The following is a 193,594-nucleotide window of genomic DNA, read 5'->3' as shown; positions in this document are numbered from 1 at the left end:
ATTATTTATTTGAGTGATTGGTATTTAATCTAAAAAATGCATAAATAACTGATATTTATAATAAATATATTTTTAATTATTTTATAATACTACTTTCTACGTCTAAGTACGCCAAGATCATTAAGGTTAATTCTTTCTTAAGTTGCTGTTCTGTAATAAGAAAGTTGTTATTACTCACATATCTCATGATTGTAAATAGCGTACTATTAATAATCACAAAGGATTTATTTTTTAAAATTTCGAAATTCCAATGTGAATAGTATCGATTAAACAAGTACATCCCTACTTCAAAGAAATGCTTTTCCAGCACAGCAGAAGCATCCGATTGACTATAGTGATGCCACTGCTTTAACACTTCGATGAAGAAACCTTGGTCGGCTTTTAAGGTATCGAAACCAAATTGAATACAAATCGGAATAATTTCATAAATGCTGTCGGCCTCTGTTTGAACCACCAGTTGTTTAAAAGCCAATCCTAACTGTTCGGACTTTTGTAAAAGTAACGCTTCGACAATCTGTTCTTTATTTTCAAAATATTGGTAGATTGATCCAACTGCAACGCCTGAGCGCTCTGCGATTTTTGGTGTTGTTAGCTGTAATAGTCCATGCACAGCAATACACTGCTGTGTAGCAAGTAAAATATGTTCTACGATTATTTTCGCACGTTGTTGTTTTGGTTTTTTTCTCATTATTCTGCCCGCTATATTTAGATTTAAAATGCGAATTGAATGCGAATAAATATTCATATTAGTGTTTGATTAAACAACAACACAGGTCTATAGACAATGACCGCTTTATCCCCGACACGTCTGCATTCTTTCCAGCGTATGCAACAAAGTACGCTATTCAGCATGTTGCTCAGCCATTTTTCAGTTAAACCGCTAGCTCCCTCCTATACCGAATACCTTCAACTCAATAAAGCATTAGTTTCTGGTGACACACACATGGATGCAGTGGTGAGCTGGGTCATGCAAAACCCGAAACAAAATCGCAAGCTGTTTGAGCAAGCTCTATATCAGGGATTAGGATCGCTTAGTCCTTCTGTCGCCGAACTTACCCGCTTTTTTCAGTACATCGAAATCCCACCCTCTTGGGTTAATCAAAAGCGTTTAGACAGTGCTGTAGAGTTTACACATCGCTTGGGGATCAATAACGGCTTTGTATTACGTGATTTATCTCTAATGGCTGGATATCTATATCCAGGATTTAACCAGCCTTTAATGATGACAGGCGCTTTAAATAAGCAAGCAGGCACACGCTTGGCCGAAACCACAAAATGGTGGATGGATATTACCGAGCCAAACGCTTTAACGCGTTTTCATGCAGGCTTCACGTCTACACTGTATGTGCGCTTTATTCATAGTTTAGTGCGTTATCACTTAAAGCATAAGCAAGAGTGGGATAGCGAAACTTGGGGCTCCCCATTAATCAATTTGATTTAGCCATGACCAATCTGGCTTTTAGCAGTGTGGTGTTAATTGGTATTCGCGCACTGGGGATTTTCCCAAGTCAACAAGAAACTGAAGATTTTCTGCATTTTTGGCGTTATATCGGCTGGCTGATGGGCATTGATGAACCATGGCTGGTAGAAACAGAATCTGAAGGTTGGCGTTTTTTATATTGGATGCAGTTTGCACACCCAGAATCAGATCAAAGTAGCCATGCACTCGGAACCAGTCTTTCCAATGAGCCCTTTGAACGTCAGTATCCTTATTTACGGCCTCTCCAGCAAAAGTTAGCCTATAAACAACACCTTGAAGTCACTCAATTTTTTATTGGCAAAAAGCGTATGCAACGCTTAGGCCTGAAACCACAATCCGCATCATGGTTTGCCTATTATTTAATTGCACGGAATCTAACACTCTACAATGGTGCGCGTTACATACCCGCTTTAAATCACTTTTTACAGCGCAAAGGACGAAAAACACAAAAGTTAGGCTTAGCTTTATATCAAAGTAAAGCCAAGCATTTGGCGAGTATGCATCGTTAAATTTCAATTTTAGTGTGAGGCATATCGCCTCACACTTACTCCAAACGATTTTTATGAATTGTCATCACCACATCGCTAAACTCACCTAAAATATAGTGAATCCATAACTTGCTATACCAATTAAATTCTGTCGATACACGGTAATCAATGGTTAAAACCAATTTTGTAGTTTGCGCATCTATTTTAGCTAACTGATAGTCTGTTTTGAGTAAATCAAAATATTGACCTCCCACTTCCACATGGTCATCTAAAGAGCCTTTAGGAAATGAATTTGGATTAAATTGATAATCCCAGCTCAGCAGATACGGGGGATGTATTGCCTTTACGCGTTCCTCAAACTGAACACCACGTTCCCACTGGATAGTTCTAACCAAACCTTCAGCACGTTGCTCTGTCATGCCAAAAATTGGTTTTGGAAAACCCATCTTGAAAATAAAATTGTTGGGAACTTCATCAGCATGAATTGGGCCAATCTGATTAATGGCTTTAAATACTTGCTCTGGAGAGGCATGAATGATCATTTCACGCTGGGTTTGCCCATACTCATGCTTAGAGAAATCTGGTAAAACCAAATACAGTAGCAATGGCAAAATAGACAAAGAATAAATTTTATTAGACGGTTTCCAGAAATAGGCGCAAATCAACTGCATTACACCGCAACCTGCAAAAAGTGCAGCAAAGGCCAATGGGCCCAGCATAACTAAGCAAATGACGCCTTCACGTAATACAAAGATACTCACCACAAGAATAAGTAAAGTGCCGACCACAGCACCGAGACTCGCCCTCCAAAAAGATAGATTCGGCTCATTCAGTGAAGCGAGATACTCCAAGAGCATACCAATAAAAAATGGTATCAAAATGATGACCGAGGCATTCATTAAGCTACGAATTGCACCACGCTCAGGTAGGCTGGAAAAACCGTACTGCATAAGGATGACTGTAAGTAACAGGATGAGCATAGCGCATGCAAATGGCAGAAATTTACCAATAAAATTCTGATTCTCACTATAAATACGGAATCTTTTCTCAGGAATTTCAGCCTCTTGAAAGGCAATAAAATAGCGCGTTTTATTACGTCGATGACGGTAAAAATCAAAGAGATAAATTCCTTCCGACTTCAACCATGCTCTGACTTCAGCTTTAAATGTTGCTGTCAGCTCTTTAGTTTCAAATACGCTATATTTCTGTGTATTTAAATCTTCGAGCACTTTTTGTTTAAATTCTTCAGTCAGCATGCCTTAATTCACTTACATAGATGATTTATAAATAATTATTTTTAAGCTTTAAAAGCTTAACATATAGCATATATGCCAACGCAATAAAAAAGCCATCGTTCATGAACAATGGCTTCTTTAACAAACTTAGCAATTACACTTTTAGAACTTCATACTGATCCGTGCCCAGTAATTACGCCCTGTATTGTTAAATTGCTCTTCTTCAGCAAAGCCAAAGCCTGCACTACCCGACTTATTTAAATGTTCTTTATAGGTTTTGTCCAAAACGTTATCGACACCAACTGACAGATCAATACCATCCTTAACATGGTATGTCCCATTTAAGGCCAATGTGCCAAAACCTGCACTTTGTTGCATATCGTAGCCCACAATGTTGCCCTGATCTTGACTAATGCGGTTTTGACCATTCACTACACGCCACAATGCACCAAGGGTATATTTTTCCTGTACATAGCGTAAATTCACACGAGCTTCCAAAGGCGCAATCTGTGGTAGTGGTTTTCCATCTGTGGTGTTTTTACCCCATGCATACATAGCACTTACATCCGCCTGAATTGCATCGGTAAATTGATAACCCACACCCGCTTCTGCACCAGCAATGGTTGCATCCACATTTTTTGCACCGGCTGTTTTACTGGACATGCCATGATTCATACCCGGCATTGAAGATGAATGATCATGATAGCTCATTAAAATATAATCATTAATGAGGCCTGCATAAGCCGAAACCCATGAGCTAAATGCACCATGTGCATGCTGATAACCTGCATCTAACTGCAATGTCTTTTCGGTATTTAGCCCATTAAAAGTATTTGCTGTACCTGCATTACCGTGTTTCGGGCTAAATAGCTCCCAATAATCAGGCATACGCTCAACATAACCTAAACCAATATAGGTTTTACCATCGTCATGATCTGGGTGTTTGTTTTCAAAACGGATAAAGCCACTCGGCAAGGTCTTAGTGAGTTCAGTATTTAAACCCGCTGTAGCAGAAGCAACGCGTTCATCTGTGACTTTGACCTGATCTAAGCGCACACCAGACACCAGCTGATTATTTTCACTCAGTGGATAACTCAGTTCAGCAAATCCACCATAAGACTGGAACTTCATATCTTTTTCACGTGTTTTATCCTGATACGGCGACATCAGGCTACCACTACGTTTAGAGTGCTCATTATTCTGTGTATCAACACCTGCAATCAGTTGAAGCTGATCCCATTGATGTGTAACAGCCATTCGCGCATTCAAAGTACGACGTGCAACATTCGAGGCCATCGGCATGGACATACCATCAGCAGGATTAAACTCACGTAAGCTGTAGTTATCCATCACATGATCGTTAAAGCTGTAGTTCACTTGCGCTTCAATTTTACGGATCACATCGGTGATATTTTTCTTTTCAAAGCGTAGTCCCAGACTTTCACGCGCGAACATCGAACCATCCATTGAACGGCCTGCATAGACGGCTTCACCATCTGCTTTACCACCCGTCAGCTCTAACCAAGTATTTTCATCTGGCGTCCAACCCAAGGCTAAATCTGCATTCCAGCGCTCCCAATCTGAAGGGACTTTCACGCCATTGCCATCCTTATAACTATCTGACATTGAACGATTGGCATTTAAACGGACATACTTTTTGCTATCTCCTACTGCCACTTCAGCATTGTGGTCCAAACGTCCATAAGAACCCATTAACACACTGGCTTGACCACGGTAATTTTTTCCGTCTTCGAAGGTTTCAGGCGTCCGTTCGAAAATCACCGTCGCAGCTGAACCTGTATTAGCAAACTGTACGGTTTGTGGGCCTTTAATCACCGAAATGCGGTCATAGCTTTCTGGCGAAATATAAGAAGTTGGCGAATCCATACGATTTGGACACGCACCTAAGTTTTCTGTGCCATCGGTCAAAATTTTAATGCGTGAACCAAACATGCCACGGAAAGTCACATCACTATTGGTCCCGCCATTTTTAACCGCACTAAATCCAACAATACTCTGTAAATAATCTGCACCATCTGATGCGGGAATCGGTTGAATTGGCTGTTTTGGATCTGCACGCACAATTAAGCCATTGGCATCATTACCACCTGCTGCCGTTACTACAATCGGCGCCAAGCTTTGTACGGGCGTTAATGGAGTCATTGCATCGTCAGCAACATTTGCCCACGTGGCAGTTGAACATACAATAGCGATTGCAGCAGCTAAAGGCTGTAAATAAAATTGAGGCTGAGCCATTTTAGAATCTCACTTAAAACATAAATACAACGGGTCTGGAGCCAGTCAAGACCCTTAAATTTCAAAACGTTGATTTATGCAAAAAGTGGTGGGGCTCGCCCCTGAGGAAGTAAAAATAGACGCTGTAGCGCAAACCAAACATGAATAAAGCTACGTACAAAAGCAATCAAGCGAACCTGAATACGATCAAGTACTTCTTGAATATCCAACGTCGGTGGAAGCACTAAATTGCCATATACAGTACAGTACTGACACTGATGACCAGCATCATGATCGTGTGAATGAGTTGCTACCGTTTCATTTTGTTGTAGCGAATGCTCATGCATTACATGGTGTGTGCCATGTGTATTGGATTGCGAAGGTACAGAATGGGATAAAAGTGCACGCGTAATGGTTTCACAGACCGGCGCAATTTGATATTGCTGCGGAAGCAAAGGCTGTAAAAATACAGCGATCTGTAAAAAAACGGCTACAAAGGAAAGTAGCAACCCACTACGCAAAAACAATGGCAAACCCTAAAATTTGTCGATTCTAAGTATAACAAAACCCAATCGAAATTGGGTTTTGTTTATCACTCTTTAACCATCAAAGCTAATTAACGCTTCACAGGCTGTTTTTCACGATTGCGCTGACGCATCAGTTTTTCCACTTTTTCACGTGCGCGTTGGCGCTTTAATGGCGATAAATGATCGACAAAGAGCTTGCCATTTAAGTGATCCATTTCATGCTGAATACAAACAGCGAGAAGTCCATCAGCTTCTATTTCAAATGCTTGACCTTCAAGGTTAATTGCATCAATTTTTACGCGTGACGGACGCTCAACTTTATCGTATATTTGAGGCACTGACAGACAGCCTTCTTCATAAGGCTGCGTTTCTTCAGTTAATGGTGTGATTTTGGGGTTAATGAACACCATGGGTTGATCTTTATCTTCAGATAGATCCATTACGATCAACTGAATATGCTGATCGACTTGTGTCGCAGCTAAACCGATGCCAGGCGCTTCATACATGGTTTCAAACATATCTGCAGCGAGCTGACGAATCGTATCAGTCACCTCTTCTACAGGTTTTGCAATGGTACGAAGACGGGGGTCCGGGAAACTTAAAATAGGTAATAAGGCCATACTGCGTCCTCAATTATGCCACTGATCAAAAAACCAAATGAAGGAATGCTTCATCAAAAAAATGTGTGTAAGATCGTTATTATAACGCAACTACATACATAATTTTAGGAATTATGATAATGAAAAAGGTTTTGAAAGGCATGCCACTTTTTAGTGCCTTGGGGTTTAAAAAACAGATGCTGACTCTCGCAATCTGTGCGAGTGTAGGTTTGGGCGTAATCAGTACTGCCGAAGCAGCGCCTGCTCGAAATATTAATCCACCCTCTTTAAAAGCTAGCGCCCCACATGTGTATGTGGTGAAAAAAGGCGATACGCTTTGGGATATCTCAAAAAAATTCTTAAAAAATCCAGTACGTTGGCCTGAAATTTGGGCAAGTAACAAGCATGTTAAAAACCCACACTGGATTTTCCCAGGCGACCGCTTACTGATGTGTACCTATAATGGCAAGCCAATTATTGGTAAAGATGAAGGTGATGGTTGTGAAGGCATTATCCGCCGTTATACAGGTGGTACAAAGCTACAACCTCAGGTTCGTGTTGAATCTTTAAGTAATGCTATTCCTGTCATTCCATTAGAATATATTAAACAATGGTTAGAGCGTAGTAGTATCATTAATCCTGAATCACTCGAACAGACACCTTATATCGTAGGTGCAGCAGATCATCGCGTACTTGCTGCCGCTGGCCAAACGGTTTATGCACGCGGTCAGGGTTTAGAAGTAGGTCAACGCTATGCGGTATATCGTGAAGGTCAACCATACGTTCTAACAGATGACCAAGGTAAAAAATATACAGCTGGCCTAGAAATCAATCAAGTTGCTTCAGGCATTGCTGTTCGCGGTGAAAATGATATCACTACGCTAGAACTAACAGATACTTTTACTGGAGAAGTTCGTCGTGGTGACCGTGTACTACCTGAATATGATCCAATGTTGCCTACTGTGTTCTATCCTACACATGCAAATAATGTGACTTCAGGTGGTTCAGTAGTCCGTGTACTCGGTTCCATTGGCACTGCGGCGATTCATAGCGTGGTAACCATTGATCGTGGTTCTTCCCAAGGCGTACAACCAGGTTATGTCTTTAGTGTAGACGACAAAGGTGACATCGTAAACGACCCTAAAACACGTGAACGTATTCAACTACCAGATCAACGCGTTGGACAAATCATGGTATTCAAAACATTTGATAACTTAAGTTATGCCTACGTATTAGAAAGCGAACTGCCAATTAAAGTTGGCGCAAGCATCCAACCGCCTTTGATGGATGATTAATCCACACTAGGACACACTATGCTGAATCCGCTATCACAAGCGCAAATTGATATAATTACATTGTGGTATTTGGTTCAGCATTCATTGTCCAGTTTCTATAAAATTCATGAGAACTATCCTACACTCAGTCATGCTTTCCAAGCGTCAGAAGTGCCAACATGGCAACGCTTAGGCTTACATAAAAATCATATTCAACGGCTCAAAGAATTTTATCAAACAGAAGGCCAGCAAAAATTTCAGCATTGCCTCACCCAGATTCAACAGCATAGCGATTTTGTAATTTGCATAGATGATCTACATTATCCACAGCAACTTTTACCTTATAACGATAAACCACCTATTCTTTTTGGGCAGGGGAATCCGCAAGCGCTATTACAGCCCCAAGTGGCCATCGTCGGTAGTCGCAAACCCAGTCCACACGGCCGACAAGTTGCCTATGATTTTGCATTTTTTTTAAGTGAACAAGGTTTCTTTATTAATAGTGGTTTAGCACAAGGTATTGATGAGGCCGCGCACCGAGGTGGATTACAACATCAACGTACCATTGCCGTTATGGGCACAGGTCTGGATCAAACCTATCCAACTTCACACCAAAGCTTAAAGCAAGACATTATTCAACACGGTGGTGCGGTGATTACAGAGTTTTTACCGCAAACACCACCACTACAGCATCATTTCCCACGGCGAAACCGTATTGTCAGTGCACTCAGTTTAGGCGTGATTGTGGCAGAAGCGGCTCAGCAAAGTGGATCTTTAATTACTGCAAAACTGGCAGCTGAACAAGGTAAGCTGGTGTTTGCTATTCCTGGTCATATTTATAGTGAATTCCATCAAGGTTGCCACCAATTGATTCGAGAAGGCGCTATTTTAGTGGACCATCCGCAACAAGTGATTGAGGACCTCGCCCTGCCTACGCAATGGCAACATCATCAATTGGTCGCACAACAACATACTCAGCCCCCTTGTATTCCTGAACATTTGCTCCCTATTTACAATCAACTCGATTGGGTGGGTCAAGACCTTGACCAATTGGCAATCATACTCAAACAAGATACCGCTACGCTCACAGCACAACTGATGGAGCTCGAACTGCAAGGCTTTGCTTTACAGCAAGCTGGGCGCTATCTACGTTGTCGTTCTGGCAAATAAGGTTCACAATAGTCTTTTGCATGTTAAAAAGGTGTTTATCAAATGATTACTACCTCTGTTGCCGAAGCAGCGTCATGTCTTAAACAAGGACTCGTTCTGGCATATCCCACAGAGGCTGTTTGGGGTCTAGGTTGCGACCCTTTTAATGAAGCAGCATTTCATGAAATTTTACGCTTAAAACAACGCCCAATTGAAAAAGGTGTCATTTTACTGGCATCTAGTGTCAATCAAATCGCGCATTTATTAGAAACTCTCTCTCCTGAAATGCGCGCACAAGTGATTGATTCGTGGAGTAATCGTGCACCTACTGAGCGTGCCACCACGTGGCTACTCCCTGCAGGTGAACATATTCCACAATGGATTAAAGGCGACCATCCCAAAGTTGCAGTCCGTGTAACAACTCACCCTCTATGCGTTGCGCTATGCAATGCATTTAATGGCTTTATTGTTTCAACAAGTGCCAATCCCGCGGGTTTAAGCCCTGCTCGCTCATTGCAAGAAGCAACTGCTTATTTCCAGCAATCACCGAATTATTTGAATGGTGATTTAGGCTTAAGTCGTGAGCCGAGTAAAATTATTGATGCGGAAACTGGTGAAATCATCCGCGCATAATATTCAATGCTACTGCAGAAATGCAGTAAATTTGAGACAAAAAAAAGCTCAGTCATATAGGGATGACTGAGCATAAAAAAGGATGTGTAAACCACATCCAGAGGGTTCAAAAATCTTTGGGAAATTCATCAATTCAATGTTTGATGTCTTTCTATGGATGCATTATGTCGCAATCACCACACACAAACAAATAGGTTTTTTCTATTAATTAAAACATTTTTAGTATGATTAGTTAATAAAAAACATAGTATTAGTAAAACTATCTTACTATTTTTGATTATGTTTTAATTAAAATATTCACCAATTTAATCACATTTTGCACTTAATTTTACATATATAAGCGCATTATCCAATCAAAGAAAATAGTTTATTTGATTATTTTTTAATCATAACAATATTATTGGCTTTAGAAAAAACTAAGCTTCTTTTTGCCAAAAGCGGTTATTTTGTGCTAACAACACCCCAAAAATGGTCAACACTGTACCCACTGTATGGTATATGCCCCATTGTTCTGCCAACCAAAAATAGGCGATCACGGCTGTAAAGATCGGCATGAAGTTCATAAAGATACTGGTACTATTTGGCCCTAAGCGTTGCACCGCCATCATCCAAAACAACGTAGCAAAAATGGAAGGGAAAATACCCGCATATAATACTGAACCTATATTGTCTGCATTTAGCGCGTCTAAGCCTTGCCAATATACAAAAGGCAGGTGATAAAACAACGCAAAAAGGATTTGAATGTATAAACTCACCATCACAGGAAGTGAAATTTGCCATTTTTTGAGGAATACCCCATAAAAAGCATATAGAAATACAGCCAATACCATTAACAAATCACCAGAATACTGACCAAAATCAATTAAGCGGGCAAATTGTCCCTGAGTAATGACCAACACTAAACCAGCAAATGAAATACCACAGCCCATTATAGTTAATGGGCTAGGAAATTCTTTTAAAATAAAGATAGCAATGACAATGGTAAATACAGGCGTAAATGCATTGATCAGCCCCATATTGGTGGCCGTTGTATAATGTGCTGCGGTGTATGCTAAGCCTTGATACAGCACCATGCCAAAGGCCGATAGCAATGCCAACTTTGGCCAAAGTTGCAAAAGCTGAGTTCGATGGCGCCAAACCGGCACAACCATAAAAGGCGTTAACACAATAAATGCCAACAACCATCGATAAAAACTAATGCTTAAGGGAGAAATAAAATCAACCACATAGCGGGTAACGACAATGTTGAGCGACCAGATCAACACCGCAATCACAGGCAAAATAAACGCAAACCGTGTGCTACCCATTTGCATGATGCTATCTCTAGTTAAATAAAGTCTATATTCTGTACATTGTCTGTTTTAATTTAAATATCTTATTTCAGACATTCATATTGGACTCCCGACATGGTTTGAAGACTGACATGCCAAATTTAGTAGAACCATCCCAATGCATTGAACAAGCCATTGAAATCTTTACGGCTTGCTACAGCCCAAGTGATCAGGTCTATTCACATAGTTGTTTATGGGGGGATTTTAACTTTTGCTTAAATGGACTATTTGAATATGAAGTGGAAGGACAATTACATCTTGCACCCCCAAGCTATGGCTTGTGGATTCCACCATTTACAGAACACAACTCACATGCAATAGATGACCAACCTATTCATTATGTTGCCATTCGATTGGCCCCTGCTCTTAGCAAGCAGATGCCTAGTCAAACTGAAATACTTCATGTGAGTCCTTTTTTTAGAGCATTAGTCGAAGAAACCTTAGCTACAAAAGACCATGCTAACTTAGCCACATATCGCCATTTGCTTTGGGTGATCTATGATCAGCTCCAATCCGCCCCCAAACATCAGCACTATTTACCACAGAGCCATCACCCTATTTTGCAACCGCTGTTACAACAGCTACGCGCCCCTGAATATTTTCAATTGAGCCTGCAACAATGTTTAGTCTCCACACATTTAAGCGAACGACACATACTGCGCCTAAGCCAAAGTGAATTACACATGGGACTGAGTGAATGGCGAAATCGCGCCAAAATTTTATATGCTATTCAACAGCTCAAACAGGGCATCTCGATTAAAGCATTAAGCTTTGCGCTGGGTTATCAGCATAGTTCCAGTTTTATTGAATTTTTTAAACGCTATACAGGAAAAACACCCACACAGTTACGAGATTAAAAAAGTAGTCTTAGCGTCCAACATGTGGCCAGCCAAATAAAAATGTTAAATTGATCTTTAACATTTTTTCTAAAATATACATTGATGAAATCATTTTTCGTCGATGCTGATCTTTTGAATTACTTATGCTGAATTTATACAAAGAAAACCACAAATAAGTAGTAAAGCCAGCGCGACAACTCTTGCCCCATAGCCGTTTTACCGCTAAAACATTGAGGATACATTTATAAGTAGATAGGAAATTTACATGGCTTCTGTATATGATATTTCAGTCAAGCGTATTGATGGACAAGAAACTACATTAAATCAATATGCTGGCAAAGTTTTACTGTTGGTTAATGTGGCTTCAAAATGTGGTTTAACACCGCAATATGAAGGCTTAGAAAAACTTTATGCTGCAAAAAAAGCTGAAGGTTTAGAAATTTTAGGCTTCCCAGCAAATAATTTTTTAGAACAAGAACCAGGCACAGATGATGAAATTCAGCAGTTCTGCTCATTGAATTATCAAGTAGATTTCCCATTATTCTCTAAAATTTCGGTGGCTGGTGCAGATAAACACCCACTGTACCAAACTCTGACCCAAGCTGTTCCAACCCGTATTGGTGAAGGTCCATGGTGGAAAGATTTAGTCGATTATGGCCTGACACCAAATGAGCCACCTGAGGTTCTTTGGAACTTTGAAAAATTCCTAGTGAATAAACAAGGCGAAGTTGTAGCTCGTTTTGCACCAGATATTACTGCAGATGACCCACGTATTGTGGATGCAATTAATGCTGAATTAGCAAAATAAATACACATCTAGTCAACAAAAAATGCCTTATTAAAGTTATCACCTTAGGACTTTAATAAGGTTTAATTTCAAAAAAATCCAAAATTTAATATTTATTTTTATCAAAATAAGAGAATATCCACAATTTATTCTTAATTTTAATAATTTTTCAACAATACATTCAATTTTTATCTGTGAATCAATTATATGCTGAACTTATTCAAAACAGATGTAGCAAATAACAGGTGAACTTATGAATACATTAATGAAAGCAATTGTTCTGTCAATTTCAACAGCTTTAGTTGCTGCACCTGCAATGGCTGCACCTCAAGATAATCAAAATCATCAACCGCAGGCGACACACAATCAAAAAGCCCCTGCACAGCACCAAGTGCAAAAAGATAAAACCCCAGCTAAGCCTCAAGCGCAGCAACATAAAAAATCAGTAAAACCTGCTCATGACTGGCGCGCAGGACAAAAAGTACCGAGCCAATACCGTGGCAACAGCTACAAAGTTGATCACAGCAAATACAAAAAATTAAGCAAACCAGCTAAAAACCAGCAATGGATTAAAGTGAATGGCGATTATGTATTAACTAACATCACCAACCATAGCATTATTAAAATCATTGCTGGCTAATCACTAGCCCATCAGACTAGAGCGCTTCGGCGCTCTTTTCATTTATTCATAATCATCACTTTTTTGTTATGACTTTGTGTCTCTCTATTTTGTTTACACATTTTGCCTGCATATTAGAAATTATATAAATAGATAGATTTAGCTGTAATGAAAAAGTTTCTTCAGGGTGCTGTTCTGCCTTTCACTATTTTTGCTACTGGTTTGATTTTATTAGGCTGTGATCAAGCAGGTCGAGATCAACCGACAAGTGAAGCAACCACTGACAGCGTAAATACTGCAGATGAAATACAGCCCATGTCTGAGCAGCAAGATGCAACGCCCTCAGATCTGAAACAGGGGAATTTATTTTATATTGTTCGTGATGTCACTGATTTACAACTCAGCACCAATGACTACACTCAACAGTTAAAACAAACTCAAAGCGACTTACAAAAAGCGGTGGATCTACAAGATCATGCTCAATTACAACAGGCAGCCACACAGCTTCAACAGCAATTACAAGCCTTTGATTCGGCATTAAATAAAGTTCAACTTAAATCCCAAGAAATTTCAGATATCCGCCAAAATATTTTGAACGCCAATCAACAAGTGCTGAATTCACCTTTTCTGAATGGCCAAGTCGATTTAAGCCAAGTTGACTTTAAAAAGATTGAGCAACAAATGGGTAATATCCAAGGCGAAATGCTGAAATTAGCGGCTATGCTCATTCAACAACCAAAAGATCAAAATCCAAATTCAGACAGTACTTCTTAATCTGGCTGAAATGACCTGAATTTATACAGTTCCACTACAGATTTGCGCTACATTCACTCTTAAATTAAAGCAATAGCCAAAAATAAAAGAGAGAAAATAGCCATGTCTGACGCGGTCATTTATGCCCTTACTCCCATTACTTTTCGCCTCGATTTAAAAGATCCGTTTCTGTTTACTGCACATCATATTGATCACTTTCCCAAAGCCAATGCCAACTTAGGTCCAGCCACACCTGCGCAACATCAAGAATTTAATATGTATTATGGTGAGACTGTGCCGGGGTTCCCTGAGCATCCCCATACAGGCTTTGAAACTATTACCTTGGTCGAACAAGGGATTGTGGATCATTTTGATTCGCTGGGGAATGGCGGTCGATATGGTGCTGGCGATGTGCAATGGCTGAGTACCGGCAATGGCGTTGAGCATTGCGAGATGTTTCCGCTACTCAATGAAGATCGTGAAAATCCCTTTGAATTATTTCAAATTTGGTTTAATTCATCCCCTGAACAAAAGCAACAACCTGCGGACTATAAAATGTTTTGGCGTGAGCATATCCCGCATGTAAATGTAAAAGATGCTCAAGGTCATGAAGCTGATATTCGTGTGATTTCAGGGCAATATCAAGGCACTCAAGCCATTGCACGACCACCACATTCATGGGCAGCTACACCAGAAAACAAAGTCAATATTTATCTCATCACTCTAGCTCCCCATGCCACACTCAGCATTCCAGCCACAACGGCGACAGCAACGCGATTTGCCTATTTTTATCAAGGTGACACACTCGAGTTAGCAGAAACCAACATTCAGCATAAGCATTTGGCTGAGCTGAGACCCGATGTGGATATTCAACTCCAAGCAGGTGAGACAGAAGCGCGAATTTTATGGCTTGAAGGTGAACCTATTGGTGCGCCCGTCGCAATGCGTGGCCCCTTTGTATTAAATACCAATCAAGAGTTAGACGATGCATTTCGCCGTTACCGTGCAACTCATTTTGGTGAATGGCCTTGGCCAAGCCCAGCGCCAGTGTTCGCACGTGAGCAAGTCAGATTTGCCAGTTATGAGGGTGGGCAACGTCAGGAGTTTCCAGAACAACCAAGTTCTTAACTTTCAATGGGAATGACCACCCCCAAATTACAGGCTGAATCTTGACCTAAAGCCCGTAATACATCCTGCTTAAAACGCTGTTTGGCAAACTTATATTGTTTGGGCAAAAATAGACTGATACGGGTTTTATTTTGCCCTAAGCCTTCAACCAAGGTTTTTTGTAGAAACTCACCATGCTCTGTTTTGGCAAATAGTGTTCCTAATTCAATCTCTTGCTCTAAGCGATTATCTGTAAATACTAAAGTTTGGTCTGTGCTAAATGCCACGCAACGTTGGTAGGCTTGCTTTAAGTTAAAGTAAGCTTGCAAATAAGGCAAATCTAACTCTGCACTCAGCCCATTTTCATAGGCGTTGGCCACCAAAGATGCTTCAGTTGGATAATTTGGTTTTGTTACATACTGCGCAGTTTGACAAGCACTCAATAAAGCACAAATCACCAAGCTAATTAAAAATTTACAAGTAGATATTTTCATATTGTTATTCTATTTTATTTAAATCATTAACATGCGATCAGTAGGTAAAATGACCTAGATGACAAAATCATCAAGGTCATATCACAAGCAAAGATCTTATATAATTAAACCAAATAGACCCAATAGTTTTGGCTCTTATTTTATGATTCATCTCTGATTTTAAGTTCAAACTGAATACTGTCACCAGCATTTAAACTTTGGGTTGCGGATGCAATCTGACCACATTCAACACAGACAAAATCACGCCATGCCTCATCTGCCACATCGGCCATACGTTTTGCTTTATCAACCCAAGGATTCCAAATGACTGCGCTTTTTGCAGAACTTGCAATGCAAATAGATTGTTCATTGCCTTGTTGTAATACAAACTGCCCTGCCGTATGCGAATAAATTCGATCTAATTCTGCATCAAATGTAATTTCAGCTTCTGCCTGTTGCTTAATTTTATTTTGATCCAACTGATCAATATAATCGAGTCCATTCAGGCCTATAATTCTTGCCTGCATCGTATGTGCTGGGAAATAACTATGCCATGCAAAACCAAACTCAAAACTTTTTTCATCTGTATTTTGCAATTTAAATATTAACTCTAAATTCTTTCCACAGTGAATCTTCATTTGTAAGTTAAATGCATAATTCCAATATTTTCTTGTCTTTTCACTGTCAGTTAAGCTCAAATGAATATAATGACCTGTCTCATCTTGCTTAATTTGGTCACAGTGCCAAATCAAATTTCGCGCAAAACCATGTGCAGGTAAATCCGCTTGTGAAGCATGTGCACCAAACCAAGGAAAGCACAGTGGAATACCGCCTCGAATCGCTTTTTCTGCTTGATAGCCATTTAAGTCCGACAACCAAAGTAATGGACGCTGCGCCACTTTGGAATAAAATTCGAGAATCTGCCCGCCCTGTAAGGCAATTTTGGCATCGCAATATTGATTAGAAATAGACAGATATTCCAATTCACTGTTTGGAAATTTTTTTAGCGATACACCTTGGATCTGCTGCATGGTTTTATTCTTCGTTATAAAGTGGTCAATGACGCAAATTGTAGCTGATTCCTACATTAATTAAGCAACATATCACTGGGTTATTTGGAAAATTGCTGAATACATGGCGACATGCTTTAATGATGTTTCAAACCCATGATAAGTATAAATTTACATGCAACTGATTATTTTTTCTGGCGTTCAGGCTTCAGGCAAATCGACGTTCTATAAACAGTATTTTTATACCACTCATTTGCGCCTAAATTTGGATATGTTAAAAACACGTCATCGTGAAAATATATTATTTGAAGCTGCTTTGGCCTCAAAAACTAAACTAGTGATCGACAATACCAACCCCGACCGTGAATCTCGGGCACGCTATATTCAACGTGCAATTGATGCAGGGTTTGAAGTGATTGCTTATTATTTTGAAACGGATTTGGATAGTACTTTAGCGCGTAACCGTCTGCGCCAAGGTAAAGCCAATATTCCTGAAGCTGGCGTCCGAGCAACCTATAAAAAAATTCAAGTTCCACAGTGCAATGAAGGCTTTACGGAAATTTTTAAAGTCAAAATTATCGCTCAAGGTGAGTTTTCTATTTTACCGATATTAGATTAATCTACTTTTTGGCTGTCCTGCCAAGTTTTATATGCGCTTTGCATGGCATGGCGCTCATACGGTTTCGCTAAACGGCTTTCCATATTGCTGAAATCGCCTTTGTAGGCTTGCTCAATCATTAGCTTTGCTAATTCCTGAATACTCGCACGACCACGATGTTCATACGCTTGTACTTCATCTTGGTTTAGAACTAAATCCCAGCAGGACACCACGGAGCTCATATCCACCGCAATACTGAGATAATAATGAGTGTCGTCGCGATAAAGTTCCCAAAAATGTGGTTCATAGGCAATGAGGTGCATAGAATTGAAACCAGCAAATAATATTGTGATAGATTAAGAAAAATTATGGATAAAATACATACAACTTTAGATAGCACATCCTTAATTTAAATTAATAAAAATAAGGTATTTTCATTACTCCTCAATTTTAAATACTTAAAGTATTTTTTTGGGTTTTCTTTTATGTGTCGTTTCTCGTACTATGGGTATAGGGTGTCTTGGAGATCGTTTTAATCTAATACCCTTTACTACTTTTTTGAGACACCATCCTCCAATTTATAATATACAAAAAGTTGATGAATCAAATTTTCTAAAACCTTCAAATGGAGAATTAGATCTTTTCTCGACTTACTGTCAGCTCGATGTGCTGCATCATTACCTAAATAACGTATATCATCAAGTAACCCTCTTTGCTTAGTTGAGATAAACCCATCTTGTTCAAACTGATTTAAAATAACCCCCAAATCATCAGAGTTTCCAAAATACTTAATTATTTGTTCCAAAAGTGTTCTTAAACCTAATGCTGTTAATAAAGGCATCTTATTATTTAAAGCAATAATTACTTCTTCATACGTCAAATAAATTTCTTTAGGCAAAATTTTTTCAAACTCTTTTGAAAAAGCTGTTTCTTCATCTCGTATTGGATATAATTGAATTTGTGCATTATCTTCATAAATAGGAGTGCCGTCATACTCCTCACCTATTTGAAAAACCTCTTCTGAATTAACAACTTCGTTTTTATAAGTAATTGAATCACAATTAATACACTTTAAAATTTTATAATTCTTGTAAAGTTGAAAATCTCCATAGTTTTCACTATTTGCAATATTAACAATAACATTCTGTTTGATTTCAATTTTACATTTTATACAAAGGCATTGATCAAATATTTCTGTCTCATTTACTACTACATTACTATTTTTATCTACATAAACTCTCATATTCCCTCCTTTTTCTTAAATTTTATATAAAAAAACCACCCTTTCGGGTGGTTTTTCAATCTCAAACCGTCTCTTATTGAGCGCGGTTTTTGATTTTGCGGATGGTTTCCAACTGAGCAGCAGTTTCTGCAAGAGCAGCCAAAGCAGCAGCAGCGTCCAAATCGCTCTTTTGATTTGCTAACAATTGTTCAGCATTTTTACGTGCTTCAATAATTGCAGCTTCATCTAAGTTTTCGGCACGGACTGCAGTATCTGCAAGAACCGTAACGACATGCGGTTGAACCTCAAGTACACCACCTGATACATAGATTAATTCTTCTGTACCATTTTCAAGCAGAACGCGGATCGCGCCCGGCTTAAGCAAAGTTACTAGTGGCGCGTGGCCAGGCATAATACCCAACTCACCACCAGCACCTTTAGCAATTAGCATAGTTACAGTGCCAGAGTATAAAGACTCTTTTACACTTACAACGTCACATTGCATAGTTGACATGAGAATCTCCTAAATTAGGTAACTAATTAAAGTTTCTCAGCTTTAGCAATAACTTCGTCAATACCACCAACCATGTAGAACGCTTGTTCTGGGATGTGATCGTATTCACCAGCTAGAAGACCTTTAAAGCCACGAATTGTTTCTTTAAGCGGTACAAGTTTACCAGGAGCACCAGTAAACACTTCAGCTACGTGGAACGGTTGAGAGAAGAAACGTTGGATCTTACGTGCACGGTATACAGTAAGTTTGTCTTCTTCAGCCAATTCGTCCATACCAAGAATTGCGATAATGTCTTTCAATTCTTTATAACGTTGAAGAACGTTTTGAACTGAACGAGCGATTTCGTAATGCTCAGCACCTACTACAAGTGGATCTAACTGACGTGAAGTTGAGTCAAGTGGATCGATCGCTGGGTAAATACCAGAAGATGCGATGTCACGGCTCAATACAACAGTTGCGTCCAAGTGAGCGAACGTAGTTGCAGGCGATGGATCTGTTAAGTCATCGGCAGGTACGTATACCGCTTGGATTGACGTAATAGAACCAGACTTAGTCGATGTAATACGTTCTTGAAGAACACCCATCTCTTCTGCAAGAGTCGGTTGGTAACCTACTGCAGATGGCATACGACCTAGAAGTGCTGATACTTCAGTACCCGCTAGTGTATAACGGTAGATGTTGTCTACGAACAATAGTACGTCACGGCCTTTACCGTTTTCGTCTTTCTCGTCACGGAAGTACTCAGCCATAGTCAAACCAGTCAACGCTACGCGTAAACGGTTACCTGGTGGCTCGTTCATCTGACCGTAGACCATTGCTACTTTGTCTAGAACGTTTGAGTCTTTCATTTCGTGATAGAAGTCGTTACCTTCACGAGTACGTTCACCAACACCAGCAAACACAGATAAACCTGAGTGAGCTTTAGCGATGTTGTTGATCAACTCCATCATGTTTACAGTTTTACCAACACCGGCACCACCGAACAGACCAACTTTACCACCTTTAGCGAACGGGCAAAGTAAGTCAATGACTTTAATACCAGTTTCTAAAAGGTCAGTAGAAGCAGCTTGTTCTGCATAAGAAGGCGCTTGACGGTGAATTGGCAAACGAGCTTCAGTACCAACAGGACCAGCTTCGTCGATAGGGCGACCAAGAACGTCCATGATACGGCCTAAACATGCAGTACCTACAGGTACAGAGATAGGCGCGCCAGTATTAGTTACGTTCAAACCACGCTTAAGGCCTTCAGTAGAACCCATTGCAATAGTACGAACTACGCCATCACCAAGTTGTTGCTGAACTTCTAAAGTAGTTTCAGTTCCATCAACGTGAAGAGCGTCATAGATCTTAGGAACGCTGTTGCGTTCAAACTCGACGTCGATAACCGCGCCGATGATCTGAATGATACGACCGCTACTCATTGCTGTCTCCTCAATTCAAAATAATGTTAAACGGCAGCGGCACCACCAACGATCTCAGAAATTTCCTGAGTAATCGCGGCTTGACGCAGCTTGTTATAAATAAGTTGCAGGCTCTTAATGAGGTCACCCGCGTTATCAGTTGCAGCTTTCATTGCAACCATACGCGCAGACTGCTCACACGCGATGTTTTCAATCACGCCTTGATAAACCATAGACTCAATATAGCGAACCAATAAACCATTGAGCAGTTCTTCTGCTTCTGGTTCATATAAGTAGTCCCAACCGTATTGACGGTTTAGACCTTCGCTTTCCTCAGCAGCTGCTAAAGGAACAAGCTGTTCGATTTTTTGATTTTGAGTCATGGCATTGACAAAGCCGTTTGACACTAGATAAATACGATCTAACTCGCCTTTATCAAAAGCATCCAACATCACTTGTACAGAACCAGTTAACTGTTCAAGCGCTGGCGCGTCACCTACGTTTGTAGTTGCACCCAGCACTTTACCGCCGTAGTTTTTAAAAAACGAAACCGCTTTTTGACCAATCAAAGCAAATTGAACTTCAATTGACTGCTCTTGTTGCTGTTGAACGTGTTTTACCACTTTCTTGAACAAGTTAATGTTCAAACCACCAGCAAGGCCACGATCTGAAGACACGATAATATAGCCAACGCGCTTAACAGGGCGTTCAACCATATAACGGTGTTTGTATTCAGGATTCGCTTGAACCAAATGAGCAATTACACGGTGCATATTTTCGGCATACGGACGGCCTTGAGCCATGCGCTCTTGCGCACGACGCATCTTAGAAGCTGCTACCATCTGCATCGCGCGAGTAATTTTCTGCGTGCTTTTGATACTAGCTACTTTGGCGCGAATTTCTTTTAAATTTGCCATACGCTTAACCTAGTATTCGAAAGCCCTTTCGAGCTTCCGAAGGTTGATCCGTGAACCAAACCAACACTAAATTCAACACAGTTGAACTTAGTAAGTTTGAGTCGCTTTGAAGCTTTCAACACCAGCTTTGATTGCCGCTTCGATTTCTTTATCGAATGCGCCAGTCTCGTCAATTTTTTGCATCAAAGCAGCATTTTCTGAACGGAAGTAAGAAATAAGCGCAGCATCAAATGCAACGATTTTCTTCACTTCTACGTCAGCCATGTAGCCTTCGTTAGATGCATAAATTGAAACAGCTTGGTCAGCGATTGAATATGGAGCATATTGTTTTTGCTTCATTAATTCAGTTACGCGTTGACCGTGTTCTAATTGCTTACGAGTTGCTTCATCAAGGTCAGAAGCAAACTGAGCAAACGCTGCTAATTCACGATATTGAGCCAAAGCGGTACGGATACCACCAGACAATTTTTTGATGATCTTAGTTTGCGCAGAACCACCAACACGAGATACAGAGATACCCGCGTTCACAGCAGGACGAATACCTGCGTTGAATAATGATGTTTCAAGGAAGATCTGACCATCAGTAATCGAAATTACGTTCGTTGGTACGAATGCAGATACGTCACCCGCTTGAGTTTCAATGATTGGCAATGCAGTCAAAGAACCAGTTTGGCCTTTAACTTCACCATTCGTGAATTTCTCAACGTAGTCAGCAGAAACGCGCGAAGCACGTTCAAGAAGACGAGAGTGAAGATAGAATACGTCACCTGGGTAAGCTTCACGACCTGGTGGACGACGTAATAACAATGAAATTTGACGGTAAGCAACAGCTTGCTTAGACAAATCATCGTAAATAATCAAAGCGTCTTCACCGCGATCACGGAAGTATTCGCCCATTGTACAGCCTGAGTACGGAGCAAGGAAAAGCATTGCTGCTGGATCCGCTGCCGCTGCTGCTACAACAGTTGTATACGCCATAGCGCCAGTTTCTTCTAGCTTGCGTACAACGTTAGCGATAGTTGATTGTTTTTGACCAACTGCTACGTATACACATTTAATGCCAGAGTTTTTCTGAGCGATAATCGCATCGATCGCCATCGCTGTTTTACCAGTTTGACGGTCACCAATGATCAACTCACGTTGACCACGGCCTACTGGAATCATTGTATCTACTGATTTATAACCAGTTTGTACAGGTTCATCCACTGATTGACGCCAAATTACGCCTGGTGCTACTTTTTCAACAGCATCAGTTAATTTAGCATCGATAGGGCCTTTACCGTCAATTGGGTTACCCAAAGCATCTACTACACGGCCTAAAAGTTCTGGACCAACCGGAACTTCTAATACACGACCTGTGCAACGAGCTTTTTGACCTTCTTGAAGGCTTAAGTAGTTACCTAAAACAACGACGCCCACTGAATCCTGTTCTAGGTTCAGTGCCATACCGTAAAGGCCGCCGTCGAATTCGATCATTTCACCGTACATTGCATCAGCAAGACCGTGAATGCGCACAATACCGTCAGATACCATAACAATGGTACCTTCGTTTTTAGCGGTTGCGCTGGTGTCCAGATCGCCGATACGCTGTTTAATGAGCGCACTGATCTCGGATGGATTCAGTTGTTGCATTGCGCTATACCTCAATCTTTATGTAAGTTCAGTCTTCTTACGCAGTAATTTTTAAAATAATTACGCTAGAAGACGAGTCCGCATTTTTTCAAGCTTATTAAGCGCAGAATCATCTATCACTTGGTCGCCTGCACGAATAACTACACCAGCAATTAACTCTGGTTTTACTTCAACAGTTACATTTACTGCAGCTTCGAATTTCTTCTCTAATGCATGTGTAAGTAATTGTTCCTGTACAGAAGTCAATGGGAATGCTGATTCAATCACAACATCCACAGTATTGTTATTCTGTGATTTGAGCTGTTCAAATTCCGCAGCAATCTCAGGAAGAAGTACCAAACGGTTGTTTTCAGCAAGCAATGTCAAAAAGTTTGACACTGCTGCAGTTTGGTCTTCACCTAAAACTTTTGCCAAAACAGACACCTGCTCTGCAGGAGTAAGCTCAGGACGATTTAAGTAAGCTGAAAATGCTTCGTCTTGTACTGTAGCACTGAGCAATTCAAGCGCAGTTGACCATGAGTCAGCTGCATTTTGCTCAGATGCGTAAGCAAATGCTGCTTTTGCATATGGGCGTGCCAACGTCAAGAGTTCAGCCATAATCTGCCTCTCTTAAAGTTTAGCAGCCAGCTGAGTCAGCATGGCATTGTGAGCTTCTGCATCAACTTGTTGGTTCAGAATTTTCTCTGCACCAGAAACTGCAAGAGCAGCAACATGTTGACGTAATTCTTCGCGTGCAGCATTGATATCTGTATCAACAGCTTCTTTAGCTTGTTGACGAATACGTTCACCTTCAGCAGATGCTTGAGTGCGAGCTTCTTCTACCAATTGCGCAGCGCGACGGTTCGCTTGTTCGATCAATTGAGCCGCTTGTGCTTTAGCCGCGTCTAATTCAGCTTTTACTTGAGCTTGCGCATCCGCAAGATCAGCTTTCGCTTTTTCAGCAGCATTTAAGCCATCAGCGATTTTACGCTGACGCTCACTAATCGCATTGATTAGTGGTGGCCATACAAACTTCATGCAGAATGCGACAAAAATCGCAAATGCAATCGCTTGGCCAATCAATGTGAGGTTGATATTCATTGCTATTCCTCAATAGTTTAATTTAGGAATTAAGCTGATTAACCTACAAATGGATTAGCGAAGATGAAGAACAAGCCAATACCAACACCGATCATAGGCACAGCATCAAGAAGACCCGCGATTAAGAACATACGAGTTTGAAGTTGTGGAGCCAATTCTGGTTGACGAGCAACAGCTTCTAAGAAACGGCCGCCTAGAAGACCAAAACCAATCGCAGTACCTAAAGCACCAAAAGCGATCAAGATAGCAGATGCAATTGCAACTAGACCTAAAGTGAGTTCCATGATAATTCCTCAGAGGTTAGGTTTATACCAAATTAAAATAAAAAATTGTGCGCCTAACTATCTTCGATAGTCAGGCAATACCATTAATGCTTTTCGCTAGCCATACTCATATATACGATAGTCAACATCATGAAAATGAATGCTTGTAACGTAATAACGAGAATATGGAAGATCGCCCAAGGCACAGACAACGCCCACTGGATCCAGAACGGTAGTAATGCGATTAAGATGAAGATTAACTCACCTGCATACATGTTACCGAACAGTCGAAGAGCCAATGAGATTGGACGTGCAATAAAAGTTACTAATTCAAGTAAAATGTTTACTGGAATCAGGATAGCTTTTAAAACTGGGTTACTTGGGTTAAATGGGTTAAGCGCAAATTCTGCACCAAATCCGACTAGACCTTTTTCACGGATACTATAGAAAATAGTTAACGCAAATACTGATAATGCCATACCAAGGGTAATGTTAGGATCAGTAGATGGAACGATTTTGAAGTAAACGTGGTGAGGGTCCATACCAAACACATTCGCGCCGATCAGTTGAGCTGTATAAGGAATCCAGTCAACAGGGATCAAGTCCATCAAGTTCATGAGGAAAATCCACACGAAGATGGTCAAAGCTAAAGGCGCAATCAAACGTGATTTGCCATGGAATGTGTCGCGGACACTTGAGTCAACAAACTCGATAATCATTTCGATTGCAGACTGGAACTTGGTTGGAACACCAGCGTTTGCAGCTTTCGCTACAACCCAGAACAACAAACAGAAAATAATACCAAGGCCGATTGACCAACCCATTGAATCCAAGTGAATAGCAGTGAACCCCATCTGTTGAGCTTCAGCGCCAGACTCAGCCAACTTCCATGTACCGTCTGGCATTTTGCCATAGGTCATATTGGTCAAGTGGTGCTTGATATACTCGGTCGAAGTAAGGGCATGTTCTTCAGCAGCCATAAATCACACCTGGTCAATGTCAAAAAACTAATGGAAGTAACGAATATCGCGTGCTGCCTGATATCTCGTTAATTCCTGAAAAAACTTTTCAATTTCTACTGCGCTTAAACTCGTTTCTGTAGACGTGACGCCCAAAAAGGCGCAACCCACGACATGGCTTGAACGAGGATAAAACCACAAAACAACGCAGCCGGTGACAGTGGCTTTACATTGCTCAAAATCAAAATGAATCCAACAATCACTATTGCAAACTTGCCCATCATGCCACGATACATGTTGGACAGCACCTGCTTGGTTGCGCGGGCGCCGGCGGCTCTAAAGGACTGCCACGTAAAGTAGCAACTTGCCAGCCAGCAGACCAGTGCACCCAAGGCTGCACTCAATGCCGCAGTAGAGTCTTTGAGGACCCACCCAATCAAGGCTGAAACAGGAATCATTACTGCTTGCAAGATGACTAAAGCTTTCGCTAATCGTCGATCAATCAAGCGACTAGTTCGGCTCATTTTTGTACACTCACAGCAATTATGCTTGACAAGTTTAGCTGATGATTATTTTTAATCGCAGGCATTATAGAGTTACACCCTTGAACATGCAATCTTTTCCCGACCTAAGTCTGGTTTTTTTCAATCAATAAACCGCTTTTAATCTAATCAATAACTGATTATTTTTTGCATCATTTTCGCGCATTTAACACACAATTTTGAGTTTGTTCTGCCAATTGTTTCCATGCAACCAAGAAATCATCTTGACCCGCCATGCTTTCGTCCACAGCCTCAAACACAGTCGCACCCAGCTTTTGGTATTGATTTTTACTGGCGTGCGCTTCCGCCAACAGGCACATTTTGCTTTGTGGTCGGCTGTCATTCAAAAACTTGATTTGTGCAAGCGTTGGTGCGATATGCGGATCATCCGTCATCGCACCAGAAAATTTTAAATTAAGTGAGCGTTCAAGGTATTGATAGGCATCATGATAGGCCCAATAAGGCTGTGCCTTAGAACTTTTGTTTAATCGTTGCGCATTTAAAAGCATTTCGTGGGCAAAATTTCGAGCATTGGCCCAATATTTTTCGCGATTGGCAGGCTTCTGCTGTGAACGTAGTGCTGCAATAAAAAAGCCTATACGTACAGCGTTATTTGGCTCTAACCAAACATGCGTATCAATAGTATTGGCTAAGGCCTGCCCTCTTGGGTTTCGTAGCGGAAAAGTAGTCACAATTCCTGAATCGAGTATTGCAATACTTTTTTCATTATTAGAGAGCAATTTCTCTAATGGGGCTTCGTGCGCTTTGCCCAGCCAAATTACCAATTCTGCATCTTGCACAATTTTACGGTGTGCTGGCGTTAAGCTTACATCATGACCTGTTTGATTTTCTAAGAGTAAAGTTGGCTCCTCTATGCCTTGTGTGACTTCCTTTGCAATCAAATAGATTGGATGTGTTGAGACCACTAGGCCTTGAGCCCAGCTCATCGAACTAAAGAGTGCAACTGCACAAAATGCAAGGAAACGGGACATGAGGGAGACCAGACAAAATCAGAAGTGTTATAATATAACAGAATTGCAAAAATACCTATGCCTGATCGTAAGTTGATGCGCTTCATGTTAAGATTTAATGTCTTTTTAAATTTTCAGTTTTGCACTTGAGGGTAGCTATGAGCACTTGTTCACACGAACATCACAATGCACTACATGGCGTTCATGACCACCATAACGTTGCACAACGTCTGGCTGAAGCTGAACAATTATGTGCGTCTACTGGTGCACGCCTCACCCCTTTGCGTAAGGAAGTGTTGGAACTGATTTTAAATGCGACTGCACCAATGGGCGCTTATGATTTATTGGCCAAAATTAAAAGTGAATCAGATCGACCAGCAGCCCCACCAACGGTTTATCGCACCTTAGATTTTTTATTAGAAAAAGGCTTAATTCATCGTCTTACGTCGATTAATGCCTATATTCCCTGCTGTCACCCACGTGAAGGCCATCAAGCTGCTTTTTTAATTTGTACCCAATGTAAGGTGGTGAAAGAAGCATCTGCACAAGGGTTACTTCACCAATTAGAGCAACTGTCAGCATCGGACGAATTTACTGCTCATCACAGCATTATTGAAATTTCAGGACTTTGTCAGCAGTGTCGTCTACAACATTAAACCCAGCTATTCTGGCAGAGCTCAATCAAGTTTCTGTTCGCATTGATGAACGCGATATTTTAAAACATGTCGATTTCACCTTACATCAAGGTGAAATTGTGACCTTAATTGGTCCCAATGGCGCAGGAAAATCGACCTTAATTAAAGTACTTTTAGGTATTACCAAACCAAACTCAGGCAAAATTATTACGCAGCCGAAGTTAAAGTTTTCCTACGTACCCCAAAAGTTTAATCCCTCACATAGCCTCCCCTTACGTGTTTGCGATCTACTTTCTTTAGAAAAATGCGATAGCGCAACTAAGCAAGAGATTATTCGAGACACGGGCATTGCCAAGTTACAGCAGTCCAAAGTGCAACAGCTGTCGGGTGGAGAACGTCAACGCGTATTACTCGCACGCGCACTATTACGTCGCCCTGATGTGTTGGTTTTAGATGAACCTATGCAAGGCTTAGACATTCAATCTGAGGCAGAGCTGTATGATTATGTGCGCAGTTTACCTGCAAAATATGGCTGTGCAGTGTTGATGGTCTCACATGATTTGCAATGGGTGATGCAAGGTACACATCGCGTTGTCTGTTTAAACAAGCATATTTGCTGTAGTGGTCTGCCTGAAAATGTGCAGCAACATCCTGAGTATCAAGCGATCTTTGGCAATAACCGCGTGTTCTATCAACACCACCATGATCATTGCGCACATGGTGATGCGGCAACGCCATGTCAGCACGACGCCCGTCCGCATATTCATCCAGAACCAGAGGCTTAACCCATGATGGAATGGCTACAACTGCTTTTACCCGCATGGATTATGGGCACACTCTTGGTATTTTTAACTGCCCCTTTAGGCTGTTTAATGCTGTGGCGTCGCATGTCGTTTTTTGCAGACACGATGGCACATGGTACTTTACTCGGTGTTGCAATTGCAGGCGCACTAAGCTTACCTCTCTGGGTCGGTGTAGCGTTATTGGCCATTATGTTAGTGGGGATTTTGTGGGTGTTACATGATCCGCGTTTACCCAATGATGCTCTACTGGCGCTATGCTCTGCGACATTGCTCTGTTCAGGCTTGATGCTGATTCAGCACTTACCAAGTTTAAGACCTGAATTACTCAGCTACTTATTTGGTGATCTGCTCACCATTGGTTGGTCAGACCTGCCTATGTTTGCGGTCGTCATTTCGCTGGCACTCGCTGTGCTGTATCGTCACTGGCAAGCGCAAATTCAAATTGCGATTGACCCAGACATGGCTGTGAGTGAAGGTGTGAATGCCAAATGGCAACGTTTAATTTTTATGATGTTACTGGCTTTATTTACCGTATTGGCACTACGCGCTGTAGGTTCTTTATTGATGGGCGCACTTCTAGTGATTCCAGCCCTTACAGCACGCTTACTTGCAAACTCACCTAAGCAAATGGTGATTTGGGCATTTTTGATTGCACAAGTTGGGGTCACGGTTGGACTGTGGTCAAGTGCTGGTTTAAATACCTCTACAGGCCTCAGTATTGTCCTGACCATGTCGATATTGTTTGCACTGATTTTTACCCTACAAAAAATTAAAAAAATGGCCTAACTCTCAATTATAAAAAAACTGCCTTCTGGCAGTTTTTTTATAGCTATATAAAGGTTATAACTCTATGTATTCAAAATAAGAAATTTAGCTAAATAATGGACATTGCCAATTTTCAGTTATTCGCTCGTTATAATACTTGGGCCACAAAGCGCTTAACCGAATGCTTAGATCAAATTTCAGATGAAGATTTTCATAAAGATAATGGTCTATTTTTTAAAAGTATTTTTGGTACTCTCAATCATCTATTACTGGGTGAACATATCTTATGGTTTTCGCGCTTTAGTCTAGGCTATTCACCCAAAATTGCATTAGATAGCATTATTGAAAAGGATCGCTATGTGCTGACCCAAACATTAGTGCAAAAGTCTTTTCATTGGCAGGCGTATCTTCAGCACTTAGACCCAGTTTTGCTTGGTCAAGCCTTTCATTATCAAAGCTCTACGGGTCAACAGATTTCGGTGCCTTTTGGTGCTACATTGTTACATGTCTTCAATCATGCGACACATCACCGCGGGCAAATTACCGCAGCTTTAACCAGCATGGGATATGACTGCCCTGAATTAGATATGATTTATATGCTCTTAGAACAAACCAAATATGATCTAGCAGAATAACTTCAGTATTTTAAAAGTTATTTTTTAATCTATAAAAGCGAAACTCTGGATTAAATAGTCCAATTAAAAATAAGATTGAAAAGCCAATCCAAAAGAACCATGCCATCATAATCACTTGATCTTTGCTCCACTCTTCAGATTGAGAGGAGCCAAAGAAAAACCATGTTTTCCAGCCCTGAATATATCTTGCTCCGCCCCATGAGATAATCCACTTCGTTACAACACAATGTAAGATGTAAATCAAAACCCATAAAGTTGTAGACATTTTCGTACTCTTTTTTAATTATTCAGTCGATTGATTTAGCCCACAAAATAGGTGTCGAGCGTAACGTATCTCATTGTAATATCACTGATGTACCAAACTCAATAAGCTGGCTGCGCAGGCAAATAACACTGCAAAAGTGCGATTCATATACTTTTGCTGTTTCGATGATTTTAGTAATCTGAGTACTTTAGCTGCTAAACCTGTATAACCCGCCATCACGATCAAATCGATGCTAATCATAGTCAGCGCCATAATCACATATTGTGGCCACTGTGGTTGGCTTAAGTCTAAAAACTGCGGTAAGACAGCCAATAAAAAAACAATCGCTTTGGGATTACTCATGTTAACCAAAAAGCCATACATAACTAACTTAGCGCGAGATTTATTGGGTAAATTATTTTGAATATCAATCGACTGTGCAGGTGCTGTCCACTGTAAATAAGCCAAATAGAGCAAATACAAAACACCAAACCATTTCACAATAAGAAATGCCCAAGGCGTCGTCGCAAACAGTACCCCTGCCCCAGCAGCCACAATGCAAATTTGCAATAATAGAGCCAACTGTAAGCCTAGTGCATTCCAATAGCCATGTTTAAAGCCGTAATTCAGACCGCTCGACATCGAGGCGATTGCACCTGCACCCGGAGAAATACTAATGACCCAACATGCCAGCATAAAGGCCAGCCAAATTTGGAAGGACATGGTTTGATATACTATTTTGAAAAGTGAAACAATTATATGACATTTACAGTTTTCAAGGGTTTCTTCTTGAGCAATAAAAATACGCTTTTAAGCTACCCTCTCCACGGTTGATAAGGCACAATAGAATCAGCTACGCAAAAATTCAAAATTTTAGGAGCCATGCATGACCGCTCAATCTGTTATTTTACCGCTACCATCAGATCATGCGCGTTTTATTGTTCTTCGTTTAAATGATTTAAGCATTGAAGAATTAAAAGAAAAACTCAACGATTTATTTGCTACTCGTGACCGACTTATCACTCAGCATCCTCAGTCAGAGATTAAAACAGCTGTCGCTTTTGGCCCTGAACTTTGGGCACAGCTTTATACGCAAACACCTGTTGGGTTTACACAGCTCGATCCTATCGCGGGTTCGTTTAATATGCCAAGCTCACCTGCAGATGTGTTTATTCATATTGCAGCACAGCGCACAGATATTTGCTTTGCACTCAGCCAAGCATTCTTTGATGGTATTCAAGATAAAGTTGAAGTACTAGATGAGCGGGTATGCTTCCGTAATTTTGATGGCCGTGATTTAACGGGCTTTATTGATGGAACTGAAAACCCTCAATTTCCAGATGATCGTGCTGAAACAGCATTACTGAGTGAAGATAAAGGTATCTTTGCAGATGGTTCTTTTATCTTTGCACAACGTTATGCACATAATTTAGAGAAATGGAAAAAACTGAAAGTTGATGCGCAAGAGCATGTGATTGGCCGTACTAAACTCGAGTCTATTGAGTTAGATGAAAATGAACAGCCTGAAAATTCACATGTATCTCGCACAGTGGTGGAAGATGGCGAGGGGGAAGAGCTGGCTATTCTGCGTCACTCTTTACCTTACGGAGATGGTCGTGGCGATCAAGGTCTATTCTTTGTGGCATATACCAATGATTTAAGCATCATCGATAGTATGTTAGTCCGTATGTTTGGTACGAGTGGCGACGGCATTCATGACCGCTTATTGCACTTTGTCACACCAATGGATGGCGCATATTACTTTGCGCCGAGTGAAGAGTTGCTTGAACAAGTATTGGAAGGTTAAATAAATAAAGCCGACGAAAGTCGGCTTTATTTATTTAAAAATGTTTAAGCACAACCTTCCATTAAAGTTAGGTTAGTATCACCTACTTTTATACCTATAATTTTTTTGCTTTCGATATCATACCGTGTACCCTTTGTTTTATCATGATTCCAAATAATAATTGAATAATCATTTTGAGATTCACCATATGGATTTATTTTTTTATCAATCACTGAATTCTTATATTTTTCATAAATTTTACTTTCTTCATCCCCTACTTTAATTCCTAGATTCGTAGAAACTCCGAGTTGATTTGAAGAAATTACTGAAATTTTATTATTAAGAACTTGAAAATCTACATCAGATTTTATTTTTCTATTTTTAGCAAAAAAACAATTATCTACTCTACTATTTTCAATTTCAATAAATTCATCGTTAATTCTTTGATTTACTTCCACTCCACCAAAACCATTTTCAGTAAATATAGAATTTACATTATCATTTCGTATAACTTCAACTTCACTCTTTGATTTTTCTGTGCATGCTATTAATAAAAAGTATATTAAAAAACTTGTAGTAAAAAATGATTTTTTTTTCATTATAAATCTTCCACTTTTGGAGAAAAGTCATGTAGGTGAATATGATGATTATGATCCTTCCATGACTGCGAATGAGGCAATAATGCATTTTTTTTAATTTTCACTGGATGTGAGCCAAACAATTTATAGCCAAATTTAAATAACTCTTCAACAAAAGCGACATTTTTATTCCAATCAAAATGATCATGAGAAGTATATGTTACTTCTGTCATATGTCTATTATTAATAGCTATATATCTAAAATCACCATTTATACCATTCAAATGACTTACACTTTCACCTGGGGAACCATCCCTACAACTAAATCCAGATCCGATATATTCGGCATAACCCAAATTACACATAGCACCAAGAACTGCAGACATTGATAATCCTGATAAATAATACCGACCATCACCACTAATAATATTCCACTTATAACCTAAAGATCCACTTTTGTAATATTTATGTTTACGTTGATCAATCAAATATGTATTACCACCTGCCTTAACACCTTTTGATTGCCATTTATCAGCCACTACAAATTGAGACTTACCTAAATTATAAAATCTTCCCGCTGGATCATAGTAAATAAATTCTGCATAACCAGTAGCAGCCTTATTTTCACGCTTAATCTTACCATCATAGTAAATATGATAACGTGTCGTATCACTTGTAGGTGGAGACTGATTGCTAGCAGTTGTAAGTGGCTTACCACCATTTTCGGTGTATGTATTATCTTGAATAGGCTGATTTTTTCCTGCTTCTAATTTTGCTTTTTCAGCCTGTTCTTTTGCCTTTTTTTCCTGAGCATCTTGTTGTTGCTTTTGGTCAGATTTTTTCTTAAGTTCATCTGCTTCCTTACGCTTTTGATCGGCAATTTCATAAAGCTTTGAAGCTTTTACAAATCCTTCATTAACTTTAAAATGCCTAATTGGTATTCCTTTCAAAACACGAAGCTTTTCCAACTCTTTATTTTTTATACCAAAGCCAAAAACAAAACCCAAAAGCATTTTGACACTAACATCTCCATTACTATCTGTTCTTTTCGAAATTTGCTTATTTCTATAGAAAATACTCACTAGTGTATTTGTTACATTTTTATTATTTTCTTTAACATTGATTTTAAAAGAACATACAGGTAATTTAATTTTAATAGTTTGATTAGATAAAGACTGTTCAACTTTTAAATGATGTATTTTTTGTGTTTGACCAGCTCCAGATACTGTAACCTCAATATCTTCACCTACTTCAGCTACTATCCCTTTTTTAGTCCCTGACGAATCAGCCGTATGCTTTTTTATATTCCCTTTATAAATTAAGTAAAAACCCATATTAGAAATAGCTTTCCTTGTATCCTCTTCTACAATTTGAATATTAAAACTCACATCTTTTATATTTCCAGTAACTACCTCTTTTTTTTCTTCAGATGAATTCTGTTCTTTTCTTACTTCTTGAGGTGTTTTTGTAGACTGAGGCTTTGATTGTGGCGTATTATTTTCTTCTAAACTCGCTTGAAACATTGAAACATCAAAATCTTTTAAGGTTGCAATTTGTTTTTGATCAGCTTTTTGAATAATAGGATTAGATTCTTTACCATCAGCTACAATTTTAATCTCAGTTGATGGATGCCTAACAATTACAGGGAGACTACCCTTTTCGTCACTTTTAACTCGAACCTTCGTCTCAGCAGAGAAAGATTTTCCTGAATATATTGATACAACTGTAACTTCTTTATTTATTAATGCATTTTCATTTTTGTCTTTCAAATTTATATATATTTTTCGATTGCAACACTGCTCTAGGTCAAATCCACCAAAGTCTTGAATATATTTTTTAATATGTGTTCCATTGCCATCTGTTTGTTTATGACCAGAAAATTTTGAAACACCTAAAAAAGCCCCTAAACCTCCAATACCAACCAAATGCATTCCGGCAATAACTCCAGACTCATTGACCTCTACACCTTGAACTGTCCTACCAAAATGCTCATTTAAATTATTATTTCGAATCTGTTTACATAAATAATTAATCCATTCTTTTATGACTCCATACTGAATTTCAGGGTTATTCAAAAACTCAACTTTTGAATTTATATTTTTTTTACCTGACCACTTACCTGACCAATTATTAGAGTCAAATTGCCCCTTCCAATTTTCATGTAAAGTAGATCCTCTCTTTACATTTTTAATATCTTCATAAGAAATTCCTTTATCCCCCAAATAATATCCTAACTCATAGAGTGCAGACTCTCCCCATTGAAATAAACCTAAATACCCAGCATCATTAATCTTTTTTGCACACTTAATATTTACTGGATGATTTAATGACAACGATAAATCTGATGAGCATTCTTTAAAGCTAACAGCTTCAATAAAACCTGATAAATTAGTTTCAAAATTCCTAGAAGTCCCATCCTTAAAAGTGATTGTTTTTTTCATTATTATTACTCTTTGTACCAATCATTAGCTTTATATTTTTCCATACTGACTGATGTATTATTTTTTAAATAGCTATTAAGTATAAATTTTAATTCTTTATTTTGACCAACCTCATTACAACTTAAAACCACTGATTGATCTTTAATATTTATTTTTCTAAAATATGCAAAAGCATTTTTTTCATCATATATTAACCAAATATTGTGCCCATATTCTTTGTACTCTGTATTGTAAATATTATATATTTTTTTATCATATGATATTTTTTGACACTGGCCCGTTGATAACCATTGTGAATTTTTAGTTTTTAGATTCAAGTTATTAACTACTTGCAAACGATTTAAACTGCTTTTATCTTTACCAAAATTCCAAATATCTTCACATTCAACTTCTTCAAGTACCTCTATCTTTTTAATTGGCAGATTCCAATAACTCATACATTCTTTCGAACTTTCTGCATATAATGCAGAACTATTTAAAAACATAATAATAGCCAAAATTTTTATTATTTTTCTCATAACCTTACCTTTAAATTCCAAAACTTTTAAAATCAGCTTCTAAGCTATTATCATCAATTTCTTCAGCATCATGCTTATGCTCATCATCATGACCACCACAACATGCTTCATTTAAATGATCTAACTTATCCTGAGAAATATTTTCCTCAATAAGAACTAATTTATCCGAATCAATCTCAGATTTTCCTAATAATCTTATTTCTATATTGTCAGGATTATCACTAAAGATTCTTTGAGTACGTGCATCTTTGTCAAGCATCCCTATAAATTCCGTATTTTTATCTTTATTTATAACTTTATATTTAAACCCATTTTCTAATAACTCTTGAGAAATTAGATCTTTAAAGTCAAATCTCCGACTAAAAATCCCATTCTTTGCTAATTTAGGTAACTGTGCATTTATAGTTTCTCCCCCCACAAAACTATGTTGCCCAGCCTTACTTTCAAACTTGCCACCTGTTGTCGTAAATATTCCACTGCCATTAATTTTCAGTTGTGAGCCACCAGCCGTCAGCACTATTTCCTTCGGACTGGTTATTTCAATCTTATCTTCAGTAGAAATCAGTTTAATCACTTTACGTGCAATGGCTTCAAGCGCATCATCCTGTGCTTGTAACTCTAATTTTCCTTTGGCTGCATAAGCACTCAATCCCCTCTGAGCTGCAAATAAACTAATTTTGTCTTGTGCATGACTCACTATATTTTTCTGCGCACTAATATTCACAGAACCTTGCGCGCTCAAGGCAATATCCTGTGAAGCCTGCAATACAATATCTTCAGGTGTTGTCATTGCAATGCCATTAGGTGAAGCCAATAACATCAAAGCTTGCCTAAATAATTTACCCTGTTCCTGCTGTTCTGGATCTGATGAGCTTTCTATGTTCTGGCTATAACTTTCCATGAACCCTTTAACATGTTCTAAAGCTTGAGTTGGCATAAAAATTTCGGGTTTTCCAAATCCACCCCCTATGATCATTTCATCAGGATTAATTTTTATATCCTCAACAATTTTTCCCACTTCTTTAAGTACCTTGAGTGGATCATTTTTTAGCTGGCTTCTTAAATTTTTTACCCGATCCTGTAGCTGATCTGTTCCATGATCTTCAAGGTTTTGAATCACCTCTTTCAAATTATCAAAAGCGTCTTCAGCATCATCAAAATATGCTTTGAATTGCTTAACAGTGCCTTGCACATCTTTGGTAATCGCACCAATATCCTGAATAAAACCTTTGCAATTTTTTAAAGCGCTGAGTGGATCTTGCACCAAGTTATCTTTAAACAAACTTAGCGTGGTGATTACTGCATCTGAAGTACTTTTAATTTCTAGCGACTGAATCAGTTTAGGTAATCGCCCAATGACATTCAGTGCATCAGTTTGCTGTTTCACGGCAATACTGCTGAGCATTTTCATACTCTCCTGACCTTGGCTCAGCAAGGCCTGAGCTTTGGTTGCCTCTAAATGATCCGCTATTGCATTTTCTTGCGCATAGGTACTAATCAGCATGCCACGACCTGCTCGAACAGCACCAAAAGCATCCGTGCGTAATTCGAAACCCTCACCGCGACCATAGCTTTGTTCTTTATCTTTAGGATGGCTCAAATTACCTAAATTTAACTGCGTTGCTGCATGGCTACTTTGTAGCTGTGTACTAATTTGCCCAGTCGTGTCATCAAAACGCAGTTGGTTAAAACCACTTCCCCCAACTTCTTGCGAACGAATACCACTGAGCTTTTTGGTATCTGGTAGCTGACCTTTGACATCAAACATAGTCTGGTGGCGTTCTGCCTCATGAATACGCCCCACTACAAAGGGCCGATCGACATCCCCTTCAAAAAAGTCAATTACCACGATTTCCCCAATCCGTGGATGAAAGCGTGCGCCATAGCCTTCACCCGCCCATGGGGTGAGCACATCTACCCAAGCAGAGTCCGTATCATTGTCGTTACTGCCCGCACCTCCGTCATGGCTGTGGTCATCCGTTCGTGTAAAGTTAAACCGAACTTTAATTCGCCCCCATGCATCTACATGAATACTTTCTCCTTCTGGACCAACCACTTTGGCACGTTGCGGATAAGCCATCGGGCGATGCTGTAATGGATCATACTCAGGCACGACCGCGATCGTACGGCGCACGACATAAAGTTCATTGGCTTGGCGTTCTTCAATCAATGCTTGCCAACGACTGCGGATTAATAGGCTTTCCAACTGGATCTCAATATCTTTAGGCAAGTTATTTTGGTTATAAAATTTTTTGCCTAAAATTAAGAACTCACAATCTGAGCCTTCATGCTGATTAATTTCTGGATGATCTGTTAAACGAAACCAATATCCCACCTGTGCATCACGTACACTACTATGAGCAATAAAATATTTGGCCGTTAATGCTTGATATTGGTTGAGTTGTAAATTGGCTTGTTCCAATTGTGCTGGGCCTGATTGCGTGGCCTGGTCTTCACCATTGAGATCGCTGGTCCATGCCGAACTCAGCGTCCATACTTGTTCTAGACTCAGCATTTCGTTGTCATGTTGTTCACTATAAGCATGTGTACTTAACAGCGGATTACTTTGATCTTGTGCCAAAGACTGCGCTTGCCAACGCTGTGTTTGTACCGCTGTAGATTGTAAAAACCGCTGTGCAACAAAACTGGTAATGGTGTCCATTCGCTCGGTCGCATGACTGCGATGAAAGCGTATTGACTGGCGTGCTAAAACTTCAAACACCTGATTATGATCAATTAAACGTAAGACCTGCGCTTGTATTGGACTTACTGAAACAGGCACAGTCAGCTCTTTTTCATCAATAAGCCAATTCATGCCCTCGCTACGCCATAGCCGTGTGAGAAATTCATAATCGCTCTCGTTGGCTTGCATACTAAAGGGGCGCACGGCGTATTCACGACTGAGACCCTCTAAATTTAAACTTAGGCTGGATGCAAATAAGGCACTTTTTTGTTGCCATTCACTAAACAGAATTTCCGTAATGTCACGTACACTTTTGTTCATAAAGACACGACTATTACGGCGCTTGTGCCATAAAGCCGTCGCATCTTCTAAGGTCAATTGATAAACCGTGAGTGCTCCATCACTTTGCCCTTGGCTGGCCGCAGTAATAATGCCCGTAGTACGGTAGAGTTGTCCGAAGTCCGTTACTTGGTCTATCGCAACACGACTGCCAATAAACTGCTTTAATGGAATGTGAGCGTTGGTTGATAGACACAGTAAATTTGCACTGAGGCCTTGGTTAATACGGTGTTCACCATCGATACGTTGAATAAAGACTTGGGGATTGAGTACTTCATTGGAAAAGTAAATATGGAGCGCACGCTTTTGTACACTGAGACCAAAATTCTCAATGATTGAATATATTGTTTTGAGCATTTTTAATTTTTGATTATTTTATTTATGCGCGCATTCTATGAAATGCTGTTTTTTTAGTCTAGTTATTTTTTGCTAATTTGAATTTTTAGCGCTCATCTGGCCATATTTTACTGCATAAGATTATCTTTAATTCCGCTTTTAGCCATGGGTGTACACTGCTAAACTGGCTTATCTTATTATTTATCAATGTCATCGGCATGATCCAGATTGAATCCAAGCTTCCTGCACAAGGCGTGACTATTTTTAGCGTGATGAGTGCAATGGCACAGCGCTTAAATGCACTCAATTTATCGCAAGGCTTTCCAGACTTTCCAGCCCCGCCTGCGCTTTTAGAGGCTTTAAGTCAGGCCACGCAAGATGGATTTAATCAATATGCGCCTAGCGATGGTCTTGTTGCTCTGCGTGAACAGTTGCTTAAAATATTTCAACAGCGCGATCAATTGAGTCTAGATCCTATCACCGAAATGACCATTACACCGGGTGCAACGATTGGCATATTCAGTGCCATTCAAGCCATTGTACATGCTGGTGATGAAGTGATTATTTTTGACCCCAGCTATGACAGCTATGCTCCAAGCGTAAAATTAGCTGGTGGTGTTCCGATTCATCTCAACCTAAAAACCCCAACCTTTGAAGTCGATTGGTCTGCTGTGCAGCAAGCCATTGGCCCAAAAACCCGTATGATTATTGTGAATACACCGCATAATCCTACAGGTGCAGTTTGGGCAAAGTCAGATTGGCTCGCCTTAATTGATTTGATTAAAGATACACAGATTATTGTGCTATCAGATGAGGTCTATGAACATTTAATTTATGATGGCCAGCACCATTATTCGGCACTGTCATTTCCAGAACTTCGTGAGCGCAGTTTTGTGGTCGGCTCTTTTGGTAAAACCTTCCATGTCACAGGTTGGAAAACAGGTTACTGTATTGCCTCTAAAGCTCTCATGGCATTATTTCGACAGGTTTATCAATTTACCAATTTCTGCGGTGTGACTCCGATACAAATGGCCTTAGCCAACTTTATGCAAAAGCATCCTGAGCATATTGCAGAACTTGCGAGCTTTTACCAAGCCAAACGCGATTTATTTAATGCGGGTCTGCAAAACTCACGTTTTCAATGGCGTCCTTCTACAGGCACTTATTTTCAAAACCTCGATTACAGTGCAATTCGACCCGACCTCAATGACAGCGAAATGTGCCAATATTTGGCTGAACAGCATAAAATTGTGGCTATTCCTGTATCAGCATTCTATCAAAAGCCCCCTGAAGGCTTACGTTTGATACGTTTTTGCTTTGCTAAAAAGGATCAAACACTCCGCCAAGCAGGCGAGATTCTGAGTCAAGTATAAGCTTGGCTCCAATACGGCTGGTTGCAAAACAACAAATGAAATTACTTGATCAATAAGCCTTTTTTAATCCAGACCTGTTAAGGTTAGATCCGTAGTTTAAAAAAAATACAGCACAGGATTGCACATGTCCCAACATCGGCCCATCGACAGCCAACAGACCTTATGGAAATCTTTTTTATTTTTCCTCATCCCGCTGATTGCCACCAATATTTTGCAAAATCTGTCGGGCACAGTGAATACGGTCTTTGTTGGGCAAATGCTAGGTGTGCATGCCATTGCAGCCGTGTCAGTATTTTTCCCGATTTTGTTTTGTTTGATGGCTTTTGTGATTGGTCTCTCTTCTGGTGCGACAGTATTAGTCGGTCAGGCATGGGGAGCAAATAATCTAGAGAAAGTCCAACGTGTTGTAGGCACCACGCTCTTTATGACCCTGATTGGCGGTACGCTGATTGCTATATTCGGGGTGGTCTGTGCTAAATATATTTTACTGGCACTCGGTACGGATCCCGATGTTTTACATCTATCTATTCCCTATGTGCAATGGATGCTTGCAGGGAGTCCATTGCTGTTTATTTATATTATTTATACTTCAATTTTACGTGGTGTAGGTGACAGCACAACGCCACTGATTGCTTCAGGAATGACCATCGGAACAGGATTAATCATTACCCCTATTTTGATTACAGGTAAATTTGGATTTCCACAGCTGGGGATTATTGCGCCCGCAATTGCAACGTCTACTGGTTTCTTAATTGCCTTGGTTTTTCTGTATATTTACTTAAATAAAAAGAAACATCCGTTACGTTTAGATGCATCGTTATTAAGTCAGATCCGCTACCAACCCGAACTCAGCAAAATCATTTTACGCTTAGGCATTCCTACAGGGATTCAAATGGTCACAACATCAGTTGCTGGTCTGGTGATTGTAGGTTTGGTTAACCGTTACGGCGCAGATGCCACCGCAGCCTATGGTACGGTCAATCAGGTGCTCAATTATATTCAGTTCCCTGCACTGTCGATTTCAATTGCAGCCTCTATATTTGCGGCTCAAGCCATTGGCGCAGGCCACGCCAATCTGCTCAATAAAGTCAAACGTACCGCCCTATGGATGAATCTGTTCTTTACAGGCACGCTGGTAATTTTGGCCTATTTATTCTCTAAATATCTGATGGCGCTGTTTATTACAGATCCGAAGGTGGTCGTACTCGGTCAAGAGCTTTTATTTATTGTGCTTTGGTCCATTATTTTCTTTGGTGCTAGTGCTATTTTTGCTTCCATTATGCGTGCCAGCGGTACGGTGACCATTCCAATGGTGATTAATATTGTGGCCATTGTTGCGGTTGAAGTGCCCTGTGCTTACTTATTTAGCGAATGGTGGGGCTTAAAAGGTATTTGGTATGCTTATGCGCTGGCCTTTGTGAGCCTGTGTATTATGCAAGGCCTGTATTATCAGTTGGTTTGGAAAAAGAAAGCTGTCCAGAAGCTGGTCTAATATCTCTGCGAAGCATGAATTTATTCTGACTAAAAAACTCGTAAATCCAATGTTCAGCGCTTCATGCGTATTCCTGATAAGAATTCAATTTTATTGTATTTATCATGGTTTTGATTCCTTGTTATAACCGCTTTATCCAACATAGATAGCAATAACAAGGCTAATTCATGACACAACGAAAAATTAAATTGGGCGCTTTTATTCCAACAACATCACAACATGCTGCTGGCTGGCGCCATCCAGAATCACGCCCACAAGATCATCTAAATCTCGACTATGCGATTGAACTGGCAAAAACAGCAGAACAAGGCTTATTTGATGCCTACTTTCTAGCAGATGGTCTCTCTGTAAATTGGAGTCATGGTTCCTCACAACATAAAAATAGTATTGGTTATACCGACAAAGTCGTCGGTTTTGAACCTGTGACCTTATTTGCTGCATTGTCAGCGGTCACTCAACATATCGGCTTTATTGCTACAGCCTCAACCACCTATGAAGAACCGTATTTACTGGCACGAAAATTCTCCTCTTTAGACCATATTAGTCGAGGTCGTGCCGCATGGAATGTTGTCACCACCATCTCTCCCGACACGGCACGTAACTTTGGTGCAAATGCCCATCCAGATGCAACTATACGCTATGAACGTGCTGATGAATTTATCGAAGTTACGCAAAAATTATGGGATTCATGGGAAGATGATGCTTTTCTCTATAACAAGCACAGTGGGCAATTTTTTGATGCCGAAAAATTGCATGAACCTTTACATCATGGCAAATACTTTAAGATACAGGGTGCACTCAATGTGCCTCGCCCACCACAGGGTTATCCTGTCATTGTACAAGCAGGTCAATCTGAAAATGGTCGTGAACTGGCAGCCAAATACGCCGAAGTAATTTTTACGGCACAACAAGACTTAAAAGATGCCCAAGCTTTCTATCGAGATGTTAAATCCCGTTTAGCAAAATATGGTCGCCATGCCGATGATCTCAAAATCATGCCTGGAGTTTCTGTGTTTGTCGCGAAAACCGAACAAGAAGCGCAGGAAAAATATCAGCTTTTGAACAGTTTAATTCACCCTGATGTGGGCTTAGGTCTTTTATCTGGTTTGGCTGGGCATATCGATTTATCGCAATTTGATTTAGATGCTCCTTTTCCCAAACTGGACCAAAGCCAAATCAACTTTACTAGCCGTCAGCAGATGATGATTGAGATTGCACAAAAGCATCAGTTTAGCATTCGCCAACTATATGAATATATCGCCTCTGCACGTGGCCATTGGACCTTAATTGGCACGCCCGAACAAGTGGTCGATCAGCTACAGGAATGGTTTGAAAATGAAGCTGCTGACGGCTTTAATGTGCTTCCCCCTTCCACACCAGCTGGCTTAGTGGATTTTGTAGAACTGATTGTGCCAGAACTACAACGTCGTGGCTTATTCCGTACTGAATATGAAGGCACCACTTTACGCGAAAACTTAGGTTTGAAGCGTCCTGAAAATCAGCACGTATTACAACGCCAGCAGGCTCAAGCCTCCTAAGCAAATCAAAACATCAATCCAGTGAAACTGAGCCATCAAAAAAACCCGCACAATACGGGCTTTTTTGATGGTCAATCTAATTTTGACATGACTGTTACCATGCCAGTTTAAACTGCTCTAGCTCATGGGGTAGACTGTCTTCCACATCTTGGAAGTCGCGCAGAATATCATTTTTAATGGCCGCTAATCGGAAGTCTTCGCGCTTACGTGGACGTTCTAAATCAACAGAAACAATACGTTTAATTCGCCCCGGATGTGGCTCCATCACCACCACACGATCTCCCAGCAAAACAGCTTCTTCTACATCATGCGTGACTAGGATACTGGTGATTTTTTCGGTCTGCCAAATCCGTTGTAGCTCTTGCTGTAGATTTGCGCGTGTTAATGCATCTAATGCCCCAAAAGGCTCATCGAGCAGTAAAATTTGCGGTCGGTTCACTAAACTTCGCGCTATCGCAACCCGTTGACTCATACCACCAGAAAGCTGACTCGGATAAGCCTTTTTAAAGGCACTGAGTTGTACCAACTCCAAATGGTAATCAATTAATTCTTGTTTTTCTGCCTTAGAAAGCGGGCTTTTTTCTAGAGCCAACGCCACATTCTGTTCGACGTTCAACCATGGAAATAAGCGGTGATCTTGAAAGACAATCCCACGTTCCAAGCTGGTGCCCTTCACAGGCTCCCCATCAATTAGAATCGTACCCTGAAATTCGGCATCTAAGCCAACCAATAAGCGCAATAGGGTCGATTTACCGCAACCACTACTGCCCACAATACTAATAAACTCACCCGACTGAATGTTTAAATTAATATGCTCTAATACCTGTAGTTGCTCACCGTCTTTTGGGAAAAACTTATTGAGTTGTTGGATCTGTACCTGACCTTTGACTGGGCTGGAAAAATTGACTACTTGATTCATGTCTATATCCTCATGTTTTTATTTATGTGTGCCCTGACGCCAGCGCAGATTGTAATTTTCAAAATATTGTGCAGCTTTAGAAAACAGCAGACCCACCACACCAATGATCAACATACCGTAGAGCACAACTTCCATTTGGAAAAGATTTTGCCCATCTAAAATAGGGTTAACGACACCTGGCGCGGCAATAAAAAAGTATTCTGCTCCAACCGTAGCCACCCAAGAAAATACCAAGGCAATATTTAAACCTGCAAAAATGCTGGGCGCTGCGGCAGGTAAAATCACTTTTAAAAAGCGTTGTGCTGGACTCAGTTTAAAAATCAGCGCCACTTCTTTTACTTTGCTCGGCACATTTTTCACGCCATCATAGGTATTAAAAAACACTGGATAAAACACCACTAACGCAATAAAAATGACTTTTGATTTTTCGGCATTGCCAAACCACATAATCATTAAAGGAATCCATGCAAAAATCGCCACATGTTTAATTGCATTTAAGGTGGGTGAAAAGATACGGTCTAACCAGACATTCAGCCCTAAGAACAAGCCTAATGTAGCTCCTAACACACCTCCAATCACAAACCCAGCCGTATTGCGTAATAAACTCGATACGACATTTTCATATAGCTCACCAGATTGTACAGCCTCTATTAACACCGCCAGTACCACTTTGGGCGCAGGCAATAAGGCTGCATCTACCCAAGCAAATGTAGAGGTCACTTGCCAAATCAGTAACAAAGCCAATGGAATGACTGCACCACGATAATCAAATTTTTTCATGTGTCCTACTCCATTTAATTGTGCTGATTCCACGCACTGAACTGACGTTGTAATAAACGAATGACGGCATCAAATACAAAACCCACCAGACCAATCACAATAACTGTAGCCAGAACCACATCTAACTGAAAAATTTGCCGTCCATACACCATTAAGTAGCCAATGCCTTCACTGGAAGCCAGTAACTCAACGGCCACCAAGGTTCCCCAAGCACTGGCCAAAGATAAACGTAAGCCACCAATAAAACTGAGAAAGGCACCAGGTAAAACGAGGTTTTTAAATTTAGACCACGGACTTAGCTGGTACACCGCCGCAACTTCGCTCAGCTGTACTGGAATATTACGTACCCCTTTAAATACATTAATGGTCATGGGTACCAGCGTTGCTTTGGCAATCAAAATAATTTTTAAGGCTTCATCAATACCCACCAATAAAATGAGTAGAGGAATCCAGCCCACCACAGGAACTAAGTTAATGATTTTAAATGTCGGCCAAATATAAGCCTCAGCTCGTCGTGAGAGGCCCATGGTCAAACCCAAGGCCAAAGCCACAATAATTCCCGCACTAAAACCATACGCAATTCGACTGAGGCTCATTTTTAAATTGGTCCACAGTTCGCCACTGCTGTATAAATCTTTTAGCGCAGTCCACACCAAATCAGGTGCAGGCAATAGCAAAGGGTTGACCCAGTTTTTTTCCACGGAAATTTGCCATAAAAAAACTAGCAACACTGGAAATACCAAACCAATCACCCAGCGCAGTGCACTACTGTTTTTCACAAAACTGTACAGATTTTTAAATGCAGGTGATGCCACCTGCTCAAGTCCAGTCTTGGATGCATCCAGTTCAATGTCCTTGAGCATCATTTTTCTCCTTCACCCGCGGGGTGATTATTTACCCCATACGTTTTGCAGATTTAGGCTTTTGATTGCGTTGTTGACATACTTAGGTTCTACCCATGTATCCACATCAAAATTGCCTCGAATCAGTTTTAAATCCTGACCCGCTTTGAGTTTTTGTTTCAGTAAGGCAATACTTGATGCATCAATGACAGGGTCACTATGTTTTTTTAAGTCGACTCCCTCATTGGCACGTACAAAGGTGTTATAAGACAACCCAGATTTAGACCAAAGCTTAAATAGCGCCTCACGGTTTTTCTGCTCAGACTCCCACGCCGCCTGCTTCACGAGCACATTAACAATGCGCTGTACCGTTTCTGGGTATTTCTGTTCAAACTTAGAACTCACCAAAATATAGCCAGAACTTTGTAAATTGGTTGGCTCTTTTTTAGAGCTATAGATAATTTTGGCAATACCACGGTCAACCACTGGAAATAGCGACTGATTACTAAAAATTGCGTCTAAATCTCCACTGGCCAATGCGGCATAGCCAACTGCACCATCGACGTTCACAAAGCGGAAGTCTTTTTCAGTGAAGCCATATTTTTTAATGATTTGATACAGCGCTAAATGCACACTGGTACCGCGATAAAAACCAATCCGTTTACCTTTTAAATCTGCCCATGTTTTGGCTTGAGAACTCGGAGGCACCGCCAAGTAGGTGTTGTCATGCGTTCCACCAATGGCAATCAATTTGGTATCTAAGCGGCTGGCTTTACCAATCAAGGCTGGTAAGTCACCTAACCATGTAATATCGACTAAACCATTGGCATAAGATTCATTAATGGCAGGACCTGCTCCCTTAAAGTTGTTCCATTGGATTTTTGTGCCATCTTTTTGAAATTCTTTTTCAATTAGGCCCAGTGTTTGTGTAGTTGCATAGTAGCTCCCATAGCCTACTGGTCGGTTTCCTGTACCCACCAATGGAGAAGCAAAACGGATCACTGCTGGTTTGGCTTCGGCTGCAAAAACGTGTACAGCAGGCACCAGCGTCGATACGGCAATCACACCACTGAATAAAATTTTAGACCACTTTTTCATGGAAGATATTCCTCATTATTTTTAAATTTAGAAACCGTATTGCAACTGTGCGACCAGCTCGTTATAGGTTTTATTCGTAATTTCGTTATTCACGTGATTCAAATTGATTTGAAATTTAGTGGTTTCAGCAAAAAATGCGTTTAACCCTAAGCTATGAATATCAATGCTTTGATTGGCTACATTTTTATCTCGGTCAATACTGTCGAAGCGATAAAATCCTTGATAAGACTTCGGCCACCAGTCGTCATAACGACCTTGGTTGCGAAAACCTTTGACAAACTGTTCACCAAAGTTCCAAAACAATGTGCCAGTATGCGATTCACTTTCTCGCTTATATACAGTTGCCGACTGCGGATTGAAGGTTTGATCTTCACCCTGCACATATTCATAGGTCACCCCAAAAGGATGATGGTTGTAATAGATGTCAAAGCCTTTACGCAGTACATCGCCTTTGCCTGCAAAGGCCGCTGAAGCACCTGTGGTATCAAATAAATTGCTCTTACCCTGATACCACGACACCCCAAAGCTCAACTCACGTAACCATGAGTTGTACTCAGCAGGCAAGGTATAGCGCAGACGTCCAATAAAGTTTTTATCGTCATTATCATCTGATTTATTGGCACCATTACCATTCACCAAACCAAAGGCATAACTCAGCATTGGTGAACGGTAGTTATAGCCATAGTCCACGGTTGGGAATGCATCGCCACGGACAATTAGCCCAACTTCACGCAGTGCCAAACCATAGCCATAACCCGGTAAACTAAATAGCGCATTATTAATAGTGGGTTTTAAATCTTCGGTGGCTTGTACTTCCTGACCAAAGGGCAACAGTTGCTGCCCCAAGGTCACACTCAAACGACCTGTATCCGCACTTAAAGTCGGAAGCACGTTATAAATTAACTGTGCATCGAGCAGATTCAGATAACTGTTGTTGGTGCCCGTTTGCGGAGAAGTACCAAAGCGCAAGTTAAAGTCGAGGTTTTTCCCTTGCTCATAGTCTTTAAACAGATTACCTGCAAAGCCAATTTGAACCGCACCTAAGTCAAATGAAGAACGACGATTATTGACCGCAGCACCCGTATTTTGCCCTTGTGGTTGTACCAATTGCGCTTCATCGCTATAAGACGCTTTGGCTTGTACAACGCCATTGATTAACAATTGGCGTGTAGAAAGCGCAGTTTTGGTATCTCGGTCACGCTGTACTTGATATTTAAAGTTTTCAATATCACTTTGCAGACCTTGAAGCTCTGCTTGAGTCACAAAATTTTGTCCAGCCGCATCCTCTTCTGCACTCGTATCATCTGTTGCACTGAGTTCATCTGTGCCATCCGATGAAACCGCTTTAGACGCAGTGGCAGTTCCCCCTTGTATACGACCCAACTCTGATTTTAATTGTTTTAAAGATTGCTCTAGTTGGGCAACCTATTGTTGTAATTGACCAATATCAGTTTCGGCATGGCTGATGCCAATGCTTGCACTTAAAAGTGTTAAAGCAACTGTACCTAAACGTATCGGCTGAATAATGAACTGGCTCATAAACAATGTTCACCTACAGTTTCGCAAGTGACACATCGGTCGATTTAATCAGCACAATCACTTGGCTGCCAACTTGAAGATCTAATTCGTCTACAGAACGCGTGGTAATCACCGAAGTAAAAATACCCGATGCGGTAATCACATCAACTTCAGATACCACATCACCTTTGACAATTTCTTGAATGGTGCCTTTAATTTGGTTACGCACATTAATGGATTGAATAGTCATATTAATTTCCTGTTGTTTTATTTAAAAACAAATATGACTGATTTATTAAATAATAAAAAATAATTAAAATTGATTTTTATATCTTATTTTTTACAATATAAACTAAATCCAATTTACTTGTGACTTTAAATATCCATCATCCTTAACAATAATATTTTCATACTGCCAATAAATCACCCCAAGCGCAGAAAGTTGTTTAATTTCTTTATTAATGGTTTGACGTGAAGAAGACAATAAATCTGCTAAATCATGCTGTGATATTTTCAGTTGAATTTCGGTGCCTAAGTGATGCGTCGTACCGTATTGTTGTGACAAATCTATGATGATCTTACATACTTTTTGATGTAAAGTAGCCACTTGCAAAAATTTCATTTGCTCTAAAAGCTGTTGCATACGCACGCTAATAATGCTCAGGGCATCGTGCATTAAGTTATTGTTATTTTTGATTTCTTGTTCAAAAAACACCATGGGGATCTGTAAAACGCGGACCTGATTAAACGCATAAAAGTTATAATCAATCGCTTGTTGATTAATGCAAACTGCCAGATTCATTGGGCTTTTTTCTGAAAAATAATTAAAGGCGTGAAAACGCCCCAATGGGCTTAAATATCCAATTTGGATAATCCCATCAAGTAAAATAAAAATAGAATCTTTACAGTTTTCTTTATTTAAAATTAAATCGCCTTTTTGATATTTCTTAATCACAGAATGACGATTTATTTCCTCAATTTTACACTCAGATAACGTTTTAAAATTACGTTTTAAAACATTATTTTTAATATTTTTATTTAACTCTGAATTAAGCATAAGATTATCCATCCAATATAGTTTTATTCTATATTAGATGGATTATTTAGGCTTAGCGAATCACTAATTCTGTATTGTTTTGCATATTAAATGCAAAGTTTTACATGCCAACAGCTTTGTTTATGACGCTTTTTCATAAATACCGTTTTCACTGCTATAGCGTAGATTTGAAATGTCTTCTTTTACCTCTTTACGAAGTACTTTACTTGGCTGGCCATCCACACCCACTGGAATATCACCTTCCAAAGTGACACGACGGACTACACGATGCTGATCGCCATAATCATTGATTGCACGGTGCTGTGTTGCACGGTTATCCCAAATAGCAATATCACCTGCATCCCAACGCCAGCTCACAATATTTTCTAGTTTTTCGACATAAGCTTGGAACAAATCATATAAACGACGTGATTCAGACGAGCTATAGCCAACAAAGTTTTTAAAGAAGCTCCCTAATAATAGGTTTTTTTCACCCGTTTCAGGGTGTACACGAACCAAAGGATGCTCTGTTTCATATTCAGTTGAATTGAAATAGTTTTTGTAACGCGCCAAAACTTCTGGTGGTACGCTGGCTTTGGCAGCGTAGTCATAGCTGTTGCTATGTACAGTGCGTAAGCTATCTGCCAGTACTTTTAGCTCTGCAGGCAAGTCATCATACGCAGTTGCTGTATTGGCCCAAACTGTATTGCCACCTACTTCAGGAGCAACCACACTACGTAAAATTGATGCTTTTGGATAAGCTTCAATAAAACTAATATCGGTATGCCATGCATCAGCACGTGCACCACGCGAATCGATTTCTAAAATATGCGCCGAACCATCTTTGACAGGTACAGTCGGATGGTTAAGTGGTGTACCTAAACGTGCAGCAAAGGCTTCTTGTGAGGCATCATCTAGATGTTGTTGTCCCTTAAAGAAAATCGCTTTATGCTGAAGCAATGCCTGATTAATTTCGTGTACGGTAGCATCATCTAGTTCTGCACTGAGTTTAACCCCTTCAATAACCGCACCAATACGCCCATTAATCGGTTTAACTTGAATATGTTGAAATTGGTAGCCCATGATCAGTTCCTCATTTATTAAAATTGTTTAGACTGCTTGTCTATGAACTCATCATGAACATTTTGCTTATTCCAATCTGTCAAGTTTTTGACATTCTTATACTCGATTTCAGATAACTAAATTCCTGCACAACGAATGCGCTCGAGCTGTGTGAATATCAAAAAGAAAAAAGCCCTGCGATTGCAGGGCTTTTAATACGAGCATAGCTTACACGGTTGGCTTATTTACCTTTACCCATTTTGGTCGCCAGAGCTGTAATTTTTTGATAGCCCGTTGGTAAAATACGTTGAATTAAATCTAAAGTTTTTGCATCGTTACCAATCAATAAGCGACGTTTATCTTTTTGTACCGCTTCTAAAATTTGACGTGCAGCTTCTTCTGGTGGGCAACGAAGCAATTTGTTAAAAGTTTTTGCTGATTTTTCAGGGTTCATACCAAGCGATTTCAAGCTGTCATTCATTTTGGCAGCATTGGCAATATTGGTACGAATACCGCCTGGGTGTACGCACAGCGCGCTCACGCCACTATTTTCCATATCTAGCTCTTGGCGTAGCGACTCGGTAAAACCACGTACCGCAAATTTAGTTGCGTTATATGCAGACTGTGTTGGCTGTGCCGTTAAACCAAATAAGCTCGAAATATTAATAATATGGCCTTCACCACTCTTTTTAATGAGAGGCAAAAATTCTTTAGTGCCATAAACCACACCCCAAAAGTTAATATCTACAATCCACTCCAGTTCTTCATAGCTTGCACCTTCCACCGTCGAGCCTAAAGCCACGCCTGCATTGTTAAAAATCATGTTCACTGAACCATGATTTTGCACGGTATCTTGTGCCCAAGCACGCACTTCTTCGAGCTTAGCCACATTCACTTTTTTGGTGGTTACACGCACATTACTGGCTTTAAGTAGCTCAAGTGTCGCAACCAAGCCTTGCTCATTCACATCACTTAATGAAAGATGACAGCCCTGCTGTGCCAATAAAACTGCCAGTTGCTGTCCAATACCTGAACCTGCGCCTGTAATTGCTGCCACTTTGTTTTTAAAATTTTTCATGTGTTGTCCTTTTTTTCGTGCATGCGCATACGAATAACATAATGGGCCTGATGGCCTGATCTGTACCAATTTAAATCCAATATAGTTTTGACAATTTCTATTGTCAATATCATATTGGGACTGTACAGACATTCAGATTGTAAACACCTGACCATAGGTCAAATGCCAATTTGTTGTTAAGATAGCAACAGAATAGATTGAAAACGGGCGCATGTGGCCGATGACTGAAACAGAAAAGCAGGTAGCAACACCAACGGTAAATAAGGCCAAAGAACGCCAATTTAAAGGCCTTTCGCTATCTGAGCGTAAGCAACAGCGTCGTGAAAAACTCATAGAAGCTGGACTTGAAGCCTACGGCACACACGGCTTTTTTTCAGTCACCGTAAAAGATATTTGTAATGAAGCTAAGCTGACAGAGCGCTATTTTTACGAATCATTTAAAAAAAGTGAAAATCTATTTCAAACCATTTTTTTACAATTAATTGATCAGTTACAACAAAACGTTATGCAAGCGATTGTTCAGGCCTCTGCTGACCCCAAAAAGATGATTGAAGCTGGACTGACCGCACTGTTAACCACACTGAAAAATAACCCCCGTATGGCACGTATTATTTATATTGATGCCATGTTAGTCCAAGAGCTTCATAACCAAGCCACTATTCATGAAACCATGTCGCGCTTTGACCGCATGATTCAAGCTTTTGTCATGGCAAGCATGCCCCATATTAAAATATCAGAGGATGAAATTTCCTTAGTGGCTTCTGGTTTAAATGGTTATGTCACACAAATTGCTATTCGTTGGGTGATGAGTGGCTTTAAACAATCTATGGAAGAAGTTTTATCATCTTGCAGCATTGTATTTTTATCTTTGCTTAATACTTTTTCGGTTGAAATTCAGGAGAATTCTACTGAATCCATTGATATTTAAAATATTCATAGCGTATTTGTAATCTACTGACCATCCAAGCAGACTGCCCTGACATCGAATGAAATCTGGCAAAATTGTACAGAAAATTGTCACAATTTTTTGCAAAACCCAGCATTTTAGGCTTTTCTGCAATGATACTGTCATAATTAATCTTTGTAATAAGCCTGTCATAAATATAAGACGGTCAGCCGTTAACACACATGAAATAGGGTATTGCGCTGTGAAAGATGACTACATTTTAATTGTTGATGATGAACTCCCAATTCGGGAAATGATCCATACCTCTTTGGATATGGCAGGTTTTCAATGTCAACAAGCTGAAGATGCCCGTCAAGCGCATCAGATGATTGTTGACCAACGTCCTGCACTCATTCTTTTAGACTGGATGATGCCTGGCGGTGTCAGCGGTGTTGACTTATGTCGACGTTTAAAAAGAGATGAAAACCTCTCTGAAATTCCTGTCATTATGCTGACTGCACGTAGCGAAGAAGACCATAAGGTCCAAGGTCTCGATGCAGGTGCAGATGACTATATGACCAAACCGTTTTCAACACGTGAATTGGTCTCGCGCATTAAAGCCGTACTGCGTCGCTCGAATGCCTTAGGGGGCGAAAAAACCATTGATGCCAATGGATTAATCTTAGACCCAATGAGTCAGCGTGTAAGTTTTGGCAATAATATTTTAGAAATGGGTCCAACTGAATACCGTTTATTGGCATTCTTCATGACTCATCCAGAACGTGCCTATACACGTGCCCAACTTTTAGACCAAGTTTGGGGCGGAAATGTGTATATTGAAGACCGCACCATTGATGTTCATATTCGCCGTTTACGTAAAGTACTTGAACCGTACAATGCAGATCGTTTTGTACAAACTGTCCGTGGCACGGGCTATCGTTTTTCTACGCGTGCGGATGCTGTTTTAGGTTAATTTAAATATATGTACGAACCCTACCCGGTCCCAGAGCTGGCTCAAGAACACAAAAAGTTTCGCTACAGTAGCCTCTGGACATTTGCCAAGCAAGACATGCGCTTGCTGGCATTTTTTCTGCTGATTGCAGCCTTAATTGGCTTTGGCATCGGATATTTTTGGATTTGTATTTCACTGGCATTTGCACTGTTTTTTGCGCAACAAATGCGGTCTTTATATTTAGTCAATGACTGGATTTCAAACCGCCCATACGATGTGCCACCCAACTTGCACGGAATTTGGGGTGCATTGCTATTTAATGTCTATCGCGCACAGCGCCAAGAACGCATTGTACAAGCCGAAATGGTCGGGTTAATTGATCGTGCGCAATCATCTTTAGTCGCCTTGGCAGAAGCCGTGGTCTTAATTGATGAAATGCACCAAATTGAATGGTGGAATCCAGCGGCCGAAAAGCTGTTAGGCATTCAAGGGCTTGACCGCGGTCGCAACATTTTGACGATTTTACGCCAGCCAAGCTTTATTGAATATTTTAATCATCTAGACTTAGCACCCGATGGTTTAAAAATGAAATCTTCTGTGCTGGAAGATCATTATGTACAAGTCAAACTCACCCGTTTTGGTGGAGAAAGTCGTTTACTGGTGGCCTATGACGTGACCCGTATGCACAATCTTGAACAGATGCGTAAAGACTTTGTCGACAATATTTCTCATGAACTACGCACACCACTCACTGTGCTTAGTGGCTATATAGAAACCTTTAATGACCAAGAAGATTTAAACCCGCGTTGGAAACGGGCTTTAGATTTAATGCAGGCACAAACACGCCGTATGAATGCTCTGGTCAACGATTTATTGCTATTATCTCGCTTAGAAAACGAAAAGAAAATTGCTAAAAATCAGATTATCGAAATGCCAAGTTTAATGAGCCAACTTTATGACGATGCACATGCGTATAACGTCGATTATGGCCATACCCTTAATTTAGATATTGATAGCCACTGCGATTTGATTGGTTCTGACAGTGAGCTGGCCAGTGCCTTTAGCAATCTCGTCACCAATGCCATTAAATACACCCCTAAAGGCGGTACGGTCACTATGGGCTGGCATGATGATGGCGAACATGGCTATTTTACGGTGGAAGACACGGGAATTGGGATTGACCCTAAACATTTACCTCGTTTGACAGAGCGTTTTTATCGGGTAGATAGCGCACGTAGCCGTCAAACTGGAGGCACTGGATTAGGTTTAGCCATTGTAAAACACGTTCTGATGCAACATCAGGCTTATCTCGAAATTGAGTCCAAAGAAAACCAAGGTTCAATCTTTAAAGTCGTGTTTCCGAAAGAACGTCTTTATCACGTGACTTAATCTTTCGGCATTGGCCTAAGGCCGTAATACATCAACAGCAAAAACGGGCAGATCGCCCGTTTTTTTATTTATAAACCTGTATATTTAAAGCTTGCCTGATTGCTCTAAAGCGCGTTCTTTTTGCAGTGCACGCTGATAAGCAGGGCGCTGTTTTAAACGTTCAACATAGGCTTGAATCTTTGGATAGCTCCGCCCTGTACGCTCTTGTAAAGCAATCAATGGAAAGCTCATTTGAATATCAGCAAAACTAAAGTCATGCGCAAAATAATCATGTTGTGCTAAGTGTTGTTCAATAAACTCAATATGTGCGGGTAGACGTGCGCCCACAAAACCTGTTTTAACCCCTTCCCCAATTTTTTTGGCAATCGGTCGAATCGGCCAAGGCACATGCGTTGGCATTTTTTCCATCACCAAAGTCATCACCAGCAAAGGCATGAGTGAACCTTCTGCATAGTGCATCCAATAGCGATACTGTTGTTTGGCACTGAGTTCGGTCGGTTTAAAATTTGAGGCTGTGTCAAAATGCTCTTGCAAATGCTCTAAAATCACAGCAGATTCTGCGATCACCACTCCATCTTGCTCAAGCACGGGCGCTTTTCCCAAAGGATGTATTTTTTTTAATTCAGGAGAACCTGAATAGTCGGCCTGCCTTGGGTAATATTTTAATTGATAGTCTAGATTCAACTCTTCCAAAGCCCACAAAATCCGAAATGAACGCGATTTCTCTAAATGATGTAAGGTCAACATGTCACTCACTCCGACTTAATTTTTTATTGTTATAAGCACAGTAAAAATTGGCACTTCGCTCTCATTGAGCTCAACATACCAATTTTTGCTGTCTGCATAATATGATTAATGCAATACCGTATTAATCTCGACACTACGCAATAAAGTTTTGGTTACAGGGGTTTTGCTACAGATTGCCAAAACTTTTTGCTGTAGTTCTTCACTCAATGGCGTTTGAAAATGCAATTTACGTTCAATCCATTCCTTGCCCTCTTTATTGGCATGAAATTCAGCTTCAACCGTAAATTCTCCCAGCTCAAGTCCCTTATGCTGTGCGTACATGCGTAAGGTAATCATCGTGCATGAAACAAGGCCACTACAAATAAAATCATACGGCGCCAAGCCGGTATCGCCACCACCAAAAGACAATGGCTTATCTGTGAGTAAAGTGTGTTTAGAACTTGTGATTTGACCTGCCCATGGTGCAGTCAGAGTCTGTACTGTTGCACTTGCAACTAATCCCATCGTTATTCTCCAGTTGTTTTATTTGTATAAAGCAAAAGGTTTAACCCTTCAGCTAAACCTCTATGCAGTTAATTATTTTGATGCACGCATTTTATCTGGGAAGACAGGTGCTTCTAAGCGTGGGCCTTCATAGTCAGGAATTGTGCCAAAACGCGTATCGGCATTTACCCATTGTTCACGTGCAATGCTGAGCTCTTCTTGAGTACGGCCTACAAAGTTCCACCACAATAAAATTGGCGATTCAAATGGCTCGCCACCCAATAACAACACACGGCTGTTGGCATGAATTTCAATATCAACGTGTTCTAAACCTGGCTCAAGCACCACCATGTTGTCTGCTGTTAATTCATGACCATTAATATGTGCTGTGCCTTCCAATGCCATAAAGCCATATTCAAATTTTGGATTTAAAGGCAAACGCGTACGGGTGTTATCTCTGGCTTCTAAGTCGACACCCAATAGCTCCGTATGTACAACGACAGGTGACTTAGTCTTTAAATACTCACCCACCAATACTGTAATGGCAACACCATCTTGATGTACAACAGGTAGTTCCGGATAGTGGTCAAATTGTGGTGCCATATTGATTTTTTCATCAGGCAAAGCAATCCACAACTGCGCCGCATGCATGTGTGTTTCCGTATCAGGAGCGACTTCTGTATGTGAAATACCATAGCCTGCTGTCATCAAATTTACCTGACGCGGACGAATCAGTTGCTTCGTTCCTAGGCTATCAGTATGCATCATGGTGCCTTCAATCATCCACGTGAAGGTCTGCAAACCAATGTGCGGATGTGGGCCAACATCTAAGCCATCACCTTGTGGAAATACCACTGGGCCAGCATGATCTAAGAAACACCACGCTCCAATCATACGTTTATGGCGACTTGGCAATGCACGCTTAATGATGGTGCCTTGTCCAATTTCAGCACTACGTAGTTCGAAATTTTGAATGAATTGATTTACATATTTTTCACAATCATCGGAGTGTGAAATTTCATCATAGTTGCTATTGCTCATAGTTCTATCCTAAAACTTACCCATTCAGGTTCAAGCGATGGTTGATGTATCCTATATTAATGACTTCTGAATCTATCAGCTACAGTTCCATTAATATGCTGAATTTTATAAATAGGACAATCCTATTTTTGTGAAGAAGCGATAGCGCCCTTAAATACCATCATTTCAACACAGTTCACTTAGCCTCTGCACATGGCCATAAAGCATGCTTGAATGCGTCCTTACTTCAGACTAACGGTCATATTCAATACTGATTTTTTTAGTTTTTTAGCTTAATATTTATCCATAACTTGTTATAAATAACACATAAATTCCCTATTTCTAGGGATACCTTTTAGCCAGTATTTTTAGTAATAATAAATTGATCTTGCCCCACGCAGGAATAATTATATGGTGGCAAAAGCCAGGCCCGTGCGAAATGAGGTTTCTCAGCCTTATCCAGCAACATTACATTTACTCAAACCAGAGGAACGTAATGCTGAACACCGCAATGTCATTGAGATGGCGTTGAGGGATAAACACGCGCCTATTCCAGACTGCTTTCGCCGTGCATATTTAGATTATCAATATTACCAACAACGCCATTTCCTGATTCAAGCCAATTACATTGCCCAGCTGGTATTCTTACTGTATTACTTTGCAGATATGCTGGTTATTGCGGATATGCAATTCTATTCCGCGGGTTTTCGATTAGGACTGACTTTCTTTGTCATGAGTGCATGCTTTTACTTAATCCGTGTACGTAAAAATATTCAAATTGCAGATATGGTACTTCCCATTGGCACTGTCATTAGTACTGCACTGTGGGTCTATATGTTGCTTCAATCGAATAGTCCGTGGAGCGACAATTATTTATATACCTCGGTTATTTTTGTACTGATTGCCAATATATGTATTCAAGTCAGTTTTAAGCCCGCTATTTATTGTTCTATTTTCATTTGCGTGATTGCAGGCTTTGGTGCACTCATGTTGATGTCTGCACCACAGGCTATTATTTTTGCACTCACCCTAGGCCCTATTTTCCTCTTTAGTCTTTATATTAGCTGGAACAATACACTCAATGGTCGCCGTACTTTTTTAAGAACCTTATTAGACGAATGGTATCTGAATAATTTAAACGATCTTGCACACACGGATGAACTGACCCAACTGTATAATCGTCGCCAATTTGTTTATGCCGCAGAGCATAAAATTCATGAGTGGCCAACGCCAGCAGGTACGTGCCTACTTATGTTTGATGTCGATCATTTTAAAAAAATCAATGATCAGCATGGCCATGATATTGGTGACCAAGTACTACAAATTATTGCTAATACGGCGCGTAAAGAAATGCGCCATCATGATATTTTAGCGCGTTTTGGTGGTGAGGAATTTATTGCATTGATTCCCGAAACCCAAATTGACGACTGTTTAATGATTGCAGAGCGAATTCGGCTCAGCATCTCTCAAGCACAGTTATATTTAAAACCCGATGTAAAACTTAAATTTACGGTTTCTGTTGGCGTTGCTGAACTGAGCTCACCTGAGCAAAACCTAGATGAACTGGTTAAGCAAGCTGATATTGCGCTGTATCAAGCCAAAGCGAGTGGTCGAAATTGTATTGTTCGTTATGATGTTTCTATGTCAGAAAAACCGGATCAAACCAGTAGCTTTCCTAACCCTGAAGCGATACAGCGAATTAAGGCCTTAAAAAACCATAAGTCTGGACTGTCTTTGCTTTAAAAAGCATTAATATCATCTTATATATTCTAACCTTATCAGTGTCTTAAATTTCAAATCTAATGAAAATCCATCACCACTTTGATATTTTATACTTACACACTGTCCTGCTCAGATAACAGGTTATATCTACAAGTGATCAACTAAGTTAGATGCCTAAAATTGAAAGCATGGCTGAGCAAATTGTGACTTGATAACAGGAATAAAAGATGCAAATGGATGAGCTACTAGAGTTTCAACCTTACCATCAAGCTCTGCAAACGGTAGCGAGTTTATCCAGACTCTTCTCTGATAATGACACTCCTTTTTTACATTATCGGGTCGCAGAAAATTTATTTTGTGATTTTTTTCAGGCTCAAAATTTGGCAAGAGATGATTCCGCTTATGATGCCTTATGGACAAATAATGCAGGGCAAAAAATTGCTATTGGAATTAAGACATTCATCTGCGATAGACAAAATAAAACAGAGAAAATTGCTGAATTTAATAAAGATGCATCCTTACTCAATGGTTTGTCACCTGTTGAGTTAGCACATGAATTAGCACGCTTACGTAATTTAAGAATTGAACAGGCCAATGACCTTTATGGTACCAACGAAGCCATTTATCATTTGGTTGTGCGTACTCAAAATTGTTTACGCTTAGTACATACCGACTATACGGCCATAGATATTGCTCATATTAAAAACGTGTGCTCAACCAAAGGTGGTATAAGCTTTCACGATGGACAACATCAATATAGTTTCAATCGCTCTAAAAGTACCCTGTTTCGAAGTTTTGATATTCCAACAAATGCAATCAGCCTGCCTATTAAGATTCTAGAAAATCCTTTAAGTGATTTACTTAAACTTGAAAATATTTCAATTACACTGCCAAGCCCAACTACGACCCTAAACTTAAGCGACGAGTTTTTCTTAGCAGATAACGAAATCATTGTGCCACTGTACTCTACGCGAAATGCAGATCGTGAAGTAGCGGTACAAAGTGGAATTAATGCGTGGAATGCTGGTGGTCGACAACGCTCTTTAGGGGAAGTTTATATTCCAATTCCCTCATGGATTCATGCCCAGCTTCCTGACTTCTTTCCTGCTCAAGGCATTCATTTTGAGCTGATCACTCCTGATGACAATTCATTTTCGGCAAGCGCGTGTCAACAAAACCGTAAGGCATTGCAAACCAAGGATAATGACGCTTTGGCCAAATGGTTACTTCGTGATTTATTACAACTACCTGAAGGTCATGTTGCAACGCGTGAGGATTTAATTCGTGCAGATTGTGATGCGGTACGTATTACTAAATGCAGCAATAGCCAATATAAAATCAATAAAGCACCTTATGGTGCCTTTGAAGATTTTCTAAATGCAAAAAAGGACGCCTAACTTCACTATTTAATTCAAAGATCACTTTAAATAGTTTATAAAATAAACAATTATTAAAAGATTTATAGTTTTTAGGGGAAGCTTAATGAAAATACAAAAAATTTCAGAAATTAAAAATTTTTCCATTTTTAAAGATTTCAAATGGGACGACAATTTAAGTCTTGGAAACAATCAAACTTATGACTTTAAAGATATCAATATTTTTTATGGACGAAATTATTCAGGTAAGACAAGCCTATCTAAAATAATTAGAAGCCTTGAAACAAAAAAAATTCCTGATAAGTATGATAGTCCTGATTTCAAAATTAAGCTTGCTGATAATCGTGAAATAACCCACATTAGCCTTCAAAATTTTAATCATCCAATCCATGTTTATAACTCTGACTTCGTCAAAGAAAACCTAAAATTCATTCATAATGAAGATGATGATATCGAATCTTTTTTAGTTACTTTAGGTGGTGAAAATCAACAAATTTTAGATCGTATTCGGGTGTTAGAAGCTGAATTAGGATCAAATGAAGCAAGCAGTAAATCTGGTATCTACCTTTTCATCCAAAATAAAGATAAGGATGTAAATGATGCATGTGAGAATCATGATTCTAAGAAACGTAATTTAGATAAATTACTTTCAGATAAAGCAACTCGTAGCTCTGATTCAATAAAAAATCAGCATGAAAATTTTGGTAATATTCGCTACGATAAGCGAAATTTAGAAGCAGATATTTCTGAAGTCCAAAAATCTAATTATCAAGTTTTAACTGACCATCAAAAAGAAGAAAAACGAGCATTAGTAAAACAAACTGAATTACCCTCGCCACCTAACATCCCCAAATACACCTTAAACTTCTCTTCACTTGTTCAGGCAACAAATGAAACTTTAAAAACCGTTGTTAATCTTAGTGGAAAAATTGAAGAATTAACAAATAACCCTACACTAAACTCATGGGTACAAACGGGACATCAGCTCCACCATGATCGGGATACTTGTGCATTTTGTAGTAACAAAATTTCAGATGAAAGAGCAGAAAATCTTAAACAACATTTCAATCAAGAATTTCAATTGCTTCAAAGTAGAATATCAAAAGGCATTCAACTTTTAGATAATGATTTAGAGAATGAAATATTCAAATTCACTTTAGATATTACCCCCTATTATCCACATTATCACTCTAAGCTCTCAGCATTAAAATCCAATCTAGACTCTGTATTTAGTCAGCAAAAAGCATCACTTAAACAATTAAAAGTAATACTCGAGCAGAAAAAGAAGAACCCTTTCATAGAATTAGAGTCTATAAACCCACAAGATTATTCTCTAGAAATTACAACTATTCTTGAGCAAGTTTCTGATATTAGAAGTGAGTGTATTCAATTCAATAGTGATTTAAAGGCTGAACAAATCCAAGCAAAAAATGCATTACGCTTGGATCACGTTTATGACTTCTTACAATCTATTAACCACTATCAATTAACCTCAGATATCGAACAAGCTTTTCAAACGATTGAGCCATTAAAAAATGAACTTAAAAATCTTACAGATCGAAAAGATATAATCTTGTCAGAAATTAAGACTGAAGAAGCTAAATTAAAATCCGAGGGTGAGGCTTGCAAGCGAATCAATGAAATCTTACAGCATGATTTCGGTCATCAGTATTTAAGTCTTGAGCCAATTGAAACTGCGAATATAAATGGTCAATCCATAAAATTTGAAATCCAGCGACTTAGAAATGGAAATAAAACCAAAGCTCACAATTTAAGTGAGGGTGAATGCAGTCTCATTTCATTCTGCTATTTTTTAGCAAAAATCCAAGATGATTTAGATCAAGATAAAAAACCAATCATTTGGATAGATGATCCTATTTGTAGTTTAGATAGTAATCATATTTTCTTTATTTACAGCTTAATCAATGAAAAAATTTGTGGTTTAAAGAAATTTTCACAATTATTCATTTCCACACATAATTTAGATTTCTTAAAATATTTAAAGAGATTAAATAATAGCTTCAATAATAATGGTGTAACACCTAATTTAAAGATAGCCAAATTTTTAATTCAAAGATTTGAAAATCACTCAATGATTTCTAAAATGCCTAATTACCTTAGCGAATATGCCACTGAATTTAACTATCTTTTTAACCAAATTCATACGTGCGCAAGTACAAATCTACTAAGTGACCACAACCACTCTTTCTTCTACAATTTTAGTAATAATGCACGAAAATTTATTGAAATTTATTCTTTTTATAAATTTCCAACCTATTTTAGGGAAGATGATGAGAGACTAAAAAACTTTTGGAATGATGAAATTTATAGATTATTCATTGGTCGAGTAAATAACGAATACTCACATTGTGCAGGAGTTCTAGAAAGAGGAATGTCACTAATGGATGTGCCTGAAATGCATCGAGTCGCTAAAGCAATTATTCAAAAGGTAAAGGAAGATACACAACAATATACGGCTTTATTAGAGAGCATTAATATAGATATAGCTAATGATCCATTGAACTCTCCTCAAATAGCAGTCGCATAAAAAAGGACGCCTAAGCGTCCTTTTCTAAATAATTTTCTTTAGAAAATTATTCCCACTCGATAGTCGCAGGTGGCTTAGACGATACGTCATAAACAACACGAGAAACTTCAGCAATTTCGTTCATGATACGAGTAGAAATTTTATCTACTAGGTCGTATGGAAGGTGCGCGAAACGGGCTGTCATAAAGTCAACAGTTTCAACTGCGCGAAGTGCAATTACCCATGCATAACGACGGCCATCACCCACTACACCAACAGATTTAACAGGTTGGAATACAGCGAATGCTTGTGCAGTTTTATCATACCAGCCACTTGCACGAAGTTCTTGCATGAAAATGTCATCTGCTAAACGAAGGATGTCAGCATATTCTTTTTTCACTTCACCCAAAATACGAACACCTAAACCTGGACCTGGGAATGGGTGACGATAAAGCATTTCGTAAGGAAGACCTAAAGTTGTACCTAAACGGCGAACTTCGTCTTTAAACAAATCACGGATTGGCTCAACCAATTCAAATGCTAAATCTTCTGGTAAACCACCCACGTTGTGGTGCGATTTAATTACGTGCGCTTTACCATTTTTAGTGGCAGCAGATTCAATTACGTCAGGGTAAATCGTACCTTGCGCAAGGAAGTTTACGCCGTCCAGCTTACGTGCTTCTTCAGCAAATACTTCAATAAATTCACGGCCAATAATTTTACGTTTTTTCTCAGGATCAACTTCACCTGCAAGCGCAGATAAGAAACGATCTTCAGCATCGGCACGAATCACACGGATACCCATGTTTTTCGCAAACATGTCCATCACTTGCTCGCCTTCGTTCAAACGAAGTAAACCGTTATCTACAAATACGCAAGTCAATTGATCGCCAATTGCTTTATGAAGTAACGCAGCTACAACAGATGAATCCACGCCACCTGAAAGACCTAATAATACTTTTTGATCACCAATTTGCGCGCGAAGTTGTTCAACACGTAAATCAATAATGTTTTCTGAGTTCCACAAGTTACGGCAACCACAAATACCGTGAACAAAGTTCGATAGTAATTCAGCACCTTTAGCAGTGTGTGTTACTTCTGGGTGGAATTGAATACCGTAGAAACGACGTGCTTCGTCAGACACCATGGCAAATGGGCAACTTGGTGTGCTTGCAGTGACTTTGAAGCCTTCAGGAATGGCAGTCACTTTATCGCCATGACTCATCCAAACTTTTAGCTTGTCTGCAGAATCTTGAAGATCACCAATCAATTTGTCACGAACTTGAATATCAACTTCTGCATAACCAAATTCATGTACATCACCTGGCTCTACTTTACCGCCAAGTTGTTGTGACATGGTTTGTAGACCGTAGCAAATACCCAAAACTGGAACGCCTAAGTTAAATACAACTTCTGGCGCGCGTGGGCTACCGTCAACATAAACGCTTTCTGGACCACCTGATAAGATGATACCGTTTGGATTAAAAGCACGAATGTCTTCTTCAGACATATCAAAAGCATACATTTCAGAATATACGCCAGCTTCACGTACGCGACGTGCAATTAACTGACTATATTGAGAGCCGAAATCCAATATGAGGATACGATCTTCAGTGATTTGAGTATTGGTAGTCATGACAAACAACTATGAAAGGCAAACGAGATAAGCGCGCTATTCTAGCATTTTTCCGCACTTTGCGCACACTATTCGGACAGTACAATAAATATTGATTTTTATTAGTTTTTTTAAATCATAAATCAGCATCCTGAATGCAGACATCATTGAAGCTGCTCAATGATGTCTGCTGACCGATATAGGCTATGCAATAGACTCACTTACTGTGTCAGTTTTTCAATTTTTACCACTTCGACATCGGTGGGCTTATAGCGATGTGTATCTACTTCCCCAACTGCACGGACCTTATCTCCTACCTGAATGCCAGAAGCTTTCCAAATATCATGATCGATTTCTAACAGAATCAGTCCAGTTCCGTCATTAAATTCATAATGTTCCTGATTCAAATGCTTGATTAAAGTACCAGTCAAAGTTATTGCCGTACCATCTTTCAACCCTTGAATATCAGCAACTTGCACATGGCGATCACTGGCTGCCTGAATAATAGCGAGATCATCTCCAGCCCAAAGCTGACTACTTAAACTCATAGCACCAGCAAACAGCATGAGTGCGATTTTTTTATTCATTTTCATACCTGTTATGCAATGTTTTCACCTAATATCTAAACAAAAAATAGACGTAAATTGAGTGAGTTTTTGTAACGTTTATAGGCAAAAATAAAGCGGTTTTCAGCCTGACTGAAAACCGCTTTATGTTAACTGTATTAATGACTTATTTTTTTTCAAGCAACTGATCAATACTTACTTTACCCGCGCCATGTAACATCAGGAACAGTAGACCACCAGACATTGCTAAGTTTTTCATAAAATTAATGCCATCTTCTGCACCACTATGAAAAATGAAGGCAGTGATCAAACTAAATACCGCCAAGCCTAATGCAGCCAAACGCGCTTGAAAGCCAAAAAGAAGCGCTAAACCGCCACCGAGCTCAACCAAAATGGTTAGAGGTAATAAAGCACCCGGTACGCCCATAGATTCCATATAGCCTGCTGTCGCAGCATAAGCAGATAGTTTGCCCCAGCCTGCAACAATAAAAATATAGGCCAGCAATATTCGCGTAATCACGCTCACAATATTGTTTGCTGCTGGATGTTCGCTAATCTGCTTGACTGCTGTATTTGGATTAAACATGAGTTTTAGCCTTTTTAAATTCTGTTCGGTTGATGGGCTTATCTTATTTTGTTGCTTTAAACTGATAAATATGTATTTTTAATACCCATCGTTGCATAAATAGAATGCATTTTCTGTAAATTAGTGTGCTTTTAATACTGACTTTCATAGATGGGGCTGATAGCATCAGACTACATTTTTGCGCGTTTTTTATTCATGGAACTTATTGATTTTATATTGCATGTTGATGCACATCTGCTCGAATTTGTCCGCAATTATGGGGGCTGGATTTACGGCATTCTCTTCCTGATTATTTTTGTAGAAACAGGCCTTGTGGTTATGCCTTTTTTACCCGGCGATAGTCTGTTATTTGCTGCAGGTGCATTGGCAGCATCCACAGGTGCCATGAATCCTTGGGTATTATTTATCTTATTATTTATTGCTGCTGTCTTGGGCGATACACTGAATTACCACATTGGTAAATATATTGGCCCACGTGTATTTGAAATTGAATCACGTTTTATTAATAAACAGCATTTGATTGCAACACAAAAATTCTTTGCCAAACACGGCGGAAAAACCATTATTTTTGCGCGTTTCATTCCTTTTGCACGCACCTTTGCACCCTTTGTAGCGGGTGCAGGCAACATGAATTATAAGTTTTTCCTGACTTATAACGTGATTGGTGCGTTCTGCTGGACAGGTTCATTTATTTTATTGGGCTATTTATTTGGCAATATGCCAATTGTGAAAGACAACTTTACCCATCTTATTTTCGGGATCATCATTATTAGTGTTTTACCCGGCATTATTGGCTTCATTCGTCAAAAGCTAAAAAAAGCAGGTCCTACAACCTAAACATTTGGTCCTTATGCCGCAAAAAACCGCATAATCACAGGGCACATACATAACACCAATAGCATGGCCGATCCTTTGTATAAAAGATCGGCTTTTATTTGCTTTAAATTTCCCGCCAAAATGGCACGACCGAAGGCCATCCAAAACATCGCGACAGGACAAAGCACAAGACTAAATACTGTAAACACTAAAATAAAGCTGGTCGGATTGTCCCAAGTATTGAGTGGAAAAATACCCGCAGCAAAAAGCAAGGCCTTCGGATTTTTTAAAGTCGAAAAAAATAATTGATGCGGTCGGATGCCATTAAAACGTGCATTATGTTGTTGTAGATGTTTGGCCGTCCATAAATGAAAGGCCAACCAAAATACATAACCCACACTAAAAAAATGCAAAATTAGAATTAAATGAGGCCACGTAGGCGAACTCAAATGTATGAGCAAAGCCCAAAGGTTAATGGCATAAAAATAACCAAAAAACTGAGCGGGAATGAACAGACTGGTTTTAGCAACACCCTGCTGATGTGCTGAGCTTGCAAGTAAGGCATTCGTCGGCCCGGGTGTCATCAGAACCGCAATTACAGCCAATACAAAAAGCCAACTTTCAATCATAAAACCTAGAAAATTCAATAAAAATCGATCGCCATTATCTGCCAAGATTGACAAAAAACAAGTACGCATCAGATCAAAAAAATAGATTCAGCCAGCGTAACAATAAATTTAATACGCATTCTCAAATTAATATGCGTTATCAAAAACACCCTAGGAAAAATAAAAAATACATTGATTTATATGAATATTTTAAAATTAAAAACTTATTCTATTTTAATTATAGATGACAATATCTTAGCCAAGATAGCCGATTGAAAAGGACAAATTTTATTACATTTTTATTATGCTCAGCCCATATTCAACTACAGGCCAAGCATTAGTTCAAATCATTATTTTGCAGGTGTTGCTGTACGTGGAACCATCGCACAGCCTTTAAAATTGGCTGCTTGCAATACTGCTTCTTGCTCCCCTTTTAAGCGCGCAATCTCAGTATTTTTAGTATTTGATGATTGTCCCATATTCACCGATACACTCGGTGCAACCCCCCAACCACCGCGACTTCCCCAGCCACCACCTAAACCAACACCCACGCCCATACCTGTGCGTTTTGCTGGCTGTACACCATCATTTAAATGTTGCTGAATTCGGTTGTATTCACTTTGCAATTGATAGCAACTCAGCGACTGGTATTGCGTAGGCGAAACATAAGTTGGTTTTACCGTCGTTGCACAGGCACCTAACAGCATTGTACTTGTAGCCAAAAGGCTGACATAGATTGCTTTCATTGTGTTCTCAAGCTACTTCTTTTCAATTTCATTGAACAATAATTGATAGGCTTGCGTCAATTTATGTTCTGCAGCCAAATGAATTAATGGCTGATTTTTATGATGTGATTCTTTCATAATAATCGACGGTGGCAACATGTTCTCTAAAACAGGTAAGCCTTCATCTTTTAACTGTTGTACCACTTCGCGCGGAAGTTTTGCTTGTGCTTGGAACTGATTCACCACAATGCCTTCAATCTCTAAACGGTCATTATGGTCGTCTTGGGTTTCAATCACATTTTCAATTAAGGTCTGCAAAGCGCGTTTAGAAAACACATCGCAATCGAAAGGAATTAATACGCGATCTGCTGCAATAAGTGCCGATAACGTAAAAAAGTTAAACGCAGGTGGCGTATCAATAAATACTCGATCATATTGCCCATTTAATTGTTGCAATGCATCACGTAGCTTATAAATCTTATGTTTAGATTCTAATACATGCGCCAATGCGCCCAAACTTGGGCTGGCTGGAATCACATCTAAATTCTTAAAGGGTGATTGATGGACATAGCCATCTAGGCCTTTAGAACGATTTTTTAGTAATGAACCAATCGCATTACCCAAAAGACCTTTACTTTGTGGTGCGCCTAAAACGTCCTCAAAATAATTTTCAATATGTGGCTCAAGTGCAGGTTTATCTGCCGAATAAGTAGCATCATCACCCAATAAATACTGGCTCGAATTCGCTTGCGGGTCTAAGTCGATGACTAACGTTTTAAAGCCTTGATGTGCACTAATGGCCGCCAAATTTACGGTAATACTGGATTTACCAACCCCACCCTTTTGATTAAATACCACACGCGTCCGCATGTTGTTCCCCTCAAATTTTATTATTGATGTATTTAGATGGGTCTTAGTTTAACCAAGACCCTTTTTGGCTTGCCCAATCATGTTAGACAATTAACCAAAGTTTGGTTTTAAAATCACTAGACCAATAATCGAAACTAAAGATAGCACTGCCAAAAATAGACCTGCTCGGCGTTGTACCAATAAAATTTCATCCCCCTTGCGGTAAGCTTTGCCCAAAGAAGACAGTAAAACTAAAAACAGCACCACTTTGGCATAAAACCAAGGTTGTACATCAAAGTTTTTCATCCATAACAAAACAATACCAGTCAATGCAATAAGGGTCATGGCACCATGCTGCAAGGCAACAAATAGCTTACGCGCGACAGGGTTCGGCTGATTGCCTTGTACCCCTTGGAATAGCGTAAATGCACGAACTAAAACCGCCAAGCATGCCAAAGTTGCACCAGTCATGTGTACAATCTTAATCAGTAAGTGTGTATCCATCGTGACTTATTCCACTTTAGGTGCATGAGCACATTCTGGGCTCGGTGTAGCTTGTCCTGCCCATTCTTCAGGCAAAAAAGCATGAATGGCTAAAGCATGAATTTTACCTGCACCCAATAAATCCCCTGCCACACCATATACTTTTTGGTGACGCTGAACTAAACGTAGCCCAGTAAAGGCTTCACTCACAATGATTGCTTTAAAGTGTGACTCTTTCCCTGGGAAATAACCGCCATGCCCAGCAGATTCGTTCACCACCTCTAAATGACTTGGCGTTAATTGCTGTAAACGCTCAATCAATTGTTGCTCCAAGTTCAAGACCTGACTCCAAAAATCCGAATTTATCATTTGAGTATACATGCTTCTCTAGTGGCGTTGCGCCAGCGCACAGATGAAAAAAACCGCTCGCGCTGAAAAAAACAGCATAAATTCGCGAAAATTGATTTTATTTTATGCAAACAACACAAGCTTTTGCATAATTCTATTGACCGAAAAAGGCTTTACTGTATTATACGTGGCATGCGGGAATAGCTCAGTTGGTAGAGCATAACCTTGCCAAGGTTGGGGTCGGGAGTTCGAGTCTCCTTTCCCGCTCAAAATTTTTTCATTCGGTTTTTTATTTAAAAAATTGGATAGACTCTGCGGGAATAGCTCAGTTGGTAGAGCATAACCTTGCCAAGGTTGGGGTCGGGAGTTCGAGTCTCCTTTCCCGCTCCAGATTCAAAAAGCCCTCATCGAAAGATGGGGGCTTTTTTCTTATTGATTTTATTATAGTTTTTTAAACTCTTCTTCCTTTGTTATTCGATTCAATAAAAAAAATTCTTAATGTAATTTGTATTTTGTGACCAAGATGTGACCATAGCGTGCCCACGACAATAAAAATGGTCTCAATTGACCTTAAATGTCCTCAATCGGTCACCACTTTCAGAGCTTTTTTGAAGGCAAAAAATCACCCTGTTCTCTTCCAAACAAGGTATTTTTTACCAAATGATCAAGGATTTGTGACCATCTCACTTTTTGATGTGACCATTTGTGACCAAACTAGCTATTATCATTTTGATTATTATCAATTTTCTTAAAAATCAATAAATCGCCCACTTCCACATCTAATGCAATACAAATTTTATCAATGGTCTCAAAATCAATCCGTACAGATTCATCATTATAAAGTTTATGTAAAGTAGATTTATTAATTCCAGTACTTCTCACCAAATCAGCAACCTTAAGTTTCCTTTCTGCTAATAAAACTGCCAAGTTTGAAATAATCATAAAATTTCCTAGTTAAATAATAAAAAGTACTTGCAACAACATAAAAATATGATAATTTATGTCTTAGGAATAATTTTTCCTAGTTACCTAGTAAAAAATATGAGGCTTTATTATGTCATATACCTATCTCACAGCCCAGCAACTGGCTGAAAAAATCCAGTACGACGCTCGTACCATTCGCAACCAGCTGAAGGACAGTGTCTTTATTGAAGGTGTTCACTACATTCGTCCTTTTGGTGGTCGAAAAATTCTTTTTGTTTGGGAACGCATTGAAACTGAAATGCTTAAATTCACCGGTTTAAGCATGGATGCCTTGCAATAAGGCTTAGGAGGTTTAACTGATGGCTACCATCCGGGAACGAAGTGGCAAACTGATTGCCGACTTTCGCTACATGGGCATTCGTTGTAGAGAGACAACCAATCTTGAAGACAATGCTTATAACCGACGCATTTTGAAAAAACGTCTCGAACAGCTTGAAGCTGAAATTACTTTGGGAACTTTTGAATACGAAAAGTACTTTCCAAAAAGTAACCGTGTTGAGGAGTTTAAGGAAAAAAGAAGTCAGCAAATCGCTGTACAAACCAAGGTTCCTCTTTTTAAAGAGTTTACTGAATTGTGGTTTAAACAGAAACAAATTGAATGGAGGACTTCATATCAACAAAAGGTTTCAATTGTAATCAAAAACTATTTGATCCCTGCTTTTGGTAATCAGGTTCTCTCAAAAATTAAGAAGTCAGACTTGCTGAACTTCCGTGCTTCCCTCGCCAAAGTGACTCACGGAAAAGATCAAACAAGTCTGAAAGCATCCAGGATTAATCAAATCATGACGCCTTTACGTATGATACTGAATGATGCGGCAGAACGATATGATTTTGAGTCGCCGTATAAAAATATAAACAATCTGAAGGAAAGTAAGATCGAAGTCACACCTTTTTCTCTGGAAGAGGTACATAAAATTCTTACTACAGTACGTGAAGATTTTAAACCTTATTACACCATTCGCTTTTTCACAGGTATGCGTACCAGTGAAATCGATGGTCTTCAATGGAAAAATATCGACTTACAACGTCGTGAAATCCATATCAGAGAAGCGTTAGTGAATGGTGTTCTGGGTGGAACCAAAACTTATGGTTCTGACCGTACCATCCAAATGAGTGATCGAGTTTATCAGGCCTTTCTGCAACAGAAAAGCTTAAATAATAGTAAATCCAGTTTTGTTTTCTGCAATCGTGATGGTGGGCCTCTCGATTATCGCCTGGTAAACAAGCGTGTCTGGCATCCCCTGCTACGCTTTTTAGGGCTAAAGCCTCGTCGTGCTTATCAAACACGTCATACCGCTGCAACGCTCTGGCTGTCGGCAGGTGAGAATCCGGAATGGATCGCACGCCAGCTGGGACATTCAACCACTGAAATGCTGTTCCGGGTCTATAGCCGTTACATTCCCAATGTTACGCGTCGCGATGGCAGTGCTTTTGAAGCCATGCTGGAGAAACTAAATACAGAGGAGCTTGCCCATGAACAGTAAAGCTTTCTTTGGCGGTGTAGTCGTTAGCCCAGAAGCAGATATGGTCGCGCGTGAACTCATTCATGAGTTACACATTCCCAAACTGCACAATCTGGCCTTTTTGCTGGAAATCAATAAATGCTTCGATGATCACCAAGCATTGAGACTCTGGCTACAGCGAATGCTGGATGAAGGGCAAGCCCATTACGATGACCTGGCCCAACAGGCCCGTCTCCGGTTAATGAGTCTCGCTCACTAATAAAACAAATATAGAAGGTCATCCAATCGATGACCTTAGCCCCTTTATACCCATAAAAAGGTGAAAATATGCATAAAGATATTTCAATTTGGATGCCACTCTATATTGGCGACTTGCAGGCAAAATTCGCACGAATGACTGCAGAACAAATTGGTGCAGCACTGCTGTTAATGATGGATTTCTGGAAAAATGGTGCTATTCCTCATGATCTAGCGACGGTCTGCAGCATCACGAAATTACCGCAGCAGACCAAGGCTAAAACTTTGTTGAATACGCTGATGTCATTGGAATTGTTTGAAATCGAATCTGAACAGATTCATTCAAATTTTTTAACCAGTTTAAAAAGCCAGGCTTTACAAAATCAGCAGATGAAATCTGATAAAGCTAAAAATGCAGCGCAAGCACGCTGGAATAAATCCGCAAGTAATGCTCAAGCATCTAACAAGCAAGTGCAAAAAAATGCTCAAGCATCCTCTGAGGATACCCCGAGCATTGCTCCGACCAAGCTCAAGCAATGCCCTTCATCTTCATCTTCATCTTCATCTTCATCTTCATCTTCATCTTCATCTTCATCTTCATCTTCATCTTCAAATTTTGAAGAAAAAAATGAGAATTTTTTAGAAAATTCAAAATGGATTTAGGAGAACGACCATGAATACTATGCTTAAAACGCTCCAGATTCACGCTGAAGCAACGGAAACGTTTTGTCCTACCCATCATACACCCCTGATAGAAATTGCCGGTCACAGACTCTGTAAATTGTGTGCAAAAGAAACCGTCCATCACTCACATGCAGCCTATGCAGATGAGCTGCAACAGCGATTGCTACAACAGAAAATTAAAAATTCAGGGCTCAATAAACGCTATCTGGATCGTGGCTTCAAGAATTATGTAGTTGCATGCCCTGCACAAGACAATACCATCAAGCTATGTCAGGCCTTTGCACAGCAGATTATTTCTGACCACAACCCGAACATGTTGATGATTGGTACACCGGGTACAGGTAAAACCCATCTGAGTGCATCAATTATTCGCAACATTCTGCATAACAGTACAAAATCTGCACGCTACTATACCAGTGCAGAAATTGCTCAAAAAATGATGGATACCTGGTCAGATGCTTCACGCTCTGAGAAAGAAGTCATCGACCATTTCTCCAGTTTTGATTTATTGGTGATTGATGAATATGGCCTGCATGACCGGCACGAAAAACGCATGGAGATGGTGCATAAGGTCTTATATAGCCGTTATGACAACATGAAATCCACACTGCTGATTTCTAATCTCACATTACAGAATATGCAGCAAGATTTAGGTGTCCGATTATGGTCACGGTTACATGAAAACAATTTGATTGTAGTGCCGTGTTATTGGGATGATCATAGGATTACTCGCTAAAATTTTAGTCAAGCCAATCATCAAAATTTTGATAATTGGTTTTTAAACCATTAAAACGTAGCTAACATTCGGTGTTAGGAAGTTCTATTAGCAATATTAAACCCTTTATAAAATAAGCTAAATGTAGGGCTCTGGAATTAAACTATCTTGATTACTAATTGATTATTCCTACCAGTAAGCGCTACATTTAATTTTTTATAATTAATAGGGTTAAAAAATGTGAATAGCTATTAAAAAATATTAATAATATTAGTTAGGCTATTCTAATTACTGGTTTTAAAGTAATACCCCTTTCACTATCTAATGCTGCTTGATTAATATCATCTAGGCTATAAAATTTAATTAGCTTATCAAAGGGGAAACGGCCCTGCTTATAAAGTTCAACTAATTGTGGAATAAACCATTTTGAATTACAGTTACCTTCAATAACTCCCATAATGGTCTTACCATTTAACAATAAATTATTTACATCGAATTCTGCTTTTACGCCTAACCGTGGAGCTCCCACAACAGCTATCTTACCCAAGGTTCCTAAAGCTTCAACACCGTTGCTTATAACTTCTGGACGGCCTGTACTTTCTAAGGCAAAATTTACACCACCATTAGTAATCTGCTTAATGACTTCAATAGGATTTTGTTCCTTACTGTTGACTACATGGGTTGCTCCCATTTCCTTAGCTAAAGCTAGACGAGACTCAACAATATCAACAGCTATGATTGTTGTTGCACCACATACCTTCGCCGCTAGTACGGCACTTAAGCCTACCGCACCAGCCCCCCAAGTCAAAAAGCTGCTTCCAGGTCTAACATTTAAAGCATTAATCACTGTTCCGGCACCCGTTTGTATTCCACAACCTAGAGGACCTAATATTTCAAGAGGAACATCCTTACACACTTTTACAGCATTATTTTCACGACTAATTGCATAAGTTGCAAATGATGACTGTGAGAAGAAATGATCATTGACTCCAACATGATCGTGGGTACAAATAGCATTACAACCATTTTGATCTTTACCACCAAAGTTACGTACAAATGCTTCTTCACAATATGTTAGATTACCAGATAAACAATGGGTACAAGATCCACAGTAACCATAACTCAAGACGACATGATCTCCAACACTTAGACTTTTTACTTGTGGGCCAATAGCTTCAATAATTCCCGCACCTTCATGTCCTAATACTGCTGGTAATGGGACAGGATAATATTGATCACGAACGATTAAATCTGTATGACACATTCCAGTTGCGACTATTTTTACTAATACCTCATCACCAATTGGTTCACGAATTTTTAGTTTTTGTATTTTAAAATCAGCACCCTTACATTCAGTAACTGCTGCATAAATCTCTCTATAAGATAGTTCATTAAGCATATTATTTCCCTATAAGTTAATTGGTTAAACTAGATAAGTCTTAGATTCTGTCTGACATGTTATCCAGTGAGTACGAGTAAACTCATCGATGATCCATTGATCATTAAAACGTCCAAGACCTGAGTTTTTTTCCCCACCAAATGGTGCTCCTGGTTGGTCTTCAATAGTAATATCATTGATATGTGTCATACCCACATCAAGTTTTAAAGCGAAATCTTTACCTCTTTCTAGATTTTGGGTACAAACTGAACTTGATAATCCATATTCAGAGTTATTTGCCAATACTAAGGCATGTGCTTCATCATTAGCTTTAATAATCGGCAACACAGGTCCAAAACTTTCTTCTTTAGCCAATGCTGACTCAGGATCTACGTTAATAAAAACATGTGGTGGTATTACATTATTTTTAATCTCACCGCCTAATACTAACTCAGCACCCTGTGCTATGCCCTGTTCAATCAATTGTTTAATATTTTTGATTTGGTTTTTATTGATTATTGGTCCTACAATTGTTGTAGTCTCATCAGGATCACCGTATGGGATAGTTTTAACTTTATTAATTAATTTGTTGACGAAAGCATCATGAACTTTTGCATCAACAATCACGCGGTTAGTACTCATACAAATTTGGCCTTGATGTAAGAACCGACCAAAAGCAGCAATACTTGCTGCTAAATCTAGATCAGCATCATCTAGAACAACTAATGGTGCATTACCACCAAGTTCTAGAGCGACGCGTTTTAACAATGGTGCAGATATAGCTAATTGTCCTACACGTTTACCTACAGCTGTTGAACCAGTAAATGAAATAAACCGAGGTACGTTATGTTGTACAAAATAATCACCAATTTCTTTACCTGTACCTACGACTACGTTTAGTATTCCTGGTATAGCCCCAGCTTCTTGGAAAATATCAGCCAATAATAACCCACCTGTAATTGGTGAGTCAGAAGAAGGCTTAACTACGACTGTATTGCCGACAGCAATAGCAGGAATCACTGAACGTAAACTCAAATGAAAGGGGAAATTCCATGGACTAATAACCCCAATTACACCCAAAGGTTTACGATATACATGACTTTTTTGACCATCAACAGGACTTGTCAATACGCTATCTTTAACTCGATATGGGTAATCAGATGCCGCCGCAACCATGCTCAGCGCAGCATCAACTTCAATATTGGCTTTTAAACGTGTACTACCTGTCTCTTGAATAAGCAAATCAATGATTTCTTCACGACGACGCTCAATCACTTCTTTTATATTTAAAATAAAGGCTGAACGTATTTCAGGTTGACTTTCTGACCATATTACAAATGCACTTTGTGCGCTGGCATATGCAGCATCAACATCATTCATATTGGCGGCCTGAATGCTGCTAATAATTTTATTATTGTATGGATTAATGTTTTCAATCACTTGTCGTGATGAACCAAGAAGCCACTTATTATCAATAAATGTAGATCGTAATGTATCTTTATTCAACATTAGATTAACTCCAAAATCAGTAAAGTTTTGCTTTAAATAATGCGCCCACAATTAAGTTTTCATCGAAAGAATCGCCTTGACTTTTATAATAATTGTCTGGGTTCCAAATGAACTGCACGAATGGCGCAACCGAAACACGCTCATAGGCAAATTCGGTATCTATAGAAACAAATGTAGTTGTTTTATGTTGGTTACCATTTAAGGTTTGAGTATATGAATAGAAATCGTCATTTAAGGTACTTTGGCCACTACGTAATCCAAGCTTTTGCCCCAATAGACAATCTTTACAGTTTAGTCCTAATTCCCAATATGACTTATACACCCAATTTTCTTGATCAATATACGAGTATGTTCCCGCTACTTCATACCGTTGTTCTGGATCAAATTTATAGTTAAAACGAGCGTTATAACTATTAATTTGTGTATAAGTTTGACCAGTCAAAGCATTGCGATTATCCGATTTATTTTCAGAATAAGTTAGTTCGGCTTTACCACGTTTTTCTGGCAAATTATAGCCGGCAGAATAAATATAGTTTTCACCATTGCCATGGTTTAATGAAAAATCAAGGCCATTTTTTTCTTCAACAAAATCATTACTGTTAACTTCAAATGCACCAGCATGAATATAAAAATCGTCCGTCAGGTTATATTTGAAATACCCTCCCCAATAACCATATGGCATTGGTAATGAACCAGTTGCCGTTTTAACGGGATCAAGGCAAAGGGCTCCTAAACTACAAATGTTGTAGTAAAAATATCGTCGTGCGTTTAGACGACCAATAGAAGTGTAGAGTTTGTTGTCTGCCCAAGAGCTGTCCCAAGTTAAATTTGATAACTGAAAATCTGCAATATCATTCATTGCAAGAGCACCCGGTAAGTAACTTCCTACACCACCTTGCCAGTTCTCACTACTATTTAATTGGCTGTCATTATCCAAACCAAAAAGGTTATAGGTTAACGTGACTTTACCTGGGATCTTTAGATTCACATCTTCAAAGAATAAGTTGCTATTTAATGTTAAATTTGCAGAGTTAAAAAACTCACCTTTACTGCTATTTTTGGACCATAATGCGAGGTCTGTAAAATTGACGTGCACATCACTTTTCTTTTCCGCCTCTGCAACAGCCAAACTCGGTATTAATGCCATTAATAGAAAAATTCTAGTTTTCATTTTTGCTTCACATCCTTATTTTCAATTTAAAACGCTGTTTAAAATCGTATTTTTAGAAAAAATTATCCTTATCACCACTATCGCTAGTGGTGATAAATTTTGGATTTACGATGACTATTTAAGTAAAATTTAAGTGATCTATGCTGTGCCTTTCCACCTTGATAGCACAGCAGAACATCAACTTTTATAGTGATTTAATACTAAGAAAATTCGTAACCTTCTGGGTGGAATGTTCCATTATTGTCCCGGAATGAAAAGGCATAATCTGGCCAGACCAAAGTCAGATTGCCACTACGTGGATCGACATACCAGCTCTTACAACCACCCGCTAGCCAAACTGTACCTTCACTCATGGTGCGTAGACGCTTCACGTAATCATCTTCAGCTTGTTTACGGACGCTAAATACTTGTTTACTCTGCTGTTCTAAGTAATCAAGGGCTTGTAAGATATAATCAACTTGCGCTTCAATGATATACACCACTGAGTTATGTCCTAGCCCAGTATTTGGCCCATTGATAATGAACAGATTCGGGAAATTATGTACTGAGATAGCATCGTAGGCCTGCATCCCTTCATTCCACTGTTCATCTAAACTCTTTTGCTCTGCATTAAATACACGCTGTGCAAATGGTGGACGTGTTGCTTCAAATCCTGTCGCAAACACAATTGCTTCGATATTTTCAAAGCGTTCGCCATTGCTTGAAATTAGATCTGAACCTTCAATTTTTGCTAAAGCCGATGCTTCTAACACCACATGATCTTGATTGAAAGTTGGATAATACGTATTAGAAACGAGCAAACGTTTACATCCAATTTCATATTTTGGCGTTAATTTTTCTTGTAATTTAGTATCTTGAATTTGCGCTTTCAAATGCGATAAAGCCATGTTTTTTGCATCACTTACAAACTTCGGCACATTACGACGCTGAATGAAGTTAAACTCGCCTCCCCAGAAAATATCTTGGCGTAGCTTCTCCATTTCACTTGGCATACGTTTAAATAATTGCTTTTGCCCTTCGCTATACACATAATCCGGACGTGGAATCACATATGGTGCACTACGCTGAAACACCACCATTTCACTAGCAATTTCAGCCATACGTGGCACGATTTGAATTGCAGAAGCACCAGAGCCGACAATCGCGATACGCTTTCCTGCTAAAGACACGTCATGATTCCAACGTGCTGAATGGAAGAAATCGCCAGTAAAACTTTCTAAACCCTCAATTTTTGGCAAATGCTCATCGGCCAAATGTCCTGCTGCGGTGATTAAATAGCGTGAAATATAAGTGCCTTTTGATGTCTCAACCATCCATTTTTGTTGATTAGCATCCCACGATGATTTGATCATTTCAGTATGAAAGTGAATATGTGACCGCAACTGTTCTTCATCTGCTGTTTTCTTTAAATACTCTTGAATCTCTGGGCCAGGTGCGAAGGTTTTTGACCATTCTGGATTTAAACGAAAAGAGAAAGAGTACAAATGCGATGGCACATCACACTCTACTCCTGGATAGGTGTTGTCACGCCATGTACCACCTACTTCACCCTCACGTTCCACGATCAGGAAATTGTTTTTGCCTTTTTGTTTCATTTGAATGGCTAAACCAAGACCACCAAAGCCACTGCCTACAATTAATACATCTGTTTCAGCAACAATATTTTGAATATCCATTATTAATCTCCTTAAGCTTGTTTTGGATGGATAATGCTGCCTGCAACAAAGGTATCTGGTGCCGCAGTAAAATGATCGAGGTATTTAAAGACTTCTGCTGGGCGTTCAAAGACTACGCCATGACCACTTGGTACTTCGGCATAGCAGGCATTGGCAATCGTCCCGAATAATTGCTTGCTATGGTGTACAGGTACCATCTGGTCATAACTACAGCCGATTACTAAAGTTTTAGCTTGAATCTGAGTGACTGAGTCACTGATATCAATGCGCGTATTCAGTGCCATTTGTTTATCAACAAATGTCGTCACGGGGATATTGCCAAAATCGCTTAAATGTTTATCTAAAGAAGCCATTTGAATGAGGTTGTTACTAAATGCACAGAAGCCCATAAAAGCTTTTAACGCCGCTGAATTTTCTTGGCGAAGCGTTTTCCAAATATGATTTCTCAAACTCTGTTGCACATCAGTTTTTTGCCAACCTGCCAGTAAAATGAGATTTTTGACTTGTGCCTTTGCTTCAACTGCAAACTTTGCAGCCACGACTGCACCCAACGAATAGCCAAGTAAGCTGTATTTTTGATTACCCAATACAGCTTGTATTACAGCTCGAATTTGTTGAATTAAATCATCAAGTTCTAATTCATCTTCCGTAATATCCTGCCAATCGACAGAAATCACCCGACAACGAGTTGCCAATAGCGGAAATAAATAACCAAAATGTGTGTTTGTACTTCCTGCTGTGCCATGGATTAATACCAATGGTAGACGATTATTTTTGACTGCTGGCTCGCCAGAATCATAATAGGTGATCGCTAAGCCTTGATGTTCAAGCGTGTTTGGCAGATATTCATTAAATAAATTCATGGCAAAGTCTCCCCTTGCGATTTATAAAAATCACAATTTCTTTATATACGTGGTTAAAAAAGGTTTAGCTTAGTTCACATCACTTAAGTGAATGCCTTTGGTTTCTTTCCAATTGAACACAACAAACGTACCAATGGCGCAAGTCACTGCAATATACACATACATGACCCAGCCAAGATTGTTGCTAAAAAACCAACTATTTAAGTAAGGTGCAGTACCACCAAATAGAGCAACTGCTAATGGCATTGAAGTTCCCATAATTCGCGCACGATATTTAGTCGGGACACGTTCTGCGATAATTGCAGGCTGTGTACCACCAATGCAGGCAACAATCGCAAGCATGATGCTTTGAACAAAGAACAATGAGAGTGGATTACTTGTAATCATCGGCATTAAGATTGGGGTCAAAATAGCCATACTGACAAAGAAGAAAATAGTCACTGGTCGACGGCCAATACGATCTGAAATATAACCAGTAATTGGCACCATGATAATGTTGACTAACTGCGCACCTAAAGTTGCAAGGAAAGCATATTTAGCATCCATACCACGTGTAGTAATCGCGAATACTGCAGCATAAGCAGTCCATATGTAATATGGTAATGTGGTTGCGGCTTGATAGAAGAAAATACCAATCGCACGTTTTACAATCTTATTTTTTGACCATTCTTGCGTTGGTTGTTTAATTGATTTTTCTACAATAATTGATGCTGTTTGATGTTGTGCATCTTCATAGGCATCACTTTCTATCATGTTACGGCGCAAGAATAAAACAGCTAATGACAATAAAGCACCTATAAAGAATGGAACACGCCAGCCCCAATCACTTAATACCGCATTATCAAGTGTTGACGTTAGTAATACCCCTGTCAATGTCGCGATCATAGAACCGATACCGACACAGAAGAACATACTACTACTCCAAAAAGCACGCTTTTCAGGAGGCGCAATCTCACTTAAATAAGCATAAGACGCTGTTGACTCGCCACCATGAGCAAAGCCTTGTAATAATCGTGCAATTAATAAAAGTAAAGATGCCCACCCACCAATCTCTGCATATGATGGAGTAATTGCAATCATTAAACTTGCCGCGCTCATCATGAGCATGGTGGTTAATAAAACCCCCTTTCGACCGAGTTTATCAGCAAAAATCCCAAAGATTAATCCACCTAATGGACGAAATAAAAAACCAACGGAAAAAACAGCGAGGGTTGAAAGTAATGCTGAGGTTTTATCTTGAGGGTTAAACATCGCAGCAGCAATAAACGGTGCAAAAACCGCATAGATCGTCCAGTCAAACCATTCCAAGGTATTACCCACCCCAGTTGCGACTACCGATTTTTTACGCTCTGCCAAACTTTCCAAATAGCCCTTGCTAGAAGCGGACGTTGTTTCTTGTGATCCTTCGGCTATTCCATAGCCAGCCTGTATATCTTTTTCCATAAATACATCCATTTAAATCAAATATTTATATCAAAATTAATATGTCGCTCGTCCACCGGATAAATCAAATACTGCACCAGTAGAGAAGCTCACTTTCGAACTAGAAAGGAAGCAAACCATTTCTGCCACTTCTTGTGCCTTACCTAATCGCCCCATTGGAATTCGACTTAATAAATTATTTTTTACCTCTACATCGAACCAATCTGCATTTAACATATCGGTTTCGATTAATGCTGGCGCAATTGCATTAACAATAATGCCTTTTTGCGCGAGTTCCTTTCCTAATGTTTTCGTCATTGCTATTACACCCGCTTTCGCCGCTGCATAGCCACCACTTAAAGCATGTCCCTCCATTCCTGCAGAAGAAGCAATATTTACAATTCGCCCATAACCTTGTTTGATCATGTGTGGAATGACGGCCTTACACATTAAGAATTGGCTAGTTAAGTTAATGGCAATATCTTTTTCCCATGTAGTAATATCAATTTCCCACAAGGGCTTCATCTCACTGCCCATTCCTGCGTTATTGACCAAAATATTAATTTGGCCAAAATTACTTAAAGTAAGCTCGAGTACCTGATCAAAAAAACTTGGGTTTAACAGATCACCTATACAAGTAATCGCCATCCCACCTAAACTCTCAATTTCCGCTTTAAGCTCAGCACATCTTTTCGTATTTAAATCAACTAAAACCAATCGACAGCCTTCCGCTAATAAGCGAAGACAAATCGCTGAACCAATTTTTCCTGCTGCTCCTGTCACTATGGCAACTTGACCTTCCATATCATTAACTCCATAAAAAAGAATAAATAAAAAAAATCCACCTGATGGACTTATCAAGTTACTGTATTTAAAAAATACAATTTTTGTGTGAGTATTAAAATACAAATTAAGTCCATATAATGAACTTTAAATAAAACTCATCAGCGTAAGAAGGTCGTCAGTGTGATGAATACAAAGAAAAAAATTGATAGTGCAGAAAATACTTTGTTGATAAAAAAAATTGCAATTCTGCTTAATCATCTTAATAACAATGGGAAAGGAGCACGTTTAAAAAATTTGGTATTAGAGACAGGAATGGCGCACTCAACGGTTCATCGAATTCTTAATGAATTACGTGAAGTAGATTTTGTGACCCAGACCTCTGATAAAAGCTATCACTTAGGTCCTCAACTATTTACTTTAGGTTTAAGCGCACCTGTACCAATATACGATCTTGGAGCATTACGGGAATATGCAAATGAATTAGCACAAATTTGTAATGATTTAGTTTATGTTGCTATAAAGCAACTTAATGGAGTACGGTACATTTTAGTTTGTAAAGGAAATAGTCCTATCCTGCCTAATGTATTACAACAAAATGACTTTGTTGCATTTACTAGCAGTTATTCAGGTATAGTTTTATTAGCTTATTTAGATGAAGATAAAAGACGTAATTGGATACATAACCCTGATTATTCACAAGCACCTACAGAATGGGTATCTGAGAACCGTATAAAATTACAACACCAAATACCTAATCTATTAAAACAAGTCCAAGAACATGGATATCTTTATGGTCAGGATTTAGTTTTACCTGGTGTAAGCGGTATTTCAACAATTATTCCATCTAAAAATAGTTTAGTTCCCTATATGACAGTTTCTATCTCGGCTATATCAGAAAGATTAGCACCTGATCGCGCTAAAGAGCTCATCCCCGAACTACTTAAAACAGCCAAAAAAATGAGCCACTGTATTTATTAAACTCTTAACATCACAAGGAATATAGTATGCCAAATGCAATTGTAACTGGTGGAGCCCAAGGTATTGGTTTAGCCATAGCAAAAAAACTTCTTCATGATGGATTTAGTGTAGCAATAGTTGATATCCAAGAACCGCTAAATCTCAATGAAGAAATCAGGAATATGTTAAAAGATGAATCTTATAATATTCATTATTATCAATGTAATATTTCTGATATATCTCAACATCACAAAATAATAATGCAGATTTATCAAGAATTAGGAGATATAAATTGTTTGGTTAATAATGCTGGAATTGCAGCGAGACCGTTAACAGATGTACTTGATATTAGCGTTGAAATGTTCGATCAATCAGTTGAAATAAATTTAAGAGGTACATTTTTTCTCACACAATTAGTATCAAAAAAGATGATTGAAAATCAAAAAATTATAAATAAAGAATATAATAGTATTATTTTTATCACTTCTGTAGCCGCTGAATTAATAAGCACTACGCGTAGTCAATACTGTATCACTAAATCCGCTTTATCAACTACTGCTAAAATATATGCTAAACGTTTAGCCGAACACAATATTCATGTTCATGAAATACGTCCTGGTTTTATTCATACTCAAATGACGAGTTCATTAGGTAGAACAAATGTTGATGAATGGATTGAAGAAGGACGTGTACCACTTAAAAGATGGGGGCAGACTGATGAAATTGCAAAATCAGTTTCAACCATAGCACAAGGGCTGCTTCCATTTTATACCGGTGGCCACATATCACTTGATGGTGGCTTGACAATACCAATGTCACCGTAAGGCTTAACTTAGGCTCATCTATATTAACCCGAATCCTGCTTAAGCCAATGATTTCATAATTTGAATTGTTGGCTTATTTCGATGGGTTAAGTGGTATGCACATAAAGAAGCATAAATCCCACTTAGAAATCCATGAATACTACGAGCTTTACTCGTCACTAAATTATACTGTCCTTTCAATAAACTGAATAACGTTTCTATTTTATTGCGCTGTCTTAAGTGATATTCATCTGATGTACAAAGTTGAACAGACTGCATGTTTTTTCGATGATAGGTAATCAAATCAATACCTTGGTCTTTTAATCTACTTTTTAATTCCTGGCTGATATAGCCACGATCCGCATAAAGCTTTGCTTCGAAACCATCAACTAAATGTTCAACCATTTTTATGTCAGCAATATGCCCATTGGAGAAAGCAGAACGAACGATTTCACCGAATTGATTCATAACAACATGTAATTTACAGCCATAGAACCAGCCTATTGAGCTTTTACCACGGGATGCAATTTTGGCTAATGATTTATGACGTTGAATACGTTGATTTTTACAGACTGGTAGAGTCGTTGAATCAATCCATAAATATTGTTTATATTGACCTTTCATTACAGCTACATGTAAGGCATGTAGTGCCAATTGATGCATATTGATCAGGTGAATCATCCTTTGGTAACAGGGTAAGCTTTTAAATAAATGACTTTTATCCTGCTTCAACCATGAGAAGAATGCTTTGAAATTAATGAAGTGGGAGCACTTATACCAAATGGCAATAAAGCAAATTTCAGAAAGTGTAAGTTGTGCAGTTCTGACTCTTAACGAATGACGGCTTTGTTTGAGAACTTTCCAATAAGTTGCTTCAAATTTCAGAAAGAAATCATCAATTACGCAGAATAATTCGGTACTATTGAACATCAGGACTAAGGCTTTAGGTTTTGTGTGGTAACTCAACTGATGGCTCTAGTCCTCTTATTTTTCAAGTCATTTTCTTATCCGCGATTCGGGTTATATTAGATTCTTAAATGGGCCTATTTCTATAACTATTGAGATTTAATTTTTACTATTGTTTCTAACTACTTTTCCCTATTTAATACCCTTTAAAGTCTTTGACCTATTTTTAAGATCGTCAATGTTTTAGTAAAAATTATCATACATTTCAATTTTTGCAGAAATTTGTAGACTAGCTCTGTGGATTATATCGCTTATTTTTTTTAAATTAAGTCTATTTATCTCTTTTTCGGGAAGTACTATACTTAAACTACCCATTAATTTATTTTTAAAAAAAATTGGAGAAGCAATACCATAAACATCCTTATCTAGTTCACTTATAGTTATACATACTTTATTCTTCCTTATTTCCATTAATTTTTTATAAAAGTCCTCATAGGATTTACATTTAGTAATTTTCAAAATTTCTTTAGAGTTTTTATTATATATTCCTTCAATTTTACTTTCATTTAACCATGCCAATATTGATTTAGAAGTTGCTCCTTTAAATATTTCCATTGTTTTACCCCTTTCATAACTAATATTAAAATTACAATTTTTTCCTTTAAATTGATGCACGCAAAGTACTTTATCTTCACCATATAGCCTAGATAAAACTAGTACGGACTCTTCATATTGTTTAGCTATTTCAGTCATTAAAAGGTGAGCTGATTGAATTAATGGGTCATTCTCACGAATATTTCGATCTAACTCAATAATCAAGGAGCCAAGAATATAATTAGATGGGGTTTTCTTTTCTAATAGTCCTATAGATTCAAAATCAGACAAATACCGGTAGGCAGAAGCAGTAGATAAGCCTAATTCTACTCTGACTTTTTCTACATCTATAAAAGTGTGAGTTTTAAATAGAGTCAATAACTTTGCAAAATTATGTAGCTTCGACATCCTTGATACACCATACACAACTAAATAATTGTATCTATTTAAATTTTAAAAATCAGATTCTTAAAACTAATTTATAGAATTTTCTCAATATATAAGAATTAAAATTTAAGTACAAATTATTTCATTCAAAATCTCTACAAACGAAAGATCGGATAAAAAAGGAAGTTTTATGAAAGAGATTGGTGCACGTTTGAAGAAGCTTACTTTAAGCTCAAAAACTCCAGAGGAACTTGCAGAATTTTATGCACAGGCATACAAACTTGACCTCTTAAAACTAGACAATCAATTTATCTGTCAGAAAGAGCAAGTAATATTAGAATTTATTCCTGGAGAATCAGGACAATTATCTTGTATAGACTATATTTTTAATAATTATTCAGATTTTGAAAACTATAGATTATATTTAAAAGAGAAAATTGAGATTAATAATATTTCTGATAATGAATTTACCATCACAAATCCATTAGGGCATAATATAGGTTTTAGTTTTAATGAACATGAAAGGTTTAATCCTAATGAATCTCCTCGTTTACAACATTTTGGAATTCGTGCTGTAGATATCGATTCTCTTAGTGAATTTTACGAGCACACTTTAAGATTTACTATTTCTGACCGCGTTTATAACGAACAACAAGAACTTACTGCTATTTTTATCAGAACTGACCAAGAGCATCATTCTTTTGCAATTTTTAAATCTCCAATTAATCGTTTTGACCATTTTTCCTGTGAAGTACGTGATTGGGCAGAAATGAAGACGTGGGCAGATCATATGGCTCAAAACTCAATTGAACTCGCTTGGGGAATAGGTCGCCATGGTCCTGGCAATGACACATTTTTCATGATTAAAGATAGCGATGGAAATATGGGGGAAATTTCGGCAGAGCTTGAACAGTGTTCATCGGGTCGCCCAGTTGGCATTTGGAAACATCACCCTCTTACGCTCAATCAATGGGGCGTTGCGATTATGCGCTGTTAATTTTCAACACAAATCAACATATTCGTAAAAGGGAAAAGTATGGAAACTATAAATACTGAAGTTCTGGTAGTAGGCGCCGGACCTGTAGGCTTGATGTTGGCAAATATGTTGGCATCTTATGGTGTAAATACCATAGTTATTGAAAAAAGTGATTCCTATGAAATTGAACCTCGTGCAGTCTCAATTGATGATGAAAGCTTAAGAAGCTTACAACAAATAGGTCTTGCTAAAAAATTCTCAGAACAAATTGTTTTGGGCTATGGAGTCCAATATTACGATTGGAAGAATAAACCTTTAGCAGAAATTATGCCTGCTAGTGAAGAGTATGGTTATCCAAAACGTAATGCATTCCGTCAGCCAGATTTAGTTCGACTTCTAGCTGATCATTTAAATACTCAAAAAAATGCATCTCTCAAATTTTGTCATCAACTTATAGATATTCAAGAGACTAGCAATTCTGTTATTTGTGAAGTTCAAAATACATCTCAAAAGTCAATTCAAATTCATGCTAAGTGGCTTGTAGGATGTGATGGAGGGCGAAGCTTTACTCGTGACCTAATAAATGTTGTCTTAGAAGGTCAAACATATCCACAAAGATGGTTAATCGTTGATTTAGCAGATCGAAAAAGTAGCTTAAAACACACTAAGACCTACTGTGATCCTGTAAGACCTGCTATTCGCCTCCCAGGACCCAATAGAACTTTAAGATATGAATTTATGCTACATCCTACTGACAAAGACCAAGATGTATTACGTGAAGATGTTTTTAGAAATTGGATACGTACAAGAGTTCCTGAAGACTCAAGATTGCCTTTAGTACGCAAAGCTATTTATGGCTTTCACGCTCGTGTCGCCTCTTCTTGGAAGAAAAATCGAATTCTATTGGCAGGCGATGCAGCCCATCTTACTCCTCCATTTGCAGGTCAAGGTTTAAATAGCGGAATCAGAGATGCAACTAACCTTGCATGGAAGTTAGCAGCAGTCTTGCATTGGGGGCTCGATGAAAGCCTAATTGACTCGTATGAGTCAGAACGTAAACCGCATGCTGCGGCACTTATTAAAATGGCATTACAAATCGGTACTTTTATGCAGCCTAAAAATAAGTTTAGTGCCATCTTAATGCAAAATGGTTTAAGAGCTGCTTGTTTAGTACCTACATTTAAAGACTATATCTTACAACTCAAATTTAAACCAAAACCACATTTCCAAAATGGATGGTTTATTAATAAGGGGCAGCATAAATATGCTCAATTAATTCCACAGCCTAAAGTTAAGGATATATACGGTAATACCCAGTTATTAGATGAATATCTAAGGAATGGGTTTGCTGTGATTGGTTGGGCAAATCAGGAATATTTTGACTCCATAGAAGAGCTAGTACCTAAAAATGTACCTATAAAATTTCTTGCATTGCTAAATGAAAAAATTGACTACAAACAAATAAAAGTTCCCGATCAATTCACTTTAATCCGTGATGATTCAGGATCAATAGCACATATTTTAGACAGCTTAAAAGCTGAAGCTTTAGTTATCCGCCCAGATCGCTATAGCTATCAAATTGTTCGATCAACAGAGCTATTCGCAGGTAACAAGACAGAAGCTGCAACGGACATGGTTACTACCTAAATATTAATTTTATATACGAAGGGAAATTAAATGAAATTAGCAAGTTTTACTCATTCTGGTAAAGAATCATATGGCGTTTATACAGATGATGGCATCATTGATTTGAAGCCTCAATTTGGCTCAGAGTTTCCTGATCTAAAAAGTGCTCTAGGAGAAAAAGCACTTGAACGCATTAAAGAATATGCTGCTTCTGCACCAATTTCCTATTCGCACGCAGAAGTTACTTTACTTCCTGTTATCCCTAACCCAAGTAAAGTACTTTGCATTGGTCATAACTATGAAGCACATCGTATTGAAACCAATCGAGCTAAAACAGATTATCCATCTGTATTTATGCGTTATGCAGACTCCCAAACTGCTCACCTTCAACCCATTATTAAGCCAATTGAATCTGACATGCTGGATTATGAAGGCGAAATTGCTGTTGTCATTGGCAAACAAGGACGTCGAGTTAAAGAAAGTGAAGCATGGGATTATGTAGCTGGCTATAGCTGTTACAACGATGGTTCCGTTCGTGACTGGCAATGGCATACACAACAATTCGGTCCAGGAAAAAATTTCTATCAAACTGGTAGCTTCGGGCCTTACTTAGTAACTAAGGATGAAATTGCTAATGGTGAAATCCTGACGGTCAAAACAATACTGAACGGGGAAATCATGCAACAAGGCGATACATCAATGATGTTATTTCCAATTCCTAAGTTAATCGAATATTGCTCAACTTTCATTACTTTGAATCCTGGAGATGTAATCGTCACTGGAACCCCTGCTGGTGTAGGTGCAAAACGCAATCCACCTGTCTTCATGAAAGAAGGAGATCAGGTAGAGATTCATATCGACAAAATTGGCGTACTACGTAATACGATTTCAGTCGGCTAACTCTTGCTTAATTTTATTGTAAATAGCTGAAATATAGCCAAAAGGAGGAGACAAGATGTCTCTAAGTAACATGGATGTTCAAGAATTTATTGATTCTATTCGCTTTGGTTTTACTCAAAAAATTTTACTCTTATTATGTTTTATCATTGTCGCTCTTGATGGATTTGATACTGCATCAATGGTTTTATTGCTCCCGTTTTAAAACAGGACTGGGGAGTAAGTCCTGGACAATTAGGAGCTCTATTTGCAGCAGGTCTTATTGGATTAACCTCAGGAGCTTTCTTTTTCGGTCCAATGGCAGATCGGCTGGGTAGAAAAAAGATTTTACTTATTTCTGTTCTTTTTTTCAGATTAGGTAGCCTATTATCCGCCTTTTCTCCAAATATGCTCTCCCTCATTATATTAAGACTCATCACTGGTATTGGGTTAGGCGGTGCAATGCCAACAGCAATCACTTTAATGTCTGAATATAGCCCAAGTACAAAAAAATCAACATTTGTCACGCTTATGTTCTGTGGATTTACTATTGGTTCCGCACTTGGTGGCATAATTTCAGCCCAACTTATTCCATTCATAGGTTGGCGTGGAATTCTCTTCTTAGGAGGAATATGCCCACTAATTTTATTACCTGTTTTCTATATTTTTATTCCTGAATCTCTTCGCTTTAAAGTTTTAAAACAGCATGCAAAACCTCAAATTGATGCATTAATTTAAAAATTATCGCCAACAATTTCTACATGTCCCCAATTACATGCAAATGTAGAAGAAAAAAGTAAATCATCTGTAAGAGACTTGTTTAATTCAAAATTTTCTTTCAGCACTATATTAATTTGGATAGCTTATTTTATGAGTCTAATGACCATTTACTTAATATCTAGCTGGCTACCAACACTTTTAACAAATATTGGTCATTCATTAAAAAGTGCCTCTATGATTACAGCAGTTTTCCAAATAGGAGGAACTATCGGGTCTATCCTCTTGGGTTATCAATGGATAAGATGGGTGGAAATAGAATTTTATCCACTTCATATATATTAGGGGCTATCTTTGTTGTATTTAGTGGTTTATTCAGTCATCAACTAATCTTATTGATATTAACTATGTTTGCTGTTGGCTTTTTTATAAGTGGTGGGCAAACAGGCATGAATGCGTATTCAGCTAATTTTTATCCTACACACTGTCGAGCAACAGGTGTTAGTTGGGCTAATGCCCCGTAGGTCGTGCAGGTTAATTTATTGGAGGATGGCTAATGGCATTAGATTTAAATATCACTATGATTCTATCCCTATTAGCTATACCCGCAATCATTGCTTCTTTCTCTCTTTTCATTCTTAAACGGCTTTGTTGCACAAAGATTTGAAATGCAAAGCGCCCCTAATTGAGCCAAATTTAAGGCGTAACTTGGGTAAGTGGTCGACCTAATTCCGTAAATCTGTTGAGGACTGCTACACGTGCATGGATCTCATTCACTTGGCTATCAAAACTCCTTGCACTGAGTTTATCTCCTAATAATTTGATGCAATGCATCTTAGTTTCAACCAAACTTCGCCGATGATAGCCTGACCATTTTTTCCATAGTGTCCTGCCTAAACGTTTAATTGCTCGAAGTAATTCATTTCGCTCTAGCGAGCTAATCTTTGTATCTTTCCATGGTTTCGCATTTTTTCTAGGTAGAATCACCGCATGTGCTTGCCGATCTGCAATGACCTGACGGCATTGCTTGGTGTCATAAGCTCCATCGGTATAAACACAGTTAATCTGCTCATCTTGTGGAATCTGATTAAGTAAATCACCAAGCACCTGTGAATCACTGACATTATTGGTTGTAAGCTGAACTGCTCGTATTTGTAGGGTTTTAGCATCTATACCAATATGAAGTTTACGCCATTGGCGACGATATTCAGCTCCATGTTTCTTGCGTTTCCATTCGCCCTCACCTAGAAACTTCATGCCTGTAGAGTCTACGAGTAGATGCAGCCCATCGCTACTTTTTTGGTAGCTGATTGCAATATCAATATGCTTTTGTCTTCTACAAAGCGTACTGTAATCTGGTGCGGTCCAATTTAATCCGCAAAGTTTAATAAGACTTTGCACAAAGCCAGTGACCATACGTAAAGATAGACGGAATAAGGATTTAATCATTAAGCAGCATTGGATAGCTGCGTCAGAGTAGGTTTGATTTCGCCCTTGTTTGCCTTTTGATGGCGCATACCATTGCGTAGCAGGATCAAACCAAATGGCAATATTTCCGCGACTCATGAGTGCTCGGTTATATGCGGGCCAATTGGTTGTGCGGTAGATTTTGTGTGTAGGCTTCTTCATTTGAAAATTATATCGCTGAAAAACCCTTTACCGATAGGTTTGTGCAACAAAGCCCATATTTACTAAAAACATAATTCAATAGGGTTTTAACTACCGCTAAAAAGATTAAAAACACTATATATAGTGAAATTTACAATTTAATAACACAATATAGGGTGCGCAACCCTTGACTCTCCTATAAAAAATACGTGAATATTATAGCTTATTTTTCAGCCACTTGGCATAAATATGGGGAGACATCAGCATATGTCTATAAAAAAAAAGCTATTAAAAGTCATCGTGTATCTTCAAAAAACTTACAATTAATGTGTTATCCAAAATGTATGCATGCCTACCAAATCTGGATTGCTCTATTTTTTCAGCTTAATGAGAAACAGCAAAACTATCACTTGAATTTAACTTTTAAACAGAATATCGAAATTCCTCTTCTGACAACAGACAAAGCTGGTCACTATTTTTTTAGTAGTCATTTCAGCTGGATCTATGCTTATTTTTACAATAAGTATAAAACTGAATTTACGTTTAGAGCTTATGAAAAAAATAATTCCTACGAATTCACCATCATGGCTTTAAGCGAAGTAATGGCATTACTATGTTCCGGATTACATCACTCAATTCATGGCTTAGATATCATCGCACATTGGCTAAATGAACAATACTTAGCCGCACATCTTCAGGAAGTTTTCGGTCAGGAAGTTCTAACTATCAATCATCTACGAGAATTATCAGGGCTGTCTAAATCCAAAAGTCCAGTAAGTCCTATTTCAAATTATGCTGGTCCACTTTCATTAGAAAAAATTCTGGCTGGAATATCATCATGAACGGATATAGTTACTTAGAAGATACTCAAGAATTAAAGCTTGAGCCGTTTCGAGAATTCTATCAAACACTAGCAGAAGCAAAGCTAGAAAGTTTTCAAAATTCAATCAAACTCAATGAGTTCATTAAACCTACTAAAATTATTGAACTTAACAATATTATAAATCAAAAACTTGTAGAACAATCAATCAGTGAATATCCTCTCGTTCATTATCTTATTGCAGTCATTAATACGCCTTCAGCATATCAAGCTAATGCCCTGAAATGGGCCATTTTTAATACTCGATGTATTGAATTGCTTGATAGCAAAGAACATGCAGCCACTGTAGCTAACCTCTGTAGACGTTTTCGTTTAGCCAGCAAAAAACAGGAATACCATTGGCTTTATAACTTATTACCACCTCTCCCTATTGAGTTGGAGGATCTTCTTAAGTTTTTAAATAAAGCTGAAACAGAGAATAGAGAGTTACTTAACCGCTCCACACCAAATTTAGATGAAAAACAAATTGGCCAGCTGGCAAATCTACGTGTCATCTATCAATATGTCTTTACTCAGTCTGAACGTTTAAAACGAAATCGCCAAAGCAGTTCAGGTGCCAAAGAAGCTCCTCAAACTGATGTTCAAAAGATATCAAGAATATCTCTCGATGATGAACAAACGTATCAGACTCATTTTGAACAAGGTACAGCTAAACAACCACGCGAAGATAAAACTATAGAAAAAGTTGAAGATCATAATTTTGAATTTAATCCTCTTGAGCAATACTCTATTACAGCTCAGGTCAATAATCTCAAGAACAAAGTTCTGCATCAAAACAAGAATCAGTTAATGAGCAAGTCAAATCCTCGTGTCTTTGATTTGCCTACCGCACAGTATATTATGCGAATTTTGTTTGAACAGGCAGAAACCTCTCCAATTCATGCCTTACTTTTATTTTCAGTACTCAGTTTGACGCATTATAAAGAGCTATTAGTATTTCGGAAAAATTTCCGTCTGAGTTCAAAAAGAAAAGAAATTACTTTTAGCCCTGAAAACTTCTATTTTCGGCAAAGTTTTGATAACTCTAAATTTAAAGATGCTTTATTAAAAGAATATATGCTGAATATAGGAAATTCTTTTACCATCCCCTTACCCAAAGTTTATTTTGATCAGATTTTTCAACTAAAAAAGTGGGATAAAGCTGATATTGCTTCAGATGTACAAGAATATTTACGTAGAATCAGTGACGGCCTTACTTTTCATTTAACAGCTCGAAACCTTCCTCGTTTAATCAGCGATATCACGTTGAATGAACTCGGATATGAATTGGAAAGTAAATTACTTAGTGGAGAAAACGTTAATAGCTACACCCCAAGCCATTACTATTCAATGAAAATTGTTGATATCCTCGATATTTATAGCCAAACGCTTTATCTGGTTTGCCCGCAACTCGACACTAGTTATATCGAAGAATTTAAATCCCCTGTTACTTTCGGTAGTCAGCAAACGCCAGACCTGCCTCTGGTTAAATCCTTTTTTAAAGAGCTTGACAAGCAAGTTCGGGGAAACCCTAACCCTTTTAATACACTGAAATATTATTCAATTTGGCTATGGTACGTTTGCATGATTATGACATCTGCCCGACCAAATGAAGCCTTTCCCCCGAATCTCGATTATCTTGATCTCGACAACTGTTTGGTGGCTGTTGCAGATAAAGAGCAACGTTATTCGGGTACCATTGGACGCTACCTACCATTTAATAATTTTCTTCGTGATGAAATACAGTCTTATCTGAATTATTTAAAACAATTTCAGCATCTTATGAAGGCTTGTGCTAACCAAGTAAAAACAGCTTTAATTCAAGAAATCTTTGATGGTCAATGCCCCTTTCTTGTATATCCCAAGACTGAAGGATATATCCGAAATTTAGAGCTTGCTGATATTGAAAAGAACAGTCCAACTATAGTTTTGCAGCGCAATTGGACTCGCCATTTCGCTCGCTATTTTTTTGCACAGCACTGCGATGAAGATATGCTGAATGGCATCTTTGGTCACGATGGGCCCATGCAGGAACTTTTTGACCGCTATTCGGGTTTTCAGGCAACCGATTACGATCACATTCGAGCAGCGCAAGACAAGCTGGTCGAACTCTTAAAGCTTAAAAGTATGTCTACATTTAACGGATTCCTGATTGAATGAGTAAACACCCACACTCCCTCAAAAGAATAAAAAAGCATAGAAAAAACAAAGCATTTCTTCTGAACTTGTTTAGTGAGAAATGTATAGAGCTGACGCCTGAGAACTATTCGGAAATTTGTCGTCAAGTTGATAATCAGCTTTTAGAACACTGTAAGTCAAACATCCGTAGCTATCAGATGGCACGTATAGAATTTGCTAAATATATCAAGCGCTTTAATCTTTCATCGAATCACTACTATCCAGTGCCTGCCGCTCCCGTAAGGTACGAAAGATCTCTGCCACTACAAAATATTGAAACCTTAAAACATGGTAAAAAAGTTACTCAATTTGCCCAAAATATGATTGCTTACTTGACAAAACATAATGACTTCAGTCCCACTCAATCTCTTGGCTTTTGTTTGATCAGTTCAATATTATTTAATGGCATTTATAACCATGCCGAATTGCAATTTTTTTTAAAAATCATTTTAAAAACAAAGAAATTTCAAAGTTTTTTAAACCTAAATCATATGGTAACACTCGAAATCCCGAACCGGAATTTCGGTAATCAGCGTATAATTGACCCTGATTTTTCAGTCAGCTATACAAAAACGTTTGTGCTACACGACATTGTGAAATGCTGGATCTACAGACTTAAACATCAAAAGTTTGATTTATTTTCGGATATTGAAGATGCAGAACATCTGATTAACGCTTGTATTATTGAATGCTTCCCTGAGGAAAAGGTACGTTGTAAAGACCTGTTAAAATACGGCTTTTACTATACACAGTTCCTGAAAAACAGCGGACTGGATCAAATGTCCATTTGTATCCTAAAAAATGAAATTTACAGTTCCAGTCCTCTCGAAAAACAATTAGAAGCTTATTTTGTTCAGTTTGAACAAAAGCACACCAATAACATTAAAGTTGAGAATACTTGTGAAAACCATCAGAACCACTCTAGAGTCAATATCGCATCAGATATAGCAGAAACTCTTGTAGAAATACGTCAAGCCATTCGTGCAAAAAACTATAAAGATCAACTCATAGGGTTATATTCCAGAGAACTGTCTCCTGCCTTAGAGCGTTTGTTGCTGTGGACCATCCTACGTTCCAAATTAACAGAGACTCAATTAAACTGCTTAAATCAAATTATCCAACAACAGAAACGATTTGAGCGCAAGCTTATACGTGCAGATTTTCAACCTATTAAGCAAAGCTCTCTAAATACCATGTTTTCACAGTTTGCCATCGATTGGCTGATGGCAACGCAAGACAAAGACATTTCATCATTTTCAAATGCCGATTTTGAAGATCTGTATGGAGAAATGCTTTTATTAAAGAAAGAAACAACTAGAGAGACTTTACAAAAACGTCTACAGGAGTTTCATCACAAACAGACATTATTTTTTAACGCGCCCACTGTGGATCTGGATAGTTTAATCCAAGTAAAAATCTGCAGAACCGCATTGATCTCGCCCCATATTTTTTACCACATGCTAGAGCAGCTCGAAAATACTCAAGATATTTCGATTCAGGATAAAAATATATTTAAACTGATTTTTATTCTGGGGTTCAGAGTCGGACTACGGATCAATGAAACATTGAATATCTTCGTACGTGATCTATTGATTAGTGAAGATGCTGTGATACTCACCATTCGCAACAATCGCAATAAAAATCAAAAAAGCTACTCAGCTTACCGCAAGATTCCCCTGCATCATCTACTTAAAGCCGACGAATTACATACATTTAAAACATATAGTCAGAATAGAAAACGTCTGCTAAAAGAACAGGGAAAATCAGTTACACAACCGCTGTTTTTAAAACAGTCCTTAGAAGAAACTCATGAAAATGAAGTGAATTCCCTATTGAAACAATTGATCCAGACAGTTTTTGGAGAACACAATTTTACTTACCATAGTCTGCGCCATTCTGCATTTAATCATCTTTACCTGATTTTAAAAAACTCAACACTTGCAGATGCATTTACTGACTATAGCCCACATGAGCAATTACGTATCCGTTATGCATTGTTGCGAAACAGAAATACTCAGCAAACCTGGTATGCACTTTCTCATTTTGCCGGGCACCTAACGCCTGAAACCACTTGTTCAAGCTATCTGCATTTAATGCATCTAGCAATTAGCTACCAGCTGAATCAAATGCACAGCCCGCTTCCTAAAGAAGCCTATTTTAACATTCTGAAACATGATGATGCCATTAAATATCCTGTTCAGCAGCGGGCGATCAAACAGTTTTTATTTCATCAACTCACTAAAGACCGTTACAGGCAACATGATCATCAATTTCAACTAGGTCAACAGAAATCGCCTGATTCACTGATGCTAGGAGCTCATGACTCAGAGATGACTTTTGAATTATTACATCACATTCTTGCAGTAGAAAAAGAACAAGACCTTATGTTACCTGAAACTATTCCTTTGCAAATCGCGCAAAAATTACGTGCTAGAGCCCAGCATTTGAAAACCTCCTGTGTAAACCAAAAAAAATCATCGAGGTTATTTACCACAGATTTTTTAAGGAAAACTCCGAATGCATTGGTCACCATGTTGCCAACCAATCAGGAGGAAAAAAAGGTCATTCAACATGTTCAGGAGCGTTATGCAAATGTACAAAGTAAATACAAAAAACAGCTTCATACAATCTACTCAATTTATCTTGAAAAAGCTCAGCCCAATTCAGCCCAGTTAATTTTTGAACTCAATGAAAAACGGCAACTGAAGAAACTTCTTTCTTTTATTCATAGCTTATTTCCCAAAAAATATCTTCATTTAGAACTCTCTCAGCAGAGCAAAACAGAGCTCAAAAAGACATTACAGGATTTAACATTACGGGCAGAAAACTTCAGCCTGACTGAAAATGAAAGGCGAATTAAGTTCTGCTTCAAGGATAAAGATGCAAAAGCACTTGGGGTATTCAAGTTACTGATGTATCTGATGATAGTTTCTCATCTTTAATGCAAATTATTGGATAAGTTTGCCACGCATTCTTATTCGTGGTTTACCAGTCATTCCTGTAATGATTTAATATAGACTTCCAAGCGTGAGTGGTAAAATTAATCATCTTAAAGAGCAATAACTGTTTGTCCCACTAGCCAAATAATGTCTGTCCAAGTTAGCACAAAATTTAATGATCATTTAAACAAGAATTTGCAGTATTAGTTTACAATTCGAAGTGAATAAAAAGCATAAATTGCCGCAGCACAATGAAATTGAAGAAATATTTTCAGAATATGATGAATAAGTTGTGAATCGGTACCCAATAAGTTATCAGAAAAGATAAACCCCTGCCCATAACCTCATTGCTCCAAACCACTTGTGCCAAATATTCCAGATTAACCTGATAGCAAATACTGGTTCCTCGCGACATCAGGCGAAACTGATTAAGCTTAAAGCAGGTTGTTAGACTCTATTAAATTGTAAATGTCTAATTAGACTTTTTTAGTCTAATTAGATCTAATCAGGCCAATTAAGCACCCTCCTTACATCAAATGGTTTATTTTTATAAATCCATTATTTTGTGTTTTAATAGATATATATAGATATAAGACCCAATATTATGGATTTAAAATTCAAAAAGCCTGAAGAGGTTGTCACGTTATTATGTGAAAGGCTTCGCAAAGAACGACTTTATCTGGAAATGACTCAGGCAGACGTCGCTACACGTGCTGGTATTAGTGTGAATACAGTATCTAATCTGGAAGCAGGTCGAAATGTTTCATTTGAAAATTTAGTACGCGTTGCCATGGTATTGGGCCGATTAAAAGAATTAGAGGAACTCTTCAAACCTCATTTAAACAGTGTAAATGACATTCTCCGCTATGAGAGCAATACGGCTCGCCAACGTATCAAAAGGAAATAAGTCCATGCTCAAAAAACTTAATGTTTACTACAATGGATGGGGTGAATATTGGCTTTGGGGTACACTGGTCTCCTCAACCGCAATCACAGGTCGGCCATTAATTGCCTTTGAATACAGTGCAGAAGCGATCAGTAAAGGTTTAGAACTTTCCTCTTACCTACTTCCATTAAAAGGTGACTCATTAAGAACGAACTTTCCTACACATCAAATGGGATTGCCAGGTCCTATATATGATGCCCTACCCGATGGTTGGGGCATGCTTCTTATGGATCGCTTGTTTAAAAAAAATGGACTCAATCCAGCACGGATTGGGCCATTAGAACGACTCACGTATATTAATACACATGCAATGGGGGCATTATCCTTTGAACCTTCAGCAACTGAGTTAGCATTAACTGAAAATATTCCACTGATTAAACTCGCTCAAGAAGTTCAGCAAGTTCTCAAAGGAGAAGGTGCAGAATTTTTACAGCATTTATTAATTATGGGTGGATCTCCACAAGGTGCAAGGCCAAAAGCACTCGTCTATCGTGATCCTGTCACCAACGAATTCTCAACAGTTAGCTCACATCAACATGAAGCTTGGCTGATCAAATTTCCCGCTCAGCAAGAGCATCCTGAAGTTTGTGCAATTGAAGCTGTTTATGCAGAATGTTTGCGTCATTGTCATATTGATACCCCTGACACTCAATATTTTACTCTTCCGAATGGATTAACCGCATTTGCATCAAAGAGATTTGACCGCCACGATGGCATGCGTATCCCTATGCAAAGTTTAGCGGCCTTCACCGGAGCTGATTTTAAATCACCAGGGAGTTTAGACTACAGTAACTTTCTTCGCGCTGCACACTTTTGCACCAATGATGTTCGCGAAAAAGCAATTGCATTCAAGCGAGCTGTTTTCAATGTAGTCTTCAATAATCGAGATGATCATTGCAAAAACTTTTCATTTCTGATGTCCCAAAATGGGCAATGGAAACTCTCCCCTGCCTATGATGTTACTTTCTGTGAGGGGCCAGGTGGATATCATCAAATGGATATCATGGGTGAGGCACTAGATATTCCTCGACAAGCTCTTGTAAAACTTGGTACTCAGGAAGCGGAACTTTCTGCCCAAGAAGTCGATGAAATTATTGGCTCGATTTGTAAGGTTGCAATCCGATTCAGCAATATCGCTCATGATCTATTACCTGGACAAATTCAAACAGAGACTCTCCAGATGATCCAAAATAGGATTGAGCATAATATTCATTTATTGAATTGAATATAAAAAATTTTCATGAGGATCAAGAATCATTATATTAAATTATATAATGTTGTTGTTTCTCATGAAAATTCGCACCAAAATACAGGTGACTTTTATAGACTAAAATTTCCAATATGAAGTGACCAAAATACCCTAAAATGATCTAAATTGCTAAAAATTTCAACGCACTAAAAACTACACACAATCAATTAAATCATATACTTATAGTTAACATCATTTAATGGCATAAATCTCGGTGACCTTGCCAAGGTTGGGGTCGGGAGTTCGAGTCTCCTTTCCCGCTCCAGATTCAAAAAAGCCCTGATCCAAGATCAGGGCTTTTTTTATATCTCATACATTCTATTTTTTTAATGCATCCAATGCTTAGTCACTACTCAAACAATTAAATCATTCCTTCTGCAAAAATATAAAGGGGGGAGCAAATTTAGTCACCTTTTTTACATACACAATAACTTTTAATTTCAGTAGGTCTTGTTGCACAAACCTTGCCTAGAAAGCTTACTCAGCAATACAATTGCAAAATAATATTAAAAAAACTTTAAATAATAAATTCTTGAAACAGAACCCTTATCAATCTTTTTTGCCAAAAATAAAACCTTATACATGGTAGGTCTTTGGTAGGTGTATTTTTTTTAAGCACTATTGAATACTCATTTTAGGGTGAGCATCACCCATAACAATGATGATAAATAATGGTAGAAGGAATCGCACCATGGCTTTTAAAAATATTGCAGATCAAACAAACGGTTTTTACATCCCTTGTGTTTCACTTTTCGGACCTGGCTGTGCCAAAGAAATTGGCGCAAAAGCACAAAATCTGGGCGCAAAAAAAGCATTGATCGTCACCGATGCTGGCCTGTTTAAATTCGGCGTCGCGGATACCATTGCAGGCTATCTCAAAGACGCTGGTGTAGACAGCCATATTTTCCCTGGCGCAGAACCTAATCCAACTGATATTAACGTCCATAATGGCGTGAAAGAATATAACGACCAAGGCTGTGATTTTATTGTGTCACTCGGTGGTGGCTCTTCACATGACTGTGCTAAAGGCATCGGCTTGGTGACCGCAGGTGGTGGCCATATTCGTGATTATGAAGGTATAGATAAAAGTACTGTGCCCATGACGCCACTGATTGCGATTAATACGACTGCAGGTACAGCATCAGAAATGACCCGTTTCTGCATCATTACCAATACCGACACACACGTAAAAATGGCCATTGTAGACTGGCGTTGTACCCCACTCATCGCGATTGATGATCCAAAACTGATGATCGCTAAACCTGCGGCACTCACAGCAGCAACAGGAATGGATGCCCTCACACATGCGGTCGAAGCTTATGTCTCTACTGCAGCAAACCCTATTACCGACGCATGCGCTGAAAAAGCCATCAGCATGATTAGTGAATGGCTGAGCCCAGCGGTTGCGAATGGTGAAAATCTTGAAGCACGTGATGCCATGAGCTATGCACAATATCTGGCAGGTATGGCTTTTAATAATGCATCGCTGGGTTATGTCCATGCAATGGCACATCAGCTTGGCGGTTTCTATAACTTGCCACACGGTGTTTGCAATGCAGTACTCCTACCGCATGTATGTGAGTTTAATTTAATTGCTTGTCCAGATCGCTATGCACGCATCGCACAGCTCATGGGCATTAATACAGAAAGTTTAACCACCTCGGAAGCGGCGTTTGCAGCCATTGATGCAATTCGTGCCTTATCTGCATCTATTGGGATTCCTTCCAGCCTATCAGAGCTCGGCGTAAAAGAACAAGATCTAAGTGTTATGTCTGAAAATGCGCAAAAAGATGCTTGTATGTTGACCAATCCGCGTAAAGCAACGCATGCACAAGTGGTCGATATCTTTAAAGCTGCGCTAAAACCGAGCGCTACTGTAGTCAACTTTAAAGCGGCTGGTTAAATCCAGACTGCTCTTCCTCTCCCACGCTAACAGCACTTTAAGCGCCTCATCCATTCACTGCGCGCTTAAAGTGCTTTTCTTTTTTATAGTTGACAAAATTCTGTAGTTCATCAAGGATGATCAACATCCGCGACAATAATAACAGAGCAAAATATGTCAGCAGTTCAATCCACTCCAAACTATCAGCCAGACCATTTGGGTTCAGGCTATGAACAAACCACTTTAGATTTTCCAGATGATTTTGAAGGCCGTGTTACAGCAACTTTAATTCGTAAAAAAGCCAGTACAACCACAAAAAAAGCCGTTTTATATATTCATGGCTTTATTGATTATTTTTTTCAAACCGAAATGGCGGAGCGCTTCAACCAACACGGTTTTGATTTTTATGCACTGGACTTACGAAAATATGGCCGTTCAATTTTGCCACATCAAAAATATTATAATGTGCGCAATATTGCCGAATATGATGCTGAAATTGATCAAGCGCTCGATATTATAGGTGCTGAAGGTCATGATGCCGTGTTGCTCTGCGGTCATTCTACTGGCGGTTTAACCACGACTTTATATGCGGCGCATCATCTGAATCATCCGCTCATTAAAGCACTTTGGGTCAACAGTCCTTTTTATGACTTCAATATGAATTCAATTAAGCGCAAATTTGGTGTGCCACAACTGAGTCGTATCGGAAAATTATTTCCAGATTTGCAGTTTCCGAGCGAGCTTAATAAATGGTATACCGCCAGCCTGCATAAGGATTTGAAGGGCGAATGGGACTTTAACTTAGACTGGAAAAAAACCAAATATCCAAAAGTGCGACTTAGCTTTGTGACTGCAATTCATGAAGCGCAAAAAGAGATTCATCAGGGTCTGCAAGTCGATGTGCCAGTACTAGTAATGCACTCACATCAAACCAAAAATCCCCGTAAATGGGGCAAAGATGCACAAAGTAGCGATGTGATTTTAGGCGTTAAAGATATTCAAAAATATGCTCAAAAAATTCAGGGTGATGTCAGCATTCAAAGCATTCACAATGGCCTGCATGACTTAGTATTGTCCGAAAAGTCAGTGCGGGAAAATGTCTATCAACAATTGTTCAGCTGGCTGGATAGCAAAGGCCTATAAATATGTCGCTTAGCCACCATTGAGCGTTTTGTTGCGGACTAGATACTGATGAACTGGATGCTGTTTCGGCATCAGTTCAATGAGTCGCTCCACTGCATCAATCGCTTCAGGAAAGCGTGCGACATGCTTAAGCAATACATCGGTTTCATCGGCTTTAAATATTGCATCACTCAAGCGTGACTCTAAGCAGTCGCGCCATGCACATAAAAATGGGCTTTCAGTTTTTGCCAAAAACACGCCTGAACATAACTTTAATGCAGACTCAGTATAGCCCGCATCCAACGCTTGCTCTGCTTGTAAAAAATCTGCCTCTACATTTGCCAAAATTCTATATGGGCGCGAACCGAGCATGCCTCCCAGCATATCGCGTAGTTGTGACATTTCAGCCTTTAAAGTCCCAATACTCACTTTACGTTCACCATACAGGGCTTGATGTAAGGTATCCAGTGTCATGCCCTGTGGACAGAGGGCAAGAATAGTTAAAATTTCAATTTGTCGTGGCGTCATCACCAGAATTTTGCCATTGAACAATACCTGTGATGATGCAAATGCACGGATATACAGTTGTTGCTGATGTTGCTCCAGTAGCGCGGCTTGCACGATGGAAGCGCAGCGTTCAGCGGCCAATAAACCTAAACTATTATGATGTTGCCATGTGGTCGATAAGTCGATTACACCCAATACTTGTTTTGAATAGGGGTCAATAATCGGGGCGGCATAGCAAACCCAATCATGAATGGAAGCCATATAATGTTCATTAGAAAAAACGCAACTAGATTGCTGCGTCTTTAGCGACAGCGCCAAAGCATTGGTACCGACTAGTTCTTCTTTCCATTGCCCGCCCTGCATAAAATGTACACTTTCAGCTGCGCTTTGCATTTGCCGACTGGATGCGCTCCAGATAATCGTACTCCCTACATCCCCCACCGCAACCACCATCGATGACTGCTCAGCAATATGCTTCAAATCATCTGCACAGCGTTTTAAAGCATGTTGCAATGCATCTGGCGCTTGCTGCCTGTCTTGTTGCAATGGTGCTGCAATTCTGTCTTTGGGAATAGCCGCAGAATGTGATCTGCGCCACGAATTATGAATACTCTGTCCCAGCTGTTCAGCATGCTGTGCAGATAGGCTATTACTTTGTCTAAACTGTTCTATTTGCTTACGTTTTTCAATTAAACTTTTCATCTCTGCCATCCTAGAGTTTCTCAACTCGAGCTGATTATTGTTATGCCGTCCTCTTTGCCTTGTAACGTTTTGTCAGCTGCTTGTAAACAGACCTGCAACCAACCTTTTTCCAACCTTATAGTAAGTATGCTAATCAAATAATGTGCAAAAGTACCTTATACCAAAGCGGCATACGCTTGGTGATAGAAAACATCATAATAAACAAAGGAATATATATATGCGTTACGCAGATCCAAATACAAACGGCTCAAAAGTTCAATTCAAATCACAATATGAAAACTTTATTGGTGGCAAATGGGTTTCACCAGTAAAGGGCGAATATTTTGACAACATCTCTCCTGTTGATGGTAAAGCATTTACCAAAATTCCGCGTTCATCTGCTGAAGATATTGAGTTAGCACTAGATGCAGCGCATGCAGCCAAAGCTGAGTGGAACAATACATCTCCGACTACGCGCTCTAACCTATTACTGAAAATTGCAGATCGCTTAGAAGAAAATTTAGAATTATTGGCCGTTGCAGAAACATGGGACAACGGCAAACCTGTACGTGAAACACTGGCTGCAGACATTCCACTGACCATTGACCATTTCCGTTACTTTGCCAGCTGTATTCGTGCACAAGAAGGCGGAATTTCTGAGATTGATGGTGACACCATTGCTTACCATTTCCATGAGCCTTTGGGCGTTGTGGGTCAAATTATTCCATGGAACTTCCCTATTTTAATGGCAGCGTGGAAACTCGCACCTGCACTCGCTGCAGGTAACTGCATCGTACTGAAACCTGCGGAACAAACCCCAGTCAGCATTTTAGTTTTAGCAGAACTCATTCAAGATATTTTACCTGCTGGCGTACTCAACATTGTGAACGGTTACGGCGTAGAAGTTGGTCGTCCGCTGGCGACCAATCCACGTATTGCAAAAATCGCATTTACTGGTTCAACCGCAGTTGGCCAACAGATCATGCAATATGCCACTGAAAATATTATTCCAGTAACGCTGGAGCTGGGTGGCAAGTCACCAAACATTTTCTTTGAAGATGTGATGGATCAAGACGATGATTATTTAGATAAAGCCCTAGAAGGCTTTGCGATGTTTGCGCTTAACCAAGGTGAAATCTGTACTTGTCCATCGCGCGCACTGGTACATGAAAGTATTGCAGATAAATTCCTTGAAAAAGCCATCGAACGTGTAAAACGCATTAAAACAGGCCACCCACTTGATACTGAAACCATGATTGGCGCTCAAGCTTCACAAGAGCAACAAGATAAAATCTTGGGCTGTATCGCAACAGGCCGTGAGGAAGGCGCGCAAGTGCTAACTGGTGGTGGCGAACGCCAAGAAGTTGGTGAAGGCTTCTACATCGAGCCAACTATCTTTAAGGGCAACAACAGCATGAAAACTTTCCAAGAGGAAATTTTTGGGCCAGTGCTTGCCGTCACCACATTTAAAGATTTTGATGATGCGATCAAGATTGCCAATGACACAATTTACGGCCTTGGCGCAGGCGTTTGGTCGCGTTCAGCACATACCTCATACCGTGCAGGACGTGCGATTCAAGCAGGTCGCGTATGGACCAACTGCTACCACATCTACCCAGCACATGCAGCCTTCGGTGGCTACAAAAAATCGGGTATCGGTCGTGAAAACCACAAAATGATGCTCGATCACTATCAACAAACCAAAAACCTATTGGTGAGCTACTCAACCAAACCGATGGGCTTCTTCTAAAGCTAGCCCATTTAGGCAAAATAAAAGCGGACTTCGGTCCGCTTTTTTAAATTCGCGATTCAAGATTTTCTTTTTAATCAAGTGCAATGATTCAACGGGAAAATCCTACAATTTTTTAATCAGATATTTGGGTGACTCTTCATAGCCCTGTGAAAAGTAAAATCGGTGCGCGCCCATTCGATACGTTGCGCTGTGCAATTCCATTCTGTCACATCCACGTGCTTTGGCCTGTTGCTCTGCATAATGCAATAGCTGTGCACCAATCTGCTGTCCACGCAAAGCTTCATCAACACAAAAATAACTGATGCGGGCAAAATCCCCTGCCAAAGCCAGCTGAGGTATAAAATGCATGGATAAAAAAGCACATGCTTGCTGTTCTAACTCTGCGACCAAAAGCAATTCCTGAGGATGATCTAGCAACTGCTGCAGGCGAATCTTTAGCTGAACCAGATCTTGAGCATACTCCATCTGGCCTAAAAGTCTTGCAAGAGCTGTTGCATCCTGCAAACCTGCCCGTCGAATATTCAACTGAGATATGCCCATTTCTATGTTCCTTTTTATCTAAATCAATCAAATGACATCATTGCTAGGTGCCAGATTGCAAAGCCATTTCCACAAAATGCAAATGATCCACTCCCCAAAACTGTTCATTGTCTACAAAACATGTAGGCGCACCGAATACACCGCGCTCAACTGCTTCTTCCGTCAATGCTTTTAACCTCGCTTTGACCTTTTCGTCGTCCAACCATGTTTGAGCCTGTACAGCATCAATACCAAGCTCCTCCCCCAGCGCCATGAATTCCTGCACATCATTCAAATTACGCGGGTGACCAAACATCGCATCAAATAATCCTTTGAGTACATATACAAAACGATCAGGCTGGTATAACTGCACGGCAGTCAGTAATCGCATCAAATGTAGCGTGTTGATTGGAAAATGCGGATTCATTTTGACTGGAATCTGCCAATATTTTGACCACCGCTTCAGGTCCATCATCGAGTAACGAGCTTTGGCAGGTACAGCCATCGGACTGCTATTGCCTGTGGCTTTAAACACCCCTCCTAAAAGTATAGGCTTCCAGATAATCTCGGCCTGCTGTTCTTCTGCAATTTTTAGTAAGCGGTAAAAACCCACATAGCTATAAGGGCTACCTAAATCAAAATAAAACTCGATCTGTTTTTTCATATTGTTTTCTGTCCTTGATACATTCGTCATGCTACTGCAAAAATCATAATCTGTTTTGTATTTACCAGCGCTCTATCCACGGTCTTAAATCCAGCTCATGCGTCCACGCATCTCGTGGTTGCTGCGCCAAATGCCAATAATTTTCAGCTATATGCACAGGATTTAAAATGCCATCTTGATCCTTTTTTGCATACATCTCTGGGAATGTATCTTTAATAAAATCTGTATCAATTGCGCCATCCACTACCACATGTGCGACATGGATATTTCGAGGTCCGAGCTCGCGCGCCATACTTTGTGCCAGCGCCCGAAGCGCATGTTTGGCTCCAGCAAAAGCAGCAAAGCCAGCAGCGCCACGTATACCCGCTGTTGCACCCGTAAATATAATCGTGCCACGCTCACGTGTAACCATACGTTTAGCCACTTCACGCCCAGTCAAAAAAGCGCCAAAGCAGGCCATTTCCCAAATTTTAAAATATTTGCGTGCGGTTTCTTCCAAAATACTACAGGGCACATTCGCACCAATGTTAAAGACCAATACTTCTATCGGGCCTACTTCCGCTTCTATATGCTCAATCAATGCAATAACTTGCTCTTCTTTACGTGCATCTGAAGCAAAGCCATAGACAGTGCCTCCTTGTTGCTCTATTTCTGCAATAAGTGGCTTTAATTTATCTGCATTACGCCGTGTCATGCACGCAGTATAGCCACCACGTGCAAAACGCTTGGCAATTTCACCACCAGTTGCATCCCCTGCACCAATCACTAATGCCACACCACGTTGCACAGCTTGTTGATTTTTATCTTCCATGTTGGCTCTCCTCAAAATGGATGCTCATATTTGAATAATGATTTACGCCTTTAAATAACGATCGTTATGATAACGAATACTATGTTATGATCAAATTATCGTCAAATCTTATTTTTAGGGCATGACACATGCGTTATCCGCCTGAGTATAAACAGCAAAAACGTCAAGAATTGCTTCAAATCAGTGGTCAGTTAGCAAAAAAACACGGCTTTGCAGCCACAGGTATTGATAGTTTTATGAAGGCGGCTGGTGTCACCAGCGGTGCGTTTTACTCACATTTTTCATCCAAACACGCGCTATTTAAAGCACTGATTGAGACAGAGTTACAGCACAGTTTTTCCCAGTGGGAAAATAATCCTCATCAAACTGCAGCAGAATGGATTGATTTTGAGCTAGACCGCTATTTAGCACTGTCGCATTTAAAACATGCTGATCAAGGCTGTGTACTTCCTGCACTGGCCAGTGAAGTGGCTCGAGCCAATGAGGACATAAAACAGAGCTATCAACAAGAACTGCTTCGTGGTCATACCTTATTTACCCAATATTTAGGCTGTTCAGATAAAGCATGGGCCATGCTATGCCAGCTTGCAGGCACTATCTTAATTGCTCGCGCGATCCCTGATCCGATGCTTCAGCAACAGATTCTAGAAGCCAATAAAACCGTAATGCGCCAATATTTACATCATTTTTCACAATAAACGCACATGGGCATGTATAAGTTTGCTGAGGTCTTGCCTCTAAAATAGGTATTTCTTAAGTTTGCTTCGAGCGAACAAATACGAACGATAAACTGCAACGCTTTATGCCTTTCAACCATAACTTTGTCATTTTTTATTCTTTTCAATCGCTTAAAGATTGTGCATAAAGCGATTCTTTTAAATTCGGCCTGACTTTAAAAAGTGGTTCGGACTGTGTATAACATTGGACCTGAAAGGGAAAATGATAAGCATAGGCAAAACGTACAAAAAAACGTTAGACTATGCAACAATCTATATAAGTTTAATGTCTTTACAGAAGACGAAAAAGAAGGTGAAGGCTGATGCCGCTCAATACAGTTGAAGAGCTCGTCGCGGATATTCGTGCAGGTAAAATGGTCATTCTAATGGATGACGAAGACCGTGAAAATGAAGGTGATTTAGTCATCGCTGCAACTCATGTGCGCCCTGAAGACATTAACTTCATGATTACACATGCACGTGGCTTAGTGTGCCTAACATTAAGCAAAGAGCGTTGCCAACAGCTAAATCTACCGCTTATGGTAGATGCCAATGGCGCACAGCATGGCACGAACTTTACGTTGTCGATTGAAGCGGCTAATGGCATTTCTACTGGCATTTCACCTGCAGAACGCGCGCATACCATTCAAACGGCTGTAGCGGCACATGCAAAACCAGCAGATATTGTACAACCTGGGCATATTTTCCCACTCATGGCACAGCCTGGTGGCGTATTACACCGTGCAGGTCATACAGAAGCAGGTTGCGACTTGTCTCGTTTAGCTGGCTTAGAACCTGCTTCTGTCATTTGTGAAATTATTAATGAAGATGGCACCATGGCGCGCCGTCCAGATTTAGAAGTTTTTGCTGAAAAGCATGGCCTCAAAATGGGGACTATTGCCGATCTTATTCACTACCGCATGACCAATGAGCAAACGGTAGAACGTTTAGATCAACAAACCCTAGACACAGAATACGGCACATTTGAATTGTTCCGTTATCGTGAAGTGGGTAATCCAGACATTCATTTGGCTTTGGTCAAAGGTGAGCCAAAAGCAGGCGTGACCACTGTTCGCGTACATGGTTTTAGCCCAGCACGTGATTTGTTGAAAATCAACAAAAAAGATGGCGAACCAGCTTGGAACCTAGACAAAGCACTGAAAGAAATTGCCAACAGTGACCGTGGTGTACTGGTTTGGATTGGTCAGCGTCATTTACAAGACTTAGGCCCTGCGCTTGAAAGCTTGACCTCACCAAAACCGACTAAATCCAATGCTGCCTTATCTCAGCAATACCAAACGATTGGTGTAGGCGCACAAATTTTACGTGATTTAGGTGTTGAAAAAATGAAGCTTCTAAGCTCTCCATTACGTTTCAATGCCCTATCAGGCTTTAACTTAGAAGTGGTGGAATACATCACCGCAAATCAAACATCTTAAGAAATTATCGAGGTTACTATGGCAGTTCGCCGTATTGAAGGTATGTTACATCTCGCAAACGAAGACCGTTATGCGATTTTAGTTGGTCGTTTTAATAGCTTTGTTGTAGAACATTTGCTAGAAGGTGCCGTTGATACATTGAAACGTCATGGCGTATCAGAGGATAATATCACTGTTGTTCATGCGCCTGGTGCTTGGGAACTTCCTATCGTTGCGAAAAAACTCGCAGCAACAGGTCGTTTTGACGCTATCATTGCACTTGGTGCCGTGATTCGTGGTAGCACACCTCACTTCGACTTTGTTGCAGGTGAATGTGCCAAAGGTTTAGGCGTTGTTGGCCTAGATGCTGGTTTACCAGTAATCAACGGTGTATTAACTACGGACAGTATTGAACAAGCGATTGAACGCTCAGGAACAAAAGCAGGCAATAAAGGCAGCGAAGCTGCATTGACTGCAATTGAAATGGTTAACTTGTTAAAGGCTATTTAACGCTATGTCGCAAACACTTCAAGCAACTTATGCAGCAAAACGCAAAGCACGTCGTTTTGCTGTACAAGGAATTTATGAATGGCAGATGAGCCACAATCCAGTGCATGAAATTGAAGCGCGTACTCGCGTGGAAAATGCTATGCATAAAGTGGATCTCGGCTATTATCATGAATTGTTGACCGAGGTGGTTGCCAATCATGAAGCATTGGATGCGCTTTTAATCCCTGTGCTTGACCGCGAGCTAACAGCGCTTGATGGCGTTGAACTTGCGACACTTCGTTTAGGTGCGTATGAATTGAAAGAACATCTTGAAATTCCATATCGCGTTGTTTTAGACGAAGCGATCGAGCTAGCTAAACATTTTGGCGGTGCAGACAGCCATAAATACATCAATGGTGTATTGGATCGTTTAGCGACTACATTACGTGCAGCAGAAAAGCAGCAAGCGAACTAAGTTTTTAAGTCGAATTGTTGTATGGCTGAGTTTTCAATTATCGACACCTATTTTAATCGCAAGAATGTAAATTCTGTCGATTTAGGGGTCGGTGACGACTCAGCCCTGCTCACCCCTCCTCCACAGCAACACTTGGTCATCTGTGCCGATACTTCAGTTGCTGGACGACACTTCCCCCTAGATACAGCCCCACATGCCATTGGCTGGAAATCTGTTGCCGTCAATCTTTCTGATATTGCAGCTATGGGTGCTAAACCGCATAGCATTTTACTGGCATTGAGCCTACCCCAAATTGATCATGACTGGCTTAAAGGCTTTAGTCAGGGTTTATATGATTGTTGCGATCAATTTGGTGTGAGTTTAATTGGTGGTGACACCACCCAAAGCCCTCATCTAACCATTACCATTACTGCGCTAGGCTGGATTGAAACAGGCCAAGCTGTCACCCGCTCAGGGGCTCAAATAGGCGACCTCATTTGCGTCAGTGGCACAATCGGTGATGCAGCTTATGGTCTAAAACACCGCGGACATGCATTACAGCAACGCCTAGACTATCCAACGCCTCGCTGTGAGCTAGGTGAGCAACTCAAAGGCTTAGCCTCAAGCATGATTGATATTTCAGACGGTTTGGCCCAAGATTTAGGCCATATTCTGCAAGCATCAGACAAAGGTGCCTCAATTAATGTCGATCAACTACCGCTCAGTGATGCACTGCAACAACTCCCCGAAAAAGAAAAATTCCAATATGCATTAGCTGGTGGCGATGACTATGAGTTATGCTTTACAATAAGCCCGCATAACTATCAGTTGCTGAAACAACAAAATTTAGATGTAAATCTTACAATTATTGGACAAATTACCAAGAACTTGGGATTAACTTTTTTACAGAATGGCGTAGATTATTCTGTTCAATTTCATGGGTATCAACATTTTGCATAAACCAGAAATCAACTTTAAGCAAATGAGCCTTTTTGAACGCGTTATTGCGTTTTGTGGGGTTGGCTTCGGATCTGGACTTGCGCCTAAAGCGCCGGGTACTTTTGGTTCTGCATTTGCCTTATTGTTTATCCCATTCTGGCTTGCAATTGGCTTTTCAGCCACCATTATTGCCATCATACTGATGTCTTTGGTAGGCATTTATATTTGCGGTAAAACTGCGCAGATTATGGGTGTACACGATGACGGACGTATCGTCTGGGACGAATTTGCTGGGCAATCTATCACATTTCTACCGCTGATTTATTTGAATCAGCTGGATTGGAAATGGGCATTGATTGGATTTGGATTATTCAGACTCTTTGATGTTTGGAAACCATGGCCAATTAGCGTGATAGACCGTCAAGTGGGGGGCGGTTTTGGTATTATGCTCGATGATATTATTGCAGGCTTATGGGCAGCCATCTGCATTTTCTTCTATTTTAATTTTATTTCTACATGATAAATACTCCTAGGATCTGACATGTCTACTAGCGTTATTATTCTTGCCGCAGGTAAAGGAACACGCATGCGTTCCAGCTTGCCTAAAGTTCTGCAACCATTAGCAGGCCGTCCTTTGCTTGGGCATGTCATTGATACGGCAAAAAAACTTCAAGCTGGCAATATTATTACTATTTACGGACATGGCGGACAGTTAGTTCAAGATGCATTTGCACATGAAAACGTGCAATGGGTAGAACAAGCTGAACAGCTGGGTACTGGGCATGCTGTAAAAGTGACTTTACCGGTATTGCCTCAAGATGGTCTTTCACTCATTTTATCTGGCGATGTGCCGTGTATCACGCAGCAAACACTGCAGAAATTACTTGATGCATCTCAAATCTCAGGTATTGGCCTAGTAACACTGACACTTCCAGATGCTTCTGGCTATGGTCGTATTGTTCGTGAAAATGACAAAATTCAAGCCATTGTTGAACATAAAGACGCCTCTGATGAACAGCGTCAAATCAAAGAAATCAACACTGGTATTTACTGTGTTAGCAATGCTAAGTTGCATGAATGGTTACCAAAATTAAGCAACAACAATGCACAAGGCGAATACTATTTAACAGATATCGTGGCAATGGCGATTGCGGACGGCTTAGAAGTAGCTTCAGTAGAACCAGAACGAGCTTTCGAGGTTGAAGGTGTCAATGACCGTGTGCAATTGGCTGCATTAGAACGCGAATTTCAAGCATTCCAAGCCAAACAACTGATGCAACAAGGCGTTCATTTAATTGATCCAAGTCGGTTTGATTTGCGTGGCAATTTAAGCGTCGGAAAAGATGTTCGTATTGATATCAACGTGATTATCGAAGGTGATTGCGAGCTAGGCGACAATGTTGAAATTGGCGCTGGCTGTGTGATTAAAAACACCAAAATTGCATCTGGTACTAAGGTGCAACCATACAGCGTATTTGACAATGCTGTTGTGGGTGAGGATGCACAAATTGGTCCATTTGCACGTTTGCGTCCAGGGGCGAAATTGGCGAATGAAGTCCATATTGGCAACTTCGTTGAAGTGAAAAATTCAAGCATTGGCCTTGGCTCTAAAGCCAATCACTTTACTTACTTAGGCGATGCTGAAGTCGGTGCAGGTTCAAATATTGGTGCAGGAACCATTACCTGCAACTATGATGGTGCCAACAAATTTAAAACTATTATCGGCGACGCAGCTTTTATCGGCTCTAATAGCTCTTTGGTTGCACCAGTAACCATTGGCAATGGGGCAACAGTTGGTGCTGGTTCAGTCATTACACGCGATGTAGCAGATTATAGCTTAGCGGTAGAACGCTCTAAGCAATTTGCCAAAGAAAACTATCCGCGTCCGCAAAAAATTAAGAAATAAGAGGATCATTCTATGTGTGGTATTGTTGGCGGCATTGCTGAACGAAGCATTACCAATATTTTAATTGAAGGCTTAAAACGCCTTGAATACCGTGGCTACGACTCTGCTGGTTTGGCTCTCATTAATACTGGTGCAGTACTTCGTGAGCGCCGTGTGGGTAAAGTTGCAAATCTTGAAGAAGCTGTTAATCATTCAAAAATTTCAGGTTCTTTAGGTATTGCACATACTCGTTGGGCAACACACGGTAAACCAACTGAAAACAATGCGCATCCGCATATTTCAGGCAATGTCGCAGTTGTACATAACGGCATTATTGAAAACTACCAAGAGCTTAAAGATGACCTTGAAGCTTTAGGCTACGTGTTTACCTCTCAGACAGATACTGAAGTGGTTGCTCACTTGGTGAATGACGCACTGAAATCTACACCTAGCCTACTTGAAGCTGTTCGCCAAGTCGTACCACAACTTAAAGGCGCATACGCTTTAGGTATTGTTCACACAGATCATCCAAATGAATTGATCACTGTACGTGAAGGCTCACCACTGGTGATTGGTGTCGGTATTGGTGAAAACTTTATTAGTTCTGACCAATTGGCTTTACTTCCAATTACCAACCGTTTTATCTATCTTGAAGAAGGGGATATTGCACGTTTAACACGTAATACGATTGAAGTATTTGTGGGTGGAAAACTTGTAAATCGCCCGATTAAAGAGCTTGATGCAACTGTGAGCAATGCATCGAAAGGTGAATATAAGCATTACATGCTTAAAGAAATTTATGAGCAACCTGAAGCAATTCAGCAAACAATTTCTCAGGCATTAAACGGTAATGCTCTTCGCCCTGACTTTTTAAAAGCGGCAGAAGTGGATTTCAGCAAAATTCAGCAAGTTCAAATTATTGCCTGCGGTACTAGCTACCATGCGGGTATGATTGCAAAATATTGGTTTGAACAACTGATTAATGTGTCGGCTCAAGTCGAAATTGCCAGCGAATTCCGCTACCGCTCCCCTGTTATTATCAATAACACATTGTATGTCTGCATCTCTCAATCGGGCGAAACAGCAGATACATTGGCTGCGCTTCGTGATACACAAAAACGAGCGAAAGCTAAAGGCTTAGATATCACGACCATGACCATTTGCAACGTAGCAACATCGTCAATGGTACGTGAAACAAATCATAGCTTATTAACACTTGCTGGCCCAGAAATTGGTGTGGCATCAACTAAAGCATTTACAACACAACTTGCTGCCTTAATGCTTTTGGTTCTGAAGATTGGTGAAGTTAAGACTTCTATCTCTGCAGACACTATTGCAGAAATTACAGCTGAATTGTGGCATACGCCTAAAGTGATTTTAGATACATTGCAAAATGATAAAGAAATTTTGCGCTTATCTGAACTCTTTGTTGAAAAGCAACACTGTCTATTCTTAGGTCGTGGCACAAACTTCCCAATTGCTTTGGAAGGTGCTTTAAAACTTAAAGAGATTTCATATATTCATGCTGAAGGCTATGCCGCTGGTGAACTTAAACATGGTCCGCTTGCACTGGTTGATAATGACATGCCTGTAGTAATTCTTGCACCGCAAGATGACATGCTCGATAAACTCAAATCAAACATGGAAGAAGTACAGGCGCGTGGCGGTGAATTGTTTGTCTTTGCTGATGAAAACAGCGGTATTAAAGGCAAAGACCGTCAACATGTCGTTAGCGTTCCAAGCATCAGCGCAGTATTGGCACCAATTGTATACAGTATCCCAGTACAATTGCTGTCATACCATGTTGCAGTATTACGCGGTACAGATGTCGATCAGCCTCGAAATCTCGCAAAATCTGTGACTGTAGAATAATATATTGCTTAACTAAAAAGGCTGGTTAATCCAGCCTTTTTTATGCCTTTGAATGAGAATAAAGATGACAAAACTTACATGCTTTAAAGCCTATGACATCCGTGGCCAGCTTGGCGAAGAATTAAATGAAGAAATTGCCTATAACATTGGCCGTGCTTATGGACAAATATATCAACCTAAAACTATTGTTGTTGGCTGTGATGTGCGTCTCAGCAGTGAAGATTTAAAACAAGCCACCATCCGTGGCTTAAATGATGCAGGCGTCAATGTTTTAGATTTAGGCATGACAGGCACCGAAGAAGTTTATTTTGGTGCTTTCCATTTAGATGTACAAGGCGGTATAGAAGTGACTGCCAGTCACAATCCAATGGACTATAACGGTATGAAATTAGTGCGTGAAAATTCACGACCAATCAGTGCTGATACAGGTTTAAAAGATATTCAAGCTTTGGCTGAAACAGGCGTATTTGATGAAGTCGCAGTCAAAGGTACTACAGAAAAATACAATATCTTGCCTGAATTTGTCGATCACCTGATGGGCTATATTGATCCTGCAAAAATTAGCCCATTAAAGCTTGTAGTAAATGCTGGAAATGGCGCCGCAGGACATGTGATCGATGCCATTGAAGAAAAATTTAAGACCCTGAATATACCTGTTGAATTTATTAAAATTCATCATGAAGCAGATGGCACATTCCCGAATGGTATTCCCAACCCACTGTTAGTTGAAAATCGTGACACTACCCGTAATGCCGTACTTGAACATGGTGCCGATATGGGCCTTGCCTGGGATGGAGACTTCGACCGCTGTTTTCTTTTCGATGAAAAAGGGCAATTTATTGAAGGTTATTACATTGTGGGCTTACTTGCACAAGCATTCTTACTGAAACAATCTGGTGAGAAAATTGTGCATGATCCGCGTCTGGTTTGGAACACATTTGATATTGTTGAGCAATTCAAAGGTGAAGCGATTCAATCAAAATCGGGCCATTCATTTATTAAAGAAAAAATGCGTGAGCACAATGCTATTTATGGTGGTGAAATGAGCGCTCATCACTATTTCCGTGACTTTGCCTATTGTGATAGCGGTATGATTCCTTGGTTATTGGCTATTTCTGTGCTTTCAGAAACCCAACAACCATTATCATCGCTTGTTGAAGAGATGATTGAAAAATTCCCATGTTCGGGTGAAATCAACTTTAAAGTTGCAGATACTCAAGTCACAATTCAAAAAATCTTTGATTACTTTGCTAATCAAAATCCAAAGATTGATAAAACGGATGGTGTGAGTTTAGATTTTGGTGCTTGGCGTTTAAATGTCCGTGCTTCAAATACTGAACCACTTTTACGTTTGAATATTGAAAGCCGTAAAGATCAAAATCCGAAACCAATACAAGCTTATGTCGATGAACTTACACAATTGATTCAGGCTTAATCTGTAGACTGATTTTTATCATAAAAAAGAGCCTTTAAGGCTCTTTTTTATTAGTTTCGTTTAATCACGATATCCATTTGGATTTTGTTTTTGCCAATTCCAACTGTCTGCTAGCATATCTTCCAAACCAAATTTTGGTGTCCAACCCAACTCTTTGACTGCACGCTCATTATTAGAAAAAGACGTTGCAACATCCCCTTCTCGGCGTGGTGCAAACTCAAATGGAATTTCAATACCGTTGACTTTTTCAAAGGTATTTTTAATTTCTAAAACTGAACAGCCATTGCCAGTACCAATATTCCAAGCACGGCAACCTTGTGCATTTAAGCGATTATTTAAGGCACATAAATGTGCATTAGCCAAATCCACTACATGGATGTAATCACGTACACCTGTGCCATCTACTGTGTCGTAATCGTTGCCAAAAATAGAGAGTTTTTCACGACGGCCAACAGCAACTTGAGTTACATAAGGCATTAAGTTATTTGGAATACCTTGTGGGTCTTCACCCATCAAACCACTTTTATGTGCGCCTACAGGATTAAAATAACGTAATAATGCAATCGACCAGCGATTATCCGCCTCTGCCAACTTTTGTAACATCTGCTCTACAACCAACTTGGTATAACCATAGTTATTGCTTGGCATGCCTGTTGGCATATCTTCATTTAGAGGCGATACGTTAGCTTCATCATAAACGGTAGCTGATGAGCTAAAAACTAAATTAAATACATTGGCACGTTGCATGGCGTTAACTAAGCTAATAGAACCTGCAATATTATTTTCAAAATAGCTTAATGGTAGTTGCTGACTTTCCCCAACCGCTTTTAAGCCCGCAAAGTGAATCACGGCATCTATAGCATGACCGTGAAATAATGCATCCAGAACCTCGGCATGCCGAATGTCGCCCTCAATAAAATCTAGAGATTTTGAAGTTAATACTTGAACTCGATTTAGTGCCTCTTTTGAGCTATTTGATAAATTGTCTAGTACGACAACGTCATGTCCTGCATTTAATAGCTCAACACACGTATGTGAGCCAATATAGCCTGCACCGCCTGTGACCAATACTTTAGACATGTTCTTTTCTCATCAAAATATGTATTAAACCTTGTGTCGATGCATCAAGTGCTGCAAAGTCAGTTTGCTCCCCATTTAAAATGGGCAGTAATTGATTGGCAATTTCTTTGCCTTTTTCCACGCCCCATTGATCAAACGGGTTAATATTCCACAGCACAGATTGTACAAATACTTTGTGTTCATACATTGCAATCAGCATACCTAAACTATATGGGTTTAACTCTTGCATTAAAATAGTTGTGCTCGGTTGATTTCCATCATATTTTTTATATTTGGGTAAATCGACCACTTCATTTTGATTTAATGCTTGATTCCCGAAAGCCAGTAAACGTGATTGTGCCAAACAATTAGACAGAGCTAAATGATGTTGTTGAATAAGTGCTTCAGCATTATCTACATAAGTAAACTGCTGACTGTTATAACGTTTTATAGGGGCAATAAAATCACTACTGACCGACTGCGTTCCTTGATGTAATAGCTGATAGAACGCATGCTGGGCATTTGGGCCGACCTCTCCCCAAACAATAGGGCAAGTATCCCATTGAACTTTTTCACCATCTCGCTGAGTTGACTTACCATTGGACTCCATTTCCAACTGCTGTAAATATGATGCGAAATATTTTAAACGTCCATCGTATGGCAATACAGCATGGGTTTGAATGTCTAAGAAGTTGTTATTCCATGCACCCAACAAGCCCATTAAAACAGGAATATTTTGCTCAAAAGGCGCAGTTTGAAAGTGCTGATCGATCGCATAAGCACCTGCCAACAGTTGCTTAAAGCCATCAACACCCACCGTCAATGCAATGGGTAAACCAATACATGACCACAGTGAGTAGCGCCCGCCTACCCAATCCCAAAGTAAAAATTGATTTTCAGGTGCTATTCCCCAAGCAGTCATTTTCTCAGGTTTAGTCGATACACCAATAAAATGATGTTTTAGAATTTGAGATTCTTGACCTAAAGCCTTTTCTAACCATAAACGCACTGTTTGGGCATTTGATAAAGTATCAATTGTGCCAAAAGACTTCGATGAAATAATAAATAAAGTTGTTTCAGGGCGTAATTTATGTAATAAGTCTGAAAGCTGACTGCCGTCGATAGTCGAAACAAAATGCGTATTTAAAGGTTTTTCTGTGGTTTTTTTAAAATCTGAAAGTGCATGGCTCACCATAAGTGGGCCTAGATCCGAGCCACCAACACCAATATTCACCACATCTTGAATCACTTCACCTGTCGCACCGCGGTATTGCCCTTCATGAATTTTATTCACTAAAGCATACATACGATCTAGCTGTTCATGCACTTGCTTGGCTAATTCTGGATGCACTTGATCATTTTTAGGCAAACGTAGTGCCCAATGCATTGCAGCACGATATTCTGTGTAATTAATCAGTTCATCTGAAAATAGACGCTTAATCAATGGTGTTAGATCTTGTGCATTTGCCCAAGCCACTAAGTTTTTTAAAACATTTTGATTAATTCTGTGTTTACTAAAATCAAAAACGACTGGAGACAACGCCACTGAAAAATTTTGAAAGCGTGACTGATCTTCAGCAAATAATTCTGTTAAATGCTTTTGCTCAAACTCTGACTTTAAACTTTTTAGACGAGAAATGACCGTGTCTAAATCTTCTACGGCATAAGGTTTCGCTGGATTTCCCATTAGCGACCTACCCCCATATAAGCAAATCCTTGCGCTTTTAAATAGCTCGGATTATAAATATTTCGGCCATCCAAAATAAGTGGATGATGCATATTTTTAATTAATTCTGAATAATTCGGACTCCAATATTGCTTCCATGCAGTCAGTAAACACAGTGCATGTGCACCTGAAGTCGCTTCATATTGATCCGCGCAATAGATTAAATCTGCACGGTGACCATATTCTTTTTCAACTTCAGGCAAGGCTTGCGGATCATGCAATTTAACCGTTACGCCTTGAGCCCACAATGCTTTTAACATCGCATGAATGGGTGATTGTTGGATGCGAGCTGTATTTTCTTTAAATGCAGCACCCCAAATGGCAACGGTCTTGCCTTTTAAATCACCATGATAATAGTTCCACAATTTGCGGAATAAAATTTCTTTTTGCTGTTCATTAATACACCAAACTTGCGAAAGTAGCTGGCTTTTTGTCCCTGTATCAGACACTGTATTGGATAAAGTTAAAATATCGTGTGAAAAGTTTTCACCACCAAAGCCCGCACCTGGATGTAAATATGATGCTCCAATGCGACTATCTGCTGCCATGCCTTGGCGAACATGCTCAATATCAATCCCCAGTTTTTCTGCCACAACAGCAAGGTCATTAATATAACTAATACGCGTGGCTAACATGCCTGACACACTGAGTTTGGTAAATTCAGCATCCAGTACAGGCATAAATAAATACTGCTGTGGGCGGGGAAATAAAGGGCGTAACAATTCTTGAATGATGCACTGACCTTCAAGCTCCATACACCCCACGATTAGTTGTTTGGTCTGAACGAAGCTTTGCAGTGCATTACCTTCCTGAATAATATCTGGCAGGTAGGCCCAATGATCATCTGAGAGAATAGCTTTAAATTTCTCTGTACCATGCAAGCCTAAAGTAGAGGCATTAATCATCAGTTTAGGGTGAATGATTGGCCGAAGCTTGAGCGCTTTTAAAATCTCGAGCGCAGTGCTTTCTTCCGCTGGATTGAAACTAAAAAAGTAAGTTTCCATATCCAAAGGAAGCTCATCAAAATTGCAGTAGCTTAAAAAACCACTTTGCTGTTTGGCATCCAATAGTCGATTGACCGTTACATCCTGCAAATATGCATGTTCGAGTACATGATTTTTGAGTGTATTGCACCAATATACCTGATGCCCATATTCAGCAAGCAATGCAGCCATCACACCCGAATATAAGGTTTGGCCAAATACTGCAACTTTCATAAGCTGTCCAGTTAAATATCAAGGTCCTTGATCAGTGCTCTAAAGTCATTTCCAAGCTCTGCGTGGCTCAGGCCGTAATGTAGTACTGCTTTTAAATAACCGATTTTACTGCCACAGTCAAAAGTTTGGCCTTTCATACGGTATGCTTCGACAGCATCTGTTTTTTGTAGCATTGCGATGGCATCAGTTAGCTGAATTTCATTGCCCGCACCTTTTGGTGTTTGCTCCAGTAACTGCATAATTTTTACAGGGAGTACATAGCGTCCAACCACAGATAAATTAGAAGGTGCAGTGCCTACTTTTGGCTTTTCTACAATACCTTGCATAACAACACTTTGCCCTTCTGCAGGTGATGTACTCACATCCACAATACCATACTGATCCGTTAAATGATCAGGTACAGCTTCAACCATAATTTGTGCCATTGATGATGTATCAAAACGTGCAATCATGTTTGCCAAATCATTTTGAGCGGATTCATCTTTCACTAAAACATCGGGAAGTAAAACAGCAAAATCATCATTACCGACAATATCTTTGGCACAAAGCACGGCATGACCAAGCCCAAGAGGTTGTGGCTGACGTACACTCACTACACTCACATGCTGTGGAAGAATATCTGTGATTGACTTTAACAGCTCAAATTTCTTTTTTTGCTCAAGCGTTGTTTCTAGTTCGAAGTTACGGTCAAAATAGTTTTCAATAGATGCTTTAGAGGCATGTGTAACTAAAATAATCTGCTCGATTCCAGCAGCCACGGCTTCTTTAACTACATACTCAATGGCTGGACGGTCCACGACAGTGACCATTTCCTTTGGTATAGATTTGCTCGCAGGAAGAAAACGCGTACCAAAACCCGCAACTGGGAGAACTGCTTTTTTGATCATAATAAATACTAAATTGAAATTTAAAACTTAAAAATTACTATTTGAAGAACTATTCGATTTTGCTGAATCAGTACTAGAAAAACGTGCCGCACCAACTTCTTGGTCAGGTGCATTAATACCTTCTTTATTGAGCATAACTTTCACTGTTTTACACATAATTTTAAAGTCTAGCCAAATTGAATGGGTTTCCACATATTGAACATCTAAATCAAATTTTTCTTCCCACGACAAATTATTGCGCCCGCTCACCTGAGCTAAACCAGTCATGCCTGGTTTTACTTCATGGCGACGCATTTGATGCGGTGTATAGTGCTCTAAAAAATCTTTCATTTGCGGGCGGGGACCTACAATGCTCATATCCCCTTTTAACACATTAATTAACTGTGGCATCTCATCCAAACTGGTTGAGCGCAATTTATGGCCAAATGGGGTAATACGTTGATCATCAGGCAATGGATTCCCTTGTTTATCCACGGCATGTAGCATAGATCTAAACTTCATCATTTTAAAGATTTTCGCGTCTTGCCCAGGTCTTTCTTGATAGAAGAAAATAGGAGAACCTAAATTTTTACGAACTTTATAGGCTACCAAAAGAAATATCGGGCTTAAAATTATTAATGCTGTTAAAGCGATTAATATATCAACGAACCTTTTCATTTATCAAACCTGCTAAGCCTCAATGTGTTGTAAATTTTATAATAAAATCTTAAATTTTGATTTTTAATATAAATTAAAACACTAATTAAATTTAAAATAAAGAAATCAAATATTTAACTGTCACATCTCTAATATATTGTGCTTGAATTTTTTCACGATTCAACACAGATAAAGACGAATTAAACTCCGACAAAACTTTTTCAATTTCCTGCTTCAATATTTCTACAGAGCATGGCTGAATCAGTGAAACATTTTCAAATTTGCTTAAAGTTGCTGAAGCGACACCTTGTCCACCATAAATGATATATTTTCCAGTTGAAAGATACTCATATAATTTAGATGGCATCGCTGTTGCAAAATCTGGGGTTAGCTGTGCATATAAAATATCGCTACTGTTATAAATTTCAATCAGCTCATCAAAATTTTTTCTACCCAGAAAATTTAGATTTGAAGCTGTATGATCTGCTAGAGCATAAATACGTTCAAAATCTGTCCCCCCACCAACAATATTAAACTTCACATTGGGTAATTGCTTGCTCACTTCAACAAGTGTTGAAAGATCTTGGGCTAAGCCAACATTGCCAATATAAGTCACAGTTTTATTGTTAGATTTATTTTCTACCACTGAACTTAACTGTTCGAATATAGATAAAGATACACCATTTGGTACTTTAATCATATTCTGATAGTCTGAAACATACTTGGAAATATATTCAAATTCATGATCATTTGTAACACTAATAATCTTAAAGCGTTTTAAATTAAAAAGTGCACTTTTGGTAAAAATAGTTTTAGCCACTCTGTTAATCAATGATTTAGTGTCTAAATATTCCCAACTTAAATCACGAATATCCAGCACATTTACTTTATGAGCAGGCAATATTGCACTCATGTGTAGTAAAAACATGGATGGAATGGTAATTAAGTTAATATCACAGTTCATTTCCTTGGCTTTTTTTAATGCCAAAGACGCAATTTTCATTTCTAAAAATGCACGTTTCACAAAAGATGGAATTTTTGTGTCTATAAATGGAATTTTGTAGTGATTAAAATTCGCATCTTCTAACAAATGGTAATTATCATGATCCATTGAAATTAGTTTGACTTCATGGCCTTGCTCAAGTGCCGCATTGACTAAACTTAAGATACGATTCCTAGAAGCATTTTCACTTTCCAAACTATTTGCACTGATAATACAAATATCAGATAAATCGATCATTTAGATTCTCTTGAAAAAATTGAAAAAATTAAAAAACTTATACATAAAGGAATAAATGAATACATAAATGCATTATAGATTGCACCCCTTGCAAATATTAAAGAACATGTACAAATTATAGAAAACACACATAATCTGTATAATGATGATTTATTTATAAATTTAGCTGTAAGCTCTAAAAAACTAATATAAATAGCGATAAAAATAGAGTATATAAATGCACCAAACCACCAAGCATTCCCATAAGCATCCCCATAAACTGTAGGATGAATAGATAGCCTTTCAGAAGGGCTAGATCCATAAAATGCAGAGTGCATAATATATGAAAATTCTTCAGGCTTTAATCCAGGAAATACAAATAATAATATTCTCTTCAATGTATTATTATTTTCAAAACCGTCGAAATTATTATTATTTTGAACAAAATAATAAAAACCGTTAATCAAAGTATTTTCAGCACCTTCAGAGGCCAACTCAAAACCTTCCAAAAAATCACTTTGTAAAAATTCATTTAAATCTGAGCTATGTCTAACAGCCCTTGCTAAAATAAACACAAATAGCATCAAAAATAAATAAAATATAGGTTTTATTAGTTCAATACCTTTCTTTGTATACATAAAATAGCAAAAAATAGGAGCTAAAAGCATAAGAATATAACTTCTAGTTTTTAATACAAAAATACAAAAAATTAAAAAAAATAAAATTTGAACATAAATTAGTGATTTAATTTTTCTATTGCTTTTATAAAGATAATTTGCAATAAGTATTGAACTCGAAACGTAACAAATATATGTTGCAATAATAACCCAAATACCGCCATTAACTACATCCCACCAATTTACAGACATCAAAGAACTAAAATTTCTAATATTCAATCCTTTGATGAAAAAAAATGTAGCTAGAAAAAGTAAAAAAGATAAGATTAATATTTCATTTTTTTTTATTTTTAAATCATTACTATATTTAATAAAATTAACCCAAATATTATTAACACCTAAAAGTCTAACTATAAAATATCTTGAAAAAATTAAAACTCCAAGAAATAAGCTAGAAAATAAATTAGCCTCTATATAAGTTCTTTCTTTAAATTCAGAACCATCAAAACTAAATAAAATATTTAATGTAGGAAAAACAGACATTAATATTAGAGCTAAGAAAAAAATTACAAATGGTGATTTATTATCAAATTCAAACTTCACACCCAGCAGTGTTATAAAACATACCAGAATCGAACTAAATACTAACATAATATGCAACACTTACAATAATTAAAGATATAATTCCAACTCCAAATATTCTACCTAAAACTAACGATAGCAACATATTCTCAGAATTTTCAATGTTTTCATCTAAATCAATGCTTTTGGAAATTTTAGGTTCAATAATAAAAGTTAATAATACTGTAGCAAATGCATTTGTAACACCAGATAGCTGACTGATCATTGTACGATAGTCAGGAAAAAATAAAGCTATAAAGAAAACCATAAATACTGAAAGACTGTATATACAAAATACAATCGCAGAGCTAAAAAAAATAGGTCTATTTACAACAACACTTTTCTTATTATTCTTTTCTTCCACTTTAGTTGATAAAAAATAATATGGGAAAAAAATAATTTCTTTAAAAATGCTTTTCCCATTAATAATATTTCTAATTATTTTAGAAAAAGATGAAATTATTTTATCCCGAAATAGAAATACTAAATAACTAAAAAAAGCAGCACAAAATAATGAGCAAAGAACCATCACCAAATAACTTGTTTTACTAATACCTTTATCGATTAACAAACCAAGTACTGGCAATAAAGCCATCATAAAAAATCTTGTAAGCATAAATATTGCATTCTGCAAACTATATGCAAGTGACCTTTTATTCTCTTTAACTCCAGAAATACGTGCCATAAAAGATAAAACCTCTATGACATGAATACAACTGAAGCAAATAATGACTGCTAAAATTAATAAATTATAGTTCATTAAACAATGCTAACTCTTCTCTTATTAAATGATTAGGTGAAAATCGCTCATTTTTAATTTGTAATGAATTTTTTACATCACATTTAAAATTCGTAAATTCTTGTTCCTGTATAATTGTTACATTTTCAAAGCCTTTTAACATTTCTGTACACACTTCAAAATCTGTTGTTACAAGTGGAATTCCATAAGTTGCCATCTCACACATCATAACGCCTTGCGCATCATATCGCGTTGGCATCATTGCAAAACGATATTTATTCAATAATTCAGGAATATCTTTTTGCTGGATAAATTGATTAATGACCTTTACATTCTTTGGTTTTTCATTAAAAGTAAAGTAATTACCTTTGCCATAAATATGAAAATCTAAATCAGGGTTATTCAATGCAGTCTGGACTACAAGGTCTACAGCATATTTAGAGTCATCAAGTGGCCGTATTGTAATACTATCCGCAAGTTTTTGTTCTGCGTTGAATATATAGCTATTCATTAAAAATGCAGAGTTACACGCATTAGGTATAATTTTACATTGACCAAGATCAGTTGGATTTAAGCTAAGATTTTTAACAAATTGCCTTTTCATCCAATCGCTTACAAACACACAAGCTACTTTGTTTTTAGTTGAGCATTTCTTTAGAAAACTTTTTATAAGAATCATTTTTAAATGATCATAAATTTTTATAAAAATTTTCTTAGAAGATTTTTCCTTTTTCCAAACATACGGTACAGGATAGTCACCATATTGATGTAAAACCTCATGCCCGTGAAAGAAGAATATGATCTTCTTTCCTTCGACGGATTTTAAAGCACGAACATGATTTTTAACATTTGGAGCATGAGATACAATAATATCTGCCCATTCAACTAAATCTTGTGAAAATGGATATACGTCAATTGAATCAAATTGATAATTTTTTTTTGCTAAAAAATTAACAACTCTTACTGAATGATTTAATTTTTCATATTCCACGTTTCGACTATGCACATAAGACATCGCATAAGGTTTATCTATTGATGGATAATCTTGTGTTAAAACAAGGATCTTCATTAGAAGATCCCCTTCGTATCTACCAAATAATCTGTTGTTGGTATAGTTAAACCATTTTTGAATTGCTTATGATCAACCAAGATTAAATGAACATCTGCCTGATCTCTTTGATCTACAGAAATCAATAAAACATTATGTGGTAGTTGCTTTGGTAATTCCTGAATATTAGGCTCAATTGCCAAAATATTTAGACCTTGTTCAGCAAGTTTCTTTGTAATTTCCAAAGCTGGACTTTCACGTAAGTCATCAATATCTGGTTTAAATGCTAAACCATAGCAAGCAACGGTTACATCTTTAATGGTTTTATTAGGGTTTGCTTGTAAAAATTCTGCAATCTTAATTTTAACCTGATCAATCACCCATTCAGGCTTCGCATCGTTTACTTCACGTGCGGTACGGATTAAACGCGCTTGATCAGGTGTTTTAGCGACAATAAACCAAGGATCAACAGCAATACAGTGACCGCCCACACCTGGGCCAGGTTGCAAAATATTGACACGTGGGTGACGATTTGCAAGTGCAATCAATTCCCACACATTAATATCTAACTTATCGCAAATTACTGACAGCTCATTCGCAAATGCAATATTCACATCACGGAAAGAGTTTTCTGTCAGTTTGCACATTTCAGCTGTACGTGCGTTGGTTTCAATGCAACCACCTTGTACAAAAGTCTTGTATAGCTGACTTGATGCAGCTGAACATGGCTCAGTCATACCACCAATGATACGGTCGTTACTAATCAACTCTAACAACACTTTACCTGGAAGAACACGTTCAGGACAGTGAGCAACACGGATATCAGATGTTTCACCTTCTTGCTGTGGAAAACTTAAATCTGGACGTGCTTCGCTCAACCATGCGGACATTTGCTCAGTTGCGCCAACAGGTGAAGTCGATTCTAAAATTACCAAATTACCTTTAGATAAATAAGGTGCAAGTGCTTTTGATGCTACTTCAATATATTTTAAATCAGGCTCATGATCGTCTTTAAATGGCGTAGGTACAGCAACAATATAAGCATCTGCTTCTACAGGTGTTGTTTGAGCAGATAACATACCTTTTTCTACGACGTCTTTAACCAATGCATCCAAGTCAGGTTCTACAATGTGCACTTTACCTTGGTTAATCATGTCTACAGCGTGCTGATTAACATCAACACCTGTAACTTTAATCCCATGCGCTGCAAATGTCGCAGCAGTCGGTAAGCCGATATAACCCAAACCGATGACACAAATATGTTTAAATTGATGATTCATAATATGATTTAAATTTACTCAGTTATTTTTTAAAAATTCAATAATTTGCTGACAAGATGTGCCATCACCATACGGGTTATGGGCTTCTGCCATTTGGTTGTATAACGCAGTATCTTCAAGCAATTCAGATACAGATTTTTCAATCATTACTGCATCTGTACCCACTAGTTTAACCGTACCAGCTTCTACAGCTTCAGGACGTTCTGTGGTGTCACGCATAACCAATACAGGCTTGCCTAAAGAAGGTGCCTCTTCTTGAATACCACCAGAATCCGTCAATATTAAATAACTTTGATTCATCAAATACACAAATGGCAGATAATCCTGCGGTGCAATTAAATGAATATTTGAAATGCCAGACAGCAATTCATTTACAGGCTTTTGTACATTTGGATTTAAATGTACTGGATATACGATTTGTACATCTGAATATTTTTGCGCGATATTTGCTAAAGCTTGGCAGATATTTAAAAAGCCTTGACCAAAGTTTTCACGGCGGTGGCCTGTCACTAAAATCATTTTTTTGCTTTGATCTAAAAAACTAAATTTTGATTTAAAATCAGCAATGATTTTATGATCGGTTTCTACTTTTTCTTTAACATTAAGCAATGCATCAATGACGGTATTACCCGTAATCGTAATATTATGTGGGTTAATATTTTCTTTAATTAAATTATTATAAGAAGATTGTGTTGGTGCAAAATGATAATTAGCAAGTGATCCAGTTAGCTTACGATTGGCCTCTTCTGGCCATGGTGAGTAAATATCACCTGTACGTAATCCAGCTTCCACATGACCAATCTTTACTTTGTGATAGTACGCTGCCAAAGATGCAGCAAATGTCGTTGCTGTATCACCATGAACAAGCACAACATCTGGTAGCCATTCAGCAAAAACACCTTCAAGCCCTTTAAGCACACCAGAAGTTACATCAGATAAAGTTTGACCTGGTTTCATTAAATTTAAATCAAAATCAGGCGTTAATCCAAACAAATCAAGAACCTGGTCCAACATTTGACGATGTTGCCCCGTTACACAAACTTTCGTTTCAAAATTACTAATATCTTGCTTTAATTTTAATGCCAAAGGTGCCATTTTAATGGCTTCTGGTCTCGTACCGAAAACCATAAGAACTTTTTTCACGAAAAACCCTTTTATATAATGATGTATTGTAACGAATCCTGAACAGTGCAATATACTATCAAACTTATTATTAATAATGAATGCTTAAATAACACTTATAAATTTATGTTAACCCTTTGTATAACCATCAACATATTTAATTAAAATGTTATACAATAATTCTATATTATGATTATCTATAGCTAAATCACTAATTTTATTAAAGACCTGCGCAATTTCAGTATAAGTAATATAACTCTCATAAGATTTCATTATTCTTAAATGCTGTGTTTTTTCTACATTATCTGAATCAATTAATAATTCTTCATACAGTTTTTCGCCAGGGCGTAAACCTGTAAATCGAATTTCAATATCCCCCATACCATTTTCATCAATGGGCCTAAAACCACTGAGGCGAATCATTTGTTTGGCAAGATCAACTATTTTTACAGATTCACCCATATCTAGCAAAAATACATCCCCGCCCGTACCCATAGCACCGGCTTGAATCACCAACTGCGCAGCTTCAGGAATCGTCATAAAGTAACGTGTCACTTCAGGGTGTGTCACAGTCACAGGCCCACCTTGTGCAATTTGCTTTTTAAACAAAGGCACGACAGAACCCGATGAACCCAGTACATTACCAAAGCGCACAATACTAATTTGCGTGTGTGAATGGGTTGATGCTAAGCCTTGACAATACAACTCTGCCATCCGTTTAGATGCGCCCATCACATTGGTCGGACGTACGGCTTTGTCTGTCGAAATCAAAACAAAGGTTTCAATATTTTGATTTACTGCTGCATCTACACTACGCTGCGTACCAATTGAAGTGTTATATATTCCTTCAAATGGATTGGCTTCCACCAAAGGCACGTGTTTATAAGCCGCAGCATGATATACAGTCTGTACAGTGTATTGTTGCAATATACGTTCTAATTTTGATTGATTGGTCACGGAGCCTAAGACAGCTACCACCTGAATACCTGATGTCTGTAATTCTCGATCAATCGAATACAAGGCAAATTCAGACATTTCGAATAGCACCAGCATTTTTGGCTGATGCTTCACAATCTGACGACACAATTCAGAACCAATTGAGCCCCCTGCCCCTGTCACCATCACGACTTTATTTTTAATATTTTTTTCTAAAAGCTCAGGCTTTGGCGGTACAGGATCACGACCGAGTAAATCAATAATATCGACTTCACGAATATCAGAAACTTGAACTTGACCATCCACCAGTTGTGTCACCCCTGGCAGTTCCATAATTTTAACATCTGCCGAATCAAAAGACTCAATCAGCTCTTTTTTACGAGTTCGACCCACTGAAGGCATCGCCAGTAAAACTTCTTCAATACCGAACTTCCCAAGTTTCGCTTGTGCTTTTTTGGGTGAATAAATTTTTAAACCACTCAGGGATTGTCCTTGTAAAGAGCGTTTATCATCAATAAAACATACGGGCAAATAATCATCGGAGCGATTTAAAGCAGCCGCAATTTGTTGTCCCGCAAGGCCCGCCCCATAAATTGCCACGCGTTTACGGCTTTGCTTTTTAGCAAAAGTTTTTAACGTTGCATAACGAATGACTGCACGGCTCCACCACATATATGAAAACAGCATAAAGCCATACATGAGTGGAATACTCATGGGAATAAATGCGATATCTAATTTTTTGATTCCATACAACGCCACCATTTGAATAAAAGTAGCGATCAGAATGCGAATTAAATAGTCTTCATTAAATGAACGTACAATCGCACGATATATCCCTAGAAGAGCAAATACAGCAACACCGACAATAGCGATATAAATATACCAAGCGTCCAGCCCTTGCATGACCTGAACATTCGGACGTGCTAAACGTACTGCGTAGGCAAGCCACATCATCAGTGGTAAAACACAGATATCCATCAGTACCAAAACAATTTGTTTTTGGCGACGCGGTAATGAGGCTATAGAACGGATAAAGTCTTTCACAAGATGCTCAAATGGGGTCAATAAAGCGAATAAGAGCGCATATTATACGCTCTTTTCAGGTTTAGATTTTTGCGATGACTTGTTCAATCGTATCCAAAGTTTTTTGAATACTTTGTTCAGATAAGGTCGGATGTACCAAAAACATCAGACTGCTTTCACCTAAGGCTTTGGCATTTTCTAAACGCTGTGCTGGACGCCAGTTTGTGCCATCAAAAGCTTTTTCTAAATACACTTCTGAACATGAACCGCTAAAGCACGGGACATTTTGCGCTGAGATTTCCGCCATAATCCGATCACGTGACCAGCCTTCAGGCAAAGCATCGACATTCACCTGTACATAACATTTATAAGCGCCATGCACATAATCAGCAGATGGTTTTGATACAGTGAAATATGGACGATTCTCAAAGACTGCTTGAATACGTGCCATATGGGCATTGCGCTTCGCTGTCCATTCTGGCATTTTTTTCAATTGCAAACGACCAATCACCGCCTGCATTTCCATCATGCGCCAGTTGGTCCCAAAAGAGTCATGCAACCAACGGAAACCCGGTGGATGTTGCTTGTTATAAACGCTATCGAAGTTTTTACCATGGTCTTTATACGACCACATTTTTTTCCAAAGATGTTCATCGTTGGTGGTGACCATCCCACCTTCACCGCCCGTGGTCATAATTTTGTCTTGGCAGAATGACCATGCACCAATATGCCCGATTGAACCTGCAGATCTACCTTTGTACATGGCACCATGCGCCTGAGCACAATCTTCAATCACGAAGATGCCTTTCTCTTCCGCCAATTGCATGATCGGATCCATATCACACATCCACCCTGCCAAATGCACACAAATAATGGCTTTGGTATTCGGGGTGATCACCGCTTCAATGGTACGGCGTGAGATGTTTTGCGAACCGAGTTCGACATCGGCAAAAATTGGATTTGCACCCGCAGTCACAATGGAGCTTGCTGAGGCTAAGAAAGTGCGTGACGTGACAATCACATCATCACCCGCACCAATACCTAAAGCTTTGAGGGCTAAATCCAGTGCTACCGTACCATTCGCCACCGCAACGGCATGCTGAGTTCCTGTAAACTGTGCAAATTCCTTTTCAAATTCACGGCATTCTTGCCCAGTCCAATAATTCACTTTATTAGATAAAAGGACTTTTGATACCGCATCGGCTTCTGCTTGAGTAAAGCTCGGCCAAGGCTCAAACGCACTGTTTAACATGGAGTTTTCCCAGTCTAAAAATGGAGTTTAAAAATCTATTTGGGTTGCACAATACGTGCAGGGTTGCCGACCACAGTGACACCCGCAGGCACACTTTTGGTGACCACTGCGCCCATGCCGACAACTGCACCTTCGCCAATGACTAATGGCTGATCGGGTGTGCCCTGTTTAATCATTGCACCTGCGCCAATATAAGCATGGTCATGGATGTGAATATTACCATTACATTTTACGCCTGGCGCAAAGGTAACGAAATCCCCAATCACACAATCATGCTCGACATAGCTATATAAATTGGCATGAAAGCATTTGCCGATTTTAATATTCGAAGTGATAGTCACAAAGGGACTGAGCGCTGAACCTTCCGCGATCAGTGCTTCATCCATCACAGTCACGTTATCCGCCATAATTGACCAAAGCTGAATAGCATCTGCTTCTAAACGATTCGCTATTTTTTCACGCACACGACTATTGGCAATTGCAATTTGCACGTATTTTTCAGATGCTGTTTCATTCAAAAATGCTTGATAGTTCATGGCACGATGACCATTCACCATACCAATTTCCGTGAGCGCATCATCAATAAAGACAATTTCAGCACCTTCTTGTTCGCGTGCTAATTGCTGACGAGCAACAGCCATCAAACTACGCCCACAGCCTGAAGCCCCATAAATTGCATACAGTTTTGTCATTATTTTTGTTCCGGTGTGCCGGTAAATTTGCTCATAGTCACCTCACCTTCGGCACTGATATCATCCTTGGCAATGACTTTTTTTATGGTTTTCAGCATGATTTTAAAATCGAGCCATAGTGATTGATTTTCAACATACCATGTATCCAGTTCAAATTTTTTTTCCCATGAAATGGCATTTCGCCCATTTACCTGTGCATAACCGGTGATGCCCGGACGCACATTATGCCGTTTGGCTTGTTCGCTATTATATAAAGGCAAATATTCCATCAGCAGTGGTCGTGGACCAACAATACTCATATCGCCTTTAATGACATTCCACAGTTCGGGCATTTCATCAAGACTAGTCGCACGAAGCATTTTACCAAATGGAGTTAAACGCTCACTGTCAGGTAATGAATTACCTTGTTCATCCACTGCATCTTTCATGGTACGGAATTTGATCATTTCAAAGGGTTTACCATGAAGTCCCGGACGCACTTGACGAAAAAGCACAGGGGAACCCAAATTCTTTTTCACCTTATGCGCTACGATGAAATATACCGGTGACAGCAAAATTAATGCAGTTGAGGCAATTGCGACATCCAAAATACGTTTGATCATAGAGAGATTCCCATTTCGCGAAGCATGTGGGCATTGACTTGATGCACATCATATTTATTCAAGGCAATTTCACGTGAACGTTGACCCATCAGCTCAATCAGCTTCGGATCTTCAATAAAATACTGCATGCTCTGCACCAAATCATCGACTGATTTTACCCCGACCAAATAACCATTAACACCATGCGCTACGGTTTCACGGCAACCTGGGGCATCGGTAGTAATGATCGCTCGACCCATCGCCATCGCCTCTAACACGGTGCGTGGTGTGCCTTCACGATACGATGGCAACACATAGACGGAGCTTTGGGCAATTGCAGGACGGACATCACTGAGTTTACCCCAATATGTTAAGCGACCATCGGTAATCCAAGTATCGAGTTCAGTTTGCGAAATGGCAGAAGGATTATCATCAATCCAGCCGACCAAATGAAATTCCGCTTCAGGATAATGCGCTTTGATGATGCGTGCCGATTCGGCATATTCACGTACACCTTTATCCCCTAAAAGTCGTGCGATCAGTAAGAAGGATGCTTTCACCTGCCCTTGCGCATTTTTCGGCAAGGGCATCACGTCAAAATCTTGTACATTCACGCCTGAACCATTCACCACCACAGTCGGCTTCTTGACATCGAGTAACTGCATGTCTTGGAACAGTTTTAAGTCATCTGGATTTTGGAAAAAGATTTTACCACTGTGTTTTAAGGCTTGAGCATATAAACCATGTACCATTTTTTGGAACAAACTACGCTTGCCTGATTCGACATTTTGAAAGGCATAGCCCAAACCAGTAATTAAAGCAAAACGATGCGGTACTTTTGCCAACCATGATGCGAGTGTGCCGTAAATCACCGGTTTAATGGTATAAGACAATACATAATCAGGCTGAATTTGGCGAATTTGTTGATACAGGTTTTTGAGTAATTTTAAGTCTGCCAGTGGATTGGTGCCCGTACGTTGCATTGGAATTTCATGCAAGTGATAGCCAAGAGCTTGCAATTTTTCCTGTTCCTCAGGAAAAATTGCAAACTCAGGTGCCATGATATGAATCTCATAGCCTTGGACAGAAACCGCTTCCAATAATTTGCCCCGAAAATTCAGCACCGATGGCAAAAAACTACTGATCATTAAAAATTTCATGCCTGTTGGCTCCACACCTGCATATATTGACGGCTGACGGTTGCAATACTGAAATTCTGCTCGACCCGTTCACGCGTTGCCTGTTTTAAGGCTTGTTTTTCTGCTTCGCTTTTGTCTGCGTACGCTAAAATCGCATCTGCCAAGGCTTGCGCATTTCTTGGTGGAACGATACTGCCTAAGTCCTGCACAATGTATTTGGCATCACCGACATCGGTACTGATACATGGCAAACCAGAAGCCATCGCTTCCACCAACACATTAGGAAAACCTTCGGTGATTGAGGTCATGAGGAATGCATCAATCGATTGATAAAATGCCGGCATATCGGAGATTTGATCAAGAAGCTGGACTTTGTACGAGTCTAGTTGATATTGCCCAAACAAGGCTTTGACTTCAGGATTATCTAAACTTGCACCAGCGCCTGCGATTTTAAAGATGATGTTTTCATTTTTCAGCAAGCCCATAGTTTCAAACAAATACGGGTAGCCTTTGGCAGTGTGATAACGCCCTGCAAAACCAATCACAGTCGGCTCATTTAATTGTAAATTCGGCTGAAATTTATCAAGAAATACACCATTGGCAATGACATGTTGGTTCGCATTTTCAAAACCAAATTCAGCATGTTGCTGTTTAGAGGAATGCGCGCAGTAAATAATGGCATTGGGCTGTTTCGATAAAAGCTTGCTTAAGCCCAAAGCAATTTTGGTGCTGACCGATTCATCTTTCGGTGAGGCTAACGAGTGATGAATACCCCACACCACATTCAGTTTTTGCGTTAAACCAATCACACTGAGACTGGTCAAGGCATTGGCATGATACATCCAACATTGCACGGTTTTGGGTTGTAGTTTTTTCAGCAATACACGTATTTTTTTGATCGTGCCCAGTGTATTTAAGCCATTCCAACCCAGCGCATAATACGCCTGACAGCGGTCTAAAGTACTTTTATACACTTCGGAAGTTTTCATCAAACTTATGATCACATGCTGATACTGATCTTCTGTATATTGAATCAGGCGTGCCAGCATCATCTCTGCACCGCCCACGCCTGCAAAGTTGGTGATCACATGCACCATTAAGGGTTTATTCATGATGCTGACTCCAGCATACGCAGATATTGTTTCAGCACCGTCTCTTTATGGAATTGCTGAATATGTGCTTCGAAATTCTCATCTGAATAATGAACATAGTCCGCAAAAATCGCCTGTTGCATGGCTTGTGTTAAACCTGCCTGATCATTGCATTCGACCAACAAACCAAACTTAGAATGGTCTAGAATTTCCATCGGCCCGCTTGGACAGTTGGTACTGACCACTTTAACTTTAGAGGCTAAAGCTTGAATCAGAACCCCAGGTAGACCTTCCCAATTTGAACTTAAAACAAAAAGCGATGCATATTTAAAATAAGCGTATGGGTTTGAATCAAAGCCCGGTAAATCCACTACGTCTTTTAAACCCAAGTCCGCAACCAAAGCCTCAAACTCTGCACGCAGTTCACCCTCACCTAAAATCAATAATCGGGTTTCAGGATGCAAATCATGCAAGGCTTTAAAGGAACGGATCAGAAAACCAAAGTTCTTTGCTTCAGTTAAACGTCCCACTGCCAAAATCACGTTATTGGCACCATTTAAAAATTTGTGTGTGACTGGCGCTTTGAGTTTTTCGAAATAAGCATCGTCCAATACAGGGTTATAAATGGTGCTCAGATTATTATTTTTATAGCCATAATATTCACGAAAATCTGCTTCAACCCCTTTAGAGACACACACCACCTGCTGTGCCATGGGATAAGTCCAATTCACGAGAGTTTTCAGCACAAATTTAGCAATACCTTGCAATTTTAAGTTTTTGGACGGCGTAGACACTTCACGGAAGATCAACCGCGTTGCAACACCTGCGAGTTTTTTCGCGATGCCTGCCACAATATTGGTATGTGTTTGTGTTGCGACCAAGCAATCGTATTGCTCAGCTTTCATTTTTATTTTTAAGGGCGTGATGCTATTCATCACCCGACCGCAATTAAAATTGACCAATTCAATTTTAGAACTCACTTCAGGTAACAGCTTGGCTTTATCTCCATTCAGGTCACATACGCCTAAATGAATATTGAGCCCTTGTTCAGCAAAACTGTTCGCCAGTTGAATGACCGTACGTTCTGCACCGCCACCGCCCAAGCTTGGCAAAAAGAACATCACTTTGTTCAACATAATCAGACCTAAATTTTATGAAATGGGAGAATATTAAAGAGATTTTTTTGAGGCTTGAATCGCCATGGCACGTTCCACACGCTCGCGATAATCCGTAATACCAACCAAGTCACTATCGCTCGCACAAGCGCTTTGAATTTTGGCTTGATAATCAGCAAAGCTCGATACCACTTTGGCAGGTACGCCAATCGCCACGCTATGGTCAGGAATGTCTTTGGTGACCACTGAACCCGCACCAATCACCACGTTTGAGCCAATGCTCACACCCGGCATAATAATGCTATTCACACCAATAAATACATGCGAACCCACTTGAATCGGGGCAAAGCGTTGATAGCGTTTCCCTTGCGCATCTTTGACTAAACAGGTACTGCCATCATGAGTAATAAATTTAACCCCTGAAGTCACCGTCACATGATCGCCCATGCTGACTAAAAAGGGTTCTGATCCCCAACTTTTAATATAGATTCGGCAGTTTTCCCCAACGGTCACACCTTTTTTACGTGCATAAGCCACACTGCCCTTCGCCATAAAATAAGCAAGATCAAACAGCTGTCGAAAAGCAGAAACCATAAATGCCATACGCATGACCTATGTCAGGATCAAAAAAGGGAGAAAATTAAGCTAAATATTTTACGCTGAAAATGTGTTTTACGATACGCATAGCACTTTATACAGATTTGATTTTTTTGGCCGGAATACCGACATATACCCCTGACTCAAGCAAAGGTTTTGACACCAAACTGCAGGCGCCAATCACACTATCATCGGCAATAGTTACACCATCAAGCACTGTAACCCGTGCACCGAGCCAAATATTTTGCCCCAAACTCACCCCTTGTTTGGTAATCGCATCTTTCACCAAAAGATCAGGTTCACCAAATTTATGGTTGCTGGCAATCAAAATACTTTGTGTACCAATACGGGTGTTATCGCCAATGCTTATACCGCCACAACCGTTGATAAACGATTTAGAATTAATACTGACGTCTTTACCAATCGACACTTTGCCACCAAAGCATTTGATATAACAACTTTCACCAATAAAACTATTATCTGCAATCTCTAAAATCGCACCTTGCTCGACGATAAGGCTGACATGATCGCCAATATAGACATTCTTGCCGATCTTGACTTGGCCATTAATCTCTAGGGTACATGCTTTGCCGAAGTAACGGAATTGTGTGCCAAATGCCATGTTGTACATCACTTTACGGCACTGTGAAGCAAACCAATTCATGTATTTTAAGATTTTAAAAAACATCAGTTCTTGTTTCTCCACACCACATATAAAATGGCAAAGTTATAGAAAATTAACGCCACAGGCACGGCAAGCAACATATACACTTGATCAGCAAAGGCTACGTAGAAGCCTGCAAATAAAGCGAATTTAATCAGCAGTTCAACAATTTGCAATTTAAACAGCACTTGGCTATTTCGTTTGGCAATCAAATACGCTGAACTTGGTGGATTACAGAAAATCGCCCAATAACCCAAAGCTAAAATTTGAAAATAAGCCGAAATACCGACCCATTCACTGCCAAAAGCCCATAAATATAAAGATTCAGGCAATACAAAGACCAAAGCAAATAACGGCAGTGAAACTAAACTGAGTAGTACACTGGCTTTTAACGCATTTTGGCTGGAATCCGCATCTTTAAATTTACGGATAAAAAATTGACGCAGGGTTTGTGAAATTAGATTGATTGGGACACGTAAAGTCCGTTCGACAATGGCATAAAAACCCATCGCCTGTACACCGACAAAATGCGACACCACGTAGTAAGGCAAGTTATGCGAAAAGCTATTCAGCAAGGCATGTGGGGTATTGCTATAAATAAAGTCTTTATAATGTTTAAATGCCTGCCAACTGACTTGATACAGTTGATGCTTCATTAAATAGATCAGCACCGCCACAATCATGATGATTGAACTCAGATTATAGCTATTCACCAAACTAATCTGCATCACGAGCGGTAATGACAGTTGAACCGCCACCACGATTGCACTACGAAATATATTTAAACCCGCACAAAAATATTCTTTATGTGCTGAAAATTGGTAATTGTATAAGCTTTGAATAAGAGTATTAGCCAGCACACCTGTGGCCACTGCAAACGCCATTTCCACATTTAAAATAAAGCTGATGACGATGCCACCCATCACAGCGATTGCTGTTGAAAATACCGTTCCTTCAAAGATCAGGCTTTTTTTATCTTGTTCCTCAGCGACCAATAAGGCTTGATCGAGACGTAAATTAGCAACGGTCGATAAAACACTGACTATTGCCAATGCAATCCCATAAGCGCCAAAGTCAGCAACAGAATATAGGCGTGTTAAAACAGGAAGTGCGATAAATGTAATTATCGCACCGACCAGTAAACTTAATGTAATCAGTCCAATGGACTGATATCTTGCGAAGAGTTTCGCAATCATCTGTTCAATATCATTTTAAGTTGTTCACGTACCAACGCATCGCAAGTTGAATGCCTTCGGCAATTTTAAATTGCGGTGCATAACCCAAGCCTTGCTCAATTTTGGCAATACTGGCTTGTGAATGCCGTACATCGCCCGCACGGAATTCACGGTACACAGGATCACGGTCAAATTGAACGTTATTGGTCGCAAGCGCAACTTGAATGGCCCGATACAACTCATTGAGCGTAGTACGGTCACCCACTGCCACGTTATACACCTGATTTTTTGCTTCATTCGATGCTGTTGCCGCTAAAATATTGGCTTGAACCGTATTATCAATAAAACAGAAGTCACGGCTGGTTTCACCATCACCATTAATAAACACATCTTCACCAGCAATCATCGATGCCGTCCATTTTGGAATCACCGCAGCATAGGCACCGTTTGGATCTTGCCGTTGACCGAACACATTAAAATAACGTAGGCCAATCGCTTTAAATCCGTATGCACGCGCAAATACATCCGCATATAACTCATTCACATATTTAGTGACTGCATAAGGTGAAAGCGGATTACCAATATTTTCTTCCACTTTCGGCAATGCAGGGTGATCACCATAGGTCGAACTGCTGGCTGCATAAGTAAAGCTGGCAACACCTGCATCACGTGCAGCAGTGAGCATATTTAAGAAACCACTGATATTGGTTTCATTGGTGGTGATTGGGTCAGCAATCGAACGTGGTACAGAACCCAGCGCTGCTTCATGCAACACATAATCCACACCAGCACATGCTTTTTGGCAATCTGTAAACTGACGGATATCACCTTCAATAAAACGGAAATTCGCCCATTGCTCAGCAGTGACTAAGCCTTGCACTTCATCTAAATTATGCTGATGACCTGTGGCAAAGTTATCTAAACCCACCACTGTTTGATTGAGCTTAAGTAAAGTTTCTAAAAGGTTCGAGCCAATAAAACCTGCGACACCTGTCACCAACCAAGTTTTAGGTGCAGTTTTGAGCTTGTCACATACCTGTTGATATTGATTCATAATGGCATGTCCTCTTATAGACGAAGGTCAGATTCGGCTTGAGATAACACATATTTCAAGTCATACAGCACATGCTCAGATTTACCCAAAGCACGGATGGCATCAACGCCCATATCTTTAAATTGATGATGTGCAACTGCCAAAATCACAGCGTCGTATTTGTGATTTTCAAGTGCTTGTACAGAACTAATACCGTATTCATGTTCAGCCTCTTGAGCATCTACCCAAGGGTCATAAACATCAGCATCTATGTGATATTCTTTGAGTTCATTCACAATATCAATAATGCGTGTGTTACGGATATCTGGGCAGTTTTCTTTAAAGCTTAAGCCTAAAATCAGCACTTTAGCATCTTCAACTTGAATGCGCTTTTTCAGCATTGCTTTGACTAATTGAGTCACCACATAAGCACCCATGCCATCATTTAAACGGCGACCTGCTAAAATAATTTCTGGGTTGTAGCCAATCGCTTGTGCTTTATGGGTTAGGTAGTACGGGTCTACACCAATGCAATGACCACCGACCAAACCTGGACGGAACGGCAAGAAATTCCACTTGGTGCCTGCAGCTTGCAACACGGCTTCTGTATCAATGCCCATTTTATTAAAAATCAATGCCAATTCATTAATTAAGGCAATATTCACATCACGTTGGGTGTTTTCAATCACCTTGGCTGCTTCTGCAACTTTAATACTTGATGCTTTATGTGTGCCTGCTTCAATAATCAAGTTATACACTTGATCGACATAATCAGCGACTTCTGCTGTTGAACCTGAAGTGATTTTTAAAATATTGGTGACACGATGTAGTTTATCACCTGGGTTAATACGTTCAGGGCTATAACCTGCATAAAAATCTTGATTGAACTTTAAACCTGAGTTTTTTTCTAAAACAGGAATACAAACTTCTTCAGTTGCACCAGGATAAACTGTGGATTCATAGACAACAACATCACCATTATTTAAAACTTTAGCAATACTTTCGGATGCTTTAACCAAGGGAGTAAGGTCAGGTTGCTTAAATTCATCAATCGGCGTTGGAACGGTAACAATAAAGAAATTACAATCTTCTAACTGCTGTAAATTGGTGGTGTAACTTAAATGCGTTGCTTGCTTTAATTCTTCTGGTGAAACTTCTAAAGTATGATCTTGTCCGCTCTGTAGCTCATCAATACGCTTTTGATGAATATCAAAACCCACAACGGGTACTTTCTTGCCAAATTCTACAGCCAAAGGCAAACCCACATAGCCAAGTCCAATAATTGCTATTTTTAGTTCAGAGAGTTGTAACATATAGACGCCTTGCTATCGATGCAGAGTGATTCATCGTTAGGTTGAAATAGCCCTCTAATATAGCAGAATTTGCTACTAGATGATGCGGTAGAACAAAGGATCACGACATAAATCAACATTAAATATGAGCTTTGATACATTATAGAAATAGACTTAAATGTATTTATAAACCCTTATTTAAATAAATTAGACCAACATTCAAATACATATTAATAACCTTATAAAACAGTTCAGCATGTTTACATCAGATATTTTGGAAAAGCATACGACCTAAAGTTTTCTTGTGTTATATTAGCGCCCAATAATGGTATAAATTCATACCGTGTTTTAATCTATATTTGGGGTTTTGTTAACCCGTATGTGTGTGACCCAATTATTTTTATAAATAGGATTTGATTTAGAGTGGACTTATACCGTTACAGTTTAATCGCAGCTCTCAGCTTGGGAATGACTGGCTGCGCAATTACTTCAGGTTTACAAACCTATGATTTACCAAGTGAAGGCTTATATCAAACTGATCTTGGTACACAAGTTAATGTGGTAAAAATCACACAAGAATCTCTTCCAGCTTTTCAGCCCGCTCAATTTAATCAACAAAGTTTTGCGCATTTATTTAATCGTACACATACCAATTATAAACTCAGCGCTGGCGATATTCTGTCTATTTATTTATGGGCTTATCCAGAAATTACTCCACCCGTAAACAATATTAATAATGAAGTGGGTGTTCAATCAAATGGCTATCAAATTGACCAACAAGGTTATATTCAGTTCCCTGTGATTGGTCGTTATAAAGCTGCTGGCAAATCTTTGGCGCAAGTCAATCAAGAACTGCGCAATCAATTATCACGTTATCTAAAAACTCCTGATGTTGTTGCACGTGTTTTGTCCTATCAAGGTCAGCGTTACTCTGTTCAAGGCAACGTCATGAAAGGTGGACAATTCTTCCTGAGCGATCAGCCAGTCAGCGTATATACTGCCTTAGGTCTTGCTGGTGGCGTAAACACACAATTTGGTGACAACACTTCAATTACTTTAGTGCGTCAAGGACAAACTTATGCCCTTAATAGCATCGAATTAGAAAAAGCAGGCTATTCACTGCATAACCTCCTCATTCAACCCAATGACACGCTTTACGTCAATTCACGTGAAAACCAAAAAATATATGTCATGGGTGAATCCGGAAAAAACCAATCCCTGCCAATGCGTGATCAAGGGATGACTTTAAGCGATGTGCTGGGGGAAAGCTTGGGCTTGAATCCACTCTCTGCAAGTCGTGGCAAAATTTATGTTGTCCGTAGTAGTCCGAGTCATCCGATGACTGAAATTTATCATTTAAGCTTAGACAGCATTGGTGATTTTGGTTTAGCCAATCAGTTTAAAATGCGTAGCAATGATATCGTTTATGTCGATGCATCAGGGCTTGCTCGCTGGCAACGTGTCGTAAACCAAGTGATTCCGTTCTCTAATGCACTTTATAATTTCGATCGGTTAGGTCAGTAATGCAGATTCAAAATATTTTAGTGGTCTGCATTGGTAATATTTGCCGTAGCCCAATGGCAGAATATTTTTTAAAACAGGAACTTCCACATTTAAAAATACACTCGGCAGGTATTTCTGGTCTCGTAGGGCACCCTGCAGATGAGAAAGCGCAACATTGCATGGCTGAATTGGGGATTCAAATGCAGGCACATGTGGCGCGTAAGTTGAATGCTGATCTCATTAAACAAGCAGATTTAATTCTGGTGATGAGTCAAAATCAGCAAAAACATGTCGAGCAAACCTGGCCTTTTGCCAAAGGCAAAACCTTTCGCTTAGGCCACTGGCAAGGACGCAACATTGCTGATCCTTATCAAAAGGATCAAGAAACATTTAATGAAGCCTGTGCACTCATTCAGCAATGTGTCACTGACTGGAAAAACCATATTTAATTATTTTTGAATGACGATTATGAGCCAACAAAACACCAATACTGAAGACACCATTGATTTAAAAGAATTATTCTTCTCATTAATTGCTCAATGGAAACTTATTGCGCTCTGCGTTATTTTAAGCTTAGTTTGCGCGTTACTATATCTTCGCGCCACGCCCGATACCTATTCGGTGGATGCCTTAGTTCAAGTTGAAGAAAACAAAGGGGCTTCAGCTGCTCTATTAGGCGATCTTTCTAGCATGATTGATCAAAAGCAACCTGCACAAGCTGAAATTGAGATTTTAAAATCGCGTCTGGTTCTTGGAACAGTCATTCAAAATCTTAACCTAGATTTAAAAATTTCCGGCACTCAAAACTCATTCACAGATCGCTTATTCGCACCACATAACTATCAAACTGAATACTTAAAACAGTCAGTTATTTTTAAAGATGACGAAAAGTCATTTGATGTTCGTAAATTTCAAGTTCCAGCAACTTATTTAAACAGATCTTTAAAACTGAGTTTTGATGGCAATAAATTCTCTCTCATTGATACACGCAATGATCAAACGGTATTTAATGGAACGTTAAATGCTAATAATCAAGTGCGTACTGCTGAAGGTATTTGGAATATCAGCATTTTCAGTCAGGATGAATTCAAAGATAGCTATCTACTTGAAAAGCAAACTCTGCCAAATGCAGTCAATGATATTTTAAGCAATTATTCAGTTGCTGAAAAAGGTAAAATGACTGGCATTTTAGGCCTAAATTATCAGGGCCAGGATAAAGAGCACATTACTAAAGTGCTCAATGCTGTTATGAAAGCTTATAGCCAGCAAAATATTGAACGTCGTTCTGCAGAAAGCGCACAAACTTTAAAGTTTCTCGATGAGCAACTGCCAGATTTGAAAAAACAGTTGGATACAGCAGAACGTGAATTTAACAAATTCCGTCAGCAATATAATACCGTGGATGTCACTAAAGAATCTGAGCTTTACTTGACCCAAAGCGTGACGCTTGAGACACAAAAAGCTGAATTAGAACAAAAAGTTGCTGAAGCTGGTGCTAAATACACCGCTGAACATCCTGTAATGCAACAGATGAGCGCACAACTCACTGCATTAAACAAAAAAATTGGTGAATTGGAAAATACACTTAAACAGCTTCCTGACCTACAACGTCGTTATTTACAACTGTATCGTGAAGTTGAAGTGAAACAGCAAATGTACACCTCTTTACTAAATTCTTATCAACAACTTCGTATTGCGAAAGCTGGTGAGATTGGTAATGTTCGTATTGTGGATACGGCAGTTGAGCCAATTGAACCGATTGCACCGAAAAAGCTACAAATTCTGATTCTTTCTATTTTCCTTGGTGGATTCCTTGGTACCTTGTTGGCATTACTGCGCAACATGATGCGTTCAGGGATTAAAGATTCTTCTCAAATTGAAAATGAACTCGATTTACCAGTTTATGCCACCGTACCACGTTCACCTGTACAAGAAAGTCGTATTAAACTGTTAAAGAAAAAGAAAACTATTCCTGTTCTTGCAATTAAAAATAACGATGACATTGCAATTGAAAGCCTACGTAGCATGCGTACCGCAATTCATTTTGCAATGAATAGTGCTAAAAATAATTTGATTATGATTTCAGGTCCAGCACCTGAAGTGGGTAAATCATTTATCTCGACCAACTTGGCTGCAATTTTGGCGCAGAGCAATAAACGTGTACTTATTATTGATGCAGACATGCGTCGCGGTTATTTACATAAGTATTTCAACTCTGAAAACACACCAGGCCTTGCTGATTATTTAAATGACCAACACAATTTGGATAGCATTATTAAGCAGACAGAAATTTCTGGTTTAAATGTCATCACGCGTGGTAAAAACCCTACAAATCCTTCTGAGCTTCTCAGCTCTGCAAAATTTGCAGCGTTATTAGAGCAACTTTCACCTTTGTATGATCATATTATTATTGATACACCACCAGTGTTGGCGGTAACAGATGGTATTATTATTTCACAATATACCGGTGTAAATCTTGTGATTGCACGTTTTGCAAAAACACAAATGAAAGAGCTTGAATTGACCATGAACCGCTTTGAACAAGTGGGTGTCAAAATTAATGGTGTCATTCTAAATGATATTCAGCGTGGTACAGGTGGTTATGGCTACGGTTATGGCTATAATTATTCTTATGGTTACAAAGCGAATCCAGAGCAAGACTAGAGCACTATTGTTCAAAAAACCAATGCCATGCATTGGTTTTTTTATACAACGAGAATGAGCCATACAAATTAAATTTTGGCGATTAAATCCATTTTATTTGTATGATAAATGTTTTATACATTCAGTCTGTTATAGAATATTTTATATGACAGGACTATGATGAGTTTTCCAGCTCAAGCAATTGCGCCATGACTGGAAAAGTCTGCTAATCTTTTCAGCAACTTTATAGATTTAAAATAATTTGGGAAATTTTATGAGTAAGGCCCTACCCATTGCTGTCGCTGTTGTACTAGGCGGTGCTGCACTTGTTCCAGTGTATTTTGCGTCACAAAAACCAGCTGTACAGGCTGCGACTTCAACTCAACCTGCAGCCAATGCTTCTGCTGTCGCAAAAATTAGCTATGCATTGGGTTATGAAGTTGCCCATCAAACACCACCTGAGCTTGATATTGATAGCTTTGTAACAGGTGTTCGCGCAGGCCATGCACGTACACAACCTGCTTATACTGAAGAAGAATTACAAAAAGCTTATGTGCAGTTCCAAAAAGACATGCAACAAAAGCAGAATGATCAGGTACAACAAGTGCAAGTTGCAAGTGACTCTTTCCTTGCTGAAAACGCAAAAAAACCTGGCGTTGTAACGACAGCTTCTGGCTTACAATATAAAATTACGCAAGAAGGCACAGGTAAACAACCTCAAGCTAATTCAATCGTGACCGTACACTACAAAGGTCAATTGGTCGATGGTAAAGTCTTTGACAGCTCAATTGATCGCGGTGAGCCAATTGAATTCCCACTGAATCAAGTGATTCCCGGTTGGACTGAAGGCTTACAACTGATGAAAGAAGGCGGTAAAGCTACACTCTATATTCCATCAAAATTGGGTTATGGTGAAAATGGTGTTCCTGGAACAATTCCACCAAATAGCACGCTTATTTTTGATGTTGAACTGATTAAAGTGAAATAACAAAAATGATTCCAAGGAGAGCATTTGCTCTCCTTCATTTATTTTGAGAACGATACACCATGAAAATTAAAATAAGCCTGTTATGCTGTGCACTCCTAAGTGCTTCTACCTTTGCAAAAGAGGTAAATACCAAAAGTAGTACTGCTGAACAAGTCGGATATAGTTTTGGCTACCTAATGGGTCGTAGCAATGCCGATGCTATGAAAGATATGGATATTGATGCATTTGTACAGGGCTTAAAAGCATCATCGCAAGGTCAGGCTGCAACTTTAACTGACGAAGAAATGACGCGTGTATTGACCCAATTCAAACGTCGTGCAGAAGCAAAACAGCTGATTGAACTTAAACAAAAAGCCGATGAAAATGCAAAAATTGGTACTGCTTTTTTAGCTGAAAATGCAAAAAAAGAAGGGGTGAAAACAACTAAGTCTGGTTTGCAATATATTGTAGTTAAAGAAGGTACAGGCAAATCACCGAAGGCCAATTCAAATGTAACCGTCAATTATGAAGGTCGTTTGATTGATGATACTGTTTTTGACAGTTCAATAGCACGTAACCATCCTGCTAACTTCCAACTGAGCCAAGTTATTCAAGGCTGGACTGAAGGCTTACAATTGATGAAAGAAGGCGCGAAATATCGTTTCTTTATTCCTGCAAATTTGGCTTATGGCCAAATTGGTTCAGGTGATGTGATTGAACCCAACAGCACCTTAATTTTTGATGTTGAGCTACTCAGCGTGAATTCTAAATAATTCATTACAATTCAGGCTTATCACTTATTATTAGGGCTAAGCCTGCCTCATCCCTACGCTACTGCTGGCTTCCATCAAATACTGCATATTTTTAGCTTAATTTTTTCTTTTTAATCCCCGCCTTGATCATAAATAACTTATATTTTTATGCTTTAATCTTTGCATTCATATCGCAATAAGGATTTGGCTTCATGGCTCTGAAAATAAAAACACGTGAAATTCAATATAGTGCAGCGGACGGTACGCTCTTAATTGGATATTTTGCCACACCCGAAACTGATCATGCTGTTCCAGGCGTATTGGTTTCACCCGAATGGTGGGGACGCAATGAATATACAGAGCAACGCGCACGAGAATTAGCAGAAAATGGCTATGCTGCCTTAGCTCTCGATATGTATGGCAATAAGAACGTTACCACAGATGCCAAACAAGCCTATGCTTGGATGATGCAAACCTTTGAGCAAAGTAACACCATTGTAGATCGTGCTTCTGCAGCACTAGATTGTCTTGCTTCTCAACAAGAAGTTGATGGATCTAAGCTGGGCGCGATTGGCTTTTGCTACGGTGGCAAAGTCGTTTTAGATTTGGCACGTTCTGGCGCTCCTTTAAGTGCTGTTGCCACATTCCATGCAAATTTATCTGCCCAAATACCAGCAGAAAAAGGTCAAGTTCAAGCGGAAATTTTGGTTCTGCATGGGGAAGATGACAGCATGGTCAGCTTAGATGATGTTGCAAAATTTAAAGAAGAAATGTTTAACGCTCAGGTCGAGCATGAAGTCATTGTTTATGAAGATGCTAAACACGGATTTTCAAATCCATTAGCAGATGAGCGCGCCAAAGCCAATGGCGTAGACTTGGGCTATAACGCTGAAGTAGAAAAAAAGAGCTTAGCTGCAATGTATGATTTACTGCAACGTAATCTTAAAACAGCTGAATCAATTTAAGTTTATAATTTGAATATCCACTGATTCGAAGTGAGGGTCACACCATGAATGACATGCACTGCCCATATTGTGATAACCATGATTCTGCTGTACTTGCCCAAAATGAATTTGGGATGATTCTCCCAGAACCACAAAGTCTGTCTAAAGGACATTGTGTCATTATTCCAATACGTCATGTGAGTTCGTTTTTTGAAATCACAGATAAAGAACGTAAAAGTCTTATGTCTTTATTGGAACAAGCACGTAATGAATTGAATCTGATTCATCAGCCTGCTGGTTTTCATATAGGTTTTAATGATGGCAAGGCCTTTGGTACACAAGCGCAACATTTGCATATTCACGTTATTCCCTACTATGACAATCAAGACTTAGTCCTCGATCAGCGTTGGGGCAAATCAGCACAGCTGTAATTCATACTGTTAGCGATGTTTTGTAAATAAAGGCCCACATAGGGCCTTTATCTTTTTAAATATGGCACTTTGATAATGTTGAAATTAAATCTCAGCACGTCAAATTTGAATGGTCTACAATAAGGCGCGTTTTTCACTGTGCTAATGATGTCCCATGTCTTTTAAATTTTCTGATGCTTTGCTGGCTTGGTTTGATGTTCATGGCCGCCATGATTTGCCTTGGCAAGTCGCGAATGATCCATACAAAGTCTGGGTATCTGAAATTATGCTACAGCAGACTCAAGTCAAAACGGTACTCCAGTATTTTGAACGTTTTATCACACGCTTTCCGACCGTACAGGACTTAGGTCGTGCCAGCTGGGATGATGTGGCGCCTTATTGGGCAGGTTTGGGCTATTATGCTCGCGCACGCAACTTACACAAAGCTGCAGGTATCGTTGCACAAAAAGGTACTTTCCCAACTCATTTAGAGGAATGGATTGAATTACCTGGAATCGGCCGTTCAACGGCTGGGGCACTCATGTCACTCGGTTTGCGTGAATACGGCGTAATTATGGATGGCAATGTGAAACGGGTTTTATCTCGCTTTTTTGCTATAGAAGAGGATTTGTCTAAACCCCAACATGAGCGTGAAATGTGGAGCTTGGCAGAACAGCTCTGTCCAACCGAACGTAATCATGATTATACCCAAGCCATTATGGATTTGGGTGCAACGGTTTGCACACCTAAAAAAACACTTTGCTTGTATTGCCCAATGCAACAACACTGTAAAGCACATCAACAGGGTATAGAAACTGAACTCCCCTTTAAAAAACCTAAAAAGCCTGTTCCTATAAAAGAAGCTCAAGTACTTTTGATTCGTTCCGCAGGAGAATGGCTTTGGATACAGCGCCCCAATCAGGGTTTATGGGGAGGTTTGTGGTGTTTACCTATTTATGAAAATTCTATTGATTTTCAAAATGAGGTCCAACGCCATTCGCTTCAGCAAGAAATTGCACGCACTCAAATCACACATAGTTTTACCCATTTTACTTGGCAACTGGATGCCATTGCCTTTGAAATTTCGAGTGATCAAAAAGAACATTTGGCAATTGAATTCGAAGGTCAGTGGCTAACGCCTCAGGCAGCCTCTGCGCTGGGCATTCCAACTGCAATGAAAAAATTGATATCCGCCATCAATCTATGACATAGTCAGGACACAGTGCTTCGGCACATCCGATTAGATCATAGAGGACTTGCCTTGCTGCGCTGGATTGCAATTGTCATTTTAGGAATGAATCTGCTGTGGCTGGCAGCCTGTACCAGTACGCCGCCTGCACCATCAAAACCCGCACTGTCACCAGCTCAAGTGCAAAAACTCCAACAGATGCGCCTACCAAGTAAACTGCCTATTCCTGTTGACGATATAAAAACAAAAAATCTCAAAGATACATGGGGTGCATCACGCAGTAGTGGCCGTACGCACGAAGGCATTGATATTCTGGCTCCACGTGGAACCAAAGTCTACTCCGCCACCGAAGGCTTGATTGCTGACTTACGCAATAACAATTTGGGTGGTAAAGTGGTATGGATAATCGGGCCAGCAGGCTCTTGGCATTACTATGCACATTTAGATGACCATAAACGTGGACTCAAGGTCGGAGATTATGTGAAAAAAGGTGATCTCATTGGCTATGTGGGCAACACTGGCAACGCTCGCCATACCGCACCACATCTACATTATGGTATTTACTTAAATGGTAAAGGCCGAGGTGCAGTTAACCCCTTCCCTTATTTACGTTAATTATCAGGAAATATTCATGTCAGAAGCACTGATCAGCCGCCTTGTTGAATTTGCAGAATCAGGTAACCAACAAAAAATAACCGTGGCTGGACAGACCCATCAAGGCTGGATTATGGAAATTACCGAAGAAGCACTGATGATTAGTACAGGCTATGCAGATAAAGCTGGCAAAGATGTATGGATTCAATTTAGTGATTTAGATCAAGCGGTGCTGTCTTATTGGGACAATCAAAATGATCAATGGTCTGAATTTAAACTTTAATGGGATGAGCTAAAACCATGACTGTCCAACGCTGTGCGTGGTGTACACAAGACCCGCAGTATATCCACTACCACGATCATGAATGGGGCCACCCTCTACATGATGAAGCACAGCTATTTGAAATGTTGTGCTTAGAGGGTCAGCAAGCAGGGCTTTCATGGATTACAGTACTGAAAAAGCGTCAGGCTTATCGCCAACACTTTTTTCAACATGATATCGACACCATTGCCAATATGACTGATACGCAATTGGGGGAAATTGTACAAGACCCGAGTGTGATTCGGCACTTAGGCAAGTTACAGGCCATTCGTAGCAACGCAATTGCATGGCAAAATTTAAAGCTCACAGGTATCGACCCTGTAGCATGGTTGTGGTCATTCTCAGCCCAACCAGCACTTTGCAATGATGTCCCTGAATATCGTCACGCACCAGCTCAAACAACAGAAAGCCAAGCCATGTCTAAAAGCTTAAAAAAACAGGGCTTTAAATTTGTTGGACCCACCATTTGCTATGCCTTTATGCAAGCTGTCGGCATGGTCAATGATCATGAAAATAGTTGTGACTTTAAATATCGAATTATTTTGGAAAAAGGAACTTTGAGATGAGTGAAAATACCATTCGTGCCTATGCGGCCATGCAAGCAGGCGAAGCACTGCAACCCTACCAATTTGATGCGGGTGAGTTACAGGCGCATCAGGTCGAAATTCAGGTTGAATACTGTGGCCTATGCCACTCAGATCTATCCGTCATTCAAAATGATTGGCACTCTAGTGTGTACCCTGTAGTTGCTGGTCATGAAATTATTGGCACTATCTCGCGCTTAGGTTCTGAAGCCAAAGGATTGAAATTAGGCCAGCGTGTGGGTGTGGGCTGGACTGCAGAAAGTTGCCAATGTTGTGATTCATGCATGGCAGGAGAGCAAGTTCAGTGTACAGGCGGAAAAGTCTCAACCATCATTGGGCATGCGGGGGGTTTTGCCGACAAAGTCCGTGCAGGTTGGCAATGGGTTATTCCACTGCCCGATGACCTTGATCCTGAATCAGCTGGCCCTTTGCTCTGTGGTGGTATTACTGTATTTGATCCCATTTTAAAACATGAAATTCAAGCCATTCATCATGTTGGAGTGATTGGTATTGGTGGTCTAGGTCACATGGCCATTAAATTGTTGAAAGCTTGGGGCTGTGAAATTACCGCATTCACCTCTAGCTTAGATAAAACCGATGAACTCAAAGCGATGGGCGCAGATCATGTGGTGAGTAGCCGTGATATAGAGGCACTCAAAGCACATCGTGGTAAATTTGATCTACTGCTCAGTACCGTTAATGTTACGCTCAACTGGCAGGCTTATTTAGCGACTTTAGCGCCCAATGGCGCAATTCACATGTTGGGGCTGGCACTCGAACCCATGCAAATTCCAGCGGGCGCACTCATCAGTGGTTCGAAATCTGTCACTGGCTCGCCAACAGGTTCACCTGCCACTTTGCGCCAACTGCTCAAATTTGCCGCGCGTAAAAACATCGCTCCACAAATTGAATTATTTCCAATGTCTCAAATTAATGAGGCGATTGAACGACTTCACTCTGGTAAAGTCCGTTACCGCGTAGTGCTTAAAGCAGATTTTTAAGTCACTAAGCTAAAGAGCCTGTAGTGATACAGGCTTTTTTATGTCGCGATCACGCAGTGATTCATACATTTTAAGCGACCGCTTGATTACTCAACTCGCTCCGAACCCAGTCTGCAAGAAGCTGAATGGCCTGTTGAACCTCTTCTGATAGTTCATGGCCTGCATTGAGTCGGATACAATTGTTATAGCGGCTGTCTTCACCAAATAAAATGCCAGGAACCAAATTAATCCCTTGTTCTGCTGCAAAATAGTACAAGGCTAAACTATCAATTTGGTCTGGAAACTGAAGCCACAGCGCATAATTACCTTGCGGATGATTAAGGCGGAAATCGATACCCTGAAACGCTTGTGCAATAAATTCGCGGTACTGTTGTACCTGTTGTTGCAGTTTGGGGCGTAGCGCTGTTAAGTGCTGACGATATTCACGACTAAAAATAAAATCTGCCAATCCGAGTTGCAATGGCGTATTGACTGAAACATTACGCAAAATAATTTTTGCATGCATCGGTTTTAAACGTGTAGGCAAGCAAAACCATCCTACCCGATAAGAAGGAGATAACGATTTGGATACCGAACCGCAATAGATGACATAACCCTGCTGATCCCAATACTGAATAGGTAATGGTCGCTGCACGCTAAAACTACATTCGGCATAGATATCATCTTCAATCACATAGCATTGATATTTTGCCGCCAACTGAGCAATTTTTTCTTTCTCTGTATTACTCAAGCAAAAGCCCAATGGATTTTGAAAATTTGCAGTCAGCAAACAGACTTTAGCACCAGACTGTTGCATGGCGTGCTCCAATCGTACCAAGTCAAAACCGTCAGTATTGGCTGGAATCTCCACAATTTTACGCTTTAATAAGGCCAGCATTTGCAACTGACCATTATAGTTTGGCGTGGGCACGATCACCCCATCCCCTTCTTCGGTTAAACTTTGGATCATGACTGCCAATGTTGGCATACACCCGTTGCTGATATAAATTAGCTCTGGTGCAATATGAAATCCATCCTCTGCCCAATGTGCAGAGAGTGCTTCACGCAGTCGAATGTGGCCTTGGCGATCGCTATACAAAAAATCTTCAGGTTTACTGTACTTTAAGGCACGCTGAATAGATCGACTCAACGCTTTGGCTGGGACTAAATTAGGAGAGAGCTGAATCGAGCCTAAATGAATCAATTTGCTATTGATCGCAGCTTCATGAATCTCAATTTGTAAGGCCAAGTTGGAAACTTCACGCATTTCAGATTTAAAATCTGGATGCTTAGGCGCATGAATTGCACAATTCGAAAGAGCCGAGGGACGTTGTACAAAATAGCCTGACTTGGCTTTAACATAAATTAATCCCTGCGCTTCGAGCATTTCATAACAGCTTTTTGCGGTATTTAAACTAATGTTCTGTTGCTCAGCAAATTGACGTAGTGAAGGTAAACGCTGACCTGCGACAATTTCCCCTACCTGTATTTTTTGCCTCAGCTGCTGTGCCATCAGCTGATATTGAAATGCCATATCTGTACCCGTTTTTTTATATTTACTGTATCTGTATCCTAAACACTAACATATTTAAGCTTGCTGTACAGTTTTTCAAAAGGATACAGGAGCGATACATGAGAACAATAGCCACAGCGCTCAGCCTATTCAGTTGTGTTCTTGCACTTTCAGCCTGCAAGCCACAAGGCAATACTGTCGCTAAGCAGCAACATTTCATTTGCAGTGCATTAATTGAAGGCTTTTTAAAAACCCAAAATCTGACGGAATATCAGCTTTGGCGTGTTCAACCTGCATTGCAGCATGTTGCCAGTCAGCGCTTATATGTTTATGAAGCACAAACTTCCTATCATCCCCGTCTCATGCCGAGTCAAAAAAAATTGCGTTTTAACTGTGAACAAAACAGTGCTCAGCAATTTCAAATTAAACTGTCTCCACCAGCACAGACCAATGGTGCAGTCCCTGAAGAAACTTTGCTTAGCCTACAGTTGCCTCAGCCTGAACGGATGCGACAACTGACTGTGTATACACTGGGTTCATCAGAAAAGTAGTTTTAAACACTATTTTAAAATATCTGGTAAGGGCGCGAAATTCTTTGATTTTTCGAGCTCTACTTTCATTTTTTGTAGCATTTGATAAGGCTGCTGTTGCACAAACATATTCACGACGGACAATGGAATAGACCCCTCGGGATTGGCATACCCATAAGTCGACACTTTGACCTTTTGTGGCCCTAATTTCTGAAATGACCAGTCGCCTTCATACTGATTCAGTCGGACGTAGTTTTTATTCAGCAGATAGCCTTTCTTAATGGCTTTATTTTGTATGCTAATAATGCCCTGTGCATCTTTGCTCATTCTGCCTTGTACAACCAAATCGCGGTCTTTTAAAGGAAATGGAAAATCCAGCACCATATACAGTTGAAATTCCCCTTTTTTGTCATCCCTTGAGAGGACTTTCATTTGACTTAAAAAAGGGACCCACTCAACCGCATGATCAACATCGAGTATTAATGCGACTGCTTGTTCAATAGGAACATTGAGCGTGGTCTCAGCTTTATACATCATGATCGGGTTTTGGCTGTCTTGAATCGTCCAAACTTTAATATTGTTTTTATTAATACTGAGCTTAACGTGATCAGTAGGTGCTGCCTGTGTCATCGCAGAACATGCGAGTACACAGGCCATCAACAAGGCTTTTTTCATTCCAATTATTCGTCTTTTAGTTTTCTTTTATTTTTATAGCGGATTTTGAAGCGCTTTTATACTTGAATATCGTTAAATCCAAGTACATCTTTCATATCGTACTTACGCGCTTCACGGCCTACAACCCAAGCTGCCGCACGTACTGCACCGGCAGCAAAGTTCATACGGTTGGTGGCTTTATGAGTGATTTCAACACGCTCACCTTCACCAATAAACATTACCGTGTGTTCACCCACAATATCGCCACCACGAATGGTTTGGAAACCAATGCTTTGACGCTCGCGTGGACCTGTATGGCCTTCACGGTGATAAACTGCATCTTGTTTTAAGTCACGACCTAAAGTTGCTGCAATCGCTTCACCCATCATGAGCGCTGTACCTGATGGTGCATCCACTTTATGACGGTGATGCGCTTCAATCACTTCGATATCTACGGTGTCACCAAATACTTTAGATGCCAATTCTAGTAGTTTAATCGAGACATTTACGCCCACTGAATAGTTGGCTGCATAGACCACTGGTGTTTCTGTTGCAGAGGCGTCTAAATATGCTTTTTGCTCATCATTCATGCCTGTGGTACCAATCACAATCGCCACACCATGCTCACGGCAAATTTTTAAGTGATTCACAGTTGCTACAGGTGCAGTAAAGTCGATTACAACATCACAGTCGTCTACAACTTCTTCTAAACTACCCACAATTTTCACATTCAGACGGCCAATGCCAGCAAGTTCGCCCGCATCTGCACCCAAAAGTGAGCTTTCTGGACGTTCTACAGCGGCTGCAAGTTTAAAACCAGCTTGTTCAACAGCTTGAATAAGAATACGACCCATACGGCCGCCTGCGCCTAAAATCCCAATGCGTGGAGTTGCTGACATAACATTTTCCTAATGCTAGATTCAAAATTGCCCTTACTATAGCAAAACTCCTGAGTTTGGCTAAGTTTGACACAAAAAATTTATGCATTTTTCATCGCTTGGTATTTAGTAATCTGCAACGCATAAAATCAGTCGTGGCGGAGTCGTCTGTATTGCATTTTTTAGATGATTTTCGATGTATCATAGGCGAGTTTTTTTTATACTGAATGAGCATGAAAAACGTACTGTTTGCTTGTGCTGCAATATGCATTTTTTTCGCATGGCTACTCCCAGTCCATTACCGACCTTGGGTCACCTATACTGGTGAGCTTTATGCATTTATCTCCCTGATGTTTTTGACGGCTGCTTGCGTCAAAGACAAATTGTATCTTCCTAAAATTGGCCTGCCCTTTTTAGCTTTGGCTGTATTGCCTTTTATTCAATTGGCTTTGGGTCATGTGTACTTTTTTAGTATCGCATTTCTGGGCTTTCTCTATATTGCAGCCTTTTGGCTGGCAATGACTTTGGGCTTCAATCTATCCCAAGGTGCAGAGCAACGGGCAAAAACCTTCCGTTATTTAAGCTTTACCTTTTTAATTTCGGGTGTCGCTACCGGTCTAGTGGCGATTTGCCAAGCGCTGAATTTTGATGAGCCTCTCAATGCCATCATGATGAATATCAGTGGCACAACGCGTCCTTTTGCCAATTTTGCGCAGCCAAACTTAATGGCGACGTTCTTGCTCATGGCCTTAATGGCGACGCTGTATTTATATGAGAAAAAAGCCCTAGCTACGCGTTGGTTAGTGCTGGCAGCTTTACCCATTTTAATTGGCGTTGTACTGAGTCAATCACGTACCTCATGGGTCGCAAGTATTTGTATACTGCTCTACCTTGCTTACCAGCAATTCCGCCATCAGGTTCGTTTACGCTGGTTCTATAGTTTGGCGTGGTTTGCTCTGTTTATCGGCTTAATTGTGGTACTTCCGCATGTCACACAATTGCTCGCCGACAGCGCCAATATGGATGTGATTCAAGGTCGTGATTTGGCTCAACGTGCTGGTGGCGATATGTCACGCTTGGCGATTTGGCAACAAATGATCCATGCGGTCGCAGCACAGCCGTGGTTTGGCTATGGTTGGTACCAAACCAGTACCGCTTTTGTGAGCATCTCAGAGCACTTTCAAGGGCCTGTTTGGATTCGTAGCGCACATAACTTTGTACTGGATTTCATTCTTTGGAATGGATTTATTATTGCGATTCCATTCTTTATCTATATGGCTTACTGGCTTATTCAATTGCATCGTCAAGTGAACTCAGCGGAATCTGTCATTGGATTGCTGATGTTGGGTGCTTTCATCATTCACATGATGCTCGAGTTCCCACAGAATTATGCTTTCTTCCTCATTCCTGCGGGCTTTATTCTAGGTACACTACAAGCCCAATATGCACAGACCAAAACCGTAGCACTGCCTGCATTGGGCAATAAAATCATACTGGTCTTTGGCTTAGCCATGTTGGCCTTAGTCTATCGTGATTACGACACGCTAGTGCCTAAATTAGGCAATGTGTATAAAAATGAATTACAGCCTGAAAAGATCACCAATCATGATCGCATTTACGTGCTCACAGAATTAGATCAACGGATTAATTTTATTCTCATTGACCCGTTTACACCATTAAGCCCAGAGCAATTGCAGATGGCAGGCGAAATGGCACGTAGCTATCCAACCCGTTATCACCTCATTAAATACGCAAAAATGTTGGCATTTAATGGTAACGAAGCCGAAGCAAAACATCAGCTCAAGCTTTTGGCGATTATTCAAAAAACAGATATGGACTATGACAGCTTACTTCAAGGTGCTCCAGAGCAACCTTAATGCTGTGAATAGATATAAAAAAAGCGCCTTATGGCGCTTTTTTTATGCTTTGAATGGTATTGACTCAATCAACTCGTATCAATTAGTCAAATAAACGATCTAAAAACGATTTTTTCTTCGGAGAAGATTTACCGCCTTCTTCACTTTCCATACTCGCTTGTAATTCTTTGAGTAACTCACGTTGACGTGCAGTCAAATTCACAGGGGTTTCCACCACAATACGGCAGAGTAAGTCACCTTGCATGCTGGTACGTACAGGTTTTACACCTTTACCGCGTAAACGGAAGATCTTACCAGTCTGTGTACCTTCAGGTACTTTCAAGCTTACACGACCATCAAGTGTTGGAATCTGAATTTCTTTACCCAAAGCTGCATCAGCAATGCTTACAGGTACATCCATATACAGATCTGCACCATCACGTTGGAAGATTTCGTGTTCACGTACAACCACTTCTACGTATAGGTCACCTGATTGACCATCACGAATCGCTTCGCCTTTACCACTTAAACGTACGCGATCGCCGTTGTCTACGCCTGCTGGGATGGTTACTTCTAAAGTTTGCTGGCGGTCAGACACACCAGAACCATGACATGTATTACATGGGTTCTTAATGATTTTACCTTGACCACGGCAGGTATTACAGGTTTGCTGTACAGAGAAGAAGCCTTGTTGCATACGCACTTGACCCGCGCCATGACAGGTTTTACAAGTTTCTACATCGTTAGGATTTTTAGAGCCTTTACCATCACACGTTTCACACGGCGCAGGCGCAGTGAAAGTAATGGTTTTTTTGACGCCCTTCACCGCTTCTTCAAGGGTGAGTTCCATCACATAGCGTAAGTCTGAACCACGGCGTGCGCGTTGCTGACCACCACGGCCACCACCACCAAAAGCACCACCGAAGATATCACCGAACTGACTGAAAATGTCTTCAGCGCTGAAACCGCCACCAAAGCCGCCACCGCCGCCCATACCGCCTTCAAATGCTTGATGGCCCATACGGTCGTACATGCTACGCTTTTCGCTGTCTGAAAGGACTTCATAAGCTTCCGCAGCTTCTTTGAATTTCTCTTCAGCTTCTGGGTTATCTGGGTTACGGTCAGGGTGATACTTCATCGCCAACTTACGGTAGGCTTTTTTAATTTCATCATCACCTGCGGTTTTAGATACGCCTAAAACCTCATAATAATCACGTTTAGCCATGTCTGGCGATGCTCCTCACGGAATTTATTTAATACTAAGCTGTGGTCTGAAATTGGGGGATCAAACCATTTTTTCAAGGGTCAACGGTGAAAAAAATATAGACGAATTAAAAAACTGCTTTATTTTTAAAGAATTTAGATAAGCCTTGCACCCATGCATTTAACAAATACAGAAATGCAATGGCACTAAAAATAACACCCGCAACAGTACAACCTGTTACCCAAAGTGCGCTGTCCCAATAAAAGAAAAAGAGTGGAATAAACCAAAGTGCTGCAAACAAAGCCAAAATAGTGAAAATTACAATGCTACGCATCACCCAAAATGCCTGTGCTTGTAGCCAAACTTCAGCGGAATCAACCTGTGTGATTTTGCGCGCCAGCCAATAAGCCAACACACCGCTGACCACGGTAAACATCGCCAAAAACATGAAGACGTAAGAGATCGCAATATAGCGCCGATACTTGATCAGTTTATCTGTCGTCATGTCTGATTTAACCCCACACACTGCCCTGTGAATCTTTACCTGAACAGTGTTTGTCTTATAAAAATTTTCAGCAAAGATTTAGGTGCTACTATATTGAAAAAAACAATATTTCGCACCCATTTTTACACTTTCTCAGGACTTTTTTTCACCTTAAACCACTGTGCATACAGGGCTGGTAGGAAGAACAACGTTAACAGTGTCGCAACAATCAAGCCCCCCATAATCGCAACAGCCATTGGACCGAAGAAAATACTGCGCGATAAGGGGATCATCGCCAGAACTGCGGCGAGTGCAGTGAGTACAATTGGACGACAACGACGTACCGTTGCATCTAAAATCGAGTCCCAAGGATCATGCCCTGCTTGTATGTCTTGTTCGATCTGATCAATCAAAATCAGTGAATTTCGCATAATCATGCCGGATAGTGCGATGGTGCCCAGCATTGCCACAAAACCAAATGGTTTATTAAAAAGTAGTAAGAATAAAACCACACCAATAATACCCAGTGGCGCAGTCAAAAAGACAATAAATGTCCGCGACATACTCTTCAGCTGAATCATCAGCAAAGTTAACACCACAGCAAGGAACATTGGCATACCCGCATTGACTGAAGACTGACCTTTTGCAGATTCTTCTACCGTGCCCCCCACTTCTAACAAATAACCATTTGGTAGTGATGCACGTAATGTTGCCAATGGTTCTGCAAGCTCATTGACGACTGTTGCTGGCTGTAACTGACTACGAATATCTGCCCGCACCGTAATGGTTGGTAGGCGATTACGATGCCAGATCAGACCATCTTCAAATGCATATTCAATTTTGGCAATTTGCGCTAAAGGTACTGATTTTCCCGAAGCTGTCGGTACAGCCAAACTGCTGAGTGAACCCACATCCACACGATCTATTTGATCACCACGCATACGGATTTCAATCAAATCACGTTTTTCACGGTATTGATTAACCGATGCCCCGCTAATTGCACTGCTTAAGAAATTTGATAAATCTAAACTGTTCACGCCCAATTGGCGTGCACGATCTTGATCAATCTCTAATTGAATGACTTTACTTGGCTCGCCCCAATCCAAATGCACATTGGTACTATTCGGATTCGCACTGATTGTCGCAGCTACTTTTTGTGCCCATTCACGCACCACATCCAAATTTTCACCCGATACGCGGAACTGTAATGGATAACCCACAGGTGGGCCGTTTTCTAATAAAGACACGCGGGTCCGTGCTTCAGGCAATAACACCCGAATCTTTTCACTCAAATTACGGCGAATCTCATCACGATCATCTAAGGATGATGCCAACACCACAAATTGTGCAAAGCTGGCCTGAGGTAATTGTTGATCTAAAGGCAAATAAAAACGTGGCGATCCCGTACCCACATAAGCCACAAAATTATCAATCCCTTCTTGTTTTGATAAAAATTGCTCAACTTTACGTACAGCAACTTCGGTGGCTTTTAACGATGCACCTTCTTCCAGTTTGATATCCACCAAAATTTCGGCACGGTTAGATGGCGGAAAAAATTGCTGGGGAACCAACTTAAACATCATCACAGAAAGCACAAAAATGGCCACCGTGGTTACAATCACTGTTTTACGATAGGTGACACATAGATTCACCCAGCGCTTAAAACCTTGGTAAAACTTGGTTTGATAAGGATCGTGATGTTCACCCGCATGATGTACCACGGATGCAGGTTCGGGTTGCTTACGTAAACGCGCCAATAATCGTGCATACCAAGGCGCTTTTTGTACCAAATCTTTATTAAAGTCAGGAAGTAGTTTATCGCCTAAATAGGGCACAAACAGTACCGCTGCAAACCACGAGACAATTAATGCAATGGTGACGACTTGGAAAATAGAACGGGTGTATTCCCCGGTACTCGATGCCGCCGTAGCAATAGGTAAAAAGCCCGCCGCCGTAATGAGTGTTCCTGTGAGCATAGGAAACGCAGTGGTTCGCCATGCATGGCCAGCTGCTTGTATTCGGCTATAGCCTTGCTCCATTTTAATTGCCATCATTTCTACGGCAATAATGGCATCATCCACCAACAGTCCTAAAGCCAAAATTAAGGCCCCTAAGGATATTTTGTGTAGACCGACATCAAGCATATTCATGCCTGCAAAGGTCATCGCCAAAACCAAAGGAATAGAAAATGCGACCACCAATCCAGTACGGAAACCTAAGGAGAAAAAGCTAACCAACAGGACGATGATGACGGCTTCTGCCAAGACTTTCATAAACTCATTTACACTGCGTTTCACCGCGACAGGCTGGTCTGAAACCTTTTGTAGTGTCATCCCCAGTGGTAATGATTTTTGTAGCTGTGCAAATTCAGTTTCTAAATGCTTACCTAGCGCCAGAATGTCGCCACCTTTGCGCATAGACACCGCAATGCCAATACCATTTTCACCCATAAAGCGCATACGTGGCTGTGCAGGATCGCTAAAACCACGGTAAATATCAGCCACATCACCCAACTGAATGGTTTGACCATTCACCAACAAAGGCATTTTTTTGAGTTCTTCGACTGTTTTTAAGCTACCACTCGCACGCACTTGTATACGGTCAGACTGAGTTTCAAAAAAGCCTGCACTTGCTACTGTATTTTGCTGTTGTAAGGCTTGCTGAATGGCTGAAACTGGTACGCCCAATTGAGCCGCCTTGGTATTGGACATTTCTATCCAAATCTTTTGATCTTGCAGACCAATCAAATCGACTTTGCTGACATCCTGCACGCGTTGCAATTGTAGTTGCAAACGGTCGGCATAGTCTTTAAGTATCGCATAGTCAAAATCTTTGCCTGTGAGGACATAAATATTGCCAAAGGTATCGCCAAACTCATCATTAAAAAACGGCCCTTGCACCCCGCTCGGCAGCTGATGACGAATGTCGTTGACCTTTTTACGCACCGTATACCAAACGTCAGGGATATCTTTTGAACGCAAAGAATCTTTAGCAACAAAAGTCACCATCGATTCACCGGGACGTGAAAACGCCATAATGCGTTCATAGTTGCCGGTGGTCATAAGTTCTTTTTCAATACGGTCTGTGACTTGTAGCGATACTTCCTCAGCCGTTGCACCTGGCCAGTAGGTCTGAATAATCATGACCTTAAAGGTAAAGGGTGGATCTTCACTTTGCGCTAATTTGGAGTATGAAAATACGCCGACGATTCCTAACAGGATCATAAAATAAAGGACCAACCCTTTATTTTTGAGCGCCCATTCCGACAGGTTAAAATTCATCTTTAACCTCCAGCTCGAACAGTCACAGTCCGATTTTCTCGGTCAATTGGACGAATTTTTTGCTTGTCACGCAGTAAATGTACGCCACCAATCACCACATAATCTGAAGGGTTTAAACCGCTCAGCACAGGCACACTGTCACGCCCGTATGCCCCTAAACTCACAGGCACCTTATGAACTGTATTGTCCGATTTTACGGTCAGCACATAAGCCTGTTGCCCTTGCGCAGACACACTCGACAATGGAATGTTTAAAGTTTCATTCGTCACGTTTTTTAAAAATACCCGTGCGCTTTGTCCAAGTTGAATAACACCAGAACCTTCACGCAAAGCCACTTTGACACGATAAGTGCGTGACTGATCCGTAGCAGGTGCAATTTCACGGACGTAAGCGTCAAAACTTTCGTCTGGCTTCGACCATAAACTCACTTTCGCCACTTGGCCTACTTTAATACTGGAAATAAGCTGTTCAGGTACACCCACCACAACATCACGCTCACCATCAATGGCCAACTGGTACACTGCTTGACCAGCTGCCACAACTTGCCCAACTTCAAAATTACGCTCGGTAATTACGCCATTTTTACTAGTAATCAATTGGTTATATTGCGTTTGATTTGAGCTAACTTCATGATTAGATTGAGCTTGCTTTAAGCTCGACATCGCCGCTTTATATTGGTTTTCTATCGCATCATATTGTGAACGGCTCACGGCATTCATCGGCAATAATTGCTGATAGCGCTTTAATTCATCGCCTGCAATTTTTGCAGCCGATTGAGCACTTTCTAATTGCGCACGGGTCACATTTTTTTGTAACTCTGCATCTTTAACATCTAAACGTGCCAAGACCTGCCCAACATGCACCCGATCACCGACATCAACATAACGGTCGACCACCTGCCCTGCCACACGAAAAGCCAGCGCAGTTTGTTGGCGCGCTTGTACCTCACCCGCATAGCTTTTTTGCTCAGTCTGACTACTGCTTGCTTGGGCCACCATGACCAAAGGAATTTCCTGCTCCTTTGGTGCATCATTATGACTACACCCCCACAAGGTCACACTACAAACGATGATTATGCCTATGCAGGCGGTCTTAATCGTACTCATGAACTTAGGCTCTTATCTAAAGTTGTTTTTTCAGGCAATATAGACGAAATTAAAATGGTTATTTTTTAATTAATAAACTATACGGTACATTAATTATCTATTTAGGATAAAATCAATGACTTTAATGACATTTTGGAATTTTTTTTAGCAAATGACTGCTGGCCGCCCAAGAGATTTAGAAAAACGAAAACGGATTTTAGATGCTGCAAAAGTTCTATTTTTAGAATGTGGCTATCACGGCTGTAGCATGAACAAAATTGCGCAAAAAGCCGATGTCACCAAACTGACCGTCTATAACCATTTTCAAGACAAAGAAAGCCTATTTACCTGTGCGATTGCAGAAACCTGCGACTCACTCATTAATGCTCGCCCGATGGTTTTAAGCCATGACTGTAATTTTATTCAGGCATTTACACATGCCTGTGAACTCACCCTAAATTTGGTGAATTTACCCGAAGCCCTCAAAATGGAATACTTATTGCTGGAATTAGCCTCTCAGCATAATCCGCTGGCACAGCAATTTTATAATGCATCGCATCAGAAACTCAGTGCCTTATGGCAAAACTTCTTTGACCAAGCGGTGGCTTTAAAGTTTATTCAGCCTGCACCTGAGCGTGAACATTTGCTGTTATTGTTTTCTTTGTTATTGGGTATGCGCCATCATGAAGTACTGATGGGCGTACGTGAAGTTCCAAATCAGCAAGACTGCAAACAGATTATTCAATACACCATACAGCTGTTTTTACTGCGTTATCCGCCTAAAATTTAAATCATATTGGGTTAAAAACACTCCTTTTACGTTGCTTTGGCATCTTGTTTGCTAATTTATAAGCAAAACAAATCCGACTTTTGTCGCGGTTTCACTTGGCAAGGCTGAGATTCGCGCTATAGTCAAAATCAAGGACATAAGGAGACCGCAAAATGATTCAACAAATTGATGCTCCACTTAGAGAAGATGTACGCCTGCTGGGGAATTTATTGGGTGAAACCCTAAAACAACAGGCTGGACAAGATTTGTTTAATCAAGTTGAACAAATTCGTGCCTTAGCCAAGGGTGCACGTGATGGTCAAGCTGAGGCAGAAAAAGAACTCGAAAAATTATTTTTAAGCTTAGAAGACCATGAAATTCTGCCCCTTACCCGCGCTTTTACCCACTTTCTAAATTTTGCTAATATTGCAGAACAATACAATGTGGTGCGCAGCCGTCGCCAAAGCGAATTTGATGAACATGCCCCATCACCAAATCCTTTAGATCACTTATTTCAAAAATTTAAAGATCGAGACATCAGCTCAGAAACGCTCTATCAACAAATTTGCGAACTCAAAATTGAATTGGTACTAACTGCACACCCGACTGAAGTCAGTCGCCGTACCCTGATTCAAAAATATGATGGTATTAATGACTGTCTGTTTCAAATGGATCAGCAAAAACTCACCCCACGTGAACGCACAGCCGTTTTAGATGATTTAAAACAACTGATTTGCTCTGCATGGCAAACCGATGAAATTCGTCAGCATCGCCCAACGCCTGTAGATGAAGCCAAATGGGGCTTTACCACGATTGAGCAAACCTTATGGAATGCGGTGCCTAAATTCATGCGTGAATTGGACGGCATGGTGAGCGAACATTGTGGTCAGTCTTTGCCACTCACCATTGCACCAGTTCGCTTTGCCTCTTGGATGGGCGGTGACCGTGATGGCAACCCAAATGTAACGCATGACATCACTCAAGAAGTTCTGTGGTTATCTCGTTGGAAAGCAGCAGATTTATATGTACGTGATATTGAAGCACTCCGCTGGGAACTCTCGATTGAACAGTGTAGTGATGAATTACGTACAGCCTTAGGTAAAGAGCATGCTGAACCCTACCGTGAATATTTACGTGATACGCGCCAACGCCTAAAAGCCACACGTTTTTGGCTAACAGAAAAACTTCGTGGCCATGATGCTGATGACAGCCAAGTGATTAAAAGCAAAGATGAACTGCTTCAACCTTTGTTACTTTGTTACCGCTCACTGATTGAATGTGATTTGCCTGAAATTGCCAATGGTAAACTATTGGACTTTATTCATCGCGTAAACTGTTTTGGTATTGAATTATTAAAGCTCGACATTCGCCAAGAATCTGGACGCCACCGCCAAGCCATTTCTGCTATAACTGAATACTTAGGTTTAGGGAATTTTGAAACTTGGACCGAACAAGCACGACAAAATTTCTTACTGCAAGAGCTACAAAGCAAACGCCCATTGTTACCTAAACATCTCAGTGAACCTGAAGGCAGTCTGATTTGTCATCCAGATGTGCAAGAAGTGTTTGCCACCATGCGCACTTTGGCCTCACAGCCAAGTGAAAGTTTGGGTGCCTATATTATTTCAATGGCGGAATATCCAAGTGATGTGCTGGCGGTGTTGCTTCTGCAAAAAGAAGCCGGCATTTTAAATCCTTTACGTGTCGTTCCTCTATTTGAAACCCTGAAAGATTTAGACGGCGCGTCTAAAACCATGAACACCCTATTTAATATGCATTGGTATAAACAGCATATTCAGGGCAAGCATGAAGTGATGATTGGTTACTCAGACTCAGCCAAAGATGCAGGATTTATGTCTGCCAACTGGGCACAGTACCGTGCGCAAGAAGAACTCACTGAAATTGCAAAAAATCATGCCGTACAGCTCACCTTATTCCATGGCCGTGGCGGTTCAATCAGTCGTGGTGGCGCACCGACACAGCAGGCATTGTTCTCTCAACCCCCTGGTTCAATCTCTGGGGCAATTCGTGTGACTGAACAAGGCGAAATGATCCGCTTTAAATTTGGTTTAGAAGGCATCGCACTGCAAAACCTTGAGATTTATACAGCGGCAACACTTGAGGCCACTTTACTTCCACCTCCAGTACCCAAAGCAGAATGGCGCGAGCTCATGCACAGCATGACCGATTTATCGGTACAGGTATATCGCCAAACGGTGCGTGAAAACCCACATTTTGTGAAGTACTTGCGTACCGTGACGCCTGAGCTTGAACTGCAAATGTTGCCTTTAGGCTCGCGTCCTGCCAAACGTAAAGTTACTGGTGGCATCGAATCTTTGCGTGCAATTCCATGGGTATTTGCATGGACACAAATTCGTTTGATGTTGCCTGCATGGTTAGGAACAGGCGCTGCCATTAATCAAGTGCTCGACCAAGGCCAAAAAGCCATTTTGGAGGATATGCTCCATAAATGGCCGTATTTCCAAACCTTAATTGATATGCTGGAAATGGTACTCTCTAAAGCAGACAGTCATGTGGCCTTATACTATGAATCACATCTGACTCAAGATGAAGATTTGAAAGTCTTAGGTGAAGAACTACGCCAACGCCTACGTGACGCGGTGCAAACACTTTTAGCACTCAAAGGTGAATCTAAGTTACTCAGTAGCAATGATGTTTTAGATCAATCGATGAAAGTACGTAAGCCTTACTTATTACCCTTACATCTGCTTCAAGCTGAATTGATGAAACGTCGTCGTACCTATTTAGCCAATTGCCAAGCTGAACATACGCCAGTCGATCATGCACTAATGGTGAGTATTGCAGGTATTGCTGCTGGCCTACGTAATACCGGCTAAGTTAAACCTATATATTTGTTAGATTAAGAAAAAAGCACATCACATTGATGTGCTTTTTTTATGATCAACTGCGTGAAATATCCATAATTTATTTATATATAGAATAAGATTTATTTATAACAATATCACTTTACATAATTCGTGATTAATACCTGATTTAACTTTAGTTTTAACTTAAAAAACTTTTACCATGCGGTAAAACAATTGCAAAGTCAGTACATTAGGTTTAACGTTTTTTTGACTCAGTGATTAAATCTTGCAAAAAAGAAGCGTATGATGTGCACAATTTATCTTTTGAGTGCTCATTTTATGTCCAGTTGGTTTCCCAAATGGCGTCCGTATGAAGACAGTATTGATGCACGTCCTGTAGGCACTAACGAATATTTGCCCCCTGCACAAAGTGTAGTGTTAGGCATACAACATGCCTTTGCAATGTTTGGAGCAACGGTACTCGCTCCTTTCTTAATGGGTTTTGATCCAAACCTCGCAATCCTGATGTCTGGTTTGTGTACCGTTCTGTTTTTCTTTATGACGGGTGGTCGTGTACCGAGCTATTTAGGTTCAAGCTTTGCCTTTATTGGGGTGGTGATTGCAGCAACTGGTTACGTTGCTTCAGGTACAGGTGCACCAAATGCCAATATTGCGATGGCGGCTGGCGGGATTATTGCCTGTGGTGTGCTATATACGATTTTTGGTTTTATCGTGATGGCAACAGGGACACGTTGGATTGAGAAACTCATGCCTCCTGTTGTAACAGGTGCGGTAGTGATGATTATTGGTCTGAACCTTGCACCAGTAACCGTTAAAGGCGTGATGGGCAATAACTTTAATATGTGGATGTCATTGGTTACTGTGCTTTGCATGGGTTCTATTGCCGTGTTCACCAAAGGCCTATTACAACGCTTATTACTTTTAGTTGGCCTACTATCCGCTTATTTCATCTATTTTATCGTATCCAACATCATGGGATATGGTACGCCAATTAACTTTACGCCCATTCAACAAGCGGCTTGGTTTGGTATTCCTCAGTTCCACTCACCAGAATTTAATGTTAACGCCATGCTGATTATTGCACCTATTGCCTTAATTTTAGTGGCAGAGAACTTAGGTCATATTAAAGCAGTGAGCGCAATGACAGGTGAAAACCTCGATCCACATATTGGTAAAGCTTTTGTTGCCGATGGTGTTGCAACGACTTTGTCTGGTGGTGTCGGTGGCCCAGGTATGACCACTTATGGTGAAAATATTGGTGTTATGGCGGTTACACGTGTCTATTCCACTATTATTTTTGTGATTGCCGGTGTGTTTGCTATCTTTTTAGGCCTATCACCTAAATTTGGCGCGATTATTCATACCATTCCAAGTGCGATTTTAACTGGTGCATCTATTGTGGTATTTGGTTTAATTACCATTGCTGGTGCCAAAATTTGGATTGAAAATAAAGTCGACTTTTCACAAAATAAAAATCTAATGGTTGCCGCAGTGACCATTATTTTAGGTACAGGTGACTTTGCTTTGCAATTTGGTAGCTTTAACCTTGGTGGGATTGGCACTGCAACTTTTGCAGCACTCATTCTCAACTGGTTCTTTAGCCTTGCAGATAAATCTAAATAATTGAAAAAATAGTATTTTAAGCAGCCAAATGGCTGCTTTTTTTATGCCAATAATGCACTTATTAAACAGCATACAACATGCTCAAAGTGCTTAAAGATCTAACTTAAAGCCGATCTACAAGGCTTCAGGATGACCAAAGTAATAACCTTGGAATGCCGTGCATCCATTGTCTTTGAGTAATTGGAACTGCGCTTGCGTTTCCACCCCCTCAGCCACTACGTTTAACTCAAGTGCAGCCGCTAAGGCAATAATGGTTTTTACAATCGCTAAATCACGTGGGTTATCTGTAATATGCTCAACGAAGGCGCGGTCAATTTTCAGCTGCCGTAAAGGCAACATTCTCAGATAGTTTAACGATGAATAGCCGGTTCCAAAGTCATCCATAGAAAAGTTAAAACCAGCTTCAATTAAACGATGCATTTTCTCAATTGAGCTGTCCATATCTGTATAGAACATACTCTCGGTCAGCTCTAAACGTAAACGGCTTGGGCAAATACCAAAGCTGTGCACCAACTGAATCACGTCTTGATCAAAATTGTTGGCCCTAAACTGCCCAACACTAATATTGACTGAAATTGTCCAATCCGCACATCTAGGTCTATCCCGCCAGACTTTTAACTGCTGGCAGGCCATGCTAAGAACTCGTTTCCCCACTTCATGAATCATGCTGGATTTTTCAATCTCAGCCATAAAATGCCCAGGTAAAACCAAGCCTTTCTCAGGATGTTGCCAACGAATTAATGCTTCATAACCAATGATCTGTTCGGAATCATTGACGATTCGTTGATAGTACAGTTCAAATTCGTCATTTTGTAATGCACGACGTAAGTCATTAATTAATTTTGCTTTCGATACAATGCTTTCTTCAATTAAAGGATCAAAAACTGCAATACAATTTTTACCACTGCCTTTGGCATGATACAGCGCCATATCGGCGTATTTTAGAAATGCATTTTCAGATAAATTAAAGTCTTTAAAAATAAATACGCCACTACTGGCCGTGGTATGAACACTTTTCTCATTTAAAAAATAGGGTTTATTTAATTCTGCTTTGAGCTTATTGGCCACCTGCAATACCGCGTCATGCGCTTCTTCATATTGCATCGACAAATTCGACAAGATCACCAAAAACTCATCGCCACCTAAACGAATAATCGGATTAGGCTGTGGTGTATTCAATAGCAGACGTGCCGCCACCATCTTCAGTAGGTTATCCCCCACACTATGCCCAAGCGTGTCATTAATATTTTTAAAGTTATCCAAATCCAACATGATCATCGCGCTATACGCGCCTTTGCTCCGATTAGAAGCAATCACTTGCTTCATATAATCTTGCATATAACGTCGATTAGGTAGATTGGTTAACTCGTCATGCAAAGCCATATAGCGGGCATGATCTTCTGATTGTTTGAGCTGGGTAATATCCGTTCGAATCGCAATGTACTGTTGCAAAACACCGTGCCGATCTTTAAATGGAACGATTGTCGTGTCTACCCAATACAGTTCACCTTGTTTATTGCGATTGCAGATTTCACCATTCCAGATGTTGCCTTGTGCAATCGTGCTCCACATTTGCTTAAAGAAGCTACGCGGGTGACAACCTGAATTAATAATTTTGTGGGTAGAACCCAGCAATTCATCACGTGAATATTTAGAAATATCACAGAATTTCTGATTTACATGGGTAATGACACCCTGAGTATCTGTAATCGCAACAATTGAATGCGCATCAATGGCAACTTGATAGTTTTCAAGCTCATTCACGAGCTTACTATATTGAAATGGGCAATCCATAGGCAATAAAAACTGACTTTAGTCATGGACATAAGGCATGCATTATCCCATTTTTAAAGTGAATATTAAATGAAATATATAGGCTTATCTGCAAACTATCCAAAATTGCAGTAAAAATTTGATTTTTCACTACAATATGACCTACCAATTATGGACGTAATTCCTTTAACTCGCGCTGAATAAAATGATGAATCATTTCGCGATAAATATGCTCAACTAAATTTGGGTCTACACCCTGATCTTGCGCCGCGCCACGGACTTTCTTGATTACGTCTTCCACACGCTCAGGAGATTGTACATCGTGCGTTGTACGTTTAAATCGGACCGCTTGATCGACATAAAACTGACGGGCTGAAATAAGCTCAATCAAAGCATGATCAATCACATCGATTTGAGCACGTGCCTGTTCCAAATTTTCAACCTTATCTTTCTTCATTCTTCCTTAACTCATTCTCAGCAATGTTTTCACTTTTATACTTCTCTTCTAACACATTACTGAAAATACTTTCAATCATCCATACGCGATATAAGCTATTAAATACATAACTTTGCCCATCAATTCTGAGCTCAAGTACTGGGAAATCTGGCTGTGATTTCATTTCACAGAGCATATCATTCTCAGATAATTTGCTAGTTACATCTTCCGTAGTTAATGTCGTCAGCTCGAGTTCTTGTTGTAATTGTTGAAAATGTGCTTTGAAGGATAAATCCTTGCCTTTACACCATACCGCATGCAAAATTTTATACATAGCATCAATGCGCTGTTCTTCAGGCACACTGTAGTACATATTTGCCATCTGTACCGTCGCCTGCTGATCTGGACGACAAAACGGCGTAAAACTTACCCCTGTTCGCTTGGACAAGCGTGTTGCTAAACTCCAATCAAACAAATCACGGCCGTGGTAACTGAGTGGATAAATATTGAGGTGAATATTATAAAAGTCTGCCAGTTCTTCTTTGATATAAGCCAGCAGCAACCACGAAATTGGGTCTTCTAAGGCAATATATAAATCGAGCTCTGGATCTAACGCTTGAATTTCATTAAGTTCTTCAGCATCACTAATGAGATGTTCGCGCCACTCAATATGATTAATTAAAAAAATAGGATTATCAGTCAGGAGTTTTTGCTGACGTAAACGACGGGTTAGCCGTAATAAATCATCGACTGCATGATATTTACGTTCCCCAAATTCAAAATAACTGGCCAATACAGGCGTGTCATTAAAAATACGTTCTTCAAAATTTTGTGCGCGGTGGTGCTTACTGGCCATGGCATATAAAGTACGTAATTTGCCATGTTGTTTTTGCCACAGCATGTGAAACACATCTTCTAATAAATATAGAAAATCTTGGCCACGTAAGGGTGTATTTTTTAAGATGGTTTCAGCCTGTAATAAGGCTTCTGGTTTGGGTTGTTCTGGTGTTTCGTGAAAACTAAAACGGTGCTGTTTTGATAAAATCTTGGCATCGTTTAAACAATAATTTTGCCATTCAGCTTCCGACATGTGATTGGGTGCTTCTGCTGAACGATTGGAAATAATCACTTTGAGTGGTTTCAGCTCATCACTTAAAATGTCTTCCAACTGAGGCAATTGCTGCGCGGTTAAATAACTGTAGACATCATCTAAACGTAAATAGACGCTTAAACCTTGCTCTGTGGACAACACCGCTTGACGTGAGGGTTTATTGTAAAACCATCCCGATCGGATTGGATCAAACCAACGGCGTAACAGTGACATGAATTTAAGCCTCAATAAACAAAGCAATGCGATAGTCATGATATCGCACAGTTTTATCTCCCAACATGGGAATATGAAATTAGTTTATAACCCTCAGCCAAACTTATAGCAACTCAAGTCACAATGTTCAATGCCACGCAGGTGGCGAGCAACATTAATCAAATTAGCCGTTGATCATTTCCCAACTAGTTTATCAGTTCAAGCTTCATATACCTACTTGTAAAATTGCCTGCATAAGGGGCTTAACCCGAAACGCAGACATAAAAAAGCACGCATATTTCGCGTGCTTTTTTATAGGCTTAACTCAAGATTAGATCTCTCGTACCGCGCCTTTGGCCGCACTAGTCGTATGCATTGCATAAGCTTTGAGTGCTTTTGAAATTTTACGCGGACGTTCTTCCGCAGGCTTCCAACCTTTTTGTTCTTGTTGTGTATGACGAAGCGCCATGGTCGCATCGTCTACCGCCAAGTGAATCGTACGGTTTGGAATATCAATTTCAATACGGTCGCCGTCTTCAACCAGTGCAATCGCACCGCCTTCAGCAGCTTCTGGTGAAATGTGGCCAATAGACAAGCCTGAAGAACCGCCCGAGAAACGACCATCGGTAATTAATGCGCAGTCCTTACCTAAACCTTTCGATTTTAAATAGCTGGTTGGATAAAGCATTTCTTGCATGCCTGGACCACCACGTGGACCTTCGTAACGAATCACTACAACATCGCCTGCCACAATTTTACCGCCCAAGATTGCTTCGACAGCAGCATCTTGGCTTTCAAATACACGTGCAGTACCGTTGAATTTCAAAATTGATTCATCTACACCCGCCGTTTTAACAATACAGCCATCTAGCGCGATGTTGCCGTAAAGTACAGCCAAGCCACCATCTTTAGAGAACGCATGTTCAGCATTACGGATTACGCCAGTTTCACGATCACCGTCTAAACGTGAGTAATAGCGGTCTTGTGAGAATGCAGTTTGCGTTGGTACACCACCCGGTGCAGATTTAAAGAAGTTATAAACATCTTCATCTTCAGTACGGATGATATCCCATTTGTCCAAAGCATCTTTTAAGGTTGCTTCGTGTACTGTACCCACAGACGTATCCAATAAGCCCGCACGGTCTAATTCACCCAGAATCGACATGATGCCACCTGCACGGTGTACATCTTCCATGTGAACATCTTGCTTCGCCGGCGCAACTTTACATAACACAGGCACTTTACGTGATAAACGATCAATATCGTCCATTGTAAAATCGACTTCTGCTTCGTGTGCGGCTGCAAGTAAATGCAATACGGTGTTAGTTGAACCACCCATTGCGATATCCAAAGTCATAGCATTTTCATACGACGCTTTTGTCGCAATGTTACGTGGTAACAAGCTATAGTCATTTTGTTCGTAGTGACGTTTAGTAATCTCTACAATTAACTGACCTGCTTTTTCAAATAGTTTTTTACGGTTCGCATGTGTTGCAAGTGTAGAACCATTGCCCGGTAAAGATAAACCAAGTGCTTCTGTTAAGCAGTTCATTGAGTTTGCAGTAAACATACCTGAACATGAACCACAAGTTGGACATGCAGAACGCTCATAAGCTTTAACTTCTTCATCCGTAAAGCTGTCGTCTGCTGCCACAATCATGGCATCTACAAGGTCAATGGCATGTTCATTGCCACGAATTTTAACTTTACCCGCTTCCATTGGACCGCCAGACACAAACACTACTGGAATGTTCAAGCGCATAGATGCCATAAGCATCCCTGGGGTAATTTTGTCACAGTTCGAAATACACACCATTGCGTCTGCACAGTGTGCATTGACCATGTACTCAACAGAGTCTGCAATCAGGTCACGTGAAGGCAATGAATACAGCATGCCGTCATGACCCATCGCAATACCATCATCCACTGCGATAGTGTTAAATTCTTTGGCTACACCGCCTGCCTGTTCAATTTGGCGCGCTACAAGTTGACCTAAGTCTTTGAGATGAACATGGCCTGGTACAAATTGCGTGAATGAGTTAACAACCGCAATAATTGGCTTGCCAAAGTCTTCGTCTTTCATACCAGTTGCGCGCCATAAGCCACGCGCACCCGCCATGTTTCTTCCGTGTGTCGATGTTTTTGAACGATAATCAGGCATGGTGTTATTCCAACTATGTTTGTGCTTGAGTAAATGACCGCATTTACTCTGGCGAAATCTTTATGATTGTGAGCATGAAAACAGTTTAATTTTAAACATATCATAAAATAAGCTACTGTTATGCAAAGTAGCGGAAAATGCGTGTGACCGCCTAGATATGTCTATATCAGCTTGGATGCAGGCACAATAAATTTCTATCTAAAAACTACTATAACGCTATCATGAATGATTAAATACAAAACTTTCATGAATAATTTTTACAATTTGCATGAGTTTTATTTATATATAACCCAGCCAATGGCACAAAAAAAAGCATTCCTCAGTATGCTTTTTTTAGTTCATTTAATTTTAACCCAAAAGAGCAGATTAGATGATCGTCAACTTATTTTTGCTTAATCAAATATAAGCCTAAACATTGTTTAGCTTCGAGGTCTGTACATAATTCTGCTGTATGTGCAGAAATCCATTTCAGCCCCAAGCGGATTTGAGCATTGCTATAATCCACGACTTGGCCACCACAGCCAGCTTTTTTATTGTCTGATACTACATTCATTGCAAAAACATCCAGTTGCTTTGGATCTTGTGTGCGAATCACAGCAAATTCACCATTCATTTTTTTCTGCTTTGCGCTATACGCTACAGTTGAAGGTTGGGTAAATTTATAGGTTTCTGTACATTGTGTTTTTGCGTTGTACACAGACCAAGTTTCCCAAAAGCCTTTTATAGTTAATGTTATGTGTAACATGATTTTTACACATATAGATTAATCAGAACTATAAATTTCGAGTTTGGTATAATAGAGTTCACTTCATTTTTTGAGCGTGTTCACGTTGAAAATCATCTTTGCAGGCACGCCCGAATTTGCGGCCGTAGCTTTGGACGCATTATTAAAAACAGAACATGAAATTGTTGCGGTATACACACAACCTGACCGTAAAGCCGGACGCGGTCAAAAGCTGACAGCTTCGCCAGTCAAACAGTTAGCACTGGAACATAGCATTCCTGTATATCAACCTTTGCATTTTAAATCTTCGACTGAAGAAGGCTTGGCAGCCCAAACAGAATTACAGGCACTGAATGCCGATGTAATGGTCGTTGCGGCTTATGGACTGATTCTTCCTCAAGCCGTTTTAGACATGCCAAAATATGGTTGCCTTAATATTCATGGTTCATTGCTTCCACGCTGGCGTGGTGCCGCCCCAATTCAACGTGCGATTAGTACAGGTGATGCCGAAACAGGTGTGACCATTATGAAAATGGCAGCAGGTTTAGATACGGGCGATATGATGCTTAAAACCCTCTGCCCAATTGAAGCCACAGATACCTCTGCAACTTTGCATGATAAATTGGCACAACAAGGTGCTGAAGCTACTGTTCAGGTCTTAAAATCAGAGCAAAGCCTGCAACAGTATTTGGCTGAACGAGAAGTCCAAGACGAAGCTTTGACAGTTTATGCACATAAACTCTCTAAAGCAGAAGCACAGATTCATTGGTCTGAAACCGCGGTACAAATAGACCGTAATATTCGTGCCTTCAACCCATGGCCTGTTGCATTTATTAAATTAGATGAAACCAATAACTTACGGGTTTGGGGTTCTATGCTTTCAGGTGTAGATGCTTCAGGCAAAGTTGCTGGCACCATTTTAAGCTTAGATAAACAAGGTGTACACGTCGCTTGCGGTAATGAACAAGCGATTTGTCTAACCAGCCTGCAATGGCCAGGGGGTAAAGCCCTTAATCCCGCTCAAATTAACCAAACTCAAAAACTTCAGGTAGGACAAATTCTCCCATGAGTCAGCCACAACCGGGAACTTCCCACCTTAATTTACGCGCTCAAGTTATTCGTACGCTCTTGGCCGTACATCAAGGTCAATCTCTTGCAAGCGTGCTCCCTATTCATTTACAAAAAGTCGCGGATCGTGACCGTGCGCTTTTTCATGAATTAGTACTTGGTTCACTGCGCCAGTGGTATAGCTTAAAAAGTATTACTTTACCGTTACTGACCAAATCAGATAACAATGAAACGGTCGAAACATGCATGTATGTAGGTATCTACCAATTACTTTGTACACGTCTTGCACCGCATGGGGTGATTTCTGAAACTGTTGAAGCCGTAAAACAATTGGGCTATGGCCCACTGAGTGGTTTGGTGAATGCCGTTCTACGCCGTGTTTCACGTGAAACAATACATTTTCAAGAACAGCTCGCTCATGCACATGGTCTACCAAGTTGGTTATTTAAACGCTTGAAAAAAGACTGGGGCGAAGAAACCCTTGAAAAATTATGTTGGGATTTAAAACAAATTGCCCCACTTACGCTACGTGTGAACGACAGTGCAGTGAGCCGTGGTGACTTCTTAGACATTTTAACCGAACACAATATTGCAGCCCGCACATGTGAACTTTCAGACGTTGGGATCGTGCTCGAACAAGCTGTTCAAATTCCAAATCTTCCAGGCTTTGAAGATGGTGGTTTTTCTGTACAAGATGAACATGCTCAGCTTTGCGCACAAATTTTGCCAAACTTAGATGGCAAAGTGGTTGTGGATGCATGTGCAGCACCCGGTGGAAAAACAGCACATTTACTTGAACGCTTTGACCTGAAAAAGTTATATGCCATTGATCAAGATTCAAAACGCTTATTACGTGTTTCTGAAAACCTAGAGCGTCTTCAACTGACACAGCACGCAGATGTTGAAATTTTAACTGCCGATGCAACCAGCTGGACTGCACCTGAACCCGTCGATTGTATCGTGCTCGATGCACCATGTTCGGCTATTGGTGTAATGCGTCGTCATCCAGACATTCGTTTATTACGTCAATCGAGTGACATTGCTCAAACTGTTGCACTCCAAAAAGAAATTTTGCAACACATGTGGCAGCAAGTTAAAGCTGGTGGCCACTTGCTCTACATCACATGCTCGATTTTGAAAGTAGAGAATGAACAGCAGATGGTTGATTTTTTTGCGACGCATGAAGATGCGCAAGAAATTAAAATTGATGCGGATTGGGGAATTGAACAAATACATGGTCGTCAACTGTTACCTCAGCAAGGTAAAGGTGATGGTTTTTATTATTGCTTGATCCAAAAGACAGCATAAGCCGATTTAGATCATAAAAAAGGTGGCCATAGCCACCTTTTTATTTACTGCAGTTTAATGCCGAAATACAAACTCTTTTGTTCATTCGGCTTCAGCTCTTTAATGACTGTCTTTATTTGCTGATTTTGTTCAGTCACTACATCATTCGAATCCGTCATTGGAAGCATTTTATTTGAGCTCCAAGGGAAAGTATATGCCGGATACATATCATTTACATCAATCGCTTTAATGGTTTCAGCACCAATATTGCTCACCATAATCCGGTACACAATACAGTCGCCTCGGCCAATCGTTTGACTGCTGATTTGATACGCTGCTTTAACAATTTGGTCTGCTGTCATATTGATGCATTCAGCCTGCTTGAACTGCATCTTTTGCAGTGAAATCTGATTGATGCCGACTGTAATGGTATCTGTGTTGATTAAAGGTAGCAGAGAAATATCTTTCACTGTTTCAATAGGAACAGCTTTTAGCTCAACCTGGCTTCTCATGCCATTGGTTGCAGTTGCTGGCGCCTGCACTTTGACCAGCAACGCCAAATACTCTCCTGACGCAATACTGGATGTATCTGTATCCTTGACTTGAACATCACTGCTGTCCAAAACGCCATTGCTGTTTGTATCAATAAATAAAGTATACGCAAAGCCATCTTTAGGCGTCAGCGGATTAAGTGCAAACTGGATGCCTGTTTCAGGAATTGAGCCATTATTGGTTAGACGGTGCGCAAATACATAGCTACCACCGATCTGGACTTGCGCCTGTTGATCATTTACTAAAATCAGATTCCGCACTGACAGACCTGAATACATAATGCTGTTTTTAATAATATCGCCAAGGCCTGTTTCTGCAGATTCAATAGCAAACCACACCGGAATATTCGTAGCTTCAGCAGATGTTGATGTAATTTCTGCACAAACCTGCACTGTACTGTTCGCAGGTACATTCATTTGACTGATATCTGAACTGGATAAGCCAGCCTTACATTCACTGTCAATCACAGGATAAAACTTAACCTGAACGCCAGTGACAAATGAGCTGATGCTTGATGTGTCTAAAGCTGTATAATCTTCAGCAGATGCTGTGTTAATTGCTGTGCTGGATGCGTACAGCTTATAGTTTTGCGCATACATGCTACTGTTTTGTATATTTAGAGGAAAATAGACTTTTCCTTCTGTATCAGCCGTTTTTGTTAAGAGTGCTGTAGCACCGTTACGCCCTTCTTGAGCAATATAAAACAGTCCTGTACCTGTTTCTTTCTGAGCAGCGCCCGGTTTATTGTTTGATAAATCACTGGCAGCGATAATACGGTTTTCTGCTGTAAATTTATTATTTTCAGCATCAATATCATTAGAGCTCGTAGAAACTTCCGCATAGTTTGCAATATAGCCTGCATAATCTTTTGATGGATTGTATTCAGTATAATTGCTGGCATTTGCATCAGCTTTAGCATTCGGGTCAACTTTTAATCCGGATACTGTGAATTTCAATTTTGATTTGCCTGGAATTTTTCCAATATTCAGGCCCGTAGCGGAAAACAGCTGTGTGGCAGCATCTGTGGCCAATACTGGGCAAGATGCCTTATTGCCGCCATTATCCACTTCACTGCACGTCAATTTTAGATCTGTGTCTTTTATTAAGCCGGAAAATAAACTGTCTTTTAATACAACATCACGCGCACTACCTTCCGTTTTATTTTCGATCCCAATGTTATAGCTGACTTTGCTTCCAGAAGCAGGAAATTTTTCAACGAGCTCTTTATTAATTGCTAAATCAATATCATTATCAGCAATTGAAAGCTGAAATTCCTGCAATGCAGCCACTGTACTACAACTGGATAAAGATGTTGTAATTGCTTTGCTGTTCGCATCTAGATTAAAAGCGAATGGAAGAATTTTATCTCCATCCGCAGCAAAATTATCTTTCAGCTTAATCGCCAATCCATTAATTTCAACACCTTGGAAATAATCAAGGCCACTCATATAGGATGGTAAATAATTAAATTTAATATTATTGGTTGCTTTGTCAATTTCCAATCCATCTGTCGCAGATGTCAGCTCAATATACTCATTTCCCGAACGTTTATAGATTGTATAGTCAACCCCATATACAGCTCTTTTCTTCAAAGCCGTGCCTTCAGAATATGCAACTTTAAAATTTAAAGTGGGCATATCCGCTTCAGATGTAATTTGTCCTACAATTTTAAAAGGGATGGGCTGGATTTCTGTACTGTTTTCAATAAACTCGCCGTCCGCAGCGCTGAATTCAACTGCTGGCTTCAATTTAAGAACAATATTATCTAAAAAGTTTCCCAATGTACCGCCGTTTTTTGCTTTAAAAATAAAAGCATAAACACCTCCAGCCTCTGAAATCTTCGTTTTATCTAAGGTCGACTTACCCGATCTTGTAACCCATCTTCCAGTTTGATTTCTCGTAACAGAACTTTCCGTAATGAGCTGCAATGATTTTGTGCTATATGTAGCAGTTCCGCCCACACCATCAGCTACAGTTCCTACAAAAAACTCCATTTTTTCTGTCACGTTTTTTTCGCGAGCAGCGTGCTTTAATGACCAATCAAAACTTTCTCCGCCAAAGAGGCAAACCTTTTGATATAAAGCTGACTCCTCTTCGGCATTCAGTTCTGCATATTGATCGTCCGCAGCATTAGGCAGCCCTCCTGCAGTAGAGTGCCCGGCACCTTTCCAAATTTCAATAATACGGCCTTGAGTTCCACCCATATCACGATGCGTAGTTAACCACCCTGGAACCAAGTTTTGATTAACCTGCTGATTTAATAATGGAAGCCGAGGAGAACTGAAATCCAAGTTAACAAAGCTACGCTGAATACCAACTTTTGCATTCTTATCCGCAATCGTCGCCGCCTCCGAAATTGAAGGAATTAAAATTAAAGTAGATGCCAAAATATGACGTAAAAACGGCTTTTTCATAAATTTAGTTCACTTTAAGTCTTTAATTTCGGTTTTCAATTTGCAAATCTGTAGCTTGCGGTTCGAGCTGAATATTCAACTCTCCTGTATTGCTCAGCTCCAAGACCACTCTTCTGCTTTTTGCATGGGCGATCTGAGAATTCTGATCCTGTACAAAATCCTGAGCACCTTTAACAGCTTCACTCATGCGTCCAGTATCAATATGGCGCGCAAGCAAATAATCTTTTACTGATCGGATACGGCGCTCCGCCAGCGCAAGATTATATTGCATATTGGCACGCGGGTCGGTATAGCCTGAAAGCAATACCTCAATCTGCGGATGGGCATGTAGCAACGCGCTTAACTGATCCAGTATTTTTTGACTTTCAAAGCTCAGCTGTGCACTGTCTAAGGCAAAATGAACAATGTTATGTACTGCCATAGGAACTGCTGTTTCAGCCTGAGGCTGTTTCTTCAGCAGAGGCCATAGCGTAGCATTTACACCATTGCAACCTTTGCCGTTGAGCTGGTGCAAACTTGGGAGATCTTTTACATCCGCGCTTCCAGCAACACGGTAAATGCCCGACCGCTCAGAAGCCTCATGCAAAGCCTGCTCTGCAGCTTTAAAATGTGCATTAGCATGGCGCCAACCTAATTCACAGTATTCAGCTGCAGCCCACACCAGCATGACTTCAGCATGAGCCAGACTTTCCGGCGCTTTCTGAATTGCGCCCTGCTGTTTTAAATACTCTGCCTGTAGCCACAAGTCACGGCGCATCACCTGAGAAACACTTAAAACTGGCGTAGTCAAGTCTAGCTTCTGCACAGTAGCCAGCTGATCCGCTATGTGCTGTGCTTGTTCCAGCGCTTCTTGGCCTGCTGAGGTCCAACCTTCTTCAGAAGACTGATTCAGCGCATAGCTGAGCCACATTTTTGCTTTATAAGCATGGTAACGGTTTAGCGGATCCTTCGCTGTATAGGGCACTATTTGCGCACTTAATACATTGATCCTCTCCAAAGAAGGCTTAGATGCTACGCCTGCATAAGTAGCGCCACCGCTGATGAGGCAGCCTGCTAAAAATAATATCGGCAATCTCATGCTTAACGGCCCTCACCTGGCTCTAAAGAAAAGTTCTTTCTCGATGAACCGCGTCCAAACAGATCTTCATCAAATTTGAAGCGGAATCTCAAATATGCCCCTTCTCCAGTAGAAGACGTATTTGCCAGCTCATCATCCTGATAGCCCAAAAAGTTGTAACCTGCTGAAACCCATAAGTTAGTTGCAGCCAAATAACCCAATTCAACACCAGCTAAATAACGTGCACCAGCGCCGTTATTGCCCCACATGACACCAGTTTGCAAGCCCATATCCCAACGCTCATTAATGTCATACAACACACGATTACTTAAAAGCTGAGTCAATGCTTCACTTTTCACTTGATCTTCATCAAGAATTGACCATTTCGTGGCATACTGACCTGACAGTGTCAGTTGACGATTAGGATGATAGTTTGCATGCGTTGAAAAGACATAAGACTCACGCTTGAATGCGGACTCTAGGTTAGTCCGATTATCTTCATAAAAATGTTCAACTTTAGATAAAATATCAAGTTGATTTTGGTCAAAATCACGCCATGCTAAACCTAATTGGAAACGGTTACGTAAGTGATTTCCCTGATTTGGTTGCTTATTATCTATAAAGTTAACCGTATTCTTGGTTAAGAAAGTCAAATCATCTGACCATTTATTAGCATAAGCTATCATGTGAATTAAGCTTTCTGAATCGTTTGAATGGCGCCCTTCTATACGAGTAACGGCTTTCCATTGTTCATTTGCTAAATACTCAAAACCAATGCTTGCAGCCGTAGAATCACTATTATTTTCAGCTTTAGCAGATAAAGTCTCCACTTTCTCAAAGCTCGTATTCACATAGACTTTCGGTTGTATCTGCCAACGATTTTTCAAACCAATCGCAGCTTCTGCTTCACGGTTACTCATACCATCCGCAACTCGATATTCACTAAATACAGAAGCATCTTGCATATAGTTGCTGTTCAAACCAACAACAGTGCTGTTCGTCTGCTCTGTTGTATTTAACGAATACAAACCGTCGAGGGCAGAGATCAGCTGATGATGTACATAAACTTCAAGATTTGAAGCTGCCTGTACACGCCCGCCGACTGTTGCAACTTGCTTATCTGAATTAGATAAATCCTGCTCATACTCTGTAAACACACTTGCACCTTTCCATGGCAATTGTGAGCTGAGTTTTACACGACCTGTTGTTCCGTTATAGGCATTTAAATGTTCTGTCGCTGCTGTTGCTCCTTCAACCGTTTCATCATAAAAACGTAAGCCAACTTCCGCACTCAGTACTTTAAATAAATTGCGTTCTAAACTTGCAGATAAGCCTGTTCTTACACCTTGATTTTGTTGATCTTCAGTACGAATCGCTTCTAAACGTGCCATACCCACTTTCGCAATGTTTTGGCTCAGCTTAATTCCACTTTCAACCCGTCCAGCACTGATCGTTGCAGCATCATTTTGGAAACCCTCATCGGCTTGTTGATGATATGCACGTAAATTTTGTGTACCTAATGAATAATCAAATTCGATCCGTGCTGCAACCCCGTCTTTCTCATTGGCATCAATCGCTTGACCAATTTGAGTCACTTGATCTGCAACCTGATTGGTATTTTCAGATTGAGCAATCTCTGCAACAAGTTTGCCGTATTGTCCAAGTTTTAAGACAGCATTCGCACTAATAATTTGTTCTTTGTTTAGAGGATCATTACTTTGTACAAAAGAGCCCCCGAGTTTGAGATTACTCTTCACTGCATAGCCGAAGCTCAGACCTGCGACTTCGTACTCTTGACCGACTTCTTCTGCTTCAACAGTAATCCGAATATAGTTCGGGTTGAAATTAAGATCGACACTGGCAACCGCTTCTTTCAAATAGACGCTATTGCTATAAGTATCAATTTCATAGTCAACAAAACGGGTGAGTACTTTTTTCTCAATAATAAGACCTGGATTATCTCGATCTCGAGTTAATACTTCTACTTTTTCACTATTTTCTAAAATGAGATCATTTGAAATTGAACCTAAGCTATACGGACCAGTAATACCTAAAGCACGATTTTCCGTAACCACTTGACGTGATTTAGTTTGTGCTCCAAAGGCAGCCATTCGGAATTTATCAGACTCATACCCAACTTTAACACCCGTCAATGAACGGTTATATTGACCTAATGCAAGCCCTTCATCACGCTCTGTACGAGTAATATAATCCCCGTACATTGCATAAGAACGACCTTTGTCTAAGCGTACATAGAGCTTACTTGTAGACTGTGCATCAAAGCCTTTGGCCGAAGCGTCGCCATAAACTGGATAATATTCATCAGGCTGAATATCACGGAACAATCGCTGTTTCGAGCTTTTATCTGAATCATAAGCAAGGGTCAGTAAATAATCGCCTTTGACCTTACCCTTCAAATACATTGCGGCACGACCATTCAGTGTTGTATCACCACCTAAGTCTCCAATTTCTCTTAATTCATCTTCGAAACCATCATCACGAGTCACACTATGTAATTTATTACCATCAAAATTGCTAAAGTTGATTGAACCCTCAATTAAACCCACAGCAATTAATGGACGTAAATCAGCAATGAATTGTAGTTCAATTTCACTCTTAACAATGCCAGATTGTACGCGTAGAGACCCGAGTCCTGGCGTATTGGGCGCCAAGATCGGAATCAACAACTCACCGCCTTCAATGAATTGCTGAATACCTTTTTCCTTTGGATTAAGATCTGGCAAATCAATAATACCAATATCACTTTCTAAAGTGATTGGGGTGCGCGTCGAAATTTTTACGCCATGTTTATCAAGTAGCTTCAATGTGACATAAATACGGTCACTACCATTGGCCATGGCTGTTGCTTTCTGCTGGCTTAATGTAATCTTGTCAATTTGATCGGGAACAACAACATTCACTGATGCAGTTTCACGAACATTGCCCATAAAATCGAGCTGTTCTGCACGAATGTAGTTTTTACCCACATTCAAACCAACACCAATAAATTCTAAACCTTGTTTACGTTGCTCCGCCATTACAGAGCGTTGACCAATTTGCTTATCAGAAACAAGCTGGTCATTTACATAAATACGTTGTTCTGCACCTGCTGCACCTTGAATTTGTACGGTCGTTTGGTTGACCGCCATGACTTGCCCATCATTTAAATTCAAAATACGTAGCTGATTATCATCGCTACGCCCTAATAAACTTTCTAATTTTTCAAGTTTTTTAGGTTCAGTCGATGCAATATTTAACTGACCAGATTTAGTTTTTTCTTTATCATCATAACGACCTAATAAACAATCTTGCCCATTCTCAGAGCGACAGCCACTGGTCGTTTCTGAACGTGTACTAGTTGTTGTATAACTTGGGCGATCAATAGAGAGTTGCTGATTAATTGCTTTTTCTAGATTAAAATTATCTTGATTGATCTGTGCACGGCGCTTTTCAATTTTCTCAATTAACGGTGCTGAACATACCTCAGCATGATCTGCAATCGCAAAGTCTGCACGATGCAATTCACCGCGCTTGGTATCAACAAAACGGCTTTCAGGATCACCAGCATGACGATTCGATTGAATCACCATTTCAGCTCCCGCAGGTACTGTGGTGCGATCGACTTTTAGGACATGTGTTTTTGGTGAAACACCATAAAAGTCGTATTTACCTTCACGGTCAGTCACCACATAAGTGCCATCTTCCATAAAGATACGTACACCAGGAACACCAAGCTCCCCTGCATCCTGCATGCCATTACGATTACAGTCGGTATATACCTTACCAACAATAAATGCTTCTGAGCTAAATATCCCTGGACGAACTTTAACTTTTGCCTGTGCTTCATTTGAACTTTCGCCACGACCATCTACAGCACGTGCACGGTTAATCCCGTCGCCATTTAATGCATTTGGGCCAATTTGAACACGATATTCAATTTTCTTCGCTGTATTTGCAGCTAAGCTACCCAGACCTAAAGTTAAATAAGGCCCTTTCCCCCCTAGAGGGTCAGCGACTTTTTTACCATCTACTCGTGTGGTATTCGGTACATAACTAAAACCACGTGGCAAAGTATCTTGTAGCTGAACGTTTGGTGCTTCAATACTGCCTTGGTTAGTGACTGTAATGGTGTAATTAGTAAAATCACCTAATTCTACACTTTGATCTCGCGCTGTTTTCTGAACAACTAAACCTGTTTTACTTGAAGCTTTTGGATCAATCGGAATATCAATATTTAATGCAGGACTATCACTCGTTAAGGTAAATTTTCCGCCATATGACCATTCGGCATGAACCTCTTTACCATTAAATGAGCTAATGGGGTAAATGACCTGATTACTTACAAAGCTATATTCTTGACCAGGGATTGTTGAAGTATCCACGATCAACTTATAACTACCTGTTTTTACCAGTGGATAAACAAACTCACCATTTTCATTGGTTACTTGTTTGGCAGAAATCGATTTTAATTCACCTGTCACTCGATCAAGTTCAAATGCTACATTGTCTGCAACAGGGCGATCAAACTCATCGACCAAAGTGACCGTCGCACCTGCTACAGGTTTTCCTGTCTGTGCATCAAATACTATACCGTATGGGTCAATCAAAACATCGGTTTGAATATTGTCAATTTTCAGGGTACTTTGACCACGTTCATCCAAACAATCAGTCAGCTGAATATTGACCTGGTCACGCTTTAAGGTTTGTAAAATTTGATCAACTAAATTTTTCTGTGAATTTTCTTCTGTTGGCAAATCAAACTGGAAAACACCTGTATTTTCCCCCGTTTCCGTCGCATTCACATAGACAACATCACCCGTTAGCTTAGACGTCACCTGAACTTTAACCTGATCGCTCACAGAGCGATTTGCATTACAAATGGCAGCATTCGTTTGAATATATAGTGGCTCATTCACACGGCCTGTCTGTAAAGAATGTGCAAAATCCCCAGTTGTGCTATCAATCGTGGCTGGTGCTACAACTTGTGTTTCGACCTCATTCGAGGTGGTTTTCTTATCTTGATTGCCTACTTGGTGAAGCACATAAGCTTCATTTTTTAATGTCGTATAACTCAACCTTGGATTAGTTTTTACCGTCAGTTGAATTTGACTTTTCTGCTGTGCGGCAAATGGTCTTTTATATGCCACAACAGCATAGCCAATTTTTGTTTTATCATCTGGTAAATATTTTGAATATTGACCTTCAGCAATGCGATGTAATATCTCAACATCTAAGTGCTGTTCTTTCACCTGTAAATGTTCAAATGTTGTATTTGCTGGAATTGGATCTTCAACAATCACCCATGATTGCATTTGCCCATCGACATTAACCTGTGTGGGTGCAACAGCTAAATTCGCAGTATTTGATACAGTTAAAGTGTAATTTAAAATCTGTGATTGGCGTGTATCTTGTAAAACGGCTTGGTCTACAGCTTTTTCAATTTTTAATTTGGGTTGAATGACTTGTACACGATCTTCAACCTGATCACGTATTTCAGGTTGTTCACGAATAAATGCTGTAATAGGTACACCAATTTCACTTTGATCAGCAAGTTGGTGTGATGTATCTGCAACTACCCATAAATACACAGCTTGGTTTGGATCAAGTTGTAATCCATTTTGAACCAAAGTATCTGTGCTATCAAAAATGCCATCTTGGTTGGCATCCAGATAAATTTTAATATTGGATAAACCCACATTTGGATCAGTTAAAAAATCAATCCATGCAGGTGTATTACTTAAATTATTCAGCTCATTTAGCCAAATAACTTTAGAGCCAGCTTCAACTTGCTTGACTGTATCAGGTAACAAGTCAAGTGCATAGTGCTCACGCACCATGACATTGACAGGATTAGATTGGGTCGTCTGTAAATGTTGCGCACCATTTGCATCACTTATCTCATATGAAGCATAAGCAATATTCTGAATAGTCTCTCCAGCCATTGGCATTGCAGCAGTACTTTGTTGCGCAAACAACAAAGCAGACGCAAATGCCGAACATGACAAAGCATCAATAGTCAAAGAAGTTGACGTTTTAACAGACATAGGACCCCAACCCACAAAAAAAGCAAAAAGAAACCGCCCCTCCTAAAAGAGGCGGTTAACTACAATTATTGGTCTACTTTTACAGCAAATTCTAATGTTGCTGTTGCTGCTGGTGTTAACGTACCAACATCGTAACGAACTTCCTTACTTGTTGTTGTTGGTTCGGTTGTACCTGTCGTTGGTTTAATCGAGTTAGCAACATAAGTTGTATAACTTGGCACCATATCCGAGATTTTTACAGCCGTTGCATTTTGATTACCATCATTGACTGCAGTCACACGGTAATAAACACACTCACCTGGTTTCGCTTTAATATTTGATGTTACAAAAGCTGTATTCGCAGGTACTGTACCGCAAGCTGTTGCCAATGCTTGTGTTTTAGACAAACGAACTTGACCCAAGTTAATGGTAGTTAAGTCTGTAATCGATACAGCTCCTGGTGCACCTGTACCTGTTGGAGTGAAGGTTAAAATCGTTGTATCTTTTTCACCTGCTGTTGCAGTGGCTGGTGTTTGAACTTTAACAATGATCTGAATCGATTCATTTGGAGATAAGCCCTTATCAGCTGGCGTAGTACCACCAGATGTTTCAAGTAATGTCTTCAATGAAGCATTTAAAGCTGCTGGAGTAGTACCCGTAATCAGCTCACTGGTATCTGCTTGACCATTACCGTTTAAGTCAACATAGATCGATGTATTTACATCAGTCATCGTTGAAGTCCACTCTAACTGTAGGTCATATTCATAACCAGTTTTAGCAGCATCAGCTTTTACTGCAGCAGCACCTTCAACAACGTTACCAGTGTTGGTTAAAGTATGTACATACTCAACTGTACCGCCTGGTGCAACCTGACCTTGACGATCTGGGGTAAATGTTAAACCACGTTGCTCCGCCACTTCGACTTGATAAACAATAAAGTCAGATGTACCAGTTGATGGTGATTTAATCTCTACCTTAATGTCTTTTTCTGTTCCTGCTGGCGTACCTGGCGGTGGCGTGATGGTCACACAGAAACTTTTTTCACTACCATTTTGAATGTTACCTGAGTTGGTTGCTTTAGTGGTTGTACAGTTGCCTGATGAATCTTTTTCAAAGATTTCAACTTTCCAGTCTGTAGGCACATTTGGTACTGTGATGACATAGTTATCAGGAACATTACCATTATTTTTGATGGTTGCATCGTATGTAATCGGTGTGCCTGGCGGTGTGGTTTTATCTTGAACTGGAGTATTTGTACCCGTACCCGTACCTTTCTCAGGATCACCTGTTTCCTTGTTGACTAAGTCAACACTATTCGCAGTAATGGGACCAGTCGCAAGTTTTAACGTATCTACAGTGCTGGTTGCGATAGATGTACTGTTTACAAGGAAAGAGTAACCCACTGTATGCGTTGAACCATTTGGTAAAGTCACACGGATAACAAATTCAGCATGTTGTCCAGGTTGAATTGGACCAGTATCGTAATGCTTATCGCCATTCGTATCTGTAATTGGCGTTGCACCATCTGATTTTAAAATCGTAATCAGAGTACCTTCTGGTAATTTATCTGTCCCTGCAAAATGAGCCAATGCATCCCGATCAACTGTTAAGTTATAGGTATCGACGCTATTACCGCTGTTATGTACAACGATCTTATTGCCATCCGCTGTCGTCGATCCACCAAACACAATTGGTACACCGTCTTTTTGACCGGATAATACAATTTCGTCATCACCACTGCCCGCAGGTGTTTCACTATCTGTGAAGGCTGATGTCGAGGTGTCGTTAATTGCACCTTTATGCACAGAAACCACAGGAACTTTAGATTCGTTTGATGGTTGTGGGCCGTCAGGCGTTGATGTTGTTGGTGGTACTGCATCACCAATCTCTAAAGGCACATTCGGCTTCGTTGGATCACTTGGATCACTTGGCTTACCATTTGGGTCTACGTATGCTGTGTTATCAACAGTATTCAGCTGAGTATCGTTTACGATTACTTTAAATTTCAAGGTTGCAGTTTTATTTGCCGCTAGCTCAGGAATGTTTAATAACAGTGTCTTTTTAGCTAAATTGAACTGATAATTATCAGTATCAGTTTCAATATCAGTTAATGCAACTGTTGAACCACTATAGCGTGCTGAATTAGTAACATAAGTGACATTAGTTGGTAAAATATCGAAAATAGCAACATTCGTTGCTGTTGCATTACCTGTATTTTTGAACGTTAAAGTATATTCAATTTCATCGCCCACTTTAGCACTATTGATACTCGCAGCCTTAGTTAAGCTGACAACCGCACCTGCCGTAATCGTTACAGTATCCGTATTTGATTTCGTACCTTGACCCGAAACATAGAGTGTCTGCTGAGTAGCTGTCGCCACTAACTCTAATTGATCCATTTGACCCGCAGTCGCAGTATTTGGCGTCGTAGCAACTACAATTAAACCAGCACTTTCACCTGATTTTAACTCAACAGCCGTATTCGCCGTTGCTAAATTCACAGCATCATCAGGTACACCATCAAGATTTTTATCTAGATAAACTGCAAATTTACCTGATTCAAAATCAAATGTACCACCACTCTTATTATTTAATTGCAGTGTAAATGTATCTGTACCGTTACCCGTGTTGGTCAAAACGTGGTGCATTTCCACTTTACCACTTGGTGTAGTCGTTGCGGAACGATCATTCACCAAAGTAAAACTACCGACTTGGGCAACTGCTGTGGTGACTTCGTTCGATGTTACTGTACGTGGCGTATTGGTATTATCCACATAAGAAGCTGTTGCAATGTTACTAATATTGGTTCCCGCCAGTGGTGTTGCTGCCATTAATTGACTGCTAGCCAAAGCTACCCCGCCGATAACAGCCAAAGATGCTGCTACCGTACTTAATTTAAAATCAAGTTTCATAAGAAATCCACAAAAGTGATTGTTGTGATGCAAAAATTAATTAGCGTTTACACGGACTTGTGCAGCGACTGAAATCGTTTGTTTAGGTTTTAATTCATCGACTTGCCACTGCAAAACACGATATTCATTGAAAGGCACAAGTACTTTTTTGCCATTCACAACACGTGTAAGAGGTGCTTTAGCAAAATTCTGACCATCTATCGATGCATAAGTATTTTTAGGCACAGATGTCCCTGTGTAATTCACATGTGAAGGGATTGGCAGATTTAGCTTTAAACTTTTTAAGCTGTTCGCAGAGGTATTTAAATAACTCACTTGATATTCAAGCAGACTTTCTGGCTTCACCTGATCTGTCTGCTTCAACTCTTTTTTAAGATGTTTGGGTTGATCTACAATTTGATAAACCGTCATTTGTGCTTTGAGTGGATTTTCATTTGCAAAAGTTGTGCTTGTTAATCCACAAATCATGCTAATTGCCACACAATTAAATAACGATTTATTGGCTTTTTGCTTCATCGTATTGAACCAATTAATGTTTATATTTTGTTTATTCTTACATCATTTTGTTAACTAATAAAGTTTTTTCGAGACTTAGTTTGCATTTCTATAGTTTTTTGTAAATTAGTTTAATATTTATTAATTATATGTTTAGTTATTATTCAATAATATATTCTATACACTTGTAAATAAATTACAGTCGCAATCATTATTAAAAGTAGCTAAATTCTGTTTTTATATTTTCACATGAATTACCGCATGAATAAGGTATTAATTTAAATCAATTGATATCACTTTCTTTATATACAACTAGATCCTTCTACGTTTATCGATTTAAATTAGATTTAAAAGTCCTATAAAAAATAAGTAATAAAAAAGGAATCCCAAAGGATTCCTTTTTTTTAATGCATTGACTCAATCGTCTTCTTCGTCTGGATGCTTCACAAGGTGTACTGTCGCTAAAATCAATCCACCCCAAAGAAGTACTATAGAAATGATCATCATCATCATTGCGTATGTATTCATATCATTTCTCCTCAAGTCCTTTGTCTTTGAAACAACCTAATAAGATTGCACCAAGAATTAAAAATGCCATCGTACCGCCACCCACAATCCATAAGATGTGCGATGCATAACCACCATAACCTTCCAACACAATTGACTTAAAGGTCAATACAAGTGCAACCAATAAAGATAATGGTGTAATTACTGTAACTAAAAAATTCCAGCCCATACCCAATTTAATACTTGAGTATTCATTCACATGAGCCTGCAATTGCTTCAACAGTGGGCGACGGAACCAAGAAACTAAAATAATCGATAATAAACCACCACCAACAATACCAATGTTATTGGCAAAGTAATCAATGATATCTACAAATGTGATTGCACTATGCGTTGAGAAAATAAGCGTCGAGATAATTGCTGAACCGCCTGCAATAATCGTTACAGACTTTTTACGGGACCAAGCCAGTTTATCTTGGAAAGATGCAATAGGCACTTCTAAGATACTCACCATAGAAGTAATGCCCGCAACAACCAATGACGCAAAGAACAAGAAACCAAATAAGTCCCCGCCCGCACCCATACTTGAAATAATTTTAGGGAACGCAATAAATGCTAAACCAATACCGCCAGATACGACATCTTGTACACTTGCACCCGCACTATGTGCCATAAAGCCAAGAGCAGCAAATACACCAATACCCGCTAAAATTTCAAATGAAGAGTTTGCTAAAGCAACAACTAAACCTGAACCAGTTAAATTGGTTTTCTTCTTCAAATATGAAGCGTATGTCAACATGATGCCGAAGCCCACTGACAATGAAAAGAAAATATGACCAAAAGCAGCCAACCAAACTTTATAATTGGTCATTGCTTCCCAGTTTGGGGTAAAAAATGCATTTAAACCATCTGTTGCACCTGGCAAACGTACCGCTTGAATCACCAAAATAGTAAACAGAATCACCAACAATGGCATAAAGATTTTATTTGCTAATTCAACACCACGACGCACGCCACCATATAGGATAAACATCACCACGGCCCAAACAGCAACTAAACCAAAGAACAAAGTGGGTACAAACCCTAAAGCTAAGCCTTCACCATTTTGTAAATAGGTTGAAAAGAAAAAGGCTTGTGTATCCGTTCCCCATTTTTGGCCAAATGAATAAAACATATAACTGCCGGCCCATGACAACACACTGGCATAGTAAATACCAATCACCAATGTCACCATCACTTGCCACCAACCCAACGATTCAGCGTTCATAAGCTTCTTATACGCTGTTGGTGGTGCTTTACGAAACTTATGACCTACCGCATAGTCTAAAAATAATAACGGCAAACCTGCTGCAAAAATTGCAATTAAATAAGGAACTAAAAACGCCCCACCACCATTTTCATACGCGACGTATGGAAAACGCCAAATATTACCTAAACCAACTGCAGAACCAATAGCTGCAATAATAAATCCTGATCGCGCTGACCAGTTCTCACGATTATCCGACATACAACACCTAAACCCTAGGCCCTTTCACATGCAACTTATTGTGGTTATATCGTTAGCATCAAAAGACCTTAAAACTAATTTTTGTTGTTTGATTTAGATGCATGCCTTTTGAGCATACTCGTCTAAATGACAAACAGACTAACTCAAAGAAAAAACTTGGTTAAAGCTTTTAAAATAAATTGTCTTTATATGCCCTTAACAATACCCACTTTTTTTTAATAATTCTGTAATTTCTACTTAAAACATTCTAGTTTTATAATATATTTCGACTGAATGATCACTAAAACAGCTTACTTTTTAATCACTTTATTTTATAAAAAACATAACTTTTTAGAATGATTTATTCTTAAGCGAATAATTAATTTAAATCATAGATAGCACGTAGTTTAAATGATCAATTTGATTCAAAATCATCGTACTTACTCAGACTTTTAATATTAAAAATGATGATTTAATCATCAAAAATTACATATAAATTTCGTAATTATGCTATTCCCCTAATTTCCCCCC

173 protein-coding genes, 2 tRNA genes and 2 pseudogenes are annotated in these 193,594 nt (G+C 39.7%); 74 read left to right on the top strand and 103 right to left on the bottom strand.

Going from position 1 to position 193,594, the window contains the following annotated elements; translation table 11 throughout:
* Nucleotides 1-76: 76 nt before the first annotated feature.
* Nucleotides 77-688 (bottom strand): TetR/AcrR family transcriptional regulator, encoded by a 612-nt coding sequence (locus D9K81_RS09390; RefSeq protein ID WP_120375760.1) that lies wholly within the window; start codon nucleotides 686-688, stop codon nucleotides 77-79.
* 96 nt (nucleotides 689-784) lie between these two features.
* Here D9K81_RS09390 and D9K81_RS09385 point away from each other — a divergent pair.
* Nucleotides 785-1,989 (top strand): annotated as a pseudogene (locus D9K81_RS09385) (oxygenase MpaB family protein).
* 35 nt (nucleotides 1,990-2,024) lie between these two features.
* Here D9K81_RS09385 and D9K81_RS09380 read toward each other — a convergent pair.
* The 4 genes from D9K81_RS09380 to def all read right to left on the bottom strand — a co-directional run bounded on the left by D9K81_RS09380 (nucleotide 2,025) and on the right by def (nucleotide 6,585).
* Nucleotides 2,025-3,224: a DUF456 domain-containing protein gene (locus D9K81_RS09380; RefSeq protein WP_120375759.1), complete on the bottom strand. Its 1,200-nt coding sequence runs from the start codon at nucleotides 3,222-3,224 to the stop codon at nucleotides 2,025-2,027.
* A 141-nt stretch (nucleotides 3,225-3,365) separates the two neighbouring features.
* Nucleotides 3,366-5,459, bottom strand: coding sequence for a TonB-dependent copper receptor (locus D9K81_RS09375; RefSeq protein WP_120375758.1), 2,094 nt, complete (start codon nucleotides 5,457-5,459; stop codon nucleotides 3,366-3,368).
* Nucleotides 5,460-5,533: 74 nt separating this feature from the next.
* The gene (locus D9K81_RS09370) at nucleotides 5,534-5,965 is read right to left on the bottom strand and encodes a DUF2946 family protein (RefSeq protein ID WP_120375757.1); all 432 of its coding nucleotides are present in this window, start codon (nucleotides 5,963-5,965) and stop codon (nucleotides 5,534-5,536) included.
* Nucleotides 5,966-6,054: 89 nt separating this feature from the next.
* Nucleotides 6,055-6,585 (bottom strand): peptide deformylase, encoded by a 531-nt coding sequence (gene def, locus D9K81_RS09365; protein ID WP_120375756.1) that lies wholly within the window; start codon nucleotides 6,583-6,585, stop codon nucleotides 6,055-6,057.
* Nucleotides 6,586-6,704: 119 nt separating this feature from the next.
* On the opposite strand from def, the gene D9K81_RS09360 reads away from it, so the two are divergent.
* From D9K81_RS09360 to D9K81_RS09350, 3 genes are read left to right on the top strand one after another with little or no spacing between them, the layout of a single operon-like run.
* Nucleotides 6,705-7,859 carry a LysM peptidoglycan-binding domain-containing protein gene (locus tag D9K81_RS09360; protein WP_120375755.1) on the top strand — a complete coding sequence of 385 codons (1,155 nt, stop codon included), beginning with the start codon at nucleotides 6,705-6,707 and terminating at the stop codon, nucleotides 7,857-7,859.
* An 18-nt stretch (nucleotides 7,860-7,877) separates the two neighbouring features.
* Nucleotides 7,878-9,008: a DNA-processing protein DprA gene (gene dprA, locus D9K81_RS09355; protein ID WP_120375754.1), complete on the top strand. Its 1,131-nt coding sequence runs from the start codon at nucleotides 7,878-7,880 to the stop codon at nucleotides 9,006-9,008.
* 42 nt (nucleotides 9,009-9,050) lie between these two features.
* Entirely contained in the window at nucleotides 9,051-9,620 is a 570-nt protein-coding gene (locus D9K81_RS09350) for an L-threonylcarbamoyladenylate synthase (RefSeq protein WP_120375753.1), read from the top strand.
* Nucleotides 9,621-10,036: 416 nt separating this feature from the next.
* On the opposite strand, the gene D9K81_RS09345 is transcribed toward D9K81_RS09350, so the two are convergent.
* The gene (locus D9K81_RS09345; protein WP_120375752.1) at nucleotides 10,037-10,933 is read right to left on the bottom strand and encodes a DMT family transporter; all 897 of its coding nucleotides are present in this window, start codon (nucleotides 10,931-10,933) and stop codon (nucleotides 10,037-10,039) included.
* Between the two features lie 110 nt (nucleotides 10,934-11,043).
* Between D9K81_RS09345 and D9K81_RS09340 the strand changes: the two genes are divergently transcribed.
* The 5 genes from D9K81_RS09340 (at nucleotide 11,044) to D9K81_RS09320 (ending at nucleotide 15,077) form a co-directional block, all read left to right on the top strand.
* Nucleotides 11,044-11,808 carry an AraC family transcriptional regulator gene (locus tag D9K81_RS09340; protein ID WP_120375751.1) on the top strand — a complete coding sequence of 255 codons (765 nt, stop codon included), beginning with the start codon at nucleotides 11,044-11,046 and terminating at the stop codon, nucleotides 11,806-11,808.
* Between the two features lie 247 nt (nucleotides 11,809-12,055).
* Nucleotides 12,056-12,598 (top strand): glutathione peroxidase, encoded by a 543-nt coding sequence (locus tag D9K81_RS09335; RefSeq protein ID WP_120375750.1) that lies wholly within the window; start codon nucleotides 12,056-12,058, stop codon nucleotides 12,596-12,598.
* A 232-nt stretch (nucleotides 12,599-12,830) separates the two neighbouring features.
* Complete coding sequence (locus D9K81_RS09330) at nucleotides 12,831-13,217, top strand: RcnB family protein (protein WP_120375749.1); 387 nt, start codon at nucleotides 12,831-12,833, stop codon at nucleotides 13,215-13,217.
* 147 nt (nucleotides 13,218-13,364) lie between these two features.
* Nucleotides 13,365-13,970, top strand: a complete 606-nt coding sequence (locus D9K81_RS09325; RefSeq protein ID WP_120375748.1) for a hypothetical protein — start codon at nucleotides 13,365-13,367, stop codon at nucleotides 13,968-13,970.
* Nucleotides 13,971-14,072: 102 nt separating this feature from the next.
* Complete coding sequence (locus tag D9K81_RS09320) at nucleotides 14,073-15,077, top strand: pirin family protein (RefSeq protein WP_120375747.1); 1,005 nt, start codon at nucleotides 14,073-14,075, stop codon at nucleotides 15,075-15,077.
* Here the strand turns inward: D9K81_RS09320 and D9K81_RS09315 are convergent.
* Together D9K81_RS09315 and D9K81_RS09310 are read right to left on the bottom strand one after the other, a co-directional pair.
* Nucleotides 15,074-15,550: a hypothetical protein gene (locus D9K81_RS09315; RefSeq protein ID WP_120375746.1), complete on the bottom strand. Its 477-nt coding sequence runs from the start codon at nucleotides 15,548-15,550 to the stop codon at nucleotides 15,074-15,076. The genes D9K81_RS09320 and D9K81_RS09315 overlap by 4 nt on opposite strands.
* 140 nt (nucleotides 15,551-15,690) lie before the next feature.
* Nucleotides 15,691-16,560 carry a D-hexose-6-phosphate mutarotase gene (locus tag D9K81_RS09310; protein WP_120375745.1) on the bottom strand — a complete coding sequence of 290 codons (870 nt, stop codon included), beginning with the start codon at nucleotides 16,558-16,560 and terminating at the stop codon, nucleotides 15,691-15,693.
* 154 nt (nucleotides 16,561-16,714) lie between these two features.
* Here D9K81_RS09310 and D9K81_RS09305 point away from each other — a divergent pair, with 154 nt between their 5' ends.
* Nucleotides 16,715-17,158 carry an ATP-binding protein gene (locus D9K81_RS09305; RefSeq protein ID WP_120375744.1) on the top strand — a complete coding sequence of 148 codons (444 nt, stop codon included), beginning with the start codon at nucleotides 16,715-16,717 and terminating at the stop codon, nucleotides 17,156-17,158.
* Here D9K81_RS09305 and D9K81_RS09300 read toward each other — a convergent pair.
* From D9K81_RS09300 to D9K81_RS09245, 12 genes are all read right to left on the bottom strand, one after another.
* The gene (locus D9K81_RS09300) at nucleotides 17,155-17,460 is read right to left on the bottom strand and encodes a hypothetical protein (RefSeq protein ID WP_120375743.1); all 306 of its coding nucleotides are present in this window, start codon (nucleotides 17,458-17,460) and stop codon (nucleotides 17,155-17,157) included. The two genes, D9K81_RS09305 and D9K81_RS09300, sit on opposite strands and share 4 nt — an antisense overlap.
* A 227-nt stretch (nucleotides 17,461-17,687) precedes the next feature.
* The gene (locus D9K81_RS09295; RefSeq protein ID WP_227602068.1) at nucleotides 17,688-18,380 is read right to left on the bottom strand and encodes a DUF4145 domain-containing protein; all 693 of its coding nucleotides are present in this window, start codon (nucleotides 18,378-18,380) and stop codon (nucleotides 17,688-17,690) included.
* Nucleotides 18,381-18,453: 73 nt separating this feature from the next.
* Nucleotides 18,454-18,873 (bottom strand): F0F1 ATP synthase subunit epsilon, encoded by a 420-nt coding sequence (locus D9K81_RS09290; RefSeq protein WP_120375742.1) that lies wholly within the window; start codon nucleotides 18,871-18,873, stop codon nucleotides 18,454-18,456.
* Nucleotides 18,874-18,899: 26 nt separating this feature from the next.
* A complete protein-coding gene (atpD, locus tag D9K81_RS09285) occupies nucleotides 18,900-20,294 on the bottom strand; it encodes a F0F1 ATP synthase subunit beta (RefSeq protein WP_005012065.1) in 1,395 nt (464 codons plus the stop codon).
* A 26-nt stretch (nucleotides 20,295-20,320) separates the two neighbouring features.
* Nucleotides 20,321-21,190, bottom strand: a complete 870-nt coding sequence (atpG, locus tag D9K81_RS09280) for a F0F1 ATP synthase subunit gamma (RefSeq protein WP_120375741.1) — start codon at nucleotides 21,188-21,190, stop codon at nucleotides 20,321-20,323.
* Nucleotides 21,191-21,277: 87 nt separating this feature from the next.
* Entirely contained in the window at nucleotides 21,278-22,822 is a 1,545-nt protein-coding gene (atpA, locus tag D9K81_RS09275; protein WP_120375740.1) for a F0F1 ATP synthase subunit alpha, read from the bottom strand.
* A gap of 60 nt (nucleotides 22,823-22,882) precedes the next feature.
* Nucleotides 22,883-23,419 (bottom strand): F0F1 ATP synthase subunit delta, encoded by a 537-nt coding sequence (locus D9K81_RS09270; RefSeq protein ID WP_120375739.1) that lies wholly within the window; start codon nucleotides 23,417-23,419, stop codon nucleotides 22,883-22,885.
* A gap of 12 nt (nucleotides 23,420-23,431) precedes the next feature.
* A complete protein-coding gene (locus D9K81_RS09265) occupies nucleotides 23,432-23,902 on the bottom strand; it encodes a F0F1 ATP synthase subunit B (protein ID WP_120375738.1) in 471 nt (156 codons plus the stop codon).
* Nucleotides 23,903-23,940: 38 nt separating this feature from the next.
* Nucleotides 23,941-24,186: a F0F1 ATP synthase subunit C gene (atpE, locus tag D9K81_RS09260; RefSeq protein ID WP_000424060.1), complete on the bottom strand. Its 246-nt coding sequence runs from the start codon at nucleotides 24,184-24,186 to the stop codon at nucleotides 23,941-23,943.
* Between the two features lie 83 nt (nucleotides 24,187-24,269).
* A complete protein-coding gene (gene atpB, locus D9K81_RS09255; RefSeq protein ID WP_120375737.1) occupies nucleotides 24,270-25,145 on the bottom strand; it encodes a F0F1 ATP synthase subunit A in 876 nt (291 codons plus the stop codon).
* Nucleotides 25,146-25,249: 104 nt separating this feature from the next.
* Nucleotides 25,250-25,648, bottom strand: a complete 399-nt coding sequence (locus D9K81_RS09250; protein WP_106985339.1) for an ATP synthase subunit I — start codon at nucleotides 25,646-25,648, stop codon at nucleotides 25,250-25,252.
* 170 nt (nucleotides 25,649-25,818) lie between these two features.
* Nucleotides 25,819-26,658 carry a metal ABC transporter solute-binding protein, Zn/Mn family gene (locus tag D9K81_RS09245; RefSeq protein WP_120375736.1) on the bottom strand — a complete coding sequence of 280 codons (840 nt, stop codon included), beginning with the start codon at nucleotides 26,656-26,658 and terminating at the stop codon, nucleotides 25,819-25,821.
* A gap of 137 nt (nucleotides 26,659-26,795) precedes the next feature.
* Here D9K81_RS09245 and D9K81_RS09240 point away from each other — a divergent pair, with 137 nt between their 5' ends.
* The 4 genes from D9K81_RS09240 to D9K81_RS09225 all read left to right on the top strand — a co-directional run bounded on the left by D9K81_RS09240 (nucleotide 26,796) and on the right by D9K81_RS09225 (nucleotide 29,475).
* Entirely contained in the window at nucleotides 26,796-27,293 is a 498-nt protein-coding gene (locus tag D9K81_RS09240) for a transcriptional repressor (protein ID WP_106985306.1), read from the top strand.
* Nucleotides 27,275-28,057 carry a metal ABC transporter ATP-binding protein gene (znuC, locus tag D9K81_RS09235; protein WP_207667514.1) on the top strand — a complete coding sequence of 261 codons (783 nt, stop codon included), beginning with the start codon at nucleotides 27,275-27,277 and terminating at the stop codon, nucleotides 28,055-28,057. Before D9K81_RS09240 ends, znuC begins: the two co-directional genes overlap by 19 nt.
* 3 nt (nucleotides 28,058-28,060) lie before the next feature.
* Nucleotides 28,061-28,861 carry a zinc ABC transporter permease subunit ZnuB gene (gene znuB / locus D9K81_RS09230; protein ID WP_120375734.1) on the top strand — a complete coding sequence of 267 codons (801 nt, stop codon included), beginning with the start codon at nucleotides 28,061-28,063 and terminating at the stop codon, nucleotides 28,859-28,861.
* A gap of 95 nt (nucleotides 28,862-28,956) precedes the next feature.
* The gene (locus tag D9K81_RS09225; protein ID WP_120375733.1) at nucleotides 28,957-29,475 is read left to right on the top strand and encodes a DinB family protein; all 519 of its coding nucleotides are present in this window, start codon (nucleotides 28,957-28,959) and stop codon (nucleotides 29,473-29,475) included.
* 10 nt (nucleotides 29,476-29,485) lie between these two features.
* Here D9K81_RS09225 and D9K81_RS09220 read toward each other — a convergent pair whose 3' ends face one another.
* Both D9K81_RS09220 and D9K81_RS09215 read right to left on the bottom strand, forming a co-directional pair.
* The gene (locus D9K81_RS09220) at nucleotides 29,486-29,740 is read right to left on the bottom strand and encodes a hypothetical protein (protein ID WP_120375732.1); all 255 of its coding nucleotides are present in this window, start codon (nucleotides 29,738-29,740) and stop codon (nucleotides 29,486-29,488) included.
* Nucleotides 29,741-29,821: 81 nt separating this feature from the next.
* On the bottom strand, nucleotides 29,822-30,442 hold the full coding sequence (locus D9K81_RS09215) for a LysE family transporter (RefSeq protein ID WP_120375731.1): 621 nt from the start codon (nucleotides 30,440-30,442) through the stop codon (nucleotides 29,822-29,824).
* A 163-nt stretch (nucleotides 30,443-30,605) separates the two neighbouring features.
* Between D9K81_RS09215 and D9K81_RS09210 the strand changes: the two genes are divergently transcribed.
* A complete protein-coding gene (locus tag D9K81_RS09210) occupies nucleotides 30,606-31,526 on the top strand; it encodes a Dyp-type peroxidase (RefSeq protein ID WP_120375730.1) in 921 nt (306 codons plus the stop codon).
* 44 nt (nucleotides 31,527-31,570) lie between these two features.
* Here D9K81_RS09210 and D9K81_RS09205 read toward each other — a convergent pair whose 3' ends face one another.
* The 4 genes from D9K81_RS09205 to D9K81_RS09190 are packed head-to-tail and all read right to left on the bottom strand — an operon-like array spanning nucleotide 31,571 to nucleotide 38,421.
* Nucleotides 31,571-32,104 carry a hypothetical protein gene (locus D9K81_RS09205; RefSeq protein ID WP_120375729.1) on the bottom strand — a complete coding sequence of 178 codons (534 nt, stop codon included), beginning with the start codon at nucleotides 32,102-32,104 and terminating at the stop codon, nucleotides 31,571-31,573.
* Nucleotides 32,104-34,524: a hypothetical protein gene (locus D9K81_RS09200; RefSeq protein WP_120375728.1), complete on the bottom strand. Its 2,421-nt coding sequence runs from the start codon at nucleotides 34,522-34,524 to the stop codon at nucleotides 32,104-32,106. Before D9K81_RS09200 ends, D9K81_RS09205 begins: the two co-directional genes overlap by 1 nt.
* A gap of 5 nt (nucleotides 34,525-34,529) precedes the next feature.
* Nucleotides 34,530-35,042 carry a hypothetical protein gene (locus tag D9K81_RS09195; protein ID WP_227602067.1) on the bottom strand — a complete coding sequence of 171 codons (513 nt, stop codon included), beginning with the start codon at nucleotides 35,040-35,042 and terminating at the stop codon, nucleotides 34,530-34,532.
* A 10-nt stretch (nucleotides 35,043-35,052) separates the two neighbouring features.
* Nucleotides 35,053-38,421, bottom strand: a complete 3,369-nt coding sequence (locus D9K81_RS09190) for a type VI secretion system Vgr family protein (protein ID WP_120375726.1) — start codon at nucleotides 38,419-38,421, stop codon at nucleotides 35,053-35,055.
* A 197-nt stretch (nucleotides 38,422-38,618) separates the two neighbouring features.
* Here D9K81_RS09190 and D9K81_RS09185 point away from each other — a divergent pair, with 197 nt between their 5' ends.
* The 3 genes from D9K81_RS09185 to D9K81_RS09175 all read left to right on the top strand — a co-directional run bounded on the left by D9K81_RS09185 (nucleotide 38,619) and on the right by D9K81_RS09175 (nucleotide 42,803).
* Nucleotides 38,619-39,773 carry a methionine aminotransferase gene (locus tag D9K81_RS09185; protein ID WP_120375725.1) on the top strand — a complete coding sequence of 385 codons (1,155 nt, stop codon included), beginning with the start codon at nucleotides 38,619-38,621 and terminating at the stop codon, nucleotides 39,771-39,773.
* Between the two features lie 124 nt (nucleotides 39,774-39,897).
* Complete coding sequence (locus D9K81_RS09180; protein ID WP_120375724.1) at nucleotides 39,898-41,265, top strand: MATE family efflux transporter; 1,368 nt, start codon at nucleotides 39,898-39,900, stop codon at nucleotides 41,263-41,265.
* 167 nt (nucleotides 41,266-41,432) lie between these two features.
* Nucleotides 41,433-42,803 (top strand): LLM class flavin-dependent oxidoreductase, encoded by a 1,371-nt coding sequence (locus D9K81_RS09175; RefSeq protein ID WP_120375723.1) that lies wholly within the window; start codon nucleotides 41,433-41,435, stop codon nucleotides 42,801-42,803.
* Between the two features lie 94 nt (nucleotides 42,804-42,897).
* On the opposite strand, the gene D9K81_RS09170 is transcribed toward D9K81_RS09175, so the two are convergent.
* The 9 genes from D9K81_RS09170 to D9K81_RS09130 form a co-directional block, all read right to left on the bottom strand.
* Entirely contained in the window at nucleotides 42,898-43,722 is an 825-nt protein-coding gene (locus tag D9K81_RS09170) for an ABC transporter ATP-binding protein (protein WP_120375722.1), read from the bottom strand.
* A gap of 18 nt (nucleotides 43,723-43,740) precedes the next feature.
* Nucleotides 43,741-44,502 carry an ABC transporter permease gene (locus D9K81_RS09165; protein WP_120375721.1) on the bottom strand — a complete coding sequence of 254 codons (762 nt, stop codon included), beginning with the start codon at nucleotides 44,500-44,502 and terminating at the stop codon, nucleotides 43,741-43,743.
* Between the two features lie 14 nt (nucleotides 44,503-44,516).
* Nucleotides 44,517-45,368: an ABC transporter permease gene (locus D9K81_RS09160; protein ID WP_227602066.1), complete on the bottom strand. Its 852-nt coding sequence runs from the start codon at nucleotides 45,366-45,368 to the stop codon at nucleotides 44,517-44,519.
* Nucleotides 45,369-45,392: 24 nt separating this feature from the next.
* On the bottom strand, nucleotides 45,393-46,442 hold the full coding sequence (locus tag D9K81_RS09155) for an ABC transporter substrate-binding protein (protein ID WP_120375719.1): 1,050 nt from the start codon (nucleotides 46,440-46,442) through the stop codon (nucleotides 45,393-45,395).
* Between the two features lie 27 nt (nucleotides 46,443-46,469).
* Nucleotides 46,470-47,825, bottom strand: coding sequence for an OprO/OprP family phosphate-selective porin (locus tag D9K81_RS09150; protein WP_235831039.1), 1,356 nt, complete (start codon nucleotides 47,823-47,825; stop codon nucleotides 46,470-46,472).
* A 169-nt stretch (nucleotides 47,826-47,994) separates the two neighbouring features.
* The gene (locus tag D9K81_RS09145; RefSeq protein WP_120375717.1) at nucleotides 47,995-48,210 is read right to left on the bottom strand and encodes a TOBE domain-containing protein; all 216 of its coding nucleotides are present in this window, start codon (nucleotides 48,208-48,210) and stop codon (nucleotides 47,995-47,997) included.
* Between the two features lie 102 nt (nucleotides 48,211-48,312).
* A complete protein-coding gene (locus D9K81_RS09140; protein WP_120375716.1) occupies nucleotides 48,313-49,029 on the bottom strand; it encodes a Crp/Fnr family transcriptional regulator in 717 nt (238 codons plus the stop codon).
* A gap of 108 nt (nucleotides 49,030-49,137) precedes the next feature.
* Nucleotides 49,138-50,079, bottom strand: coding sequence for a TauD/TfdA dioxygenase family protein (locus D9K81_RS09135; protein ID WP_120375715.1), 942 nt, complete (start codon nucleotides 50,077-50,079; stop codon nucleotides 49,138-49,140).
* Between the two features lie 220 nt (nucleotides 50,080-50,299).
* Entirely contained in the window at nucleotides 50,300-51,136 is an 837-nt protein-coding gene (locus D9K81_RS09130) for an SDR family NAD(P)-dependent oxidoreductase (RefSeq protein WP_120375714.1), read from the bottom strand.
* Between the two features lie 220 nt (nucleotides 51,137-51,356).
* On the opposite strand from D9K81_RS09130, the gene D9K81_RS09125 reads away from it, so the two are divergent.
* The 3 genes from D9K81_RS09125 (at nucleotide 51,357) to phoR (ending at nucleotide 54,363) form a co-directional block, all read left to right on the top strand.
* Complete coding sequence (locus tag D9K81_RS09125; protein WP_120375762.1) at nucleotides 51,357-52,064, top strand: TetR/AcrR family transcriptional regulator; 708 nt, start codon at nucleotides 51,357-51,359, stop codon at nucleotides 52,062-52,064.
* 220 nt (nucleotides 52,065-52,284) lie between these two features.
* Nucleotides 52,285-52,995 (top strand): phosphate regulon transcriptional regulator PhoB, encoded by a 711-nt coding sequence (gene phoB, locus D9K81_RS09120; protein ID WP_120375713.1) that lies wholly within the window; start codon nucleotides 52,285-52,287, stop codon nucleotides 52,993-52,995.
* Between the two features lie 9 nt (nucleotides 52,996-53,004).
* Entirely contained in the window at nucleotides 53,005-54,363 is a 1,359-nt protein-coding gene (gene phoR / locus D9K81_RS09115; protein ID WP_120375712.1) for a phosphate regulon sensor histidine kinase PhoR, read from the top strand.
* A gap of 84 nt (nucleotides 54,364-54,447) precedes the next feature.
* On the opposite strand, the gene D9K81_RS09110 is transcribed toward phoR, so the two are convergent.
* The 3 genes from D9K81_RS09110 to D9K81_RS09100 all read right to left on the bottom strand — a co-directional run bounded on the left by D9K81_RS09110 (nucleotide 54,448) and on the right by D9K81_RS09100 (nucleotide 56,634).
* Nucleotides 54,448-55,110, bottom strand: a complete 663-nt coding sequence (locus D9K81_RS09110) for a glutathione S-transferase family protein (protein WP_120375711.1) — start codon at nucleotides 55,108-55,110, stop codon at nucleotides 54,448-54,450.
* Nucleotides 55,111-55,215: 105 nt separating this feature from the next.
* Nucleotides 55,216-55,614: an OsmC family protein gene (locus D9K81_RS09105; protein WP_120375710.1), complete on the bottom strand. Its 399-nt coding sequence runs from the start codon at nucleotides 55,612-55,614 to the stop codon at nucleotides 55,216-55,218.
* Between the two features lie 72 nt (nucleotides 55,615-55,686).
* Nucleotides 55,687-56,634, bottom strand: a complete 948-nt coding sequence (locus D9K81_RS09100) for a pirin family protein (RefSeq protein ID WP_120375709.1) — start codon at nucleotides 56,632-56,634, stop codon at nucleotides 55,687-55,689.
* Nucleotides 56,635-57,024: 390 nt separating this feature from the next.
* Here D9K81_RS09100 and D9K81_RS09095 point away from each other — a divergent pair, with 390 nt between their 5' ends.
* The 3 genes from D9K81_RS09095 (at nucleotide 57,025) to D9K81_RS09085 (ending at nucleotide 62,259) form a co-directional block, all read left to right on the top strand.
* Nucleotides 57,025-58,356 (top strand): GGDEF domain-containing protein, encoded by a 1,332-nt coding sequence (locus D9K81_RS09095; RefSeq protein ID WP_120375708.1) that lies wholly within the window; start codon nucleotides 57,025-57,027, stop codon nucleotides 58,354-58,356.
* 206 nt (nucleotides 58,357-58,562) lie between these two features.
* Nucleotides 58,563-59,732, top strand: a complete 1,170-nt coding sequence (locus tag D9K81_RS09090; RefSeq protein ID WP_228199853.1) for a phospholipase D-like domain-containing protein — start codon at nucleotides 58,563-58,565, stop codon at nucleotides 59,730-59,732.
* Between the two features lie 85 nt (nucleotides 59,733-59,817).
* Nucleotides 59,818-62,259: an AAA family ATPase gene (locus D9K81_RS09085; RefSeq protein ID WP_120375707.1), complete on the top strand. Its 2,442-nt coding sequence runs from the start codon at nucleotides 59,818-59,820 to the stop codon at nucleotides 62,257-62,259.
* Between the two features lie 46 nt (nucleotides 62,260-62,305).
* Here the strand turns inward: D9K81_RS09085 and guaA are convergent, their stop codons facing one another.
* The 3 genes from guaA to D9K81_RS09070 form a co-directional block, all read right to left on the bottom strand.
* Complete coding sequence (gene guaA, locus D9K81_RS09080) at nucleotides 62,306-63,874, bottom strand: glutamine-hydrolyzing GMP synthase (RefSeq protein ID WP_120375706.1); 1,569 nt, start codon at nucleotides 63,872-63,874, stop codon at nucleotides 62,306-62,308.
* Nucleotides 63,875-64,074: 200 nt separating this feature from the next.
* The gene (locus tag D9K81_RS09075) at nucleotides 64,075-64,440 is read right to left on the bottom strand and encodes a NirD/YgiW/YdeI family stress tolerance protein (protein ID WP_227602065.1); all 366 of its coding nucleotides are present in this window, start codon (nucleotides 64,438-64,440) and stop codon (nucleotides 64,075-64,077) included.
* 145 nt (nucleotides 64,441-64,585) lie between these two features.
* Nucleotides 64,586-65,005 carry a DoxX family protein gene (locus D9K81_RS09070; RefSeq protein WP_120375411.1) on the bottom strand — a complete coding sequence of 140 codons (420 nt, stop codon included), beginning with the start codon at nucleotides 65,003-65,005 and terminating at the stop codon, nucleotides 64,586-64,588.
* A 195-nt stretch (nucleotides 65,006-65,200) separates the two neighbouring features.
* Here D9K81_RS09070 and D9K81_RS09065 point away from each other — a divergent pair, with 195 nt between their 5' ends.
* Nucleotides 65,201-65,842, top strand: a complete 642-nt coding sequence (locus D9K81_RS09065; protein WP_120375483.1) for a DedA family protein — start codon at nucleotides 65,201-65,203, stop codon at nucleotides 65,840-65,842.
* Nucleotides 65,843-65,853: 11 nt separating this feature from the next.
* Here the strand turns inward: D9K81_RS09065 and D9K81_RS09060 are convergent, their stop codons facing one another.
* The 5 genes from D9K81_RS09060 to D9K81_RS09040 all read right to left on the bottom strand — a co-directional run bounded on the left by D9K81_RS09060 (nucleotide 65,854) and on the right by D9K81_RS09040 (nucleotide 68,825).
* Nucleotides 65,854-66,450: a LysE family translocator gene (locus D9K81_RS09060; RefSeq protein WP_120375484.1), complete on the bottom strand. Its 597-nt coding sequence runs from the start codon at nucleotides 66,448-66,450 to the stop codon at nucleotides 65,854-65,856.
* 329 nt (nucleotides 66,451-66,779) lie between these two features.
* The gene (locus D9K81_RS09055) at nucleotides 66,780-67,175 is read right to left on the bottom strand and encodes a hypothetical protein (RefSeq protein ID WP_120375412.1); all 396 of its coding nucleotides are present in this window, start codon (nucleotides 67,173-67,175) and stop codon (nucleotides 66,780-66,782) included.
* Between the two features lie 12 nt (nucleotides 67,176-67,187).
* The gene (locus tag D9K81_RS09050) at nucleotides 67,188-68,024 is read right to left on the bottom strand and encodes a ParA family protein (protein WP_120375413.1); all 837 of its coding nucleotides are present in this window, start codon (nucleotides 68,022-68,024) and stop codon (nucleotides 67,188-67,190) included.
* A 90-nt stretch (nucleotides 68,025-68,114) separates the two neighbouring features.
* A complete protein-coding gene (locus D9K81_RS09045; RefSeq protein WP_120375414.1) occupies nucleotides 68,115-68,507 on the bottom strand; it encodes a SirB2 family protein in 393 nt (130 codons plus the stop codon).
* A gap of 6 nt (nucleotides 68,508-68,513) precedes the next feature.
* Nucleotides 68,514-68,825 (bottom strand): BolA family protein, encoded by a 312-nt coding sequence (locus D9K81_RS09040; protein WP_120375485.1) that lies wholly within the window; start codon nucleotides 68,823-68,825, stop codon nucleotides 68,514-68,516.
* 203 nt (nucleotides 68,826-69,028) lie between these two features.
* Between D9K81_RS09040 and D9K81_RS09035 the strand changes: the two genes are divergently transcribed.
* A tRNA-Gly gene (locus D9K81_RS09035) sits at nucleotides 69,029-69,101 on the top strand.
* Nucleotides 69,102-69,148: 47 nt separating this feature from the next.
* Nucleotides 69,149-69,224 (top strand) — tRNA-Gly (locus tag D9K81_RS09030).
* A 324-nt stretch (nucleotides 69,225-69,548) separates the two neighbouring features.
* Here the strand turns inward: D9K81_RS09030 and D9K81_RS09025 are convergent.
* A complete protein-coding gene (locus D9K81_RS09025; protein WP_005094613.1) occupies nucleotides 69,549-69,776 on the bottom strand; it encodes a helix-turn-helix domain-containing protein in 228 nt (75 codons plus the stop codon).
* A 112-nt stretch (nucleotides 69,777-69,888) separates the two neighbouring features.
* Here D9K81_RS09025 and D9K81_RS09020 point away from each other — a divergent pair, with 112 nt between their 5' ends.
* The 5 genes from D9K81_RS09020 to D9K81_RS09000 all read left to right on the top strand — a co-directional run bounded on the left by D9K81_RS09020 (nucleotide 69,889) and on the right by D9K81_RS09000 (nucleotide 72,938).
* Nucleotides 69,889-70,098: a hypothetical protein gene (locus D9K81_RS09020; RefSeq protein ID WP_000122748.1), complete on the top strand. Its 210-nt coding sequence runs from the start codon at nucleotides 69,889-69,891 to the stop codon at nucleotides 70,096-70,098.
* A gap of 19 nt (nucleotides 70,099-70,117) precedes the next feature.
* Nucleotides 70,118-71,302, top strand: coding sequence for a site-specific integrase (locus D9K81_RS09015; protein ID WP_121523243.1), 1,185 nt, complete (start codon nucleotides 70,118-70,120; stop codon nucleotides 71,300-71,302).
* The gene (locus D9K81_RS09010) at nucleotides 71,292-71,540 is read left to right on the top strand and encodes a hypothetical protein (RefSeq protein ID WP_004895356.1); all 249 of its coding nucleotides are present in this window, start codon (nucleotides 71,292-71,294) and stop codon (nucleotides 71,538-71,540) included. The genes D9K81_RS09015 and D9K81_RS09010 overlap by 11 nt, the downstream gene beginning before the upstream one ends.
* A 68-nt stretch (nucleotides 71,541-71,608) precedes the next feature.
* Nucleotides 71,609-72,181 carry a DUF1376 domain-containing protein gene (locus D9K81_RS09005; protein ID WP_121523241.1) on the top strand — a complete coding sequence of 191 codons (573 nt, stop codon included), beginning with the start codon at nucleotides 71,609-71,611 and terminating at the stop codon, nucleotides 72,179-72,181.
* Between the two features lie 10 nt (nucleotides 72,182-72,191).
* Complete coding sequence (locus D9K81_RS09000; RefSeq protein WP_121523239.1) at nucleotides 72,192-72,938, top strand: ATP-binding protein; 747 nt, start codon at nucleotides 72,192-72,194, stop codon at nucleotides 72,936-72,938.
* Nucleotides 72,939-73,191: 253 nt separating this feature from the next.
* On the opposite strand, the gene D9K81_RS08995 is transcribed toward D9K81_RS09000, so the two are convergent.
* The 7 genes from D9K81_RS08995 to D9K81_RS08965 all read right to left on the bottom strand — a co-directional run bounded on the left by D9K81_RS08995 (nucleotide 73,192) and on the right by D9K81_RS08965 (nucleotide 81,740).
* The gene (locus tag D9K81_RS08995; RefSeq protein WP_121523237.1) at nucleotides 73,192-74,316 is read right to left on the bottom strand and encodes an NAD(P)-dependent alcohol dehydrogenase; all 1,125 of its coding nucleotides are present in this window, start codon (nucleotides 74,314-74,316) and stop codon (nucleotides 73,192-73,194) included.
* A gap of 24 nt (nucleotides 74,317-74,340) precedes the next feature.
* Complete coding sequence (locus D9K81_RS08990) at nucleotides 74,341-75,804, bottom strand: aldehyde dehydrogenase family protein (protein ID WP_121523235.1); 1,464 nt, start codon at nucleotides 75,802-75,804, stop codon at nucleotides 74,341-74,343.
* A 16-nt stretch (nucleotides 75,805-75,820) separates the two neighbouring features.
* Complete coding sequence (locus D9K81_RS08985; RefSeq protein ID WP_235831038.1) at nucleotides 75,821-76,975, bottom strand: carbohydrate porin; 1,155 nt, start codon at nucleotides 76,973-76,975, stop codon at nucleotides 75,821-75,823.
* A 200-nt stretch (nucleotides 76,976-77,175) separates the two neighbouring features.
* Nucleotides 77,176-78,651, bottom strand: a complete 1,476-nt coding sequence (locus D9K81_RS08980) for a flavin-containing monooxygenase (protein WP_121523233.1) — start codon at nucleotides 78,649-78,651, stop codon at nucleotides 77,176-77,178.
* An 11-nt stretch (nucleotides 78,652-78,662) separates the two neighbouring features.
* Complete coding sequence (locus D9K81_RS08975; protein WP_121523231.1) at nucleotides 78,663-79,514, bottom strand: alpha/beta fold hydrolase; 852 nt, start codon at nucleotides 79,512-79,514, stop codon at nucleotides 78,663-78,665.
* A gap of 69 nt (nucleotides 79,515-79,583) precedes the next feature.
* Nucleotides 79,584-80,957 (bottom strand): MFS transporter, encoded by a 1,374-nt coding sequence (locus D9K81_RS08970; RefSeq protein ID WP_121523229.1) that lies wholly within the window; start codon nucleotides 80,955-80,957, stop codon nucleotides 79,584-79,586.
* Nucleotides 80,958-80,993: 36 nt separating this feature from the next.
* Nucleotides 80,994-81,740, bottom strand: coding sequence for an SDR family NAD(P)-dependent oxidoreductase (locus D9K81_RS08965; RefSeq protein ID WP_121523227.1), 747 nt, complete (start codon nucleotides 81,738-81,740; stop codon nucleotides 80,994-80,996).
* A gap of 165 nt (nucleotides 81,741-81,905) precedes the next feature.
* Between D9K81_RS08965 and D9K81_RS08960 the strand changes: the two genes are divergently transcribed.
* Together D9K81_RS08960 and D9K81_RS08955 are read left to right on the top strand one after the other, a co-directional pair.
* Nucleotides 81,906-82,700: an IclR family transcriptional regulator gene (locus D9K81_RS08960; RefSeq protein WP_121523225.1), complete on the top strand. Its 795-nt coding sequence runs from the start codon at nucleotides 81,906-81,908 to the stop codon at nucleotides 82,698-82,700.
* A gap of 26 nt (nucleotides 82,701-82,726) precedes the next feature.
* On the top strand, nucleotides 82,727-83,503 hold the full coding sequence (locus D9K81_RS08955; protein WP_121523223.1) for a 3-ketoacyl-ACP reductase: 777 nt from the start codon (nucleotides 82,727-82,729) through the stop codon (nucleotides 83,501-83,503).
* 39 nt (nucleotides 83,504-83,542) lie between these two features.
* Here the strand turns inward: D9K81_RS08955 and D9K81_RS08950 are convergent, their stop codons facing one another.
* Together D9K81_RS08950 and D9K81_RS08945 are read right to left on the bottom strand one after the other, a co-directional pair.
* Nucleotides 83,543-84,412: an IS982 family transposase gene (locus D9K81_RS08950; RefSeq protein ID WP_121523221.1), complete on the bottom strand. Its 870-nt coding sequence runs from the start codon at nucleotides 84,410-84,412 to the stop codon at nucleotides 83,543-83,545.
* A 219-nt stretch (nucleotides 84,413-84,631) separates the two neighbouring features.
* Nucleotides 84,632-85,390, bottom strand: a complete 759-nt coding sequence (locus D9K81_RS08945) for an IclR family transcriptional regulator (protein ID WP_121523219.1) — start codon at nucleotides 85,388-85,390, stop codon at nucleotides 84,632-84,634.
* Between the two features lie 169 nt (nucleotides 85,391-85,559).
* Between D9K81_RS08945 and D9K81_RS08940 the strand changes: the two genes are divergently transcribed.
* The 4 genes and pseudogenes from D9K81_RS08940 to D9K81_RS08925 all read left to right on the top strand — a co-directional run bounded on the left by D9K81_RS08940 (nucleotide 85,560) and on the right by D9K81_RS08925 (nucleotide 90,231).
* Complete coding sequence (locus tag D9K81_RS08940; protein WP_121523217.1) at nucleotides 85,560-86,366, top strand: VOC family protein; 807 nt, start codon at nucleotides 85,560-85,562, stop codon at nucleotides 86,364-86,366.
* Between the two features lie 39 nt (nucleotides 86,367-86,405).
* Nucleotides 86,406-87,992: a bifunctional 3-(3-hydroxy-phenyl)propionate/3-hydroxycinnamic acid hydroxylase gene (locus D9K81_RS08935; RefSeq protein WP_121523215.1), complete on the top strand. Its 1,587-nt coding sequence runs from the start codon at nucleotides 86,406-86,408 to the stop codon at nucleotides 87,990-87,992.
* Nucleotides 87,993-88,022: 30 nt separating this feature from the next.
* On the top strand, nucleotides 88,023-88,871 hold the full coding sequence (locus tag D9K81_RS08930; RefSeq protein WP_121523213.1) for a fumarylacetoacetate hydrolase family protein: 849 nt from the start codon (nucleotides 88,023-88,025) through the stop codon (nucleotides 88,869-88,871).
* Nucleotides 88,872-88,926: 55 nt separating this feature from the next.
* A pseudogene (locus tag D9K81_RS08925) lies at nucleotides 88,927-90,231 on the top strand (MFS transporter).
* 29 nt (nucleotides 90,232-90,260) lie between these two features.
* Here the strand turns inward: D9K81_RS08925 and D9K81_RS08920 are convergent.
* Nucleotides 90,261-91,193 carry an IS5 family transposase gene (locus D9K81_RS08920; RefSeq protein ID WP_121523211.1) on the bottom strand — a complete coding sequence of 311 codons (933 nt, stop codon included), beginning with the start codon at nucleotides 91,191-91,193 and terminating at the stop codon, nucleotides 90,261-90,263.
* 188 nt (nucleotides 91,194-91,381) lie between these two features.
* Here D9K81_RS08920 and D9K81_RS08915 point away from each other — a divergent pair, with 188 nt between their 5' ends.
* The 7 genes from D9K81_RS08915 (at nucleotide 91,382) to D9K81_RS08885 (ending at nucleotide 102,368) form a co-directional block, all read left to right on the top strand.
* A complete protein-coding gene (locus D9K81_RS08915; protein ID WP_235831037.1) occupies nucleotides 91,382-92,014 on the top strand; it encodes a hypothetical protein in 633 nt (210 codons plus the stop codon).
* On the top strand, nucleotides 92,011-94,191 hold the full coding sequence (locus D9K81_RS08910; RefSeq protein WP_121523209.1) for a hypothetical protein: 2,181 nt from the start codon (nucleotides 92,011-92,013) through the stop codon (nucleotides 94,189-94,191). Before D9K81_RS08915 ends, D9K81_RS08910 begins: the two co-directional genes overlap by 4 nt.
* On the top strand, nucleotides 94,188-97,151 hold the full coding sequence (locus tag D9K81_RS08905; RefSeq protein ID WP_121523207.1) for a tyrosine-type recombinase/integrase: 2,964 nt from the start codon (nucleotides 94,188-94,190) through the stop codon (nucleotides 97,149-97,151). Before D9K81_RS08910 ends, D9K81_RS08905 begins: the two co-directional genes overlap by 4 nt.
* A gap of 601 nt (nucleotides 97,152-97,752) precedes the next feature.
* Nucleotides 97,753-98,055 (top strand): helix-turn-helix transcriptional regulator, encoded by a 303-nt coding sequence (locus D9K81_RS08900; RefSeq protein WP_000364388.1) that lies wholly within the window; start codon nucleotides 97,753-97,755, stop codon nucleotides 98,053-98,055.
* Nucleotides 98,056-98,059: 4 nt separating this feature from the next.
* Nucleotides 98,060-99,319 carry a type II toxin-antitoxin system HipA family toxin gene (locus D9K81_RS08895; protein WP_121523205.1) on the top strand — a complete coding sequence of 420 codons (1,260 nt, stop codon included), beginning with the start codon at nucleotides 98,060-98,062 and terminating at the stop codon, nucleotides 99,317-99,319.
* Between the two features lie 715 nt (nucleotides 99,320-100,034).
* Complete coding sequence (gene mdh / locus D9K81_RS08890) at nucleotides 100,035-101,246, top strand: iron-dependent methanol dehydrogenase (protein WP_120375415.1); 1,212 nt, start codon at nucleotides 100,035-100,037, stop codon at nucleotides 101,244-101,246.
* A 153-nt stretch (nucleotides 101,247-101,399) separates the two neighbouring features.
* Nucleotides 101,400-102,368 (top strand): alpha/beta hydrolase, encoded by a 969-nt coding sequence (locus D9K81_RS08885; protein ID WP_120375416.1) that lies wholly within the window; start codon nucleotides 101,400-101,402, stop codon nucleotides 102,366-102,368.
* A 9-nt stretch (nucleotides 102,369-102,377) separates the two neighbouring features.
* Here the strand turns inward: D9K81_RS08885 and D9K81_RS08880 are convergent, their stop codons facing one another.
* A complete protein-coding gene (locus tag D9K81_RS08880; protein ID WP_120375417.1) occupies nucleotides 102,378-103,565 on the bottom strand; it encodes a sigma-54-dependent transcriptional regulator family protein in 1,188 nt (395 codons plus the stop codon).
* A gap of 208 nt (nucleotides 103,566-103,773) precedes the next feature.
* On the opposite strand from D9K81_RS08880, the gene exaC reads away from it, so the two are divergent.
* Complete coding sequence (gene exaC, locus D9K81_RS08875; protein WP_120375418.1) at nucleotides 103,774-105,285, top strand: acetaldehyde dehydrogenase ExaC; 1,512 nt, start codon at nucleotides 103,774-103,776, stop codon at nucleotides 105,283-105,285.
* A 105-nt stretch (nucleotides 105,286-105,390) separates the two neighbouring features.
* Here exaC and D9K81_RS08870 read toward each other — a convergent pair whose 3' ends face one another.
* From D9K81_RS08870 to D9K81_RS08860, 3 genes are all read right to left on the bottom strand, one after another.
* Nucleotides 105,391-105,828, bottom strand: a complete 438-nt coding sequence (locus D9K81_RS08870; RefSeq protein WP_228199844.1) for a GNAT family N-acetyltransferase — start codon at nucleotides 105,826-105,828, stop codon at nucleotides 105,391-105,393.
* A 43-nt stretch (nucleotides 105,829-105,871) separates the two neighbouring features.
* A complete protein-coding gene (locus D9K81_RS08865; protein WP_120375419.1) occupies nucleotides 105,872-106,471 on the bottom strand; it encodes a 2-hydroxychromene-2-carboxylate isomerase in 600 nt (199 codons plus the stop codon).
* A gap of 61 nt (nucleotides 106,472-106,532) precedes the next feature.
* Nucleotides 106,533-107,282, bottom strand: a complete 750-nt coding sequence (locus tag D9K81_RS08860) for an SDR family oxidoreductase (RefSeq protein ID WP_120375420.1) — start codon at nucleotides 107,280-107,282, stop codon at nucleotides 106,533-106,535.
* Between the two features lie 128 nt (nucleotides 107,283-107,410).
* Between D9K81_RS08860 and D9K81_RS08855 the strand changes: the two genes are divergently transcribed.
* The 9 genes from D9K81_RS08855 to D9K81_RS08815 all read left to right on the top strand — a co-directional run bounded on the left by D9K81_RS08855 (nucleotide 107,411) and on the right by D9K81_RS08815 (nucleotide 116,490).
* Nucleotides 107,411-107,980, top strand: coding sequence for a TetR/AcrR family transcriptional regulator (locus D9K81_RS08855; RefSeq protein ID WP_120375421.1), 570 nt, complete (start codon nucleotides 107,411-107,413; stop codon nucleotides 107,978-107,980).
* A gap of 341 nt (nucleotides 107,981-108,321) precedes the next feature.
* Entirely contained in the window at nucleotides 108,322-109,437 is a 1,116-nt protein-coding gene (gene ribBA / locus D9K81_RS08850) for a bifunctional 3,4-dihydroxy-2-butanone-4-phosphate synthase/GTP cyclohydrolase II (protein WP_120375422.1), read from the top strand.
* 18 nt (nucleotides 109,438-109,455) lie between these two features.
* Nucleotides 109,456-109,926: a 6,7-dimethyl-8-ribityllumazine synthase gene (ribH, locus tag D9K81_RS08845; RefSeq protein ID WP_067731440.1), complete on the top strand. Its 471-nt coding sequence runs from the start codon at nucleotides 109,456-109,458 to the stop codon at nucleotides 109,924-109,926.
* Between the two features lie 4 nt (nucleotides 109,927-109,930).
* Nucleotides 109,931-110,380, top strand: a complete 450-nt coding sequence (gene nusB, locus D9K81_RS08840) for a transcription antitermination factor NusB (protein WP_120375423.1) — start codon at nucleotides 109,931-109,933, stop codon at nucleotides 110,378-110,380.
* A gap of 21 nt (nucleotides 110,381-110,401) precedes the next feature.
* Nucleotides 110,402-111,319 (top strand): thiamine-phosphate kinase, encoded by a 918-nt coding sequence (gene thiL, locus D9K81_RS08835; protein ID WP_120375424.1) that lies wholly within the window; start codon nucleotides 110,402-110,404, stop codon nucleotides 111,317-111,319.
* Complete coding sequence (locus D9K81_RS08830; protein ID WP_120375425.1) at nucleotides 111,297-111,818, top strand: phosphatidylglycerophosphatase A family protein; 522 nt, start codon at nucleotides 111,297-111,299, stop codon at nucleotides 111,816-111,818. Before thiL ends, D9K81_RS08830 begins: the two co-directional genes overlap by 23 nt.
* Before the next feature lie 21 nt (nucleotides 111,819-111,839).
* Nucleotides 111,840-113,204: a bifunctional UDP-N-acetylglucosamine diphosphorylase/glucosamine-1-phosphate N-acetyltransferase GlmU gene (gene glmU / locus D9K81_RS08825; RefSeq protein ID WP_120375426.1), complete on the top strand. Its 1,365-nt coding sequence runs from the start codon at nucleotides 111,840-111,842 to the stop codon at nucleotides 113,202-113,204.
* A gap of 12 nt (nucleotides 113,205-113,216) precedes the next feature.
* Nucleotides 113,217-115,055 carry a glutamine--fructose-6-phosphate transaminase (isomerizing) gene (gene glmS, locus D9K81_RS08820; RefSeq protein WP_120375427.1) on the top strand — a complete coding sequence of 613 codons (1,839 nt, stop codon included), beginning with the start codon at nucleotides 113,217-113,219 and terminating at the stop codon, nucleotides 115,053-115,055.
* Nucleotides 115,056-115,119: 64 nt separating this feature from the next.
* A complete protein-coding gene (locus D9K81_RS08815; RefSeq protein ID WP_120375428.1) occupies nucleotides 115,120-116,490 on the top strand; it encodes a phosphohexomutase domain-containing protein in 1,371 nt (456 codons plus the stop codon).
* A gap of 60 nt (nucleotides 116,491-116,550) precedes the next feature.
* On the opposite strand, the gene galE is transcribed toward D9K81_RS08815, so the two are convergent.
* From galE to tviB, 23 genes are all read right to left on the bottom strand, one after another.
* Nucleotides 116,551-117,570: a UDP-glucose 4-epimerase GalE gene (gene galE, locus D9K81_RS08810; protein WP_120375429.1), complete on the bottom strand. Its 1,020-nt coding sequence runs from the start codon at nucleotides 117,568-117,570 to the stop codon at nucleotides 116,551-116,553.
* Nucleotides 117,563-119,236, bottom strand: coding sequence for a glucose-6-phosphate isomerase (gene pgi, locus D9K81_RS08805; protein WP_120375430.1), 1,674 nt, complete (start codon nucleotides 119,234-119,236; stop codon nucleotides 117,563-117,565). Before pgi ends, galE begins: the two co-directional genes overlap by 8 nt.
* A complete protein-coding gene (locus tag D9K81_RS08800) occupies nucleotides 119,236-120,492 on the bottom strand; it encodes a UDP binding domain-containing protein (RefSeq protein WP_120375431.1) in 1,257 nt (418 codons plus the stop codon). The genes pgi and D9K81_RS08800 overlap by 1 nt, the downstream gene beginning before the upstream one ends.
* 11 nt (nucleotides 120,493-120,503) lie before the next feature.
* The gene (gene galU / locus D9K81_RS08795; protein ID WP_120375432.1) at nucleotides 120,504-121,379 is read right to left on the bottom strand and encodes a UTP--glucose-1-phosphate uridylyltransferase GalU; all 876 of its coding nucleotides are present in this window, start codon (nucleotides 121,377-121,379) and stop codon (nucleotides 120,504-120,506) included.
* A gap of 27 nt (nucleotides 121,380-121,406) precedes the next feature.
* Entirely contained in the window at nucleotides 121,407-122,036 is a 630-nt protein-coding gene (locus D9K81_RS08790) for a sugar transferase (RefSeq protein WP_121523203.1), read from the bottom strand.
* A 91-nt stretch (nucleotides 122,037-122,127) separates the two neighbouring features.
* Nucleotides 122,128-123,255, bottom strand: coding sequence for a glycosyltransferase (locus D9K81_RS08785; protein ID WP_120375434.1), 1,128 nt, complete (start codon nucleotides 123,253-123,255; stop codon nucleotides 122,128-122,130).
* Nucleotides 123,252-124,502 carry an O-antigen polymerase gene (locus tag D9K81_RS08780; protein WP_120375435.1) on the bottom strand — a complete coding sequence of 417 codons (1,251 nt, stop codon included), beginning with the start codon at nucleotides 124,500-124,502 and terminating at the stop codon, nucleotides 123,252-123,254. The genes D9K81_RS08785 and D9K81_RS08780 overlap by 4 nt, the downstream gene beginning before the upstream one ends.
* Complete coding sequence (locus D9K81_RS08775; RefSeq protein ID WP_171406906.1) at nucleotides 124,489-125,157, bottom strand: lipid II flippase family protein; 669 nt, start codon at nucleotides 125,155-125,157, stop codon at nucleotides 124,489-124,491. Before D9K81_RS08775 ends, D9K81_RS08780 begins: the two co-directional genes overlap by 14 nt.
* A gap of 64 nt (nucleotides 125,158-125,221) precedes the next feature.
* A complete protein-coding gene (locus D9K81_RS08770) occupies nucleotides 125,222-126,280 on the bottom strand; it encodes a glycosyltransferase (protein WP_120375437.1) in 1,059 nt (352 codons plus the stop codon).
* Nucleotides 126,280-127,539 carry a UDP-N-acetyl-D-mannosamine dehydrogenase gene (gene wecC / locus D9K81_RS08765; RefSeq protein WP_120375438.1) on the bottom strand — a complete coding sequence of 420 codons (1,260 nt, stop codon included), beginning with the start codon at nucleotides 127,537-127,539 and terminating at the stop codon, nucleotides 126,280-126,282. The genes D9K81_RS08770 and wecC overlap by 1 nt, the downstream gene beginning before the upstream one ends.
* A gap of 18 nt (nucleotides 127,540-127,557) precedes the next feature.
* Nucleotides 127,558-128,682 (bottom strand): non-hydrolyzing UDP-N-acetylglucosamine 2-epimerase, encoded by a 1,125-nt coding sequence (gene wecB, locus D9K81_RS08760; RefSeq protein WP_120375439.1) that lies wholly within the window; start codon nucleotides 128,680-128,682, stop codon nucleotides 127,558-127,560.
* 108 nt (nucleotides 128,683-128,790) lie between these two features.
* Nucleotides 128,791-130,641 (bottom strand): polysaccharide biosynthesis protein, encoded by a 1,851-nt coding sequence (locus D9K81_RS08755; protein WP_120375440.1) that lies wholly within the window; start codon nucleotides 130,639-130,641, stop codon nucleotides 128,791-128,793.
* 61 nt (nucleotides 130,642-130,702) lie between these two features.
* Complete coding sequence (locus D9K81_RS08750; RefSeq protein WP_120375441.1) at nucleotides 130,703-131,872, bottom strand: DegT/DnrJ/EryC1/StrS family aminotransferase; 1,170 nt, start codon at nucleotides 131,870-131,872, stop codon at nucleotides 130,703-130,705.
* 35 nt (nucleotides 131,873-131,907) lie between these two features.
* The gene (locus D9K81_RS08745; protein ID WP_120375442.1) at nucleotides 131,908-132,564 is read right to left on the bottom strand and encodes a NeuD/PglB/VioB family sugar acetyltransferase; all 657 of its coding nucleotides are present in this window, start codon (nucleotides 132,562-132,564) and stop codon (nucleotides 131,908-131,910) included.
* On the bottom strand, nucleotides 132,564-133,166 hold the full coding sequence (locus D9K81_RS08740) for a sugar transferase (protein WP_120375443.1): 603 nt from the start codon (nucleotides 133,164-133,166) through the stop codon (nucleotides 132,564-132,566). Before D9K81_RS08740 ends, D9K81_RS08745 begins: the two co-directional genes overlap by 1 nt.
* Entirely contained in the window at nucleotides 133,163-134,305 is a 1,143-nt protein-coding gene (locus D9K81_RS08735; protein WP_120375444.1) for a glycosyltransferase family 4 protein, read from the bottom strand. The genes D9K81_RS08740 and D9K81_RS08735 overlap by 4 nt, the downstream gene beginning before the upstream one ends.
* Nucleotides 134,302-135,396 (bottom strand): glycosyltransferase, encoded by a 1,095-nt coding sequence (locus tag D9K81_RS08730; RefSeq protein WP_120375445.1) that lies wholly within the window; start codon nucleotides 135,394-135,396, stop codon nucleotides 134,302-134,304. The genes D9K81_RS08735 and D9K81_RS08730 overlap by 4 nt, the downstream gene beginning before the upstream one ends.
* The gene (locus D9K81_RS08725) at nucleotides 135,393-136,511 is read right to left on the bottom strand and encodes a glycosyltransferase (RefSeq protein WP_120375446.1); all 1,119 of its coding nucleotides are present in this window, start codon (nucleotides 136,509-136,511) and stop codon (nucleotides 135,393-135,395) included. The genes D9K81_RS08730 and D9K81_RS08725 overlap by 4 nt, the downstream gene beginning before the upstream one ends.
* Before the next feature lie 33 nt (nucleotides 136,512-136,544).
* Nucleotides 136,545-137,093: an acyltransferase gene (locus tag D9K81_RS08720; RefSeq protein WP_120375447.1), complete on the bottom strand. Its 549-nt coding sequence runs from the start codon at nucleotides 137,091-137,093 to the stop codon at nucleotides 136,545-136,547.
* An 88-nt stretch (nucleotides 137,094-137,181) separates the two neighbouring features.
* Nucleotides 137,182-137,751, bottom strand: a complete 570-nt coding sequence (locus D9K81_RS08715; RefSeq protein WP_228199845.1) for an acyltransferase — start codon at nucleotides 137,749-137,751, stop codon at nucleotides 137,182-137,184.
* 23 nt (nucleotides 137,752-137,774) lie between these two features.
* Nucleotides 137,775-138,947 carry a lipopolysaccharide biosynthesis protein gene (locus D9K81_RS08710; RefSeq protein ID WP_120375449.1) on the bottom strand — a complete coding sequence of 391 codons (1,173 nt, stop codon included), beginning with the start codon at nucleotides 138,945-138,947 and terminating at the stop codon, nucleotides 137,775-137,777.
* 10 nt (nucleotides 138,948-138,957) lie between these two features.
* The gene (locus D9K81_RS08705; RefSeq protein WP_120375450.1) at nucleotides 138,958-139,980 is read right to left on the bottom strand and encodes an NAD-dependent epimerase/dehydratase family protein; all 1,023 of its coding nucleotides are present in this window, start codon (nucleotides 139,978-139,980) and stop codon (nucleotides 138,958-138,960) included.
* 14 nt (nucleotides 139,981-139,994) lie between these two features.
* Nucleotides 139,995-141,272, bottom strand: a complete 1,278-nt coding sequence (tviB, locus tag D9K81_RS08700; protein ID WP_120375451.1) for a Vi polysaccharide biosynthesis UDP-N-acetylglucosamine C-6 dehydrogenase TviB — start codon at nucleotides 141,270-141,272, stop codon at nucleotides 139,995-139,997.
* Between the two features lie 447 nt (nucleotides 141,273-141,719).
* On the opposite strand from tviB, the gene D9K81_RS08695 reads away from it, so the two are divergent.
* The 12 genes from D9K81_RS08695 to ahr all read left to right on the top strand — a co-directional run bounded on the left by D9K81_RS08695 (nucleotide 141,720) and on the right by ahr (nucleotide 152,160).
* Entirely contained in the window at nucleotides 141,720-142,775 is a 1,056-nt protein-coding gene (locus D9K81_RS08695) for a polysaccharide biosynthesis/export family protein (protein ID WP_120375487.1), read from the top strand.
* Entirely contained in the window at nucleotides 142,775-143,203 is a 429-nt protein-coding gene (locus tag D9K81_RS08690; protein ID WP_120375452.1) for a low molecular weight protein-tyrosine-phosphatase, read from the top strand. The genes D9K81_RS08695 and D9K81_RS08690 overlap by 1 nt, the downstream gene beginning before the upstream one ends.
* 19 nt (nucleotides 143,204-143,222) lie before the next feature.
* On the top strand, nucleotides 143,223-145,418 hold the full coding sequence (locus D9K81_RS08685; protein ID WP_120375488.1) for a polysaccharide biosynthesis tyrosine autokinase: 2,196 nt from the start codon (nucleotides 143,223-143,225) through the stop codon (nucleotides 145,416-145,418).
* A gap of 253 nt (nucleotides 145,419-145,671) precedes the next feature.
* Nucleotides 145,672-146,385: an FKBP-type peptidyl-prolyl cis-trans isomerase gene (locus tag D9K81_RS08680; RefSeq protein ID WP_120375453.1), complete on the top strand. Its 714-nt coding sequence runs from the start codon at nucleotides 145,672-145,674 to the stop codon at nucleotides 146,383-146,385.
* Nucleotides 146,386-146,444: 59 nt separating this feature from the next.
* Entirely contained in the window at nucleotides 146,445-147,137 is a 693-nt protein-coding gene (locus D9K81_RS08675; RefSeq protein WP_120375454.1) for an FKBP-type peptidyl-prolyl cis-trans isomerase, read from the top strand.
* Between the two features lie 191 nt (nucleotides 147,138-147,328).
* Nucleotides 147,329-148,081 carry a dienelactone hydrolase family protein gene (locus D9K81_RS08670; protein WP_120375455.1) on the top strand — a complete coding sequence of 251 codons (753 nt, stop codon included), beginning with the start codon at nucleotides 147,329-147,331 and terminating at the stop codon, nucleotides 148,079-148,081.
* A gap of 44 nt (nucleotides 148,082-148,125) precedes the next feature.
* Nucleotides 148,126-148,491, top strand: a complete 366-nt coding sequence (locus tag D9K81_RS08665) for an HIT family protein (RefSeq protein ID WP_120375456.1) — start codon at nucleotides 148,126-148,128, stop codon at nucleotides 148,489-148,491.
* A gap of 154 nt (nucleotides 148,492-148,645) precedes the next feature.
* Nucleotides 148,646-149,677, top strand: coding sequence for an A/G-specific adenine glycosylase (mutY, locus tag D9K81_RS08660; RefSeq protein WP_121523201.1), 1,032 nt, complete (start codon nucleotides 148,646-148,648; stop codon nucleotides 149,675-149,677).
* 87 nt (nucleotides 149,678-149,764) lie between these two features.
* Nucleotides 149,765-150,274, top strand: a complete 510-nt coding sequence (locus D9K81_RS08655) for a M23 family metallopeptidase (RefSeq protein ID WP_120375489.1) — start codon at nucleotides 149,765-149,767, stop codon at nucleotides 150,272-150,274.
* A 16-nt stretch (nucleotides 150,275-150,290) separates the two neighbouring features.
* Nucleotides 150,291-150,536, top strand: a complete 246-nt coding sequence (locus D9K81_RS08650; RefSeq protein WP_120375458.1) for a hypothetical protein — start codon at nucleotides 150,291-150,293, stop codon at nucleotides 150,534-150,536.
* A 17-nt stretch (nucleotides 150,537-150,553) separates the two neighbouring features.
* A complete protein-coding gene (locus tag D9K81_RS08645; protein WP_120375459.1) occupies nucleotides 150,554-151,141 on the top strand; it encodes a DNA-3-methyladenine glycosylase I in 588 nt (195 codons plus the stop codon).
* Nucleotides 151,138-152,160, top strand: a complete 1,023-nt coding sequence (gene ahr, locus D9K81_RS08640; RefSeq protein WP_120375460.1) for an NADPH-dependent aldehyde reductase Ahr — start codon at nucleotides 151,138-151,140, stop codon at nucleotides 152,158-152,160. Before D9K81_RS08645 ends, ahr begins: the two co-directional genes overlap by 4 nt.
* A gap of 70 nt (nucleotides 152,161-152,230) precedes the next feature.
* On the opposite strand, the gene D9K81_RS08635 is transcribed toward ahr, so the two are convergent.
* Complete coding sequence (locus tag D9K81_RS08635) at nucleotides 152,231-153,673, bottom strand: aminotransferase-like domain-containing protein (RefSeq protein ID WP_120375461.1); 1,443 nt, start codon at nucleotides 153,671-153,673, stop codon at nucleotides 152,231-152,233.
* A gap of 98 nt (nucleotides 153,674-153,771) precedes the next feature.
* On the opposite strand from D9K81_RS08635, the gene D9K81_RS08630 reads away from it, so the two are divergent.
* Nucleotides 153,772-154,203, top strand: coding sequence for a hypothetical protein (locus D9K81_RS08630; RefSeq protein WP_120375462.1), 432 nt, complete (start codon nucleotides 153,772-153,774; stop codon nucleotides 154,201-154,203).
* 9 nt (nucleotides 154,204-154,212) lie between these two features.
* Here the strand turns inward: D9K81_RS08630 and D9K81_RS08625 are convergent, their stop codons facing one another.
* Entirely contained in the window at nucleotides 154,213-154,857 is a 645-nt protein-coding gene (locus D9K81_RS08625) for an START domain-containing protein (protein ID WP_120375463.1), read from the bottom strand.
* A 56-nt stretch (nucleotides 154,858-154,913) separates the two neighbouring features.
* Nucleotides 154,914-155,735, bottom strand: a complete 822-nt coding sequence (gene dapB / locus D9K81_RS08620) for a 4-hydroxy-tetrahydrodipicolinate reductase (protein WP_120375464.1) — start codon at nucleotides 155,733-155,735, stop codon at nucleotides 154,914-154,916.
* Between the two features lie 212 nt (nucleotides 155,736-155,947).
* On the opposite strand from dapB, the gene D9K81_RS08615 reads away from it, so the two are divergent.
* Complete coding sequence (locus D9K81_RS08615) at nucleotides 155,948-157,591, top strand: PglL family O-oligosaccharyltransferase (protein WP_120375490.1); 1,644 nt, start codon at nucleotides 155,948-155,950, stop codon at nucleotides 157,589-157,591.
* 82 nt (nucleotides 157,592-157,673) lie between these two features.
* On the opposite strand, the gene dnaJ is transcribed toward D9K81_RS08615, so the two are convergent.
* The 4 genes from dnaJ to D9K81_RS08595 form a co-directional block, all read right to left on the bottom strand.
* Nucleotides 157,674-158,795: a molecular chaperone DnaJ gene (gene dnaJ, locus D9K81_RS08610; RefSeq protein WP_120375465.1), complete on the bottom strand. Its 1,122-nt coding sequence runs from the start codon at nucleotides 158,793-158,795 to the stop codon at nucleotides 157,674-157,676.
* A 106-nt stretch (nucleotides 158,796-158,901) separates the two neighbouring features.
* Nucleotides 158,902-159,279 carry a hypothetical protein gene (locus D9K81_RS08605; RefSeq protein ID WP_120375466.1) on the bottom strand — a complete coding sequence of 126 codons (378 nt, stop codon included), beginning with the start codon at nucleotides 159,277-159,279 and terminating at the stop codon, nucleotides 158,902-158,904.
* A gap of 122 nt (nucleotides 159,280-159,401) precedes the next feature.
* Nucleotides 159,402-162,539 (bottom strand): efflux RND transporter permease subunit, encoded by a 3,138-nt coding sequence (locus D9K81_RS08600; protein WP_120375467.1) that lies wholly within the window; start codon nucleotides 162,537-162,539, stop codon nucleotides 159,402-159,404.
* A gap of 2 nt (nucleotides 162,540-162,541) precedes the next feature.
* Nucleotides 162,542-163,645: an efflux RND transporter periplasmic adaptor subunit gene (locus tag D9K81_RS08595; protein WP_120375468.1), complete on the bottom strand. Its 1,104-nt coding sequence runs from the start codon at nucleotides 163,643-163,645 to the stop codon at nucleotides 162,542-162,544.
* 151 nt (nucleotides 163,646-163,796) lie between these two features.
* Between D9K81_RS08595 and D9K81_RS08590 the strand changes: the two genes are divergently transcribed.
* The 3 genes from D9K81_RS08590 to D9K81_RS08580 all read left to right on the top strand — a co-directional run bounded on the left by D9K81_RS08590 (nucleotide 163,797) and on the right by D9K81_RS08580 (nucleotide 168,865).
* Nucleotides 163,797-164,414, top strand: coding sequence for a TetR/AcrR family transcriptional regulator (locus D9K81_RS08590; protein ID WP_120375469.1), 618 nt, complete (start codon nucleotides 163,797-163,799; stop codon nucleotides 164,412-164,414).
* Between the two features lie 152 nt (nucleotides 164,415-164,566).
* Complete coding sequence (gene ppc / locus D9K81_RS08585; RefSeq protein ID WP_120375470.1) at nucleotides 164,567-167,251, top strand: phosphoenolpyruvate carboxylase; 2,685 nt, start codon at nucleotides 164,567-164,569, stop codon at nucleotides 167,249-167,251.
* 309 nt (nucleotides 167,252-167,560) lie between these two features.
* Complete coding sequence (locus D9K81_RS08580; RefSeq protein WP_120375491.1) at nucleotides 167,561-168,865, top strand: solute carrier family 23 protein; 1,305 nt, start codon at nucleotides 167,561-167,563, stop codon at nucleotides 168,863-168,865.
* 114 nt (nucleotides 168,866-168,979) lie between these two features.
* Here D9K81_RS08580 and D9K81_RS08575 read toward each other — a convergent pair whose 3' ends face one another.
* The 5 genes from D9K81_RS08575 to D9K81_RS08555 form a co-directional block, all read right to left on the bottom strand.
* Nucleotides 168,980-170,629: a putative bifunctional diguanylate cyclase/phosphodiesterase gene (locus tag D9K81_RS08575; protein ID WP_228199846.1), complete on the bottom strand. Its 1,650-nt coding sequence runs from the start codon at nucleotides 170,627-170,629 to the stop codon at nucleotides 168,980-168,982.
* A gap of 178 nt (nucleotides 170,630-170,807) precedes the next feature.
* Complete coding sequence (locus D9K81_RS08570) at nucleotides 170,808-171,095, bottom strand: chorismate mutase (protein WP_120375472.1); 288 nt, start codon at nucleotides 171,093-171,095, stop codon at nucleotides 170,808-170,810.
* The gene (locus tag D9K81_RS08565; RefSeq protein ID WP_120375473.1) at nucleotides 171,082-172,398 is read right to left on the bottom strand and encodes a hypothetical protein; all 1,317 of its coding nucleotides are present in this window, start codon (nucleotides 172,396-172,398) and stop codon (nucleotides 171,082-171,084) included. Before D9K81_RS08565 ends, D9K81_RS08570 begins: the two co-directional genes overlap by 14 nt.
* A 310-nt stretch (nucleotides 172,399-172,708) precedes the next feature.
* Nucleotides 172,709-174,538, bottom strand: a complete 1,830-nt coding sequence (gene ilvD / locus D9K81_RS08560; protein ID WP_120375474.1) for a dihydroxy-acid dehydratase — start codon at nucleotides 174,536-174,538, stop codon at nucleotides 172,709-172,711.
* A gap of 382 nt (nucleotides 174,539-174,920) precedes the next feature.
* Nucleotides 174,921-175,283, bottom strand: a complete 363-nt coding sequence (locus D9K81_RS08555; RefSeq protein ID WP_235831036.1) for a hypothetical protein — start codon at nucleotides 175,281-175,283, stop codon at nucleotides 174,921-174,923.
* Nucleotides 175,284-175,368: 85 nt separating this feature from the next.
* Here D9K81_RS08555 and fmt point away from each other — a divergent pair, with 85 nt between their 5' ends.
* A complete protein-coding gene (fmt, locus tag D9K81_RS08550; protein ID WP_120375475.1) occupies nucleotides 175,369-176,331 on the top strand; it encodes a methionyl-tRNA formyltransferase in 963 nt (320 codons plus the stop codon).
* Nucleotides 176,328-177,638 (top strand): 16S rRNA (cytosine(967)-C(5))-methyltransferase RsmB, encoded by a 1,311-nt coding sequence (gene rsmB, locus D9K81_RS08545; protein WP_120375476.1) that lies wholly within the window; start codon nucleotides 176,328-176,330, stop codon nucleotides 177,636-177,638. Before fmt ends, rsmB begins: the two co-directional genes overlap by 4 nt.
* A gap of 44 nt (nucleotides 177,639-177,682) precedes the next feature.
* On the opposite strand, the gene D9K81_RS08540 is transcribed toward rsmB, so the two are convergent.
* From D9K81_RS08540 to D9K81_RS08510, 7 genes are all read right to left on the bottom strand, one after another.
* On the bottom strand, nucleotides 177,683-180,583 hold the full coding sequence (locus tag D9K81_RS08540) for a DUF11 domain-containing protein (protein ID WP_120375477.1): 2,901 nt from the start codon (nucleotides 180,581-180,583) through the stop codon (nucleotides 177,683-177,685).
* Nucleotides 180,584-180,605: 22 nt separating this feature from the next.
* On the bottom strand, nucleotides 180,606-181,661 hold the full coding sequence (locus D9K81_RS08535; RefSeq protein WP_120375478.1) for an OmpA family protein: 1,056 nt from the start codon (nucleotides 181,659-181,661) through the stop codon (nucleotides 180,606-180,608).
* 2 nt (nucleotides 181,662-181,663) lie between these two features.
* The gene (locus D9K81_RS08530; protein WP_228199848.1) at nucleotides 181,664-187,684 is read right to left on the bottom strand and encodes an SdrD B-like domain-containing protein; all 6,021 of its coding nucleotides are present in this window, start codon (nucleotides 187,682-187,684) and stop codon (nucleotides 181,664-181,666) included.
* Nucleotides 187,685-187,749: 65 nt separating this feature from the next.
* Nucleotides 187,750-190,575, bottom strand: coding sequence for a DUF7619 domain-containing protein (locus D9K81_RS08525; protein WP_120375479.1), 2,826 nt, complete (start codon nucleotides 190,573-190,575; stop codon nucleotides 187,750-187,752).
* Between the two features lie 36 nt (nucleotides 190,576-190,611).
* The gene (locus D9K81_RS08520; RefSeq protein WP_120375480.1) at nucleotides 190,612-191,091 is read right to left on the bottom strand and encodes a hypothetical protein; all 480 of its coding nucleotides are present in this window, start codon (nucleotides 191,089-191,091) and stop codon (nucleotides 190,612-190,614) included.
* Nucleotides 191,092-191,487: 396 nt separating this feature from the next.
* Nucleotides 191,488-191,598, bottom strand: a complete 111-nt coding sequence (locus D9K81_RS08515) for a methionine/alanine import family NSS transporter small subunit (protein WP_120375481.1) — start codon at nucleotides 191,596-191,598, stop codon at nucleotides 191,488-191,490.
* Between the two features lies 1 nt (nucleotide 191,599).
* Nucleotides 191,600-193,084: a sodium-dependent transporter gene (locus tag D9K81_RS08510; protein ID WP_120375482.1), complete on the bottom strand. Its 1,485-nt coding sequence runs from the start codon at nucleotides 193,082-193,084 to the stop codon at nucleotides 191,600-191,602.
* Nucleotides 193,085-193,594: the final 510 nt, after the last annotated feature.

Source organism: Acinetobacter chengduensis (assembly GCF_003664645.1).
GTDB lineage: Bacteria > Pseudomonadota > Gammaproteobacteria > Pseudomonadales > Moraxellaceae > Acinetobacter > Acinetobacter chengduensis.
The sequence above is the reverse complement of the archived record's forward strand: the minus strand, read 5'-3'. Positions and strand labels throughout refer to the sequence as shown.

Bases quoted from the DNA above. Each gene is read 5' to 3' on its own strand.
- D9K81_RS09050 (WP_120375413.1), bottom strand. From the start codon at position 68,024: ATGCGGACGCGTGTGGTATTTAATCAAAAGGGTGGGGTTGGTAAATCC.
- D9K81_RS08590 (WP_120375469.1), top strand. From the start codon at position 163,797: ATGACTGCTGGCCGCCCAAGAGATTTAGAAAAACGAAAACGGATTTTA.
- D9K81_RS08740 (WP_120375443.1), bottom strand. From the start codon at position 133,166: ATGATCAAACGTATTTTGGATGTCGCAATTGCCTCAACTGCATTAATT.
- D9K81_RS08785 (WP_120375434.1), bottom strand. From the start codon at position 123,255: ATGATCGATTTATCTGATATTTGTATTATCAGTGCAAATAGTTTGGAA.
- D9K81_RS08920 (WP_121523211.1), bottom strand. From the start codon at position 91,193: ATGAAGAAGCCTACACACAAAATCTACCGCACAACCAATTGGCCCGCA.
- D9K81_RS08965 (WP_121523227.1), bottom strand. From the start codon at position 81,740: ATGGAAGGTCAAGTTGCCATAGTGACAGGAGCAGCAGGAAAAATTGGT.
- D9K81_RS09375 (WP_120375758.1), bottom strand. From the start codon at position 5,459: ATGGCTCAGCCTCAATTTTATTTACAGCCTTTAGCTGCTGCAATCGCT.
- D9K81_RS09320 (WP_120375747.1), top strand. From the start codon at position 14,073: ATGTCTGACGCGGTCATTTATGCCCTTACTCCCATTACTTTTCGCCTC.
- D9K81_RS08615 (WP_120375490.1), top strand. From the start codon at position 155,948: ATGAAAAACGTACTGTTTGCTTGTGCTGCAATATGCATTTTTTTCGCA.
- D9K81_RS09330 (WP_120375749.1), top strand. From the start codon at position 12,831: ATGAATACATTAATGAAAGCAATTGTTCTGTCAATTTCAACAGCTTTA.
- D9K81_RS09220 (WP_120375732.1), bottom strand. From the start codon at position 29,740: ATGTCTACAACTTTATGGGTTTTGATTTACATCTTACATTGTGTTGTA.
- phoR (WP_120375712.1), top strand. From the start codon at position 53,005: ATGTACGAACCCTACCCGGTCCCAGAGCTGGCTCAAGAACACAAAAAG.
- D9K81_RS09055 (WP_120375412.1), bottom strand. From the start codon at position 67,175: ATGAAAGCAATCTATGTCAGCCTTTTGGCTACAAGTACAATGCTGTTA.
- galU (WP_120375432.1), bottom strand. From the start codon at position 121,379: ATGATCAAAAAAGCAGTTCTCCCAGTTGCGGGTTTTGGTACGCGTTTT.
- D9K81_RS09185 (WP_120375725.1), top strand. From the start codon at position 38,619: ATGATCCAGATTGAATCCAAGCTTCCTGCACAAGGCGTGACTATTTTT.
- D9K81_RS08880 (WP_120375417.1), bottom strand. From the start codon at position 103,565: ATGGCAGAGATGAAAAGTTTAATTGAAAAACGTAAGCAAATAGAACAG.
- D9K81_RS09085 (WP_120375707.1), top strand. From the start codon at position 59,818: ATGAAAATACAAAAAATTTCAGAAATTAAAAATTTTTCCATTTTTAAA.
- mdh (WP_120375415.1), top strand. From the start codon at position 100,035: ATGGCTTTTAAAAATATTGCAGATCAAACAAACGGTTTTTACATCCCT.
- D9K81_RS08710 (WP_120375449.1), bottom strand. From the start codon at position 138,947: ATGATTGCGAAACTCTTCGCAAGATATCAGTCCATTGGACTGATTACA.
- D9K81_RS08540 (WP_120375477.1), bottom strand. From the start codon at position 180,583: ATGAAAAAGCCGTTTTTACGTCATATTTTGGCATCTACTTTAATTTTA.
- D9K81_RS08800 (WP_120375431.1), bottom strand. From the start codon at position 120,492: ATGAAAGTTGCAGTATTTGGCCAAACCTTATATTCGGGTGTGATGGCT.
- D9K81_RS08515 (WP_120375481.1), bottom strand. From the start codon at position 191,598: ATGAATACATACGCAATGATGATGATGATCATTTCTATAGTACTTCTT.
- D9K81_RS09290 (WP_120375742.1), bottom strand. From the start codon at position 18,873: ATGTCAACTATGCAATGTGACGTTGTAAGTGTAAAAGAGTCTTTATAC.
- D9K81_RS08650 (WP_120375458.1), top strand. From the start codon at position 150,291: ATGTCAGAAGCACTGATCAGCCGCCTTGTTGAATTTGCAGAATCAGGT.
- wecC (WP_120375438.1), bottom strand. From the start codon at position 127,539: ATGAATCATCAATTTAAACATATTTGTGTCATCGGTTTGGGTTATATC.
- D9K81_RS09300 (WP_120375743.1), bottom strand. From the start codon at position 17,460: ATGCACCTCATTGCCTATGAACCACATTTTTGGGAACTTTATCGCGAC.
- D9K81_RS09205 (WP_120375729.1), bottom strand. From the start codon at position 32,104: ATGAAAAAAAAATCATTTTTTACTACAAGTTTTTTAATATACTTTTTA.
- D9K81_RS08860 (WP_120375420.1), bottom strand. From the start codon at position 107,282: ATGGAAGATAAAAATCAACAAGCTGTGCAACGTGGTGTGGCATTAGTG.
- D9K81_RS09210 (WP_120375730.1), top strand. From the start codon at position 30,606: ATGACCGCTCAATCTGTTATTTTACCGCTACCATCAGATCATGCGCGT.
- dnaJ (WP_120375465.1), bottom strand. From the start codon at position 158,795: ATGGCTAAACGTGATTATTATGAGGTTTTAGGCGTATCTAAAACCGCA.
- D9K81_RS09340 (WP_120375751.1), top strand. From the start codon at position 11,044: ATGCCAAATTTAGTAGAACCATCCCAATGCATTGAACAAGCCATTGAA.
- D9K81_RS08985 (WP_235831038.1), bottom strand. From the start codon at position 76,975: ATGAAAACTAGAATTTTTCTATTAATGGCATTAATACCGAGTTTGGCT.
- D9K81_RS08960 (WP_121523225.1), top strand. From the start codon at position 81,906: ATGAATACAAAGAAAAAAATTGATAGTGCAGAAAATACTTTGTTGATA.
- D9K81_RS08690 (WP_120375452.1), top strand. From the start codon at position 142,775: ATGCAGATTCAAAATATTTTAGTGGTCTGCATTGGTAATATTTGCCGT.
- D9K81_RS08655 (WP_120375489.1), top strand. From the start codon at position 149,765: ATGAATCTGCTGTGGCTGGCAGCCTGTACCAGTACGCCGCCTGCACCA.
- D9K81_RS08970 (WP_121523229.1), bottom strand. From the start codon at position 80,957: ATGGAAAAAGATATACAGGCTGGCTATGGAATAGCCGAAGGATCACAA.
- def (WP_120375756.1), bottom strand. From the start codon at position 6,585: ATGGCCTTATTACCTATTTTAAGTTTCCCGGACCCCCGTCTTCGTACC.
- D9K81_RS08995 (WP_121523237.1), bottom strand. From the start codon at position 74,316: ATGCTTAATGAACTATCTTATAGAGAGATTTATGCAGCAGTTACTGAA.
- D9K81_RS09130 (WP_120375714.1), bottom strand. From the start codon at position 51,136: ATGAAAAATTTTAAAAACAAAGTGGCAGCAATTACAGGCGCAGGTTCA.
- nusB (WP_120375423.1), top strand. From the start codon at position 109,931: ATGTCGCAAACACTTCAAGCAACTTATGCAGCAAAACGCAAAGCACGT.
- tviB (WP_120375451.1), bottom strand. From the start codon at position 141,272: ATGTTACAACTCTCTGAACTAAAAATAGCAATTATTGGACTTGGCTAT.
- D9K81_RS09265 (WP_120375738.1), bottom strand. From the start codon at position 23,902: ATGAATATCAACCTCACATTGATTGGCCAAGCGATTGCATTTGCGATT.
- D9K81_RS09155 (WP_120375719.1), bottom strand. From the start codon at position 46,442: ATGAAAAAGTGGTCTAAAATTTTATTCAGTGGTGTGATTGCCGTATCG.
- D9K81_RS09305 (WP_120375744.1), top strand. From the start codon at position 16,715: ATGCAACTGATTATTTTTTCTGGCGTTCAGGCTTCAGGCAAATCGACG.
- D9K81_RS08625 (WP_120375463.1), bottom strand. From the start codon at position 154,857: ATGAAAAAAGCCTTGTTGATGGCCTGTGTACTCGCATGTTCTGCGATG.
- D9K81_RS09250 (WP_106985339.1), bottom strand. From the start codon at position 25,648: ATGAGCCGAACTAGTCGCTTGATTGATCGACGATTAGCGAAAGCTTTA.
- D9K81_RS08695 (WP_120375487.1), top strand. From the start codon at position 141,720: ATGACTGGCTGCGCAATTACTTCAGGTTTACAAACCTATGATTTACCA.
- atpD (WP_005012065.1), bottom strand. From the start codon at position 20,294: ATGAGTAGCGGTCGTATCATTCAGATCATCGGCGCGGTTATCGACGTC.
- D9K81_RS08955 (WP_121523223.1), top strand. From the start codon at position 82,727: ATGCCAAATGCAATTGTAACTGGTGGAGCCCAAGGTATTGGTTTAGCC.
- D9K81_RS08815 (WP_120375428.1), top strand. From the start codon at position 115,120: ATGACAAAACTTACATGCTTTAAAGCCTATGACATCCGTGGCCAGCTT.
- thiL (WP_120375424.1), top strand. From the start codon at position 110,402: ATGGCTGAGTTTTCAATTATCGACACCTATTTTAATCGCAAGAATGTA.
- D9K81_RS09020 (WP_000122748.1), top strand. From the start codon at position 69,889: ATGTCATATACCTATCTCACAGCCCAGCAACTGGCTGAAAAAATCCAG.
- D9K81_RS08780 (WP_120375435.1), bottom strand. From the start codon at position 124,502: ATGTTAGTATTTAGTTCGATTCTGGTATGTTTTATAACACTGCTGGGT.
- dapB (WP_120375464.1), bottom strand. From the start codon at position 155,735: ATGTCAGCAACTCCACGCATTGGGATTTTAGGCGCAGGCGGCCGTATG.
- ribH (WP_067731440.1), top strand. From the start codon at position 109,456: ATGGCAGTTCGCCGTATTGAAGGTATGTTACATCTCGCAAACGAAGAC.
- D9K81_RS08580 (WP_120375491.1), top strand. From the start codon at position 167,561: ATGTCCAGTTGGTTTCCCAAATGGCGTCCGTATGAAGACAGTATTGAT.
- D9K81_RS08645 (WP_120375459.1), top strand. From the start codon at position 150,554: ATGACTGTCCAACGCTGTGCGTGGTGTACACAAGACCCGCAGTATATC.
- D9K81_RS09110 (WP_120375711.1), bottom strand. From the start codon at position 55,110: ATGTTGACCTTACATCATTTAGAGAAATCGCGTTCATTTCGGATTTTG.
- D9K81_RS09345 (WP_120375752.1), bottom strand. From the start codon at position 10,933: ATGCAAATGGGTAGCACACGGTTTGCGTTTATTTTGCCTGTGATTGCG.
- D9K81_RS08510 (WP_120375482.1), bottom strand. From the start codon at position 193,084: ATGTCGGATAATCGTGAGAACTGGTCAGCGCGATCAGGATTTATTATT.
- D9K81_RS08525 (WP_120375479.1), bottom strand. From the start codon at position 190,575: ATGAAACTTGATTTTAAATTAAGTACGGTAGCAGCATCTTTGGCTGTT.
- D9K81_RS09380 (WP_120375759.1), bottom strand. From the start codon at position 3,224: ATGCTGACTGAAGAATTTAAACAAAAAGTGCTCGAAGATTTAAATACA.
- D9K81_RS09170 (WP_120375722.1), bottom strand. From the start codon at position 43,722: ATGAATCAAGTAGTCAATTTTTCCAGCCCAGTCAAAGGTCAGGTACAG.
- D9K81_RS09215 (WP_120375731.1), bottom strand. From the start codon at position 30,442: ATGTCCTTCCAAATTTGGCTGGCCTTTATGCTGGCATGTTGGGTCATT.
- ilvD (WP_120375474.1), bottom strand. From the start codon at position 174,538: ATGCCTGATTATCGTTCAAAAACATCGACACACGGAAGAAACATGGCG.
- D9K81_RS08685 (WP_120375488.1), top strand. From the start codon at position 143,223: ATGAGCCAACAAAACACCAATACTGAAGACACCATTGATTTAAAAGAA.
- D9K81_RS08720 (WP_120375447.1), bottom strand. From the start codon at position 137,093: ATGGCATTTATGGTTTCTGCTTTTCGACAGCTGTTTGATCTTGCTTAT.
- D9K81_RS09360 (WP_120375755.1), top strand. From the start codon at position 6,705: ATGAAAAAGGTTTTGAAAGGCATGCCACTTTTTAGTGCCTTGGGGTTT.
- D9K81_RS09065 (WP_120375483.1), top strand. From the start codon at position 65,201: ATGGAACTTATTGATTTTATATTGCATGTTGATGCACATCTGCTCGAA.
- D9K81_RS08935 (WP_121523215.1), top strand. From the start codon at position 86,406: ATGGAAACTATAAATACTGAAGTTCTGGTAGTAGGCGCCGGACCTGTA.
- D9K81_RS08675 (WP_120375454.1), top strand. From the start codon at position 146,445: ATGAAAATTAAAATAAGCCTGTTATGCTGTGCACTCCTAAGTGCTTCT.
- mutY (WP_121523201.1), top strand. From the start codon at position 148,646: ATGTCTTTTAAATTTTCTGATGCTTTGCTGGCTTGGTTTGATGTTCAT.
- D9K81_RS08535 (WP_120375478.1), bottom strand. From the start codon at position 181,661: ATGAGATTGCCGATATTATTTTTAGCAGGCTGCCTCATCAGCGGTGGC.
- D9K81_RS08855 (WP_120375421.1), top strand. From the start codon at position 107,411: ATGCGTTATCCGCCTGAGTATAAACAGCAAAAACGTCAAGAATTGCTT.
- D9K81_RS09195 (WP_227602067.1), bottom strand. From the start codon at position 35,042: ATGAGAAAAATAATAAAAATTTTGGCTATTATTATGTTTTTAAATAGT.
- D9K81_RS08705 (WP_120375450.1), bottom strand. From the start codon at position 139,980: ATGAATCAATATCAACAGGTATGTGACAAGCTCAAAACTGCACCTAAA.
- D9K81_RS09240 (WP_106985306.1), top strand. From the start codon at position 26,796: ATGAGCACTTGTTCACACGAACATCACAATGCACTACATGGCGTTCAT.
- D9K81_RS09335 (WP_120375750.1), top strand. From the start codon at position 12,056: ATGGCTTCTGTATATGATATTTCAGTCAAGCGTATTGATGGACAAGAA.
- D9K81_RS08945 (WP_121523219.1), bottom strand. From the start codon at position 85,390: ATGTCGAAGCTACATAATTTTGCAAAGTTATTGACTCTATTTAAAACT.
- D9K81_RS08565 (WP_120375473.1), bottom strand. From the start codon at position 172,398: ATGTCACTGTTACGCCGTTGGTTTGATCCAATCCGATCGGGATGGTTT.
- D9K81_RS08775 (WP_171406906.1), bottom strand. From the start codon at position 125,157: ATGGCACGTATTTCTGGAGTTAAAGAGAATAAAAGGTCACTTGCATAT.
- D9K81_RS08725 (WP_120375446.1), bottom strand. From the start codon at position 136,511: ATGTTGAACAAAGTGATGTTCTTTTTGCCAAGCTTGGGCGGTGGCGGT.
- D9K81_RS09070 (WP_120375411.1), bottom strand. From the start codon at position 65,005: ATGTTTAATCCAAATACAGCAGTCAAGCAGATTAGCGAACATCCAGCA.
- D9K81_RS09060 (WP_120375484.1), bottom strand. From the start codon at position 66,450: ATGATTGAAAGTTGGCTTTTTGTATTGGCTGTAATTGCGGTTCTGATG.
- D9K81_RS08570 (WP_120375472.1), bottom strand. From the start codon at position 171,095: ATGAAGAAAGATAAGGTTGAAAATTTGGAACAGGCACGTGCTCAAATC.
- dprA (WP_120375754.1), top strand. From the start codon at position 7,878: ATGCTGAATCCGCTATCACAAGCGCAAATTGATATAATTACATTGTGG.
- D9K81_RS09075 (WP_227602065.1), bottom strand. From the start codon at position 64,440: ATGAATAAAAAAATCGCACTCATGCTGTTTGCTGGTGCTATGAGTTTA.
- D9K81_RS08665 (WP_120375456.1), top strand. From the start codon at position 148,126: ATGAATGACATGCACTGCCCATATTGTGATAACCATGATTCTGCTGTA.
- D9K81_RS08950 (WP_121523221.1), bottom strand. From the start codon at position 84,412: ATGTTCAATAGTACCGAATTATTCTGCGTAATTGATGATTTCTTTCTG.
- D9K81_RS09000 (WP_121523239.1), top strand. From the start codon at position 72,192: ATGAATACTATGCTTAAAACGCTCCAGATTCACGCTGAAGCAACGGAA.
- D9K81_RS09190 (WP_120375726.1), bottom strand. From the start codon at position 38,421: ATGCTCAAAACAATATATTCAATCATTGAGAATTTTGGTCTCAGTGTA.
- D9K81_RS08670 (WP_120375455.1), top strand. From the start codon at position 147,329: ATGGCTCTGAAAATAAAAACACGTGAAATTCAATATAGTGCAGCGGAC.
- D9K81_RS09390 (WP_120375760.1), bottom strand. From the start codon at position 688: ATGAGAAAAAAACCAAAACAACAACGTGCGAAAATAATCGTAGAACAT.
- D9K81_RS08930 (WP_121523213.1), top strand. From the start codon at position 88,023: ATGAAATTAGCAAGTTTTACTCATTCTGGTAAAGAATCATATGGCGTT.
- D9K81_RS08530 (WP_228199848.1), bottom strand. From the start codon at position 187,684: ATGTCTGTTAAAACGTCAACTTCTTTGACTATTGATGCTTTGTCATGT.
- D9K81_RS08905 (WP_121523207.1), top strand. From the start codon at position 94,188: ATGAGTAAACACCCACACTCCCTCAAAAGAATAAAAAAGCATAGAAAA.
- D9K81_RS09145 (WP_120375717.1), bottom strand. From the start codon at position 48,210: ATGACTATTCAATCCATTAATGTGCGTAACCAAATTAAAGGCACCATT.
- D9K81_RS09100 (WP_120375709.1), bottom strand. From the start codon at position 56,634: ATGAGCAATAGCAACTATGATGAAATTTCACACTCCGATGATTGTGAA.
- D9K81_RS09175 (WP_120375723.1), top strand. From the start codon at position 41,433: ATGACACAACGAAAAATTAAATTGGGCGCTTTTATTCCAACAACATCA.
- D9K81_RS08680 (WP_120375453.1), top strand. From the start codon at position 145,672: ATGAGTAAGGCCCTACCCATTGCTGTCGCTGTTGTACTAGGCGGTGCT.
- D9K81_RS09200 (WP_120375728.1), bottom strand. From the start codon at position 34,524: ATGAAAAAAACAATCACTTTTAAGGATGGGACTTCTAGGAATTTTGAA.
- D9K81_RS08770 (WP_120375437.1), bottom strand. From the start codon at position 126,280: ATGAAGATCCTTGTTTTAACACAAGATTATCCATCAATAGATAAACCT.
- atpA (WP_120375740.1), bottom strand. From the start codon at position 22,822: ATGCAACAACTGAATCCATCCGAGATCAGTGCGCTCATTAAACAGCGT.
- D9K81_RS08595 (WP_120375468.1), bottom strand. From the start codon at position 163,645: ATGAGTACGATTAAGACCGCCTGCATAGGCATAATCATCGTTTGTAGT.
- D9K81_RS09180 (WP_120375724.1), top strand. From the start codon at position 39,898: ATGTCCCAACATCGGCCCATCGACAGCCAACAGACCTTATGGAAATCT.
- D9K81_RS08865 (WP_120375419.1), bottom strand. From the start codon at position 106,471: ATGAAAAAACAGATCGAGTTTTATTTTGATTTAGGTAGCCCTTATAGC.
- D9K81_RS09325 (WP_120375748.1), top strand. From the start codon at position 13,365: ATGAAAAAGTTTCTTCAGGGTGCTGTTCTGCCTTTCACTATTTTTGCT.
- D9K81_RS08975 (WP_121523231.1), bottom strand. From the start codon at position 79,514: ATGAATTTATTTAATGAATATCTGCCAAACACGCTTGAACATCAAGGC.
- D9K81_RS09005 (WP_121523241.1), top strand. From the start codon at position 71,609: ATGCATAAAGATATTTCAATTTGGATGCCACTCTATATTGGCGACTTG.
- D9K81_RS09350 (WP_120375753.1), top strand. From the start codon at position 9,051: ATGATTACTACCTCTGTTGCCGAAGCAGCGTCATGTCTTAAACAAGGA.
- glmS (WP_120375427.1), top strand. From the start codon at position 113,217: ATGTGTGGTATTGTTGGCGGCATTGCTGAACGAAGCATTACCAATATT.
- D9K81_RS09025 (WP_005094613.1), bottom strand. From the start codon at position 69,776: ATGATTATTTCAAACTTGGCAGTTTTATTAGCAGAAAGGAAACTTAAG.
- D9K81_RS08990 (WP_121523235.1), bottom strand. From the start codon at position 75,804: ATGTTGAATAAAGATACATTACGATCTACATTTATTGATAATAAGTGG.
- D9K81_RS08520 (WP_120375480.1), bottom strand. From the start codon at position 191,091: ATGAAGCAAAAAGCCAATAAATCGTTATTTAATTGTGTGGCAATTAGC.
- glmU (WP_120375426.1), top strand. From the start codon at position 111,840: ATGTCTACTAGCGTTATTATTCTTGCCGCAGGTAAAGGAACACGCATG.
- D9K81_RS09010 (WP_004895356.1), top strand. From the start codon at position 71,292: ATGAACAGTAAAGCTTTCTTTGGCGGTGTAGTCGTTAGCCCAGAAGCA.
- D9K81_RS09105 (WP_120375710.1), bottom strand. From the start codon at position 55,614: ATGGGATTAGTTGCAAGTGCAACAGTACAGACTCTGACTGCACCATGG.
- D9K81_RS09160 (WP_227602066.1), bottom strand. From the start codon at position 45,368: ATGATGCTCAAGGACATTGAACTGGATGCATCCAAGACTGGACTTGAG.
- D9K81_RS08605 (WP_120375466.1), bottom strand. From the start codon at position 159,279: ATGACGACAGATAAACTGATCAAGTATCGGCGCTATATTGCGATCTCT.
- rsmB (WP_120375476.1), top strand. From the start codon at position 176,328: ATGAGTCAGCCACAACCGGGAACTTCCCACCTTAATTTACGCGCTCAA.
- D9K81_RS09310 (WP_120375745.1), bottom strand. From the start codon at position 16,560: ATGCAGCAGATCCAAGGTGTATCGCTAAAAAAATTTCCAAACAGTGAA.
- D9K81_RS09245 (WP_120375736.1), bottom strand. From the start codon at position 26,658: ATGTCCCGTTTCCTTGCATTTTGTGCAGTTGCACTCTTTAGTTCGATG.
- D9K81_RS08895 (WP_121523205.1), top strand. From the start codon at position 98,060: ATGCTCAAAAAACTTAATGTTTACTACAATGGATGGGGTGAATATTGG.
- D9K81_RS09095 (WP_120375708.1), top strand. From the start codon at position 57,025: ATGGTGGCAAAAGCCAGGCCCGTGCGAAATGAGGTTTCTCAGCCTTAT.
- D9K81_RS08885 (WP_120375416.1), top strand. From the start codon at position 101,400: ATGTCAGCAGTTCAATCCACTCCAAACTATCAGCCAGACCATTTGGGT.
- D9K81_RS09125 (WP_120375762.1), top strand. From the start codon at position 51,357: ATGACTGAAACAGAAAAGCAGGTAGCAACACCAACGGTAAATAAGGCC.
- znuB (WP_120375734.1), top strand. From the start codon at position 28,061: ATGATGGAATGGCTACAACTGCTTTTACCCGCATGGATTATGGGCACA.
- D9K81_RS09015 (WP_121523243.1), top strand. From the start codon at position 70,118: ATGGCTACCATCCGGGAACGAAGTGGCAAACTGATTGCCGACTTTCGC.
- D9K81_RS09090 (WP_228199853.1), top strand. From the start codon at position 58,563: ATGCAAATGGATGAGCTACTAGAGTTTCAACCTTACCATCAAGCTCTG.
- ahr (WP_120375460.1), top strand. From the start codon at position 151,138: ATGAGTGAAAATACCATTCGTGCCTATGCGGCCATGCAAGCAGGCGAA.
- D9K81_RS08900 (WP_000364388.1), top strand. From the start codon at position 97,753: ATGGATTTAAAATTCAAAAAGCCTGAAGAGGTTGTCACGTTATTATGT.
- D9K81_RS08870 (WP_228199844.1), bottom strand. From the start codon at position 105,828: ATGGGCATATCTCAGTTGAATATTCGACGGGCAGGTTTGCAGGATGCA.
- D9K81_RS08555 (WP_235831036.1), bottom strand. From the start codon at position 175,283: ATGTTACACATAACATTAACTATAAAAGGCTTTTGGGAAACTTGGTCT.
- D9K81_RS08730 (WP_120375445.1), bottom strand. From the start codon at position 135,396: ATGAATAAACCCTTAATGGTGCATGTGATCACCAACTTTGCAGGCGTG.
- D9K81_RS08600 (WP_120375467.1), bottom strand. From the start codon at position 162,539: ATGAATTTTAACCTGTCGGAATGGGCGCTCAAAAATAAAGGGTTGGTC.
- ribBA (WP_120375422.1), top strand. From the start codon at position 108,322: ATGCCGCTCAATACAGTTGAAGAGCTCGTCGCGGATATTCGTGCAGGT.
- atpE (WP_000424060.1), bottom strand. From the start codon at position 24,186: ATGGAACTCACTTTAGGTCTAGTTGCAATTGCATCTGCTATCTTGATC.
- guaA (WP_120375706.1), bottom strand. From the start codon at position 63,874: ATGACTACCAATACTCAAATCACTGAAGATCGTATCCTCATATTGGAT.
- D9K81_RS09315 (WP_120375746.1), bottom strand. From the start codon at position 15,550: ATGAAAATATCTACTTGTAAATTTTTAATTAGCTTGGTGATTTGTGCT.
- pgi (WP_120375430.1), bottom strand. From the start codon at position 119,236: ATGGGAAATCCAGCGAAACCTTATGCCGTAGAAGATTTAGACACGGTC.
- D9K81_RS09140 (WP_120375716.1), bottom strand. From the start codon at position 49,029: ATGGATAATCTTATGCTTAATTCAGAGTTAAATAAAAATATTAAAAAT.
- D9K81_RS08940 (WP_121523217.1), top strand. From the start codon at position 85,560: ATGAAAGAGATTGGTGCACGTTTGAAGAAGCTTACTTTAAGCTCAAAA.
- D9K81_RS08715 (WP_228199845.1), bottom strand. From the start codon at position 137,751: ATGAATTGGTTTGCTTCACAGTGCCGTAAAGTGATGTACAACATGGCA.
- D9K81_RS08750 (WP_120375441.1), bottom strand. From the start codon at position 131,872: ATGTTAAACAGTGCGTTTGAGCCTTGGCCGAGCTTTACTCAAGCAGAA.
- D9K81_RS08910 (WP_121523209.1), top strand. From the start codon at position 92,011: ATGAACGGATATAGTTACTTAGAAGATACTCAAGAATTAAAGCTTGAG.
- atpB (WP_120375737.1), bottom strand. From the start codon at position 25,145: ATGGCTGCTGAAGAACATGCCCTTACTTCGACCGAGTATATCAAGCAC.
- galE (WP_120375429.1), bottom strand. From the start codon at position 117,570: ATGTCTAAAGTATTGGTCACAGGCGGTGCAGGCTATATTGGCTCACAT.
- D9K81_RS08630 (WP_120375462.1), top strand. From the start codon at position 153,772: ATGAGAACAATAGCCACAGCGCTCAGCCTATTCAGTTGTGTTCTTGCA.
- D9K81_RS09135 (WP_120375715.1), bottom strand. From the start codon at position 50,079: ATGGGCTACCAATTTCAACATATTCAAGTTAAACCGATTAATGGGCGT.
- D9K81_RS08735 (WP_120375444.1), bottom strand. From the start codon at position 134,305: ATGAAATTTTTAATGATCAGTAGTTTTTTGCCATCGGTGCTGAATTTT.
- D9K81_RS08745 (WP_120375442.1), bottom strand. From the start codon at position 132,564: ATGACAAAACTGTATGCAATTTATGGGGCTTCAGGCTGTGGGCGTAGT.
- D9K81_RS09225 (WP_120375733.1), top strand. From the start codon at position 28,957: ATGGACATTGCCAATTTTCAGTTATTCGCTCGTTATAATACTTGGGCC.
- D9K81_RS08830 (WP_120375425.1), top strand. From the start codon at position 111,297: ATGGGTATCAACATTTTGCATAAACCAGAAATCAACTTTAAGCAAATG.
- D9K81_RS08635 (WP_120375461.1), bottom strand. From the start codon at position 153,673: ATGGCATTTCAATATCAGCTGATGGCACAGCAGCTGAGGCAAAAAATA.
- exaC (WP_120375418.1), top strand. From the start codon at position 103,774: ATGCGTTACGCAGATCCAAATACAAACGGCTCAAAAGTTCAATTCAAA.
- atpG (WP_120375741.1), bottom strand. From the start codon at position 21,190: ATGGCAAATTTAAAAGAAATTCGCGCCAAAGTAGCTAGTATCAAAAGC.
- D9K81_RS08790 (WP_121523203.1), bottom strand. From the start codon at position 122,036: ATGAAAAGGTTCGTTGATATATTAATCGCTTTAACAGCATTAATAATT.
- D9K81_RS09045 (WP_120375414.1), bottom strand. From the start codon at position 68,507: ATGGATACACACTTACTGATTAAGATTGTACACATGACTGGTGCAACT.
- D9K81_RS09270 (WP_120375739.1), bottom strand. From the start codon at position 23,419: ATGGCTGAACTCTTGACGTTGGCACGCCCATATGCAAAAGCAGCATTT.
- D9K81_RS08980 (WP_121523233.1), bottom strand. From the start codon at position 78,651: ATGGATATTCAAAATATTGTTGCTGAAACAGATGTATTAATTGTAGGC.
- ppc (WP_120375470.1), top strand. From the start codon at position 164,567: ATGATTCAACAAATTGATGCTCCACTTAGAGAAGATGTACGCCTGCTG.
- D9K81_RS09165 (WP_120375721.1), bottom strand. From the start codon at position 44,502: ATGAAAAAATTTGATTATCGTGGTGCAGTCATTCCATTGGCTTTGTTA.
- D9K81_RS09295 (WP_227602068.1), bottom strand. From the start codon at position 18,380: ATGAGAGTTTATGTAGATAAAAATAGTAATGTAGTAGTAAATGAGACA.